Raw genomic sequence first — 230,686 nt, 5'->3', positions numbered from 1 at the left:
ATCGACGGCGTCCAGTCGGCCGACGGGCTCGTCGCGGCCACCGAGCACCTGGTGTCCGCGGTGGCGGACAACTGGGCCGGGGAACGTGCCGCCGCGGTACGCACCCTGCCGGCCTCGCTGCCGATGGCCGAGCTGCCGGCACCGCAGGACACCCGCATCGCGCTCGGCGTGGACGAGGACCAGCTCGCGCCGGTGTGGCACGACTTCCGGGCGATGCCGCACCTGACCGTGCTGGGGGACACCGAGAGCGGCAAGACGAACCTGCTGCGCCTCATCGCCCACGCGATCGTCGCCAGCCACACCCCGGCCCAGGCGCGCATCATGGCCGTCGACTACCGGCGGCAGCTCTTCGACGACGTACCGGCCGCGTACCGGCTCGGCTACTCGGTCTCGCCGGACAGCACCCGGGACACCGCCGCCGAGGCGCTGGCCGGCCTCCGGCCGCGGATTCCCGGCCCCGACATCACGCCGGAGCAGCTACGCGCCCGCGACTGGTGGTCCGGCCCCGAACTGTACGTCCTGGTCGACGACTACGAACTGCTCGCCGGGCCGGACAACCCGTTGGCCCACCTGACCCCGTTGCTGCCGCAGGGCGGCGACATCGGCCTGCACGTGGTCGTCGCGCGGGCCGCGGCCGGGGCGATGCGGCTGTCGATGGACCCGCTGCTGCGGCGCATCCAGGAACTGAACACTCCGGACGTGGCGCTGTCCTGCCCGCCGACGGAGGGCCCGCTGCTGGGTAACACCAGGCCGCGTCCGCTGCCGCCGGGCCGGGCGTTGCTGTGCACCCGGCGCGGCAGCCGGCTGATCCAGACGGCACTGGCACCCGAGCCCGTGCCCACCGGGGCCGGCCGATGACCCGCACCGCCACCCGCCCGCGCCGTACGCCCACCCCACCGGCCCGGCCCGCCGAGCCGGCCCGTACCGCTGTGGCGGCCGAGCCGGCCCGGCCCGCTTCGGGGTACGCGGCGGCCGAGGAACTGGCCCGGCGGCTGCGGGCCCTGGCCTGCCTGCCCGGACCGTCCGCCGCGCCGACCGCCTGGCCCTGCGACACGGGGCTGCTGGACTGGCTGCGCCGGATGACCTACCCCGCCCTGTACACCTGGGCGGCCGAGGAGAACCTGGCACGCCGCTGGATCGGCGGCGACATCTTCGGCTCCCGCCGGCTGTCGCGGGCACCGGAGTTCCTCGCCGGCACCGACGTACGCCGGCTCGCCCCGCACCTGGTCGCGCCGCTGTTGCGGCGGGTGAGCATGACGCGTCCGGCCCCGAGCGCCGCCGATCTGGAGCCTGCGGCCCTCGCCGCCGACGCCGGCCGGGTCAGCACGTTCCGGCGCGACGGGACCGCCCGGCTCTGGGGCCAACCGGAGCACACGCCGCCGCTTCCCGACACCACCACCATCCCGTACGTGGTGCACGGCATCTGGCTCGGCCGGCCGCTGCCCGAGTCGAACGGCTTCTGGGCCAACTACGGCGCGGCGGCCGACAGCTACGCCGGCCAGGTCGACTTCGTGCTGTGGACGGACATCCCACGGGCCCGCTTCGACGCGGCCCGCGCCACCGGGCCCGCCCCGGCCGGCCGACCCGATCCGCTGGCCCCGGTACGCGCCCTGCTGAACTGGGCGAACACCCACGGCATCCACCTGGTGAGCGTGGCCGAACTGTTCCATGCGAACGCGCCGATGACCCTGCACAGCCCGTACGCCCTGGAGCTGAGCCGAGGGCTGCCGCAGGGCTTCGCGGCGGCCAGCGACCACCTGCGGGTCGAGGTGGTGCACCGGTTCGGCGGCCTGTACGCCGACGGTGACCTGCACTTCCTTCCCGACGCCGCGCTCCCGCCGGACGAGCAGGCCGACAGCCCGGCGAGCCAGGGTGTCGAGGGCGCACCGGGCGGTGGGTACCGGTTGTTCCGTGGCCGGTGGCACGGGCAGCCGGAGGCCGACGGGCCGGCCCGGTTGCCGGAGCTGTTCGACCGGGTCGCCGCGTCGACGTACGGGTTCACGCTGCACGCGCTCACCGACGAGATCGTCCTCAACGACGTCATCCTGGCCCCGGCGGGGCATCCCGCGCTGGCGTTGTGGCTGGAGGGCGCGCGGTACAACTACCTGCGCGACCCGCGCGACCTGTACGCCGCCGACACCCCCCAGCCGGCCGGGTCGGACGTGCCGGCCGGCTCGGACCCGCCGCCCCCGTCGGATTCCGGGGCCGGGTCCCAGCCGCCGGTCGCGGGGGCGTCGGGGTGGCGGGGGGAGCCGGCCTCCTGGACCTGGGCGGTCACCGCGATGCGTACCGGGCGGGTGCACCACTGGCTGCTGGCCCGGCTGGGCATCGGCGCGGCCGACCTGGTCAAGCCGGCCCCGGCGGTACGCGGGCACAGCGAGCTGAGCTGGCTGCCGCCGGTCGACGGCCAGCCGCCGGTCGCCTGCCCCGACCCGGACCCGCTGCCGACCCTGGTCGCCTGCGTGGACCTGCTGCGCTGGCAGCACCTGTCACGCTCCGGGGACCTGTGCCTCACCGCGGTCGCCCCGTTGGTACGCGGGCTGCCCGAGCCGGACACCGCGTGGACCGCGCTGCTGCTCGCGTTCGGGCACCTCTCCACCGACCTCGGCCCGGTCACGTCGGTCACCGACCGGCGACGCAACCAGGACCAGACCCTCGACACGGTCGTGCTGCCACCCGAGGCGGAGGCGCTGCTGGACCGCACCGCGACACCGGCCACCTGGTTCGGTTCCGGTGCCCACTCCGGCGACGCTGACGGAGCCGGACCGCAGGCCGCCGGCCGGGAGTACTGGTTCCTCGGCGAGCGCACGGTCCCGGCCCGGCTGCTGCCCGCCGCAGGTAGCAATCGGTGCGGACGAAAAACTTGTGAACTCCCGTGACCGTGCACACGTGTTCGGGATATGAGCGCCGAGCGCGGGGAACTCTGCCGACTGCTGGTCGTCGGACCGACCAGCCAGGTCGACGTGAGTCTGCCCACCCACATCCCGTTGGCCGACATGATGCCGGCCCTGTTGAGCGCGCTGGGACCCGACCTCGCCGACCGTGGGCTGGAGCACAGCGGCTGGATCGTGCAGCGGCTGGGTGGACCGGCCTTCGACGAGTCGCGCACCGTCGGTGATCTCGACCTGCTCGACGGCGAGGTCGTGCACGTACGCCCGCGTACCGACCAGATCCCGCCGCTGGCCTACGACGACCTGGTCGACGGCGTCTCGGCCGGCATCCGCAAGCGGTCCGGGCTGTGGCGTCCGCAGACCACGCGGGTCACCGCCCTGCTGCTGTTGGCCGCCTGGCTGACCGCCTGGCTGGCCGCCGCGCGGTTGTGGCCGGCCGAGTCCCGGAACCCGGCGCTGCTCGCCGCGATGGCGGGGATGTGCTTCGTCGCGGGCTTCGCGGTGGTACGCAAGCTGGCTGACCGGGCCACGGCCGGAGTCCTGGGGGCCGCCTGTGTGGTCGGTACGGTGGTCGCCACGCTGGAGGCGGTCGCCGGTGCCGCCGTACCCCGGTTGATCCTCGTGGGTGCCACCGCCGGCACCGTCGCCGCGTTGCTGGTGGCCGCGTTCGTCTTCCCGCGCACCGGCTGGCGGCAGGTCACCGTCGGCCTGCTGGCGGCATGGCTGCTGGTCGTCGCCGCGTTCGCACTGCACACCAGGGCCACGCTGGACTGGACCACGATCGCCGCGATCACGGTCGTCGTCACCACGGCGCTGCGCCCGGCGGTACCGTCGGCCGCCTTCAAGCTCGCCGGGTTCGCCCTGCCGGAGATGCCCGTCGAACCGGCGGACCTGCAGAAGGACATCGACCCGGAACCGGCCGCCGGGGTGCTCACCCGGGCCGCCGCCGCCGACCAGTTCATGACCGCCCTGTACGCGGCGCTCGGACTGGTCTCCGGAGCCGCGATGGTGTGGCTGGCGATGGCACCCGGCTGGGCCGCACCACTGGCCGCCTGGCTGACCGCCGTCGCCCAGATCCTGGTCACCCGCCCGATGACGAGCATCTGGCACCGGGTGGCACTGGCCGGTCCGGCGCTGGTCGCCATGGCGGCGTGGTGCCTGACCGCGCCCACGGACCGGAGTCCGCTCGCCGCCCAGCTGGCCATCGGCTGCTGCCTGCTCCTGGCGGTGGCGTGCGGGGTGGCCGCGCGGATCCCGGTCGGCCGGCGGTTCAACCCGATCTGGGGCCGGATGGGCGACCTGGCGCACACCGCGATGGTGGCCGCCCTCGGGCCGACCGTCGTGGTCATCACCGGCCTGATCGACGTGATCCGGGCGCGGGTGGGTTGACATGTCGTCGCGTCGTGACCAGGTGGACGCCCAGCGGTACATGATGACCCGGGTGACCGGTGCGCTGGTGCGGGCCGAGCCGGAGACCGCCGAGTCTCCGACCCGCCGGGACCGCACCGGCACGCTCGCCGGTCTCGTGCTCGGGATCCTGGTGCTGGCCGGGGTCGCGATCTGGGCGCTGATGCCGGGATCGGGCTCGACCAGTTGGCAGCAGCCGCGGATGCTGGTGGTGGACTCCTCGACCGGCGCGCGGTACGTGCTGGTCGACGGCCAACTGCGCCTGGTCAACGACGTGGCGACGGCCACCCTGCTGGCCGGCGGTCGACTCACCCCGGTCACCGTGTCCTCGTCCAAACTCGCCAAGGTGCCCCAGGGCCCGCCGGTGGGTACCCCGACCGGGCCGCAGGTGCTGCCGGCGGCCAACCGGGTCAACCAGGGCGTGTGGCGCGCATGTAGCCGGGACACCGGCCGGATCGTGCTCGACGTCGACGTGCTGGCGGCCCCCGATCCGCTCGGCGACGGGCATGCGCTGCCGGTCACCGCGGGCGGTAAGACCTACCTGCTGTGGGGCGGGCGGCGGCTGCTCCTTCCCCAGCCGTGGATGGCCGACGTGCTGGGGTTGGGGCTGCTCGCTCCGGTACCGGTGGCGACCGCCTGGCTGGAGTCGATCCCGCTGGGCGGCACGGTCGGCCCGCCGAAGGTGGCCCGGGCCGGCGGCGCCGGGCCGAAGGTGGCCGGCCGGCCGACGTCGATCGGCCAGATGTTCGGCGTGGACCTGGGCAACGGCACGGTCAACCACTACCTGATGACCACCGACGGGCTGGCCCCGCTCACCGAAACCGAGTACCGGTTGCAGCGGGCCACGCCGGGCGGAGCCAGGGAGACCGCCATCACCCCGGCCGATCTGGCCGCCGCCGGCCAGCGCAGCCCGGTGCGCCCGCTGACCACGCTGCCGGCCACCCCACCAGTCCCACCGTCCATGCCCGAGGACGCCGTGGTCTGCGTGGAGTACGCGGGCCAGGCCGACGAGAAACCCACGGTCGTCCTGACCAGCGGAACCGGCATGCCGGCCGGCGGCAGCGGCGGGAAGACCGCCGTGACGGTGCGGGTGCCGTCGGGCGGGGGAGCGCTGCTGATGCCCCCGGCCACCGCTGAGACCGACCGGTGGCGGCAGCAGGGCCTGCTGGTCAACGAGCGGGGGATCGCCTACCCGATCCTGGGCGGCGACGTCACCACCCTGGGCTACTCCCTCAACCAGGCGGTGGTCATGCCCACCCCACTGGTCGCCATGCTGCCCCCCGGGCCGGCACTGGTCCGGCCGGAAGGGAGGTGAGGCCGGCGAGGTACCCGAACGTCCCGCCGTCGCGGCCCGGTCCACCGGGCGGACGCGGTGGACGCGCCACAACACACACCTTCCGACGACAGCGTCGGATGACGAACAAGGAGAGTCATGCCAATCCCCAACAACGGAATCGTCGCTGATCAAGCGACTATCTCCGGCATGGTCATGGCGTTCGCTCAGGCCCAGAGCGAGGCCAGGAACAGCCACTCGAACGTCGTGGCCGCAAGCCAGGCGCTGGCCAGCGCGTGGTCGAGCGACTCGGCCGCGCCGAGGTTCCAGCAGGCCGTCAACCAGTGGCTGAACGGTTTCCAGAAGGTCCAGCAGGGCCTGAACATGCTCAACCAGAACATGCAGCAGTACTCGCAACTGACCACCACGACCGAAGACGACAACGCCATGCGGTCCGGCGGCTGGGCCGCAGCCTGACCGCCGAGCGTCCCACTGGCGAAACCCGGGCCGACAAAGCCCGGACCGACGAACGTTAAGGAGGCCGAGGATGGCCAACTACAACATCAATCCCGCTGCGGTTCAGGCGGTCTCCGACACCATGGCCAGGGAGACCCGCGAGCTCGACGCATCGCTGGAGAACCTCCAGGCCCACGTGACGCGGTTCGCCGCAGCCAACAACGGCCAGGCGCCCGAGGCATACAAGGCCGCTCAGCAGCTCTGGAACCAGGGTCAGCAGGAGATGCGGGCGGCCCTGGCCATGGGGCAGCAGCGCCTTCAGGAGATCAACTCGAACTACCAGCTCGGCGACAACCGGGGCGCGGCGATCTTCAGTTAGGAGAACGCCGGCGCCGGTGTCCTGGACCTCGTACGAGGTCGGGACGGCAGTCCTGCCGAGCCGATACCGGGTCAGACGCACTGGTCCCACCGCACCGCCGGGTGGACCAGTGCGTCTGGCCCACCGCTGTCCACCCACTCGCCCGGACTTCGGCTTCCGTCGGTTGAGGACAGCCGAGTCCCGCTGACCCGTCTCCATTCGAGAGGAACACACGATGAAGAACATCGTCATCAACGAGAGCTACCTGCGGAAGCTGCACGGCATCTACACCAAGCAGGTCGACGAGATCGATCTGATGTACGGCAAGGTCTACCCGTACGGCTCCCTGCCGGATTCGACGGTCGACATCACGAAGCCGTTCAAGCTGCGCCTCGGCGGGAAGGGCTTCACCGAGGCGGAGGAGCTGACGGCGGAGATCGACGTCGTCCGGGTGGGCGTGGCCGGGCGCTTCAAGGGCGCGCGAAGCGAGATCAACAACCTGGAGCACGGCATCAAGTTCCTGCTGGCCGACTCCGACGCCACCGAGCAGGCGAGCACGCTGAGCGCCGAGCAGTTCGAGTACTTCATGCCCAAAACCGGGGGTTAGTCATGACGAACACCGCGACGTTCGAGGATGCCCTGGCGAGCATTCTGGGGCTGGTGCTCGGCGGTGGAGAGGGCGGGGACAAGGCTTCCATCAACGACAGCTTTCGACCGCGGTCCATCAAGGGCCCCGGTTACTGGTTGATCACCCAAACGAGCACGCTCAAACACACCGGCGGTTGGATGCCGGAGTACAACAAGGACGCGGTCACCTTCTACCGGTGGAAGCAGAAGGGGTCGACCAAGCACATCACCCGGGTGACGGTGTGGGTGGGCGTGACCAGCAGGGACGACACCCAGGGGCAGAAGGGCAACTCCACCGACCCGGGGAACTCGACCAACGCCGACGGTAACCCGGTCGTCTCGCTCGGCAACGCGTGGGAGCGGATGATCGCCGACCTGCCCAAGGTGGCCGGGCCGAACAAGGCGTTCGACCCGGACTCGATCGGGTCGGTCCGCGAGATCCTGGGCAACCTGACCACCCACGCGCTGGGGATCTCGAGCGAGCTGACCGATCAGGTCAAGTCGGTGAACGCCAAGAGCCCCGACTTCAAGGGCTCCGCCGAATCGGCCTGGCGGCACCGGGTGCAGGAGGCGAACAAGTACCTCGCCGACATCATGCCCCAGGCCAAGCAGTGGGACACCACACTGGCCCAGGTCGAGCAGGCCATGAGGGACTTCATCACGGCGGTGGCCGACACCTTCGAGAAGTGGTCCTCGATCCACCCGGCCGGCATCTGGCAGCACCCGTACCGGGTCATCGCCACCATGTTCAATGAGAGCACTCTCGAGTACGGCGACCTGCACGATGGCCAGTCGAACGCCTGGGACCTGGGTCAGCAGTACGCCGATACCGGGGACGAAGAAGCACACGAATACCGCGACGGAACCAGGTACGGAGGATCGGACGCAGGTGTGGTCACTTGGACACCGCCGGCGTGGGTGAAATACCACTCGTTCGACGCCTTCAGCATCCCCGAGTGGAACAAGCTGGACCAGCATCTGCGCCAGATGTGGGCCGAGCACGCCCTCAAGACCTTCGAACCGGCGGTGCTCGCGGCGAAGAATTTGGTGTCGGTGTTCGCCGAAGCGCGCAACCCGATGAGCATCACCGACCCGAAGCCGGTGCCACCGAACCCGATGCCCAACGACGTGGGGATGCCCAACGGCGCATTCCCCAACAACCCCTTCGCCAACTGGGGCGACCCGTTCGCGAACATGGGTAACCCGTTCGCGAACATGGGTAACCCGTTCGCGAACATGGGTAACCCGTTCGCGAACATGGGTAACCCGTTCGCGAACGTGGGAGCGAACTTCGGCAACCCGTTCCCCAACGGCGGTGGCTTGGGTAATCCGTTCGCCAACGGCACCGGTGGCGGTGCTTTCTTCCCCACCAGCCTGATGCCCAACTCGGGCGCCGGTGGTGGTGCGGGTAATCCGTTCGCCAATGGTTTGGGTGCTTCCTTTGCTGGTGGTGGCGGGGAGAATCCGTTTGGTGGTGGCGCCGGCGGCGGCCTTCCCGCCGACCTGAAGGTCAAGTCCGGCATGCCGTCCGAGGGCGGTGGTGCGGGTAATCCGTTCGCCAATGGTTTGGGTGCTTCCTTTGCTGGTGGTGGCGGGGAGAATCCGTTCGGTGGTGGAGCCGGCGGTGACCTTCCCGCCAGTCTGATCCCCAATTCGGTCGATGCGTTTGGTGGTGGTGCGGGTAATCCGTTCGCCAATGGTTTGGGTGCTTCCTTTGCTGGTGGTGGCGCGGAGAATCCGTTTGGTGGTGGCGCCGGCGGCGGCCTACCCGCCGACCTGAAGGTCAAGTCCGGCATGCCGTCCGAGGGCGGTGGCGCGGGCAATCCGTTCGCCAATGGCGGCTTGGATGCTGTGGTTGGCGGCGGTGGCGCGGGCAATCCGTTCGGCGGCGGTGGCGCGGAGAATCCGTTCACCGGCGGTGGTGGGGGCAGTTCCCTGCCGACCAACAACTTCGGGATCTCCCGCAAGCCGTCCGGGCCGCAGTCGTTGGGTGACCTGACGCCGTCCCAGTTGGAGCAACTGGACAAGGCCGGGCTGCTGGACGATGTGCCGCTCACGGCTGAGCAGGCTGACTACCTGCGGAAGAACGGTCTGTCGCCGGGGGGTGCGACGAGTCTCGGTCAGCTCAGTCCGGATCAGCTCGAGGCGTTGGAGCGCGGCGGGCTGCTGGACGAGACCCCCCTCACCAGCGACCAGCGGGCGAAGCTCGGCCTGGACGGGCCGCAGTCGTTGGGTGACCTGACGCCGTCCCAGTTGCGGCAACTGGACGGGGCCGGGCTGCTGGACGATGTGCCGCTCACGGCTGAGCAGGCTGACTACCTGCGGAAGAACGGTCTGTCGCCGGGGGGTGCGACGAATCTCGGTCAGCTCAGTCCGGATCAGCTCGACGCGCTGCAACGCGGTGGACTGCTGGACGAAATTCCACTGTCGCCGGAAGAGCGGGCGAAACTCGGGCTGCCGCCCGACCCGTCGGGGAGTTCCGGCGGGGGTGGATCCGTGCCGGGCCTGAACACGGGGAGGTTGCCGTGGCCCGACACCGGCGGGGCCGGATCAGCGCCGGGCCTGAACACGGGCAGGTTGCCGTGGCCCGACACCGGGCCGTCGGCGCCGGTGGACCGGAATCCGTTCCCGACCACGGTCGACGGCAAGAACGTGTCGCCGAAGCCGGGTATGACCGGGAGCATCACGAGCCCTCCGGCATTCGGCGACGTCACGAGACCCGGTTCGGCCAGCTTCCCGCAGGTTCCCGGGGTGCAGGTCGGCACCGGGGGTCTGTCGGCGGTGCCGGGTGTATCCGGCTCGCCCGGAGCGCTGACCCCGGACAAGCTGGGAGTGCCCGTCGGAGGCCCGGTCGGGACCAACCTGAATTCAGGTCCGGGTGCCGGCCCTGGTCTCCCGCAACCCGGCGCGGGCGGTATGCCGGGCGGTGGGATGCCGTTCATGCCCCCGATGATGCCGGGCATGGGTGGCGCGCCCCACCAAGGGCAGGACCGTGATCGCCAGCGCAGCACCTGGCTGAAGGAGGACGAGAAGGTCTGGGGTACCGACCCCGACTGTGCGCCCGCGGTGATCGGCCGGCGCGGTCGTGACGCCCGGGTCGAAGAGGACGAGTTCGGCATGCCGGTCGACGAGCGCCCCGGCAGCCAGGACGAACGCCGCCGGTACCGGGGCCGTTGAACACTGTTGCACCGATGTGAACCCGGTGCCGCAGATCAGCCGTGGGATAGAAGAGGAGGTAGTCGGGATGAGCTTGTTGGGCGACGAGGAACTGTTGGCCGAGATGCGGGCGGCCCTGAAGGACGTCGACGAGGCGGCCGACCGGGTACGCCGGCGCGTGGCCCGGGCGCAGACCACCGTGGAGGACAAGAAGAAGCTGCTGTCGGTGACCGTGGGTGGCCACGGCGAGCTGACCCGGATCACTTTCAACGGGGACGCCTACCGGCGACTCGCGCCAGCCGAGCTGGCCGACCTGATCGTGACGACGGCACGTACCGCCCGCGAGAAGGCCCAGCGCAAGACGATGGCCGGCACCGCCGAGCTGACGCGTCACCTCACCGGCCTCGACGACGCCGCACAGTCGGCCGGGACCATCGAGGAGCTTGTCGAGGGCATCGCCAGCATGGTTTCCGGCGGTGCCGACCGGCGACCCGGGCCGGCGTCATGAGTTCGTCACGGATCGAGTTCAACGGGGATGCCCTGGCCCAGCGGGTGCCGCTGCTGGGCCAGTTCAAGGAGCACCTGATCAACACGGTGGACCCGCTGCGCGAGATCGCCGAGTGCCGGTGGGCGGACGGCGTCCCCGGGGACGACGAACTGAGCCTGCAGGCCCGCGCGGCCGTGCAGAAATTGCTCGCGGGCATCGTGCTCATGGCGTACGCCAAGTTGGCCGAGGCGGCCGGATTCCAGGACGAGAAGGTGGACCTCTACCGCCGTGTCGGGGAGAACACCGAGGGCACCGGCGCGGAGCTGGTGCCGGACATGAGCGGTGGCGCGCGGGGTTGATCCGCGGGGACGAGATGGCCGAGGGCTGGGGCGCTGGTCGGCGCCGCTGAGTGATGTGCACTGAGTGCCCCTGATCGGGGGCGGGAGGGGGCGTTGCGATGGGTGAGGTCGCCGTTCCTTCCGTGGGGCTCAGTGAGTCGTCGAAGCGGGCGTTGGAGGCGTTCACCGGGATGCGGTTGCACCGGTCGAAGTTGCCGGTGTTGGCGTATGACCTGAACGCGTTGGAGGTGTTGGCGGAGCGGTTACGGACCGTGTTGGTTCCGGAGCTGGCCCAGGTGATCAAGGTGGTTGGGGCGGCGGGCGAGGGCGAGGTCTTCGACCGGTTCGTGGCGCAGACGGCTCCGTTCGTGGAGTTGTTGGACGGGGTCGCCGACGTGAAGGTCGGCGTGGCCCAGGCGATGCGGGGCTTCCTCAACCAGATGGAGCTGACGGATCGTCAGGCGCTGGTCATGTTCATCTTCATGATGACGGAGCTGGCGGTCGCGTTCGCGATGGCGTTCTTCCTGCCGGTGGAGGCGGCGGCGCACATCGTGAAGACCCGGACCATCATCCAGACGATCCTGAGGTCGTCGATGGTGCGGGCGGCGGCGAGCAGCACGGCGATCCAGATGTTGTTCATGCCGGGGTCGTCGTTGTTGGCGCAGATCACCATGGTGGCTGATGGTCTGATGCCGGGGGTCGACTGGGCGCAGGTCGGCAAGCAGGCGTTGTACGGGTTGGCGGTGGCGGGTGTCACCACGGCGGCCGGGCCGGCGATGGGCCGGTTCGCCGGGGTCGTGGGTGGTGGTCTGGCGAAGTTCGGGGTGTCGGATGCCACGCGTGACCTGTTGACCCGTCTGTGGATGGTGCCGGTGTCGGAGGTCGGCCTGGAGGTGGTCGGCGATATCGCCGCCAGCTACATGGTCGACGGGACCTACGACCCCAGTGGTCTCGCTATGGCCGCGATTTCCGGGGCGTTGTCGGGGTCGGGTGAGCTGGGCGCGTCCGCGGCCGGGGCCGCCGCGCGTCGCGTGGCTGTCGGTTTGGGGTTCAACCCGACCCGGCCCCGGTGGACTATGCCCGGTGGCACCGGCTTCACCGCGGACGGCAAGCCGGTCGCGCCGGTGCCGCCGCCCATCCCGGTCACTCCGGACCCGTCCGCCTATCAGCCGGAGGTCGACGATCCGGCGGGTGCGGGTTCCGGCGGGCCGGCCCCGGTGCCCGTCCCGCTGGTGTCGGCACCGTCGCTGTCGGCACCGGCACCAGCGGTGCCTGAACCGGTGCCGTCGGTACCGGCGTGGTCGGCACCGGACCTGTCCGCGCCGTCGTGGTCGGTGCCGGACCTGCCGGTGCCGTCGTGGTCCGTGCCGAACCTGCCCGTGCCGGCCGCGCTGGCGGTGCCGGTGGTGCCGGTGCCGGAGTGGGTCACCACCGCTGGCGCGCCGGTGGTCGAGCAGTGGCAACAATTCCAGCGGGAACTGGTGGACCACTACGGTGGGCTGCTCGCCGGGACCGGGCAGGCGCGGCAGTTCCTGGCCGGGCTTCCCGTGCCGGTCGAGCAGGTCTTCACCGAGTGGGCCGACGCCCGGCAGAACGACCCGACCGTTCCCGCCTTCCTGTCCCAGATCGGCCTACCCGCCACCGCGCTCACCGAGCGGTACCTGTTCGGTGTCCGGGACCAGGCCGTCGCCCGTGTCACCGAAGCCCTCGCGGGGCAGATCCCGACCGGCGGGCAGATCCCGGCGGCGGTACGCCCGGAGCTGGTCGTCGCCGCGCTGCCGGCGGAGTTCGACCGGCAGGCGTTGCGTTCGGCCGTGCACCTGGCCGCCCAGCACCACATCGACCAGTACCTCACCACCGGCACACCGACGCCCGTCACCCTGCAAGGCGGACTGGTCCTGCCAGGGGCCGTTCAGGTGCCGGGGACCGCGGGCGTGCCGGGGGCGGCTGGCACGCCGGGGGCCCCTGGGCTGCCGGGCGGCGCGGGCGTGCCGGGGACCGCCGGGGCGGCGGCGGTGCCGTCGGACGCCGTGCGTGCCGCGGTCGCGCGTGACGTACGGGCCCACGTGGACCGGAGTCTCGACGCGATCCTCGGCACCATCCCACTACCCACCGCACCACTCACCATGCCGCCCACCGTGCCGTCGGCTGCGGTGGCCAGTCCGGGCGCCGCGCAGGTCAACGCCGTGGCGGACGTGGTCCGACAGGTGGTCACCGACCTGCCCGCCCGCTTCACGGCCGCGGTCATCTCCGACACCACCGCACCGGAGGCCACCCCGGCCGGCACGGACACCCCGGCAAACCGGCGTACCGACGTGCCGACGGTGCCGGTGACCCCCGAGCAGCACACCGCAGCAGCGGCCAGCCTGGCAGAAGCCCAGTTCACCGCCCTGACCAAGGAGTACGGCGTCGTCGATCCGGACGACGCTGTCGCCAAATCCTTCCGACAGGACTGGGTCAACGGATACCACCAGGTACTCGCCCAGGCCACTGCCACCCCCGGCACGACGGGTATACCCAGCGTGCCGGGCACGTCCGGGGTGCCGGCCACGCCCAGCACGCCGGGTGCGCCGGATGCGGCCGGGGGCCGCAGTACGGTGTCGGCCGGCGCGGCCCCCCGCACCGACGGCACGCCGAACCACCACGACGCCAGCGACCAGACGTCGGTCAGTGAACTCTCCGTCCCCAGCGACGACATCTTCAGCCGCGACAGCAGCTTCAACGACACCACGACGGTCAGTGACCTCTCCTCGCAGGACGAGCTGACCAGCCGCGACGACGCCATGACGGTCAGCGACCTCTCCTCGCTGGACGAGCCGATCAGCCGCGACCCGGTCAAACGCGACGTCATCGACGGGGATTCGGTCAGTGGCGTCTCGTCCCTCGACGAGTCGGACCATGGTGCAGCGGCCAGGCGCGAATTCAGGGACACGGATCCGTTCAGGGACGCCTCCTCGCGGGACGGGTTGATCAGCGGCGACCCGGTCACGCGCGATTTCGGCGGCAGGGATTCGTTCAGCAACGTGTCCTCGCTGGACGAGCCGGTCGGTGGGGACCCGGGCGGACGCCGCGAGCCGGCCATCACGGCACCGGAGCCGGCGGTCGCGGCAACCGGGCAGCCCGTCGCGGCGACGGGGCAGCCCGTCTCGGCGGCCGAGGCCGCGCGGCGGGTCGCCGACTGGGTCGACCAGACGCCGGTGGGCTCCGACAACAGCCACGACCCGTGGTGGTGGTGCGTGCAGGCCACCCTCGACGCCTACACCACCGCCTACGGAAGGCCGGGCAAACGGGCGGTACTCGACGACCGAATCATCGGACCCGACGGCCGACCCGCACCCACGCGGACCTGGCCGCAACTCCTGGACATCCTCGGCGCGACAGACGAGAGCGTCGCCCACCCCGGCGGAGTCCGATCGGAGGACGTACTCGCCGCCCTGCGAGCGGCACCGGGCTCGATGGTCGTGGTCAGGATCGCACCACCCAACGAACCACAACACGTGTTCGCCCTCCACAGCCAGCCACAACCATCCGGACCACCGACCATCAAGGTGCGCGACGGCCTGGTGCCCGGCGCCGAGGACCGACCCGAACCGACCAACCCGGAACGTGACCCGTGGCTACGACACCTGTTCGCATCGAGCACCCGACTCGCCGCGTTCGACAGCACCGGGCGACCCACCACGATCGCCGACCTTCTTCCCGACCGCACCACCGCACACCCGCAGCCGATCACCACGACCAGCATCGACCCCAGCGCCGTCCTGCTCGCCTCCACCACCCCGCCGCGCGGCCCGTCCCAGGCGATGCAGGCGGACACCAGCTCCCCCGAGCCGGCCGGCTCCCCCTGGCAGCCGTTTGACCCGGGGGTGATGGACGATGCGCCTGGTATCGGCCCGGCGTTTGTCGAGCAGGGGTTCCATGAACCGGACCCGGATCTGAGCGGGCTGAATCTGAACACACCGGCGGAGCTCCCCATGGACTGGGCGCCGCCGTGGGATGTCGAACCGGTCGAGTCCGACCTGTTGTCAGGAGGGGAATCACCGACATCCGACATGGACGAGGGGACGCCGAGGGGCGCCGAGCCGGTCGACCCTGCGGATCCGCTGGCGGAGGTGGATTCGCCGGCATCGGAGTCCGGCACCGATTGGCTGGCGGATGCCGACCTGAACAACCCCTGGGAGCCGCTGGACGGGGTGTCTTTCGTCGATTGGCGGGCGGAGTCCGGCCCGGTCGGCTATTGGGATCCGCTGGCGTTGGTCGATTCGCCGGCACCGGTGTCCGACGTCGATCGGCTGGCTGAACCCGAAGAGGTCGAGTCGGACGTGCCGGCAGGGGTCGATTCACCGACGTCCGAGGACGGGGAGCCGCCGGCGGGTACCGGCCCGGTCGACTCCGGGAGTCCGTGGGCGGAGATTCCTATGCCGGCATCGGTGGCTGGCACCCCTTGGCTGGCGGATGCCGACCCGGGCGAAGCCGTGCGGCTGCTGGCAGCGTGGGACCAGCGGGTCTCGGCGCGTGGTTTCGGGACCCTGCCGGAGAACCCCGCACCAATCGGGCCGGACCCGGGGTCGAGTGGGGCACCGGCGGTCGGTGGGGCCGGGGGTGTCCCGCAGGACTGGAAGCGGACCGTGGCTTCGGCGATCGCGCAGTTGTCGGCCGTGGGAACCCGTGGTGAGGCGGGTGGAGTCCGCGATGTCGCGGCGGAGTTCGTGCAGTGGACGCGCGACGTGCTCGGGGTCGATCTCTTGGCTGACCTTCCGAAGCCGGACGACTTCTACCGCGCTGTGGTGCGTCGCTTCGAGGAGAAGTTGAAGGCTGCGGGGGTCGAGCCCAGCGCTTCTGGACTCCGCGCGTGGGTGGCCCGCGAGTTGGCCGCTGACCTTCGCCGGGGTGGCGAGTCGGAGTTCAGCAGGTTGCTTCCGTATCCGGAGGTCATGTCCGAGCAGCGACGGGAGGATCTGCACCGGCAATGGCTCAACAAGATCGCGCGCGACCAGACCGGCGATTTCGACGTTGCGCATGTGGTTCCGCGCGTCATCGCTTCGCGGTTGTCCCTGTCGATGCGGATCCACCATTCGTTCGGTGCTCCGCATGACATCGGCCCGGAGCCCGGTGCTGGTGTCCGGTATCCGGTCGTGTTCCACAAGGGCGTTTACTACCTCGGCCAGCTACCTGACCCGGCCGATGCCGAACGCGCTCGCCGCATCGCGGAGGGCTTCTCTCGGACAGAGATATCCGACGACGAGCAGCGGCGACTCGATCGACTGTTCGACGACGCACGCGATCTGCTGCTGGCGGCGATCGCGGAGGCGGAGAACAACCCCCATCCGACCAACTCCGACCAGTGGCCCATCCTGCGGGAAACCTTCCACCGCCAACTCGCGGTCATCCGTCAACACCCTGACTCTCCCCACAACAAGAAGGCTCGGGAACTCGCTAACCACGTCCATTACCTTCGGAGACTCCTCACTGCCGGCAGATGGGAGTCCGGGAACCGGCAGAACCTGGAAAACCAGTTCACCATCCACCTGCCCGTCTCCGTCGGCGCAAGGGGCGCGGGGTACCGGTATTTGCGCGTGTGGTTGCGCAACAGCCAGTCGACCGCCGTTGATGTCGATCGGATGGCTGTCCCGGGCGATTCGGTCGCTGTCCATTTCGGCAAGGTCGGCGGAGTGGGCACCGGCTTTGCCGAAGTCTCGTACACCGCGGCTGACGGCACCGAAGTCCACTCTCGCCGAGAAATCGGCCGCAGTCTGAACGACTCGGAGCTGGCCAGGCTGAGGAGCAGGGCGGTCGGCAAGGTATGGGACCTTGACCGTCCGCCACTGGTGCGCGATTTCTACACGACGACGTCCGTGCAACACAACGGGGAATTGAGCGTGGGGCTCGGCCAGGCTGCCCCCGGCCAGGACATCCTGAAGCCGAGGATCCCGCCGGCCTCGGTGGTCGGCGGACTCCCGCCCGTTCTCATCAGGGAGCTGAAGGAGGCCCGGCTTCTGCTCGGGTATGCCCGGGACGACGGCCGACCCACTGCCGTCGTGGAAGCGCCGGCCGGGAAGAACGTCAAAGGTCAGCCCCTGTACCTGGAATTGTCCAAACCTGCCACCACTCGATACGACATCGAGCGGATGCGCAAGAGGGCATTGTGGGAACCGGAGGATCGGTGGGCTCTTTCCCAGCAGATGTCCTTCGATGTCGTGTTGCAGCCGGGGGCGTGGAGCCGACAGGGGCCTCTGTCGATTCGCGCTGCGTCGGGTCCACTGTCCATCGAGGTCAGCGGTAGTGGTCGGGCCAGGACCTTGGCCGGGGCGGAGGTGGATCTCTCCCCGGGGACGTCGGTCACCCTGTCGCTGGGGAAGTGGCCGGGGCAGGGGGAGGACGGGGCGGGTGTCGCCGGCACCATTCCTGTCGTGGTCCGCGCGCCGTTGGTCGACGGGTCCGGACACGTCTACCGGCTCTTCGACACCGGTGTGGACATCCGGAACTTCGACGGCCTGACAAGCGAGATCAGCACTGCCCCGGCGGAAGTGCGGGAGGTTCCGGGGCGGATTGGGGTGCAGGCGGTCGGTGGGTCCGGCGGTGTCCCGCAGGGCTGGAAGCAGGCCGTGGCTTCGGCGATCGCGCAGTTGTCGGCCGTGGGAACCCGTGGTGAGGCGGGTGGAGTCCGCGATGTCGCGGCGGAGTTCGCGCAGTGGACGCGCGACGTGTTCGGGATCAATCTCATGGCTGACGTTCAGCCAAACGACTTCCACGACGCTGTGGTGCGTCGCTTCGAGGAGAAGTTGAAGGCTGCGGGGGTCGATCCCAGCATTTCTGGACTCCGCGCGTGGGTGGCCCGCGAGTTGGCCGCTGACCTTCGCCGGGGTGGCGAGTCGGAGTTCAGCAGGTTGCTTCCGTATCCGGAGGTCATGTCCGAGCAGCGACGGGAGGATCTGCACCGGCAATGGCTCAACAAGATCGCGTACCACAGGACCGGCGATGACGACGTCGCGCATGTGGTTCCGCGCGTCATCGCTTCGCGGTTGTCCCTGTCGATGCGGATCCACCATCCGTTCGGCGCTCCGCATGACATCGGCCCGGAGCCCGGTGCTGGTGTCATCCGGTATCCGGTCGTGTTCCACAAGGGCGCTTACTACCTCGGCCAGCTACCTGACCCGGCCGATGCCGAACGCGCTCGCCGCATCGCGGAGGGCTTCCCTCGGACAGAGATATCCGACGACGAGCAGCGGCGACTCGATCGACTGTTCGACGACGCACGCGACCTGCTGCTGGCGGCGATCGCGGAGGCGGAGGACAACCCCCATCCGACCAACTCCAAGCACTGGCCCGTCCTGCGGGAAACGCTTCAGCGTGAGCTCGCGGTCATCCGTGAACACCCCGACTCTCCGCACAACATCCGTGAACACCCCGACTCTCCGCACAACAGGAAAGCCCGGGAACTCGCCGCATACCGCCGATACTTCGACGACCTCCGTGCGGATCATCGATGGGAGGAAGAAACGACGGACTTCCGTTACGACTTTACGCTCGACGTCGGCGTCAAGCGACTTAGGAATGGCAAGTCCATGGAGCTGAGCGTGCCGCTGGACGGCGGGGCCGTACCTCTGAGTATCGGCCGACTGGCCATACGGGGCGACCGGCTTCCTGTTCATTTCGGGGCGAGAGGCGAAGAGGGCATCGCTTTTGCGGAATTCCGGTATACCGACGTAACCGACGGCACCGACAGGATCCTCTACCGAAAATTCGAACACAATCTCAGCGACGGTGACCTGCTCGAGTTGAGGGGGAAGGCAGCCGGCCGCGTGTGGGACCTTCACCACCGGCCGCTGTCGAGCGACCACTATCAGGTGGCAGTGCCTCTATCGGGACGCGGGTATGTGGCCGGTCACTACGGCGACCCGGCGGCCCGGAGGAACGACAGACGGATCGTGGTCCCACACGTCCCGGTGGTCGGCGGGCTTCCGGCTGTTCTCCATGCCGAGTTGAACGGCCGTCTCATCCTCGGGTACGCCGAGGGCGGTCGACCCACTGCGGTCTTGGTAGCGCCGGCCGAAAAGAACGTCACAGGACTGCCCCTATACCTGGAAGTGGGCAAGCCCGCCCTCGTCGTCGACGACATCAAGCGGCTGCGCAAGGACGCGCTGTGGGAACCGGAGGATCGGTGGGCTCTCTCCGAGCAGATGTCTTTTGAAGTCGTATTGGAGCAGGGGAAATGGACGCCCGGTCCGCTGCCCATCGCGGTCGGCGGTCGTGACCCGGCCAGGACGTTGGCCGGGGCGGAAGTGGATCTCTCTCCGGGGACATCGGTCACCCTGTCGGTGGGGCAGTGGCAGGGGCGGGTCGGGGCGGATGTCGCCGGCACCATTCCTGTCGTGGTCCGTGCGCCGTTGGTCGACGGGTCCGGACACGTCTACCGGCTCCTTGACACGGGTGTGGACAACGAGCGCTTCGACGACCTGAAACGCGACATCACCGAGGCACTGAAAAACCCGGGGTCGGCTGCGGCGATGCTGGCGGGGAGGTCCGACGCTGCGGCGCAGGGCTTGCCGCAGGAGAACCTTGAAACGTCGGGCTCGTTGCCGGCGGCGGTTGCCACGGCGATCGAACAGTTGTCAGCCGTGGGCAACCTCGACGAGCAGAACTTCGTGCGGTGGACGGGCGAGGTGTTCGGAATCGATCTCACGCGAGCGAAACCGGACAACTTCTACGACTCGGTTTTCCGCATCTTCAAGAAGCAGTTTGCGGACTTGGGGATCAACCGTCAAAGACTGCACGAGTGGACGGCCAGCAGCCTGGCCGCCCATCTCCGTCTGGGTGACGCGTCGGAGTTTCGGCGTTTGCTTCCGTATCCGGAGGGCGTGTCCGAGCGGCGACGAGAGGACCTGCACCGGCAGTGGATCGGAAAAATCGCGTACGGCTATAACAGTGATCACGACGTCGCGCATGTGGCTGTCCATGTCCTGGCCCGGTTCATACCCCAGTCGGTGCGCATCTACCAACCGTTCGACGCCCCGCACGACATCGGTTCGGGGTCCGATTCCACCAAGCTGCCAGTTGTCTTCTACAGGGGCGCCTACTACCTCGGCCAGCCTTCCGATCCAAACGATGCTGACCTCGCCGCCAGAATCGCCAGGGGTCCCGAGCGGACGCCAATACCGGACGGTGAGAAGCGGCGACTGGATGGACTGTTCGACCAGGCGCTCGGTATGCTGCTGGCGCGAATCGGTGCGGTGGAAGAGAAACTCCGAACGGCCGGCAGCCACTGGCCCGTCCAGCGGGAAGTACTAGAGCGTAAGCTCGCGGTCATCCGTCAAGGGGTCGGCGGGGTAGATCTCGCCGAGCGGCAACGCCCCGAATCGCCCCGGCAGCAGGCCGACACCCTGACGGAATACCGCCGGTACCTCCACAGCATGTTCCAGTCCAACCCCTGGAGAGGAGAGGACCCAAGGCCTCAGCGAGGTCGGGTCACCCTCCACCTCAACGTCGCCTCCCAAGGTGATTCGATGGCAGTGGCGTTTGCCCAAGTGGGTGACAAGCGCCTGCGTATCCGCCATCTGAATGCTGTCGCCATCCCGGGGGACCGGATCGCCGTCGATTTCGGGATGGACGGTGAAAAGGTCTTCGCTGTTGCCAGAATTCCCTACACGGCGCCCGACGGAACCGAGAGATTCATCTACCGGGACAATGATACGGACTTTACTGCGGAAGATCTGAATGCTCTGAATGAGCGGGCAGTGGAGGCCCCGTGGCGGAAAGTGCACTCGGCGATCGACCAGTTGACGGCCAGGAAAACCCACAAAGGGTCGGCATTCAAGCGTTGGGCGTATGAGGTTTTCCGCATCGGTCGCGCGGAGGGCGGCGCGCAGCCGCTCGACGCCTTCTACGGGACGGTGTTGAGCACCCATCAGGACCGGTTGGCGCAGGCGGGCGTCACCACCGTGGCTGAACTGGGCGCATTGGTGGCCCGCCACCTGGACGTCGACCTCCGCCGGGGTGAGCAGTCGATGTTCGGAGCACTTCTCCCCTATCCGGAGGACATGTCCGAACAGCGACGGGAGACCCTGCACCAGCACCTGCTCAACAAACTCGTACACCGCCAGCCCGGCTATCCCGACGTCGTGCACGTGGTTCCCCACATCGTGGCCTGGGGTTTGGGTCTGCCGATGGCGATCCACCATCCGTACGGTGCCCCGTACGTCATCGGTCCGCCAACCGAAGACGGTGAGGTCCCGCAACCAGTCGTCTGGTTGGACGGCGCCTACTACCTCGGCCAGCCTCGTGACCCAGACGATGCCCGCATCGCCGAGGGTTTCCCGTCACCGGCAGCCCTCACCGAACTGCGCCGACTGGACGCGGTGTTCGACGAGGCGCTCAAGGTGCTGAAAACCGATGTCGACACGGCGGAACAGAACACGGTGATCCGCCACTGGCCGCTCCTGCAGGACACCTTCCACCGGAACCTCGCGGCTATCAGTCAACGCCCCGGCTCCCCCCAGGGGCACGCCGACGTACTCGAAGAACACCGCCGATACGCCGCCGCCCTCCGCGAGGAGAGCACGTGGGAGGACGAGAACCGTTGGAACCTGCAAGACCCGTTCACCGTCCCCGTCCCCGTCGGGTACACCGCGGGTCGTCCGACTCTTCGGCTTCGGCTTGACGGCAACGACATTTCCCTCGGATATGTCGATCGAGTCACTGTCCCGGGCGACAGGGTCGCTGTCGATTTCGGGAGGGTTGACGGCGAAGGTGTCGGTATTGCCAGAATCCCGTACACCGCGCCCGACGGCACCGAGAGGTTCGTCTACCAGGAGATCGCCCGCAGGTTCACCGACAGCGAGCTGGCCGAACTGTGGAGTGTGGCAGCCGGCCCGGTATGGGAGACCGTCGACCGGTGGACGTTCGGCAATCTCTACCACATCACGGCGCCGGTGAGCGAAAGCGGAATATTTGACATCACCTTTGGCGGCCAGAGAGTCACGCTCCCACCGGTCGAGGTGGCCGACGGACTTCCGCCGGTCATCGCCGCCGAACTGAGGGAGGGGCGTTTCCGGCTCGGGTACAGCATGGAGGGTCAACCCCTGGCAGTCCTGGAAGCACCGGTCGGAAGGAACGGCACCGGAGCGCCCCTGTACCTGGAGCTGTCCTCGCCGGCCCCCACCGCCTACGACATCGAGCGGCTGCGCTCGATGGCGCTGTGGGAATCGGCCGAGCCAGCGGTGCTCCTCGACGAAGTATCCATCGATCTCGTCATGCAGGAGGACAGGCGCACGCCCCACCCGCTGCCGCTCACGCTCGGCGATGACAACTCGGGCAGGACGCTGGACGGGCAGGAGGTGGATCTCTCTCCTGGGACGGAAGTCGCCCTGCGGGTCGGCCGATTTCTTCGGCTGGAGGAGTCGAACGTCGTCACGAGCATCGTCGCCGTGGTCAAGGCGCCGTTGGCCGACCGGTCCGCATACGCCTACCGGCTCGTCGACACGAACCTGTCGAACGAGTGGTTCGACGAGTTCAGGGCGCAGTGGGAGACGACCGACAGCGGCAAGCGCCCAGCCGTGCCGGAATGGCCGGCGGGCCCACTCGAGAAGCGTCCGCGTACCGGGGGCGGGCTGCCTGGCAGCCCGGCCGCGTTCGAGTGGGGTCCTGGGAAGGGCTCGTTCTCGGCTGGTATGGGCGTGGAGACCCTGTCGTCTTCCGGATGGGCGGCTGGGGTGGAGCCGTCGGTGGAGCAGGTTGACGGTGGTTGGCGTGTGTCGTATCGCAGCATGGAAGGTTTGCCCCGCTGGGACGAGATGACGCGGGTGCACTCCGATCGGTTCACGTTCAAGAGCGCGGAGCCGCTGCGGTTCGTGGAGACGCCGGGGGCGGAGCATCCGTTCCGGGTGGAGACGGCGGGGGAGGACGCGGGGGTACGGGTCCACGTCGACCATTGGGTGCACCGTGAGTCGGGGAACGTGGTGTTCCGTCTTCGGTTGGAGCCCGACGCGGACGTGGTTGAGGCGTCCATCCTGCGCACGCTGCGTGCTGTCGAGCAGTGGGTGACGCAGACCAACGAGCGGTTGCGGCCGGAGGGCGGGCCGCAGGCGGTGGCGGTGGTGTTCGATCCGGCCGCGGAGACGGAGGTTCGGCTCAGCCGGTACGGCAGTGACCTGCGGGACAGTGATCGTGTCTGGGTCAGCGAGGACGGTTCGGCGGGTCGGATCAACCAGTTGCACTGGCTTGCGGATCTTCCGTCCCGCGCCTATGGGCATGAGTTGAAGCACTTCGCTGGGGTGCCGCACGATGGTTCGCCGGATGATCTGCTCAGGACGTCCAGGACCGGCGGTGACGATCATCTCCACGAGCCGGGGTTCACCAAGTGGGAACTCGACGAGATCCGCAAGACGGCTGCCTCGTACGTCGCTCCCCCGGTCGCGCCCCGGCCGGCTCTGGTCCCGCTCGGCGTGCCCCGCGACGGTCGCGACCTGTTGTCCGCGTTCGTCGCCTCCGAACCGGCCCTGGTCCGCACCGCGCTGGACGCGCGGCTGCCGGCGGACCTGCGGGAGTTCCTCTCCGATCCGGCCGGGGTACGGGCCGCTGTTGCCGAATCGGTTCGTACCGGAGTAACGCAGGGGTCCGAGCTCGGTCGGGTCACCGAGCTGTTGCGGGACCACGTGTCGGACTATCTGGAGGAGAACGCGGGGCGGTTGCCGGCGGACGTGACCGCGCAGCGGCTCGCCTTCGGGCCGCAACACGAGCGGGACGTGGCGGCGCTGAGCCCCGACCAGGCGCTGCGGCGTCTCGGTGACCTGACGGACGCCGGTCTCCTGGACCCGGACACCGCGCGGGCACGTCTCGACGAGATGCGGGCGAACCCGGCGAACGCCGGCCGCCACCTGTTCGAGGTGTTGACCGACCCCGATCGCCAGCTCGACCCCGGGGAACTGGCCGCGGTGAAGGCGGCCGTGGACGACTGGGCGACCCTGTCGGGCAGCCCGGCCGGTCGGTTCCTGGCACCGCTGCTGGCGCACGCGACCGATGCCCGGATGCAGGTTTCCCAGGTCGCCCCGGGCGGGGTGCGGCCGGTGGGCGGGTACGGCCCGGCCGGGGGCACCCCGGTCAATCTGGCCCAATCGGCCGCCGACCCGGAGCGACCGGGCGTCCACTTCGACGCGCTCGTGCCGGAGACCCCTGCGGCGGTCGAGCCGTCGGCCGTACCCCCGCAGCAGCTCGCGCCGGCCCCGCAACCACCGGCCCCGGCCGCCGGGGACGGTCAGCAGCAGGTCGTTCCGCTGGCCGCGTCCCCGGACGCGCCGCTGGTCGTGATGGCCGAGGGGCTGCCGGACGACCTGCGGCTCCAGCGCGCGGTGGGCGGTGTGCTGCTGCACGACAGGGACGCCGCGCCCGGCCCGATCAGCTCGCGGGTGTTGCCCCCGACCGGCCCCGGCCCGGCCGTCCTGCTGCACTCCTCGGTGCTCGACCCGGACCGTCTCGGCACCGCGCTGGCCGGGTTGCGGGCGCAGGACGCCACCATGGCCGTCCTGCACTGGCCGCAGGACCAGCCGGTCACCGTGGCTCGGGCGCTGGAGGTCACCGCGCAGGCATTGGGGCCGCAGTCCCTGGCCATGCTGTCGGTGCCCCGGTCGGCGCTGCGGGACCGGCCGACGCCCAGCCCGCAGATCGTGCCGCTGGACGCCAACGGCGAGGTGACCTTCTTCAGCGGGCGGCCCGAGCGGTATCTCTTCCTGCCCGAGGTCACCGGCGCACCGCGCCGGCCCGCCCCGTACGGCCTGCCCGAGCAGTCGCCCGGCGTGTACGGGCTCGGCGACGGCTGGGTGGTGTGGGACGGCGGTAGCCACCTGTGGATCGGGCCGGAGTCCGAGTTGGACGGGGCGCGGCGGTTGCTGCCGGACACCGGTGGCTGGCTGGCTGAGCCGGTGGTCTTCCTGGGCTGGGCAGCGACTGCGCTGCCGGTCGAGGTGGGTCACCGGGTCGGTCGGATCTTCGGGGGCATGCCCGCTGCGGCGCCGACGAACCTGATCACCTCCGGGATGGGGCTGGACCGGCGCACGCTCGTCCCGTCGGAGGTGTCCGGGCTGCCGGCCGGCGTCCAGTTGAGCCACGTCCCGGGTGGGGTGCTCGCCCACACCGGTCCACGGCCGCCGGCCGGTGCCACGACCCTGAACTGGTCCGACCTGACCAGCCCGGACCGGCCCCGGCTGGTGGTGGACGAGTCGGTCGGCGACCCGGTCGCCGTCGTGGAGGCCGTCCGTCGGGGGCTTCCCTCGACCGCCGGCCCGCTCCAGGTGTTCGTCGCGCCGCCGGCCGCCGGCTCCTCGGGCACGCCGTCCGGTGCGGTGGCCGCTGCCCGGGTGGCGGAGCTGTTGCGGGAGCGGTTCGGCGGGCGGCTGGAACTGGTGCTGCCGGTCTCCGTGGTGGGCCGGCAGCCGGCCGGTGTCGACGAGTTGGTCCCGGTCGACGCCCGGGGGCAGGAGACCTTCCCGGCTGCCGCGCACGCCTGGCGGGTGCCGCTGCGTCCGGCACCGCCCCGGCAGCCGGGGCCGCTGGGCCTGCCAGCGGCTGCCGCCGGTGGGTTCGAGGTGTACCGGGGTTGGACGGTCCGGGAGCAGACCGGGGTCGTCCTGTTCGCGCAGAACGGCACCAGCCCGCACACGCTCTCCCCCGATGCCCTGGCGGCCCCCGCGAGCGGGGTGGCCGTGGTGGTCCAGTCCCGGGGTGGTCCCATCCCGCGCGAGGTGGCCGATGTGGCGGCTCGGCTGCTGTCCGGTGTTCCGGAGGCTGACCGGGACGTCCGGGTCTTCGGCAACGCGGCCAGCGCCGGACCGGCCGCACCCGATCCCGGCGGGTCGTCCGCGTCGGCTCCGGCGCGGCCGGCCACCCCGGACCGGCGGGCGCTGGCGCTCGGCGATCCCAAGGCCAACCTGCCGGACGTCGACCGTATCGAGCAGGGACTGCGCGCGGAGGTGGCCCGGCGGGGCGTCACCGTGCGGGACAACGAGTGGGAACAGTTGCGTGAGCGGCTGCTCAACAACTACCCGCAGGTGGTCTCCGCGGACGGGCACCTGTTCACGCTGGGTGGCATCGAGGTGCGGGCCCGCCTGCGGCCGGAGGACCCGCAGCTGGTGTCGAACCCGGCCGGCTCGTTCGACACGGAGACGCCCGGTCCGTCGCTGGACGACACGGAGGGCCGGACGAGCGAGAACGGCCGTTTCCACGCCAACCAGTTCACCCAGGGTGTCTTCCAGACCGGTGCGCACAGCCAGTCCGACGGCACCACCACGCGGGCGATGCGGTTGCGGGGTGGCTTCAACGTCGACGTGCCGCTCGGCCCGATGACCCACTGGGGACCCAACTTCAACGCCACCCTCAACAAGGTCGACCAGAAGTCCGCCTACCTGATCGACGCGGAGAAGGGCCGGGTGCTCGACACCCGCGCGGACTCGACGTTCTACTCGTACGAGCCGGGATGGTTGATCGAGGCACGCGGCGACGGGCAGCCGTGGCAGGCGGTGGAGGTGCCGGAGCCGGCGGACGGGCAGGAGGCCGCCCGGCTGGTGGTGGCGATCCCCGACCACCTGCTGGAGAACGCCGGCGAGCAGGTGGTCGCCGACCTGCCCGAGCACCTGCGGGACAACCTGACGCGGGTGCCGGAGCTCTTCTCCGCCAGCAACATCACCGGTCTGAACGAGCTGTACGACCTCGTCATCGACCGGCTGCGCGCCGACGGCTTCGACATGTCCATCGACAGCCCGATGCGCAACGAGTTGCAGCGCAAGCTGTGGAACCTGGAGACGCACTTCGACGAGGCGGTGAACAACCGGCGGACGCCGGAGACGGACGGCGACGCCGGCGCAATGACCCGGGGCTTCGCGTTCACGTTGCACGACGACGGGAACGCGGCGGCCAGCATCCGGGTGTACGGCCGTCGTCTCGGCGGCTCCGTGCAGGTGGGCCTCGGCGGCGGCTCCACGCGGGTGGGCGCCAGCAGCGACAAGGCCCACATCGAGCAGGTGCGTACCGGCATCGTGGGGCAGGGCGGCGAGTTCACCCTCGGGCAGTCCGCCGGGCTGTCCCTCGGCGGCGCGGTGGATCTGCCGTTGGCCCGGCGTCTCGACGATCCACAGGCGTACAAGGAGAGCACCAAGCTCGGTCTCTCCGCCCGTGCGGGGATGAGCTGGACCAGCAACGACGGTGGTGGCGTCACGGTGGCGTCGCTCAACGTCGTGGTCGGCCGGTACACCGGTCAGACGGTCGGCCACGAGGTGCCGTTCGAGTGGCACGCCGAGGTGGTCACCTCCCGCCGCCCGCGCGAGTGGCCGCATCCGACGCCGGTGGTGAACGGGTCGGCGGTGCTCCGGATGTCCGAGCCGGACGCCTTCGACTACGGGTTCAGCGTCGATGCCGACGCCTTCGCCCCCGATCCCGTCGCCGGTCTGGCGGACGGTGACCTGGCGGTGGTGCCCGCAGGCGGACGACCGCGGTCGGTGCCGCACGACCAGTGGCGGCCGCGGTTGCGCAACACCGGCGTGCACCCGGAGGACACCGGCGGCAACCTGCTGCCCCGGCACGTCATCCAGGGGCGGGGTCTGCTGGGTCAGGCCCTGCCGAGGATCGACAAGCCTGCGGTGCGGCGGCTCCGGGCCGGTCTCATGGAGGTGCTGGCCGGTGAGGGGTTCCTTCCGGCGGACGGGGACCGGCCGTGGGCGCACGGGGAGCAGAGCCGGCCGGCGACCCCGGATCCCGGTACGCCCCTGGAGGAACGGCCGCTGCTGGGTCGGATGGTCGACGGGGCGCGGGACGCCTACGACGAGGTCGTCCACCGCGACACCGACGCCGCGATCGACAACCTGGACCTGTTCAACAAGATGGTGAGCGGCGACGGCCTGGAGTCGCACTTCGACTCGCTCGGCCAGGACGGTGCCGCGTTCGTCGACGACCCGGACGCGCCCGCCCCGGAGGCGGGCATGTCCTTCACCCTGCACAGTTGGCGCAACGCGGTGATGCGTACCGCCGAGGTGACCGTCTTCGCGATCCCCCGGATCACCGCGGACGTGGACGCGGACGGCAACTCGGTGCACTTCGAACGGCTCAGCGACGAGGTGAGCACGGTCACCCTCGGGATGTCGCTCGGCATCGCCGGCCAGGGCGCGAGCGGCAACCAGGGCTGGTCGGTGGAGGGCGGGGTGAACACCGCGCTGCCGCCGAGCGTCAAGGAACTTCGGTCCGTCGGACTCCTCGGCGGGTCGGCGAGCCGCAACGTCGGTGCCGCCGAGCGGGTGACCCGGGTGGTCAACCGGCCGGAGCTGAAGGAGTACGGCGGCCGGGTGATGTTCGTCAACGCGCCGTACGACCTGGGCTACGTGGTCCGGATCAGCGACCGGGCCACCCCGATCGTCTCGCCGGAGCTGATCCCCGCCAACGTGCACGCCGCGCTGCTGAAGTTCAACTCCGACCCGGCCACCTTCAGCGAGGTGGCCCCCGGCGACATCGCACCGTCGGTGCTCAACCAGGGCATCGTGTACTTCGTCGACGCGCACGGCCTGCGCGCCGCGGCGCAGAACCAGTTGCCACGGGACCTGACCCAGGCCGGCCGACCGATGACCGGGCCGGTGGCCAGCCTGACCAACCACGTCACCTTCCAGGCGCGGTTCAAGGAGGCCGTGCTCGGCGAGTACGGCGCGACCACCCTGGTCGAGCCCGGCTTCTGGGCGAACACCAGAGCGGCGCTCTCGGTCAAGGTGTCCGGGATCCGGGGGGCGCGGTTCGTCGGCGCCACCCCGGACCAGTACGTCACCGGCCTGATCGAGCTGTACCTGGCCGAGACCGTCAACGTCGCCAACGAGTCGTTCACGAAGGTGTTCAACCTGCCCAACATCGGCCTCGGCCACAAGTTCGGCCCGCTGAACGTCAGCTTCGGCGAGTCGGCGGGCGTGCGGGTCAGCGAGAGCGAGTCGGCGGAGACCAAGCGCGTCGGCGGCCTGGAAATGCTCAAACTGGCCTTCGGCCGGGGGTACGCCTTCGAGGCGGAATACGACATCAACGTCCGCGCCGGCATCCACAAGCAGGTCGGGTTCGCCGCCAGCCGGGTCAGCGTGCCACCCGAAGCCGACCTGCGGGGCCGCATGATGCAGTTCATCCTGCCGGAGGCGGAGGCCCTGGCGCAGTACGCGGCCGGGGAGCTGCCGGTCAGCGATGTGCAGCTGGTCGACGCGATGGGCCGGTGGTCCCGCGGTGAGTTGGTGCTCAGCGGCAACACCGTGGCGGGGTTGCTCAGCCGGTGGCGTGGCGACCTGGCCGACCGCGCCGCCCGCCGCGCCGTCGACGGTCTGCCCGACCTCGGCGCGTACCTGATCCAGCACCGGGTCCAGACGTGGGCGCTGACGCTCGCCGACCGGCCCGTGGACCTGGCGCAGGGCGGCGCGGTGCTCGACCCGCGCCGCCGCGCGCAGTTCGCCACCGACTTCGGGATCACCCTGGACCCGGACGTCAACCCGTTCAGCGCGTTGACCCTGCCGCCCTACCTGACCCGCACCGGTGACCGCACGCTGGGCCACGCGGGCGTCGACGAGGTGGTGCTGTTCACCGGGCCGGCGCCGGCCGACGGCGGACCGCGCCCCACCACGACCGTGCTGGACGCCGTTCGGGAACTGGTGGACGCCGGCCGGCCCGGGCTGCTCGGGGCCAGCCACGACAACTGGCCGGGGGCGGGGACCAGCTGGGGCGTGCTGATGGTCTCGCCCGACGAGTCGGTGGTCGGCGCGCTGCCCGGCGGCCTCGAAACGCTCCAGTCCACGCTCGCCGGCCAGCGCGCCAACATCGTGTTCGCCGACATGCTGCACCGCTACAACGGCGTGTCGTTCTACCTGGTCGACCAGCGTAACCCGGTGGCGGCCCGGATGTTCAAGCTGGAACTCTCGGCCATCCTGGAAGACCTGCCCTGGTACACCGACTGGGTTGCCGACTACGGCATGGAGAACTACGCGCACGCCTACGGCGCCACCGCTCGCATCATCGGAAAGACGCTGGGCTGGAACCTCACGCCGGCCAGGTTCGGCTTCTCGGTCGACGGCATCCCGGTGTCCACCGCCGGGTCGCTGTCGTTCGCGCCGGGCGCAGGCCGTGGCGTCAAGGGCGCCGCGCAGGTCGTCCGGGAACGGACCGTCTACGACTGGACGGGGCATTATCGGGCCAGGGCCCTCATCGGCCTCACCATGAAGTTCAGCCGGGTGCGGATGCACGGCTGGCAGCCGAGCTACCTGGTGAACCACGTGATGACGGCCCTGAACGACGCGGCGGACTGGGCGTTGCACCAGGCGCCCGCCGGTTTCGCCGACTGGATCTCCCTCGCGCCGGTGGAGCCGGTGCTGACCCGTCACTACGAGGGGCGGATCGACTTCAAGGTGCCCCGGGGGCTGGCCGAGGCCACCCCCGTCCCCCGGTCGCCGCAGCTGGACCTGCGCGCGTTGCCGTCGCTGCCCGGCGACGCCTACGTCAGCGGTGCCCTGGTCGACGACCTCTACCCGGCCGCCCGGCACCTGATGGGCAACGTGCTCGGCCCGCAGGCCAACGACCCGGCCTACCGGGGCAGCGTGGCGCTCGACGGACTGCTGTCCCGACTCAACGTCGACAACCACCTCTCCGAAGGGCTGGGCGACGGCGGATACCTGCTCGGCTCGCACCTCTTCGTCGCCGGCTCGTCCAACAACCGGGTCGCCATGCGGATGTACGTCAAGCTGCACTCGCTGGAGATCATCAGCAAGCTCGCCACCACCGGCACCGGCCGGTACGCCAAGTTCGCGTTCACCACCTCGGCCACCCAGTCGCGCAGCCGGTGGCGGCCCAACGTCGACGCGGGGATGTCCTACGGCTCGCCGATCGGGAAGACGAACATCGGCCCGCAGGAGGACACGACGGCCGCCGGCGGGATCTCCACCGGCGCGAACCGGACCGCGCCGGCCAGCCACAGCGCCACCTTCGACGACACCAAGCGGCTCGAGAACCACCTCAAGATGCAGGGGTTGACGTACCTGGTCCGGATCCGCACCCAGGCGCGTTTCGTCGCGGTCCCGCACCAGCACAGCGCGTTCGACCGCGACGCCGGCCTGGCGCCGATCGAGCCGGCGCGGTTCGAGGCCGACGACGCCCCCGGCACCGGTTGGATGAGCGGCGACGGGTTCTACGAGATGTTCGCCGACGAGGTACACGAGCTCCAGCGCGCGCTCTCCGAACGGTACGACTGGAAGGCGAACAACCCGGCCGACTGGCCCGCACCGGCGGCCGACGCCCCCACGATCGGTCTGGAGGGCCTGCTGCAACGCGCCACCCCGGCGGGCATGGCCGCCGCCCCGGTGGCCGACCGGGTCATCCAGGCCGGCACCTTCGACCCCGACCAGGCTCCCCAGCACGTGGCCCTGCTGATCCGTGACCAGCTCGGCAACCACTACGACCCGGTCAGCCCGCTCCGGCTCACCGCCAGTGCCGCCGAGCAGACCCGCCGCCGGTACGAGGTGACCCTGGACTGGGCGGTGGGCCACCTCCAGCGGCTCAACGCCGCGCAGCAGGCCGCCGCCGACCTCGCCGAGCTGACCGCCTGGAAGAACCGGGTCGGCAAGCTCGCGGTCGGTGCCGTGCTGCCCGCAGCCGACGTGCGGCAGTTCGCCGAGCGGATCCCGGAGATCGTCGAGCGGGTGCAGGCGGTGCTGCCGCCCGGCTCCGCGCCGATCACCCCACCGGAGGAGGTACAACTGCTCGCCCAGGATCCGCGCACCGTGGCCCGGGTGGTGGCGTTCGAGCTGAAGACCCACCTCGACCTGACCGTCACCGACGACCAGGGCACGGCCAGCCGGTACCGGATCGACCCGCAGGGCTGGATCGTCGAGCTGCGGGAGGGCCCGGACGGCACGTTCGCCCCGGTCACGGCCCCCGAGGTGATCTTCGACCTGGACCGTGACCTGAAGCTGCGGGCCGACGCGGCCGGGATCCGCCTGCGGCGGCAGATGGCCACCTACCACGAGCTGCTGGGGCGTACCCCGGTGCAGATGGACGCCGCTGCGGAGCTGGGTCCGGAGCTGGAGACGCACATCCGGCAGGCACGCGCCGACGCCGACGACCGCGCAAGCGAGTGGATCACCGAGGGCCTGCCCGCCAAACCCGCGAACCCCCTTGCCGTCCACACCGCCCGGCACGACACCGACACCGCCCAGACCCGGGCCGGTCAGGCACGGCGGCTGCTGGCCCCTGTCCTGCCGCCGGGATGGACCACCACCGGGCCACTGCCCCAGGTGCCCGCCACGCTGCGCCCCGGTACCCGACTGTGGATCACCCGCCCCCAGGGCGCCTTCGCGGCGCGTGTCGACGCCGACGGCACCTACCGGCTCTACGACCCGTTCGCCCTCGGGACGGCCGAGCGGACCCTCGACGCCCAGCAGTTCCAGGACGTACTCGCCGGGGCGCAGGCCGTCACCCTGGTCGAGCCCGACGTGCTGACGAGCTGGCTGCTCCAGGACGGCAACTGGGCGGCCTCCCGGCAGTTCGCGGAGGACAACCTCGGGGTGCTGCGCGCCGACCCGACCGCGACGCGGCTGACGCAGGACCAGCAGCAGGCCCGGCCGGCGTCACCCTCGACCGCACCGGCCCAGCCCGACGCGAGCCGGACCGGGACGACCCCGGCACCCGCCGGCGATCCGGTCCTCGACCGGCACCGTGCCCTGCTCGACGCCATCCGGGCCGGACAACTGACCGCCGCGTACGACTACCTCGACGCCGCCGACGCGGCGGCCCGGCACCGCGTGCTCGCGGGCGCGGTGGCCGCGGTGACACCGACCGACCCGGCGGCTCCGACCGACCCGGCCGCCCCGGTCGGGCTGCGGGCCCTGGCGGACCTCGTCGACGCCGACCCCCGGGTGACCCGACCCCGGCCGGGGCCGGAGGCCGTCTCCGACGCGGGCATCCTGCGAGCCGTGGCCGACATCCTCGACCCGGCCGTCGGCGCACTGGACACCTTCCGGGCCATCGCCTCCGCCGCGTGGACCATCTACCCCCCGCAGAACTGGCCGGACACCCTGCAATCCCTGACCGAGATGCCCACGGCAGCCGGCCGCGACGCGGCGACGCTGCGCGGCGCGCTCGACGTCGTCGAACGGATGCGCTACCACGGCGTCGCCGGACTGCTCGACGGCCTGACCCCGGACGAGGCCAGCCGGGTCGCCGCCGCGGTGACCGCGTCCGGGACAACCGCGACCGACCTGGCCCACGCGTGGCGGGACGTCTCGACCTCCGCCGACCTGATCCCGGCGCTGCCCCCACCGGCCGACACCTGGGCCGGGACGGCGGACACCCCACTGCCGCCGGCCCACGTCGTGCACCATCCGATGCCTCCGGTCACCGACGCTCTCGACGAGTGGCTCGCCGTCGACAACTGGGACGACTCCCGCGCTTTCCTCGACGACCACCGGGCGGACCTGCTCTCCGACCGGGTGCACAGCGCGCTGCAGATCCGCCGGGCGGGACTGCCCCACGACGTCGACCTCGCCGCCCGAGACGCGCTGCTCACCCTGGCCCGCTACGGCCACCTCGACGACGGATACCGGTACCTGCTCGGCCCCACCCCACCGGCCCCGGCAGCGGCCGGGACCCCGGCCCCGCTGCCGGGGGCGCCGACCGGGCGGCAGGACCTGCTGACCAACCTGCTGGCCCGGCCGGACGTGGCCGACCCGGCCGCCGTGTCAGCCCTCGGCTACCTGGCCGCCACCCTCGACGGTCCGGTCGACGCCGTGGACGCGGCGATCCTGCGTCTGACCGCCGACGCGCTCGCCGGCCTGAACGTCCCCGATGCCGCCGTCACCACGCTGGTGCAGGACGCGCGTCAGACCCTCTCCGCGCCGCAGCGGCAACAGTGGGTTGAGACGATCCGGCACCTCGCTGACAACGCCACCGGCACCCGTGGGCCGGCACTGCGTCACCTCGCCGACCGGCTGTTCACCACGGCACCGGATCCCGCTCCGGCCTCGGACGCTTCGGACGCCCCGGATGCCGAGGTGGCCCGGGTGCGGCAGGTGACGCGGGAGCGCCTCCAGCAGGCCACCCAGGAACTCCAGCGCACCGTCGACGACCTCGACCAGGCCCGCCGGGACGAACGCGACGCCCAAGGCGCCCGGGACGCCGCGGAGGCGTCGCTCGACGTCGCCAGGACCGCCGTCACCCGGGCCGAAGGCGAACGGGCCCGGCTCGAGGAGAACATCGACCACCTCAACCGGGCGATGCCGGAACTCGAAGCGGAGGTGACGCGACGGGAGAGGCTGGAGTCAGCGGCGCGGCAGACCGTCGACGACCCCGCCACCAGCCAGGACGAGTCACGGCGAGCCGCCGCCCGGGCAGAGCTCGACCAGGTGCGGCGGGAACTGGACGCGGCCCGGACGGCGTTGGAGAAGGCCACCGGAGACCGCCGGGACGCCGGACAGGATCTCGACCGGGTCCGCGCGGAGCTGCCGGACCTGCGCCGGCAGGTCGAGACCGCGAGCGAGGAGTTCCGGGCCCGTGACGTCTCGGCGCAGGCGCACACCAACACGGTACGGATGCTCGACGAGGCCAGGACGATCCGCGAGGCCGCCCGGGACGCGGCGCAATTGCAGGTGGACGCGATGGCGTTGCCGGTTCCATCGGTCCCGCGCAGCACCCCGGTCGTGGACGTGGACACGGCGCTGGCCGAGATCGCCCGCTCCGGCCACGGCCGGTCCGTCGTCCCGGAACTGGAGCGCGCGGTACGCGCCGAGCACGGCGGCACGGTCCCGGCGCGCGTGGTGCTGAGCACCGACCCGACCCGGCAGGCCGACAACGCCGCGACCGCCCCGGCGGACGAGACCGCCGTACACGAACGGGACCGGGTGCAACTGGCCCGGGACCTCGCCGCGAGCCTGACGGTCCCGGTCGAACTGCGGGTCGACGGCGGCACCAGCGCCGAGCCGCCGTACCTCGCCTACCCGGGTGGAGAGGTGGTACGGCTGGACGTCACCGGCCGCCCGGAGACCCTCGACGACGCCGTGCGGCGGCTGCCGCAGCGCGTCCAGGACGACCTGGCCGCCCACCGGGGCCGGCCCGACGTGAACTCCCGGCTGGAGATCCTGCACGAGGCGGAGATCGAGTCGTGGCAGGACTTCGCCACGGCGGTGACCGCCCTGGTGGAGAACCTGAACCGACACCAGGGGTACCTGGCCCACCGGTGGGTCACCCAGGCCGTCCCGCCGGTCGACGCCGCCGGCCTCCGGGCCTTGGCCGACGGCCTGGACACCACGGCCTGGCCGGAGCCCACCAGCACGCCGCCGGCCGGACCGGTGGAGACCGGCCGCCCCGACGCCGTGGCCGCCGCCTGGCTGGCGTACATCCCGCAGCACCGCGCCGACATGCTCACCGACATGCTGGACGCCGTCCCCGGGCTCGGGTTCACCGTGAGCCGGCCGACCCGTGAACTGCCGGCCGATCAGCGCCCCGGTGCCCGGGTGCTGGCCGTGGCCGGGTCCACGGCCGCCGCCGGGGTGGTCCTGCCCACCACGCAACTGCACTGGTACGAACCCGCCCGCAACCAGATCCACACCGGCAGCATGCAGATGCTCGGCACCTGGGCCAAGGGCCGGGCCGGCGAGGACGCCCGACCGGACGGCATCTGGTACATCGTCCTGACACCGGACGGGACCGACCGCCCCCGTGACCCGTCGGCCCTCGCGCACCACGTGGACGTGGCAGCGCGGACCACGTCGACGTCGACCCCGCCGGTCGAGGCGGACCCTTCGGCGGGCCCGGCCGGTGCGGTACGCGGTGACATGTCGCTGCCGGGGGGTGCGGCGGCGTCTGCGTGGGGTCCTGCGGAGGGTTCGTCCCAGGGCGGTGTGGAAGAGGTGTCGTCGGGGTGGGCGGCGGGTGTGGAGCCTTCGGTGGAGCGGGTTGACGGCGGTTGGCGCGTGTCGTATCGAAGTTCGAGGGTTCTGCCTGCGTGGGGTGAGATGACGCATGTGTTCTCGGATCGGTTCACGTGGCAGGGTCCGGAGCCGTTGCGCCTGGTGCCGACGCCGGGGGAGGCGCGTCCTTTCCGGGTGGAGGATGCGGGAAAGGACGCGGGGGAGCGGGTCTTCGTCGACTACTGGGCGCATCGTGGGTCGGGCGCGGTGGTGTTCCGTCTTCGGTTGGAGCCTGATGCGGACATGGACCGCGCCTCCATCGTGGCGACGTTGCGTGCGGTTGAGCAGTGGGTGGTGGAGACCAACCGGGCTGTGAGGTCCGGGGGTGGACCGCGGGTCGAGGTGGTGTTCGACCCGGCGGTGAGTCCGGAGGCGCGGGCGGAGGTGCGGACGAAGGTTCGGCTGAGTCCTTTCGGCAGTGACCTGCGGGACAGCGACAACGTCTATGTGAGTGCTGACGGCACCGAGGGTCGGATCGAGCAGACGCACTGGCTCGCGGGTCTTTCCTCGCGGGCTTACGGGCATGAGTTGAAGCACTTCGCTGGGGTTCCGCATGCTGCTTCGGACCGGGATTTCCTGCGGAGGACCGGTCCGGTGGGTGAGGATCATCTGCACGAGCCAGGGTTCACGGGTGGGGAGATCGATCAGATCCTGGCGGTGGCGGAGTCGTTCGTGGCTCCCGCCATCGCGCCCCGGTCGGTGCGGGCGTCCGGGTCGGAGTCGCCGGGATCGGACGCGGAGGCGTCGGACTCGTCCGCCGGCTCGTTGCCGGGGCGGGCGGCGGCGATGGAATGGCACCTCCCGGACGACTCCGAGGCGGACAGACAGCCGTCCGGCCCAGCGGAAGGTGACTCCTCCGGTCTTGACCCGGAGGTTTTTCCGTTGTGGGACGACCCGCTGGCCGGACTCGATCTGACGACACCGGCGGCCGGCTCGGGATGGTCGCCGTCGGGCGGGCAGCGGCCGGACTGGGAAAAGGAAGTAGCGGACGCCACCAGCTACTTGAAGCGCGCTGGAGCCGCTGCCGAGGCGGCATTTGGCAAGTGGGCACGCGAGGTGTTCGAATTCGATCCCGCAAATCTTGACTGGCGGCTGAACTACGTCTTCAACGAGTCGGTGTTGGACACCTACCGGGAAGAGTTGGGGAAGAAAGGCATCACCACCCCGAATGAATTGAGCAAATGGCTCGCCCGCCAACTGGCCAAGGAACTCGCCCCGGGCGGATCGTCGAGGTTCAGGGATCTTCTTCCGTATCCGGATCCGGAGAACATGTCCGAGCAGCAACGAGACGCCCTGCACCGGATCTGGCTCGACAAGATGGCAAACGCCCGATCTGTGGGTTACGAAGTCACGCATGTCGCTCTCCATGTGCTGGCCAAGGGGTTGGACCAGCCAATGCGGATCCACCATCCGTTCGGCGACCCGTACGACGACATCGGCCCGCCGCCCGATGACGGTGCCTCCATCCCACGCCCCGTCGTGTGGTGGAAGGGTGGTTACATCGTCCTCAGACCTCGCGACTCGGCCGACATCCTCGCCCGCATCGCCAGCGGCTACCAGCGGAAGTCGATATCCGACCACGAACAGCGGCGGCGGGATAGCCTTTTCAGCGGGGCACTCGGTCTACTGAAGGCCAGGATCGACGCGGCGGAAGAGAATTCTCCCGAGCCTCACCGGTCCCTCCTGCGATACAAACTCGACCGCGACCTCGCGGCCATCGGTAAGCGCCCTTTTTCTCCTCGCCGCCAAGCCGAGGAACTTGACGCATACCACCGGTACCTCACCGGCCTCAGCGGCGACGGTGTCTGGGCAGGTGATTACCGATGGGAACTCGAAGACCCGTTCACCCTCCGTGTCGCCGCCACCGTTCAACCCAACAGTGGCGCGCACGCGGATTTGCGCTCCCGGCTGGGCGGCAAGGACGTGCAACTCACTCGTGTCGACCACGTGGTCCTACCGGGCGATATGGTCGCTGTCGACTTCGGGTCGGTCAACGGGGCGGGTGTCGGTATTGTCAAAATCCCGTATATGGCCAACGGCGCCGAAAAGTTTGCCTACCGGGAGATCGACCGCAAATTTACTGACACCGAGCTGGCTGAACTGAGAGGCAGGGCGCCCGGCCAGGTGTGGCAACTCGACGAGCCGCCGGTCAGCTCCCTCTATCACATCGCGGCGGGCTTGGACCCCAAGACGGGCCTATTAAGCCGCTCCTTCGGCAAGGGCTCCGAGGGCGAGAAACTCCAGAGAGTCCGTATCCCGGTCGTCAAAGTGGTCGACGGAAGTCCATTTGTCATCCCGAAGAACATGAAGGAGGTCATTCTCCGACTCGGGTATGGCCCGGATGGTCGACCCATCGCGGTCGTGGTAATGCCGGCTGGGAAGAGCGGGGCCGGGCAGGACCTGTATCTGCAACTGGTCAATCCTGCCCCCACCATCGACGACATCGAGTTGCTGCGCAAAACAGCGCTGTGGGAGGAGCGCGGGCATTGGTGGAGCATTTCCCAGGTGAAATCTTTCGATGACACAATTGGCTCGAATAGTCGATTGCCCAATCCTCTGGGTTTTTCTCTCGGCGGCAAAACCTGGGCCAAGACGTCAGATGGGCGGGAGGTGAATCTCGCCCCTGGGACGCCGATCACCTTGGCGGTGGGGGAGCGGCTCCGGCCGGTCGGGAAGGATGACATTGTCGAGAGCGTCAAAGAGGTTGTCGTCGTGGTCAGGGCGCCCCTGGTCCCAGAACCGAACGCGCCGGTGTCCGAACCCGAATACGCCTTCCGGCTCTTCACAAGGGATGGGGCGGATTACGACGCTCTCATAACGCAGCTCGAAGGCCGGCAGACGTTGCTCGACCGGCGCAAAGAGCAAGCTGAGTCGGGAGCTCGGCGGGCCCCGAAGCGTCCGCGCATCCAGGATGGATCGTCGCTGCCCGGCCAGGCGTCCGCGCCACACCAGCCGCCACCCCCACCGGATGTGGCTGGTGAGGCGGCACGCGATGACGTGTTGCTGCCGAGTCAGTTGTCGCCGGCTGAGGTGTCGGTCTGGTTCCCGTGGCTGGGTGGGGTGAACCCGTACCGGGGCCGGGGAAAGCAGTTCGCGACGAACTGTGTGTTGGCGGCGATCGGTACGGACATGTCGTTGGCGGACGGAGAGGGTTGGCAGGTGCCGCCTGAGGTGCCGTCGCCGGTGGTGTGGTTGCAGCGGTATGCGGAGGGTCGGCCGTTGGTGGAGGTGGCCGATTACGACGCGGTGGTGGAGGTGATGGCCGGGGCGGAGCCGGGTGCCCGGGGTGTGCTGGTGATGACCGGTGAGGGTGGCGGGGTTTCCCATGCCGTGAACGTGGTGCGTACCGATGACGGGAGGGTGGTGTTCCTCGACGGTCAGTGGGGTGGGCTGGCTCGGGGGCCGGTCGAGCCTGGCCGGTTGCGGTTCGTGGCGACCACCGACGGCGTGGGCACCCCACGCCCACCGGCGAGGGTGGCAGACGACACGACCGTGATCGTCCCGGAAGAAGCAGATCTGGCCGGGATGGACGGTTCGGGTTCGGTGCCGTTGCCGGCCCTGCCGGCCGGGCTGCTGCGGTCGGACGTGTGGGATCGGTTGTTCACGCAGTTCCTCGACAGGACGGGGGACGGGGTCGCGGCGTCGCTGGGTGAGCGGACGCCGGACGTCGTCCGCGACCACCTGCGCGACTCGTTCGACCACTTCGTCGACAGGACCAACGTTCTCGACCAAGGAAGGGCCGGCCTGTCCCCGGACGACAGGGCGTTGTTGCGGCAGGCCCTGGATGCGCGGGGGACGTCGGTTCCCCGCCTCACGGGGGCGCTACCACACCTGCTGTCCGAGGCGTTCTCCGTCAACGTCACCGTGGCCCCGGCCGGGTCCGGACCTCACGAGAACGACGGTGTCGCACCCTGGCATGACCGGACCGTCGCACTGGACCTTCCCGTCGCCCACCTGTCGGGTCGTGGGTGGGTGGTGGTGCATCCGGAGGGTGTGGGCGCCGGGGTTGATCTGGAGCGTCTTGCCGCGATGGCGCGGGAGCAGGCGGTGACGGATGCCGAGGCGTGGGAGGCGAGGACGGGGAGGCGTCGGCCCGCGGGTGACGCCGTGTGGCGGGTGGTGGTGGCGTTCGAGGACCGTGCGCATGAGGACGTGCTGGATCTGGCGGAGCGGTTGATCGATGGCGAGTTGGGCGTGGAGGTGCCTGAGGCGGCGGTGATCGAGCTGTCGCCGTACAGTGCCGACCCGTCTGGTGTTCCCGAAGTGCAGCCACGGACGTTGGTCGAGGTCGCGGCGTTGCGGGCAGCGCGTGACGAGTCGGGGGCGGTGGCGGTCCTCGGGCAGCATGTGGCGTACCCGGACGCGGGAGTGGTTCCGCGTGGGTTGGTCGCTGTCGATTTCTCGGGTCGGGAGACGTTCGCGACGTGGTTGTGGGAGTTCCAGGCACGTCCGGACATTCCGGGGGCTGACCTTGAATATCTGACCCGTCGGGCGCTGGCTGGATTGCCCCTTGACCATGGGCCGTACCTCCTGCCTCTCGATGTGGATTGGGCGCGGTCGGGGCAGCGGGCGTTCTCGTACTTCCGGGGTTGGGTGTTCCTTCCGGGCGCGTCGTCGGAGCGTGGTTTGCGGGTGACGCAGTTGCGGCAGGCGGAGCTGCTGGTCGGGGAGATCGCGGGGGAGATTCCGGCGGGTGTACCGGATGTGGGGCCGGCGGGGTGGGTGCCGGATGGTGCGCGGGTGTTGGTGCTGGGTGTACCGGGGGCGCGTCCGGGCGATCCCAAGGCGGTCGTGTCGTCGATGTTCGACATCCTGAATGGTGCGTTGCCGCCGACGGGGTCGGGGTTGCGGGAGCCGGTGTACGTGGTGGTGCACGGGTTCGGTGGGTGGGCGTCGACGGTGGTGCTGACGCACGCGGCCGAGGATGACCTGTGGCCGGTGCGGATGGGTGAGCTGGTCCCGGGCGGGCCGGTGGGTGGGGGCCTTCGGGAGGCGCGGGATCTGGTCGAGGCGGACGGGTGGACCCGGGTGCTGGCCGAGGTGGAGGGGATCGCGGAGGCGGTGGGGGCGCCGGGTGGGGCAGTGGCTCGGGGTCGGGTGGGTTGGGCCGGGGAGCTGAGGGCGGCGCTTCCCGACCTGGTGGGTGATCCGGCGGTGGGGGTGGACGGGCAGCGCCGGATGGGTGAGCGGGTGGACCAGTTGGTGGCGTTGGGAGAGCGGCTGGTCGGGCTCACGCGCGGGTGGACGGGTGAGGGTGCGCTCCCGGTGGGGACGGATCGGCCTGATCTGCGGCTGGAGAGGTGGGTCGGCCACGAGCGCAACCGGCGGCTGGCGGCGGCGTTGGTGGCGACTGACGACGTGGTGGCCGAGGAGGTGGTGGAACGGGTCGAGGAGGAGATCGACCGGGTGTGGACGGCGGTAGCGGAACCGGTGTCGGCGGTCCGGGAGGACGGGAGGGTACCGGAGGCCGTCTCGGACGTGTTGCGGGCGGTGTATCTGGGTGCCTGGGTCTTCTATACGGCACCGGGCCAACCGGTGGTGACCGAAATATCCAAAGACCCGGACGAGAACCTGCCAGAGGGGGTCCAGAGAGAAGATGGTCGGCGGATCGTCGATCTGTCCGCTGTGCGGGATCTGGGGGTGGCGGACTTCGACCGCTTCCTGACGGATCATGGCCAGGACGTGGCGTCGTTGTGGTCGGCGGACGGTGCGGTAGAGCGGGTTTCCGAGCTGCGGGCTGCCCTTCGAGTGTCGCCGCCGGTGCAGGACGTGCATGTGGTGGGGCGGGTGCCGGCGGTGTCCGAGCAGTGGCGGGCGGAGTTGTTCTCCGCGGTGAGCGCGTTCGGCCTGGCGCGGCAGTGGTTGGAGGAGCGGATCTCGTCGTTGCCGGTCGGGCCGGCGGCGGTGCCGGGGCAGGCCCGGCATGGTGCGGTCGGGTCGGGTGAGCAGGCGGTGCCCGTTTCCGACGTCGGGGTCGCCGCTGTGCGTGCGGATCTGATCCGGCGGTGGGGGGCTCTTGCGGCTGGGCACGCGGCGCGTATGGATGCCGCTGACCGGGTGTTGCGGCGGATAGCCGCTGCCGGGCAGGACGACAGCCCGGAGCGGTCCGTCCTGACGGAACGGTCCGACCGGTATCTCGGGGCGATGCAGGGTCTCAGCCGTGCGCGGATGCCACGCCCCGTGGACGCCTACGTCGATTCGTTGCCCGCGGGTGACCTCGGAGGGCTGGGGGACCGGCTCGGCCAGGTCGAGACAGCGGCCGCAGAGCTGGACCGGCACCTCGAACAGGTGCGCACCGATGCCGACCCGTCATCGGCGGACGTGGTCGACGGTGTGGAGCGCCGGACGTTGGCGGGCCACGTCGGCCCGGTGTGGGCGGTGACGTCGTGGCAGGGGGAGTCGGGCCCACAGGTGGCCTCCGCCAGCGACGACGGGACGGTGCGGGTCTGGGACGCGGTCACCGGTGCGCCGCTCCTGACGTTGGCGGACCACACCGACGGTGTGGTGGCGGTGACGTCGTGGCAGACGGGGGCGGACCGGCGGTTGGCCACCGCCGACATGCAAGGGACGGTGTTGGTCTGGGATGCGGACAGTGGTGCGCGGCTCCTGACGTTGGCGGGCCACGTCGGCCCGGTGTGGGCGCTGAGGTCGTGGCAGGGGGAGTCGGGCCCACGGGTGGCCTCCGCCAGCGACGACGGGACGGTGTTGGTCTGGGACGGGGTCACCGGTGCGCGGCTCCTGACGTTGGGGGGCCACCACGGCGGTGTGGGGGCGATGGCGTCGTGGCAGGCGGGGTCGGACCGGCGGTTGGCCACCGCCGACTGGGCGGACGGGACGGTGCGGGTCTGGGACGTGGCCAGCGGTGCGCGGCTCCTGAGGTTGAGGGACCACACCGACGGTGTGGTGGCGGTGGCGTCGTGGCAGGCGGGTTCGGACTGGCGGTTGGCTTCCGCCAGTTGGGACGGGACGGTGCGGGTCTGGGACGCGGTCACCGGTGCGCCGCTCCGGACGATGGCGGGCCACACCGGCATGGTGGCGGCGGTGACGTCGTGGCAGGCGGGGTCGGACCAGCGGTTGGCCACCGCCAGCGAGGACGGGACGGTGTTGGTCTGGGACGCGGTCACCGGTGCGCGGCTCCTGACATTGGGGGACCACACCAGCGGGGCGGTGGCGGTGACGCCGTGGCAGGCGGGGTCGGACCGGCGGTTGGCCACCGCCGACGCGCACGGGACGGTGCGGGTCTGGAACGCGGACAGCGGTGCGCTGCTCCTGACGTTGGAGGGCCACACGGGCAGGGTGCGGACGGTGACGTCGCTGCAGGGCGAGCCGGGCCGACGGGTGGTGGTCTCCGCCAGTGACGACCATACGGTGCGGTTGTGGTCCCTGCCCGATGGTGCTCCCGGGCCGGCGGGGTTGCCCGAGGAGCCGGATGGGCCGGTTGATGCGGGGAACGACTCCGAAGCGGGCGGGTCGGATTCTTCGGCGGATGTGGCTGGTGAGGCGGGACGCGATGACGTGCTGCTCCCGAGTCAGCTGTCGGAGGATGACGTGTCGGCCCGGTTCGGGTGGCTGGGCAGCGTGAACCCGGGCCGTGACGACGACCCGGACAGTCCGGATTCGCGGTGGCGGGATTCGGCCACGAACTGTGTGTTGGCGGCGATCGGTACGGACATGTCGTTGGCGGACGGAGAGGGTTGGCAGGTGCCGCCCGAGGTGCCGTCGCCGGTGGTGTGGTTGCAGCGGTATGCGGAGGGTCGGCCGTTGGTGGAGGTGGCCGATTACGACGCGGTGGTGGAGGTGATGGCCGGGGCGGAGCCGGGTGCCCGGGGTGTGCTGGTGATGACCGGTGAGGGTGGCGGGGTTTCCCATGCCGTGAACGTGGTGCGTACCGATGACGGGAGGGTGGTGTTCCTCGACGGTCAGTGGGGTGGGCTGGCTCGGGGGCCGGTCGAGCCTGGCCGGTTGCGGTTCGTGGCGACCACCGACGGTGTGGGCACCCCACGCCCGCCGGCGAGGGTGGGGAACGACCCGACCAGGTCCGTCCCGGAACATGAGGATCTGGCCGGGATGGACGGGTTTACCCGGGCCTCGTCGGAGTCGCAGGTGCCGGCCGATGGGCATCGCACGCCGTCGCCCGACGAGCTGCCCGACCCTCACGACACCCTCGTCGCCGAGGACGACCACGGGTCGCAGCACTCCCCTGGTCGGAGCTCCTCGTCGGAGAGTTCCTCCTCCGACGACCTCCCCCCGCAGGGCTCGACGATCGACTTCCGGAAGGCCAAGGACGACTGGCACAAGATCGAGTTCCGCATGTCCCGATCCGACTACTCGCCCACGCTGGATGCCGTACCGGAGGAATGGCCTCCCCCGGCCGACCCTGACGCTCCGGTCGACGCCGAGGATCTGGCCGGCGCATACGGGGGTGGCAGCGCCACGTCACCCGCGACGGGCCTCGGCATCGCCGGCGAGGCGGACGCGACGCCGGCCGGCAGCACGCCGGAGGTCGACCGGCGGCGGGCGATTACGCCCCTGTCCCACCCCCGGCCGACGCCCCGAACGACGACGACCTACCAGATCGAGACGTCGTCCGGTGGCCTGAGCGCGGGTCAGGACAGGGAACCGTTCCAGTCGTACCAACGGCTGGGCGTCAGCACGAGCCCGGACAGCCGGCCGACCGTGGCGGACTTTCCCGTGCACGTTCCGGTGCAACCGTTGGTCACCCACAGCCACCCACCGCTGCGGCTGTCCGACGACGGGACGCTCGCGATCAACGGCACGAACTCGACCAGCGGCGACAACCCGGTGACCGAGGCGAAGGAGTTCTACGCGACCGAAGAGGTCATCGACACCGCACGGCGCGGGTTGGCGAGGGCCGGGGCCAACGTCACGCTGACGGTGGACCCTGCCGTCACCATCACGGTCGACCACGGTGGCCGACCCGTCACCCTCCACAAGGTCGGTGTGAGCTTCGACAGCCTCCCGCCGGACGTCTGCGTCGAGTTCGCGGGTGTCGTTCTCGGTGGCGTACCTGACGGGGTGGTGTTCCGAGCCGAGGGGCAGACCTTCCTGGCGGCGACCGACGCCGGCAACGGACGGGAGTTGCTGGGTGTGCACCACCTCGCGGAGGGGGTGGCTGCCGTCGCCGCCGGCGACACCCCCCTCGCCGCCGTCGACCCGGAATGGGCCACGGCCAGGATCGCGGCCGACCAGCGGTTGACCGGCGGCTTCACCGAACCGTCACTTCCCGGCGCCGCGTACGGTGGCGCGCTCCGGAACGACCCGGCGAGCCCCGCAGCCCACGCCAGACTCAACCAGGTCGCGAGGCGGATCGGCATCAACGAGCATGCCTGGCCCAGGATCGGCGAGGCCTACGCCACCAGCACCATCATGTCCCGGGGCGACGACGGCGAAGTCTCGATGACGACGGACTTCGCCCGGGGCGGTACGGCCTCCAACGCCTACGGGTACCACTTCGCGGCGGTTGTCGCGCAGAGCGCCGACGGCAGGACCCAGATCACTCTGGAGAACTACGCCCGGGTCGGCTGGCGTAGGCGCGCCGTCGACGAGGCGATCGAACGAACACTGGCCGCGTATCGCGGTCGGTTCGACACCGTCACGGCGACGCTCGAACGTGCGCTGGCGGACAATGCCGGCGGCACCCGGGCCGCCGACGTGCTGCGACGCAAACTGGACCTGGCCACGGCCCTCGCCGCCGTCGACACGTCGCGAGCCGATCCGGCCGGGCCTGATGCTGCGGCGCGGCAGACCGCTCGAGCCGCTATGGCGAGGTTGATGGACCTACCGCAGGCGAGCGACACGTGGCACTTCAAGATGTTCAGCCAGCGCCCCGGCGAGACCTTCCACGAACAGCGGGCGGTCCTCTACGACGACGCCGTGCCGGTCACGCTGACCAACCCACTCACCACCGTCGTCGTCGGCGGCTCCATCGCTCCTGATCCGTTGCGGATCAACTTCGATTCGGAGTCCAAGGCGCTGGGGCCGGTCGAACTCAACAAGCTGCGCTCGGTCGCCCGGCAGACTGCCAAGATCACGGTGTGGCGGCACGACAACGATCTGCCGCTGCCGACATTCGATGTCACTGGCTACGGAAACGGTTCCCGCCTGCGGCGCGGCAGCGCGACCGGCACCGGGTGGGAACGGGCGAACGCCGTCGGCGACGCCCTCCGGAATCACCTGGACCAGAGCCTGACGGCACTGCTGCAGGGCGGGCAGGACGTGACGGCGGCGGACATCGTGATCGCACGGGATTCCCGAGGCCGGGACCTCCGCGAAACCAGGCCGGACGGAGTTGCCGCGGCCGAGGATCTTCGCCGGACGGACGTCGTCGTCCATGTCCCGTCCCCGCGTCCCGCGTCCGCCGAGATCGCCGGCCGAGCGGCGGAGGACGTGTTGTTGCCGAGTGACATGTCGCCCGCCGAGGTGTCGGGCTGGCTCCCGTGGCTGGGTGAGGTGAACCCGTACCGGGACCTGGGGGAGCAGTTCGCGACGAACTGTGTGTTGGCGGCGATCGGCACCGACATGTCGTTGGCGGACGGGGTCGGGCACCAGGTGCCGCCGGAGGCGTACCTGCCGGTGGTGTGGCTGAAGCGGTACGCGGATCGGCCGTTGGTGGAGGCGGCCGACTACGCGGCGGTGGTGGAGGTGATGAAAGCCGCGGAGCCGGGGAGCCGTGGTGTGGTGGTGGTGACGGGTGAGGGTGACCGGATCTCACACGCGGTCAACGTGGTGCGGACCGATGACGGGAAGGTGGTGTTCCTGGACGGTCAGGGGGGTGGGCTGGCCCGGGGGCCCGCCCGACCTGGTCGGGTGCGGTTCGTGGCGACGACGGATGGGGTGGGTGTTCCACGGGCGCCCTCGTCGACGGCGGGAGACGACGCGACCGCGACCGTTCCGGCAGGGGAGGATCTGGCCGGTGCCGGCGAGGGAAGCGCCCCTGCGCCTTCCACGGCGGCCGGCATCGTCGGGGGTGGCGACGTGGCGGCGACGCCGGCCGGGAGCACGCCGGAGGTCGAACGGCTGACCCGGGAACTGGCCGGCATCCGGGACAGGACCGCTGCCGTCGAGAGCGACCTCGCCGCAGCGCGCAGCGAGCTGTCGTCGGCGCGGGAGGCCCTGGCGCGCGAGGTCGACGCCCGCGCGGCCGTACCACCGGCGCCCGCGACGCAGACCCCGACCAGCGCCGCGCAGACGCCGGCCAACGGCGATGAGACGCCGGCCAGCGGTGATGCCGCGCAGGCGGCGGAGCGTGCGGCGTGGGAACGGCTCACCCAGGCCCAGGACCGGGTCGCCGAGCTGGAACGGCAGCGCGGGACGACGCGACAGCTGCTGGAGCGGGCGGTGCGGGCGGCGGACCGGACGCGGCAGGCACTGGAGCAGGACGTCACCAGCCGGGAGACGGACTGGCGGACGGCGGCACAGCAGTGGACGGACGGCCTGGAGGCGGCGCAGGCCGGCGCGGCAGCGGCTGCGGACCGGGCGGCGGAGCGATTCCGGCAGCGGAACGCGGCGCGGGTGGCTGCCGAGCAGCTCGCGGACCAGTGGGCCGGCGAGCGGGAGGTGGCCCGGCAGGAGGCAGCCACCCGGGCGGCCCAGCGCCTGGTGGCGGGTCAGGAGGCACGCGAGCGGGCGGCGGCACGCGAGCAGGCCCGGAGGGACGAGCAGGCACGGTGGGACACGTGGCAGGGCGTACAGCGGGCAATGGCGGCCCGGAAGGCGCTCCGCGACGCCGCACGGGCGGAGGCCGACCGGCAGGAGCAACGACGCCAGGAGCAGGAGGCACGGGCTGCGGAGGAGGAGTCGCGTCGACAGGTGGCGGACCAGGACCCCGGGCAGCAGCACCTGGCGGCGGAGCGTGCGCAGCAACGGCAGGTCGCCGCCGCGGCAGCGCAGTGGCGCGCACGGGAGCGCGAGCTGGCCGAGGGGGCGGCGAGGACCTGGCAGGACCAGCAGCACGCCGACGACCAGTTGACCGAGCAGGCGCAGCGGCGGTGGGCGGAGGGCCGGCGGGAGGCCGAACGGGCGGAGGCCGAACGGGTCCGGGCGGACGAGGACGCGCGGCGGCAGGAGGACGAGTGGCAGCGGGCCGACCTGCGTGCGGTCGAGGAGGAACGCGAGCGCGTCGAGGCGGAGCGGGAGCACGCTGACGACGCGGAGCGCCGGGCGGAGACGTGGCGTGAGGCCGAGCTGAGGGACGCGGTCGACGCGGCGGCGCGTACGGCGGAACGGACCCGGCTGGAGCAGAACGTCGCCCGCCACCAGGCGCAGCTCGACCGGGCCCGGAACGCGGCGTCCGACGCCCGTACGGTCTGGGAGCGTGCGGTCGGGGAGCGGGATCGAGCCGACGCGGCTCGGGCTGCGGTCACCGGGACGGCCAGGGACCTCGCACCGGCGACGCCGTGGTACTTCGCCACCGGCGCCCTCGGTGAGTTGAGCGTCTCGGCGGTGCGGCACCTGACGCCGCAGCAGGTGACGGACACCGTCGCGCAGTTGATGGACGACCTGCCGTCCGGGTGGCCGACCGGGGCAGCCGACGACATCGAGATGGGCGCGACCGACCGGCTGGACCTGGGCACCGCCCACCAGGAGGCAGCCATCCGCTCGCGGGTGTCGGCGGCGCTGCACACGCTGCTGACGGCACCGGATCCGGGGGACTCCCGGGCCGTCGAGGAACACCGTGAGCGCTGGGAGCAGGCGCTGTTCTCCGGTGAGACCCTCAGCGCGGGCGGACGACTGGTGTGGATCCGTCCCGTGCCGTACGGTCCGCGACCGGCGCCCGCCGGTGCTGCCGGAGGCATGCGGATGTACGGAGTCTCGTTCGGCTCGACCAAGGTCGGCAACGACACGTCCGTGTCCAGCGGGCGGAAGACCGACGGTGGGCTGGAGGAGACCTTCGACATCTCGACCGGCCACGCGTCGAGGCTGATCGCGAACCTCCCCTCCGTGTCGATCAAGAGCGAGCGCCAGCAGGCGATGTCCCGGGAGACCCGGGTCATCTGGGGCCGGAAGATGTACGTGACCCAGTCGACGTCGTTCACCAGCGGAGTGTCCTTCCAGGTCTTCGTGAACGGCGTCGAGTGGGGACGGGCGTCGGTGCCGGCCGGGACCGGCCTCCTCGACCTCTCCCTGCCCACCCTGTACGCCAACGGCAGCGCCGCGCCGAACCCGGCGGCCCCGCCCGCGCCGTCGCCCCCCGGGCCACCGGCACGGTCGACGTCGCAGGCGCGGGACGTGCTCAACGCGATCGACCTGACCCCACTCGTGACCGGCTGGCACCAGGCGTTGACGGCTGCCCTGCCGGCCGACACCGCGGCGGGCGTCGCCGCGAAGGTCACCCGCCAGCTGCTCAACGAGCGGACGACCCGCAACCGTAGTCGCTGGGTGCTGTCGAACGGGGACATGACGGACACGATCGACGAGCGGCTCACGGTCGGCAGGTTCCGCGGCTACGTCGACACGAAGGCGGTCCTGCGGGAGTTGCAGCTGGTGGGGATCACCGAGGGCGTCACGGTACGGGACGACCTCGGGGTGATCGCGACCTCGGGCGAGGAGGTGTCGGACACCAGCGGCGCCGGCCTCGACGTGGACGCGGTGGTCCTCGGACTGACCCACGCGTCGGCCGACCCGGGCGGCCGGGAGGAGGCCGCCGAGAAGACGGCCGGTGGCTTCTCGTTCGGCTTGGGTGGTGAGTCCGAACGCGAGTCCGCGCTGGAGGTGGGGGGCAAGGCCCTGAACCACACGGTGCTGAACCGCAAGGCGGACCAGGCCCGTTATCGGGTGGTGTTCGACCTCACGGTGACCACGCACGGCGATTCTCCGGTGGCACCGGTGACCCGGCGGGTGGTCGCGGAGCTGGGCGTGCCGGTGAGCGAGGCGCAGCAGTTCGAGCGCAGCGTCTTCGGGACGGTCTTCACCCCGGAGTTCGGTGGGCCGGGCACTGGGCGGCCGCGGGCGCTGATCACGCCGGCTGCGGCCACCCCGGCGCCGCCTCCGACACCGGCGGACGAGATCGCCGTCCGGTTGTCGCCGCTGCTGCTCTGGGCGCCGCAGGCGCGGCATTCCTACGTGCCCCCCGCCGGCCCGGCCCCCCGGGAGCCGCTGGCGCTGGCCATGCGACGCGGCCAGGGTCTGGGGATCGCGGCGAACATGCCCGGAGCGGAACAGGTCGCCGACCTGGTGCAGTCGGTGCTGCGACAGAAGTCGGGGCGCGCCGACATCGGCGCCGTGGCACGCCGCACCGTCCTGGCGAAGGTGGGTCGGGCCGCGATGGAGGCCGATCCGACGCGGACGCAGGCCGGGAAGAAGTTCACCGTGCGGGTCGGCGGCGAGCGGTACCAGATCCTGGTGACCGAGCACCGGAGGGAACTGCTGGACAGCCCGGAATACCCGATGACGGTCAATGCCCGTGCGTTGACCGGAGCCACCACGTCGGCTTCCCGGTCGACCGAGGGCAGCCTCAGCGGCCGGCTGGGTGGCCGGGTGTCGAACCCGGTGCGCGGCATCGAGCGGTCCGACCGGAACGGGCACCGGACGGAACACCAGGGGAGGGTGTTCTTCCCCCGGCTCGGCGTCATGGCGGAGCACGCACGGTCGAACGAGCACGAGCTCAGCCAGGTGGTGCAGGAGTACCGCCGGACCGAGACCGTCGGAGACGTCGTCGACCATCGCTACCGTACGGCGTTCGAGGTGGTGATCCGCGCGCAGACGGACAGCGGCTGGGGGCCCCGCGAGACCTGGTTGGTCGGTGCTGGACACGGCGCCGAGGTGGCGACCCACATCGCGGTGCCGGTCGAGCATGTGCCGCGTGATCCGCGCACCGGCGAGGAGCGGGCCGTCACGTCGGCGCGGCTCGACGGCGCGGGCGTCACCCGCGCGAACCCGCGACCCGACTCCGCGTGGGCACCGGCCGGCCGGGCGTCGCATCTGCCGTTGGACGTCCAGGGCAGCGCCGGCCTGTACGCGGCCTTCCGGTACGTGCCCGAGCTGCCGGCCACCGCGGCGCGGCTGTACCAGCAGGTGAACGGCCTGCCCGACGAGTGGTTCGACGAGCCGATGAACTGGCCGGACGCGGTCTTCGACCTCGGTGCCGGCTCGGAACTGGCCGGCGGGTTCCCGGAGGCGGTCGAGGAGCACGGGTGGGAGCTGCAACTGCCCGCCCACGACGGGTACCGGCAGGCCGTCCGGATCCGGGAGCGGTTCTTCGCGGCGGGCCTGACGTACCAGTACAGCAGCGACGGCATCGACAGCGCGGACGGTGTCGAACTCGAGCAGTACCGGCAGTCGGCGATCAGCCATGCCGCCGGGACGAGCAACGAGCTCAGCCTGGGCGGCAAGGCCGGCGTCGGGGGCCAGTACCTCAACCACGCGACGACCGCGAAGAAGGGCGACTCGGCCAGCGACGGCTCCGACAAGGCCCACGAGCGCGGCCGTTTCGGCGGCGGCCTGTACGTCGAGGGTGGGGTGTCGTTCGGCGGCTCGGACGGCAGGGACTACGGCGCCATCGACATCACCCGGGCCACCTACAACGACGTCGTCCACGCCTATCACGGCCGGGTCGTCTTCGAGGTCACCGCCCTGCGCACCAGGGACGGCGAGACCACGGCCACCGCTCCGGTCTATCTGGACGCCGACGACGCGGTGGATCTCCTGGCGACCGATCGTGCGGCCGAGGATCTGGGGCTGTACCGTCCCCGGACGCAGGCGCCCGACCCGGCGTCATCGCGGGAGATCATCGATCCTGAGCTGTTGCCCGCCGTGGGGCATCCCGAGCGGTTGCGGGCCAATGCCGTGCTGGACACGATCCTGCGACGGCTGCGGGAGCGCGGCCTGTTCGCCTCCGGCGAGGGTGTCCCCGACCACCTGCGGCGCGCGCTGGTGAAGCGGTTCTCGTCCCGCAACCTGGAGCCGCAGTACCTTCCGCTGTCCGGCCAGGGCGTGTACGGCTGGTTCCCGGTGCCCACGCCCTACCACACCACGCAATACCTGTGGGTGCGGGTCAGCGCCACCCCGTCCGCCGCGCAGTCGAGCGACCGCCCCCGGGAGCAGGTCAGTCTCACCCTGCGGGGGGAGACGCACGATGCCCAGTCCAACACGGAAACCTCCGGATCGTCGTGGGGTGGGCTCGTCAACCTCTCCGGCCGGGGCGCGTGGAACGATCAGGGCAGCGTCCTCGGCGGGCTCGGTGACTACGGCCACGAGAGCGCGGAGTCCAGTGAACGCGGCACGCAGTCCGAGTCCAAGGACATCTTCCGGACCGGCCCCAAGAAGTCGCACGAGGTCGAGTACCCGTTGGACTTCACCATCGACATGACGCTGACCACGGAGATGCCCCAGGCGGTCACGTACGTGCTCGACTCGGTGCGCAGCGTGCTGTTCGGTGGCGCCTGGCTCGCCGGCCTCTGGCAGCCGAACCTGGAACGGTCGGTCCGCGACCTCTGGGACAACCTCCCCGGGATCGGCTGGCAGGAGCAGATCCAGGTCGCCGGGGACGTCCGGCTCATCGTGCCGCGCTACCTGACCCGGCCGACGGCCGAACAGCCGGGGAGCTGGCAGGGGCAGATTCCGGCCCCAGCCCCGGCCCCGACCGGCGCGGGCCGGCCGACACCTCGGTGGGCGGAACCCCGGCCCCACCGGCCCCGGTTGAACGACGACCTGGCCGGTGACCGCAACCTCCATCCGTGGCGGCTGCACCGGGTGGCCCGGGAGTTCGAACGCTGGGCGGCGCTGACCACCCGACCGCCACGGCTGCGGCAGGGCCTGGACCTGAGCGCCGACGGCGCCTGGCGGGTGCCGGGCGTGCACGGCGGCAGCGACTTCGACCGCCTGGTGGCGCACCACGCGTCCGAGATGATGCTGCGGTCGCGCATTGAGCCGCTGCTCGAACACCGCTACCAGGTTCCGGGCACCGGCGTCACTCTCGGGCTGGACATCCGGCGGGCGGAGTTCTACGTCGACAAGGACGGGCAGCCGCTGGCCTTCGAGCAGAAGGCCCGGCGGTACCAGCAGAACGAGGCGGGCCCGATCAACAAGGGCGACTCCTCCTCGGGCTGGGAGTTCTCGTTCGGCCCGCAGACCGGCGCTCCCACCGGCGGCATCAAGAAGCTCGGCTGGAACGGTGACGGCCACGGTGTCGGTCGCGAGCACGGCGAAGCCCACGCGGCCGAGATGAGCGAGGTGAACGAGCGCAACGTGGAGGCGAAGCGGGCGTTCCACCAGTACCGCTACGACGTCACGGCGGTCATCTACGGTCCGTACGGGACCCTGCTGGTCGACGTGGAGCGGGGCCTCTACGTCATGCGTGAACAGGCACCGACGATTCCGGTGACCACCGCCGCGTAGACGGCCGAGTGCTCCGGTTCAGGGAACTGCGGCCATCTCGTCACGGGCTCACCGTGAACGAGCGGTCACGACCGTGATGTAGCCGGTCGAGTACACGCTCGTCGCGCTGTTCGGTCCGAGCGTGACGCGTCCTGCCGGCACCTGCTTGGCGAACACGACGAGGCCGGGCTGGGCCGTGTCGGTGGTCCTGATGGTCATGCTGGTACGCGCGAAGCCCTGCTGGTTCAACCACGCCGGCCACCAGTTGTCCACATCCGGCGCTCCACGACTGTCCATGGCGACGTACACGGTGGCGTTGCGCGCGACATCGAAGACCAGGTAGTCCGCCGGCGAAGTCAACCGCTTGTCGCCGCTGGAACCGGGGATCAGCACTCCTCCGTCGAGCGCCCCCGGAATGCTCGAGATCTTGACTGTCCGGTCGACGAAGTGCTTGGCGCCGACCTCTGCCGGGCGAACCGTGGACAGCTTCGACGGCTTGCCCACCCGGACGTCCGTGAGTGCGAGCACCGTCTGGGTGGGCTGCGCGCTGGGGGTGGCGGACCGGGCGGGCGCAGGGCTGGAGGGCCGTGCCGTCGTGCTGCGCGGGGTGGGGGTGGCACTCGGGGTCGGGCTCGGGCTCGGTGCCTGCGACGGGCTGTTCGGGGTGGTGGTCCTGGACGTCGCGTTGGGCGACGTCGGGTCGTCCGGCGTCTCGGTCCCGAACACGATCGCCGCGCCCACCAGGCTGAGGACCGCGACCAGTGCGACGGCGACGCGCGTGATCGCGAGCCGTGACCACCGTCGCGGCGCGGGTGGCGGTTCCGCCGCCGGGGGTGGGGGCTCGACGGGGCCGCTGGCCGGGCTCACCGGCGCGGCCGGCGCCGGCGGCTGCGCCCGGTGCCTCGCGCCGCGCCTGGCCTTGGGCGTCAGCACGGCCGTGGCTGCGGCGGCGAATGCGGCTACGGCTGCGGGTTTGCGTGCGGGTGCGGGTGCGCCGCTGTCACGTTCGGCTGTCGCGGGTGGAGCCTCGGTCCGGACCGCCGCCGTGGCGGCGACCGGCGCGCCCTGGGGCCGCCGGGGTGCCGGGATGGCACGCGCCGCCGGGCGGGGTGCGGCGCTGAGCATCGCGGCGCCCAGCGCGACCGCGTGCTTCGGATGGGTGTTGATCATGATCGGTCGCTGCAGGGTGTCCCGCAGCAGCCGGTTGACCAGGGGAATCTGGGAGGATCCGCCGACCAGAAGCACGGCGGTGAGGTCCTGCAGGGTGATGCCGGCGGCGGTCAGGGTCCGCCGGAACGTCTCGATGGTGGTCTCCACGGGCGGCGTGATCATCTGCTCGAACGCTTCCCGGGTCACGGTCACGTGCCGTACCGACTCGGGTAGCGGCACCTTGATCTCCGCCTTGTCGTGGCTGGACAGTGCCTCCTTGGCGAGCATGCAGTTGCGCTGGAGGGCGGCCAGGACGGACGTGGTGCCGGGATCGGCCGGGTCCAGCGCGGTGACCGCACCGTCCAGTTGGCGGTCCACGTGGTCCATGAGCGCCTGGTCGAAGTCGGCGCCACCGAGCCATTCGATGCCCTCGGGGGTGCCGATGATCTCCAGCCCGTCCCGGCCGTTGCGGACCACCGCACTGTCGAACGTGCCTCCACCCAGGTCGTAGACCGCGAGCAGGCCGTCCGGGGGCAGTGGCTGGGTGGAGCAGTAGTACGTGGCCGCGGCCACCGGCTCCGTGGTGGTGATGACGGTCGGGCCGTCCGACCCGGCCACGGATTCCGGCTCGGTCTGCGGACGGGGCAGGCCGGCCAGGTGCGGGATGGCGGCGAACTGCTCGCGCCGGTACGGGCCCCACACCGCCGGGTGGGTGAGCACGATCCGGTCGGGCGGGCCGCCCTGGGCCTCGCTGACGGTGTCCAGCACGGAACGGAGCAGACCGGCCATCAGGGCGGTGGGGGAGTAGGGTGCCCCGTCCAGGACCACCGGGGTGGGATCACCGAGGCGGCGCTTGAACTCCCGCGCCACCCGGCCGGGGTGCTGCAGACCGAGGCGGTCGGCGGGCTCACCGGTGAGCAGCGTGCCCTTCTCGTCGAGGAAGGCGACGGACGGGGTGACGATCGCCTGCCCGGCCAGCGGAGCCATGTTCACGGTCCCGGTGGAGGCGACGGCTGCGGCGGTAAAGCTGGTACCCAGGTCGATACCCATGCTGTACATATTCAGGATCCCCCTCGCCGAGCCCGCTACCACGCAAACGTCATAGTCGGCGGCAACAGCGCCACCACGATACGCCGCTGACTTCGGGGATCACAAGATCGTCGGCCCAGCCTGCTGGGCGTTGCTGCCGGCGGCGGAACCCTGCGCCGTCCACCGGATCCTGGCGTTCCGCGAACTGTGACGACCACGACCCTGTCGGGATCGTGGTCGTCGTCGTTGTGCGGTGTTGCCGTCGGCGACAACCAACGTCTCTGTTGGTGTTGCCTGGTTCTGCGAGGTGCCCCCGGCAGGATTCGAACCTGCGCCCCCGCCTCCGGAGGGCGGTGCTCTATCCCCTGAGCTACGGGGGCTCAGCGACCGGGAAAGAGTAGCAAACGCCCCCCGGAACCGCCCAATCGGTATCGGGCGATCCGTCCGCTGGCCGGTGTGTCGTCACGTCGTACCTGGTCAAACGCGGTGTCCGGGCCGTCCGGGCCGGCCCGCCGCCGCCCGCGTCGAGGGGCGCTCCCGTCCGGCGGGAGGCTCGCGGCCTGACCGACCCGCCCCGGGCGGCGAGGGGTCGGTCAGGCCGCCGGCCCGAGGCGCCCGGGCCGGGCCGCCACGGCACGCCCGCAGCTGGGCAGCGGGTGCAGCACGATCCGTCGGGGCAGCCGACGGGGCCATTCGTTCCTCGGCCAGGACCCGTCCATGATCACGTGTACCGTCCGCTCCTCCGTGCCGCTGAGCCGGAGCACGAAGTCCCGGGGGAGCGGCGGGTCGACCGACGGCGTGGTGATCATGAACCGGACCCGTCCCCGGGAGGAGACCGCGGAGACCACGTCCGCCGCCGGCATGGTGCCGCGCAGGCGGACCCGGCCGAGCCAGTAGACCTCCGCCAGGTGCTCCTGGGCGGCCCGGGTGATCGCCGGGTACTCGGTGCGGACCCAGTGCTCCACCGCGCCGACGCAGAGCCCGCAGGCGCGTTCTCTCGGCTCCCGTGGGCCCAGCCCCCAGGCCCGCAGGTACGCCCCGACCGCCCCGGTGTCCATGGACTGGTCGTAGCGGCGCTGGATGAGGCTGGTGAGGCTCTGTCGTGTCCACAGCTCCTCGTCCAGGCCGAACTCGTCGGGGTGGACGCCCCGCAGGGCGTCGATCAGGTCGAGTTCCTGTTCGCGGCTGAGCGATCCCGGCTCGCCCGACCGCTGTCCGCGACGGACGGCTGCCACCGTTCCGTCACCGCCGATGGTGTGGCGCCGGCACCAGCTGGTGACCGAGCGTCGTGCGTCTCTGAGTGCAACCCCCACGTCCTGCGCAACGACCCCGAATCACAACTGGTCACGATATGTGGGTAGAAAAAGCTTGAACTAACCGAATCGGACAAAAGGTTCGCAAGTTGTGCGGTGTCGTGGGTGGCGACGGTGACGGGATCCGGTCGACCGTCGTCCGCCCCGGAGGGTGCTCTCGCCGCCCAAGGACGACGATCGCCGCCCCGCCAGGCGGGACGGCGATCGTCGGAGCGTGGGCGAGGTGGCTCAGCCGCGCAGCCGCGCCAGCGCGTTCTCCAGGTTGGTCAGGTCCTTCTGCTGGGTGTTCTTCATGGTCCGGGCGCTGCGGACCACGTCGGGCTCGTCGGTGGCCTTCAGCACCTCGTCGATCATGTGCACCCCGCCGATGTGGTGCCTGATCATCATCTCCAGGAAGAGGACGTCCAGCTCCCGGCCCTGGGCGGCGCGGAGCTTCGCCATCTGCTCCGGGGTCGCCATGCCCGGCATCAGCCCGTTCTCCATCATGTCGGCGCCGTCCGGCACCCACGACATCCGTGGCCGGGAACCGGTCGGGTCCAGGCCCCAGGAGCGCAACCAGGTCTGCATCGTGCCCATCTCGCCCTGCTGGCCGGTGGCGATGTCGCCGCCGATCTGGCGCACCTCGGGGTCGGTGCCCTGGTCGAACGCGATCAGCCCCATCTCCACCGCCTGGGCGTGGTGGGTGGTCATGTCCCGGGCGAAACCGGCCTCCGCCGACGCGTCGCCGGGCCGGGTGAGTCGGGGGGTGAGCAGGCCGCCGGTGTACCCGAGGAGGAGCCCGAGCACGACGGCGACGGCGAGCGCGACGGTGCCCCAGCGCCGTGTCGGGGCCGTCCCCGGACCGCCGTCACCGGCGGCCGGGGTCGCGTTCTCCCTGGTGGTGGCCGTGGTCATCGGCTCAGCCCTGCGTCATCGGGTCGCCGAGGTCGCGCGGAGCGGTACCGGTCGCGGTGATGCCCTGACCGCAGTTGGCGTTCGGGCCCTCGACCGAGGCGTTGATCCGCAGCGTCTTGACGAACTCGTCGATCCGGCCGTCGTCGGCGTTGTCGACCTTGAGCTGGTAGCCCCAGGCCTGGAGCGAGACCGGCTTGTCGAGCCCCTGGAACGGGCTGAGCATCATCTTCTCCTGGCCGCGCACCCGCTCGGCCAGCTTCTCGACCTGGTCGGCCGGCAGGTCGGGGCGGTAGGTGATCCAGATCGCGCCGTGCTCCAGGCTGTGCACCGCGTGCTCGTTGGCGATCTGCGCGTCGTACACGTCGCCCTGGCAGTTCTGCCAGGCGGCGTTGTGCGGGCCGGCGACCGGCGGGAGGACCGTGTACTGGATGGCGCCGGTCTGGTGGTTGCCACCCTTGACCAGATCCGGGTCGCTCTTACGGAAGTTGCTGATGCCGTCGATGGCGGCGGCCCGATCCTCCCACGGCTTGGAGCCCTGGAAGGCGGCCCAGCCGCCGTAGCCGATGATCGCGGCGGCCAGCACACCGACGGCGACGAAGAGCGCGATCGGGCCCCAGGAGCGACCCTGGCTGACCTTCACCGGGGCGATCGGCTTCCGGGGGCCCTTGCCGGCTCCTGCCGGGCGGGTGCCCCCCGCCGGCCGGGCGGCGTCGGTCTTCCCGCCGGCCGACTTGCCGCCGGACGCGGGCCTACCGGCGGCCGGCTTCTTGCCGGTGCTGACCACGGACGGACGGCGCTGGTCGCCGCCCGGGGTGCTGATGCTCATGGTGCCTCGTCAGGTCGGTCGGTCAGGGGAGTGTGGCGGGCCGATGACGTGCAGGGTCGCCCACGAGTGACCGAGTCTACCCCCGATAACATGGTTCGGTGACTCCCGCAGAACTCGCCGAGGTCGTCCTATCCGCTGCCCACGCCGTCTTCACCGACCGTGGGCTCGACCGCTCCGCGTTGCCGGAGCGAGTGGCGGTGGAGCGACCCCGCAACCCGGAGCACGGCGACTACGCCTCCACCCTGGCGCTCCAGCTCGCCAAGAAGGTCGGGCGGCCGCCACGGGAGCTGGCCGCCGCCCTCGCCGAGCAGCTCGGCCGGGCCCCCGGGGTCAAGTCGGTGGAGATCGCCGGCCCGGGCTTCCTGAACATCCGGCTCGACGCCGCCGCCGCCGGGGTGCTCGCCCGGTCGATCGTCCAGGCCGGTCCGGCTTACGGCCGCAGCGACCGGCTCGCCGGTGAGCGGATCAACCTGGAGTTCGTCTCGGCCAACCCGACCGGCCCGGTGCACATCGGCGGGGTCCGGTGGGCGGCGGTCGGTGACGCGCTGGCCCGGCTGCTGCGCGCCACCGGTGCCGACGTCGGCACCGAGTACTACTTCAACGACGCCGGCTCCCAGATCGACCGCTTCGCCCGCTCGCTGCTCGCCGCCGCGAAGGGCGAGCCGGCCCCGGAGGACGGCTACGGCGGGGCGTACATCGCCGAGATCGCCGCCGAGGTGCTCACCCGGCGGCCGGACGCGCTCGGCCCGGACGACGCGGCGGCCCAGGAGGTCTTCCGGGTCGAGGGCGTCGCGCTGATGTTCGCCGAGATCAAGTCGTCGCTGCGTGACTTCGGGGTGGAGTTCGACACCTACTTCAACGAGAAGTCGCTGCACGACCGGGGCGAGCTGGACCAGGCCCTGAACCGGCTGCGTGAGCAGGGCCACGTCTACGAGACCGAGGGCGCCGTCTGGCTGCGCACCACCGACTTCGGCGACGACAAGGACCGGGTGCTGCGCAAGTCCAACGGCGAGTGGACGTACTTCGCCGCCGACTGCGCGTACTACCTCGACAAGCGGGAGCGCGGCTTCGAGCGGGTCGTGATCATGCTCGGGGCCGACCACCACGGCTACATCGGGCGGATGAAGGCGATGGCCGCCTGCTTCGGCGACGACCCGGCCCGCACCCTGGAGATCCTCATCGGCCAGCTGGTCAACCTGGTCCGCGACGGCGCGCCGGTGCGGATGAGCAAGCGGGCCGGCACCGTGGTCACCCTGGAGGACCTGGTCGACGCGATCGGCGTGGACGCGGCCCGCTACGCGCTGGCCCGTTACTCCTCCGACTCGATGATCGACATCGACGTGGAGCTGTGGACCCGGGCCACCCGCGACAACCCGGTCTACTACGTGCAGTACGTCGCCGCCCGGACGGCCAGCGTCGGGCGCAACGCCGCCGAGGTGGGCCTGGCGCGGGGTGACGCCGAGGCGTTCCGCCCCGAGCTGCTCGACCACGAGAAGGAGAACGAGCTGCTCAAGGCGCTCGCCGAGTTCCCCGCCGTGGTGGCCACCGCCGCCGAGCTGCGCGAGCCGCACCGGGTCGCCCGCTACCTGGAGGACCTCTCCGGGGCGTACCACCGGTTCTACGACAACTGCCGGATCCTGCCGCGCGGTGACGAGGACGTCACCGACCTGCACCGGGCCCGGCTCTGGCTCAACGACGCCACCCGCACGGTGATCGCCAACGGGCTGCACCTGCTCGGCGTCTCCGCCCCGGAGAGGATGTAGCACCCATGCGGGCACACGAGGCCGGTGCGCTGCACGGCGACATCGGCAGCCGGGGGCCGGCCTGGCTGCGTCCCCCGGCCGACGTCAACGCCCTGGTGCCGCAGCTCTGGCCGCGCAACGTGACGCGCGGCGCGGACGGCGCGCTGACCGTCGCGGGCCTGGACGTCCGGGCGGTCGCGGCCGAGTTCGGCACCCCGGTGTACGTCCTGGACGAGGACGACCTCCGGTCGCGCTGCCGCGACTTCCGGTCGGCCTTCGCCGACGAGGACGTCTACTACGCGGGCAAGGCGTTCCTCTGCCGGGCGGTGGTCCGGATGGTCGCCGAGGAGGGCCTGCACCTCGACGTCTGCACCGGCGGCGAGCTGGCGGTCGCGCTGGCCGCCGGCATGCCGCCGGAGCGGATCGGCTTCCACGGCAACAACAAGTCCGTGGCCGAACTCACCCGGGCCCTGGACGCCCGCGTGGGCCGGGTCATCCTGGACTCGTTCGACGAGATCGACCGGCTCACCGCGCTGGCCCGCGAACGCGGGGTCCGCCCCCGGGTGCTGGTCCGGGTCACGGTCGGCGTGGAGGCGCACACCCACGAGTTCATCGCCACCGCCCACGAGGACCAGAAGTTCGGCTTCTCCCTCGCGGGCGGAGCCGCCGCCGCGGCGGCCCTGCGGGTCCTCGACGAGGACGTGCTGGAGCTGCGCGGGCTGCACTCGCACATCGGCTCGCAGATCTTCGACGCCGACGGCTTCGAGGTCTCCGCCCGCCGGGTGCTCGGCCTCCAGGCGCAGATCCGCGACGCCCGGGGCGTGGAGCTGCCCGAGCTGGACCTCGGCGGTGGCTTCGGCATCGCGTACACCACCCAGGACGACCCGGCCGCCCCGCAGGATCTGGCCAAGCGGCTGCGCCGGATCGTCGAGACGGAGTGCCTGGTCCAGCGGCTCGCCGTGCCGCACCTGTCGGTCGAGCCGGGACGGGCGATCGTCGGCCCGTCGGTGTTCACCCTCTACGAGGTGGGCACGGTGAAGGACGTCGACGGCATCCGCACGTACGTCAGCGTCGACGGGGGGATGAGCGACAACATCCGGACCGCCCTCTACGACGCCTCGTACTCGGCGACGGTGGCCTCCCGGGCCTCGACCGCGGAACCGCTGCTCGCCCGCGTGGTGGGAAAGCACTGTGAGTCCGGGGACATCGTGGTGAAGGATGAATTCCTGCCCGCCGACGTACAGCCCGGAGATCTTGTCGCGGTGCCCGGCACCGGCGCCTACTGCCGGAGCATGGCCAGCAACTACAACCACGTGCCCCGGCCGCCGGTCGTGGCCGTGCGTGACGGCCGGGCCCGGCTGATCGTCCGGCGGGAGACGGAAGCGGACCTGCTCGCATTGGATGTCGGATGACCTCACCCCTGCGCTTGGCGATACTCGGCTGCGGAACCGTGGGCAGCGAGGTGGTCCGGCTGCTGCACGAGCAGTCGGCCGACCTGGCGGCCCGGATCGGCGCGCCGCTGGAGATCGCCGGGATCGCCGTCCGCCGGCTCGGCCGGGACCGGGGCGACCTGCCGGTGGCCCCGGAACTCTTCACCACCGACGCGGTCGGCCTGGTCAAGTCCGACGACGTCGACGTGGTGATCGAGGTGGTCGGCGGCATCGAGCCGGCCCGGAGCTGGCTGGTCGACGCGCTGCGGGCCGGCAAGAGCGTGGTGACCGCCAACAAGGCGCTGCTCGCCGAGGACGGCGCGTCGCTGCACGACGCGGCGGCGGACGGCGGCGCGGACCTCTACTACGAGGCCGCCGTGGCCGGGGCGATCCCGCTGCTCCGCCCGCTGCGCGAGTCGCTGCACGGCGACCGGATCAACCGGGTCACCGGCATCGTCAACGGCACCACCAACTTCATCCTCTCCGCCATGGACGCCACCGGTGCCGGCTTCGCCGAGGCGCTGGAGGAGGCGACCGAACTGGGGTACGCCGAGGCCGACCCGACCGCCGACGTGGAGGGCTTCGACGCGGCGGCGAAGGCGGCGATCCTGGCCTCGCTGGCGTTCCACACCCGGGTCGGTGCGGCCGACGTGCACCGGGAGGGGATCACCGAGGTCACCGCCGCCGACGTGGCCAGCGCCAAGGCGATGGGTTGCACGATCAAGCTGCTCTGCATCGCCGCCCGGGGCACCGACGCGGCCGGCCGGGAGTCGGTAAGCGTCCGGGTGCACCCGGCGATGATCCCGCTCAGCCACCCGCTGGCCAGCGTCGGCGACGCGTACAACGCGGTCTTCGTCGAGGCGGAGGCGGCCGGGCCGCTGATGTTCTACGGCCGGGGAGCCGGCGGCGCGGCCACCGCGAGCGCCGTCCTCGGTGACGTGGTGGCGGTCTGCCGCAACCGGCTCGCCGGGGTGCACGCGCCCAGCGAGTCCGCCTACGCCGACCTGGCGGTCCGGCCGATGGGGGAGGCGCTCACCCGGTACCACGTCAGCCTGGACGTGGCCGACCGGCCGGGTGTGCTGGCCGCCGTGGCCGGCGTCTTCGCGCGGCACGACGTGTCGATCGCCACGGTGCGGCAGGCGCCCGCCGGCACCGAGCCCGCCGGCCGGGGCGTGGACGCGGTGCTGGTGATCGTGACGCACACCGCCCCGGATGCCGCGCTGGCCGCCACCGTCGAGGACCTGCGTGGCCTGGACGCGGTCCGGTCGATCGCCAGCGTGCTGCGGGTCGAGGGCGGCGAGTGAGCGACCAGCGCCCCGGCGCCTGGACCGTGCCGTCCCGGCCGGCTGCGGGGAGTGGCCACCACCGGTAGCCGAGCCGGGTTCACCCCGTCCCGCCAGGTGGTTATTCCCGGGTCCGCTCTCCCGCTGACCGGGAGACTGGTCCAGGCTTGGCTGGTCCGGCGGGTGCACGCGGAACACGAGGAGAGCGATATGTGGCGGGGTCTGATCGAGGAGTACCGGGAACGGCTGCCGGTCACCGAGGCCACACCCGTCGTCACCCTGCACGAGGGGAACACGCCGCTGTTGCCCGCGCCGGTGCTCTCCAGCCGGCTCGGTTGTGACGTCCACCTCAAGGTGGAGGGGGCCAACCCGACCGGCTCGTTCAAGGACCGGGGGATGACCCTCGCCGTCTCCAAGGCGATCGAGGCGGGGAACAAGGCGATCATCTGCGCCTCCACCGGCAACACCAGCGCCTCCGCCGCGGCGTACGCGGCCCGCGCCGGGCTGACCTGCGCGGTGCTGGTGCCGCAGGGCAAGATCGCGCTCGGCAAGCTGGCCCAGGCCCTGGTGCACGGCGCGAAGCTGCTCCAGGTGCAGGGCAACTTCGACGACTGCCTGTCGCTGGCCGCCAAGCTCGCCCAGGACTACCCGGTCGCGCTGGTCAACTCGGTCAACCCGGACCGGCTGCACGGGCAGAAGACCGCCGCCTTCGAGATCGTCGCGGCGCTCGGCGACGCCCCGGACATCCACTGCCTGCCGGTGGGCAACGCCGGCAACATCTCGGCCTACTGGATGGGCTACTCCGAGGAACTGGGCGCCGGCACCACCACCCGCGCCCCGAAGATGTACGGCTTCCAGGCGGCCGGCGCGGCCCCGATCGTCACCGGCCAGGTGGTGCACGAGCCGTCCACCATCGCCACCGCGATCCGGATCGGCAACCCGGCGAGCTGGACGAAGGCGATCGACGCCCGGGACGCCTCGGGCGGGCTGATCGCCGCGGTCTCCGACCGGGAGATCCTCAGCGCGTACCGGCTGCTCGCCCGGGAGGTCGGGGTCTTCGTCGAGCTGGGCAGCGCGGCCAGCGTGGCGGGGCTGCTCCAGCAGGCGGCGGCGGGCCGGGTGCCGTCCGGGTCGACCGTGGTCTGCACGGTCACCGGGCACGGGCTGAAGGACCCGGAGTGGGCGATCTCCACCGCGCCCGCCCCGATCACCATCGCCAACGACCCGCTCGCCGCGGCCCGCTCCCTCGACCTGGCCTGACCGCGTACCCCGCCCGGGGTGGTGCCCACCCCGGCGGGCTGGCGGACGTGTCGTGGACGCTCGCCGGAATTGCGCGGGAAAAGCGCTGGTCACACTCGGTTTCCTCGCGGTGACCCCGGCGGTGGGAGCGTTGTCTCGGTCGGGCAGACTAGCCGTACCGAGCCAACCCATACTCCAGGAGTGAGCCACGCCGATGTCGCTGCTCGCCAGATTGAGCCTCGCCAACCGAGGGCTGGTCGCCCTCATCGCGGTGGTGACCACGGCGTTCGGGTTGTTCGCCGTGCCGTCGCTCAAGCAGCAACTCCTGCCGTCGCTGGAGTTCCCGGCCGCGTTCGTGGTCGCGACCTATCCCGGTGCCGGCCCGGAGGTGGTCGAATCCCAGGTCACCGAGCCGATCGAAACCAGCCTCCAGGGCATCCCGGGGGTCGAGGAGATCACCTCCACCTCCCGTGAGGGCTCCGCGACCGTCGTCGTGCAGTACGAGTTCGGCACCGACGTGGACGACATGGTCAGCAAGATGCAGACCGCCGTCAACCGCATCCAGGGCCAGCTCCCCGCGGACGTCGAGCCGCAGGTGCTCGCCGGCAGCACGGACGACCTGCCCGCCGTCGTGATCGCCGCCTCCGGCGCCGGCGACGACCCGCGTGCCCTCGCCGGCAAGCTGGAGAGCGCGGTGCTGCCCGAGCTGAAGGCGATCGAGGGCGTCCGTACCGTCGACCTGACCGGCACCCGCGACGACCTGGTGGTGATCACGCCGGACCCGGCCAGACTGGCCGCCGCGCGGTTGCAGCCCACCGCGATCGGCACCGCGTTGCAGACCAACGGGATCACCGTGCCGGCCGGTGCGGTGGTCGAGGGCGGACGGTCGCTGACCGTCCAGGTCGGCACCCCGCTGGCCACCCTCGACGACCTGCGCGGCATCGTGCTCGCCCCGGCCGTCCCGGGCGGGGCGCCGGTCCGCCTCGCCGACGTGGCCACGGTGACCGAGCAGCTCGCGCCGCCCACCTCGGTCACCCGCACCAACGGCCGGGACAGCCTCGGCATCGCGGTCACCGCCACGCCGGACGGCAACGCGGTGGCCATCTCCCACGACATCCGGGACCGCCTCGCCGACCTGGAGGCCGCCTCCGGCGCCGAGCTGACCGTCGTCTTCGACCAGGCACCCTTTGTGGAGCAGTCCATCGAGAGCCTGACCACCGAGGGCCTGCTCGGCCTGGTCATGGCGGTCATCGTCATCCTGGTCTTCCTGGTCTCCGTCCGCTCCACCCTGGTCACCTCGGTCTCCATCCCACTGTCCGTGCTGGTGGCCCTGCTGGCGCTCTGGAGCGGGGAGTACTCGCTCAACCTGCTCACCCTCGGCGCGTTGACCATCGCGGTCGGTCGGGTGGTGGACGACTCGATCGTGGTGCTGGAGAACATCAAACGCCACCTGGAGTACGGCGAGCCGAAACGCCAGGCGATCCTCACCGCCGTGCGGGAGGTCTCCGGCGCGGTGACCGCCTCCACGCTCACCACGGTCGCGGTGTTCGCCCCGATCGCCCTGGTCGGGGGCTTCGTCGGGCAGCTCTTCGCGCCGTTCGCGATCACCGTCACGGTGGCTCTGCTCGCCTCGCTGCTGGTCTCGCTGACCGTCATCCCGGTGCTGGCGTACTGGTTCCTCAAGCCGGTCGGCGGCACGGTCGACGCCGAGGCGGTGCGCCGCGAGGCGGAGGAGAAGGAACTGCGCAACCCGCTCCAGCGGGCGTACCTGCCGGTGATCGGGTTCGCCACCCGGCGGCGGTGGGCCACGGTGGCGATCGGCCTGGTGGTGCTGCTGGGCACCTTCGGGCTGGCCACCCGGCTGGAGACCAACTTCATCGACGACTCCGGCCAGGACACCCTGAACATCAGCCAGAAGTTGCCGGTGGGCACCGGACTGGCCGGTACCGACGAGGCGGCCCGCAAGGTCGAGGCGGTGCTGGAGCGGACCGAGGGCGTCGAGACGTACCAGGTCACCATCGGTGGCAGCGGCCTGCCCTGGGAGGGCGGGGGCGGCAACAGCACCGCCAGTTACGTCGTCGCGCTCGACGGGGACACCGACGCCGAGCGGCTCCGGGAGGAGCTGCGCCGGGAGTTCGACTCGCTCGGCGCGGGCGCCGGCGAGATCAGCTTCGGCAGCGCCCAGGGCGGTGCCTCGGCCAACCAGCTCGCGGTGGTCGTCCAGGCCAGCGACCCGGAGGTGCTCGCACGCGCCGCCGAGGAGGCCCGGAAGGCCATGGCCGAGCTGGACGACGTCGAGGACGTCTCGTCCAGCCTGGCCGAGCGGGTGCCCCGGATCGACGTCACCGTCGACCGGGCGGCCGCCGCCCGCGCCGGACTGACCGAGGCGGCCGTGGGCCAGCTCGTCGGGCAGGCGTTCCGGGGCAGCCCGGTGGGTCGGGTCACCCTCGACGGTGGACAGCGGGACGTGGTGCTCCGCTTCGCCGCCGCCCCGCCGACCACCGTGGAGCAGCTCCGGCAGCTCCGGGTCGGCGCGGTCACCCTGGACGCCATCGCCGACGTGCGGCAGGTCGAGGGGCCGCAGCAGGTCACCCGGATCGACGGTGAGCGCAGCGTCACGGTGACCGGTACGGCGACCGGCTCCAACCTCGGCGCGACCACCCAGGCGCTGCGCGAGAAGCTGGACGGGATCGACGTGCCGGGGGCGACCCTGAGCGTCGGCGGGGTCAGCGCCGACCAGGAGGAGGCCTTCGCCGACCTGGGGCTGGCCGTGCTGGCCGCGATCGCGATCGTCTTCCTGATCATGGTGGCGACGTTCCGCAGCCTGGTGCAGCCGCTGATCCTGCTGGTGTCGATCCCGTTCGCGGCGACCGGCGCGATCGGACTGCTGCTGCTCACCGGCACCCCGATGGGCGTGCCGGCGCTGATCGGTGTGCTGATGCTGGTCGGCATCGTGGTCACCAACGCGATCGTCCTGCTGGATCTGATCAACCAGTACCGGGCGCAGGGGATGAGCGTGCGGGAAGCGGTCGTCGAGGGCGGCCGGCGCCGACTGCGGCCGATCCTGATGACCGCGGTGGCGACCATCTTCGCGCTGCTGCCGATGGCCTTCGGCCTCACCGGCGAGGGCGGCTTCATCTCCCAGCCGCTGGCCATCGTGGTGATCGGCGGCCTGCTCAGCTCGACCCTGCTCACGCTGGTGCTGGTGCCGACGCTCTACACCATGGTGGAGGGCCGCAAGGAGCGGCGGCTGGCCCGGCGGGCGGCGGCCGGCGACGGCACCGCCCCGGTCGCCGGGGAGCCGGCGGAGACCGAGTCACCCGAGCCGGTCACCGTCGCCGCCGGTCCGGCGTCGGCCGGGGCGTCCGGGGACGAGCCGGCCCGCCCGGCGCCCTCGGCGGCGCTGGTCGACGGCACCGACCAGTTCGAGGTGCTGCGGCTGCCGAAGAGCCGGCACTCGCCGCTGCCCCCGCAGGAGTGACCCCGCGTCCCCGGTACGGCTCGCCGCCGTACCGGGGACGCCCCCCGGGACGGGTGACCAGGCAGGCGACCGGTGCCCCACCGGTGTCGGCCGTGGCGGGTAGCGTGTGGGCACGTGGCGTCGACACTCTCCGTCCTCAGCCGGAACCGCAACTTCCGCATCCTCTTCCTCGCCGAGCTGGTGGTGTTCGGCGCGGACTGGTTCGTCATGGTCCCCCTGCTGGTGCTCCTGCCGGAGTTGACCGGCAGTGGGGTGTGGGGCGCGCTGGTGCTCGCCGTCGACACCGGGGTCGTGGCGCTGCTGCTGCCCTACACCGGCACCATCGCCGACCGGTTCGACCGTCGGCGGATCCTCATGGCGGCGAACGGTGCCGCCCTGGTCGGCGCGCTGCTCCTGCTCGCCGTCCGCACCTCCGACACGGCCTGGCTGGCCATGCTGGCGATCTCCGTGATCGCGGTGGCGAAGGCGTTCTACTCGCCGGCCGCGCAGGCGGCCCTGCCGAACGTCCTCGACCCGGACGAGCTGGCCGCCGGCAACGCCGTCGCCGGCTCCGCCTGGGGCACGATGACCGTGGTCGGCGCCTCCCTGGGCGGCCTGCTCAGCGCGGCCTTCGGTCCGTACGTCTGCTTCTGGGTGGCGGCGGCGGCCCTGGCGCTCGCCGCCAGCCTGACCGCGCTGATCCGCCGGCCGTTGCAGGCGCCCCGCGACCACGCCGAGCCGGTCCAGCGGACCTGGGCGGCGATCCGTGAGGCGTTGGCCTACATCGCCCACCGCCCCCGGGTGCTCGCCCTGGTCACCGTGAAGTCGGCGGTCGGCCTCGGCAACGGGGTGCTGACCGTCTTTCCCCTGCTGGCCGGCCTGTACGGGGTGGGCGCGGTCGGCACGGGTCTGCTCTTCGCCCTCCGGGGCGCGGGAGCGCTGGTCGGCCCGATCCTGATGCGCCGGGTGCTGACCAACCGCCGCTGGCTGCTGACCGGACTGGCGTTGTCCATGTCCGCCTACGGCCTGTCCTACGTCGGGGTCGCGCTCACCGGCTGGTTCCCGCTGGTCCTGGTGCTGGTCTTCGTGGCGCACTTCGCCGGGGGCAGCAACTGGGTGATGTCGAACTTCGCGCTCCAGGGCGAGGTGCCGGACCGGTTGCGCGGGCGGGTCTTCGCCACCGACATGATGCTGGCGACGCTGGCCATCTCGGTCAGCCAACTGGTGGTGGCGGCCCTGGTCGACTCCGTCGACGAGCGGGTCGTGCTGGCCGGCTGCGGCCTGACCACCCTGGTGTACGCGATCGGCTGGCGGGTCGCCACCCGCCGGCTCTCGCTGACCGGGGATGCGGCGGCCGTGGATCCGGTCACGTCCCGGTGAACCCGGGGCGTCCCGGCCCCCCAACTGTCGGATCCGCGCCCTAGCATCTAGCCGTGTCCCTGAACTTCGCCTCCGGTCCCGTCCGGGTCCGGGTTCCCGCGACCAGCGCCAACCTGGGGCCGGGTTTCGACGCGCTCGGCCTCGCGCTCGGTCTTCACGACGACGTCGCCGCCGAGGTGACCACCGGTGGCGTGCGGGTGGCGGTGACCGGCCAGGGGGCCGGTGAGCTGCCCGACGACGACCGGCACCTGGTGGTGCGCGCCATGCGCGTCGCCTTCGACGCCCTCGGCGGCCAGCCCGCCGGACTGGCCGTGGAGTGCGTCAACCGCATCCCGCAGGCCCGAGGGCTGGGCTCCTCCTCGGCGGCGATCGTGGCCGGGGTGCTGCTCGCCCGCGCACTGGTGGCCGACGGGGCGGAACGCCTCGACGACGCCGGGGCGCTGCGACTGGCCGCCGACATCGAGGGCCATCCGGACAATGTGGCACCCTGCCTGCTGGGCGGCTTCACCGTGGCCTGGACCGAGCCGACCGGCGCGCGGGCGGTCTCGCTCGCCCCGGCGGCCGGGGTGAGCCCCACGGTGTTCGTACCCCAGGAGCGGGGGCTCACCGCGACGGCGCGGGCGGCGCTGCCGGCCTCGGTGCCGCACGCGGACGCCGCGCTGACCGCCGGCCGGGCCGCGCTGCTGGTGCACGCGCTGACCGCCGACCCGGCACTGCTGCTGCCGGCGACCGAGGACCGGCTGCACCAGCACTACCGCGCCGAGGGGATGCCGGCGACGTATGCGCTGGTCACCGCGTTGCGAGAGGCCGGTGTGGCGGCCGTGGTCAGTGGGGCGGGGCCGACGGTGCTGGCGTTGACCGATCCCGGAGCGGACTTCGAGCCGGGAACAGGATGGCACCTCTGGCGGTTACCAGTGGACAGCAGCGGTGCCCGGGTCAGTCAGGGTAGACTCGGACACGCCGAGCGGGACCCTGTTGCCGCAGGTCGTATGAGTTGATTACGCTCTAGACTTAGCACAGCCGCGAAGCATGCGATCTTCCTGCGGGTCGGCGCACCCCCGAAGCTCTCGGCGGTCAGCCCGTCTCACCTCTGCCTAGGCCCACGCCGTACCGCAGTTTCCGCAGGTCGCCGCAGACGGCGAGACCTGCCCGCCGAAGTTTGGTGGGTCGGGAAACCGACCGGCTGCTGTGTCACAGACTCCCGCGGCGCGTCATGCGACACGGGTGCACCGAGGCCGCCCGGCCACCTGAGCTCTTGACCCCGGGCGACCCCGGCCTATCGAGGGAAGGAATCCATTGAGCGACACCACCGACGTGACGTCGGATGTTTCCAACGTCGCTGGCGAAGCCACCGCCGCCGCCCCTGCCCGTCGTCGGCGCAGCGGCACCGGTCTGTCAGCGATGCTGCTGCCGGAGCTGCAGAGCCTGGCCGCGTCGCTCGGCATCTCCGGCACTGCACGCATGCGCAAGGTTGAGCTGATCAGCGCCATCACCGAGCGGCAGGGCGGTGCCGCCGCCGGGGCCCCTCGACCGCGTGCCGAGGTGGCGGCCGCAGCCGCCGCGCCCGTCCGCGAGGAGGTCCGGGCGGACGTGCGGGAGACCGCGGAGCCGGCGACCGCTCCGACCGAGGCCGAGTCCCGGCCACGGAGCCGGCGCAGCCGGGCCGCGACCACCGCCGAGCGCGCCGCCGCGACCGCTGCCGCCGCCCCGGTCACCACCGAGGCGGAGCCGCGCGGGGCCGTCACCCCGGAGACCGCCGAGCGCCCCGAGCGGGGCGAGCGGGCGGAGCGTGGTGACCGCGCCGCCGAGCGCGGTGAGCGGACCGAGCGCGGTGAGCGAACCGAGCGCAACGACCGGGCCGACCGCGGTGACCGGACCGAGCGCGGTGAGCGGACCGAGCGCGGTGAGCGCGGTGAGCGGGCCGACCGCGGTGACCGCACTGAGCGTGGCGAGCGGACCGAGCGCGGTGACCGCACTGAGCGTGGCGAGCGGACCGAGCGCGGTGAGCGCAACGAGCGGACCGAGCGGAGCGACCGCAACGAGCGCACGGAGCGCGGCGAGCGGGCCGACCGTAACGAGCGCGGCGACCGGACCGAACGGGGCCAGCGCGGCGACCGGGACCGCGACACCGACGTCGACGACGACGGCGAGGGCGGCGGCCGGCGCGGCCGGCGCAGCCGGTTCCGGGACCGTCGCCGGGGCCGTGGCGAGCGCAACGAGACCGGCGGGGACGTCGTCGCCAGCGGCGGGCGCGAGCCCCAGGTCAGCGAGGACGACGTGCTCGTCCCGGTGGCCGGCATCATCGACGTGCTGGACAACTACGCCTTCGTCCGGACCACCGGCTACCTGGCCGGCCCGAACGACGTGTACGTCTCGATGTCCCAGGTCAAGAAGTACGGCCTGCGGCGTGGCGACGCCATCACCGGTGCGGTGCGTGCGGCGCGCGACGGCGAGCAGCGGCGGGACAAGTACAACCCGCTGGTCCGGCTGGACTCGGTCAACGGCATGGAGCCGGACGAGGCCCGCCGCCGTCCGGAGTTCTACAAGCTCACCCCGCTCTACCCGCAGGAGCGGCTGCGGCTGGAGACCGAGCCGCACATCCTCACCACCCGGGTGATCGACCTGGTCACGCCGATCGGCAAGGGCCAGCGGGCGCTGATCATGTCGCCGCCCAAGGCTGGTAAGACCATGGTGTTGCAGGCGATCGCCAACGCGATCACCCACAACAACCCGGAGTGCCACCTGATGGTGGTGCTGATCGACGAGCGGCCCGAAGAGGTCACCGACATGCAGCGCTCGGTCAAGGGCGAGGTTGTCGCGGCCACCTTCGACCGTCCGCCGCAGGACCACACCACCGTCGCCGAGCTGGCGATCGAGCGGGCCAAGCGCCTGGTCGAGCTGGGGCACGACGTGGTCGTGCTGCTCGACTCGGTGACCCGGCTCGGCCGGTCGTACAACCTGGCGGCGCCGGCCAGCGGCCGGATCATGTCGGGTGGTATCGACTCGACCGCGCTCTACCCGCCGAAGCGTTTCCTCGGCGCGGCGCGGAACATCGAGAACGGCGGCTCGCTGACCATCCTCGCCACCGCCCTGGTCGAGACCGGGTCGGTGATGGACACGGTCATCTTCGAGGAGTTCAAGGGCACCGGCAACGCCGAGCTGAAGCTGGACCGGAAGATCGCCGACAAGCGGGTCTTCCCGGCCATCGACATCCACACCTCCGGCACCCGTAAGGAGGAGATCCTGCTCGCGCCGGAGGAACTGGCCATCACGCACAAGCTCCGCAAGGTCCTGCACTCGCTGGACTCGCAGGCGGCGCTGGACCTGCTGCTGGACCGGCTCAAGCAGTCCCGGACCAACATCGAGTTCCTGATGCAGATCGCCAAGTCGACGCCGGGCGAGTAACCCGCCGGGTCACCTGGGAAAGGGGCACGACCGTTCGCGGTCGTGCCCCTTCTCGCTGCTCAGAGCAAGATCGCCGGCTGAAGTTTTCCTACGGTTGGCCGACGGGGTATTGAAAGTTCTGTTCGTTGTCGGGTTGACTGACGCGCATGCGTACCCGATCCGCCCGACTTGCCGGCGTGCTGGTGCTGACGCCGCTGCTCGGCCTGGCCGGCCCGACCCCGGTCGTCGCCGCGTCGCCCGGGGCCGACACGGCCGCCGAGGACGTCCCCCGCGCCTCCTCCCACCCGACCACGGTCACCACCCTCGCTGCCGCGGGCGTCGCGCCCGCCGACGGCCTGGAGACCGCGAAGACCACCCGCCCGGTCGCACCCGGGCTCGACCTCACCTCCTTCGACCGGTACGACCAGCAGGGCTGGCTGCGGGCCGACGCCCTCACCGCCGACCTGACCGGTGACCTCACCGTCGACTACGTCAACTCCGGCGCGGTCAGCCGGGCCGAGCCGCTTCGTGGCGCGGTCGACGCCTCCCGCGCGGTCGCCGCGGTCAACGGCGACTTCTTCGACATCAACAACTCCGGAGCCGCGCAGGGCATCGGCATCCGTGGCGGCGAGCTGATCCAGTCGCCGGTCGCCGGGCACACCAACGCGGTGGCGGTCACCGCCGAAGGGCTCGGTCGGGTGATCCAGGTGCACTTCGAGGGCACCGCCACCCTGCCCGCCGGGCCGGTCACCCTGACCCAGTTCAACAACATGGTCCAGGGCAACGGCATCGGCGTCTTCACCGCGCTCTGGGGCGCGTACGACCGGTCCCGGGCGGTCGAGGGCGCGACCCGGGTCACCGAGGTCACGCTGGTCGACGGGCGCGTCGCCACCGTCACCGACCGCGCCGGCAGCGGCCCGATCCCCGCCGGCACCACCATCCTGCTCGGCCGGGACGCCGGGTCGGACGCCCTCGCCGGCCTGCGCCCGGGTGACGCGGTGACCGTCGCCTACCGCCCGCGCACGTCGGACGGCAGCACCCCGAACGCCGCGGTCGGCGGCGGCAACGTGCTGGTCCGCGACGGTGTGGTGCAGCAGATCGCCGACACCTCCCTGGCCCCACGCACCTCGGTCGGGTTCACCGCCGACGGGCGCAAAATGATCATGCTGACGGTGGACGGCCGGCAGGTCGACAGCCGGGGCGTCACCCAGACCGAGATGGGCCGGATGATGGCCGAACTCGGTGCGCACCACGCGCTCAACCTCGACGGCGGCGGCTCCTCGACGCTGCTCGCCCGCGAGCCCGGCGCGGCGTCCGTCCAGGTGGAGAACAGCCCCTCCGACGGCACCGAGCGGGCCGTCCCGAACGGCCTGGCCGTCTACGCCCCGAAGGGCAGCGGCCGGCTCACCGGGTACTGGCTGGAGACCGCCGCCGACCCCACCGCCGCGCCCGGCGTCGCGCCGGTCCGGGGCGGCCGGCCGGACCGGGTCTTCCCCGGCCTGACCCGCCGGCTCACCGCCGCCGGCCACGACGAGACGTACGGCCCGGCGGCCGGCGCGCCGACGTGGCGGGCCAACCCCGCCGCCCACGGCACCGTCGACGCCGACGGCGTCTTCCGGGCCGTCCGTCCCGGCCGGACCACCGTCACCGCCTGGCGCGACGAGGCCCGCGGCACGCTGGACCTCACCGTGCTCGGGCCGCTGGCCCGGGTCGACTCCACCGTGGACCGGGTCGGCCTCGCCGACGCGCAGGGCACCGGCACCTTCGGTGTGGTCGGTTACGACGCCGAGGGCAACACCGCGCCGATCGAGCCCGCCGACATCTCCCTCGCCTACGACCGGGAGCTGCTGCGGATCACCCCCGACACCAACGGCAACCTCACCGTCGCCGCGCTCCGCGACAGCGGCTCCGCCCTGGTCACCGTCACCGTGGCCGGGCAGCGCACCGTGGTGCCGGTGACCGTCGGCCTCACGGACGTGCCGGTCGCCGGCTTCGACGACGCGGCGAACTGGAGGTTCAGCGCCGCCCGCGCCACCGGCTCGGTCGCCCCCGCACCCGGCCACACCGGCACCGGCCTGCGGATGTCGTACGACTTCGGGCAGTCCACCGGCACCCGGGCGGCGTACGCCGACCCGCCGGCCTGGATCGCCGTCCCCGGGCAGCCGCAGGCCTTCGGCATGTGGATCAAGGGCAACGGCACGGGCGAATGGCCCAGCCTGCACCTGCACGACGCGCAGGACACCCAGCACGTGCTGCGTGGGCCGCTGGTCACCTGGACCGGCTGGCGGTACGTGCAGTTCGACGTACCCGCCGGGGTGCAGTACCCGCTGCGGGTCCGCCGCTTCTACGTGGCCGAGACCAACGCCGCCGCGAAGTACACCAGCGAGGTGGTCATCGACGACCTGGTGGCGAAGGTGTCGCCCACGGTGGACGTACCCGCCGAGCCGCACCGGACCGACCGGGTGGTGCTGCGCGACGGCACCGTCGCCGGGATGCCGTGGCGCTTCGCGGTCCTCTCCGACGCGCAGTTCGTCGCGGCGAACCCGGACAGTGACCTGGTCGCCCAGGCCCGCCGGACGCTGCGCGAGGTCAAGGCGGCGAAGCCGGACTTCCTCCTCATCAACGGGGACTTCGTGGACACCGCCTACCCGGCGGACTTCGCCCTGGCCAAGCGGATCCTGGACGAGGAACTCGGCGGCGAACTGCCCTACCACTACGTGCCGGGCAACCACGAGATCATGGGTGCCCCGATCGCCAACTTCGAGGCGGTCTTCGGTGCGCCGTCGAAGGTCTTCGACCACAGGGGAACCCGCTTCGTCACGCTGAACAGCTCCACCGGGACCCTGCGCGGTGGCGGCTTCGACCAGGTCCGGGCCCTGCGGACCGCGCTGGACTCCGCCGCTGGCGACGACCGGATCGGCTCGGTGGCCGTGCTGCACCACCACCCGCCGCGCGACCCCGGCCCGGCCAAGGCCAGCCAGCTCACCGACCGGAAGGAGGCGGCGCTGGTGGAGCAGTGGCTGGCCGACTTCCAGCACCGCACCGGCAAGGGCGCGCTCTTCGTCGGCGGACACGTCGGCACCTTCCACGCCGACCGGGTCGACGGGGTGCCCTTCCTGATCAACGGCAACTCCGGGAAGGGCCCGTCCAGCCCCGCCGATCAGGGCGGGTTCACCGGCTGGACGATGGTCGGAGTGGACCCGGTGACCCCGCAGGAGGCCGAGCGCGCCCGACGTGACCCGTTGGTCGAGGGCCCGCGCTGGGTGGCCGCCGAGTTCCGGGCACACGTCGACCGGCTCACCCTGGCCGCCCCCGACACCGTCGTGGTCGGCGCCCCGGCGAAGGTGACCGCGACGATCACGCAGCCCGGTGGTCGTACCGTGCCGGTGGCCGCGCCGGCCAGCGCGGACTGGTCGGCGTCGCCGAGCGTCCACGTCGGCCCGGCGGACGGGGTGAAGCCCTGGCACGTGGCCCGCTTCGATCCGGCCACCGGCACGCTCACCGCGCTGCGGCCGGCCGACTCGGTGGTGCTCGCGGTGACCGTCAACGGCGTACGCGCCGAGGCGACCCTGCGGCTCACCGCCGCTGCCGGGGCGGTCGCTCCGGCCGCCTGAGGTGGTAGCAGGGGTCCCCTCCTACCGCATTTTGTGGAGGAGGGGGCCCCTGCAGGCACCCGACACGGGTGCGACCAGCATCCTCAGAAGTTGCCCTCGGCGACCTGGAAGACGGTCAGGCCGAGGTCCCGCCACATCCGGACCACCTGCATGCGGTCGTCGAAGACCCCGACGACCCGGTACCGGTCGCGCAGCTCGCTCTCGTAGATGTCGCGTTTGACGATCGAGTCCTTCCGGTTGTCGCCCACCGCCCGCATGTGCAGCGCCAGGTAGGGCACCCGGACGTGCCGGTCCAGCCAGGCCACCGTGTCGACGCGGGCGGAGGCGTCCCGGCCGGAGCAGAACACCACCCCGTAGCCGGCCCCGTGCATCGCCCGGACCGCTGCGATGACCGCCTCGTTCGGCACGTCCTCGCTCACCCGGGTCATGTCGTACGGGCTGCGGGAGACGTGCAGCGCGACCGTGCCGTCGATGTCCACCAGGACGACCTCGGTCGGCTCCGGGACGGGCGGACGCACCCGGGCCGGGCCGCCCGGCGGCACCTCGGGCACCGGCAGGGGCAGCGGTCGGTTGGCCAGGAAACGCTCGTGCAGGCGGCGGATGGCCTCTTCGCCGACCCGGTCCTCGACCGGTCGGGCCGCGTCCCGGCGCAGGCACTCCTCCAACGGGACGTCGGTGAAGTCGTGCACCTCGAAGCTGGCCCCGTACCGGGCGGCCAGCCGGGCCCACTCCCGCAGGGTGCGGGCGCGCAGGTTGGTGTCGTCCACGCAGACGTCGACCCGGGCCCGCAGCAGGGCCTCCACCTGTGCCCGTTGGACGGTGGTGACCTGGGACTCCGCCCACTGGGTGAAGAGCCGGGCACCGTGCAGCATGCGGCGCAGGTCGTCCCGGTTGACCCGGACGACCGACGGTTGGAGCGTCCGGGCGAAGGTGGTTTTGCCGGAGGCCGGCAGCCCCCGGGTGGCGATCAGACGGGTCACCCCGTCACGGTAGTGAATGGTCCCGGCCGGGGCGGGAATGCCGGTGGTGCGGACCGTGTTGGGGCAGCTGTGTGGCCCGGTTTCCGGGTCGGCGGAAGCCCATGGCACACTGGTCAATCGGCCACCGGTTCCGGTTCACGCCCGATCCCGCACAGGCACGACCTGCGCGGGCGGCGACCCGGCGACCACCCACGAGAGGACCGAAGGCGACATGAAAGCCAACATCCACCCGGAGTACGTGACCACCGAGGTCACCTGCTCCTGCGGCAACTCGTTCACCACCCGCAGCACCGCCAAGGGCGGCTCGATCCACGTCGAGACGTGCAGCGCCTGCCACCCGTTCTACACGGGCAAGCAGCGGGTGCTCGACACCGCGGGTCGGGTCGCGAAGTTCCAGCAGAAGTACGCCAAGGTTCAGGCGAAGAAGGCCAAGTAGCCGTCCGTTCGACGCCCGCGTCCGGTTCACCACCGGGCGCGGGCGTCGTCCGTCTCTGCCCGAATCGCGCCGACCGCAGGGAGTACGAGCATGAGCAGTGAGCGCCTGGTGGCACTCCTCGACGAGTACGCCGACCTGGAGAAGCGGTTGGCCGACCCGGCCATCCACGCCGACCAGGGTGCGGCGCGTCGGGTCGGGCGGCGCTACGCCGAACTGGTGCCGCTGCACAAGGCGGCCGGCGAACTGGAGCAGGCGCGCGCCGACCTCGTCGCCGCCCGGGAGCTGGCCGCCGAGGACCCGTCCTTCGCCGCCGAGGCGGAGTCCATCGCGGCGACCCTGCCCGAGCTGGAGGAGCGCCTGGCGGAGCTGCTGATTCCCCGCGACCCGCACGACGCCAAGGACGTGATCGTCGAGATCAAGGCCGGCGAGGGCGGTGAGGAGTCGGCGCTGTTCGCCGCTGACCTGCTGCGTATGTACACCCGGTACGCCGAGCGGCGCGGCTGGCTCACCGAGGTCCTCGACGCGCAGGATTCCGACCTGGGCGGGGTCAAGGACGTCTCGCTGGCGATCAAGACCAAGGGCGTCCCGGAGGGTGGCAACGGGGTGTGGTCCCGGCTCAAGTGGGAGGGCGGCGTGCACCGGGTGCAGCGCGTCCCGGTCACCGAGTCGCAGGGCCGCATCCACACCAGCGCGGCCGGCGTCCTGGTGCTGCCGGAGGCCGAGGAGGTCGACGTCACGATCGACCCGAACGAGCTGCGTATCGACGTCTTCCGCTCGTCCGGCCCGGGTGGCCAGTCGGTCAACACCACCGACTCGGCGGTCCGGATCACCCACGTGCCGACCGGGATCGTGGTCTCCTGCCAGAACGAGAAGTCGCAGTTGCAGAACCGGGAGCAGGCGATGCGGATCCTGCGGGCCCGGCTGCTCGCCGCCGCCCAGGAGCAGGCCGACGCCGCCGCCTCCGACGCCCGCAAGGCGCAGGTGCGCACCGTCGACCGTTCCGAGCGGATCCGCACCTACAACTTCCCGCAGAACCGGATCACCGACCACCGGATCGGCTACACCGCGTACAACCTGGACCTGGCCCTCGCCGGTGAGCTGGACGGTGTGCTCGACGCCCTCACCGAGGCCGACCGCGCCGCCCGCCTGGCCGGGGACCCGGAGCTCGGTCGCCGCTGAGCCACTCCGCCCCCGCCCCCGAACCTTCGACGCCCGCCCCGGCCCGACCCTCGCCCCGGCCGGCGGTAGCAGGGGTCCCCTGTTACCGCTTTTTGATGAGCAAGGGTCCCCTGCATCCAGGCAGCCCGCACCGCACCGCACCGCACGGTGCCGCGTGGTGGAGGCGGTGAGGTGGGGCGTGGTGCCCGACATCCCGGGCGGATCGGGGCCGGCGCGGGTCAGCCGGGGCGGGTGCGGGACTTGGCGTGCAGCATCTGCTGGTCGGCCGCGTCGAAGGCGGCGCGGATGGCGTCCCGGCCCAACGGTGCGCCGGCGTTGACCTCGGCGAAGCCGATGGTCACCCGGACCGGGGTGCCCGGAACCAGGGACTCCCAGTCCTCGGTCCGGATGGCCGCGTCGACCCGGCGGGAGACCTCGGCCGCCTCCTCGATCCCGGTGCCGGCGAGCACCACCACGAACTCGTCCCCGCCGTAGCGGGCCACGAAGTCGCCGCGCCGCATCACCCGGTTGATCACTCCGGCCACGCGCTGCAAGACCAGGTCGCCGGAGTGGTGTCCGTGCCGGGTGTTGACCGCCTTGAAGCCGTCCAGGTCGCAGACGCCGATGACCAGCCGCTCGCCCCGGTTGACCATGCCGGCGATGTGGCGTTCCAGCCGGCGGCGGTTGGGCAGCCCGGTCAGCGGGTCGGTCAGCGCCTCACCCTCGAACCGGGCGGCCTCGCGGCGCATCTCCTCGTGGTCGATGCGGGCCGCGATGCCGTCGATGTAGACGTCCCGCAGCCGGTCGTTGCGCTGCGCGGCGAGCCGGAACGCCATCCGGTCGGCCCGGTGGGCGCCGGCGTGGTCCCCGGCCGTGGTCAGCGCGATGCTGCGCAGCCGGGCCGGTTCCGCCGCGCCGAGCGTCTCGGTGGAGACCGAGGCGGTGTCCAACCGGGTGATCGCCTCGGCCGGTCGGCCCTCGGCGACGGCCAGGCAGACCTTCCCGAGTTGGCGGAAGTCGCGGGCGCGGGCGCTGTCGCCACCGAACCCGAGCAGCCGGACCGGGTCGTTCTCGGTGCCGGTCTCCACCGGGTCGCCCAGGGCGGCGCGGCGTGCGACGGTGTAGCCGTACGCGGCGAGACTGCTCGGGCGCAACCGCCCGGCCCGCCCGGTACGCCGGAAGCGGTCGAGGTCGGCGGCGATGTCCCGGAGCACCCGCAGGCAGCCGTCGCTGTCGCCGTTGTGGTCGAGGGCGACGGCGTTGCGCAGCCGGATCCCGGGTGCGGCGAACGTCTCCTCGGGGATGCCGGCCGCCAGCCCGAGCTGCCGTGCCTTCTCGATGGCGGTGAGCGCGTATCCGTGGAAGCTGAGGTACGAGTACGTCATCGCCAGGTCGTGCCAGCCCCACGCGGTGTCCCGGTCCGGGTCCTCCACCGCGTCGAGCATCCGGGCGGCCCGGACCAGGTGGGTGACGCACCGGTCGAGGGCGCCCTGGTGGTGCGCGGCCAGTGCGGCCAGCGCGTGCAGGTGCCCGTGCAGGTACGGCTCGGGCAGGTCCCGGACGGCGGTGGAGGCCTCCTCGATGGCCCGGGTGAACTCGGCCGTCCGACCGAGGTTGATCAGCGCGGAGAGGCGCTGGACCCGGGCGTCGGCGCGGGCGAACGGGTCGCTGGTGGTGCGGAGCACCTGGTCGAGGAGGACGCACGCCTCGGCGGACCGGCTCGCCTCCTGGAGGTCGCGCGCCTTCGTGAGAGCGTCAACCTGGTCGGTGACCCGGTCGAGCCAACCCACCCGCAGCCTCCCGTCCGCGCCGGCTCCGGCGCCGCACCGTGGTCGCCCCGGGCCACCCCCGGCGAGCCCGCGTCCCGCTGCCGGTCCACGCCACGGGCGCACCAGGAAAAGGACGCGCCCGTTCGGGGTGACGTACGCGACGCTTCATGATTATGTCGTGACTGTCACGCCGCAACAGCCGTCCGAAGGGACGAACAACCGACACCCGTGTCCGCCGGTGCTCGCCCGGGTGACCCGGATTCTCGCCGGGGCGGGCGTCGACGCCCCCCGGACCGAGGCGGAACTGCTCGCCGCCCATGTGCTCGGGGTGCCCCGGGGCCGGCTGCTGCTGGCCGACGGCCTCACCGGCGACCAGCTCGCCCGGCTGGACGCCCTGGTGGCACGTCGGGCGGCTCGGGAACCGTTGCAGCACCTGACCGGGACCGCCGGCTTCCGGCACCTGGAGCTGGCGGTCGGCCCGGGTGTCTTCGTCCCCCGGCCGGAGACCGAGCTGCTCGTGGAATGGGGGATCGTCCGGGCCCGGGGGAGTGCCGAGCCGCTGGTGGTGGACCTGTGCAGCGGCTCCGGCGCGGTCGCGCTCGCGGTCGCCCAGGAGGTGCCGGGGGCCCGGGTGGTGGCGGTGGAACGGTCGACGGCGGCGCTGGCCTGGCTGCGGCGCAACGCGGCGGACCGGGCCGCCGCCGGGGACCGGCCGATCGAGGTGGTCGAGGCGGACGTCACCGACCCCGCGCTCCTCGACGAGCTGACCGGCCGGGTCGACGTCCTGCTCTGCAATCCGCCGTACGTGCCGGCCGGGACCGCCGTACCGCCGGAGGTGGCCGGTCACGACCCGGCGGAGGCGGTGTTCGGCGGGGCGGACGGTCTGGCCGTGGTGCGGCCGGTGGTCGCGGCGGCGGCCCGGCTGCTGCGGCCCGGCGGGGCGCTGGCGGTCGAGCACGACGACACGCACGGCCGCGCGGTGCCCGAACTGATCGGTGCCGACGGCCGGTTCGACGCCGTCAGCGGCCATGCCGACCTCGCCGGCCGCCCCCGCTTCACCACCGCGCTGCGCCGCCCCGAGCACGCGCCGTCCCGGGCGTGGCAGACTGGCTCCTCGTGATGCTCTACGACTGCCGGTCGCTGGCCGATCGGGACCGCGGCATCGCCGCGGCGATCGAGGCCGTCAAGAATGGCGAACTGGTCGTCCTGCCGACCGACACGGTGTACGGGATCGGCGCGGACGCCTTCACCCCGTTCGCGGTGAAGGCGTTGCTGGACGCGAAGGGCCAGGGCCGGCAGGCGCCGCCGGTGCTGATCGGCTCCCGGCACACCCTGGACGGGCTGGTGTTCACCCTGCCCCGGGCGGCCCGTGACCTGGTCGAGGCGTTCTGGCCGGGGGCGTTGACCATCGTCGTGGAGCATTCGCCCAGCCTCCAGTGGGACCTGGGCGAGACCAACGGTGTGGTCGCCGTGCGGATGCCGCTGCACCCGGTGGCGCTGGAGGTGCTGCGGGAGACCGGCCCGATGGCGGTCTCCTCGGCGAACAAGTCCCGCCAGCCGGCGGCGCTCACCGCCGAGCAGGCCCGGGACCAGCTCGGGTACGCGGTCCGCGCCTACCTGGAGGCCGGGCCCTGCCCGGACCCGGTGCCCAGCACGATCGTGGACCTGACCGGCGAGGTGCCGCAGATGGTGCGCGAGGGGGCCATCTCGTTGACCGAGCTGCGTGACGTGGTGCCCGACATCGAGAGCCGGGTGGCGTAGGTGCCACCCTTCACCGTCCTGCACGTCTGCATGGGGAACATCTGCCGGTCGCCGATGGCCGAGCGCCTGCTGGCGCTGGCCGTCCGGGAGCGGCTCACCCGGCGCGCACTCGACCCGGAGCGGGCCGAGGAGCTGCTGCACAGCCACAGCGCCGGCACCGGGGGCTGGCACGTCGGGTCGGAGATGAACCCGCCGGCGGCCCGGCAGGTCGCCGCCCGGGGCGGGGACAGCGCCGGGTTCGCCGCCCGCCGGCTGCGGTCCGACCAGATCGACGCCGCGGACCTGGTGCTCACCGCCACCGTCGACCAGCAGGAGTACGTGCTGGCGCTGCGCCCGGACGCCGCCGCGCGGACCTTCGTGCTGGGCGAGTTCGGCCGGCTGCTCGGCACGGTGGCGGGGGCTGCCCTGCCCCCGGTCGAGGCGTCCCCGGAAGCGGTGTACGCCCGGGGAACGGCCCTGGTCGCGGCGGTCCACGCCGCGCGTGGGGTCGCCACCGCGCTGCCCACCGACGACCTGGACGACCCGTGGGGTCGGGGTGACCAGTGCTTCAGCCGGGTCGCCGACGAGATCGAGGAGACGGTGCAGCCGTTCGCGACGCTTCTGCTGCCCTGACCTGCCCGGCTGCGCGGGAACTACCGGCTCTGCCAGCATTTCGGGAAGTTCGTGGCTTTCTACGAATTATCTGCTGATTTGCGGAAAGGGCGACTCCGGCCAGCCGGTCCGGGCCATTCTGAACGGGTCCTAGCCCAGCTCCTGCTCAGGAGAGCTGATGACCCAGGCCCGTCTGCACAAGCTGCTGACCGTGGTGATCGCCGGCACGCTGGCCGGGCTGGTGCTCGCCGCGGCGGCCCTGCCCCTCGCGCTGGTGCTGGGGCTCGGCTTCTCCACGCTCGCCGCCCCGTACTCCGAACTGCCGGAGCACCTGGTCACGCCCCCCACCGCGCAGCGCTCCACGCTCTACGCCGCCGACGGCACCACCGAGATCACCTCCTTCTACGAGGAGAACCGGGCGGACGTGCCGTTGACCGAGGTGGCCCCGGTGATGCGACAGGCGATCCTCGCCGCCGAGGACGCCCGCTTCTACGACCACAGCGGCGTCGACCTGCGTGGCATCGTCCGGGCGTTCACCGCCAACCGCAGCGGCCCGGTCCGCCAGGGTGCCTCCACGCTGACCATGCAGTACGTCCGGAACGTGCTGAGCAGCGACCCGACCCTGAGCGAGGAGCAGCGGAAGGCGGCCAGCGAGATCAGCACCGCCCGCAAGATCCAGGAGATCCGGTACGCCCTGGCGCTCGAACGTGAGCTCGACAAGGACGAGATCCTCGGCCGCTACCTGAACATCGTCTACTTCGGCTCCGGGGCGTACGGCGTCGCGACGGCCAGCCGGCGCTACTTCTCCAAGGCCCCGGCCGACCTGACCCTGGCCGAGGCGGCGCTGCTCGCCGGACTGGTCCAGTCACCGCACACCGACGACCCGATCCACGGTGACGCCGACGCGGCGCTGCGCCGGCGGGGGTACGTGCTGGACCGGATGGTGGAGACCGGCGCGGTCGCGCCCGCCGAGGCCGACCGGGCCCGGGCGGAGGGCCTCGCCCTGAAACCGAGCGTGCAGCCCGACGACTGCGCGGCGGTCCCCGAGGAGCGCAACGACTGGGCGTTCTTCTGCGACTACTTCACCGACTGGTGGAACCGGCAGCCGGCGTTCGGCGCGTCGGTGGACCAGCGGCAGCGGACGCTGCGCCGGGGCGGCTTCCGGATCGTCAGCTCCCTCGACCCGGACGTGCAACGCGACACGCAGGACCGGGTGCTGGCGGTGTACGGCACGCACAGCCCGCACGCGCTGCCCACCGCCGTGGTGCAACCGGGTACCGGGCGGATCCTCGCCATGGCGGTCAACCGCACCTACGGCCTCGCCCCCAACCCGCCCGGGCAGGAGAACCGCCCCCACACCGTCAACCAGCTGGTCGCGGGGGGCGACGGCATCGACGGCTACCAGGCCGGCTCGACCTTCAAGATCTTCACCGTGCTGGCCGCGCTGGAGGCCGGGTTCCCCCTGGACACCCGTTTCGTCGCGCCGAGCCGGATCGTCACCGGGTGGCCGGTCGACGGTCCGACGAGCTGCGGCGGGCGCTGGTGTCCGGCGAACGCCGACCCGGCGTCGATGGACGGCGAGCACACCATGTGGACCGCCTTCGGCCGATCGGTGAACACGTACTTCGTCTGGCTCGCCGAGCAGGTCGGCATGGACCGGGTGGTGGCGATGGCCGAACGGCTCGGCATCGTGCTGCGCGCCGACGAGGACGCCCGTCGCGCCCGCTACGGTGCCCGGCAGTGGGGCCCGTTCGTGCTGGGCGTCGCGGCCACCACCCCGCTCGACCTGGCCACCGCGTACGCCACGGTGGCCGCCGAGGGGGTCCGCTGCACGCCCCTGCCGGTCAGCATGATCGTCGACCGTGGGGGCCGACCGTTGGACGCCGCCCGGCCGGACTGCCGTCGGGTGCTGGACGCGGACGTGGCGCGCGCGGCGGCCGACGTCGCCCGTTGCCCGGTCGGGGACCAGTCGGCGTACGGGCGCTGCGACGGTGGCACCGCCGCCGGCCTGCGGGCCCGGGTCGGTCGTCCGGTGATCGGCAAGACCGGTAGCTCCGAGGGGTACGGCACGGAGACGGTGGTGGTCGCCACCCCGCAGCTCGTGGTCGCCTCGATGGCCGCCAACCCGGACGACCCACGGGACCCGGCCGGCAAGGCGGTGCAGGTCAAGATGGTCGAGGTGGCCGCTGGCATCGTCGCCACCGCCCTGCGTGGCCAGCCGGTCCGCGACTTCACGCGACCGAGCGAGACGATCGCCCGGTGGGGTACCGGCCGTCGCGCGGGGGACTGACCGGGCTTACCTCCCAAGGGCTCGGCCTCTCCCAGGTCGGCGCACGGGCCAGCGTCCACGGACGGGCTGCGCCCGGTGACGGCTGCGGGCGGACCGTTCGGCACCGGCGGCCGGTCTCCGGCGACGGCTCAGGGGCGGACCGGTGAGGTGCGGGTTGCCTGCTCGGCGCCGCGTGCGATGTTGCGGGCCATCCCGCCGAAGACCACCGCGTGGAACGGGGCGACCGCCGCCCAGTAGGCGTGCCCGGCCAGCCCGCGCGGCAGGAAGACGGCGCGTTGCGCGTACCGGCTCCCGCCGTCGTCGGTCGGCTCGACGCGCATCTCCAGCCAGGCCCGGCCGGGCAGGCGCATCTCCGCCCGCAGCCGCAGCAGCTCGCCCGGGACGATCTCCTCGACCCGCCAGAAGTCGAGCGCCTCGCCCACGTAGAGCCGCTGCGGGTCACGCCGGCCCCGGCGCAGCCCCACCCCGCCGACCAGCCGGTCCAGCCACCCGCGCAGCGACCAGGCCAGGGGGAAGGAGTACCAGCCGTGCTCGCCGCCGACTCCCTCGATCACCCGCCACAGCGCGTCCGGCGGGGCGGCGACCCGACGTTCCCGCAGGTCGGTGTAGACCGAGCCGCCGGACCACTCCGGGTCGCTGGGCAGCGGCTCGGCCGGCGCGTCCGGCCCGCTCGCGGTGGACCAGCGCGTCTCCACCTCGGCGTGGCGGACCTTCGCCAGGGCCAGCCGGACCGCCTCGTCGAAGCCGGTCAGCCCGCCCGGCGGGTCGGGGACGTACCGCGCGATGTCGTGCTCGTGGGCCACCGCCTCCTGGACCAGGCTCTCCACCAGCGGCCGGGCGATCCGGTTCGGCACCGGTGTGACCAGGCCCACCCAGTGCGAGGAGAGCGACGGGGTCAGCGGCCGGACCGGCAGGATGATCCGGCGGCGCAGCCCGGCCACCGCGGCGTACCGCTGCATCATCTCGGCGAAGGTGAGCACGTCCGGCCCGCCGACGTCGAAGGCCCGGTTCACCTCCGGCGGCAGGTCGGCGGCGGCGACCAGGTAGCGCAGCACGTCCCGGACCGCGATCGGCTGGATCCGGTTGCGCACCCAGCGCGGCGTGACCATGACCGGCAGCCGCTCGGTGAGGTACCGCAGCATCTCGAACGAGGCCGAACCGGACCCGATGATCACCGCCGCCCGGAGCACCACGGTCGGTACCCCGCTGGCCAGCAGGGTCCGCCCCACCTCGCTGCGGGACCGCAGGTGGGGGGAGGGGCGCGTGTCCGCCGCCGGTTCCGGCCCACCGAGGTAGACGATCCGGCGTACGCCGGCCGCGTGGGCCGCCCGGGCGAAGTGGGTGGCCGCCTCCCGGTCGGCGGCCTCGAACCCGGCCTGCCCGAGCGAGTGCACCAGGTAGTAGGCGACGTCGACGTCCGCGAAGGCGGCCGGCAGCGTCTCCGGCCTGCGCAGGTCGCCCTCGACCACCTCGGCCCCGGCCGCCCACGGCACGTCCCGCAGCCGCCGGGCGGTCCGGGCCAGAGCGCGTACGGTGTGGCCCCGGGCGAGCAGTCGGGGCGCGAGTCGTCCGCCGATGTAGCCGGTGGCACCGGTGACCAGGCATCTCATGGTCTCCAGTCTGGGGCCCCATAGACTCTGGCGTTGTGGACAACGCGACGCCCACCTTCTGGGGGCCGGATTTCGAGCAGCTCAGGGTCACCGACCCGGAGATCGCGTCGGTGGTGCTCGGTGAGCTGGACCGGCTGCGCGGCGGCCTTCAGTTGATCGCCAGCGAGAACCTCACCTCGCCGGCGGTGCTCGCCGCGCTCGGCTCGACGCTGACCAACAAGTACGCCGAGGGTTACCCGGGCCGTCGCTACTACGGCGGCTGCGCCGAGGTGGACCGGGCCGAGGAGATCGGCATCGCCCGGGCGCGGGAACTGTTCGGAGCGGAGCACGCCAACCTCCAGCCGCACTCCGGGGCGAGCGCCAACCTCGCCGCGTACGCCGCCCTGGTCCAGCCGGGTGACACCGTGCTGGCGATGGACCTGCCGCACGGCGGTCACCTCACCCACGGCAGCCGGGTCAACTTCTCCGGCAAGTGGTTCGCCACGGTCGGCTACACCGTCCGCCCGGACACCGAGCTGATCGACTACGACGAGGTGCGGGAACTGGCGCTCGCCCACCGCCCGAAGATGATCATCTGTGGCGCGACCGCGTACCCGCGCCTGATCGACTTCGCCCGCTTCCGGGAGATCGCCGACGAGGTCGGGGCGTACCTGATGGTGGACGCCGCCCACTTCATCGGTCTGGTCGCCGGCGGTGCCGTGCCCTCCCCGGTGCCGTACGCCGACGTGGTCTGCGCGACCACGCACAAGGTGCTGCGCGGCCCGCGCGGCGGCATGATCCTCTGCCGGGAGTCGCTGGCCGCCCGGATCGACAAGGCGGTCTTCCCGTTCACCCAGGGCGGCCCGCTGATGCACGCCGTCGCGGCCAAGGCCGTCGCGCTGCGCGAGGCCGCGCAGCCGGAGTTCCGGGCGTACGCCGAGCAGGTGGTCCGCAACGCGCGGGCGCTCGCCGACGGGCTGGCCGCCGAGGGGATGCGTCCGGTCTCCGGCGGCACCGACACCCACCTCGCCCTGGTCGACCTGCGCGCGGTCGGGGTGACCGGGGCCGACGCCGAGGCCCGCTGCGACGCGGCCGGCATCACGCTCAACAAGAACGCCATCCCGTACGACCCGCAGAAGCCGATGGTCGCCTCCGGCATCCGGGTCGGCACGCCCAGCGTGACCACCCAGGGCATGCGCGAGCCGCAGATGGGGCGGATCGCCACGCTGATCGCGCGGGCGGTACGCACCGACCCCGGCGGGCCCGACGGGCCGGCCGCACTGACCAGGATCGCCAGCGAGGTGGCCGAGCTGGTCCGCGAGTTCCCGGCGTACCCCCGGTGATCCGCCAGCGACTGCGGCACCTGGTCGTGCCGCTGCTCAGTTCCGTGGGGTTGCTGGTGCTCGTCACCGGAGCCGGCTGGCTGGTCGACGGCGGCGTCGGCGCGGCCGGCGGGGCGGCGGGCGTGGCCCTGGTGACCTTCAGCTACGCACTGTCGAGCCTGGCGGTCGCCTGGGCCGACTCGGTGCACCCGAAGTTGGTGATGAGCGTCGGGCTGACCGCGTACGTCACCAAGTTCCTGTTGTTCGGCGTGGTGATGTTCGGCGTCGTCGACACCGGCTGGGGCGGGATCCGGATGATGGCCATCGCCATGATCGTCGCGACCATCGGCTGGGTGACCGCCCAGGTCTGGTGGACGTTCCGCGACCACCGTCCGCAGGTGAGCACCCCCGGTGACTGAATCCGGCGCTCGGGTTGGCGTCGCCACGCCGGGGATGGAGTTTCGTCAAGCGCGAGACAGGCGTAGCCTATCCGCCAGTCGAGGCTTCCCTGACCCACACGACCAGGTTGTGCGGGGGGTGACTCACAGCCTCATTCAAGCGGCTGATACCGTTCGCTCCGTCATGGCCGACGACCGATCCGACAAACGTTCCGGACCCCAGGGTGTGGACGCGGGTTGGGCTGCGGTCGGTTACCTGCTCGGCGGCATGGCCGTCTGGGGCGGGGCCGGCTGGCTCGTCGACCGGTGGCTGGACCTTCCGGACGTCGGGTTGCTGATCGGCCTGATCGGCGGCACGGCTGCGGGGGTCTACCTGACCATGAAGAGGCTGGGCGCCTGACCATGCCCGACCGACGGAGGGTTCGAGTTGACTGAGCTGCCGACCTACGCCGCCGCGGACATCCGGGCCGCGGAGTTCCCCCCGGGCGTTGACAGCTTCAACTACCGCAGCCTGATCCCGGGCTTCGAGGGTACGGCCTGGGAGCCGGCCTTCACCAAGATCGCTCTGCTGGTCTGGATCGCGGCTGCCATCGCCATCCTCTTCTTCCTGCTCAGCTACCGGAACCCGCAGCTGGTCCCGACCAAGCGGCAGTGGATGGCCGAGTCGGTCTACGGCCTCGCCCGGGACAACATCGCCAGGGACATCATCGGCCACCAGGGCGTGCGCTTCGCGCCGTACCTCGCCTCGCTCTTCGTCTTCATCCTGCTGCTGAACATCTGGGGCATCTTCCCGTTCGCGCAGATCTCGCCGAACTCGCACATCGCCTTCCCGATCGTGCTGGCCATCTCCAGCTGGCTGGTCTACGTCGCGGTCGGCATCCGCAAGCACGGCTTCTTCGGCTACATCAAGGCCAGCTGCTGGGTCGGCGGCGCACCGCTCTGGGTCCAGCCCATCCTGGTGCCGATCGAGTTCGTGTCGAACCTGGTGCTGCGCCCGGTCACCCTCGCGGTCCGGTTGTTCGCCAACATGTTCGCCGGCCACATGATCCTGCTGGTCTTCACCCTCGGTGGCGTGGCGCTGCTCAACGCTGAGTCGATCTTCATCAAGCCGGTCGCCCTGCTCAGCTGGGCCATGGCGATCCTGATGACGTTCTTCGAGCTGGGCATCCTGATCCTGCAGGCGTACGTGTTCACCCTGCTGACCGCGACCTACCTGCAGTCCTCGCTCGCCGACGACCACTGAGGCGCCGGCGCGCACCGCTCCATCCCCCCGTTCGACAACTGAAAAGTTCACCTAGTCGAACGCGTGACGGTCACGCGTTCCCCGCAGGAGGAAACCAACCATGTTCCTGGCCGAGATCTCAGGCAACGTCAACGTCATCGGCTATGGCATCGCGGCGCTCGGCCCGGGCATCGGTGTGGGTCTGGTGTTCGCCGCCTACATCCAGGCGACCGCCCGCCAGCCGGAGAGCGCCGGCCTGACCCGGGTCTACATGTTCATGGGCTTCGCCGTGGTCGAGGCGCTGGCCCTGCTCGGTCTGGTCCTCGCGTTCGCCCTCTAAGGCTGAGTGCCAGCCAGCGTTCAGCTGAACCGGCCGGTCCTTCGTGGTCGGCCGCCGGCGAAGGGGAGTGTCCATGTACCTAGCAGCGGAAGAGGGCGGGAACATCCTGCTCCCGCCCCTGGCTGAGATCATCGTCGGTCTCGTCGCGTTCGGCCTCGTCCTCTGGGTCCTGAGCAAGTTCGTCTTCCCCCGCATGGAGGCGATGTACCAGGCCCGGGTCGACGCCATCGAGGGCGGCATCAAGCGCGCCGAGGCCGCCCAGGCCGAGGCGAACCAGCTTCTCGAGCAGTACCGTGCGCAGCTCGCGGAGGCGCGTACCGACGCCGCCAAGATCCGGGACGACGCCCGTGCCGACGCGGAGGGCATCCGGCAGGACATCCTCGTCAAGGCGCGGGAAGAGTCCGACCGGATCATCGCGGCCGGCAAGGAGCAGCTCGCCGCCGAGCGGGCCACCATCGTGCGCGAGCTGCGCACCGAGGTCGGCACCATCGCGGTCGAGCTGGCCAGCCGGATCGTCGGGGAGTCGCTGGCCGACGAGGCCCGCCGCAAGGGCACCGTCGAGCGGTTCCTCACCGACCTCGAGAGCACGGGAGCCCGCTGATGCAGGCCGCCAGCCGGGAGTCGTACCGGGTCGCCAACGAGCACCTGGCGACGTACGCACGCGGCGCGCAGCCGGACGCCGTGGTCGCCACCGCGGACGACCTGCTCGCCGTGGCGGGTCTGCTGCGGCGGGAGCCCCGGCTGCGCCGGGCGCTGTCCGAGCCGGCCCGGTCCGGCGCGGACCGGGCCGGGCTCCTCGGCGACATGCTGCGGGGCAAGATCGACGCGGGCGCGCTCGACCTGCTGGCCACTCTGGTCTCCGGCCGCTGGTCGGCGCCGTCGGAACTGCTCGACGGTGCCGAGCGGCTCGGGGTGGAGGCGCTGCTGGCCAGCGCCGACGCCGCCGGTGACCTGGGCGAGGTCGAGGACGAGCTGTTCCGCTTCGGCCAGGTGGTCGCCGCCGAGCCGGCGCTCGCCGCGGCGCTGGGCGACTCGCGGGCTCCGGCCGAGCAGCGGGCCGTCCTGGCCCGGGAGCTGCTGGCCGGCAAGGCCCGTCCGGTCACGGTCCGCCTCGTCGAGGTGGCGCTGAGCGGGTTCGGCGGGCGCTCCCTCACCGGCGGACTCACCAGGCTGGTCGAGCTGGTCGGCGAGCGTCGCGACCGGCAGATCGCCTACGTGACCGTGGCGGCCCCGTTGACCGAGGACGAGGAGCGCCGACTGGGTGCCCGCCTCGCCGCGATATACGGTCGGGAGGTCTCCGTCAAGCAGACGGTGGACCCCGAGATCCTCGGTGGCGCCAGCGTGCGGGTCGGCTCCGACCTGTACGACGGCACCGTCCTGCGCCGCCTCAACGAGACCCGCAACGCGCTCGCGAAGCGCTGACCAGCCCAGCCGCTCAGCGCCCTGAATGACAGACGCCATTCGGACCGGTCGGTACTAGGTATCCCGGGCCCCTGATACTTAAGGAAGCAGAGGATGGCCGAGCTGACCATCTCGACGGAGGAGATCCGCGGCGCCCTGGAGCGCTACGTCTCCTCCTACTCGCCCGACGTCTCCCGCGAGGAGGTCGGCACCGTCGCCGACACCGGTGACGGCATCGCCCACGTCGAGGGGCTCCCCTCGACCATGACCAACGAGCTCCTGGAGTTCGAGGACGGCACGCTCGGCGTGGCGCTGAACCTCGACGTCCGGGAGATCGGTGTCGTCGTCCTCGGCGACTCCGCCAAGCTCGAGGAGGGGCAGCGCGTCAAGCGCACCGGCCGGGTCCTCTCGGTGCCGGTCGGCGACGCCTTCCTCGGTCGCGTGGTCAACGCGCTCGGCCAGCCGATCGACGGTCTCGGCGACATCCCCGACGAGGGCTACCGCGAGCTGGAGCTCCAGGCTCCGAACGTGATGTCCCGGCAGTCCGTGTTCGAGCCGATGCAGACCGGTATCAAGGCGGTCGACGCGATGACCCCGATCGGTCGGGGTCAGCGGCAGCTGATCATCGGTGACCGGAAGACCGGCAAGACCACGGTCGCCCTGGACACCATCCTCAACCAGCGGGACAACTGGCGCTCCGGCGACCCGAAGAAGCAGGTCCGCTGCATCTACGTCGCCATCGGGCAGAAGGCCTCCACCATCGCGTCCATCAAGGGCGTGCTGGAGGAGGCGGGGGCGATGGAGTACACCACCATCGTCGCCTCCCCGGCCAGTGACCCGGCCGGCTTCAAGTACCTCGCCCCGTACACCGGCTCCTCCATCGGGCAGCACTGGATGTACGGCGGCAAGCACGTCCTGATCGTCTTCGACGACCTGAGCAAGCAGGCCGAGGCGTACCGCGCGGTCTCGCTGCTGCTGCGCCGCCCGCCGGGCCGTGAGGCGTACCCGGGTGACGTCTTCTACCTGCACTCCCGGCTGCTGGAGCGCTGCGCGAAGCTCTCCGACGAGCTGGGCGGCGGCTCGATGACCGGTCTGCCGATCATCGAGACGAAGGCCAACGACATCTCGGCCTTCATCCCGACCAACGTCATCTCGATCACCGACGGTCAGATCTTCCTGGAGACCGACCTGTTCAACCAGGGCGTCCGGCCGGCGATCAACGTCGGTACCTCGGTCTCCCGGGTGGGTGGTGCGGCCCAGGTGAAGCCGATGAAGAAGGTCGCCGGCTCGCTGCGGCTGAACCTGGCCCAGTACCGCGAGCTGGAGGCGTTCGCCGCCTTCGCCTCCGACCTGGACAGGGCCTCCCGCGCCCAGCTGGAGCGGGGTTCCCGCCTGGTCGAGCTGCTCAAGCAGCCGAACTACTCGCCGTACCCGGTGCAGGAGCAGGTCGTCTCGGTCTGGGCCGGCACCGAGGGCAAGCTGGACGACGTCCCGGTCGGCGAGATCCGTCGCTTCGAGTCGGAGTTCCTCCAGTACCTCCGGCACAAGCACGAGGGCGTCCTGGCCGCGATCGCCGACAACAAGTGGGACGACGAGATCGTCGGCTCGCTGGACCGGGCGATCGCCGAGTTCAAGCAGGTCTTCCTCGGCCGCGAGGACGAGCGTCGGATCAACGAGGCCCCGGCCAAGCCGCTGGAGGGCGAGGTGGGCCGCGAGAAGGTCACCCGCTACAGCGGCGACGACGTCGAGAAGCAGTAGGGCTGACTCATGGCGGCCCAGGTACGCGTTCTTCGTCAACGGATCCGCTCGGCGAAGGGGATGAAGAAGATCACCAAGGCGATGGAGCTCGTGGCGACGAGCCGCATCGCCAAGGCCCAGGCCCGGGTGGCGGCATCCCTGCCGTACGCCGAGGCCATCACCGGCGTGCTCACGGCGCTGGCCTCCAACGCGCGGATCGACCACCCGCTGCTCACCCCGCGTGAGCGGGTGCGGCGGGCCGGTGTCCTGCTGGTGACCTCCGACCGGGGCCTGGCCGGTGGTTACAGCTCCAACGCGATCAAGATGGCGGAGTCGCTGGTCGCCCGGTTGCAGTCCGAGGGCAAGGAGCCTGTGCTCTACGTCATCGGCCGCAAGGGCGTCGGCTTCTACAAGTTCCGCAACCGCCCGGTCGAGGCGAGCTGGACGGGCTTCTCGGAGCAGCCGGACTTCGCCTCGGCCCGGGAGGTCGGCGAAACCCTGATCCGGGCGTTCGCGGCCGGCGCGGACGACGTCGACGGCGGGGCCGGGCCGGACGGGGTGCGCGGTGTGGACGAGTTGCACATCGTCTACACCGAGTTCAAGTCCCTCATCACGCAGGTCCCGGTGGCGAAGGTCATCGGTCCGATGCAGATCGAGGACCGCCCCCGGACCGAGGGCCTGCTGCCGGCCTACGAGTTCGAGCCGGATGCGGAGGCGCTGCTCGACGCGCTGCTGCCGAAGTACATCAACACGCGGATCTACGCGGCGTTGCTGGAGTCGGCGGCGAGCGAGTCGGCGGCCCGGCGGCGGGCGATGAAGAGCGCCACCGACAACGCCGAAGAGATGATCGAGAAGTACACGCGGGAGATGAACTCGGCCCGTCAGGCCGGGATCACCCAGGAGATCAGCGAGATCGTCGGCGGCGCGAACGCGCTCGCCGCGTCGGGAAGTGAAGTGTGATGACTGCCCTAGTAGAGACCAAGACGGCCACGGGTCGCGTGGTCCGGGTCATCGGCCCGGTCGTCGACGCCGAGTTCCCGCGCGACGCCATGCCGGCCCTGTTCAACGCCCTGCACGTCGACGTGACGCTCTCCGGCGGCGAGAAGACGCTGACCCTGGAGGTCGCCCAGCACCTGGGTGACAACCTGGTCCGCGCGATCTCGATGCAGCCGACCGACGGTCTGGTCCGGGGCGCCGGGGTGCGCGACACCGGCTCGCCGATCAAGGTGCCGGTGGGTGACGCGGTCAAGGGCCACGTCTTCAACGCCATCGGCGAGTGCCTCAACCTGACCGAGGGCGAGACGCTCAACCCGGACGACCACTGGCAGATCCACCGCAAGGCCCCGGCCTTCGCGGATCTGGAACCGAAGACCGAGATGCTGGAGACCGGCATCAAGGTCATCGACCTGCTGGCCCCGTACGTCAAGGGCGGCAAGATCGGCCTGTTCGGCGGCGCGGGCGTGGGCAAGACGGTGCTCATCCAGGAGATGATCACCCGGGTGGCCCGGAACTTCGGTGGTACCTCGGTCTTCGCCGGGGTGGGGGAGCGGACCCGTGAGGGCAACGACCTCATCGCCGAGATGACCGAGTCCGGCGTCATCGACAAGACCGCGCTGGTCTACGGCCAGATGGACGAGCCGCCGGGCACCCGGCTGCGGGTCGCCCTCTCCGCGCTGACCATGGCGGAGTACTTCCGCGACGTGAAGCGGCAGGAGGTGTTGCTCTTCATCGACAACATCTTCCGCTTCACCCAGGCCGGTTCCGAGGTCTCCACCCTGCTCGGCCGGATGCCGAGCGCGGTGGGCTACCAGCCGACCCTGGCCGACGAGATGGGCGAACTCCAGGAGCGGATCACCTCCGTCCGGGGCCAGGCCATCACCTCGATGCAGGCGATCTACGTGCCGGCGGACGACTACACCGACCCCGCTCCGGCCACCACCTTCGCCCACCTCGACGCCACCACCAACCTGGAGCGGTCGATCTCCGACAAGGGCATCTACCCGGCGGTGGACCCGCTGGCGTCCTCGTCCCGGATCCTCGCCCCGGAGTTCGTCGGCGCCGAGCACTTCGCGGTCGCGACCGAGGTCAAGCGGATCCTCCAGAAGTACAAGGACCTGCAGGACATCATCGCGATCCTCGGTATCGAGGAGCTTTCCGAGGAGGACAAGCTCACCGTCGGCCGGGCCCGTCGGATCGAGCGCTTCCTGTCGCAGAACACGTACGCCGCCGAGCAGTTCACCGGCGTGCCGGGCTCGACGGTCCCGATCAAGGAGACCATCGAGGCGTTCAAGAAGATCAGCGAGGGCGAGTACGACCACTTCCCCGAGCAGGCCTTCTTCATGTGCGGTGGCCTCGAAGACCTGGAGCGCAAGGCTGCGGAGCTGATGAAGGAGGGCTGATCCACCGATCAGCACCGACCTCTCGTCGGCTCTTGTCCGAGGCCGTCCCGGTTCGCCGGGGCGGCCTCGGTCGTTCCGCGTGTGGGGCCTCGGCCGTTCCGCGTGTCGGGTTGACAGGCCAGCGGCGCTCGATGCGACAGTGGCCGTGCTGGCGAGGTACCGTCGGATCCGCAACATTCACGTGTCGAGCGTTGACTTCCGCAGTGAACAGGTGGCTCGCGCCCGTCTCCTCCTCATGGGCGTGAGGAATGGAGATGCACGTGGCTCGGAGCGGTAAGCGGGGCGCGAAGCCGTCCGTGTGGGCGGGGGTGCCCCGGTGGGCTCGGCTCTGCACGATCTTCGGCTCGGTGTTGCTGGTGCTCAGCGGCGCGGTGCTGGTGGGTTACGAGGCCCTGATCAGCCGGTACGAGGGCTCGGTCGGCAAGGGCGACCTCTTCGGCGACAACGCGGCCGGGGCGCAGGAGCGCCGCAAGGAGATCAAGGGCCCGCTCAACATCCTGCTGGTCGGGGTGGACCCGCGCAAGCCGACGGATCCTCCTCTCGCCGACTCGATCATGGTCATGCACATTCCGGCCGAGCTGGACCGGGCGTACCTCTTCTCCCTGCCGCGCGACCTGCGCGTGGAGATCCCGGCGTTCAGCAAGTCCGGCTTCGACGGGGGCACCGACAAGCTCAACGCCGCGATGTCGTACGGCAGCCGGGTGCCCGGCCGGAACCCGGACGCGAACGTCGGCTTCGAACTGCTCGCCAAGACCATCCAGCAGGAGACCGGCATCGCCCGCTTCGATGCCGGGGCGATCATCAACTTCAACGGGTTCAAGAAGATCGTCGACGCGATGGGCGGCGTCGAGATGTACATCGAGCGGGAGGTGCGCTCCGAGCACCGCGAGCCGGACGGCACCCACCGGGAGGCTCGGCCAGGTGGCGGAGGCTACCTCGGCCCGCAGGCCGTGTACGAGAAGGGCACCCACCGGCTGGAGGGGTGGCAGGCGCTGGACTACGTCCGGCAGCGCTACCCGAGCAACGGCGTGCCGGACGGTGACTACGGCCGCCAGCGCCACCAGCAGCAGTTCGTCAAGGCGATGGCGAGTCAGGCGTTCAGCGCGGACGTGGTGACCAATCCGATCAAGCTGGACCGGGTGCTCCGCGCGGCCGGCGAGTCGCTGGTCTTCAGCGGCCGGGGGAACAGCATCGTCGACTTCGCCTTCTCCCTGAAGGACCTCCGGCCGGACGCGATCCAGATGGTCAAGCTCCCGGCGGAGGGTATCGGCACCGGTTCGGGGTACCGGGGTGAGCGGCTCCTGCCCGAGGCGGACGAGTTCTTCGCCTCGCTGCGCAACGGGACCGTCGACGCGTTCATGCTCGAACACCCCGATTTCCAGAACAAGACCAAGTAGGGAGTGTCGCAGCTCTCGGTACCCGCGTTAGTGGGGCAGGGGGCGCGCGACTAGACTTCTGCCAACCGCCGCCCGCCGCAGCAAGGAGACAGCGTGGCACAGCAGCTTCACGTCGAGCTCGTAGCCGTCGAGGAGAAGGTCTGGTCCGGCGAGGCCGAGATGGTCGTCGCCCGGACGACCGAGGGCGAGCTGGGTGTCCTGGCCGGCCACGCACCGCTGCTCGGCCAGCTCGCCGAGCCCGGCCAGGTCCGCATCAAGCTGCCCGGCGGCGAGCAGGTCGCGTACGAGGTGGCCGGCGGCTTCCTCTCGGTCAGCCGCGAGGGCGTCACCGTGCTCGCCGAGAGCGCCACCCCGGTCTCCGCCTCGCAGAGCCACTGAAGCCGTACCGCCGATGGAGATCGTGGAAGGGATCGGAATCGGCCTCGCCGTCCTGGTCGCGGCGTTCCTGATCCTCTTCCTCCGGCGGGCCCTGGTGACCCGCACCGGTGGCACCATCCGGGTCCACGTCCGGGTCTCCACCCTGCTCGACGGTCGGGGCTGGTCACCCGGCCTCGGCCGGTTCGCCGGCGACGAACTCCGGTGGTACCGGATGTTCAGCTTCGCCCTCCGTCCCAAGCGGGTGCTCTCCCGGGAGACCCTGGTGGTCCGCCGACGGCGGCTCCCGGAGGGACGGGAACGGCTCTCCCTGCCCGCTGACTGGGTGATCCTGAGCTGTACGAGTCAGCAGACCCCGATCGAGATCGCCATGGAGCGGTCCGCGGTCACCGGATTCCTCTCCTGGCTCGAGGCCGCCCCGCCCGGGGCGGCCTCGCCGCGTCTGGCCCACCAGGACTGGCCCGCCGCCTGACCAGGAGCGCCTGACAGGCCGCCCCGACGGCCGCTGCGCCCGGGGCCCCCGTGCGCCACCGGGCCCCGGCCGGAGTCCCTTAGGCCGCCGGCCGCGCCGGCGACACCACTGCCGAAGCGGTCATTCCCGCCGCCGCGGTGCGCTGCCCCCCGAACGCGGATGAGCGCGGCCAGGTCGGGTACCCGGCCCTCGACGGGGTGGGATGCCCGGCCGGGCCGGGGACGTCGGTCAGCGCTTACCGCCGGGAACCCATAGCACATCTCCGTCCGGATTTGCCGTTCTTGCCAGGATGAAGAGCAGATCGGAGAGCCGGTTGAGATACTTTGCCGGAAGGGTGCTGGTTCGTTCGGGGTCGTGGCTGACGAGGGCCCACGCCGCCCGCTCGGCACGTCGAGCGACGGTCCGGGCCACGTGCAGCAACGCCGCGCCGGCGGTTCCGCCGGGGAGAATGAAGGAGTCGAGCTTGCCCAGGCGTGCGTTGAACTCGTCGCACCAGCCCTCCAGGCGCTCCACGTACTCCTCGGTCACCCGCAGCGGCGGGTACGCCGGCTCCGGCTCGACCGGCGTGGCCAGGTCGGCACCGACGTCGAAGAGGTCGTTCTGGATCGAGGCCAGGACCGACCGCAGTTCCTCCGACAGCTGGCCCAGGGCCAGCGCCACCCCGATCGCCGCGTTGCACTCGTCGACATCGGCGTACGCCGCGATCCGGGGATCGGTCTTCGCTACCTGCTCGTTGTTGCTCAGCCTGGTCGTGCCGGCGTCGCCGGCCCTGGTGTAGATGCGCGTGAGGTGGACGGCCATGACGCACAGCCTACGGATACCTGACCTGACGATGCTTGCCCGGCCGGAGCCGGTCGTCCCGACCCGGCTGGGACCGGGGCCCGGCGACGCCGGGGACCTGGCGATCAGAGACGTCGATGTGATCCGGGTCCGGGGCGGAGCCCGACTCGCCGGCACGGTGCACGTCGTGGGCGCGAAGAACTCCGCCCTGAAGCTGATGGCCGCCGCACTGCTCGCCCCGGGGCGGAGCGTGATCACCAACGTCCCCCGGATCACCGACATCGCGATCATGGGGGAGGTGCTGCGCCGGCTCGGCTGCGGTGTCCGCTTCGACGCCGACGCCCCGGTCGACCCGATGGTCGCGCACGGTGGCGTGGCCCGGTCCCGCTCGGTCACCATCGACGTGCCGGACCAGCCCGGCTCCGACGCCGACTACGACCTGGTACGCCGGCTGCGCGCCTCGATCTGCGTGCTCGGCCCGCTGCTCGCCCGCCGGGGATACGTGCGGGTGGCCCACCCCGGCGGGGACGCGATCGGCTCCCGAGGGCTGGACATGCACGTCTCCGGACTCACCCGGATGGGCGCCGAGATCTCCGGCGAGCACGGCTTCGTCGTCGCCGCCGCCCCGCACGGACTGCACGGTGCCGAGATCGCGCTGGACTTCCCCAGCGTCGGCGCGACCGAGAACCTGGTGATGGCCGCGGTGCTCGCCCGCGGCCTGACGGTGATCGAGAACGCCGCCCGGGAGCCGGAGATCGTCGACCTTTGCGCGATGCTGGTCCGGATGGGTGCGCGGATCTCCGGCGAGGGGACCTCCACCATCGAGATCGAGGGCGTACCGGACCTGAACCCGGTGCGGCACGCCACGGTGGGGGACCGGATCGTCGCCGGCACGTGGGCGTTCGGTGCGGCGATGACCCGGGGGGACGTCACGGTCACCGGGGTCAGCCCGACCTTCCTGGAGATCGCCCTGGACAAACTGGTCGCCGCCGGTGCCCTGGTGGAGACCCGGGGGGACGCCTTCCGGGTCCGGATGGACGACCGGCCGGCCGCGGTGGACGTGGTGACCCTGCCGTACCCGGGCTTCGCCACCGACCTGCTGCCGATGGCGATCGGACTCGCCTCGGTCAGCGAGGGCGCTTCCCTGATCACCGAGAACATCTTCGACGGCCGGTTCATGTTCGCCAACGAGATGATGCGGCTCGGCGCGGACATCAAGACCGACGGCCACCACGCGGTGGTACGCGGCCGGGAGCAGCTCTCCGGCGCGCCGGTCCGCGCCACCGACATCCGCGCCGGGGCCGGGCTGATCATCGCGGGACTCTGCGCCGACGGGGACACGGAGGTCTCCCACGTGCACCACGTCGACCGGGGCTACCCCGACTTCGTCGCCGACCTGCGGGCACTCGGGGTCGAGGTGGAACGGGGCCGCACCTCGGAGGAGCCCGCGCTGACCATCTGACCGTACCGCCACGGGCCTCCCGGACACCCGCCCCGACCCACCCGCGACCGATCGGCCTTAACCTTCGCTAAGGAACGCCCACTAGGGTGCTGGACAGAGCACTCAACACCAGGCGAGGGAGAGAAGCAGATGGCGGGTCGACTCGCGGTCGTCGGGGCCGGGCTGATGGGTTCGGGCATCGCCCAGGTGGCGGCGCAGGCGGGCTGGCAGGTGACCCTGCGGGACCTGGACGACGCGGCCACCGCACGCGGCGTCGCCGGTATCCGGAAGTCGCTGGAGAAGTTCGCCGAGAAGGGTCGGATCGAGACGTCGGAGGTTGAGGCGACGCTCGACCGGATCACCCCGACCACCGACCTGGAGGCCGTCGCCGACGCGGACATCGTCGTCGAGGCGGTCTTCGAGCGGCTGGAGATCAAGCACGAGGTCTTCCGGGCACTGGACAAGATCTGCAAGGCGGACGCGGTGCTGGCCACCAACACCTCGGCCATCCCGGTGACCCAGATCGCCGCGGTCACCGAGCGGCCGGAGTCGGTGGTCGGGACGCACTTCTTCTCGCCGGTGCCGATGATGCGGCTCTGCGAGCTGGTCCGGGGCTACAAGACCAGTGACGGGACGCTGGCGACCGCGCGGGCCTTCGCCGAGGAGGTCGGCAAGACGGTCGTGGTGGTGAACCGGGACATCGCCGGCTTCGTCACCACCCGGCTGATCGCCGCACTGGTGGTCGAGGCGGTCAAGCTGGTCGAGTCCGGTGTGGTCTCCGCCGAGGACCTGGACACGGCCTGCCGGCTGGGCTTCGGTCACGCGATGGGGCCGCTGGCCACCACCGACCTGACCGGCGTGGACGTGCTGATGCACGCGGCGAAGAACATCTACACCGACACCGCCGACGAGAAGTTCTTCCCGCCGGAGCTGCTCCAGCGCATGGTCACCGCCGGTGACCTGGGCCGCAAGAGCGGCAAGGGCTTCTACACGTACTGAGTGTGGTCGCCGGGGTTTGAGTGGTTGCAGGGGCACCTTCCTCATCGATTTGCGGTAGGAGGGGGCCCCTGCAACCACCTCAGCGGGCCGTTGGCAACGCCTCAGCCGTCGCGGCGGGTGGTCCAGCGGAACGTGCCGAGGCAGAGCAGCAGGCCGATCACGCACCACGCGACGAGCACCAGGGCGACCCGGTCCAGCTCGAAGGAGCCGCCCGGTTCGCGGGCGCCGAAGCTCTCCGGCAGGAAGACCGAGCGCAGTCCCTGGCACATCCACTTCAGTGGGAACAGTGCGGCCACCTGCTGCATCCAGGCGGGCAGGTTGGTGAAGACGAAGAAGACCCCGGAGATGAACTGGAGCACCAGGGCGACCGGGGTCACCACCGCCGAGCCGCTGCGCGCCGTCCGGGCCAGCGAGGAGATGGCGATGCCGCAGAGGGTGCAGGCGGTCACCCCGAGCACCGAGACCCAGGCGAAGGTGAGCCACTTGCCGGCGGTGCCCGGCAGATCCAGGTCGAACAGGGCCACCGAGACGGCGAGCAGCAGCGCGGTCTCGGCGACGCCGATCACCACCACCATGATCACCTTGCCGGCGAACCAGACCCACTTCGGCATCGGGGTCCCCCGGTAGCGCTTGAGCACCCCCCGGTCCCGCTCGATCGGGATCCAGATGCCGAGGTTCTGGAAACTCACCGTCATCAGTCCGGTCGCGATCATGCCGGTGATGAAGTACTGCGTGTAGCTGACCCCGGGGGCGATCTCGTCGCTGAAGATCGCCGCGAAGATCAGGATCATGATGATCGGGAAGCCCATCGTGAAGACGACGGACTCCCGGCTGCGCAGGAACTGGGTGATCTCCAGCCGGCCCTGGCGCAGGCCGAGGGCAGCCGGGCCGACCCGCCGGGCCCGGGTCGCGTCGGCGGCGGGCGTGGCCGGCTTCGTGGTGGTGGTCATCGGTGTCCGATCATCCGCAGGTAGACGTCTTCCAGGGTCGGCCGGGTCACGGTGAGACCGGGCACCTCGCCGCCGTACCGCGCGGCGAGCTCGGCCACCAGCGCCGTCGGCGTCGCGCTCTCCGCGCTCTCGGCCACCCCGTCCGGGGTACGCCAGGAGACCGTCGCCATGGCCTCCTGACGGTTGCCCAGCCGGCTCGGCGGTGCCACCTCGACCAGCCGGCCGGCGGCGATCACCCCGACCCGGTCGGCGAGCGTCTCGGCCTCGTCCAGGTAGTGCGTGGTCAGCAGGATGGTGGTGCCGGCGGCGTTCAGGTCCCGGATCAGCTCCCAGAACTCGCGCCGGGCTTCCGGGTCGAAGCCGGTGGTCGGCTCGTCGAGGAAGAGCAGCTCGGGGCGGCCCACGATGCCGAGCGCCACGTCGAGGCGGCGCTTCTGTCCGCCGGAGAGGGTGTGCGTGCGGGCCTTCGCCTTGTCAGCCAGCCCGACCCGTTCGATGACCTTCGCCGGGTCCTCGGCGTCCGGGTAGAACGCGGAGAAGTGCCGGACCACCTCGGCGACGGTCAGCTCGTCGAACTCCCCGGTGCCCTGGAGCACGATGCCCATCCGGGCCCGCCAGCCCGGGGACGGGTGCGCCGGATCAACGCCGAGCACGTGCACCTCGCCCGCGTCCCGCTGCCGGTAACCCTCCAGGATCTCCACCGTGGTGGTCTTCCCGGCACCGTTCGGGCCGAGCAGGGCGAACACCTCACCACGGCGGACGGCCAGGTCCACGCCGGCCACCGCGACGTTGTCGCCGTACGCCTTGCGCAGCCCCCGCACCGAGATCGCCAGCTCCTCATCCATGCGTCAAGTGTGCGACCTGCACCGGGCGGGCCGACCGTCGGGGCGTGTCACCTCCGGTGCCGTCCGCGCCCGATGTCCGTCACCAACTGCGGCCTGGCCTGTGTGGTTTTTCACCAGCCCCGGTGACTCGCCGGTAACTTAGACTCCCGGCCATGACCGAGAAGGCCGCCCCGGGCCGGTTGCCGGAGCGCGACCGGCCCTGGCTGATGCGCACCTACGCCGGGCACTCCTCGGCCACCGCCACCAACGCGCTGTTCCGGCGCAACCTGGCCAAGGGGCAGACCGGCCTGTCGGTCGCCTTCGACCTGCCCACCCAGACCGGGTACGACCCCGACCACGACCTCGCCGCCGGTGAGGTCGGCCGGGTCGGCGTCCCGGTCGCCCATCTCGGCGACATGCGGGCCCTCTTCGAGGGTCTTCCCCTCGCCGACCTGAACACCTCGATGACCATCAACGCCCCGGCGATGTGGCTGCTCGCCCTCTACGGCACCGTCGCCGCCGAGCAGGGTGCCACCCTGGCCACCTGCGCCGGCACCACGCAGAACGACATCGTCAAGGAGTACCTCTCCCGGGGGACCCACATCTTCCCGCCGGCCGCGTCGCTGCGGCTGACCGCCGACGTGATCGCGTACACGCTGCGCGAGATGCCCCGCTGGAACCCGGTCAACATCTGCTCGTACCACCTCCAGGAGGCCGGTGCGACGCCGGTGCAGGAGGTGGGCTTCGCGCTGGCCACCGCAGTCGCCGTGCTCGACGCGGTCCGCGACTCCGGTCAGGTGCCGCCCGACCGGATGAGCGAGGTGGTCGGCCGGGTCTCCTTCTTCGTCAACGCCGGGGTGCGCTTCGTCGAGGAACTGGCGAAGATGCGCGCCTTCGGCCGGCTCTGGGACGAGATCACCCGGGAGCGGTACGGCGTCACCGACCCGAGGCAGCGCCGCTTCCGGTACGGCGTGCAGGTCAACTCGCTGGGGCTGACCGAGGCGCAGCCGGAGAACAACGTCCAGCGGATCGTGCTGGAGATGCTCGGCGTCACCCTCTCCCGGGACGCCCGCGCCCGCGCGGTCCAGCTCCCGGCCTGGAACGAGGCGCTCGGCCTGCCCCGGCCGTGGGACCAGCAGTGGTCGCTGCGCATGCAGCAGGTGCTCGCGTACGAGTCGGACCTGCTGGAGTACCCGGACCTCTTCGACGGCTCGTACGTGGTCACCGCACTGGTGGACGGCATCGTCGCCGGGGCGCGGGAGGAGTTGGCCACGGTGCTGGGCATGGGGGGCGTGGTCGCCGCCGTGGAGACCGGTTACCTGAAGAGCGCCCTGGTCGCCTCGCTGGCCGAGCGGCGTCGCCGGATGGAGTCCGGCGCGGACGTGGTGGTCGGCGTCAACCGGTTCACCGGGACCGAACCCTCCCCGTTGACCGAGGCCGGCGCGGCGGCGGTCGAGACGGTGGATCCGGCCGTGGAGGCGGTCGCCGCGGTCCGCGTACGCGAGTGGCGGTCCGCGCGGGACACGGCGGCGGTGGACGCCGCGCTGGCCCGGCTCCGCGCGGACGCCGCGACCACGGCGAACCTGATGCCGGCCACCCTCGACTGTGTGCGGGCCGGCGTGACCACCGGCGAGTGGGCCGGCGCGCTACGGCAGGTCTTCGGCGAGTACCGGGCGCCCACCGGGCTCTCCGGCGCTGCCGGGGCCGGCGGGGACGCGTCGCTGGGCGCGGTCCGCGAGCGGGTCACCGCCACCGCCCGTGAGCTGGGCGGCGGGCGGCTGCGGCTGCTGGTCGGCAAGCCCGGTCTGGACGGTCATTCCAACGGCGCGGAGCAGATCGCGGTACGTGCCCGCGACGCCGGCTTCGAGGTGGTCTACCAGGGCATCCGGCTGACCACCGGACAGATCGTGGCCGCTGCCGTCGAGGAGGACGTGGACCTGGTCGGGCTCTCGGTGCTCTCCGGTTCGCACCGGGCCGCCGTGCCGGCGGTGCTGGCCGGGCTGCGGGCGGCCGGCCGTCCGGACCTGCCGGTGGTGGTCGGCGGGATCATCCCGGCCGCCGACGCGGCGGAACTACGGGCCGCCGGGGTGGCCCGGGTCTTCACCCCGAAGGACTTCGCCCTGACCGGCATCGTCGACGAACTGGTCACGGTGATCCGGGAGGCGAACGGTCTGCCCGCGTCCGGCCCGTGACCCGGGCCGTTGCGCGGCCGGCGTGGTTCAGGCCGGTGCGTAGGTCAGGCAGTCGGCACTCTCCTCGCCGACCCGGATGCCCGGGGCGTGGCACTCGAGCTCGGAGTTGTGCCGGCAGTCCGCCCGCTGGCACGCGCCGACCTGGGCGACCAGCATCTGGATCCCACCCCGTTCCGGCATCTCCACGAAGGTGTGGCAGCGGGCGTGGGAACTGCTGCCCACCGTGATCGCGAACGCGTGACAGCCGTTCTCGTTGTACGAGCACCGGCTGACGGTGCACTCCTCCACACGGGGCATTTCGACGGCGCCGGTCATCGCGGTCTCCTCTAGTCGGTATGACCGTATTTTACGGCTTTATCACCTTTCCTGAGTGGGGTCTGCGGCAAGTGCCCCGTCCCCGAGAACCTCGGACAGCGGAGCCGGGGTCAGCCCGCGCTCGGCCAGCCCGGCGAGGATGTGCGGCAACGCCTCGTCGGTCATCGCCGCGTTCGCCTCGGTGACGTGCAGGACGATCACCGAGCCCGGTTTCACCTGGCTGAGCACGGCCCGGACGATCGGCCGCCAGGCGGTGGCGAACGGATCCCCGCTCACCACGTCCCCGTCGACCACGGTCGTGCCCAGCGGTGCGAGTGCGGCGAGTGCGGCGCCGTCGTGGCAGAGGCCGGGGAAGCGGAAGTACCGGGTCTGTCGCCCGCCGTACGCCTCCACCAGCTCGAACGTCCGGGCCACGTCCGAGGTCATCTGCCCGGCCGGGATCCGGGGCAGGTTGTAGCAGTCCGACGTGAAGGCCAGGTGGCCGTAACTGTGGTTGGCCAGCTCGAAGCGGGGGTTTCCGGCCAGCCGCCGGGTGATGTCGGGATACCGCTCCACCCACTTGCCGGTGAGGAAGAAGGTGGCCGGCACCTTCTCCCGCTCCAGCATCTCGATGATCCGCAGGTTCGCGTACGACCGCACCCGTCCGGTCCGCAACTGGTAGAGCATCGCGTCCGTCATGTCCGCGTCGAAGGTGAGCGCGACCTTGTCGCCCGTGCGGGGTCCGTGGTCGACCACGGGTGGCCGGGTGCCGGGGCGGGTGGCGCCGGGGATCCGTCCCGGGGTTCCGGGTGTCCCGCCCAACCGACCCGAGACGCCCGGGGCCGGCTGTTCTGCGGGGTCGCTGCCGGTCGCGCCCGGGGTGGCCGGCGCCCGGGTGACCCAGGCCCCGCCGTCGGTGAGCCGCTGGTCACCGCTCCAAGCGAGGGCGGCGACCCCGCTCACGACGACCAGGGTGGTGGCGAGCAGGAGGACGTGGATCTTCTTCAGGAACACCGGAAGATGATCGCAGTACCGGCTCCGCCCCTCGGTCCGCCAGGGGACCCGCCGTGCCGCCGCACCGGGGACGAATGTCCGTTCCGTGGCCGGGTGTCGGGTCTGCGTGGGCCGGCTGGCCGGGCCGCCCCGCCCGGGGAATGGTGGGGGCGGGCGGGTGGTTGTACCGGGTCGACGGCCGAGGAGCCGCCCCGCTGCTGGTGGGGCTGGTATGCGGGCCCGGTCGGTGGAATGCCGGCGGGTGGCGGGTCGTTGTACATGGTTCACCGGCGTGGACGGGCGGCAGTTGAGCTTTCCGCCGGTGGTGATTCTTTCCCCCTTGTTGTGTGGCGGGTGCCGTGACGGTGCTCGTACCCCCTGGCACCGTGTTGTTTCCCCCTGGGGTGCCGGGGTGTCGACCCCCTGATGGGAGTTCCCCCATGAACACGATGAATCTGTCGATGCTGCGTAAGGGTGTGCTGGGTGTGGCCGGTGTGGCGTTCGCCGCCGGTGTGGTCGCCGGTCCGGTCGCTGCGGCGACGGTGGAGTCCCCGGCGCAGGCCGCTACTCCGGTGGCGGTGGCGGTGCAGGGCGACAATCCGGACACGGGCAGGTTGATGCCGCATGGTGTGCGGGGTGAGCAGTCCCGGATTCCTCTGGATGCCGAGCAGACCGGCAACGTGAAGGCGATCATCGCGGCGACGAAGAAGGCCGGGATGGACGAGCGGGCGGCCGTGGTGGCGATCGCGACGAGCCTGCAGGAGTCGAAGCTGGAGAACCTGGGTCATCTGGGTGACCGCAACGACCACGACTCGCAGGGTCTGTTCCAGCAGCGCCCGTCGAGTGGGTGGGGCACGGTCGAGCAGATCACCGACCCCGAGTACTCCACGACGGCGTTCCTGAAGGGTCTGAAGCAGGTCGACGGGTGGCAGGACATGCCCCTGACGAAGGCCGCCCAGACCGTGCAGGTGTCGGCGTACCCGGACCACTACGCCCAGTGGGAGACCCAGGCCGCCGACCTCGTTGCCGAGCACTGGACCAGCTGACCCACATGCTGATGGGCCGGCACCCCGAACCCGGGGTGCCGGCCCATCACGCGTCTGTGGAGTCAGGACCGGACGCGACGTCGCCGACGGCGGTCGGCCCGGCGACGCAGGAACCAGAAGACGAAGACGACCAGCCCGACCAGGAGGACGAGCACCAGCACCGGTACGAGGATCGCCACCACGGACATCACCACGCTGGCGGCGTCCTCGGCGGTGCTGGCGACCGGGGCGCCGACACCGGCCGTGGTGGCGTTGACGACCGGTCGGGCCGCCGACTTCAGCAGGTGCACGCCGAAGGCGATCAGCACGCCCATCGCGACCGGCATCCAGTCGTTGGAGGAGAAGAACTGGCCGGGGTCGCTGACGGTGACCGTCTCCGAACTGGAGCCGGCACCGAAGGCGAGCCCACCGGCGGTCGGGCGAACCACCGTCTGGACGACGTCGTTGACGTGGTCGACCACCGGCACCTTGTCCGCGACCACCTCCACGGCCAGCAGGACGACCAGGATCGCGATGACCCAACCGTCGCCGAGCCACTGCCAGCCGGCGGGCAGGGTGATCACGTCGGTGTAGCGCGCCAGCAGCCCCATGGTGAGCAGGGGGATGTAGGCGTTCAGTCCGGCCGACGCGGCCAGGCCGGATCCGGTGAGGATTTCGAACACCCGTCCAGGATCGCACCGGCGCGCCAGTGGTGCTCGGTGGCGACGGACGGTCGCTCCGCTACCCTCGTCGGGTGCGTCTGGTGATTGCGAAGTGCTCGGTGGACTATGTCGGACGGCTCTCGGCCCACCTGCCGGCGGCGACCCGGCTGCTGATGGTGAAGGCGGACGGGTCGGTCTCCATCCACGCCGACGACCGGGCCTACAAGCCGCTGAACTGGATGAGCCCACCGTGCCGGCTGGAGGAGGCCCCCGGTGTGTGGCGGGTGGTCAACAAGGCCGGTGAGGAGCTGCGGATCACCCTGGAGGAGATCTTCCAGGACACCTCGTACGAGCTGGGCGTCGACCCGGGGCTGCGCAAGGACGGCGTGGAGGCGCACCTCCAGGAACTGCTCGCCGCCAACCCGGAGACCCTCGGCGAGGGGTTCACCCTGGTCCGCCGGGAGTACATGACCGCGATCGGTCCGGTCGACCTGCTCTGCCGGGACGCCCACCAGGGTGCCGTCGCGGTCGAGGTGAAGCGGCGCGGTGAGATCGACGGCGTCGAACAGCTCACCCGGTACCTGGAACTGCTCAACCGGGACCCGTTGCTCGCCCCGGTGGCCGGTGTCTTCGCCGCGCAGGAGATCAAGCCCCAGGCGCGGGTGCTCGCCACCGACCGGGGCATCCGCTGTGTGGTCGTCGACTACGACAAGCTGCGCGGCATCGAGCGCAACGACCTCACCCTGTTCTGAACCGCCGGTTCCGCCGTCGTGGCGTGCCGGAACCGCCGGTGGCCCGCGCCAGCGACGCGGGGCCGGCGGCCGGTGCCGACGGACTCAGCGGCCGTACATCACCTTGATCGCCTTGACCAGGCGGGCGACGTCCCGTGGGGTCCGCTCGAAGGTCATCACGGGCAGCAGCGACGGGCCGCGCCGCCGGGTGATCGACTTCGGTCGGCCGAACTCGCGCAGGCCGTCCTCGCCGTGGATCCGGCCGAAGCCGGACTCGCCCACCCCGCCGAAGGGGAGGGTGGACATGCCGGCGAAGGAGAGCACCGAGTTCACCGAGGCCATCCCGGAGCGCAGCCGCCGTGCGGCGGCCACCGCCTGCCGCCGGCCGAAGACCGCGCCACCCAGGCCGTACGGGACGGCGTTGGCGCGGGCCACCGCCTCGTCCACGTCGCGTACCCGGTTGACGGTCAGCGTCGGGCCGAAGGTCTCCTCCCGCACGGCGGCGGAGTCCTCCGGCACGTCCACCAGCACCGTCGGATGGACGAAGGGCGGCCGGACGGCGTCCGCGCCACCGAGTACGGCCCGGCCGCCCCGGGCGAGCGCGTCGTCGATGTGGCGCCGGATGACGTCGATCTGGGACGGCATGGTGATCGGGCCGATGTCCGCGTCGTCGGCGCCGACAGTCAGCCGGCCGGCGCGCTCCACCACCTTGGCCACGAAGGTGTCGAAGACGGGCTCGACCGCGTACACCCGCTCGATGCCGATGCAGGTCTGACCCGCGTTGGTCAGCGCGCCCCAGACGCACGCCTCGGCCGCCGCGTCCAGGTCCGCGTCGCGGTCGACGATCATCGCGTCCTTGCCGCCCGCCTCGATCAGCACCGGGGTCAGTGACTCGGCGCAGGCCGCCATCACCTTCTTCCCGGTCGCGGCGGAGCCGGTGAACGCCACCTTGCCCACCCCGGACCGGCAGAGCGCCGCGCCGACGTCGCCGAGCCCGTGCACCGCGGTGAACACCGGCTGTTCGCCGACCACCTCGGCGAAGCTGTCGACCAGCCACTGCCCGACCAGGGGGGTGTACTCGCTGGGTTTGAACACCACCGCGTTCCCGGCCGCCAGGGCGTACGCGGCGGAGCCGATCGGGGTGTAGACGGGGTAGTTCCACGGGCCGATCACGCCGACCACCCCGTACGGCTGGTATTCCAGGTGGCCGGAGAACTCGGCGAGGATCAGCCGGGAGCGGACGCGGCGTGGCCCGAGCACCCGCCCGGCGTTGCGGGCGGCCCAGTCGATGTGTTCGATGGCGGTGACCACCTCGACGATGGCGTCGGCGATCGGCTTGCCGCCCTCGGCGTGCATCAGCTCGGCGAGCTGCTCGATCCGCTGGGCCAGCAGCGCCCGCCAGCGCAGCAGCCGGGCACGGCGGGCGGTGAACCCGAGCCCCGCCCACCAGGCGCCCGCGGCGCGGCCGCGCTCCACCGCCCGACGGACGTCCTCCGCGGTGGCCAGCGGGAGGTGGCCCACCTCGGCACCGGTCGCCGGACTGGTCGAGACGAGTCGGCCATCGTGGACGACCGGGGTCCCCGGTGCGTTCGCAACCGTCATGGACGAAGTCTAGACCGGGGGTTTACCGACCGGTAGGGTCACGTTCCGGAGTGCTGACACCGCGTACGGTGTCCGACCCTGAGGTGCCGCTCACCATCGGGGCGTCGCCGCCTTCCCCGGTTCCGGCCCGCGCGGTACCGTCGCCCGGTCCTGCCCGCCTTCGTGGTCGACGGCGGCCCGGTCGACCGAATCGGTGAACGTGAGTTGACCGACCGTGGTCGGTGAGGTGTCCGGCCGGCGGTGGGGCCGGCGACCGTTGGGTGGCAGCCTGTGTCACGGGGCGTACCGGTGGGTGGGAGGGCGGACAGTCCATGGAGGATCACCCGGAACTTCTCCCGGTGCTGACGGTGGCCGGTGGGCCGATGCGGGGCGCCCGTTTCCGGCTCCGCCCGGGTCCACTGGTGATCGGCCGCGCATCGACCGTGGACATCGTCGTCGACGATGCGCACCTGAGCCGGCGGCACGCCGTCGTCCGGAGCGAGGGCGACACGGTGACCCTGAACGACCTCGGCTCGACGAACGGGACCTGGCTCAACGACCGCCGCATCTTCGACGTCGTGCCGCTCACCGACGGCGACGTCATCCGGCTCGGCCGGACGGAACTGCGCTTCTTCGACCCCGGTGTGGCCCTGACCGACCCGGTGGGGCTGAGCTTCGGCGTGATGCGCCGGCACCAGCGCCCGACCCTGCCGCTGCCGGTCACCGGCCCGCCGGCCCTGCCGACGGCCCGTCCGTCGGCGCTGCCCGCCCCGACCGAGGGCGCCGACCGGGGTCGGTGACGTGGGCCACCGCGTGTCGGAAACCCGGCGTCACGTGGCAGACTCGCGCGCAGAACCTTAGCGACCGTTCAAGCGGTCCGGAAGCGATGGGGAGGCCGGTCGTGGCGCGCGAGTTCACCAGCGTGGGCGTTGTCGGGCTGGGCACCATGGGTGCCGGGATCGTCGAGGTCTTCGCCCGCAACGGCGTCGACGTCGTCGCGGTGGAGATCGCCGAGGACGCGCTGGAACGCGGCCGCGCGACGCTGACCCGGTCGACCGACCGGGCGGTGGCCAAGGGGAAGCTCGCCCCCGCCGACCGGGACGCCCTGCTGGGGCGGGTGAACTTCGCGGTCGGACTGGCCGCCCTGGACTCGGTGGACCTGGTGATCGAGGCCGTTCCCGAGCGGCTCGACCTGAAGCGGCGGCTCTTCGCCGATCTGGACCGGGTCTGCAAGCCCGAGGCCATCCTCGCCACCAACACCTCGTCGCTGAGCGTCACCGAGATCGCGGTGGCCACCAAGCGGCCGGATCAGGTGATCGGCGTCCACTTCTTCAACCCGGCACCGGTCATGAAGCTGGTCGAGGTGGTCCGGACGGTGGTCACCGCGCCCGAGGTGGTGGCCGACGTCGAGGCGCTCTGCGCCCGCCTGGGCAAGATCGGCGTCACCATCGGCGACCGGGCCGGCTTCATCGCCAACCATCTGCTCTTCGGCTACCTCAACCAGGCCATCGGGATGGTCGAGGCGCACTACGCCACCCGCGAGGACATCGACGCCGCGATGAAGCTCGGCTGCGGCCTGCCCATGGGGCCGCTCGCGCTGCTCGACCTGATCGGTCTGGACACCGCGTACGAGATCCTGGACACGATGTACCGGCGGGGCGGGCGGGACCGCCGGCACGCGCCGGTGCCGCTGCTGCGGCAGATGGTGACCGCGGGACTGCTCGGCCGCAAGTCCGGCCGGGGCTTCTACACCTACGAGCGGCCGGGCTCCCCGGTGGTCGTACCGGACGAGCGGACGCCGGTGGCGGCGGGCGCCGCGCTTCTCGACGGCGCGCGGACGGTCGCCACGGTCGGTGTGGTCGGCGGTGGAACGATGGCCACCGGGATCGTCGAGGCCCTCGCCCGCGCCGGCTACCAGGTGGTGTCGGTGACCCGGGGCGAGGAGAGGTCCGCGCGGGTCCGGGCGGCGCTCACGACGTCGCTGGACGAGGACGTCACCCGGGAGCGGCTCGACCGGGCCGACCGGGATGCCGCCCTCGCCCGGGTGACCTGGTCGGTGACGGTCGACGACCTCGCCGACGTCGACCTGGTGGTCGAGGCGGTGGTCGAGGACCTGAGCGTGAAGAAGGCCCTCTTCGCCAGCCTCGACGGGATCTGCAAGCCGGGCGTGGTGCTGGCGACCACCACGTCCTCCCTGCCGGTGGTCGATCTGGCGATGGCCACCGGACGCCCGGCCGACGTGGTGGGCCTGCACTTCTTCCACCCGGCCCCGGTGACCTCGCTGGTGGAGGTCGTGCGGACCATCCGCACCTCGCCGGAGGCGGTGGCGACCGCCCGCGCGGTGGCCGCCAAGCTCGACAGGACCGCCGTGGTCTGCGGTGACCGCGCCGGGTTCATCGTCAACGCGCTGCTCTTCCCGTACCTGAACGACGCGGTGAAGATGCTGGAGGCGAACTACTCCACCGTCGACGACATCGACCACGCGATGAAGCTGGGCTGCGGCTACCCGACGGGTCCGTTCGCGCTGCTCGACGAGGTCGGGCTGGACGTCGCCCTGACCGTCCAGCGCGAGGTCCACCGCGAGCTGCGGGAGCCCGGTGTCGCGCCCGCGCCGCTGCTGGAGCACCTGGTCACCGTCGGCTACCTGGGCCGCAGAAGCGGCCGGGGATTCCGCGACCACAGCCCCCGCTGACCCCCGCCGGCCGCGGCGCTGGTGACCGGCGTGCGCCCGTACGCTGGAACGCGTGAGCCCCCGTCGCAACCGCCCCCGCCGTGACGACACCGCCCACCTGGACTCCGACCGGGTCCGCCAGGGGGTTCCCACCGTGGAGCGGTGGCGGGACGGCGAGTGGCAGGTACGCGGCATCAGCGGTGGCGCGTCGACCAAGACGTACCGCTGCCCCGGGTGCGACCAGGAGATCCGCCCCGGGGTGGCACACCTGGTGGCCTGGCCGGCGGACGGCTGGGGCGACCTGACCGACCGCCGGCACTGGCACAGCGGTTGCTGGCGGGCGCGGGACCGGCGGGGCCCGGCCGTGCAGCGCGGTCGTGGCGCCCCTCGGCACGGCTGAGCGATCGTCGCCAACCACCGGTCGCGCCGTCCCACGACCCGGTCGAGCGATCTCGGTCACCCCGGAACCGCCCCCGACCGGCGGGCGGACCGGTGAGGCGGGAGACTGGACGGGTGAGCACCCCGATCCGTGCCTCCTCGATCCTGCCCGGGCACCGCGAGGACATCGAACTGCACACCGCGGACGGCCTGACCCTCGTCGGTGAGCTGGCCCGGCCGCTCGACCGCGAGCCGGTGGCCACCCTGGTCTGCCTGCATCCGCTGCCCACGCACGGCGGGATGATGGACAGTCACGTCCTCCGCAAGGCCGCCTGGCGACTGCCGGCCCTGGCCGACCTGGCCGTGCTCCGCTTCAACACCCGGGGCACCACCAGCGTCCGTGGCACCAGCGGCGGCGACTTCGACAACGCCGTCGGCGAGCGGTACGACGTCGCCGCCGCGGTCGAGTACGCCGAGTTCGCCGAGCTGCCGAACATCTGGCTGCTCGGCTGGTCCTTCGGCACCGACCTGGCCCTGAAGTACGGCTGCGATCCCACGGTGAGCGGGGCCATCCTGCTCTCCCCGCCACTGCGTTTCTCCACCCCCGACGACCTGGCGGTCTGGGCCGACAGCGGCAAGCCGCTGGTCGCGCTGGTGCCCGAGTTCGACGACTACCTCCGCCCCGACGAGGCCCGGCAGCGGTTCGCCGCCGTGCCGCAGGCCGAGGTGGTGGGCGTGCCGGGCGCGAAGCACCTCTGGGTGGGCGACGCCGAGACCGTCCTCGACGAGGTGGTCCGCCGGGTGAACCCGGCGGTGCCGGTGCCGCTGCCCACCACCTGGGACGGCCCGATGGAGACCGGCGACGTCAGCGCGTACGCCGACCGGACGGTGGCCTCGTTCGCCGACCGGCCGGTTCCCGGCCCGCCCGCGGGCTGACCACCCGACCGGTGGGTCAGTGACCCAGGGCGTCGAGCGTCACCCGGGTCGCCTCGGCGATCAGCGCGTCGTCGTGGTCGGCGTCCTCGGCGTCCCGGCTGGAGAGCACCGCCAGCACGATCGGGGCGCGTCCGGGCGGCCAGAGCACCGCGATGTCGTTGCGGGTGCCGTAGCCCCCCGTGCCCGTCTTGTCGCCGACCAGCCAACCGGCCGGCACACCGGCCCGGATCAGCCCGCCGCCCGTGGTGTTGCGGCGTAGCCAGTCGGTGAGCAGCGCGCGGTCCTCGGCGTCCAGCGCGTCGCCCAGCACGTACGCCCGCAGGTCGGTGGCGAGTGCCCGCGGCGTGCTGGTGTCCCGGTCGTCGCCCGGGGTGGCCTCGTTGAGGGCGGGCTCGGTGCGCGTCGGCTTCGTGGTCCGGTCGCCGAGGGCCCGCAGGTGCCCGGCGAAGCCGGCCGGCCCGCCGAGTTCGGCCAGGATCAGGTTGGCCGCGGTGTTGTCGCTGTGGCGCACCGCCGCCTCGGCGAGGTCGCGAAGGGACATCCCGGTCCCGACGTGCCGCCCGGTGACCGGCGCGTGGGGCAACAGATCGGCCCGGGTGTAGCGGACCACCCGGTCGAGTTCCTGGGCGGTGGTCGCGTCCAGCAGCGCGGCGGCGGCCAGCGCCTTGAAGGTGGAGGCGTAGGCGAAGCGTTCGTCGGCGCGGTGGACGACGGTGGCACCGGAGCCGGCGTCGACGGCGTAGACGCCGAGCCGCGCCCCGTACCGCGCCTCCAACGCCCCGAACCCCGGGTCCGCCGTCGGGGTGCCGGCGGTGGGCGTCGGCGTCGACGCGGCAGCGCTGGTCGGTTCCGGTGTGGGGGACGAGGGCTCCCCGGGGCCGCAGGCGGCCAACCCGAGGAGCCCGGCCACGGCGAACGCCGCCGCCGTCCGTCGGACACGTCGCGTCGAATCCATACCGGGTGTCGACTACTCCGATTCGACGCGAACCTTGGCCGGCTTCGCGCTGCGCTCGTCGGTGGTCGGCTTGGTCGGTCGCTTGCCGGCCTCACCGGTGCTGGTGATCTTCGTCGGGGTGGCGCCACGACCCCCCTCGCCGGGGACCGCCGCCACCGTCGGTTCACCGTCGACCCCCGCGCTGGCGGCGCCGCCGTCCAGAGTGGTGACCGGCTCGGCCACCGGCCGGGTCTTCGGCTTGCCGCCGTCGCCACCGGCGGCCACCTCGGCCACCCGGCGGGCCTCCGCCTGGGCCCGGGCCGCGGACTCGCCGGCCTGCCGGACCGAGGCGTCCGTCTCGGCCAACCGGGACCGTTCCGTGCCGAGCTGCTGGCGGATCTCCTCCAGGGTGTGCTGGAGGTCGTCGGACTCCTGCCGGGACTTCCAGGTCTCCTGCCGCAGGTCGGCCAGCTCCTGCTGGGCCTGGGCGATCTCCAGCATCACCTGGGCCAGCTGCTGCCGGCCGGCGGCGACCTCCTGTTGGGTGGCGGCGAGATGTTGCTGGGTCGTCGCCAGGTGCTGCTGGGTGGTGGCCGCGTACTCCTCGAACTGCCGGCGCGAGGTCGCCACGTGCTCGTCGGCCTTGCGCCGCTTGGCGGCGGCCTCCGTCTCGGCCTGGTTCAGCAGCGTCGCGGCCTTCTCCTCGGCCTCCCGGCGCAGCGTCGTGACCTGCTCCTCGGTCTCCCGGCGCAGCGTCGCGACCTCCTGCTCGGCGGTCTGCCGCAGGGTCGTCGCCGCCTCTTCGGCCTCCTGCCGGATCCGGGCGGCCCCCTGCTCGACCTCGTCGCGGCGAGCGGTGTAATCCCGCTCCAGCTCGTCCTGACGGGCGGTGTGCTGCTGTTCCAGCTCCTCGCGGCGGGTGGTGAACTCCCGGTCGGCGGTCTGGCGGAGCTGGGTCAGCTCCCGTTCGGTCGCCTCCCGCTGCGCGCTGACCTCCTTCTCCACCCCGGCCCGCCAGGCACCCAGCTCCTGCTGGGTCTGCGCCCGCGCCTGCTGCACGTACGCCTCGGTCTCGGCGCGCATGCGCTGGACGTAGGCCTCGGTCTCGGCCCGGCTGCGCTTGGCCGCCTCGCCCGCCTGGGTGGTGAGCTGGTTCGCCTCCTGCTGGGCCTTGGTCCGGGCGGCCTGCGCCGCCGCGGCAGCCTGGTCGGTGAGCTTCTTGGCGTCCTGCTGCGCCTTGGCGTGCGTCGCCCGGCCGGCCTCGGTGGCCTGCTCGGTCAGGCGCTTCGCCTCCTGCTGGGCCTTGAGGTGCACCTCCTTGGCCGCGTCGCGGAGCTGAGCCGCCTCCTGCTGGGCCTTCGCGTGCGCCTCCCGGGCCGCCTCGCGCAGCTTGGTGGCCTCCTGCTGAGCCTGGTTGTGGATCTCCTTGGCCGCGTCCCGGAGCTGGGTGGCCTCCTGCTGGGCCTTGGCCAGCGCGGTCTGCGCGGCCTCGCGGAGCCGGGCGGCCTCCTCGCGGGCGGCGGTGACCGTCGCCTCCGCCTCGGCCCGCCGGGCGGCGCTGTGCCGCTCCTCCTCGGCCCGCCGGGCGGTGAGGGCCAGCTCGAAGTCCTTCAGTGCCTTGGCGGCCTGCTCACGGGCTTCCTCGATGATGTGCTCGGCCGCCGCGCGACGCGCCTCGATCTCCTCGTTGGCGGCGACGAGGATGTCGTCGGCCTGCTCCTCGGCGAGCGTGAGGATCTGCTCCACCCGGGGCCCCAGGTGCCGGAACGAGGCCCGGTCCACCACGGTGCCCTGCTTACGCACCTGCGCCAGGTCGCGCTGGAGCACCTCCACCTGGCCGGCGAGCTTGTGTATCTGGGTGTACGCCTGTTCCCGTTCGGCTGTCAGCGCCGCGATCTCGTGTTCGGCACGGGCCACGTACCGGTCGACCTGTCGTTTCTCGTACCCCCGCAGGGCGGACTCGAAGCTGGGCTCCGTGGTCACTTCCCCGCCGAGAGCGAACAGTTCCTCGCCGTGCGACATACCCCCATCCTCACACGCGTCCGCCCGCAGTGCGGCGATACGCACGGCGATGATGGGACCCACTTCACCCGGTGCGGGGGACGTGTCGGTCGGCGTCGGTGGGCAGCGTATGGCGCGGGGTGCACCCGTTCAAGGTGACACCCCGCGCCGTACGACTCATGCCCCGGACGACGCGCGGGCCGTCAGCTGGACTTCTCCGCAGAAACCCGCTCGGCGGACTCCTCGGCCTTCGCCGGCGCTGCCGCCGGCGGCTCGGCGGCCTTCTGCTGCGGCACACCCGGCACGATGCCGGCCAGGCCGGAGAGCATCTGCCCGAGCTGCGCGGTGACCGCGTCCTTCTGGCGGGTGAGGTCCTCGACCTCGCGCCGGGCGGCCTGGGTGGTCAGCTCGGCCTCGGTGCGGGCCTCGTTGAGCAGGCGCTGTGACTCGGCCTTGGCCTCGCCGAGCGTCTTCTCGGCCAGCGACTTGGCCTTCTCGACGGTCTCGGAGGCGGTGCGCTCCGACTCGACCCGCCGGGCCTCGGCGCGCTGCTCGATCTCCTTGGCACGCTCCTGCGCGGCGCGGGCCCGCTGCTCGGCCTCGCCGACCAGCTTCTGGGTCTGCGCGACCTGCGCGGCGTGCCGCTCGGACTCCTCGCGCTCGGCCTTCTCCCGCCGCTCGGCGAGCTGGAGCTCCAGAGCCTGGAGGTCCTTGTCCCGCTTGTCGCGGGCGTCGGTGAGTAGCTTGGTCGCCTCGGCGCGCTTCTCCTCGGCCTCACGGGCCGCCTTGGCCCGCTGCTGGGTGATCTCCCGCTCGGCGGTGGCCCGCAGGGTGGCCACCTCCCGCTCGACAGTCGACTTCAGCTCGGCCACCTCGTGCGCGGTGACCGTGCGGAGCTGCTTGGTCTCCCGCTCGGCGTCCGCGCGCAGCGTGTCGGCCTCCCGCCGGGCCTGCACCCGGACCTCGGCCGCCTCCCGCTCGGCGGTGGTGCGGACACTGCCCGCCTCGCGCTCCGCGGTGGCCTTCATGGCCGCCGCCTCGGCCCGCGCCTTGTCGGTGATCTCGCGCGCCTCCAGGCGGGCCGCGGAGAGGATGCCCTCGGACTCGCGCTTGGCCTCGTTGCGGTGGTCGTTGGCCTGCTCCTCGGCCAGCCGCAGGATCTGCTCGACCCGGGTGCCGAGGCCGGAGAGGGTCGGCCGGCTGTTCTCCTCGAGCTGCTTGTTGGTCTCGGCGAGCTTCTGCTCCAGCGCCGCGAGGCGCTGCTCGGCCTGCCGGAGCCGGCGCTGCGCGTCGTTCATCCGCTGCTCGGCCTCGGCGCGGGCCTGCTCGGACTGGGTCAGCGCGGCGGTCAGCCGCCCGATGAAGTCGTCGACCTGGCCGGTGTTGTATCCGCGCAGGCCAACGGTGAAGTCCGGCTGGGAGTTCGCGTTATCGAAGAACGCGAGAGGGGAGGACTGCTGCTGGGGCATTGGCCCATACTCGCAGACGCCCCGGGGTGCTTCGCAAGAGTGGTGCGGAGCTTTCGTGTCCTCATTACATGGTCACCTCCGCCCGCCCGGGAGCCCGTCCGGGACAGGCGATCTTGGCAGGTCCGGGCCGGGGCGCGGGGGCGTGGCCGCCGGGTGTGGAAAAGGACGCCCACCGGTCGGCCGCCCTTTTCCGCGTCACCGTGGGTATCGATCGATTCGGTGCCGGTCGAGCACCGACGAAAGCCAATGCCGGTCTCGGGTGGTTGCAGGGGCCCCCTGCTCGACAAAAAGCGGTAACAGGGGACCCCTGCTACCACCTCACGCGGGTTGGACCAGTTCGACGAGGACACCGCCGGCGTCCTTGGGGTGGACGAAGTTGACCCGGGAGCCGGCGGTGCCCCGGCGCGGGGTCTCGTAGAGCACCCGCATGCCGCGCTCGCGCAGCGCCGCGCACGCCGCGTCGATGTCGGTGACGGTGTACGCGACCTGCTGCACCCCCGGCCCGTTGCGGTCCAGGAACTTCGCGATCGTCGACTCGCCGGTGAGCGGGGCGAGCAGTTGCAGGCAGCCCCCCTCGGTGGTCGGGCCGACCGCCAGCATCGCCTCGCGGACACCCTGCTCGGCGTTGGTCTCGATGTGTACGCAGCGCATGCCGAAGGTGCGCTGGTAGAAGTCGATCGCCGCGTCCAGGTCGGCGACCGCCACACCGACGTGATCGATTCGGCGGATACCGATGTCTGTGACGTAGTCCGCAGCGGGCTCGACGGGGGAGTTCTCAGCCATGGCGCTAGTCTGACCGAACAGTCGTTAAGGCGTACAGGTTCGCCCACCCCTTCGGAGGCAGAGTATGGCTTCGGTGATCGTCAGCGGCGCGCGGACCCCGATGGGGCGCCTGCTGGGCAATCTCAAGGACCTCTCCGCGACCCAGCTCGGCGGGGTGGCGATCAAGGCCGCCCTGGAGCGTGCGGGGGTCGCCCCGGAGCAGGTGCAGTACGTGATCATGGGGCAGGTGCTCCAGGCGGGCGCCGGGCAGATCCCCGCCCGGCAGGCGGCGGTCGAGGCGGGCATCCCGATGTCCGTGCCGGCGTTGACCATCAACAAGGTCTGTCTCTCCGGGCTCGACGCGATCGCCCTGGCCGACCAGCTCATCCGGGCCGGCGAGTTCGACATCGTGGTGGCCGGCGGCATGGAGTCGATGACCAACGCCCCGCACCTGCTGCTCGGCCAGCGCGCCGGCTACAAGTACGGCGACGTGACGATCAAGGACCACATGGCGATGGACGGGCTCACCGACGCCTGGGACTGCTGCTCGATGGGGGAGTCCACGGAGCGGCACGGCGTGCGGCACGGCATCACCCGCGAGGAGCAGGACGCCTTCGCCGCCGCCAGCCACTCCAAGGCCGCCGCCGCGCAGAAGAACGGCCACTTCGCCGACGAGATCACCCCGGTGCTGATCCCGCAGCGCAAGGGCGACCCGCTGGTGATCGGTGAGGACGAGGGCATCCGTCCGGACACCACCGTCGAGTCGCTGGGCAAGCTCCGTCCGGCGTTCACCAGGGACGGCACGATCACCGCGGGCAGCGCGTCGCCGATCTCCGACGGGGCCGCCGCCGTGGTGGTGATGAGCAAGGCCAAGGCCAAGGAGCTGGGGCTGACCTGGCTGGCGGAGGTCGGCGCGCACGGCAACGTGGCCGGTCCGGACAACTCCCTGCACTCGCAGCCCTCCAACGCGATCGTGCACGCCCTGAAGAAGGGCGGGCTCAGCATCTCCGACCTCGACCTCATCGAGATCAACGAGGCGTTCGCCGCGGTCGGTATCCAGTCCACCCGCGACCTCGGGGTGGACCCGGCGATCGTCAACCCCAACGGCGGCGCGATCGCGCTCGGTCACCCGATCGGCATGTCCGGCGCCCGGCTGGTGCTCACCCTCGCACTGGAGCTGAAGCGGCGCGGTGGCGGCACCGGGGCGGCGGCGCTCTGTGGTGGCGGCGGCCAGGGCGACGCGCTGATCATCCACGTGCCGGCCGAGGGCGAGAACGCTCAGTGAGTGAGCTGGGCACCGCCGCGCCGTCGATCCGGCGCAGCCGGGACGTACCGATGCTGGTGGAACGGGCCCGCGCGGGTGACCCCCGCGCGGTGGCCCGGCTGATCACCCTGGTCGAGTCCGGCGACGAGGTGTTGCCGCAGGTCGCGGCGGCCCTCGCGCCGTACGCCGGGCAGGCCCAGGTCGTCGGGTTGACCGGCTCGCCCGGCGTGGGGAAGTCGACCACCACCAACGAACTGGTCCGGGCGCTGCGGGCCCGGGGCCACCGGGTCGGGGTGCTCGCGGTCGACCCGTCCAGCCCGTTCACCGGTGGGGCGATCCTCGGCGACCGGGTCCGGATGCAGGACCACGCCACCGACCCCGGCGTCTACATCCGCTCGATGTCCAGCCGGGGACACCTCGGCGGCCTCTCGGCGGCCACCCCGCAGGCGGTGCGGGTGCTGGAGGGCGCGGGCTGCGACGTGGTGCTGGTGGAGACGGTCGGGGTCGGGCAGGCCGAGGTGGAGGTGGCCTCGCTCGCCGACACCACGCTGGTGCTGCTCGCCCCCGGCATGGGCGACGCGATCCAGGCGGTCAAGGCCGGCATCCTGGAGATCGCCGACATCTTCGTGGTCAACAAGGCCGACCGGGACGGCGCCGACGCCACCGTCCGCGACATCAACGGCATGATCGCGCTGGGCGAGCGCGGGCCGGGCGAGTGGCGGCCCCAGGTGGTGCGCTCGATCGCCGCGCGGGGCGAGGGGATCGACGACATCGCCGCCGCGATCGACAAGCACCGGGGCTGGCTGGTCGAGCACGGCGAGCTGCGTCGCCGCCGCGAGGCGCGGGCCGCCGCCGAGATCGAGGCGATCGCGCTCGGCGTGCTCCGCGCCCGGATCGGCTCGCTCCGCGACGGTACGGGCCTCGCGGCGCTCGCCGGGCGGGTGGCCGAGGGTGCCCTCGACCCGTACGCGGCGGCTGGCGAACTCCTCGCCGAACTGGAGCGGTGAGCCTGCGGCTACCGGCCGGTAGCAGATTCCTTAGCGATCGTTCAGGTGAGCGTCTTACACTCGACGTGCAGTCGAGGACTCGAGGAGGAGCCCTGCGCATGAACGCCGACGAGATCGCCGCCGGACGGGCCCGCTGGCAGGCCCGGTACGACGCCGCGCGCAAGCGGGACGCCGACTTCACCACGCTCTCCGGCCTGCCGGTCGAGCCGGTGTACGGCCCGCCGGAGGGGGTCGCCTACCCGGGCTTCGAGCGCATCGGCTGGCCGGGGGAGTTCCCGTACACCCGGGGGTTGTACCCGACCGGCTACCGGGGACGGACCTGGACGATCCGGCAGTTCGCCGGCTTCGGCAACGCCCAGCAGACCAACGAGCGCTACAAGATGATCCTCGGCGCGGGCGGTGGTGGGCTCTCCGTGGCCTTCGACATGCCGACCCTGATGGGGCGGGACTCCGACGACCCGCAGTCGCTCGGCGAGGTCGGCCACTGCGGCGTCGCCATCGACAGCGCCGCCGACATGGAGGCGCTCTTCGACGGCATCGACCTGGCCGGGGTCACCACCAGCATGACCATCTCCGGTCCGGCGGTGCCGGTGTTCTGCATGTACCTGGTCGCCGCCGAGCGGCAGGGCGCCGACATCGGCAGCCTCGACGGCACCCTCCAGACCGACATCTTCAAGGAGTACATCGCGCAGAAGGAGTGGCTCTTCGACCCCGAGCCGCACCTGCGCCTGATCGGCGACCTGATGGAGTACTGCGCCCGGGACATCCCGCGCTACAAGCCGCTCTCGGTCTCCGGCTACCACATCCGCGAGGCCGGCTCGACCGCCGCGCAGGAGCTGGCGTACACCCTGGCCGACGGATTCGGTTACGTCGAGCTGGGGCTCTCCCGGGGCCTGGACGTCAACGTCTTCGCCCCCGGACTCAGCTTCTTCTTCGACTCGCACGTCGACTTCTTCGAGGAGATCGCCAAGTTCCGCGCCGCCCGGCGGATCTGGGCGCGCTGGCTGCGCGACGTCTACGGCGCCACCAGTGAGAAGGCGATGTGGATGCGGTTCCACACCCAGACCGCCGGGGTGTCGCTGACCGCCCAGCAGCCGGTGAACAACGTGGTCCGTACCGCGGTCGAAGCCCTGGCGGCGGTGCTCGGCGGCACCAACTCGCTGCACACCAACGCCCTCGACGAGACGCTCGCGCTGCCCACCGACGAGTCCGCCGAGATCGCCCTGCGGACCCAGCAGGTGCTGATGGAGGAGATCGGGGTGACCAACGTCGCCGACCCGCTCGGCGGCTCCTGGTACGTCGAGGCGCTCACCGACCGGATCGAGGCCGAGGCGGAGGAGATCTTCGCCCGGATCCGGCAGTTGGGCGGGGACGGTCCACACACGATCGGTCCGATGACCTCCGGCATCCTGCGGGGCATCGAGGACGGCTGGTTCACCGGCCACATCGCCGAGGCGGCCTTCGTCTACCAGCAGGCGCTGGAGAAGGGCGAGAAGAAGATCGTCGGCGTCAACTGCCACACCGGCACGGTCGCCAAGGACCTGGAGATCCTGCGCATCTCCCACGAGGTGGAGCTGGAACAGCGCAAGCTGCTCGCCGAGCGCAAGGCCGGCCGGGACAACGACGCGGTCGCCGCCGCCATCGCGCACATGGTGGCGGTCAGCCGTACCGACGAGAACATGATCCCGGCGATGCTCGACGCGGTCCGCGCCGAGGCAACGCTCGGCGAGATCTGCGACGCGCTGCGTGCCGAGTGGGGCGTCTACCGCGAACCGGCCCGGTTCTGACAACCGGCGCGGGCGGTGCGGGGCTCCACCGGCCCTCCGCACCGCCCGCGACCAGCCGTGGAAGTCACAGGTGTCGGCACGTCGGCTGATCTGTTCCGGACCGGGTACGTGCGAGACTAGATAACCATGAGCGACCCACGGATCACCTCGTCGATCTTCACCCGCGGCGCGGTCGACCTCAGCGCGCTGCGCCCGTCCACCCCGTCCCGTCCCGCCGCCCCCGCCCAGGGCGGCCCGCCCGCCGGTGTGCCGGGCGGTGCCACACCGGGCGCCGGGGTAGCGGTGATCGACGTGACCGAAGCGACCTTCCAGTCCGAGGTGCTGGAGCGTTCGCTGACCACACCGGTCGTGATCGACTTCTGGGCCGAGTGGTGCGAGCCCTGCAAGCAGCTCTCCCCGGTGCTGGAGAAGCTCGCCACCGAGGGCGGCGGCGCGTGGGTGCTCGCCAAGGTCGACGTCGAGGCCAACCCCCGGCTGGCCCAGATGTTCCGGGTGCAGGGCATCCCGATGGTCTTCGCGGTCGTCGGCGGGCAGCCGATCGACGCCTTCTCCGGTGTGGTGCCGGAGGCGCAGCTGCGGCAGTGGATCCAGGCCGTACTCAAGGCCGGCGGCGTCACCGCCGAGCCGGCCGGCGACCCCCGCCTCGACGAGGCCGACGACGCGTTGATGACCGGCGACCTGGACGCGGCCGAGGCGGCGTACCGGAAGATCCTGGCCGAGAGCCCGGCGGACGCCGCGGCCGAGTCGGGTCTGGCCCAGGTCGGGCTGGTCCGCCGGGTCGGCGCGACTGACCCGGTCGCCGCGCTCGCCGCCGCCCAGACCGACCCCGACGACGTCGAGGCGCAACTTCTCGCCGCCGACGTCGAGGTGCTCAGCGGTCAGGCCGAGGCGGCGTACGCTCGACTGGTCGCCCTGGTCCGGCGGACGGCCGGCGACGACCGGGAGAAGGCCCGCCAGCACCTGGTCTCGCTGTTCACCATCGCCGGCCCGGACGACCCCGCGGTCGGCAAGGCCCGCCGAGCCCTGGCGAGCGCCCTGTTCTGACCACCCCCACGCCCGCGCGGGCCGGCGGTGGCCGGCCCGCCCGACCTCACGAGGACGGGAGCCAATGACGCGCCGGATCGCCGTCCTCGACGCGCCGACAAACCTCGGCCTGCGGCCCCCCACGCTCACCTCCGTGCCCGGGTGCGGCAAGGCGCCGGGGGCGCTGCGCGACCACGGCCTCCTCGCCCGGCTGCGGGCCCGGGACGCCGGCTGCCTCACCCCACCCCGGTACGACCCGGGGGACTGGCGTCCCGGTGACGGGGTCTGCCACTCCCGGGAGATCGCGGAGTACTCGGCGGCGCTGGCCGGGCGGATCGGGGACATCATCGACCGGGGCGAGTTCCCGGTGGTGCTCGGCGGGGACTGCTCGGTCCTGCTCGGCTCCGCACTGGCCATGCACCGGCTCGGCGAGTCGGTCGGCGGCCGGATCGGCCTGGTCTTCGTCGACGGTCACTCCGACTTCCGCCACCCCGGCAACGCCTCCTACGTCGGAGCCGCCGCCGGTGAGGACCTCGCCCTGGTGACCGGCCGGGGGCAGGCCGACCTGGCCGCGATCGAGGGCCGCCGGCCGTACTTCCGGGACGTCGACGTGGTGGTGCTCGGCATCCGGGCGCAGGACGAGTACCGCCTGGACCTCCAGGCGGCCGGCATCGTCAACCGGCCGGTGCCGGCGCTGCGCGCCGAGGGGGCGGCCCGGACCGCGCAGTGGGCCCACGAGCAACTGGCCGACTGCGCCGGCTACTGGCTGCACGTCGACGTCGATGTGCTCGACCCGGCGGTGATGCCGGCGGTGGATGCCCCCGACCCGGGCGGCATCGCCTTCGCCGAGTTGGAGATCCTGATCGCCGGACTGGTCGACACCCCGCACTGCCTCGGGGTGGAGCTGACCGTCTTCGACCCCGACTACGACCCGGACGGCGCGTACGCCGCCGAGATCGTCAACACGCTGGTCGCCGGCCTGGCCCCGGTCTCCGCGCCGGGCGCGGTCCCGCCCAAGCTGCTGCCGCCCCGCCCGGTCCCCGCAACCCGCCTGCTGTCACCCCGCCCGGCACCCCCGTCGCTTCCCCTCGGGCCAGCCCACGACGTGGCCCCGTCCGTCGATCCGCCCACCGGCCCGGATCCGGCCGACGGCCTGGACACCCAGGTGGCGACCGAGGGCTCGTGATCGTCCGTACGGCTCGACGAGGGCGTGCGCGCACTTGTTGACAGTTCAGCCACACGACACGCCGACCGCAGTCCACCGTAACTGGCCACTGATCAGGGCCGACCGCACGCTCCGGCGTGTTCCCGGCCCAGCCGGCACCGACCGCCGCCGATCATGGCGTCACTCCAGCCCTGATCGAGACCGGCGAGTTGTACGGCCAGGAACAGCTCCAGAGCCTCCAGACCATCACGCCCGCTGCCTCCACGCCGCGTCCGCCCTGCGCCGTGCTGACGGACCGCCTTGCTGGGCGGACCGTCGGCGATGTCCACTGGCCCAGTGGAAGGCGATCTTCAACAGTCCCGGACCGACCACGTCCAGACACCCGGACCTCACGATTCCAGTTTATCGAGGAGCGTGCGGACCAGTGCGGCGCTTTCCGCGTCACCGGTCTCGGTGAAGGCATCACCCGCCTGCTCCCAACAGCTCCGTGCCTCGTCGAACCGCCGCACCTGCTGCAGGGCGTTGCCCAGGTTGTTCCACGCCATGCCTTCCCGGTGGCGGTCGCCGAACTGGCCGAGGATGTCGCGGGCGGTGGTGTGGGCGGTGATGGCCTCGTCGAACCGCCGCACCTCCGCTAGGGCGAGGCCGAGGTTGCCCCACGCCCGGCCTTCGCGGTGGCGATCACCGAGCTGCCGGTAGATGTCGCGGGCGGTGGTGTGGGCGGTGATGGCCTCGTCGAACCGCCGCACCTGCCGCAGGGCGAGGCCGAGGTTGTTCCACGCCATGCCTTCGCCGTGGCGATCGCCCAATTGGCGACAGATCTCCAGGTCGTTGGTGTGGGCGGTGATGGCTTCGTCGAACCGCCGCACCTCCGCCAGGGTAAGGCCGAGGTTGTTCCACGCCCGGCCTTCGCGGTGGTGGTCGCCGAGCTGGTGGTGGATGTCGCGGGCGGTGGTGTGGGCGGTGATGGCTTCGTCGAACCGCCGCACCTCCGCCAGGGCGAGGCCAAGGTTGCCCCACGCCCCGCCTTCGCGGTGGTGGTCGCCGAGCTGGTGGTGGATGTCGCGGGCGGTGGTGTGGGCGGTGATGGCCTCGTCGAACCGCCGCACCTCCGCCAGGGTAAGGCCGAGGTTGTTCCACGCCATGCCTTCGCGGTGGTGGTCGCCGAGCTGGTGGTGGATGTCGCGGGCGGTGGTGTGGGCGGTGATGGCCTCGTCGAACCGCCGCACCTCCGCCAGGGCGAGGCCGAGGTTGCTCGACGCCTGGGCTTCGCCATGGCGATCACCGAGCTGCCGGTAGATGTCGCGGGCGGCGGTGGTGATGGTGATCCAGTCGGTGAAGTGACGGCGGAAGTTCAGGAAGTGAGCGAGCGCGAACGCGAGGCCGATGGCGATGTGCGGCAGGTCGTGAACGGGGGCGCTGACGCAGACGGCGACGAGGTTGTCGTGTTCGGCGTCGAGCCAGCGTAGGGCGTCCTGCCGGCTGGGGAACCGGGTGGTGTCAGTCGGGTCGGTCGGCGTGAGGTGGGTGTTCGCTGCCTCGGTGTTGTGCAGGTAGTGGGTGAACAGTCGGTGCCGGGCGATGGGGGTCTCGTCGGGGCTGGTGGCAGGTTGGCCGGCGGCGTGGAGGCGGATGAGGTCGTGCATGCGCCACCGGTCGGCGGCCGGTTCGTCGACCAGGTGCGCGCGGTGCAGGTCTTCCAGCAGCACCGCGACCCGGTCGACGGGGAGGTCGGTCAGGGCCGCGGCAGCTTTGGTGGCGATGTCGGGTCCGGGGTTGACCGGTAGGAGCCGGTACAGCAGGGCTTGGTCGTCGGTGAGGTGCTGGTAGGACAGGTCGAACGCGGCCCGCACGGCGACCTGCTGTCGGGACAGCCCGTCGAGGCGGGCCTGGTCGTCGCGGAGCCGGCCGGCCAGGGCGGCAGGTTGCAGGTGGCGGCGGTCAGCCAGCAGCGCGGCGACGACCCGCAACGCCAGAGGCAGCCCCGCGCACAACTCGTCGGCCAGGTCGGTCATCGCCTCCTGCTGGTCCGGCGCGTGCAGGCGCGGATCCTCCGTGCTGCGGCGGTGGGTGATGACCTCGCGGATCAAGGCGACCGCTGCGTCGGTGTCGAGGATGTCGAGGTCGTGCAGGCGGGCGTCGATGTCCAGGGTGTGCCGGGAGGTGACCAGCACCGCGATCGCCGGGTCGCCCGGGAGTAGCGGGGTGACCTGGTCCTCGGTGGCGGCGTTGTCGATGATCAGCAGGAGGCGGCGGTCCTGGCTGGTGTAGGCGTCCAGGACACTGCGCCACAGCCGGGCGCGGTCCTGTACGCCGGCGGGGATGTGCTCACCGGGGATCCCGATGGCCTGCAACCAACCCAGCAACGCGTCGGCGGCGGACAACCGCCGCTCGGGGTCGTAGCCGAACATGTCCACGAACAGCACCCCACCCGGGAACCAACCCGGCCTGCGTAGTGCCCGGTGCGCGGTCTGCACCACCAGTTCGGTCTTACCGACCCCGGCCATCCCCGCCACCGCCGACACCAACACCGACCCGTCCCCACCGTCCGGGGACAGACCCGCCAGCAGGGCATCGACCTGGGTGTCGCGGCCGGTGAACACCGTCGCCGGGCGGGGCAGCCCGGTCAACGCGGGACGGATCTCCGCCGGCAGCGTCACCTGGATGTCGCGGCCCATCACCACCGCGCTGAAGAACACTCCGCTGGTGATCCGGTTCGACACTTCCGCCGGATCAGGAGTCGACGTACTCACCGGGCCGGTCCGTCCGCGTCAGGCTGCTGGCCGGCCGGTAGGGGCAGGACGACGCCTCGCATGTCCCGGCCCATGATGACCGGCCCGTGGAACCGGCCGTCGTCGATCGTGTTGGACACGTGCCCCGCCTGCGGGCCACCTGCCAGCGGCGGCCGACCCGTGACCGGATCCGGTGCCGGTTCACCGGTGGTGCTCACCTGCTCCAGGTCCCGCCCCATCACCACTACGCCGGTGAACCGGCCCCCGCCGATCCGGTTGTCCACGTTCTCGCCCGCCGCCGGCGCTGCGGTGGACGCGCGGCGGGCCTGGACTGCGCTGTACCCGGCCACGACCACGCCAGTGAGGTTCAGGAACACCCCGATTACGCTGGCCCACCGGTCGGCGTCCTCCAACCCCGTCCGTGCCAGCAGAACGCCCAGGGCACACGCCACCAGACCTGCGGCTACGCCCGCCAGCCACCAACCCTTACCGCCACGCGTCGTCACGGATCCATTGTCGACGTACACGCCAGTGGTGCGGCTTGTCCACGCCGATCCAGGGCGGACCCTCGGGGACGACCCGGGACGGAGTATCAGGCGAGGGCACGCAGGAAGCGGGCGGTGATCGGGACGGCCGACTCGGTGCTGGAGCCGCCCCTCTCCACGAAGACGGCGACGGCGACGTCGCCCTGCCAGCCGACGAACCAGGAGTGCGTGTTCGCCGGGTTGTCGTCGTACTCGGCGGTGCCGGTCTTGCCGTGCACCGGCTCGCCGGGGACGCTCCGCAGGGTGGTGGCGGTGCCGGCGGTGACCACCTCGCGCATCATCGTGCGCAGCGGCTCGACCGACTCCGGCCTGAGTTGCGGCCCGGCCGGCGCGGGCTGTCCGGGGGCCGGGTCGAGGACCAGCTTGGGCTGTTCCCAGCGGCCCCGGGCGACGGCGGCGGTGGCGGCGGCCATGGCGACCGGGCTGACCAGCGTGGTGCCCTGACCGAAGGCGGCGGCGGCCCGCTCGGCGGGGGTGCCGCCGGTGGAGACCTTGCCGGTGAAGGCGTCCACGCCGAGGTCCCAGCTTGCCTCCAGGCCGAGCGTCCGGCCGGTCTCGGCGAGGCCGGCGTCGCCGAGCTTCGGGGCGAGCGCGGCGAAGGCGGTGTTGCAGGACTTCGCGAAGTCGGTCCGGAACGGCACCTTCCCCAGGGCGAAGTTCTCCGAGTTTTTGAAGGAGCGGCCGTCGACGGTGAACGTCTTCGGGCAGTCGACCGGGGCGTCCAGGGTCACCGCCTGCCGGTCGAGCAGCCCGAGCGCGCTGACCATCTTGAAGGTCGAGCCGGGCGGCACCTGGGCGGTGAACGCGAGGTTCTCCCCGGCCGGGCCGGGGCCGTTGGCGACCGCGAGCACCGCGCCGTCGCTGACGCGTACCGCGACCAGGGCGGACCGGCGTCGTTCCCCGCGCAGGGCGGCGTCGGCCGCGTTCTGCACCGCCGGGTCGAGAGTGGTCCGCACGGCCTGCCCGGGCTGCGGGTCCTTCCGGAACACCTCGGTCCCGGTCGGCGCCCAGGTGTCCTCCGGCCCCCGCCGTTCGGTGATCACGCTGATCCCGGCGGCGCCGCGCAGCCGCTCGTCGTACCGGCCCTGGAGGCCGCCGTGGCCGACCTGGTCGCCCTCGGCGTAGGCGTCCGGCTTGGCGGCCAGGTCGTCGGCGGTGGCCACGTCGACCGAACCGAGCAGGGCGCGGGCGAACTCCCGGGTGGGCGCCAGTTCCAGCTTCTCGCTGCGGAACTTCGTGCCGGGCAGGTCGTAGATGCGGTCGCGGATCTGCCGGTATGCGTCCTCCCGCAGGGTGACCACCTCGACGAAGGCGTCCGGTTTCGCGTCGGCCAGTCGTTTCGGCAGGTCGGACAGGTCGACCGGTGGGGTGATCGCCGGGCGTACCGCCTTGAACGCGGCGTCGAGCCGGCGGGCCAGCGCCGGGGCGTCGGTGACCTCGCTCGGCTGCACTCCCACCCGGACCACGGGCCGAGGAGCGACGATCGGTGCGCCGGCCGTGTCGAGCACCGCGGCGCGGGGCGCGGCGACCCGGCGTACGGCCAGCCGGTCGCCGCGCAGCAACTGCTCCTGCACCAGGGCGGGCTCCCAGACCACCTGCCACGCGCCGTCCCCGCTGCGGGCCAGCCGGACGGGGCGCTCGTAGCGCCACCGGGTGTCGCCGGGCAGCGTCCACTCCACGCTGATCCGTCCCTCTGCCGAATCCCGGGTGATCTTTGGTTCCCCGGACCGGCGCAGGGTCGGTGGCCGGTCGGCCAGTTCTCCGGAGAGCGCCCGGATCTCCTCGGTCACCCGTTCCGCCGGGACCCGGGCCCCGGTCGGGTCGCGGAAGCCGACCGCGTGCAGGTCACCGGAGCGCCAGCCGGCGAGGAACGCGTCGACGCTCTCCTCCGGTCCGTCACCGCCGGAACACCCCACCAGTGTCGCTGCGGTGACGACCGCCGCGAAAACGGCGTTCCGCATGCGGCGGGTACGCGGGCGGCGGGGCGGGTAGGACAGGGACATGGACCCTCCGATCTCGGCCTGACCTGCACGGTAGTACGCGAACCGTCCACCGGGGGTCCCGTGCCGGGGCCACGAAGTGGGACCGGCGGTGGTGTGATGAACATCGCGGGTCGGGGTACTCCAGCCCCGGCCACCTCGAACCCGCAACGGGTGGATGGGCACAGTCCCGAACCGGAAGTCCAGCCTGTGGTCCGCCGAGGAGAAACGTGATCGACAGGGCCTAGGCTGGACGGTGAGTGACCCACAACGCGGTGGGTCGAGGGGAGTGGCACCGATGGACCGGCGTCCGGCGATCAAACCGGGACCCGACCTCCGGCCGGGAGGCTCCGGCCGCGACGACAGTTTCGAGTCGGCGACCGACCGCGATGGGTCCGGCCGCCTTCATGCAGGAGTAACCGGTATGTCCGGCTCGAGTATCGACACCTTGTACGACCTTGGCCTGCCGGTGGAGGCGCTCGGCGACGACGTGGAGGACGCCGAGCTCGACGAGCCGGTGCCCAACGCGGAGCGCCTGGTCGCCCAGGCGGTCGCGCTGGCCGGCGACGACCACGGCGCGGCCACCCTGGTCGACCGCTTCTGGCGGTTCGCGCCGGACGAGGAGCTGATCGGGTTCACCGCCGAGGAGATGCTCGACGCCGCCCGGGCCCACCGCGAACTGGCCGAGCAGCGGGTTCCGGGTGAGTTGAAGCTGCGGATCCACGAGCCGGACGCCGAACAGCACCACACGGTGATCGAGATCGTCACCGACGACATGCCGTTCCTGGTCGACTCCGTGACCGCCCTGCTCAACTCCCACCACCTGGACGTGCACCTGCTGGTGCACCCGCTGGTGGTGGTCCGGCGGGAGCCGTTGGGTCGGCTCGCCGAGGTGGCGGCGGACGTCGAGCCGGACGACGCGATCGACGGCGACATCGTCGAGAGCTGGATGCACATCGAGATCGACCCGATCCGGGACCCGGCCCAGCGGGACCGGCTCCGCGCCGAACTCCAGCGGGTGCTCACCGACGTCCGGGAGGCCGTCGAGGACTGGCCGAGGATGCGCCAGCAGGCCATCGACCTCGCCGAGGAGCTCTCCGCCGCGCGGACCTCCGACCACCGTCCGCCGGTGCCGGAGAAGGACATCACCGACTCGGTGGAGCTGCTGCGCTGGCTGGCCCACGACCACTTCACCTTCCTCGGCTACCGGGAGTACCGCCTGGTCGAGGTGGACGAGGGCGGTACCCCCGACGAACCGCGTGGCCAGGCGCTGGAGGCGACGCTCGGCACCGGCCTGGGCATCCTGCGGCAGGACCGCACCGAGCCCCGGACGCTGTCGTCGATGCCGCCGGAGGCGCACGAGAAGGTGCTGGAGAAGCGCCTGCTGATCATCACCAAGGCGAACTCCCGGGCGACCGTCCACCGCTCGGCGTACCTCGACTACATCGGTTTCAAGATCTTCAACGAGCACGGCGAGGTGGTCGGGGAGCGGCGCTTCCTCGGGCTCTTCTCCACCGCCGCGTACCGGACCAGCGTGCGCGAGCTGCCGGTGGTCCGCCGCAAGGTGGCCGAGGTGATGGAACGCTCCGGGCTGAGCCCGCGCAGTCACTCCGGCAAGGACCTGCTCCAGATCCTGGAGACCTACCCCCGCGACGAGCTGTTCCAGATCAAGACCGACGACCTCTACCACGCGGTGATCGGCGTGCTCCGGATGGCCGGGCGTCGCCAGCTGCGGGTGTTCCTGCGCCGGGACGGCTACGGCCGGTTCATCTCCTGCCTGATCTACCTGCCCCGGGACCGGTTCACCACGCAGAACCGGCTGCGCATGCAGGACATCCTGCTGCGCGAGCTGAACGGGGTCGGGGTGGACTACACCACCCGGGTCACCGAGTCGATGCTGGCCCGGGTGCACTTCATCGTCCGGACCGACCCGGCGAACCCGCCCGGTGACGTCGACGCCGACCTGCTCGCCGAGGAACTCGCCGACGCGACCCGGCTCTGGGACGACGACTACCGGCTGGTGCTGGAGCGCAAGCTCGGCGACGAACAGGCCAAGCACCTGTTCACCCGGTACGCCGACGCCTTCCCCGAGGGCTACAAGGACGGGCACACGCCGTACGAGGCGATGAAGGACCTGGCCAAGCTGGAGCTGCTGGAGGAGCCCGGCCAGCTCGAGATGCACCTGTTCCGCAAGCAGTTCGCCCCGCGCAACGGCGCGCGGGGCGCGGGCGATCCGGCCGAGGCGATGGACGTCCGCTTCAAGGTCTACCGCAACGGCGAGCCGATGCTCCTCTCCGACGTGCTGCCGGTGCTGCACTCCCTCGGGGTGCGGGTGGTCGACGAGCACCCGTACGAGGTGGACCGGATCGACGGGCGGATCTACCTCTACGACTTCGGCCTGCAACTGCCCGAGGGGCACCAGGAGCTGTCCGAGGTGCGCCCGCACGTGGAGAACGCCTTCGCCGCCGCATGGCGGGGCGAGGCCGAGGTGGACGGCTTCAACGAGCTGGTGCTGCGCGCCGGGCTCACCTGGCGGCAGGTGGTGGTGCTGCGCGCGTACGCGAAGTACCTGCGCCAGGCGGGCACGGTCTTCTCGCAGGACTACATGGAGTCCACCTTCATCGCGTACCCGAAGATCGCCACCCTGCTGGTGGAACTGTTCGAGGTGCGCTTCGACCCGGCCGTCGGGCTCACGCCCGAGGAACGGGACCGGCGCGGCACGGAACTGGCCGACACCGTCAACGCGGCCCTGGACGACGTGTCCAGCCTCGACCAGGACCGCATCCTGCGGGCGTACCTGACGTTGATCCGGGCCACCCTGCGGACCAGCTTCTTCCAGCGGGTGGACGGCGGGCGACCCAAGTCGTACGTGGCGTTCAAGCTGGACCCGCAGGCCATCCCGGATCTGCCCGCGCCCCGCCCGAAGTACGAGATCTTCGTCTACTCGCCCCGGTTCGAGGGCGTGCACCTGCGGTTCGGGCCGGTGGCCCGGGGCGGGCTGCGCTGGTCCGACCGGCGGGAGGACTTCCGTACCGAGGTGCTCGGCCTGGTCAAGGCGCAGATGGTGAAGAACGCCGTGATCGTGCCGGTGGGGGCCAAGGGCGGCTTCGTGCTCAAGCAGAAGCCGGGGGACCGGGACGAGGCGGTGGCCTGCTACCGGGAGTTCATCTCCGCCCTGCTCGACGTCACCGACAACATCGTCAGCGGTGCGGTGGTGCCCCCGACCGACGTGGTGCGCCACGACGGCGACGACCCGTACCTGGTGGTCGCGGCGGACAAGGGGACGGCGACCTTCTCCGACATCGCCAACGAGATCTCCACCGCGCACCAGTTCTGGCTGGGGGACGCGTTCGCCTCCGGCGGTTCGGCCGGCTACGACCACAAGAAGATGGGCATCACCGCCCGGGGCGCCTGGGAGTCGGTCAAGCGGCACTTCCGGGAGCTGGGGCACGACACCCAGACCGAGGACTTCACCGTGGTCGGCGTGGGCGACATGTCCGGCGACGTGTTCGGCAACGGAATGCTGCTCAGCGAGCACATCCGCCTGGTCGCCGCCTTCGACCACCGGCACATCTTCCTCGACCCGGAGCCGGACGCGGCGACCTCGTACGCCGAACGGAGACGGCTGTTCGAGCTGCCCCGGTCGTCGTGGGAGGACTACGACTCCGGCCTGATCTCCGCAGGTGGTGGGGTGTACCCGCGGACCGCCAAGTCGGTGCCGATCTCGCCGCAGGTCCGGGCGGCGCTCGGCCTCGACGGCGACGTCACCCAGATGTCACCGCCGGAGCTGATGAAGGCGATCCTGACCGCCCCGGTGGACCTCTTCTGGAACGGTGGCATCGGCACCTACGTCAAGTCCACCGGCGAGACCAACGCCGAGGTCGGGGACAAGTCCAACGACGCGATCCGGGTCAACGGCAAGGACCTGCGCTGCCGGGTGGCCGGCGAGGGCGGCAACCTGGGCTGGACCCAGCTCGGCCGGATCGAGTACGCCCAGTCCGGCGGCCGGATCTACACCGACTTCATCGACAACGCGGCCGGGGTGGACTGCTCCGACCACGAGGTGAACATCAAGATCCTGCTCAACACGGCGGTGGCCGACGGGGAGCTGACCGTCCCGGACCGGGACGAACTGCTCGCCGAGATGACCGACGAGGTCGCCGAGCTGGTGCTGCGGGACAACTACGACCAGGCACGGGCGCTGAACAACGCCCAGGCCCAGTCCGCGTCGCTGCTGCCGGTACACCGCCGGATGATCAGCGACCTGGAACGCTCCGGTGCGCTGAACCGCGCGCTGGAGGCGCTCCCGTCCGACGAGGAACTGGCCGCCCGAACCGAGACCGGGCTGACCGCGCCGGAGTTCGCGGTGCTGCTCGCGTACGTGAAGATCGCGCTGGAGCGGGAGATCCTCACCGACGGGCTGGCCGACGAGGAGTGGACGACCGACGTCCTGGTCAACTACTTCCCGACGCCGATGCGGCAGCGTTTCGCCGACCGGATGGAGCGGCACCGGCTGCGCCGGGACATCGTCACCACCGTGCTGGTCAACGAGGCGGTCAACCGGGGTGGCATCTCGTTCGTGTTCCGGGTGGTCGAGGAGACGGCGGCGTCCCCGGCGGACGTGATCCGGGCGTACGTGGTGGTCCGGGAGGTCTTCGGGCTCCGGGAGCTGTGGAACGCGATCGAGGCGCTGGACAACCGGGTCGCCCCGGAGTTGCAGACCAGTGGCTACCTGGACACCCGGCGGCTGCTCGACCGGGCGGTGCGCTGGCTGGTCACCAACCGGCGCTCGCCGATCGACGTGCCCGTCGAGATCGCCCGCCTGCGCGACGGGGTGGCCCGGCTCCTGCCGGAACTGGAGAACCTCTTCTACGGTGCCGAGCGGGAGGCGCTGGCCGCGCACGTCGACACGATGAGCAAGCGGGGGCTCCCCCGGGAGCTGGCCGAGCAGGCGACCCGGCTGATGTACAGCTTCGGCCTGCTGGACGTGGTGGAGACGGCGGCGCAGACCGGCAAGGACGTCGGCGAGGTGGCCTCGGTCTACTTCGTCCTCTCCGACCGGTTCCGGGTCGACTCGCTGCTGTCGAAGATCTCCCTGCTGCCCCGGGAGGACCGCTGGCAGACCCTGGCCCGGATGGCGTTGCGGTACGACCTCTACGCCGCCCTGGCCGCGCTCACCAACGAGGTGCTCGACTCCACCGACGCGGCCCTGCCGTCGCAGGAGCGGGTGCAGGTCTGGGAGCAGTCCAACGCCGTGTCGATCCACCGGGCCCACCGGGCGATGGGGGAGTTCGACGAGTCCCGGGCGGACCTGGCCGCGCTCTCCGTCCTGCTGCGGCAGATCCGGACGTTGGTGCGTACCTCCTCGGCGAGCTGAGGCGGGTCCACACGCCGCGCGCCCGGTGGGAGCTCCCACCGGGCGCGCGGCGCAGGGCGTCCGCCACCGGCCGTCAGGTCACCAGGGTGGCGAAGACGATCACGTTGTCCGGGTAGTCGCGGTTCCGCTCGTCGAACTGCCCACCGCAGGTGACCACCCGTAGCCCGGCCCGGTCGCTCGGGCCGTAGACCAGCGCGGAGGGGAACTCCGCCTTCGGGTACGACCGCACCGCGTCGACCCGGAAGGTGGCGGAGCTGCCGTCCCGACGGGCGACGGAGATGGTGTCGCCGGGCAGCAGCGCGCCCAGGTCGAAGAAGACGGCCGGCCCGATGTGGCTGGAGTCGACGTGGCCGACGATCACCGCGTTGCCGATCTCGCCGGGGGAGGGGCCGGGCCGGTACCAGCCGGCGAGCTGCGCCTGCTCCAACGGGGGCACCTCGACGGTCCCGTCCGCCGCCACCCCCAGCGACATGATCGGGGCGTTCACCCCGATCCGGGGGATGGTGATGGTGGTGGGTTCGGACCGGTCCATCCCGACCGGGTCGGTGTCGCCCGCTTCCGTGTCGGGGTCGCCCGCGGCCCGGTCGGCGGGGTTCGGCGGGGTGCCGGTGACCGGCACGCCGATGCCGACCGCCGGCTGCGGTGGCCGGGGCGGCTCCGGCTCCGTCAATCCCACCCCGAGCAGCCCGGCCCCGAGTACGCCGAGGGTCACCACGGCCGCGCCGACGGCGCGCCACGGTCTCCCGTGACGGCCGCCGGCGGGCTTCCCCGCGTCAGACCAGCTCATCGGCCCGACGACGCCGCATCAGCACGATGCCGCCGAGCGCGGCGGCCCCGAGCATCGCCGCCCCGCTGACCGCCATGCCGCGGTCGCCGCCGGTGGCGCCACCGTCACCGCCGTCGACCGGCCCCGTCGGCAGGACGACCAGGGTGCCCTCGCCGCAGGAGCCCTTGACCTTGTACGTGCCGGGCTCGGCATCCGCCGGGATCTCGGCCTCGCCGTAGTACACGAACTTCGGTCCCTTGTGCCCGGCCTTCTCCTCGGCAGCGGCCTCTTCCTCGGCGCCCTTGTCCTTGCCGTTGGCCTCCGCCTCGGCAGCGGCCTCCTCCTCGGCGGCGGCCTCGGCCTCGGCCTTCTTGCGCGCGGCCTCCTCTTCGGCCTTCTTCCTGGCGGCCTCCTCCTCGGCCTTCTTCTTGGCGTCGTCCTTGACCTCGTCGCCGCCACCCCAGCCGCCGGACTTGGAGTCGCCGTTCATACCCGGCTGTCCGGCCTCGTCCCCGTGGCTGTCCCAGCCGTTGCCGGACTCGGATTCGGAGTCCTTGCCGTTCTTCGAGCCGTGGCCGTTCCAGCCGCCCTCGGACTCGGAGTCCTTGCCGTTCCAGCCGCCCTCGGAGTCCTTGTCCTTGCCGTTCCAGCCGCCGTGCTCCGAGCCGGAGCCGTTCGGCGACTCGTCGTTCCCGGACTCCTCGCCCCGCGCGTCGCGCTCGTGCTCCTTCTTGTGGTGGTCCCGGGCGTGGAGCTTGACCTTCCCGGTCACCTTCGACCAGACGAAGGCGTGCTCCTGGCGGTCCGCGCAGACCTCGATGAACTTGACATCGTGGCCCGGCTGCACGGCGTGCGGATCGACGTAGACCTTGCCCTTGTGGTGGTCGTGGTGCCCGTTGCCGTTGTCGGCGAAGGCGATCCCCGGCGTGAAGACCAGCAAGGAGGCCCCGCCGAGGGCGGCGCCTGCGACGACCTTCCCGAGCTTGTTGGTAGCCATGACCTGCGTCACTCCATCCCTTTTCGTCCTGGCCCGGCGGAAGCCGAGCTAAGGCAGACGTTAGACCGATTCGCGACCTATGCGGGGAAAGATTCGCGTTTAGGAGTCTGTCGGCTACCGGCCGTCCCGGGTGGTAGGGGGCGTTCGCGGGCATCACCTCCCGCCCGCGGCGTTACCGGCCGATCGCCCGGAAATTCCCGGTCGATGACGTACAGGTATCGAGAGGTTGTCATGGAAGCGCTCCCATGCAAGAATCACTGCACTGCGTACGAGGAGCCACACCGCGTAGCCGGAGCGTCGAGGGCAGCCGGTCCCCACCGGACGACGTCGCGGCCGTACCGTCGGTCGGCTCGCTCGGCCGCAGGGCACCACCGCTGCCCGTCCGGGTCGGGCACCCCCATCACCCCCGAGGGCCTCTGTGGAACGCCGTTTCCCGGGCCTGAAAGCAGCCGGGCCGTTCCCTGGTCCGGTCTCGCCCAAGGAGATCAGTGGCATGAATCTGTGGAGAAGTCTGTCCGCCAGGCGGCGGGCACTCGCGCTGACCGGTGCGAGCGCCCTGGTCGCCGGCGGCCTGGTGACCATTCCGGTCACCGTGGCGCACGCCGCGACCCAGTGCGACGTCAGCTACACGTCCAGTGACTGGCAGGGCGGGTTCACCGCCTCCATCACCATCAAGAACCTCGGCGACCCGCTGAACGGCTGGACGCTCGGCTTCACCTTCCCGGACGCCAACCAGCGGGTGCAGCAGGGTTGGTCGGCGCGCTGGACGCAGTCGGGCCAGAACGTCACCGCGCAGAACGAGTCCTACAACGGTGCGCTCGCCACCGGGGCCACCACGAGCCTCGGCTTCAACGGCTCCTGGAGCGGCAGCAACCCGAAGCCGACGTCGTTCACCATCAACGGCACGGCCTGCAACGGCGGGACGCCCCCCACCAGCCCGCCCCCCTCGACGCCGCCGCCGACCACCCCGCCGCCCACCACGCCGCCGCCCGGTGGCCCCAAGGTGGACAATCCGTACGCCGGGGTGAAGGGGTACGTGAACCCGGAGTGGAAGGCCAAGGCGGACGCGGAGCCGGGCGGTAACCGGATCTCCAACAACCCGACCGCCGTCTGGCTGGACCGGATCGCCGCCATCGAGGGCACCGACGACAGCAGCTCCAACGGTTCGATGGGCGTGCGGGACCACCTGGACGCCGCGCTCGCCCAGGGCGCCGGCTACATCCAGTTCGTCATCTACAACCTGCCCGGCCGGGACTGTTCCGCGCTCGCCTCCAATGGGGAGCTGAAGGCGGACGAGCTGCCCAAGTACAAGGCCCAGTACATCGACCCGATCGCCGCGATCCAGGCCGACCCGAAGTACGCGGCTCTGCGGATCATCAACATCATCGAGATCGACTCGCTGCCGAACCTGGTGACCAACACCTCCGGCAACCCGGGCGGCACCGCGATGTGCGACACCGTGAAGGCGAACGGCGCGTACGTCAACGGGGTCGGCTACGCCCTGGCCAAGCTGGGCGCGCTCGGCAACGTCTACAACTACATCGACGCCGCCCACCACGGCTGGATCGGCTGGGACAGCAACTTCACCCCCACCGCCAACCAGCTCAAGGAGGCCGCGGTGGCCTCCGGCAGCACGGTGAACAACGTGCACGGCTTCATCGTCAACACGGCGAACTACTCCGCCCTGAGGGAGCCGTACATCAAGATCACTGACAGTGTGAACGGCCAGACCGTCCGCCAGTCCAAGTGGATCGACTGGAACCAGTACGTCGACGAGCTCTCCTTCGCCCAGGCGTTCCGCAACGAGCTGGTCCGGGTCGGCTTCAACTCCGGTATCGGCATGCTGATCGACACCTCCCGCAACGGCTGGGGCGGCACCGCCCGGCCCACCGGTCCGGGTGCGACGACCAGTGTGGACACCTACGTCAACGGTGGCCGGGTCGACCGCCGGCTCCACGCCGGCAACTGGTGCAACCAGGCCGGTGCGGGCCTCGGCGAGCGTCCGAAGGTCGCGCCCGAGCCGGGCATCGACGCCTACGTCTGGGTCAAGCCCCCGGGCGAGTCGGACGGCTCCAGCAAGTACATCCCGAACGACGAGGGCAAGGGCTTCGACCAGATGTGCGACCCGACCTACACCGGTAACGCGCGCAACGGCAACAACATGAGCGGCGCGCTGCCCAACGCGCCGATCTCCGGTGCCTGGTTCTCCGCGCAGTTCCAGGAGCTCATGCGCAACGCGTACCCGCCGCTCTCCTGAACCTCCGCGGCCTGTCCGCCGCCTCCAGGTTGTGAGGCGCCTGAGGCGGCGGACCTCCCCCCGGGGCCCCCGGCCCGACCCACGCGGTCGGCCGGGGGCCCCGCCCGTCTGCTCAGGGCACGGTGCGCTCGACCGCCGCCCGGCCGTCCCGCTCCAGGTCGCGCCGGGCCCGTTCGACGTTCTCCGGATCCGGGTCCTGGCCCCGGGCCACCGCCAGGTCCGCCGGATCCCAGGGCTGCTCCGCACCGGTACGGACGGTCGTGCGGCCCACGCCGCTGGTGCCGGCGTACGCGTCGCCGATCAGCTCGTCGGTGTCACCGCTCCCGGCCGGGGACTCGCCCGGTGCCACGAAGTCCGGGGTCTCGTCGTCCGGGCCACCGCCGGTCACCAGCTGCGGCACCGTCGTCTCGTCGTCCGCCGCGGCGGCCATCTCGGGGCTCTCCTCCAGCGGCCGGTCGGCGTTACGGTCGCGATCGGTCATGTTGCTGCCCTCCTGTCCCCAGGCGCGTTCCCTGATCCCTCTCGCGTACCCCGCATGGCCCACCCCATGCGCCCCACCGGGTCGCCCCGGCCGACCCGGTGACCGGTCGGGGTCGGGCTCCCCGGCGGTCAGCGTGCCGGGTCGGAATCGGGCTCCGCCGGGGCCTCGGCCGGCCGCAGCCACTGCCACACCAGGAAGACCATCCCGAGCAGGAGCATCCCCAGGCCCGCCCAGAGGTTGATCCGTACCCCCTCGGCCTTCTCGATCGCCGCCCGGTCGTCGAGGAGTCCGGTACCACCCACGATGAGCCCGTACGCGACGAAGAGCCCACCGATCACCCGGCGGATGTCGAACAGCCGGGCGGCGGCCGACCGGCCGCGTTCCCGTTCGGTCTCGTCCACCAACGGGTCGTTGGCCGTCTGGTCGTCCATGGCGTGCGCCTCCTAGAGGACCGGCAGGTAGAGCAGGGCGGACAGGAGCAGGACGATCCCGCCGAGCAGGATCGGCGAGCGGTACCAGGCGGTGTCCCCGACGAGCCCGTCGGCGGTCAGGTCGATCGCGCCGGTGCCGTAGACCAGGCCGCGCAGCTCGTCGTCGCGTTTCGGGCGGGTGAGCGGGGTGACCACGACGGCGACCACGGCCACCGTGACGAACGCGATGCCCGCACCCCAGAAGCTCTCCTCCAGGTCGGAGTTGAACGCCAGCACGCCCCCCTTGTAGAGCAGGTACGTCGCCAGCGAGGCCACCGTGCCGGACAGCAGCGACAGGAAGCCGGCCGTCGGGCTCATCCGCTTCCAGAACATGCCGATGATGAAGGTGGCGAAGAGCGGGGCGTTGAAGAGCGAGAAGAGCGCCTGGATGTAGTTCATGATGTTGCTGAAGCCGGCGGCGATGAACGCGGTGCCGATGCCGACCACCACGCCGCCGACGGTGGCGAGCCGCCCGACGCGCAGGTAGTACTCGTCGGAGCGGTCCCGGTGGACGTACGCCTGCCAGATGTCGTAGGTGAAGACGGTGTTGAAGCCGCTGACGTTGGCCGCCATGCCGGCCATGAACGAGGCGATCAGACCGGTCACCGCCACCCCGAGCACGCCGTTGGGGAGCAGGTCCCGCATCAGCAGCGGAATCGCGTTGTTGTACTGGAGGCCGCCGGTCTCCGCGCCGAGCCCCTGCACCGTGACCAGCGCGATCAGGCCGGGGATCACGGTGACCACCGGGATGACCAGCTTCGGGTAGGCGGCGATGATCGGCGTACGCCGGGCGGCGTTCATGTTCCGCGCGGAGAGCGCCCGCTGCACCTCGGCGAAGTTCGTGGTCCAGTACCCGAACGACAGCACGAAACCGAGCCCGAAGACGATCCCGATCCAGTGCGCGCCGAGCGGGTTGGCGGTGCTGCCGGTGTCCGCCCAGGTGTGCAGACCGGCCTCACCCAGCTTCGAGTCGCGGACCGCGTCCATCAGGCCGTCCACGCCCCCCACCTTGACCAGCCCGATGACGGTGATCGGGATCAGCCCGGCGAGGATGACGAAGAACTGGAGCACCTCGTTGTAGATCGCGCCGGAGAGCCCGCCGACGGTGATGTACGCCAGCACGATCGCCGCGCCGACCACGATCGCCACCCAGAGCGGCCAGCCGAGCAGGGCCTGCATCACCAGGGCCAGCGCGTACAGGTTCACCCCGGCGATCAGCACCTGGGCGACGGCGAAGCTCAGCGCGTTGAGCAGGTGGGTGGGGCGGTTGAACCGCAGCCGCAGGTACTCGGGCACGCTGCGGACCCGCGAGCCGTAGTAGAAGGGCATCATCACGATGCCCAGGAAGACCATCGCCGGCACGGCGCCGACCCAGTAGTAGTGCAGGGTCATCATGCCGTACTGCGCGCCGTTGGCGGCCATCCCGATGATCTCCAGTGCACCGAGGTTGGCCGAGACGAAGGCGAGGCCGGTCACCCAGGCCGGCAGGGAACGCCCGGAGAGGAAGAAGTCGACGCTGGTGCGGATCGCCCGGCGGGCGGCGAAGCCGACCCCCAGCACGGTGACGAAGTACAGCACGAGGATGCCGTAGTCCAGCACGTCCATGTCGAGTCGCAGGCCGCCACCGTCCATGCCCCCGTCCCCTTCGGTGAGGTTCGATACGGGCCGGTACTACCCCGGGAATCGTCCTGTTACTCCCCGTGCACGGCGGAACACCCCGACCGGGTCGTGGTCGGGGTGTTCCGGGTGTGGTTCAGCGGCCGAGGACCCGGTCGAGGAAGTCGCGGTACTGGCGTACCGCCTGGCGGAGCTGCTCGGTGTCGACGGAGCCGTCGTCCTGCCAGCCGCCGATCCGGTTCTTCTGTTCCGCCAGGGCTGCGGCGAGCGCGTGGATCGCCTCCTCCACCAGCCCCTGGGCCTGCCCGGCCGCTGCCTTGGGATCGTCGACGAAGCGGAGCTGGACGTCCCGCCAGCGGTCCCGGAAGCCCTGCGCGGTCCCCGGGTCGAGGAGCGTGGCCGGCTCGGCGAGGGCGGACGGGGAGGACCCGGTCGTACCGGCGGCGGTCAGGGTGTCCGGGGTGCCGGTGGCAACGGCCGTCGCCGGGGCGGCGTCCGGGTCCACCAGCGCCGGGTCCGGGCTGCCGTAGCCGGCACCACCGACCACGACGCCGGTGTCGGGGTTTCGCCTGGTTTCCCGGTCCTGCCCGGTCTCCCGGTGGTCGGTCCGGGCCCCGGGCGTCCCGTCCAGGTGCCGGCCGGTCGACTCGGCCTCGTCGACGGTCTGTTCGCGGTGGTGGCCGTGCAGCAGCGCGGTGGGGTCCGCCCGCCGGCCGGCTCCCCGCTCGCCGACGGCGCCGTCGCCGGGGCGGGCGGTGCGTTCCTCGCGCGGGTCCGGCTCGTCGGCGGGGATCGGGCTGGCCAACGCCGACGCGGCGACCGCACCGCCGACCGTGGTCGCCCCGAAGGCGGTCGGCACCGGGCCGGGCTGGTGGAATTCCGCCTCCCGGTCGGCTCCGGCTCCACGCGGCTCCTCCGGGCTCTCCCCGGTCCGGTGGTGGCCCCCGTCCCGCCGCTGGGCGACGGACGGGTCGTCGAAGGTGCCCCGGTCGTCGAGCGCGTCCTCGGGCACCTCGGTCCGCCCGGCACGGTCCCCGTGCCGGCCGGCGGTGGCGTCCGGCGGTGGCACCGGCACCGGTTCCGAGCGGACCACCTCGGTCTGGTCGGTCTGCTGCTCCTGCTGGCGCATGGCGGCGGCCTCCTCAGCGGCTCGTGACGTCGTGCGGGGTCTCGGTCTCCTCGGCGTGGCGCGGTGCCGGCGGCTGGGCCGCGACCGGCTCGGTGCCGAGCAGGTCGGCGACGAGCGCCCGGTAGTGGACGACGGCCTGCCGCAGTTCCTCGGTGCTGGCCTCGCCGCGCTCGTTGCGCAGGTGGATGTCGTGGGCCTCGCGGTAGCGGGCGAGCGTGCGGGCGTGGTCGACGGAGAGGTGCGCGGCCTGCTCGTCGAAGTCCCCGGTCGGGTAACCGCGCTCGGCGACCAGACGGGAGACCAGCGCGTGGGCGTCGCCGACCGCCTCGGCGGGGGTGTCGACGAAGCGGAGCTGGACCTCCTCCCAGGCGGCGGTGTAACGGGTGCGCGACTCGGGGCTGAGCGGGGTCAGGGTCAACTCGGCGTGCCGCCGCTCACGGGCACGGAGTTCCTTCTCCGCCTCGCTGCGGCTGGCGCGCTCGGCGACGACCCGGTCGTACTCGGGCCCGAACCGCTGGCGCAACTGCCGACGGCGTCCGGCGACCACGGCCAGCGCGATCCCGGCGGCGATCACGAGTACGACGAGAACGATGACGACTACCTGCGTGGGCGACATGGCCTCCTCCTTCGTCACCTGCTATTCCCGCGTCGACCTGATCGCCAATCCCGATTGCGCCTACTTTCCCGCTGAGGTGGCCGACATGACCGGGCCCACATGCTGATCTTCACCGCAAACTTGACTCATTCCAGAAAATGGGTTCGGGGAAGGTTGTGCGGGTTTGCCCGACACCACCGGGCCCGCGTCGCTGGTCGGCGGGCCGGGGCGGTCACCCGGACGAGGGGCTGCCCAGTCCCTCGTCCCGGGCCGCGGCGATCGCCTCGGCCCGGCTGTTCACCCCGAGCTTCACCAGGATGGCGGAGACGTTGTTCCGCACCGTCTTGGGACTCAGCCCGAGCCGCTGCGCGATCCCGGCGTTGGGCAGGCCCCGGGCCAGCAGACCGAGGATCTCCCGTTCCCGGTCGGTGAGCTGCGGGAACGGCTCCGGGCGGCCGGGACCGGCGCGGAACAGCATCGCGGCGCGACCCGCGACGGCAGCGCCGAGAACCAGGTCCCCGCTGGCCACCGCACGGATGCTGCGCTCCACGTCGGCGGCGCTGGCGCCCTTGAGCAGGTAGCCACGGGCCCCGGCGCGCATCGCCGCGACCAGCGACGCGTCGTCGGAGAGCATGGTGACGACCAGCACGCCGATGTCGGGGTGGTCGCGGGTGAGCACCCGGGTCGCCTCGACGCCGGACCCCTGCCCGAAGTGCAGGTCCATCAGCACGACCGTGGGCCGTACCCGCGTGACGACCTGCAACGCGGTCGCCACGTCGGCGGCCTCACCCACGCAGTCGATGCCGTCGAGCGTGGACAGCAACGCCGTCATGCCGAGCCGGAAGACGGGGTGGTCGTCCACCACGACGACCTGGATCGGGGCGCTCACGACAGTTCCAGGGGGATGGTCAGCCGCACCATGGTGCCGCGCGGGTCGGCCGGACCGATGGTGAGGGTGCCACCGATGCCGTCGGCCCGCTCCCGCATCGCGTGCAGGCCGACGCCCCGGGTCGGCCCCACGGGCGGGCCCTGACCGTGGTCGGTGACGATGATCCGCAGCAGGTCCGGCCGTCGGTCCAGGGTGACCGTGCAGCGGTCCACCCCGGCGTGCCGGTGCACGTTGCGCACCGCCTCCGCGGTCACCCCGTACGCGGCGGTGGCGACCGAGCCGGGCAGCGGGTCGAGCGGCACCGGGACGTGCACGGCGACGTCCAGCCCGGCCCGCGCGTACTGGTCGCGCAGGGTGTCCACCGCGGGTTCCAGGCCGCCGTCGGCGAGCACCGGCGGCAACAGGCCGTGCGCCAGGTCCCGGACGTCCTCGGCGCGCGTGGTCAGCTCGGCGATCAGTCGCTCCAGCAGTTCGTCCGCGCGGGCCGGGTCGCGGTGCAGCAGGTTGCGGGTGGCGGCGAGGCCGAGACCGATGCCGCTCAGCGCCGGGCCGAGCCCGTCGTGCAGGTCCCGACGCAGTGCCCGGCGCTCCTCGTCGCGGGCCTCGGCGAGCCGCCGCCGGGAGCGGGTCAGCTCCTCGTTGGTCCGGGCGAGATCCACCACGGCGGCGACCACCGGGGCGAGCCCGGTGAGCGCGTCGGTGACCCGGTCGCCGAGCAGTTCCCCCGGACGCGGCCAGGCGTGCAGGTGACCGACCTGGCGACCCCCGCTGGTCAGCGGCACGGTCACCGGCATGCCCCCGGCGCGTGGGGGCGGCTCGGGCCCGTCGGCGGTGACCAGAACCTCGGCGAGGCGCAGCGCGGTGGCGATCACCGGGCCGAGGTCGGCGGAACGGTGCAGGCTGTGGGCGACCCGGCGCATCAGGGGTTCCGGGCTCTCGCCGTGCACCAGGCGGTCCACGCCACGCTGCACCCACTGCCGCACCGGCTGGAAGGCGATCGCGATGGCGGCGGTCACCACCAGCCGGGGCGCGGGCGAGGCGTCCGGGAGCACCCGGTCGAGCACGGTGACCCCGGCGCTGTACCCGGCGATCACCCCGGCGGTCATCAGGTACCACACCAGGGCCCGCCGGACGGCCAACCGCAGCCCCCACATCTGCTGCCGGAGCACCACCACGGCGACCGCCGCCGGAAAGAACGCCTGCGAGGCGAGCATCAGCAGGGCGGGTACCGAGGCGGGCAGCACCGGCGGCAGCACGGTGACCAGGAACGCGAGGGTCAGCAGCGTACTGCCCGCGGTCGCCCAGCCCATGCCGTGCCGCTGCTGGCGTGGGCCGTGCCGCCAGCGCCACCCGCAGGCCGCCGCGGCGAGCAGACCGAGCAGCACCAGGGCGTACCCGGCCGGCCCGGCGAGCGCGGCGCGGACCTCCATCGCGGCGGGCCCGAGCGGGACCAGCCCGCGCGGCGGTGGCGCGGTCAGCACGATGACCGACGTCAGTGCCACGTACCCGAGCCCGACGGCGACCGCGACCCGCTCGACGCGGGCCGGCGCCCGTTCCGGCAGCAGCCAGGGCATCACCACGACCAGCGCGTACAGACCGGGAACCCAGGCCCAGTGGTGCGCGGAGAGCAACCAGTACGGGCCGGTGGAGAGCAGACCCCACTGGGCGGCGAACGCGGACAGGGATCCGCCGACCCCGGCTGCCGCGACGATCCACCCGGCGAGCCGACCGCCGGTCCGCCGCCGGCTCAGCACGAGCCACGCGACACCGCCGTAGACGATCCCGTCCATGAGGTCCACCAGCGAGTACAACTGGGTGTCGGTGAACGCCGGCAGCGCGACGCACCACATCACGATCGCGCCGGTGGTGAACCCGACGGTGACGGCGAGGACCACCCAGGCGACGATCCGGTCGGTCGGGCGAGGAGTCGACATGGTCCATCCACTGTGTCAGTCGTCGCCGACGGCGGCGGACCACCGTTCGGCCGGACATGCGCGGAGGACCGGTCCCGGTCCGGCCCCCGCACGCGTGCCCAGCTCCCCGCCACCGCCGTTCGGGTGACCCCGGGTGTCCCGTCCGTAACGGGACGCCGGCCCCTGGCAACCGGGACGGCAGGGCCCGTTGACTGTCGTCATGACCTCTTCTCCGGACCACATCCCGGCCCACGTCAAGGGTTCCTACGTCAACTGCTCCGAGTACGCCCGGGAGGCGCGGCTCACCCCGCCGCCGGACGTCGAGCACTTCCCGGCCCACGTCAAGAACTCGTACGTCAACTGCTCCGAGTACATCCGGGAGGCGCGGCTCACCCCGCCGCCGGACGTCGAGCACTTCCCGGCCCACGTCAAGAACTCGTACCCGACCTGCAACGACAGCATGCGGACGGCCCGGCTCACCGCCCAGCCCGCAGCGGCATGACGACGCTGCACGCCCCGACCCGGCTCGGCGACACCTGGCGGGAGTGGCTCGCCGAGAACCTGGCCATGGGCGCCTCCGTCGACGAGGCGCGGGCGGCGGCCATAGCCGGGTGCGGCGACGCCGACGCCGTCGACGCGGAACTGACGGAACTCACCGGCCACCCGTACTTCGCCGTCTGTCGCCGCCTCGCGCTGCGCTACGACTGGATGGAGTCCGTGCTGGACACGTACCGGGCGCTGCGCGACAGCGACGGGGGATGCACCCTGGAGCGCCGCGCGGACCTCACGCCGGAGGAGTTCTTCTCCCGGTACTACTTCGGGAACCGCCCCGTCGTGCTGGACGGGCGGATGACGGACTGGCCCGCCCTCGACTGGACGCTGGAGAGCCTGGCCACGGCGTGCGGCGACGCCCTGGTCGAGGTGATGACCGGTCGGGACGCCAACCCGGACCACGCCTGGCAGTACGACCGGCACCGCACCACCATGCCGTTCCGCGACTACCTGGCGGCCCTCGGTTCCGGCGTCCGCACCAACGACTACTACATGGTCCCCCGCAACGAGAACTGGTCCGGGCCGCTGCGGCCACTCGCCGCCGACGTTCGGCCCCCGGAGGGCATCGTGGACCCGGCGGCCGTCGGGCACCTGCTGCTCGGCCCGGCCGGCACGGTCACGCCGCTGCACGTGGACAACAGCAGCGTGCTGCTCTGCCAGGTGCTCGGCCGCAAGCACGTCCGGCTCGTGCCGTCGTACGAACGACACCTCGTCTACCCCCGGGGCGGCACGTTCAGCGCGGTCGACGCGGCCCGCCCGGACCCCGTCCGGCACCCGCGGTTCGCCGAGGCGACCGTGCTGGAAACCGTCCTGGAACCCGGTCAGATGCTGCTCGTCCCGGTGGGCTGGTGGCACTGGGTGGAGGCCCTGGAGGTGAGCGCCACGGTCACGTTCCACCACTTCTGCACGCCGGGGCAGAACCACCGGATGGCGACACCGCCCGCCGCGGGTCAGGACGACTGACCGGTACCGCCCGTACGTCCGACCGCGACGCGTCACCGGGCACCCCGCCGCACCCCCGGCGGGGTGCCGGCGTACGTTCGTCCACGGTGGACGAGGTCGGGTGGGACCCGAGCGGACGGAACGGACGGTAGTGCATCAGCGCACGATTACGTATCCTGCCGAAGGCGCTCGTACCGGTGCCCGGTGCGCCGGGCGTCGCTGCCCGGCCGGCTGCCGGCGCCACTCCTGCCACACCTTCCGGGCGAGGTGCTGATGAACTCCCGCGACTGGCCGATCCGCACCAAGCTGACCGCGCTGGTCGTCGTTCCGCTGTCCGCACTGCTGGCACTGTGGATCTTCGCCACCACACTGGCCCTCGGCCCGGCCCTCGACCTGCTCGCCGCCGGCACCCTGCTGCGGGACCTGGGCCTGCCCGGTGACCGGGTGGTCATCGAGCTGCAACGGGAGCGCCGGCTCTCGGTGGTCCAACTCGCCGGTGGTCGCGAGGTGACCGAACTGCGCGACCAGCGGGTGCGCACCGACACGGCGGTGGCCGAGCTGCGGCGCCGGGCCGAGGGCAAGGACCTGCGGGACGCCGCCGACGACCTGCTCGACGCCCGTCTCGACCGGCTCCTCACCGCCGTGGAGGCGCTCCCCGCCGGGCGGCGGTTCATCGACCGGCGGCAGATGGACCGGGCCGGCGCGCACGGCCTCTACACCGGCATGCTCACCGCGGCGTTCCAGACCTTCGCCGCCATGGCCGCCGGCCCCGACGACGGCCTCACCCGGCAGGCCCGGGCACTGGGCTCGCTCGGGCACGCCCGGGAGCTGCTCAGCCAGGCCGACTCGCTGGCCGCCGGGGTGTTCACCGCCGGCCGGTACGCCCGGGGCGAGCACACCGCGCTGGTGCAGACCATCGGCAACCAGCGGTACGCCGCCGCCGTGGCCGTGGACGACCTGCCGGGCGCCACCCGCAGCGCCTTCCAGCGGCTGACCGAGGGGGAGGACTTCCTCCGGCTGCGGCGGATGCAGGACGAACTGGTCGCCGCCGACCCGGGCGACCCGCCGTCGGTGGACGCGCGGACCTGGCGGACCACGTACGACGGCGTCCAGCGCCAGCTGCGCGACTTCGAACTGGCCGAGGCGGAGGCGCTGACCGAGCGGTCGGTGCCGGCGGCTGTCGGCATCCTCGCCCGGCTCGCCGCCGCCGGGCTGCTCGGGCTGGTGGCCGTGGTGGCCTCCCTGGTCGTGGCGTTGCGGGTCGGCCGCTCGCTGATCCGGCGACTCACCGGGGTCCGGACGGCCGCCACCGAGCTGGCCGAGCGGCGACTGCCCGACGTGGTGTCCCGACTGCGCCGGGGCGAGGAGGTCGACGTCGCCCGGGAGGCCCCGCTCCTGGAGTTCGGTACCGACGAGATCGGTCAGGTCGGGCAGGCGTTCGGTGCCGTCCAGCGCACCGCGGTCCGGTCCGCCGTCGACGAGGCGGCCCTGCGGCACGGGCTCAACCAGGTCTTCCTCAACATCGCCCGGCGCACCCAGGGCCTGGTGCACCGACAGCTCGCCCTGCTCGACCGGATGGAGCGCCGTACCGAGGACCCGGAGGAGCTGGCCGAGCTGTTCCAGGTCGACCACCTCGCCACCCGGATGCGCCGACACGCCGAGGACCTGGTCATCCTCGCCGGAGCGGCGCCGGGGCGGGGCTGGCGCAACCCGGTGGCCGTGCTGGACGTGGTCCGGGGCGCGATCTCCGAGGTCGAGGCGTACGACCGGGTGGACATCGCCCCGGTGCGGCCCACGGCGGTGGTCGGCCGGGCCGTCGGCGACGTGATGCACCTGCTGGCCGAGCTGATCGAGAACGCCACCGTCTTCTCCGCCCCGGACACCCGCGTGGTGGTCCGCGGTGAACTGCTGCCCAACGGGTACGCCGTCGAGGTCTCCGACCGGGGCCTGGGCATGACCGCCGACGCGATCGAGGAGGCCAACCGCCAGCTGTCCCGGTCCCCGGAGTTCGACCCGGCGGTCAGCGCCCGCCTCGGGCACTTCGTGGTGGCCCGGCTCGCGGCCCGGCACGGCGTCCGGGTGCGGCTGCGCCCCGGTTCGCAGGGCGGAACGACCGCGGTGGTGCTCCTGCCGTCCGACCTGGTGACCACCGAGCCGCCCCGGCCGCCCAGCGACCGCTCCAGCGACCGGATGGCCAAGGTGACGAAGCTGAGCACACTGCCGCGGCCCCGCACGGCCCGCTCGGCCCGCAGGCGCACGGAGCCGCCCTCGGTGGTGCCGCTGGCGACGGCGCGACCGGGTCCGGCCGAGGTCCCGGTCGGCCCGGACGGGCTGCCCCGCCGGATCCGGCAGCGGGGCCCGGCCCGGCAGCCACGCCGTCCGGGCGCCGAGCCGTCGCCGCGCACCCCGGAGCAGGTACGGGCGGCGATGGCGGCGCTCCAGTCGGGCACCGCCCGGGGGCGACGCGCGGGAACGTACCCGGCGGAGCCCGATGCCGTGCCGTCCACTGCGGTCGACGCCCCCACGGTGCCGGTCGGCCCGGCCGTGTCGATGGCGGACCAACCGACCACGGAGCTACCCCGGGTGCGACCCGGCGGAGCGTCCAACGAAACTGTCACCGGAACGGGAAGGGACGGGTAGTGGTGCAACCCACGAGGCAGGCCGCCGATCTCGACTGGCTGCTCGACGAACTGGTGGACCGGGTGCCGGCCGCCCAGCAGGCGGTGGTGCTCTCCGCGGACGGGTTGCTCATGGGCGCCTCCGCCGGACTGGAACGGGACGCGGCCGAGCACTTCTGCGCCATGGCCTCCGGCTTCGCGAGCCTGGCGAAGGGAGCCAGCCGGCACTTCGCGGCCGGGCCGGTGCGCCAGACGGTGGTGGAGATGGAATCGGCGTACCTCTTCGTCACCGCCGCCGGCCAGGGCGCGTGTCTGGCCGTGCTCAGCGACGCCGACACGGACATCGGCCTGGTCGCGTACGAGATGGCGATGCTGGTGACCCGGGTCGGCGAGACGCTCAGCACCCCGTCCCGGGTCTCGACGGTCGTGGCCGATGCGGGCTGAACCGCCGGGGCCCCGGCACGAGTGGCTGGACGACGAGGCCGGCCCGGTCGTCCGCCCGTACGCCGTCACCGGTGGACGCGTGACCTCGGCCGCCGGTGACTTCGACCTGGTCGCGTTCGTGCTGGCGACCCGGGACACCGACCCGGACGACCACCCCCACCTGCACCCGGAGCACCGCCACCTGGTCGAGCTGGCTGTCGAGCCGGTGTCGGTGGCGGAGCTCGCCGCGCACCTCGACCTCGCCGTCGGCGTGGTCCGGGTGCTCCTCGGTGACCTGCTCACCGGCGGACTCGTCACCGTGCACGAGCCGTCGTCCACTGCGTTCCTTCCCGACGACAACATCCTCAAGGCGGTGGCGAATGGACTCCGTGCACTCTGACCGTGACGGATCCGGCCGGCGGGTTCCGTTGGCACTGAAGATCCTGATCGCCGGGGGCTTCGGGGCCGGCAAGACGACCCTGGTGAGTGCGCTGAGCGAGGTCCGTCCGTTGCAGACCGAGGAGGTGCTCACCAACGCCGGGATCGGTACCGACGACACCTCCGGCGTGGAGGGCAAGTCCACCACCACGGTCGCCATGGACTTCGGTCGGATCACCATCAACGAGGACCTCCAGGTCTACCTCTTCGGTACGCCGGGGCAGGACCGGTTCTGGTTCCTCTGGGACGAGCTGGCCTTCGGCGCGCTCGGCGCGGTGGTGCTCGCCGACACCCGGCGGCTGGCCGACTGTTTCCCCTCGGTGGACTACTTCGAGCAGCGGGGCATCCCGTTCGTGGTCGGGGTGAACTGCTTCGACGGCTCCCGCCGGTTCAGTCTGAACTCGGTACGCCACGCGCTGGACCTCGACCCGGACGTGCCGCTGGTGCTCTGCGACGCCCGCGACCGCCAGTCCGGCAAGCTGGTGCTGGTGGCCCTGGTGGAGCACGTCGCCGCGCAGCGGGGCGAGCCGGCGGCCTGACCTCTTCGGCCCGCGGCGGGGGAAAAGTCCGGGGCACCGGGTTCACCGTCGGGTGATCGCGGGAAGGCTGGTGGGACCGACTGCGGACGAGAGGAGAGGTGGCGCCGTGACCGACCAGGGGGATGTCGTCCACATCGGCGGCTACACCAGGGAGAGCGACGGCAACGGCGACGGCATCGTCGCCGCCCGGCGGGACCCGCGGACGGGCGCGCTGACGCCGCTCGGCACGGTGGCGGTCACCGCGTCGCCGTCGTTCCTGGTCCGGCATCCCACCCTGCCGGTGCTGTACGCGGCGAACGAACTGCCCGAGGGGCAGGTCAGCGCCTGGCGGGTCGCGCCGGACGGCGACCTGACCCCGCTGGGCACCGGCGACACGGGTGGGGCCGAGCCCTGCCATCTGGCGGTCACGCCGGACGGCCGTCACCTGGTCGCCGCCAACTACGGCGGGGGGAGCGTGGCGGTCTTTCCGCTCGACGGCGCGGGGGTGCCGTCCGGGCGGAGCGACCTGGTGGTGCACTCCGGGCACGGTCCGGACCCGCAGCGGCAGGAGGCGGCGCACGCGCACATGGTCTCGCCGGACCCCGACGGTGGGCCGCTGTACGTCGTCGACCTCGGCACCGACTCGGTGTACCGGTACGACCTGGACGCCGCCACCGGTCGGCTGGTGCCTCGCGCGCCCCGGGTGCGAACCCACGCCGGAACCGGCCCCCGGCACCTGGCCCGCCACCCGGACGGACGCCGGGTCTACCTGGTCGGCGAGCTGGACGGCACGGTCACCGCACTGGACCGGGACGCCGAGGGGGCGCTGCACCAGCGGGGGCGGGTGCCGGCGAGCGGGCGGACCGGTCACGTCCAGCCGGCGGAGATCGCGGTGGGCCCGCAGGGCCGGTTCCTCTACGTCGCCAACCGGGGCGTCGGCACGCTGGCGGTCTTCGCCCTCGACGGTGCGCTGCCGGAACTCGTCGCCGAGGTGGACACCGGCGGAGAGTGGCCCCGGCACTTCGCCTGGTCCGGGCGGGACCTCTACGTCGCCGACCAGCGGGCCGAGATGGTCCGGGCCTTCCGTGTCGACCCGGCCACCGGAGTGCCGGAGCCGGCGGGCGAGCCGGTGCCGGTGCCGAGCCCGAGCTGCGTCCTGCTCTGACGGGTGCCATCTGTTACTCACACAGCGTGATGATTCGTGAATAACGGCAGCTCGGCTGTTCATCCTGTGTAACTTCCGGCCGAACGGTGGTAGCCGCGGCGTTCACCGACCCGCAACATGGTCAGCGTGTCGGGCCGCCATCGCATGCGTTCGGGTTTTCGCGGAGCAGGCGCCGTCGCTTCGGCGATGGCGCTTGTCGTCGTCGTGGGCGGAGCGTGGTTCGGCTACCGGCAACTGGCCCAACCGGGCTGCTCCGGGCAGGTCGAGTTGACCGTCGCCGTCGCCCCCGAGATCGCCCCGGCGGTGCAGGCGGCGGCCGGCCGGTGGGCGGCCGGCGGTCCGGCGGCCGGGGGCGCGTGCGTCACGGTCGAGGTCTCGGCCCAGGAGCCGGTCGAGGTCGCGGCGGCGGTCGCCGGCGGGCACGGCGTCACCCTGCCCGGAGTGGGGCAGGCCAGCGGTACGGCGATCACCCCCGACGTCTGGGTGCCGGACTCGTCGACCTGGCTGGTGCGGATCAGGAACAGCGGCGCGACCGCCTTCGCCCCCACCAACGGCGCCTCGATCGCCCGCAGCCCCGTCGTGGTCGCCATGCCGGAACCGGTCGCCGCCCGGCTCGGCTGGCCGCAGCAGAAGCTGACCTGGGCGGACCTGCTCCGGCAGATGAACACCGACACGAAGCTGCGCACCGGGATCGTGGAACCGACCCGGGACGCCGCCGGTCTCGCGGGGCTGCTCGCCCTCAGCGCGGCGGCGGGCGCGAGCGGGGGAGACAGCCAGCAGGCCAAGACGGCGGCCCTGCGGGCACTGGCCACCGGCCGGTCCGCGTTGCGGCAGGACCTGCTCGCCCGCTTCCCCCGGTCCAGCGATCCGGCCGCCCTCGCGGCCGCCCTCGGTGCCGCCGCCCTCTCCGAGGAGGACGTGATCGCCTACAACCGGACCGAGCCGCCGGTGCCGCTCGCCGCGCTCTACCTGGAGCCCGCCCCGATGCCGCTGGACTACCCGTACGCGGTGCTGCCGGGGATCGAGCCGGCCAAGGCCACCGCCGCGGAGGCGCTGTTCGGGGCGCTCACCGCCCCGACGTTCCGGGACGGGCTGGTCGGGCAGGCGCTGCGCGGGCCGGACGGGATCGGCGGAGCCGGATTCCAGCCCCCGGCGGGGGCGCCGGCCGGGAGCGTGACCCCGTCGGGCAACGGTGGCAGGGCGGCCGGCGGACCGGACCCCTCGGCGGTCGACGCCGCCGTGTCGGGCTGGTCGATCGCCACCCAGCCCGGTCGGATGCTCTGCGTCATCGACGTCTCCGGCTCGATGAAGCAGCCGGTGCCGACCGCCGGCAACGCCACCCGGGCCCAGGTCACCGTCGCCGCCGCGCTGCGGGGCATGGATCTCGTCGACGACTCGTGGGCGGTCGGGCTGTGGACCTTCTCCACCGAGATGGTCGGCCGCCGTGACTACCGGGAACTGCTCCCGATCGGTCCGCTGTCCACCCAGCGGAGCCAGCTGAAAGCCGCGCTGGGGGGAATCCGTCCCACGCCGGACGGGGACACCGGCCTCTACGACACGGTGCTCGCCGCCTACCGGCGGGTCCAGGGTGACTGGGAGCCCGGGCGGGTCAACTCGCTCGTGCTCTTCACCGACGGCAAGAACGAGGACGCCGACGGGATCAGCCAGCGGGAACTGCTCGCCGAGCTGGCCCGGATCGCCGACCCGGAACGACCCGTCCAGGTCGTGATCATCGGGATCGGCGGGGACGTCAGCCGTACCGAGCTGGAGGCGATCACCAAGGTCACCGGGGGTGGGGTCTTCGTCACCGAGGACCCGAACCGGATCGGTGAGATCTTCCTCCGGGCGGTCGCGCTCCGGCCGAACGCGCCGCGCTGAGTGGCCGGACCTCCGACGGATGGCTGCGCGTGCGGACGGGTGTGACCCGGGGTGTCCACAACGGAGGGTCCTACTGACGGCATTCCGTCCGTGGCTACCGGGAACGACGGCTGTCGGGGGAAGATGTCCCGGTGCCCTGCGGCACCGGCCACCCGGGAGCCGGTGCGGGCGGGGTGCCATCGACGATAGTGGGGAGGGTCGTTGACCTCGGCGCTGTTGACCCCCGCCTCGACCTCGGCCGCGTCCGCCGGTAGGCGGCCGACGAGGGCGATCCGAGCTGACGAACGGGCCTACATCCGGACGTTGGTGGTGCTCGACACCGCCATCATCGCCGTCGCCGTGCTGGTGGGGTACGTCACCCGGTTCGGCGACTACGAACCGCGCGGCTCGGAGGTCCCGTACGTCCTGGTGGCTCCCGGGTTGATGATTGCCTGGCTGCTCTCCCTGAAGGTCCTGCGCTGCTACGACGAGCGACTCCTGGGCTACGGCGCCGACGAGTACCGCCGGGTCACCTCGGCGAGCCTCCGGCTGGCCGCGACGATCGCCATCACCGGCTACATCGCCGACGTGGGCGTCTCGCGCGGCTTCCTCGCCATCACCCTGGCGGTCGGCACCCTCGGGCTGCTGGTGGCCCGGTTCGCCGCCCGCAAGCGACTGCACCTCGACCGGTGCCGGGGCGCCGGCTGGTCCCGGCGGGTGCTGGCGGTGGGGGACACCCCGCACGTGCTGGAGCTCGTGCACACGCTGCGCCGCGAGCCGTACGCCGGCTACCACGTGGTCGGTGCCTGCATCCCGGACGCCCTGCTCGCCCCGGTGCCGCAGCGGCTGGGGGAGGTGCCGGTGGTCGGCTCGTTCCGGGGCATCGTGGAGGCGGCCGAGGCCATCGGGGCGGACACCGTGGCGATCACCGCCTCCGCCGAGCTGACCGCGACCCGGCTGCGCCGGCTCGGTTGGCAGCTGGAGGGCACCGGGATCGACATGGTGCTGGCCCCGGCGCTGACCGACGTGGCCGGTCCGCGCATCCACACCCGGCCGGTCGCCGGCCTGCCGCTGATCCACGTGGAGGCCCCCGAGTTCCGGGGGGCACGCAAGCTGGTCAAGGGACTCGTCGACCGTTCGATCTCGCTGTTCGCGTTGGCGCTGCTCGCGCCGCTGCTGGTGCTGATCGCCGTGGCGATCCGGCTGGACAGCCGGGGCCCGGTGCTGTTCCGGCAGGTCCGGGTCGGGCAGGGCGGACGCGAGTTCGGCGTGTTCAAGTTCCGCACCATGGTGGTCAACGCCGACGTGATGCTCGCCGAGCTGGCGGCCCGCAACGAGACCGACGGGCTGCTGTTCAAGATGCGCGACGACCCCCGGGTGACCCGGGTCGGGCGGTTGCTGCGCAAGTGGTCCCTCGACGAGTTGCCCCAGCTCGCCAACGTGCTGATCGGGGACATGAGCCTGGTGGGCCCGCGCCCGCCGCTCCCCTCCGAGGTGGCCCGTTACGACGGCGACGTCGCCCGCCGGTTGCTGGTCAAGCCGGGCATGACCGGGCTCTGGCAGGTCAGCGGACGCTCGGACCTGAGCTGGGAGGACGGCATCCGCCTCGACCTGTACTACGTGGAGAACTGGTCCCTGGCGGCGGACCTGACCATCATGTGGAAGACCTTCGGCGCGGTCCTGCGCAGCCGCGGCGCGTACTGACCAACCCCGGTCCTGCGCCACGGCGGCGCGTACCCGGGGTGGGCCGGGGTCACGGCTGGGGACCGGTCCAGTCCAGGCACACCACGACCGCGTCGTCGACCAGGTCCCCGGCGACGAAGGCGCGCAGGTCGCCGATGAGCGACCGGACGGCGTCCAGCGGTGCCATCGGGCCGGTCCGGCGCAGGAACCGGGCCAGCGCCGTGTCGCCGTACCGGACGTCCTGCCCGGCGGCTTCGATCACCCCGTCGCTGACCACGAAGAGCCGGTCGTCGCGCTCCAGCCGGAACTGCTGGGACTCGTAGTCGGTCCCGTCGAACATGCCGAGCGGGAACTGTGCCTCCAGCGGCTGTTCGTGCACCTCGCCCCCGCGCAGCAGGACCAGCCGGGGCGATCCCGCGTCGACCACGGTCATCGTCCCGTCACGCAGGTCCAGCTCCAGCAGGAGTACGGAGAGGTGCTGGTCGCCGCGGTGCACCGCGTAGATCGCCTGGTCGGCCAGCGCGGCCTGGTCGGCCAGGCACAGCCCGGCCCGCCGGGCGTTGCGCAGCGCGTGCACGGCCAGTGAGGTGAGCATCGAGGCGGCGACGCCCTCACCCGTCCCGTTGATCACCGACAGCCAGAGCCGGGTGCCGTCGTCGGACCAGTCGAAGCTGTCGCCCCGCACCGCGTACGCCGGTTCGAGCTGCCCCGCCAGGCTGAACGAGGGGCGGATCCGGCTGCGCCCGGGCAGCAGCTCCCACTGCATCTCGGCGGCGAGGGTGAGTCGCTGGCTGCGCCGCGCCGTGCGGTAGACGTCGATGCCGGCCGACACGGCGGCCAACTCGTGCCCGAGCGCGGTGGCGACCTCGGCGAGTTCGGCGACGACCACCGGGTCCTCCGGCACCGGGGTCAGCTGGAGCACGCCGCGCCGCTCGCCCCGCATGCTCACCGGGAAGTAGCCCGTCCCGGCGGCCAGGACCGGCTCCTGGTGGTCGAAGCAGCGCCAGGCCGGGTGGCCGGGCTCGGTCAGCGACTTCCCCTCGCCCAGCGGCAGCAGCACCGACAACCGGTAGTCCACCTGGAACAACTCGGCGCCGGTGATCCCGTACGACCGGGCCAGCTCGGCGGCGACCCGGTCCAGCAGAAGATCCGCCGGTGCGTCGGTCAGAATCCGTCGTGCCCGGTTGACCGGCTCGCTCATGGTCGCTCCTTCTGACGATCCGCCCACCAGCGGTTCCGGGGTAGTCTCAGGCACACGATGGCCGAAGAACACCGTCCGCTCGGACCAGAAGCGAGTATGGTCGCCGCGCTCGACGATGCGGCGGCCACCCTGCTGTCCGTGTGGGAGGAAACACGGGAGCGGACGACGAACCGGCTCTCCACCGCACAGCTCCGCGCGGTCGTCGTGGTGGAGCAGCACGACGGGATCAACCTCCGGCGACTGGCCACGCTCCTGGGGATGCTGCTCTCCTCGGCCAGCCGACTGTGCGACCGGCTGGTCGCCGCCGGCATGCTGGAGCGCGAGCCCGGCCGGTACGACCGTCGGGAGATCTCGCTGCACCTCACCCCGGAGGCCATGCGTCTCCTCGCCGAACTGCGGGCCGAACGGCAGGCGCGCCTGGCCGAGGTGCTCGCCGGGATGAGCCAGGCCGGGCGGGAGGCGCTGCGGCGCGGGCTGGCCGAGTTCCAGGAGGTCGCGCGCCGGTCACCGCCGGCCGAGCCGCCCCCGCCCTCGGCCGGACCGCCCGACCCGCGCCGGCCCGGCGACGGGCCGCACCAGCACCCGACCGGCCCCCCGGAACGGTCCAGCGGTGCGCCGGCCGAACCGGGCCCGGCGTACCAGCCGCCGACCCCGTCCGCGACCCGCGAACCGCGTCCGGTGATCGATCAGCGCGGACCCTCGTCGGCGTTCCGTGCTCCGGCGTCCGGACCGGGTCCGGCGCGTTCTCCGCTGGTCGCCCTGCCACCCCCGACGTCCCCCACCGCCCGGCCCGCCTGACCACCGGCGAGGCGGGCCGTGCCCCGAGGGCCGTCATCCGTCGGCGCCCACGAGGCGCAGGTACCGGATGGCCCGGGGGTGTTCGGTGAGCGCCGTGGCGCAACCCGCCAGGATCGCGTCGAGCAGGGAGTCACGCGTGCCGAGGGCCTGACGTTGCCACCGGACGAACTCGTCGAGCAGCTCGGGGTCGCCGACCAGGAGCGCGGCGGCGAGCGAGTCCAGCACCTGGGCCGTGGCGTCCGCCACCGGATCCGCGTCGGCCCCGGCGGGGACCAGGGCGCGGGTGACCCCCTGCACCACCTCGCGGCGGCGGCGCAGCACCGCGACGTGCTCGTCGTCGGGCGGAGGCGGTGCCGGCTCACCCGCCGAAGCCAGGTGGCCGTGCCGGTCCAGCAGCTCCACCGCGTCCCGGGCGGAGGCGCCACACGCGGCGGCACCCACCGCCGTGGCCCAACGGCCGCCCGCGCCGAAGCCGGGGCCACCGGCGACCACCGGGACGCCCGTCGCCCGGCACGCCTCGATCATCCGGGCGGCCCGGACCAGCCGGCTCGGCTGCACACAGCTCACCAGCACCGCGTCCGGCCCGGTCTGGTGCAGGTAGCTGACCAGGTGGCGGGGCGGCACGCTGGCACCGAGGAAGGTGACCCGCCAGCCGCTGGCCCGGACCACCTCGGCGACGATCCGCGCGGCCAGCGCGTGCCACTCGCCCTCGACACAGGCCAGCACCACGTGACCGCGGCCGGCCGACCGGCCGGTCCGGCGGCCGACGGCGGCCACCACCTGCTCGCTGACGTGCGTGGCGGCGTGCTCCTGGGCGACGCTCCACCCTCCGGTCAGCCAGCGCCGGCCGATCTCCCGCTGTGCGACGGACACCACGTCCACCAGGACGTCCGCGACCGACCAGCCCCGGTCCAGCAGGTCGAGCACGAGCCGGGTGGCGCCCTCCGGGTCCACCCGGTCCAGGTGGTCGAGGTACGCCCCGACGGCACCTCCGTCGGACGTCGCCTCCCCGAGTGCCGTCCCGCCGTCCACGGTCACGGCCGGGCGCCGGGCCGGGTCGACGCCGGGGCGATGGCGAGCATGGCGATGTCGTCCTGGCTCTGCCCGTCCAGCCACTCGTCGACCAGTTGCAGCATCCGGTCGATCATGGCCCGGGGCGGGAGTCCGGCCCCCGAGGCGAGCGCCTGACGTAACCGGGCTTCACCGAACATCTCCAGCACCCCCGGGCCGCCGCGCGCCTCGGTCACCCCGTCGGTGTACGCCAGCAGCAGCTCGCCGGGGGCGAGACGGATCCGCGTCTCGACGAACCGCGCGGCGCTGAGCGCCCCGACCGGCATCCCGCCGACGACGGCCGGGCGGACCGCACCGTCGACCCCGACGACCAGCGGTGACGGGTGCCCGCCCCCGGCGACGCAGAGCCACAGCGCGCCGTCCGGCTCCACCGTCAGGGTGCCGAGCAGCAGCGTGGTGAACTGGTTGCGCCGGGCCGCCCCGGGCGCGTCGAACAGGGCCCGGTTGAGCAGCGCCATCAGCTCCAGCGGACGCCGTTCGACCAGGCGCAGGGTCTGTAGGGACTGGCGTACCCGGCCGGTGAGCACGGCCGCGCCGACGCCCTTGCCACAGACGTCGCCGAGGGCGAAGGTGCCGCCGTCGGCGGTGGCCGAGACGTCGTAGAAGTCGCCCCCGATCCGTAGGCTGTCGCCGGCCGCCCGGTAGCCGCCGGCCAGCGACACGCCGGGGATCTCGGGCAGTTCGGGCGGGAGCAGGCTGGTCTGGAGCACCCGGGCCAGGTGGGTCTGCTCGCCGTGGAGGTCGGCGGTGGCCAGGGCCGCCCCGGCCCGCGCGGCGAACTCCCGGACCACGTCGACGTCACGCTGGTCGAAGCCGGCCCGGCCCGGTCGGCGTACCAGGATCAACGCCCCGGTCGCGCCACCCGCCCCGAGCATCGTGGTGACCAGGACCGTGCCGGGGCGGCCGAAGTCCGCCGGCAGCACGTGACCGAGGTCGGCCAGTTCGGCGTCGAGCCACGGACTGGCGTCGGTACGCTCGCCGTCGAGCGCCTCGGCGAGTCCCGGCACCGAGCCGGGTAGTTCGGCCGGGCCGTTCCCGGTGACCGGCGCGGAATCGCCGTCGGCGAACCGTACCCAGTGCGGACCGGCGTCGGCCGGAGCCGGCGGCGGCGGGCGGTGGACGACCACGGCGGCGTCGGCGAGGTACGGCACGGCCAGCGTGACCGACGTCCGCAGCGTCTGCTCGCGGTGCAGGGAGAGCCCGAGCCGGCTGCCGGCCCGGGCGAGGAACGCGGTACGGGAGCGCTCGGCGAGCAGCGCGTCGGTGCGGGCCCGCTCCTCGGTGACGTCCCGGACGTACCAGGCGCAGCCGCCGTCCCGGAGCGTGCGACGGACCCCGGCCAGCCGCCGCCCCCGGTGCTCGGCCTCGAAGGTGGTCGCCCCGCCGCCGGCCGCGTCGGCCAGTGCCGGTACGCCGGCCAGCGTCAGCATGCCGCCCCGGGTGACCTCGGGCAGCAGGTCGGCGGCCATCGCGTTGGCCAGGGTCACCACGCCCCGCGCGTCGGCGGTGACGACCGCGTCGGCCAGCCCGTCGAGCAGTTCACGGGCGAGGGCGGCGTCGATGGGGACGTCCCGGGGCCGGTCGGCGGAGCGGGGGGCCCGCCCGGCGCCGCTGACCGGACCGGCCTGCCCTCCGCCTCGGGAGGCGGTCACCGTCGGGCGCCGGAAGCCCTGGCGTGCTGACCTCTGCACATGCTGGGGAGGAACTCCTTGCGTCCGGAAAGTTGCTCGACGGCAAGCGTACCGAGCGCGGTGGCCGATCGCCCATCCGCCGACGCGGCGTCAGCCGGCACGGGTGAGCCAGGCGGTGGGCCGGGCGATGATCCGGCGTACCACCGATCCCGCCGCGCCCACCGCGGCGGCGTCGCCGCCGAGCACCGCCGGGCGGACGGTGACCGGGGACCAGGCGGCGGCGAGCACCCGCCGGGAGACCTCGGCGGTCACCGGGGGGACCAGCCAGCGGGCGAGCGGGGCGTAGGTGCCGCCGAGGACCACGGTGTCCAGGTCGAGCAGGTTCACCACCCCGGCCACCGCCACGCCGAGCGCCGTCCCCGCCCCGGCCAGCGCGGCGAGGGTCGCCGGGTCGCCCCCGGCGGCGAGCCGGGCCAGCCGTACGGCGTCGCCGGCCACGTCCGCCCCGGTCAGGCCGGCGGCGGTGAGGATCGCCTCCTGACCGGCGTACGTCTCCAGGCAGCCCCGCCCACCGCACCGGCAGGGGTGGCCCTCCGGATGGACCGGGAGGTGGCCGATCTCGCCGCTGAACCCGCGGACCCCCCGGTAGAGGGTGCCGTCCAGCACGATGCCCGCGCCGATGCCCACCTCGCCGGAGACGTAGAGGAAGGTGGTGGTCCCCGGGTCGCCGGTGTGCAGTTCGCCCAGGGCGGCCAGGTTGGCCTCGTTCTCCACCACCAGGGTGGGCAGGCCGGGGACCGCCTCGGTCAGTGGTGGATGGGCGGCGAGCAGCGCCGGCACGTCCACCTCCCGCCAGCCCAGGTTCGGCGCCAGCCGGACCACGCCGTCGGCGTCCACCAGGCCGGGTACGGCGAGCGCCGCACCGGCCAGGGTGAGGCCCTGCCCGTGCGCGTCGGCCCGGGCCTGCCGGGCCAGTCCGGCGGCCAGGGCGAGCGTCTCGGCGGGGGAGACCGGGCGCAGGTCGGCCCGGTGCACGGCGCGGTGGCGGACCGCGCCGGTCAGGTCGAGCACGCAGACCGCCAGGTAGTCGACGTTGATCTCCAGGCCGAGGCCGGCGGGACCGTGCCCGGCGAGCAGCAGGCCCCGGGCGGGGCGGCCCGCCCCGCCGCGCGGCGTCGGCTCGACCTCGGTGACCAGCCCGCCGCCGATCAGGTCGTCGACGACGGCGGAGACGGTCGCCCGGGTGAGCCCGGTCGCGGCGGCCAGTTCGGCGCGGGACGGTGGCCGGGGCGCGACGGCGATCCGTCCGAGCAGCAGGGCGAGGTTGATCTCGCGGAGGCTGGCCTGGCGGACCGCCCCGGCCGGCGCGGTGTCGGCGGGGGTGCTCACGGCCTTGACAGTGCCACACCGCGATCAAATAATTCAACCGCTGAACAAATGTCCCCGTCCCCACCCCGGAGGTCCGCCATGGCGCCCCGTCCCACCCCCGCCGACAAGTTCTCCTTCGGCCTCTGGACGGTCGGCTGGCAGGGCCGCGACCCGTTCGGCGACGCCACCCGGCCCGAGCTGGACCCGGTCGAGGCGGTGCACCGGCTGGCCGACCTCGGCGCGTACGGGATCACCTTCCACGACGACGACGTCGTGCCGTTCGGCGCGGACGCCGCCACCCGCGACCGGCACCTCGCCCGGTTCCGCAAGGCCCTGGCCGACACCGGTCTGGCGGTGCCGATGGTCACCACCAACCTCTTCACCCACCCGGTGTTCAAGGACGGCGGCTTCACCAGCAACGACCGCCAGGTCCGGCGTTACGCGTTGCGCAAGGTGCTGCGCAACGTCGACCTCGCCGCCGAGCTGGGGGCCAAGACCTTCGTCATGTGGGGTGGCCGCGAGGGCGGCGAGTACGACGTCGCCAAGGACGTCCGGGCCGCGCTGGACCGCTACCGGGAGGCCGTCGACCTGCTCACCCAGTACGTCGTCGACTCCGGCTACGACCTGCGCTTCGCCCTCGAACCCAAGCCGAACGAGCCGCGCGGCGACATCCTGCTCCCCACCGTCGGGCACGCGCTGGCGTTCATCTCCACCCTGGCCCACCCCGACCTGGTCGGCCTCAACCCCGAGGTCGGGCACGAGCAGATGGCCGGGCTGAACTTCGTCCACGGCATCGCCCAGGCGCTCTGGCAGGGCAAGCTGTTCCACATCGACCTCAACGGCCAGCGCGGCGTCAAGTACGACCAGGACCTCGTCTTCGGCCACGGCGACCTGCTCAACGCCTTCGCCCTGGTCGACCTCCTCGAACACGGCGGCGTCACCGGTGCCCCCGGCTACGACGGTCCCCGCCACTTCGACTACAAGCCCTCCCGCACCGAGGACGTCACCGGGGTGTGGGCGTCGGCGGAGGCGAACATGCGGACGTACCTGCTGCTCAAGGAGCGGGCGGCGGCCTTCCGGGCCGACCCGGAGGTGGCCGGGGCGCTCGCCGCCAGCCGGGTCGCCGAATTGGCCGAGCCCACCCTCGCCCCCGGCGAGAGCGTCACCGACCTGCTCGCCGACCGCTCCGCCTTCGAGGACCTGGACGTCGACGCGGTGGCCGCGAAGGGCTTCGGCTTCGTCCGGCTCAACCAGCTCGCCGTCGAGCACCTGCTCGGCGCGCGCTGAGGAGGCCGCCGATGCCGCTCGTCGCGGGCGTCGACTCCTCGACGCAGTCCTGCAAACTCGTCGTCCGGGACGCGGAGACCGGCGCGCTGGTCCGGCAGGCGCGCGCCGGGCACCCGGACGGCACCGAGGTCGACCCGGAAGCCTGGTGGCAGGCCCTCACCGCGGCCATCGGCACCGCCGGCGGGCTGGGCGACGTGGCCGCCGTCTCGGTCGCCGGGCAGCAGCACGGCATGGTCTGCCTGGACGACACCGGCCGGGTGGTCCGGCCGGCGCTGCTCTGGAACGACACCCGCTCGGCCGGGGCCGCCGCCGACCTGGTCGCCGAGGCGGGCCCGGGGGAGACCGGCCGGCGGTTCTGGGCCGACGCGGTCGGCACCGTGCCGGTGGCCAGCCTGACCGTGGCCAAGCTGCGCTGGCTGGCCCGGCACGAGCCGGCCCACGCCGACCGGGTGGCGGCGGTCTGCCTGCCGCACGACTGGCTCACCTGGCGCCTCGGTGGCAGTGGTGACCCGGCCGCCCTGCGGACCGACCGCAGCGACGCCAGCGGCACCGGCTACTGGTCGCCGGCCACCGGACAGTACCGGCCCGACCTGCTGGAACAGGCCCTCGGCCGGCGTCCGCAGCTGCCCGTGGTGCTCGGTCCCGCCGAATCCGCCGGCACCCTCGGCGCACTGCCCGGGGGCGCGCTGCTCGGGCCCGGTGCGGGAGACAACGCCGCCGCCGCGCTCGGCGTCGGGGCCCGCCCCGGCGACGTGGTCGTCTCCATCGGCACCTCCGGCACCGTGTTCAGCGTCGCCGACACCCCGGCCGCCGACGCCACCGGCACCGTCGCCGGCTTCGCCGACGCCACCGGCCGCTACCTGCCCCTGGTCTGCACGCTCAACGCCGCCCGGGTGCTCGACGCCGCCGCCGCGCTGCTCCGGGTGGATCTGGCCGGACTGACCGACCTGGCGCTCTCCGCCCCGCCCGGGGCGGACGGGCTGGTCCTGGTGCCGTACCTGGAGGGGGAGCGGACCCCGAACCGGCCGGACGCCAGCGGGGCGGTGCACGGGCTCACCCTGCGCACCTCCACCCCCGCGCACCTGGCCCGCGCCGCCGTCGAAGGGATGCTCTGCGCGCTCGCCGACGGGCTCGACGCCCTGCTCGCCCAGGGCGCCCGGGTCGACCGGGTCGTCCTGGTCGGCGGGGGCGCGCGGTCGGCGGCCGTCCGCCGGATCGCGCCGCAGGTCTTCGGCTGCCCGGTCCTCGTGCCGCCACCCGGCGAGTACGTCGCCGACGGCGCGGCGCGCCAGGCCGCCTGGGTCGCCCTCGGGGGCGCGGCGGCCCCACAGTGGTCGGTCGGCGAGACCGGGGAGTACGCCGCCGACCCGGTCCCGGAGATCCGCCAGCGCTACGCCGAGGCGCGGGAACACCATCTCGCGCGCCTCGCTGACGGGTAATCGACTGTACGGGGGAGGCCCGGGTGGCGATTATCGACAGATGTCGTCGCTCGACCTCCCCACCCCGCCGCTCGACCTGACCCACCCGCCCGCGCCCCCGCCGACGGTGGAACCTGTCGCGGCGCTCCAGTCCGTCCTGCGCCACGACGACACCGACAGTCCGTGTGACGTCATCGACGCGCTGGCACTCGCCGACTTCATCACCGGCCGGCATCCCTGGTCGCACACCGTCCGACTGCCCCGGGCCCGTCCCGACGTGGAGCTCGTCCCCGCCGACGGGCGGCTGCTGCGCACCGCCATCGAGGCCCGGCAACGCTCCCAGCTGCTCGGCGGCGACGGCTGGACCGCCCGGGTGGTCGCCTGGAAGGGCTACGGCGCGGAGGTGACCGTCACCGCCGTCAGCGGCGAGATCGGCCAGGCCGCGCTGGACCGGATCGTGGCCGGGGCGACCGTCCCCGACGACGCCGGAGTGGGCCGGATCGGGTTCTGGCACCAGAACCCGCGCCGGGGCGCGCAGCGGGACGTACGTACCATCGCCACCCCCGAGTGGGCCACCATCCGGGGCAACTACACCGCAACCGCCCAGCGCGAGTTCGACCTGCTGATGGCCGTCACCCCGGAGAGCGTGGTCGGTCGGCTGGTGCTTCTGCACGGCGCGCCCGGCACCGGCAAGACCACCGCGCTGCGCGCCCTCGCGCACGCCTGGCGGCAGTGGTGCCAGGTCGACTGCGTCCTCGACCCGGACGTCCTCTTCGCCGATGCCGGGTACCTCTCCGAGGTGGCGGTGGGCAACGAGGACGAACCGGACGGCGGCCCCCGCTGGCGACTGCTGATCGTCGAGGACTGCGACGAGCTGATCCGGGGTGAGGCCCGGCAGACCTCCGGCCAGGCCCTGTCCCGGCTGCTCAACCTCACCGACGGGCTGCTCGGCCAGGGGCGGGACGTGCTGGTCGCGATCACCACCAACGAGGACCTGTCCCGGCTGCATCCGGCGGTCACCCGTCCCGGCCGGTGCCTGGCCCGGATCGAGGTGGGCCCGCTGTCGTACCCGGAGGCGACCGGCTGGCTCGGTGCTACCGGGATGCCGGCCGGCGCGATCACGGCGGTGCCGTCGGGCGGGGCCACCCTCGCCGAGTTGTACGCGTTGCGCGCCGGAGCCCCCACCCCGCCGACCGACCGGCACGATCCGGGCGGATACCTCTGAGGCGTCCGCGCGTCGTCACCCGGTCGTTATCTGGCCCTGGTTCAGTGCCCGACATGACCACCACCAGCGGCGGTACGCGGGCACACCGGCTCTACAGCGTCGTCGTCTTCGTGCTCCTCGCCTCGCTGGACAACGTCGCCATCGGACTGGTTCCCCCGCTGTACGGCCCGATCGCCGACTCGCTGGACGTGCCCCAGCGCCTGGTCGGCCTGGTCACCGCAGTGAGCTTCCTGGTCAGCGCGGTGGCCGCGGTCGGCTGGGCGTACGTCGGCGACCGGACCAACCGCAAGCCGCTGCTCATGGCCGGCACGCTGCTCTGGGCGGCCGGCACGGCCGGCAGCGCGTTCGCCCCCGGCTACCCGGTCTTCCTGTCGGCGCAGCTGGTCGCGGCGGTCGGGCTCGGTGCGGTCGGCTCGGTCGGCTTCTCGGTGGTCACCGACCTGATCTCGCCTCGCCGCCGGGGCCTGGTGATGAGTTTCTGGGGTCTCTCCCAGGGCATCGGCACGCTCGCCGGCACCCTGGTCGGCGGCATCCTCGGCGCGGCGGACTGGCGACGGCCGTTCCTGCTGCTCAGCCTGGTCGGCCTGGCCGCCACGGCGGCCTACCTGTTCACCTACGACGTGCGGCGTGGACAGAGCGAACCGGAACTGGCCGGCGCGCTCGCCCACGGTGCCGAGTACGACTACCGGATCAGCCGCGCCGACCTGCCCCGGATCCTGGACCGGCGGACCAACCGCTGGCTGGTCCTCCAGGGACTCACCGCCCAGGCCGCCTTCGGTTCGCTGGTCTGGCTGCCGGTGCTCTTCACCGAACGGGCCGAGGACCAGGGGTACTCGCCGGCCACCGCGATCGTGGTGGGCAGCGTCTTCGCCACCCTGTTCCAGCTCGGTGGGGTCTTCTCCATCGTCGGTGGGCTGGCCGGCGACGCGCTGCAACGGCGTACCCCGCGCGGCCGGGCCCTGGTCGCCGCGATCGGCATCCTCGCCGCCGTGCCGTTCTACCTGGTGCTCTTCTTCGTGCCGCTCCGGATCGACGTGCCGGACGGCGCGGGTGCCGGCGCGGTGATCGGCGCGGTGCTCGCCAGTGTCCTCACCGAACCGACCGTCGGGCTGAGCCTGCTCGCCGCCGTGCTGGCGCTCGCGCTGACCTCGGCGAACTCACCGAACTGGTTCGCGCTGATCGCCGACGTCAACCCGCCGGAGCACCGGGGCACCGTCTACAGCCTCGGCAACCTGGTCAACGGGATCGGCCGGGCGGCCGGGAACGGGCTGGTCGGGGTGGCCATCCACGCCCTGCGGGGAGCGTTCCCGCCGCCGCTGAACTTCGCCGTCGGGCTGGCCGCGTTCCAGCTCTTCTTCATCCCGACCGGGATCATGTACTGGCTCGCCTCCCGGACCTCACCCCGGGACATCGACAACGTGCACACCCTCCTGCACACCCGCGCCGAACGCCTCTGACCCGGGTGGTAGCAGGGGCCCCCTGCAACCGTCGCGCGGTAGGAGGGGCCCCCTGCAACCGTCGCGCGGTAGCAGGGGCCCCCTGCAGGGCAAAAAGCGGTAACAGGGGACCCCTCCTACCACCTCAGACGCGGTACCAGACGGTGACGTCGGTCGGCACCAGGCCGTCGTCGAGGGGACCGCTGGCGTGCAGCGGCTCGGCGCCGTCCGGCAGCGGCACCGCCGCCGCGCCGAAGTTGGTCAGCACGCCCACCGCACCGTTGCCGAAGTGCAGCACCTCGTCGCCGGCGGCGAGCCAGCGCAACGTGCCCCGGCCGAGCCCGTGCTCCCGGCGCAGTCGCAGCGCCGTGCGGTACAGCTCGTACGTCGAGCCGGGCACCCCGCGCTGCCGGTCCAACGCGTACTCGGACCAGAGGGGCGGCTGCGGCAGCCAGCTCGCGTCGGTCGGTCCGAAGCCGTACGACGGGGCGTCGGCCTCCCACGGGATCGGCACCCGGCAGCCGTCCCGGCCCCGCTCGGTGTGCCCACTGCGCTTCCAGGTCGGGTCCTGGCGCACCTCGTCGGGGAGCGAGGTGTGCTCCGGCAGCCCCAGCTCCTCACCCTGGTAGAGGTAGGCCGAGCCGGGCAGGGCGAGCATCAGCAGGGTCGCCGCCCGGGCCCGGCGCAGGCCGAGCGCGGCGTCCGGCTGCGGGTCGTCCACCCCGATGCCGTTGGGACGCGGGGTGCCGATCGGCAGGCCGAGCCGGGAGGCGTGCCGGACCACGTCGTGGTTGGACAGCACCCAGGTGGTCGGCGCGCCGACCGCGTCGGTGGCCTCCAGCGAGCGGGTGATCACCGCGTACTGGGCCGGCGCGGTCCAGGAGGCGAGCAGGTACTCGAAGTTGAACGCCTGGTGCATCTCGTCGGGGCGGACGTAGCGGGCCAGCCGTTCGGCCGGTTCCACCCACGCCTCGGCGACCAGGATCCGCTCGCCGTCGTAGCCGTCGAGCAGCCGACGCCACTCCCGGTAGATGTCGTGCACCCCCTCCTGGTCCCACATCGGCGGGCGGGGCTTGTCGACCTCCTGGCCGGAGGAGAGGATCTCCTGCGGCTCCTGCCAGTCAGCCAGGTCGGCCTGCTTGATCAGCCCGTGCGCGACGTCGACCCGGAAGCCGTCGACGCCCCGGTCGAGCCAGAACCGCAGCACGTCCAGGAACTCCGCCCGGACGTCTGGGTTGTCCCAGTTCAGGTCGGGCTGGGCGGTGTCGAACAGGTGGAGGTACCACTGCCCGTCGTCGACCCGGGTCCAGGCCGGTCCGCCGAAGGTGCTCTGCCAGTCGTTCGGCGGTTCCGTGCCGTCCGGGCCGCGGCCGTCGCGGAAGACGTACCGCTGCCGTTCCGGGCTGCCCGGCCCGGCGGCGAGCGCCGACCGGAACCAGGCGTGCGCCGACGACGTGTGGTTGGGGACCAGGTCGACGATCACCCTGATGCCCCGGGCGTGCGCGTCGGCGATCAGCCGGTCCGCGTCGGCGAGCGTGCCGAACAGTGGCTCGACGTCCCGGTAGTCGGCCACGTCGTAGCCGGCGTCGGCCTGCGGCGACGGGTAGAACGGGGACAGCCAGACCGCGTCTACCCCGAGGTCGGCGAGGTGCCCGAGCCGGGCGGTGATGCCCGGCAGGTCACCGATGCCGTCGCCGTCGGAGTCGGCGAAGGAACGCGGGTAGATCTGGTAGATGACGGCTTCGGTCCACCAGCCGGCAGCCGGGCCACCGGGGGATTCCTGCGGTTCGTGGTGGGTGTTCAGGGCCTTCTCCCGAGTCTCGAGCCGGACGGTTCCCACCGGCCGTCGCCACGCTGCCCGGCCGGGGCGGTCGATCCGTTCAGTGTGCCCTCGGAGGGGCGGTGGAATCACGCACCACCAGGCGAGTGGGGAGAATCACCGACGAGGCGGGCGGACTGGTCCCGGCGGTGCCGACGAGCGGGTCGAGCACCATCCGGGCGGCGAGCCGGCCCTGTTCGGTGGCGGGCTGCGCCACCGTGCTGAGTCCCAGCGCGACGGAGAGGTCGTGGTCGTCGACGCCGATCACGCTGACGTCCTGCGGTACCCGCAGCCCGGCCTCGCGCAGCGCGGCGATCGCGCCCATCGCCATCTCGTCGCAGGCGGCGAAGATCGCCGTCGGCGCGTCGCCCCGGCGCAGCAGCTCGACCGTGGCCTGGTGGCCGCCGTCGATGGTGAAGTGGGACTCCACGTCCAGGCGCGGGTCCGGCTGCACCCCGGCCGACCGCAGCGCCTCCTGGTAGCCGCGCCGCCGGTCGATGTGGGTGGTGAACGCCAACTCGTCCTCCGGATCGCCGGAGAGGTGCGCGATCCGCCGGTGGCCGAGGTCGAGCAGGTGTCTCGTGGCGGACCCGGCGGCGGCCACGTCGTCGATCCGTACGCACGGCCAGCCGGGGACGACGGTGCCGGAGCTGACGATGACGCCGGGCAGGTCGAGTTCGGTGAGCGCGGTCAGGTCGGCGGACCGCAGCGGGGTGGCGACCAGCAGGACCGCGTCGGCCCGCTTGTGCAGGTTGGCGGTCCGCAGCACCCGTTGTCGCGCCTGCGCCCGGCCCCCGAGGTTGTAGAGGAGCAGGTCGTACCCGGCGGAGTGGAGGACCGCCTCGACCGCCTCGACCACGGTGCCGAAGAACCACCGGGTGATCCGGGGGACGACCACGGCGACCGTCCCGGTGCGGCCCCCGGCCAGGCGGGAGGCGCTCGGTGAGACGGCGTAGTCGAGTTGCTCCGCGGCGGCGAGCACCCGTCGTCGGGTCGCCGCCGAGACCGTGGGAAGCCCGCGCAGCGCCCGGGAGACGGTGGCCGTGGAGACCCCCGCGAGCCGGGCAACGTCATCAATCCTGGTCACGGTTTCCCCGATCCGCCCACGTCGGCCGCCGTCCTTTGGATACGGACGGCGGCCGACGTCGGGGTCAGCCCTTGACGCTACCCGCGAGCAGGCCCCGCACGAAGTAGCGCTGCAGGGACAGGAACACGATCAGCGGTACGACGATCGAGACGAACGCGCCGGCGGTGAGCCGTTGCCACTCGTTGCCCCGGGTGCCGGCCATCTCGGCCAGCCGGACGGTGAGTGGCGCCGTCTCGTCGCCGCCACCGGCGAAGATCAGCGCGACGAGCAGGTCGTTCCAGACCCAGAGGAACTGGAAGATGCCGAAGGCCGCCAGCGCCGGGGTGATCAGCGGCAGTACGACGGTGCGGAAGATCTTGGGGTGGGTCGCACCGTCGACCCGCGCCGCCTCCATCAGGTCCTTCGGCAGCTGCGAGATGAAGTTGTGCAGCAGGAACACCGCCAGCGGCAGCGCGAAGCAGGTGTGCGCGAACCAGACCTGCACGAACTTCTGCTCGTCGGCGAGGTCCCACGCCGGCATCAGCGTGACGCCGCCGAGGCTGACCCCGTTGGAGAAGAAGCTCAGCAGCGGCACCAGGGCCATCTGGAGCGGCACGATCTGCAACGCGAAGATGGCGATGTAGACCCAGTCCCGACCCCGGAAGTTGATCCAGGCCAGGGCGTACGCGGCGAGCGCCGCGAAGGCCAGCGGGAAGAGCACCGAGGGCAGCGTGATCACCAGCGAGTTGATGAAGTAGCTCGCCAACTGGCCGGAGGAGGACGACCGCCCGAAGAGGACCTGCTGGTAGTTCTCCAGGGTGACCTGCGGGTCGGTGAAGAACGTCCACCAGCCGGTGCTCTTGATCTCGTCCTCCGGACGGAGGGACGAGATGAACAGCCCGAAGGTGGGGATGGTCCAGACCACCGCGATGACGATCGAGACCAGCGTCGCGGTCCGGCTGCTCAGCCGCTTGCGTACCCGTGCGGCGGCGGTCGTCGACCGGGCACCGGCCTGCGTGCCGGCGGCGACCGGGGGAGTGGTGGTGGTCATCTCAGCCCTCCCGCTGCTGCCGCAAGTTGCGGATCTGGTAGATCACGATCGGGATCACCAGGACGAAGAGGAAGACCGCCAGCGCGGCGCCCTGCCCGTTCTGGCCGTACCGGAACGCCTGGTTGTACATCTCGTTGGCGACCACGCTGGTGTCGTAGTTGCCGTTGGTGCTGGTCCGGACGATGTCGAAGACCTTCAGCGTGGCGATCGAGATGGTCACCACGACCACGATCAGCGCCGGCCGGATGCTGGGCAGGGTCACCTGCCAGAACATCTGCCACGGGTTGACGCCGTCCAGTCGGGCCGCCTCGACGATCTCGGCGGGGATGGCCTTGATCGCCGCGGAGAGCACGACCATCGCGAAGCCGGCCTGGATCCACACCATGATCACGATCAGCAGGAGCGTGTTCAGCGGCGATTCGAGCAGCCACTGCTTCGGTTCGCCGCCCAGGCTCACCACGATGTGGTTGAGCAGGCCGATCTGATCCTGCTCCTCGCCCCGGTAGGCGTAGACGAACTTCCAGATGATGCTGGCGCCGACGAAGGAGATCGCCATCGGCATGAAGATCAGCGACTTGGCGAGCGCCTCCAGCCGCGCCTTGTCGACCATGACCGCGTAGAGCAGGCCGATGATGGTCGCGACCAGCGGCACCAGGAGCACCCAGACCATGGTGTTGATGATCACGCGCAGGATGTCGTCCTGGGTGAAGAGCCACCCGTAGTTGCGCAGCCCCACCCACTTGTCGCTGCCGCCGTCCATGAACGACAGGACCGTGGTGCGAACCGCCGGCACGACCAGCCCGATGACGAGCAGCAGCACGGCGGGCATCAGGAAGAAGAGCGCGAAGACGCCCTCCCGCGGTTTGGCGCGTCGCCGGGACAGCGGCGCGCCGTTGGCCGCCGCGGCGACCAGCTGGGCCTCCCGACGACGGGCGAACCAGGCCGGCACCGCGTCCAGCAGCAGGAGCAGACCGCCCACCACCACGACGAAGGCCACCAGGCCGTACAGCAACATGACGAGCTTCGGTGACTCGTCGGCGAAGTCGAAGTTCATCCGCACTCCCAGGGAATCGCGGCCCGGCGCCAGGGGTCCGGCCCGCACTGGGCGGACCGGACCCCCGGGCGACTTACTTGGGCCAGCTGCTCTCGATGGTGGAGAGCACCGTGGCGGTGTCCTTGCCGTTGATCCAGTCGATCATGCCCTTCCAGAAGGTGCCCGCACCGACGGCGCCGGGCATCAGGTCGGAGCCGTCGAACCGGAAGACCGTCCCCTTGTCCTGGAGAATCTGGACGGAGAGCTTGTCGATCGGGTTGGCCACGTTGGCCGTGTCGAGCTTGTTGTTCGCCGAGACCCAGTTGCCGAGCTTGGCGCGGGCGTTGGCGTACTCACCGGAGGCGAGGTACGTCTGCACCGCCTGGACCTCCGGGCGGTCGGCGAAGGCGACCGTGAACTCGCCACCGCCGAGGACCGGCTTGCCCTTGGACTCGTCGATGGCCGGGAAGTAGAACGCGAAGACGTCGCCGTCCTCGGCCACCTTGGTGCCCTCCGGCCACTGGTTGGCGTAGAAGGACGCCTGGCGGTGCAGGGCGCACTTGTTCTGCAGGATCGGCGTGCCGGCCTCCTGGAAGGAGGTGGTGGCGATGCTCTTCACGCCGCCGAAGCCGCCGTTGACGTACTTCTCGTTCTTCAGGATGGTGCCGGCGCGGTTGAGCGCCTCGGCGACCTTCGGGTCGTTGAACGGGATGCCGTGGGTGGTCCACTGGTCGTAGACCTCGGGGGTCTGCGTACGCAGCATGAGGTCTTCGATCCAGTCGGTGGCCGGCCAGCCGGTCGCGTCACCGGACTCGATGCCGACGCACCACGGCTTGGTGCCGTCCGCCGCGATCTTGTCGCTCAGCGAGATGAGCTGGTCCCAGGTCTGCGGAACCTCCCAGCCCTTCTCCTTGAAGGTCTTGGGGGAGTACCAGACGAACGACTTGACGTTCGAGCCGAGCGGGGCGCCGTAGAACTTGCCGTCGACGGTGCTGTACTTCAGCCAGTCGGCCGAGTAGTTCTGCTCGGCCATCGCCTTGGTGTCGGCCGAGGCGGCCTTGAGCTTGCCCGCCTGGGCGAACCGGGCCAGCAGGCCGGGCTGCGGGACGAAGGCGATGTCGGGGGCGTTGCCGCCGTCGACGCGCACCTGGAGCTGCGCCTCGAACTCGCCGCTGCCCTCGTAGTCGATCTCGATGCCGGTGCAGTCCACGAACTGCTTCCAGGACTGCTCGAGCAGGTCGGCCTCGGCGTCACGGATCGACGCGTAGATCGAGACCTTCTTGCCGTCGTTGCCCTTGTACTTCTCGTATGCCGAGCACTCCGCCGAGTTGGCGTTGTTGCCGCTGCTGTCGTCGTCGCTGCCGCAGGCGGTGGCGGCGAGCGCCAGTCCGAGCGCACCGATGATCGCGATGGCCTGGCGTGGTCTGGCAGAGACCGCCATGCCGTCCTCCTTCACTAGGCGGCGCGGTCGTCGGGTGACCTCGCCGATCCGATTGGGCGTCCTCACATGTAAGCGCTTGCATCCGCGTCGGTCTAGCCCCTGCCGGACACGAGCAAGTAACAATCTGGAAACCCCGAGACCTATCCGTGCCGCGCCCCCTACCAGCGGAAGAACCTTTGATCGATCCCTTTCGACGGCTGGAGTTTTCTGCCACCCTGTCATCCAGCAATGGAAAGCTTTCGACATAGGAGAATCCGGATGCGTAAGCGCTTGCTCACTCTTGCGGCGGCGGCCGGCCTGCTGGCCGCGTCGGTCGTGGTTCCGGCCGCCCCGGCCATGGCCGCTCCCACCTTCAAGGTGCCCTTCAAGTGCGGACAGGCATGGTCAGGTCAGACCCGCACCAACCACAGCCCGGCGTACTCGATCGACTTCAACCGCACCGACGACCTCGGCGACCCGGTGGTGGCCAGCGCCCCCGGCACAGTGGACCGGGTGACCGACCTCGGCGGCACCAGCTACGGCAAGTACGTGCGGATCAACCACGGCAACGGGTACACCACCTACTACGCCCACCTCAACGGCTTCAACGTCTCCGTGGGACAGAGCGTGGGCTACGGACGGGTGATCGGCTACGTCGGCAGCACCGGCGGGTCGACCGGCCCGCACCTGCACTACGAGCAGCGCCTCAACGGCAACGACATCCAGATCCGGTTCAACGGTGCGCTCGCGCTGTACTGGGGCACCAAGACCTACACCAGCGACAACGGCTGCTCCAGCGGCGCCGGCTCCGGCACCGTGAACACCAGCGGCACCGCGCTGACCGTCCGCTCCGGCCCCGGTACGGGCTACACCGCCGTGGGCACCGTCGCCGACGGCACCCGCGTCACGATCTACTGCCAGACCACCGGCACCAGCGTCACCGGCACCTACGGCACCAGCAGCATCTGGGACCGGATCGGCTCCGGCCGGTACATCGCCGACGCCTACGTCCACACCGGCTACGACGGCTTCATCCCGAACGTGCCGCGCTGCTGACCACGCCCGGCGGGTGTGAGGTTTGGTGGTAGCAGGGGACCCCTGCAACGCAAAAAGCGGTAACAGGGGACCCCTGCTACCTACCTACCCACCCACCTACCTACCCACCCACCCACCTACCTACCCACCCACCCACCCACCTACCCACCACCCCGCGCCGCGCGGTTCAGCTCAGTTCAGCTGCCAGATGGCGCCGTTCAGGCACGCGGCGAAGGTGACCCAGGCCCAGTAGGGGAGCATCAGCAGGGTGGCCGGGCGGGACACCCGCCGGAAGAGGACGACCGTGAGGCCGGTCAGCAGCCAGAGCGCGACGATGTCGGCGAAGGCCAGCCCGTAGCGGCCCGCGCCGAAGAAGATCGGGGTCCAGGCCGCGTTGAGCACCAGTTGCGCCGTCCAGGCCGCGAGCGCGGGGCCGAAACCGACCCGCCGCCACACCAGCCAACCGGCGACGGCGATCATGGCGTAGAGCAGGGACCAGACCGGGCCGAACAGCCACGACGGGGGTGCCCAGGCGGGCTGGCGCAGGTTCGCGTACTCGCCGGACGTGTCCGACACACCCAGCACGCCGATCCCCGCGGCGACGACCACGGCGGCGGCGAAACCGACAAGAGCCCACCAGCTCCGCGCTCCGTGCGTCCGCCCCGCGCTGTGCGTCGTCGTCATGACCGGAGAGGTCCCCGCGCCGGGCGTCCGGCAAACCCGAAGGACCGCCGACACGAAGCGCCGGGGCCGTCGTACCGGGGCTCCTGTCGGGAGGACGGAGATTCCGGTACGACGACCCCGGCGGGTCCACGGGATACGGAAGACGGACGTCAACTGAAGAGGCTGACCCCGCCCGGGCCGACCAGCAGGCCCACTACGATGAGGACGACGCCCCACAGGATCTGCCGGCGGAACAGCGCCATGATGCCGGCGACCACCAGTACGACTGCGAGAATCCAGAGAATCAGCTCCATGGTTGCTGAGTACCCGACGGCCGGATTCGGGAAACCTGTGCTCAGTCGGTGTGGTTGCCCAGGTGGAAGATGCTGTAGGCCTGTTTGATCACGGGGTGCGCGACGTTCCGGACCCGGACCCCGCCGGGCGTGGTGCCGCGCTCGCTGCCGGCGTGCGCGTGCCCGTGCAGGGCCAGCGCGGTGGGTGCCGAGTCGATCGCCTGACCGAGCTGGTACGAGCCGAGGAACGGGTAGATCTCCAGGGGTTCGCCGGCGAGGGTGTCCGGCACCGGGGCGTAGTGCGTCAGCGCCACGAGGACGTCACAGTCCAGGCCGCGCAGCGCCGCGCCCAGCCGGTCGGCGCTGTCGGTGGTGGTCCGGACGAACGCCTTCATCTCCGGCTCGCCGAAGTCGCTGGCGCAGCGTCCGGCGAATCCGCCGCCGAAGCCCTTCACGCCGGCCACCCCGAGCCGACGCCCGCCACAGTCCAGCACCACGCCGTCGCCCTCCAGCACGGTGATGCCCGCGTCCTCCAGGACCTTCACCACCTGCGGCACCTGGTCGCACTGGTGGTCGTGGTTGCCGAGCACGGTGATCACCGGTATGCCGAGCCCGCCGAACTCCTCGGCCACGCAGCGCGCCTCGTTCTCCGTGCCGTGCCGGGTCAGGTCGCCGGCGAGCAGCAGCGCGTCGGCGTGTTCGGGCAGTTCCTCAAGGGCCGGCCGGAAGCGGCCCACCACGTCCTCGTCGAGGTGAACGTCGCCGACGGCGGCGATCCGGATCATGATGCGGTCCCCCTCACGGCAGTTCCTCGACTTCCGTCGGGGCCTGGGCGCGGGTGACCCCGATGTCGCTGGTGACCGGGACGTCGGGGAAGCGGTCGCTCACCCGACGCATGATCTCCTCCCGCCGGTGCGGACTCTCGACCTCGCCGTAGAGCACCAGCCCGTGCTCCCGCCGGACCACGGTGATGCCCTGTTCGGCGACGGCGGGGTCCTCGGTCAGCAGCCGCTGGATCTCGGCCTCCACGTACTCGTCGGGCGGTCCGGTGGCGGCGCTGAGATGGTCGGTCACGGTTGCTCCCTTCCTTCCGGGGCGCCGGAGTACGGCACCACGTCGAGTCGGTCCAGCAGCACCAGGAACGCCTCGGCGTACGGGGAGTGCTGGGTCTCCTTCCGTACCCGTTCCCAGTCGATCTGCTCCCGCAGCGAACGGGCCAGGGGGAGACCACGGGCGAAGTCGCAGTAGTGCTGGGAGAAGCTGAGCAGCTTGTGCACCATGAGCTGGGTGGCTGAGAGCACCGGCATGTGGATCGCGTCCACCGGCCGCACCACGGTGTCGGCGAAGGTCTCCTCGGTCACCGGGGTCTCGATCGGCCGGTGGATCAGGTCCACCATCCGCCCGTCGTCGTAGACCTTGACCAGCCAGTCCTCCGGTGGGCGCTCGGCGGTGAAGCCGTCGGCCACCAGGGCCTCGAGGGCCGGCTCGACGTCCTGGTGACGGATCAGGAAGTCCACGTCGTGTTCGCTGGAGTGTCCGCCGTGCGCGTAGACGGCGAAGCTGCCGCCCAGGGCGAAGGGGATGTCGGACTGCTTCAGCACAGCGGCGACCCGCTTGAGGGTGTGCAACAGACTGGCGTCCCCGTTTTGTGCCATCGAAGTCTCCCTGGTCGGTGGGCGGAACAGGTGCTCGCAGTGAAGTTGCGTACCCGGCATTCCGATCGGCCACACCTGTCACCGGGGCGGAGCCTGCACAAAATGCGATCTAAGTCCGTATCGTCATGCTCTGACAGTAGTCTGTCTACTTATGAAGCGCCGATCGGATATCCTCGGGAGGGTGGCCAGATCACTGCGGGCGCGGCGCGGCAGGGCCCGGCTGCGCGCCGTCGCTCTGATCGGCATCGACGGCTCGGGCAAGACGACCCAGGCGCACCGGCTCGCCGACGCCCTCACCGTGGCCGGGCTGCCGGCCACCTACCACCGCAACGCGGGCGGACGCGCCTGGCTCGGCCGGCTCGCCCAGCGGCTCGGTCGTCGGGACGCCCAGGGACTGCTCGGCAACCGTGGCATGCTCGCCGTCGAGTCGGTGCTGCGGTGGCTCGCCATCGCGCGGGCGCTGCTCGGCACCCTGCTCACCGGCCGGACGGCGGTGATGGACCGGTACGCCGTCTGCCAGTACGCCAGCATCCGCGCCCACGACGGCCGGCGCGGCGAGCGGCTGGCCCGACTGGCCTACCGCCTCTTTCCGTCGCCGCAGGTCACCTTCCTGCTCACGGTCGATCCAAGGGAGGCGTACCTGCGGATCGAACGGCGCGGCACCGACCACGAACCGATCGACTACCTCCGGGCGGCCGACGCGGCGTACCGGTCACTGCCGGAGTTCCCGACGTTCGTGGTGATCGACGCCAACCGGACCCCGGACGAGGTGACCCGGCAGATCCGCGACCACCTGGCGGCCTGGCTCCCGGCGACCGGGTCGCCGGTGACCCGGACGCCCCTGCTCACCCCGCTGGCGGCCCCCGCCCACCCGTGACCGGGCCCGCGGGTGTCCGTCGCCTGACCGCCCGGCGGAGCGGTCAGGCGCGGCCGTGCACCGGGACGGCCGCGCCGCTGGTCGGCGCGGACTCGTCGCTGGCCAGGAAGCGCACCACCGGGGCGATCTCCGCCGGGGCGACCCACCGGCTGTGGTCGGCGTCGGGCTGGGCGGCCCGGTTTGCCGGAGTGTCGATCACGCTCGGCAGGACGGTGTTGCAGCGCACCCCGCTCGCGCGGTACTCCACCGCGACCGCGTTGGCGAACGCCAGCACCGCCGCCTTGGCGGTCACGTAGCCGGCCACCCCGGGGAAGGGCGCGAGCGCGGCCCGTGCCGACACGCAGACCACCGCGCCGCCCCCGGCCGCCGTCAGCCGGGGCAGCGCCGCCCGGGTGACCAGGTACGTCGGGCGCAGGTTCAGGGTGAGCATCCGGTCGAACTCCTCGATCGGCGTCTCGTGCACCAGCCCGCCGCTGGCGTACCCACCGACGAGGTTGACCACCGCGCGCAGCGGGGCCGCCGGCTCGCCCGCGGCCACCTCCACCGCGCGGGCCGCTCCGGCCGGGTCGGTGAGGTCGGCGGCGACGGCGAGCGACCCGTCGTCCTCGGCCGGACGCAGGTCGGCCACCACCACCCGCCAGCCCGCTGCCGCGAAGGCGGCGGTCACCGCGCCACCCAGCCCGCCCGTGCCACCCGTGACCAGTACGCTCCGCTCCACCATGCGGACACGCTAGCGGTTCCGCACGGCCGGCGTCGGTGGCCGCCCGCGCCGTCGGTGGGGACACGGGCGTGGCGTTCGGCCCCGCAGGCGGCGGCGCCGGCCCCGCGAGGGCGCGCGGGCCGGGGTTGCGCCCAGGGCGTAACCCTTCTGCCCAGGGCTAACCGGCCTGGCGGTCCGGTCCACCCGGGCGCAGCATCGTCGCCATGCGACTCCTCATCCTCGGTGGTACCCAGTTCCTCGGCCGGGCGGTGGCACGGCTCGCCCTCGCGCAGGGGCACGACGTCACCTGCGTCGCCCGGGGCACCTCCGGTGCGCCGGTACCGGGCGCGCGCTTCGTGGCGGCGGACCGGTCCGACCCCGCCGGGCTCGCTCCGCTCGACGGCGAGCGGTTCGACGCGGCGATCGACGTGACCCGCTGGCTGGACCAGGCCCACCACACCCTCGCCGCGCTCGCCGACCGGGTCGACCACTGGTCCTTCGTCTCCAGCATCTCCGTCTACGCCGGCTTCGCGACCCCGGGCGGAGGCGTCGCGGACACCCCGCTGCTGCCACCCGCCCCAGCCGGCGTGACCGGCCCCGGCCCGGACCACCAGTGGTACGGCGAATGCAAGGTCAGCATCGAGCGGGCGTACGCCGAGGCGGTGGAGCGGCTCTTCGTCTGCCGGGCCGGCCTGATCATCGGGCCGGAGGACCCGAGCGACCGGTTCCCGTACTGGGTGCGGCGGCTCACCGCGGGCGGCGAGGTGCTCGCCCCCGGCGCACCGGACGACCCGGTGCAGTACGTCGACGTCGACGACCTGGCCGCCTGGCTCCTGCACGGGGCCGGGTCCGGGCTGACCGGAACGTACGACGGCATCGGCGCGGCGGTGCCCCGGGCGGAGGTGCTGCGCGGGATCGCGGCCGGTGTCGGCTCGCCCGAGCCGCAGTTGACCTGGGTGGATGCCGACTTCCTCCAGGCCCGGGACATCCGTCCCTGGTCGGGGGAGCGGTCGCTCCCGTTGTGGGTGCCCGGCACGGAGTGGGTCGGCTTCCTCGCCCGGGACGCCCGTCCCGCACTCGCGGCCGGACTGGTCACCCGTCCGGTGGCGGAGAGTGCCCGGAGGACCCTGGCCTGGATGGACGCCGAGCCCGGGGCCGTCCGGCAGGGTGGACTCGACCCGGCGGACGAGGCGGCCGTTCTGCGGGAATGGCACGCTGGCGGTCGGCGGTGACCACTCGGAACGAGTTTTCCCGATAAGCCGGATCGTGGTTGACGCCTACGCCTGATGAAAGTAAGTTTCATCCGTGGCGAAGAGTCCGAAGATTTCCGCGAGGAACGAGCCTGGTGGCTCAGCGAGAAGCGGGCCGGGCGGTTCCGTGGGCCAGAGCCACGAGCCCGGTGGCCTGATCGTCCACATCAGCGGCCTGCTGCCCTCGCTCTCGCCGGCCGAGCAGCGGGTCGCCCGCCTGGTCGTCGCCGACCCGGCCGACGCCGCGCGCCGGACCATCACCGACCTCGCCACCGCCGCCGAGACGTCGGAGGCGACGGTGATCCGGTTCTGCCGCTCGGTCGGCATGAACGGTTACCCGCAGCTGCGGATCCGACTCGCCGCCGAGGCGGCACGCCGGGTCGAGCCACTGGACGCACGGGTCGTCGGGGGTGACATCCCGCCCGGAGCCGACCTCGCCCAGATCATCGCCACCATCGCGTTCAACGACGCCCGCGCCGTCGAGGAGACGGCCGAGCAACTCGACCCGGCCGTGTGCGAGCAGGTGGTGGAGGCGATCTCCCACGCCGGCCGGATCGACATCTACGGTGCCGGGGCCAGCGGATTCGTCGCCTCGGACTTCCAGCAGAAGCTGCACCGGATCGGTCGCACCGCCTTCTACTTCCCCGACGTGCACACCGCGCTCACCTCGGCCGCCCTGCTCGGCCGGGGTGACGTGGCGGTGGGCATCTCCCACACCGGGACGACCTCCGACGTGATCGAGGTGCTGGAACAGGCGCGCGCCCAGGGTGCCCTCACCGTCGCCCTGACCAACTACCCCCGGTCGCCGATCACCGAGGACGCGGACTTCGTCCTCACCACGGCGGCCCGTGAGACGACGTACCGCTCCGGGGCGATGGCCAGCCGCCTCGCCCAGCTCACCGTGGTCGACTGCCTCTTCGTCGGGGTCGCCGCCCGCAACCGTGCCCGGGCCCGGAAGGCCCTGGAGGTCACCGCCGACGCCGTCAAGTCCCACCGGGTCGGCTCCACCCGGAGGAAGGCATGACCACCGACCAGGTGCCGTCCGAGGTCCGTCCGGTGGTCCGGGTGGGTGCGCCGACCGAACGGCGTAATCCGCTCAGCGCCGACCTCGACCTGATGTCCACCCGGGACATGCTCACGGTCATCAACGAGGCGGACCGGCGGGTGCCGGCGGCCGTGGCCGGGGTGCTCGACGAGATCGCCGCTGCCGTCGACCTCGCCGTGACGGCGCTGCGGACGGGACGGCGGGTGCACTACTTCGGTGCGGGCACCTCCGGTCGACTCGGCGTCCTCGACGCGGTCGAGCTCATCCCCACCTTCAACTCCCCGCGGCACTGGTTCTGCGCCCACCTCGCCGGCGGGCAGGACGCGATGTGGCAGGCGGTCGAGGACGCCGAGGACAACCACCGGCTCGGGTCCGCCGAGGCGACCGAGTGCGTGGCCGCCGGTGACGTCGTGGTCGGCCTGGCCGCCAGCGGACGCACGCCGTACGTTCTCGGGGCGTTGGCCGCGTCCCGGGCCCGGCAGGCCGCGACGGTGCTGCTCTGCGCCAATCCGGATGCCGACGCCGCCCGGGACGTGGACGTCTTCATCGGGGTCGACACCGGCCCCGAGGTGGTGACCGGCTCGACCCGGATGAAGGCGGGCACGGCGCAGAAGCTGGTGCTCAACGCCTTCTCCACCGCCGTCATGGTCCGTCTCGGCCGGGTCTACTCGAACCTCATGATCGACGTGGTGGCCACCAACGCCAAGCTCCGGGGCCGGATGATCACGATCCTGGTCGAGGCGACCGGGTGCAGCGAGGAACTCTGCCAGCAGGCGCTGAACGCGGCCGACGGCGACCTGAAGACCGCCCTGGTCTCCCTGGTCTCCGGTGCCGACGTGACGAAGGCGCGGGCCGCGCTCGCCCGCTCGGGCGACCAGGTACGCGGCGCGGTCGCCCTGCTCGCCACCTGAGGCCGCCCGCCCCAGGACGGGGCGGGCGGATACTTCACCCGGGGCCGGGGTATTCATCCGGGTGTGGATGAACCGACCGCTCCGCCCGTGCGTCTGTCACAGTGACCGGAATCGCAGCTCGGCGGTGACGTGCGTCGCTGTGCGGGACGGGTACCCGATGGTGCCATGACAGGGGAGCGCCCGACCGCCGCGCCGCCCCGCACCGTGCCCGCCGACGACCATCCGGCGGGGGTGCTGACAGCAAACGCCAACCGTGCTTTCAGCTAGCACTCAGGCATTCGTGACAGTTTCGACTCATGACATGGAATCCCCGACGCGTCCCATCTGTTGTGTAGGTGTCAGCACCGGTGGGCACAGCGGAGATTACGGGGGAGGGCTGATGGACGTGGGGATGGCAAGGAACCGGGCAACCGGCGCGAGCGAGGGGACCGTGGGCAACGTGGACAAGAACATCGGCATGCGAACCGACGAGGTTGCCGAGGAGCGCGACCTGGTCGGTGTCTACCTTCACGAGATCTCCCGGACGCCGCTGCTGGACGCCGCCCGGGAGGTCGAACTCTCCAAGGCGATCGAGGCGGGCCTCTACGCCGAGCACCTGCTCGGCGAGGACCTGGTCCCCGAGGGCGTCGACCGGGACGAGCTGGAGCGGCTGGTCGTCGAGGGAGAGCGGGCCAAGGACCTGTTCATCCGGGCGAACCTGCGGCTGGTCGTGTCGATCGCCCGCCGCTACGTCCGCTCCGGGATGCCCATGCTGGACCTGATCCAGGAGGGCAACACCGGTCTGGTCCGCGCGGTCGAGAAGTTCGACTACGAGCGGGGCTACAAGTTCTCGACCTACGCGACCTGGTGGATCCGTCAGGCGATCAGCCGGGCGATCGCCCAGCAGGAGCGCACCGTACGGCTGCCGGTGCACCTGGTCGAGGACGTCAACCGGATGCGCAACGTGGCCCGTCAGCTCACCCGTGAGCTGGGTGGCGACCCGGAGCCGGAGCAGGTCGCGAACGCGCTCGGCGTCACCGTCGAGCGGGTCAACGAGCTGATCCGTTGGTCGCAGGACACCGTCTCGTTGGACACCCCGGTCGGCGACGACGGCGACACCAACCTGGGTGACCTGGTGGCCGACAGCGACGCCCCCTCGCCGGAGGAGATCGTCCTCACCGGCCTGGAGCGGCAGCGCATCGAGGGCCTGCTCAACCACCTCGACGACCGGTCCGCCGGCATCATGCGGGCCCGGTACGGCCTGGAGGACGGGCGGGAGCACTCACTCACCGAGGTCGCGTCGCGCTTCTCGCTCTCCCGGGAGCGGATCCGGCAGCTGGAGATCCAGGCGCTCGGCCGGCTGCGTGAGCTGGCCCGGGCGGAGGGGCTGCGGGCGGCCTGACCCCCGACCGCCCGAGCGGCGGGCAACGCAACGACGGCGTACGGCCGGCGTCCGGAAGGCGGACGCCGGCCGTACGGCGTACCGGGGCGGGACGCTCAGCGCACCCGGCCGTATCCGTACGGGGACATCAGGTCGACGTCCCGGATCTCGACGTTGCGGCCGAAGGTCGGGGCGTGGATCACCTTCCCGCCCCCGACGTAGAGCGCCACGTGCCCGAGCGCTCGGTAGAAGACGAGGTCACCGGGGCGCAGGTCGGCGCGGCCGACCCGAGCGGTGGCTTTCCACTGCATCGCCGCGTTGTGCGGCAGCGACTTCCCGGCCGCCCGCCACGCGGCCAGGGTCAGCCCGGAACAGTCGTACCCGTCCGGGCCCTCGGCACCCCACCGGTACGGCTTGCCGAGCGCGCCGTAGGCGTAGCGGACGGCGGTGCCGGCCCGGCCGGAGACGGCCGGCGACTTCGGACGGGTGGCCGGGCGGGTGGGCTTCTCCGTGGCCGCCCCGTACGCCTGCCGGCGTAGCTCGTAGAGGCGGCTCAGGTCACGCTCGATCCGCTTCTTCCCGGCGGCCAGCTCCCGCGACTGGGCGGCCTGCCGGGCCAGGGTGGCCTCCAGCTTCGTCCTGGCGTCGACCAGCTTGCGGCGGTCCGCGCCGAGGCCGGCGACCTGCTGCTCCCGGCGTCGGGTGACCTGGTCGAGGGTGCCCAGCCGGGTGAGCAGGGCGGACCGGTCACCGGTGCGCAGCAGCACCTCGGCGGTGCCCAGCCCGCCGGTCTTGTACGCGGTCACCGCGTACCGGTCCACGTCGGAGCGGCCCTGTGCCACCTGCCGCTCCAACGGCCCGATCCGGGCTGTCAGCTTCGCCACCGCCGCCCGGTTGGCCTTGATGTCCTCGTTGAGCTTGTTCCAGGACTCGACCACCCGTTCCAGCTCGGTCGAGACGCGGTCGATCCGTCGGGTCAACTCGGCCGGTGTCGGCTCCGCCCGCACCACCGAGGCCGGGGCGAGCAGGACGGCGATCAAACCACCGATCACCAGTGAGCGCAGCAGGATCCGAAGCGACGACGACACGAGTGGCGGACTCCTCTCCCGGGACGGGCCGCCGGACGTCCGGCGGTGTCGGCCCGGGGTCCGTCCGTGGACGATCACCCCGGCCGGCGTCCCAACCTAACCGGTTCCCCGCGCCACGGCAGGGGCGGCACACCCACGTACCGGCCGGAGCCGTCCGCCGACCCCTGCTACCGCGCAAGGAGGGTGCTACCGCGCGAGGGGGAGGTCGGCCGGCTGCGGGGTGCGCGGGGCGGCGGTCACCCAGCGGCTGACCCGCCGCTCGGCGTAGAAGGAGACGAACGGCACGGTGCCGGCGAGCATCACCAGCGCCATCCGCTTCAGCGACCAGTCCGCCCGACGGGCCAGGTCGAACGCGGCGGCCAGGTAGACCATGTAGAGGAAGCCGTGCGCCGGACCGATCGTCTCGACCACGATCGGGTCGTCGAAGCCGTACTTCAGCGGCATTCCGATCACCACGAGCAGGATCAGCACCACGCCCACGATCCAGGCGATCACGCGGTACCGGGTAAGGGCTGCGCCCACGGTCTTCTGTCCTTCCGCCCCGGCTCAGCCGGGGTAGTCACCGGGTCGCGCGCCCGGGTTGGCGTTCAACCATGTCAGGTAGCGGTTGTACTCGGTCAGGTCGGCGTCCTCACCGTCACCGGCCGGGACGGTCGCCCGTACGACCCGCACCGGGCGGCGTACCACCGGGGTGCCGGGCGTCCCGGACGGCGGCGCGGCGGCTGCCGCCGCGCCGGTACCCGGGATCGTCGCCAGCGGGACCACCGGCCGGTCCGACGGGGGCGTCCCCGCGGGTGGGTCGTCCGGGGCCGGTTCCCCGCGCAGGGTGTGCCGGACCTCCCGCCACCACACGAAGACCACGAAGGCTGCGAAGATCGGCCACTCCACCGCGTACGCCCAGCTCAGCGTGTTACCGGCGGCGGCCCGGCTGATCTGCCACCAGCCCAGCGCGCAGAACCCGACGACCAGCACGACCATGGCCACGTGGCGGAGAATCCACGCCGGTGTCCAGAGCCGCTTCATGGCACCGAGGGTACCGGGCCGACCCGGCGTCTCCGACGCGACGTCGTAGTCCCGCGCCGGGGTGGGTGGTTTGGTGCCCTCCGGTGTGGGCATCCGTCTAGATGCCAGCCCAAACGAGATCAGGGGGGCGACGATGACCGGATCGGTACGACAGGACGGGTTCCCGCCGCGCGCCGCGGCCGACGCCAGCCCGGAGCAGCGGCTTCCGGAGTGGGACGGCGACCACCTGCACGACATGGCCGCCACCGACGCGGGCCCCGACGCCGAGCTGCTCGGGGTCGATCCCGCCGAACTGGGTGACGAGGACCTGATCCGCGAGATGCACAGTCTGCACCGCACCCGACTGGACACCCTGCGGCACGCGGCGGACTCCGCGCTCGCCACCCATCTGCGGCGTACCGCCGAACTGGAGACGGAGTACCTGGCGCGTCACCCCGGCCGCGAGGTCGACCCGAGCCGGCTGCGGGACGCCTGATGACGACACGTGTCGAACGGGGCATGTCCGCCCCGCCCGAGGTGGTCTTCAGCACCGCCACGGACCCCGACCGGGCCACGGCGTGGCTGCCGGAGCCGCTGCGCACCGACGGCGCCGAGCAACCGCAGGTCGAGCCGGACGGGCTACGTGCCCGGTGGAGCAGCAGCTCCACCCCGGGATGGTCGGCCGAGATCCAGGTCGAGCCGGCGGACGCCGGTGGTGCCCGGGTCCGGCTCGACCTGACCGGTGGGTCCGGGGACCAGGACACCGACGCGCTGGCCGACCAGACCCTGGCCAACCTCGCCCGCGAGGTGGCCGAGAACCTGACCGCCGGCTGACCCCGTCGGCACGTGGACCGCCGCCCGTTGGTAGCGAGGCAAGGAGAGACGCAGGTGACGCAGAGCGGCCTGAAGGACAGGGTGGCACGGCTGCGCCGGGCGTACGCGCCGGACGAACACCGGCCGCTGGGCGGTTACCTGGTGGCGATGGGCACCTACGCCGGGGTCGCCGGGGCGCTCGCCGCCCTGGTCAGGGCCACCGGACGACCGGTGCCGGAGCGGCCCGCGCCGGCCGACGTGGTGCTGCTGAGCATCGCCACCCACAAGTTGAGCCGGCTGCTCTCCAAGGACGCGGTGACCAGCCCGCTGCGGGCCCCGTTCACCCGCTACGACCGGCCGAGTGGCAGCGGCGAGGTGATGGAGCAGGTCCGCGACTCCGGCAGCTCGACCCGGCACGCGATCGGCGAGTTGCTGAGCTGCCCGTTCTGCCTGGCGGTGTGGGTGGCCACCGGACTCACCGGCGGGCTCGTGCTCGCGCCCCGGTTGACCCGACTGGTCGCCACCGCGTTGACCGCGGTCGCCGCCTCGGACTTCCTCCAGATGGCGTACGCGGTCTCGCAGCAGGCGGCCGAGGGCGGCGGACGGGACGACTGAGCCGGCACCGCCGACGAGGGACCGGGCGGACGCCGGCGTGGGTTTGGGGGGACGCGTCAGGACGTGGGTTGAGCGACACGTCGGGACGCGTGCAGGCCGGACGACGGGAACGGGGGCCCGACGGCCCCCGTTTTCCGCGTACGTGGGTCAGCGCTGCATGCCGGACCAGCCGGTAGGCGACTCCGGCTCCCGTTCGTCCTCGTCCTCACCGGTGATGATGTCCCGGTCGACGGCGGTACGGTCGTGCTCGTTGGCGAAGTCGGGCTCCGGGGTGCTGTCCAGGCCCTCGGCGGGCTGGCCGAGAGCGGGCATCCGCTCCTGCTTGTCGTCGCGATCGGTCATGGTCGCTGTCCTCTCCGTGGTCGGCCGCGTCCCGCGCCTCAGACCCCCGAGCCGCCGATCAGGTCGGCGACCTCGTCCATCGCGTACTCGCCCTTGGCAGGGCCGAGATGCGGGTCAGCACGGCCGCGGGGAGTTCGGCGGCGACCGCCCGGCGGTGGATCTCGGCCTGGCTGATCCGTTCCTGCCCGTGGTAGATGTCGTCGAGCAGGTCGTCGATCATCCGGTTGGCTGGTTCGTCGGTCACGGTGATCGCCTACCCGTGCCGGAATCGGTCAAACGTCGCGACGCCCCCGCCCGCCGTCGCGTGGCTGCGGGCAGGTCGCCCTGGGGCGAACCGTCGGCGCCCACCAGATGGTGTGACCCAGACCACACCGTCGACCGGAACACCCGAGCTGTCCGACCCGTTGACCAGGGTGTCGGTGTGACCAGTGTCCCCGGGCCTCACCTAACAAGCCTTCGCGGAATACCGTTCGGCTGGAGCCGCGTCGCGCCACTCGCCGAGAGGCGACCTGCACACCGACACCAGCGCCGCCCCGGGCCCCGCCCGGGGCGGCGCTGTGCTTCCCCACCCCACCGTCGGATCAGGCGGGGGAGGGGAGGCGGCCGGCGGTGGGGGTGGGCGGATTCTGCGCGGCCTGGGTGCGACGGGCACGGACGGCAGTGGCCAGGGTCTCCAGCACCTCGGCGGTGTCCTGCCAGCCGATGCAGGCGTCGGTGATCGACTGGCCGTAGGTCAGGTCCCGGGTCGGGTTGAGGTCCTGCCGCCCCGACTCCAGGAACGACTCCAGCATGATCCCGACGATGCCGCGCTGGCCGGCGGCGAGCTGCTCGGCCACGTCCGCCGCGACCACCGGCTGGCGGCGGTGGTCCTTGCCGCTGTTGTCGTGGCTGGCGTCGATCACCACCCGCTCCGGCAGGTTCGCCGCGCGGAGTTGGGCCAGTGCGCCGGCCACCGAGTCGGCGTCGTAGTTGGGCACACCCCTGCCACCACGCAGCACCAGGTGCCCGTCGGCGTTGCCCCGGGTGTGCAGGATGGCCGGCGTGCCGGAGACGTCGATGCCCGGGAAGACGTGCGGCACCCCGGCGGCGCGGATCGCGTCCACGGCCGTGCCGATGCTGCCGTCCGGCCGGTTCTTCATGCCGATCGGCATGGACAGGCCGGAGGCGAGCTGCCGGTGCACCTGGCTCTCCACCGTGCGCGCGCCGATCGCACCCCAGGCCACCGTGTCGGCGATGTACTGCGGGGTGATCGGGTCGAGGAACTCGCAGCCCACCGGGAGGCCGAGCCGGAGCACGTCGAGCAGGAGCGCGCGGGCGAGCCGCAGCCCCTTGTTGACGTCACCGGAACCGTCCAGGCCGGGGTCGTTGATCAGCCCCTTCCAGCCGACCGTGGAGCGCGGCTTCTCGAAGTAGACGCGCATGACCACCAGCAGGTCGTCGGTGTGCCGCTCGGCCGCCTCGCGGAGCCGGTGGGCGTACTCCAGGGCGGCGACCGGGTCGTGCACCGAGCACGGGCCGACCACGACCAGCAGCCGGTCGTCGGCGCGGTCCAGCACCCGGCTGACCGACCGGCGTCCGGCGATCACGGCCGAGGTGAGCGTGGCGTCCAGAGGCAGTTCGTGGAGGAGCAGTGCCGGGGTGGTCAACGGCACGATCCGTTCGATCCGTTGATCGATGACGGGATGGTTGTCCGTGGTCGCCACGGTGGTTCCCTTCCGCCGGCCACTCCCGGGGCCGGCGCCCGAGACCGAGCCGGCTGCTCGTAGGCAAGAAGGCAGGGGGATCGCCTGATCCCCCGCCTGGCCGGCTCGGAGAGTGGTGACGTCAGCTCATGGTCGCGTCACCGGCTCCGCAGCCGGCTGGCTAAACCATCGATACGAGCGAGTCACGGCGGCCAGCCTACCCGACCGGGACGCCGAAAGCTCGTCCAGACGTCGGCGACGACACCCGACACGATGATCATCGTCGATTGTTGGATCTCTCGCACTCTGGGATATCGGCCTTCGGCGTGGCCTCTGCGCCTCGCCTCGGTGGGGCGGGGAGAGATTTTTCCGGCGTACCATATGTTGGGAACACGACCTGGGGTCGTGTGGGTGGGGCCGGCGTCCCGTGGGCCGCTGGCTCTCCGGCGGCAGGTCAGCCGGGGGTAGGTGCGCCTGGTCGCGGGCGAGCATCCTGATCGATGTCACGAGGTGCGGCGCAGGCGGCGTAGCGGAGCGGTCGACGGGGTACCAGGGCGGCCATGAGTGACCAACTGAGCGATCAGGACCGGGTGGCGTCCCGCGCCCACCACCTGCTGCCCGAGGAGCGGGCGGCCGGCAGCGACGACCCGGAGGCGCAGGCGGAGGCGATCCTCGCCGAATCGGATCTCCGGGAGGCGGACCGGAACGCCGCCCCCGACACCGTGCTGGAACGGCGTACGTCGGATCAGACGGTGGTCGCGGTCGAGCCGCCGGACTGACGAGTCGAGCCGCTGTACTGATCCGTCGAGCCGCCGGACGGCACGGCCGACGCGGGGGCGGGGCCGGCGGACCGGGCGGAGGCGCCCCGGGCCCGGCGTGAGCCCCGGTAGGTCCGGTCCCGCAGCCGGGCGACCGGCCCGGCCGCCCACAGGCCCGCCGGCAGGTTGCCGACCGGGTCGAAGGCGAGCGCGGCGTCGTTCGCGCAGTCCAGCGGCTCATCGACGCACACCACCCCGAACGGCCGCCACGGCCCGACGGCGGACGCGACCGCGAGCACCAGACGCGGGGTGTCCCGCCGGATCGCGGCGGCCACCTCGTTGAGGCCACGACCCAGGTCCACCGCACTCCGGTCGGGCAGGACGCCCAGCCAGAGCCGTCCCTGGCCGGACCGGTACGGCATGATCGTGCTGTACCCGCCGACGACACGCCGCCGGGGCAGCGGAAGCTGCCGGAGCACCGGCGCGGTGCCACTCGAACTCACCAGCAGGTCGAACGGCTGCCGGTCCACCCCGTGGTGGATCCGTACCGCCAGGCCGAGCACGTCCGGCCAGCCCGCCGGGGTGGGCACCCCCCGGGAGAACCGGATCGTCGCGGGATAGCGACCCGGCCGGTCCAGCAGCGCCACCCCGGTGACCGGAGCGGCCGTACCTCCGATCGTCACCTCCCCGGAAAAGGTGCGACCGGCGGGATGCAGCAGGCGGGCGCCCCACCAGCGGGCGAGGGCGGCGGCCACGCGTTCGGCGGCGGACAGGACGGACATGACCGTGGCGGTACCCGGCGGGGTCCGATCGATGCGCGCCACGTGTCGGGTCGGCGCGCCAGCGACGCCGGGCGCCACCTGCCGGGCCGGGTGATCGGATAGCGTCGTGCCATGCCCGAGAGCGGTTACCCCTGGCCGATCGAGACGACCCGACTGGACAACGGCCTGCGTGTGGTGGTGAGCGAGGACCGCACCGCCCCGGCGGTCGCGGTGAACCTCTGGTACGACGTCGGCTCCCGGCACGAGCCGGCGGGCCAGACCGGGTTCGCCCACCTCTTCGAACACCTGATGTTCGAGGGCTCGGTGAACGTGGCCAAGACCGAGCACATGAAGCTGATCCAGGGTGCCGGTGGTTCGCTCAACGCCACCACCAACCCGGACCGCACCAACTACTTCGAGACAGTCCCCGCCGAGCACCTGGAACTGGCGTTCTGGCTGGAGGCCGACCGGATGGGCGGCCTGGTGCCGGCGCTGACCCAGGAGACGCTGGACAACCAGCGCGACGTGGTGAAGAACGAGCGCCGGCAGCGCTACGAGAACGTCCCGTACGGCGACGCGTGGCTGCGGCTGCTGCCCATGCTCTACCCGCCGGGGCACCCGTACCACCATGCCACGATCGGCTCGATGGCCGACCTGAACGCCGCCGACCTGGCCACCTTCCAGGACTTCCACCGCACCTACTACGCGCCGAACAACGCCGTGCTGACGGTGGTCGGTGACGCCCGCGTCGAGGAGGTCGTCGCGCTCGCCGAGCGGTACTTCGGGCCGATCCCGCCGCGTGCCGACATCCCGGCCGCGCCGGACGGCCACACGGTCGCCGCGGCCGGAGAGCCGGTCCGGGAGACGGTCACCGCCGACGTCCCGGCGCCCCGGGTGTACCTCGCGCACCGTACCCACCCGTTCGGCAGCCCCGGGTACGACGTGGTGACCGTCCTCGCCACCGTGCTCGGCAGCGGTCGGGGCAGCCGCCTCTACCAGCGCCTGGCCGACGGGGAGCGGATCGCCCAGCCCGACCTGGTGGGCGCGTACGGGGTGGACCTGGCGCACGCGCCGGCCCCGCTGATCGCCACCGCCACCGCCCGCCCCGGCGTGACCGCCGAGCGGCTGGAGGCCGGGCTGGCCGAGGTGGTCGACGAGCTGGCCACCGTCCCGGTCACCGGCACCGAGCTGGACCGGGCCAAGGCGCTGCTCACCACCGCCTGGTGGCGGCAGATGTCCACCGTGGACGGCCGCGCCGACACGCTCAGCCGGTACGCCACCCAGTTCGGTGACCCGGCCCGTGCCGCCGACCGGCTGCCGGCCTGGCTCGCGGTCACCGCGGAGCAGATCGCCGAGGTCGCCGCCGAGGTGCTCGCGCCACGGGACCGGGCGGTCCTCAGCTACCTGCCGAAGGAGGGCGCGTGAGCCCCGTCTCCGCAGCCACCCGCCGGCCCGCAGTCGTGAACGGAAGGAAGCCCCGATGAGCCTGATCGCCGAACGTCCCGGTCCGGGCGTCGCCCGCCCGTACCGGTTCCCGACGGTGACCCGCCGGACGGTGGCCGGCGGGGAGGTCGTCGCCGCGCACCTGCCCGGACAGAACCTGGCCGTGGCGCTGCTGCTGCTCGACGCCGGGGCCGGCCGGGAACCGCTCGGCCGGGAAGGGCTCGGCGGCGTCCTCGCCAAGGCGGTCGAGGAGGGCACGGCGCAGCGGGACGCCACCGCGTACGCGTTGGCGATCGAGGCGCTCGGCACCGAGCTGGTGATCGGGCTGGACTGGGACTCCTTCCAGGTCAGTGTGCAGGTGCCGGTGGACCGGCTGAGCGCCGCCGTGGAGCTGCTCGCCGAGGCGGTGCGCACCCCGCGCCTCGACCCGGCCGACATCCTGCGGGTCCGCGACGACGAGGCCACCGCGCTGCGCATGGACTGGGCGAACCCGGGCCCGCGCGCCGACGCGGTGCTCCGCGCCGACCTGTACGGCGTGGACACCCGGCACGGCCGCCCGATGTACGGGGACCCGGACTCGGTGGCCGGGCTGGAGGTCGACGACGTCCGGGTCTTCCACTCCGAGTGGTTCCTCCGGCCGGGCACCCTGGTCGTCGCCGGTGACCTGGAGCGGATCGACCTGGACGCGCTCGGCGCGGCGGCCTTCGCCGGTGCCGGCGGCGGCCCGGCCCCGCAGGAGGGACCGCTCCCGGTGACCCTGCGGGCGGGCCGGCGGATCCTGCTGGTCGACCGCCCCGGGTCGGTGCAGTCGACGCTGCGGCTCGGCCACCCCTCCCCGCACCGGGCGCACCCGGACCACGTGCCGACGACCCTCGCCGGGACGGTCCTCGGCGGCGCCTTCACCTCCCGCCTCAACCACCTGATCCGCGAGGTGCACGGCTACACGTACGGCATCCGGGGCGACTTCGCCACCTCCCGCCGGTTCGGCCGGTTCGCGGTCGCCTCGGGAGTGCAGACCGCGGTCACCGCTCCGGCGCTGGTGGAGACGGTGGGGGAGATCACCCGCACCCGGCTCACCGGGGTCACCGAGGAGGAACTGGCGGTGGCCCGTTCCTGGCGGGCCGGGCAGCTCTCGGTCGAGTTGCAGTCCCCCCGGGCGATCGCCTCGGCGCTGACCACCCTGGTGGTGCACGGGTTGCCCGACGACTACCACGCCCGGCTGCGGGAGTCGCTGCTCTCCGCCGACGTCGAGCAGGTCTCCGTGGCAGCCGCCGCGCACCTGCACCCGGAGGCGTTGACCCTGGTGGTCGAGGGCGATGCGGCGATCATCCGGGACGAGCTGGTGGCCACCGGCCTCGGCGAGGTGGTCGACGCCACGCTCTGAGGCGTCGCCGAGGCGGTGTGACGTGCGTCGTCCGGGGTCCGGGCCGTGGGAAAGCGCTCCCGGTCCGGACCTCGGCGTGGGTAGCCTCGCGGACATGAGGATCGGCATTGTGGGGGCCACCGGCCAGGTCGGTGGCGTCATGCGGCAGGTGTTGGCGGAGCGGCGTTTCCCGGTGGACGAGCTGCGGCTCTTCGCCTCGGCCCGGTCGGCGGGGCGCACCCTGCCCTGGGGCGACGGCGAGATCACCGTCGAGGACGCGGCCACCGCCGACTACCGGGGGCTGGACATCGCGCTCTTCTCGGCCGGTAAGGGCACGTCGAAGGAACTCGCTCCCCGGGTCGCCGCAGCCGGCGCCGTGGTGATCGACAACTCCTCCGCGTACCGGATGGACCCGGACGTCCCGCTGGTCGTGGCGGAGGTCAACCCGCACGCCGCCACCGTCCGCCCGAAGGGCATCATCGCCAATCCCAACTGCACCACGATGGCCGCCATGCCGGTGTTGCGTCCGCTGCACGCCGAGGCCGAGCTGACCAGCCTGGTGGTCGCCACCTACCAGGCGGTCTCCGGTGCCGGCCTGGCCGGCGTGGCGGAGCTGGACGAGCAGGTCCGCAAGGTGGCCGGTGAGGCGACCGGGCTGACCCACGACGGCAGCGCCGTCGAGTTCCCCGCGCCGCGTTCCTTCGCCGAACCGATCGCCTTCAACGTGCTCCCGCTCGCCGGGTCACTCGTCGACGACGGGTCCGGCGAGACCGACGAGGAACAGAAGCTGCGCAACGAGAGCCGCAAGATCCTGGAGATCCCGGGGCTGAAGGTCGCCGGCACCTGCGTCCGGGTGCCCGTCTTCACCGGTCACTCGTTGCAGATCCACGCGCGCTTCGCCCGGCCGATCACCCCGCAGCGCGCCCGTGAGCTGCTCGCCGACGCCCCGGGCGTGGCGCTCGTCGACGTACCGACCCCGCTGCGGGCCGCTGGGCAGGACCCGACGTACGTGGGCCGGATCCGCGCCGACGAGACCGTCGAGCACGGGCTGTCGTTCTTCTGCTCCAACGACAACCTGCGCAAGGGCGCCGCGCTCAACGCCGTCCAGATCGCCGAGCTGGTCGCCGCCGAGAACCGCTGACCCGCCCGCCGTACGCGTCCGGCCCGCCGACGGGCCCCCACCGTCGCCGCCCCCCCCGAACCGGTCCACCTGTCACGTGGCCACCCACCGTCGAAGGTGGGTGGCCACGCGCGTAACCGGGTCGGCTCGCCTCCGGCGGTGCACGAGGTCGATCGTGTTGGATGGGGTGCGTGGCTGCGCCATGTGTTTGCAGGGGCCCCCTCCTGTGCAAAAAGCGGTAACAGGGGGCCCCTCCTACCGACGAGGTGGAGGCGCAGCCGGTAACCGGGCCGACCCGACGTTGGAGGAATCCGTGACGGACGCCGAGCGCGAGGACAAGCTGATCGACACCATCGCCACCCACTCGCTGGGGGTGCTGGCCACGATCCGGCGGGACGGCAGTCCCCAGCAGTCCACTGTGGTGTACAGCTTCGACCGGGAGGAACGCCTGATCCGGGTCTCGGTGACCGGCACCCGGGCCAAGACGGCCAACCTGCGCCGCGATCCCCGGGCCAGCTTCCACGTCAGTAGCGGGGACGGCTGGACGTACACCGCGGCCCAGGTCCGGGGCGAGTTGACCCCGGTGGCCACCGATCCGCACGACGAGGTGGTGGAGGAACTGGTCGGGCTCTACCGTGCGGTGCGCGGCGAGCACCCGGACTGGGACGACTACCGGCGGGCCATGGTCCAGCAGGGCCGGATGGTGCTGCGGCTGCGCGTCGAGCGGGTGGTCGGCATCCCCGCCGGGGACTGAGGGGTCGTAATCCCACCCCGGTCTGCGGCAGTTGGGGTTGGTCACGGGTGGGCGGCGGGCAGGGGGCCGGTGTTACCCCGGGGACCCGACGGGTAGACGGCGGGCCGACACCGAGAGGGGAGCCCCATGACTACCGTCGGAGAATTCATGACCACCCGTCTGGTGACCATGGACGCCAACGACACGCTCACCGCGGCGGCCCAGGAGATGCGCGACAGCGCCATCGGGGACGTGGTGGTGACCGACGGTGACGACGTGGTCGGCATCGTCACGGACCGGGACATCACCGTACGGGGGGGTGGCCGCGCAGCGGGACCCGGACCGCACCACCCTGCGCGAGATCAGCAGCACCGGCCTGGTCACGGTCAGCCAGTACGACGACGCGGTGGCCGCCGCCGACCTGATGCGCACGTACGCCGTACGCCGGCTGCCGGTGATGGACGACGGGCGGCTGGTCGGCCTGATCTCCATCGGTGACCTCGCGGTGGAGCGCGAGCCGCAGTCCGTGCTGGCCGACATCAGCGCGGACGACCCGAACAACTGACCCACGGACGACCCGGACGAACTGACCCAACGGACGCCCCGGACCACCGTCCGCCGACGGTGGTCCGGCCCGGCACCACGGCGCGCCGGTTCCCGCCACGGGAGCCGGCGCGTCCGCGTGCCGGGGCGCGTCGCTCACCCGATGCGGGTGAGATTGCCGTGCCTCCCGGCGGGGACCCTGCTCCGGCGGCGGAGCGTGGATCGCCGCCGAGGACGGACGGGAACGACGGGGGAGGAACGACCGGATGGCGGACGCGATCACGCGGTTCTTCGAGGAGCTCAACCGGCGGGGATTCGAACCGTTGCTGGAGAAGACATCCGGGACGGTCCGCTTCGACCTGCACGAAGGGGCGCAGACGACGCACTGGTTGCTGGCCATCGACCGGGGACGGTTGCGGGTGAACCAGGAGGACCGGGAGGCCGACACGGTCATCGGGACCGACCCGGTCCTCTTCGAGGACCTCACCGCCGGTCGGGAGCACGGGATCGCGGCGGTGTTGCGCGGGGAGGTCACCGTCTCCGGCGACCCCCGTCTGATGGTGCCGGTGGAGCGGCTCTTCCCCGGCCCGCCGGACTCCCGGGGGCCGCAGCGGGTCGTGGCAAAGGAGGCGTCCTGATGGCACAGAACAACATGGTCCGGATCCTCGACGGGAACACCTTCGTGGTCTGCGAGGACACCGGTGACATCGAGGCGACGCCGACCGAGCCCACGGGACTGTTCGCCAACGACACGCGTTTCCTCTCCACCTGGGTGCTGACCGTCAACGGGGAACGGCTCAACCCGCTCTCCTACGACGACCTCCAGTACTACGAGGCGCGCTTCTTCCTGGTGCCGGGGGCGGCCACCCACTACACCGACGCGAAGCTGTCGGTCATCCGGGAACGGGCGGTCGGCGGGAGTTTCCGCGAGGACCTGACGATCCTCAACCACGACGAGCAACCGGTGGAGCTGGAGATCCGGATCGACGCGGCGGCGGACTTCGCCGACCTCTTCGAGGTCAAGGACGAGATCCTGAACAAGAAGGGCGAGTTCTACACGAACGTGGAGCCGGACCGGCTCCGGCTGGGCTACCGCCGGGGGCGGTTCAACCGGGAGACGGTGATCACGTCCTCCGCGCCGGCCAGTTTCGACCCCCGTGGCTTCGCGTACTCGGTGCGGCTCGAACCGAACGAGCGGTGGAGCACCCGCATCGAGGTGCACACGCCCATTCTCGGCCCGGGTGGCCGGCACGTGCCGATGGGCATGCGGGTGCACGGCACCGGGCAACTCGCGCTCCAGCACGACCTGCGGGAGTGGATCGCCCGGGCACCGAAGGTGAACTGCGAGTGGGAGACGCTGGGTCGTACGTACCAGCGGAGCCTGGTCGACCTGGCGGCGCTGCGGTTCGGGCCGATCTCCGTGGCCGGGGCCATCCCCGCCGCGGGCCTGCCCTGGTTCATGACCATGTTCGGCCGGGACAGCATCCTGACCTGTCTCCAGGCGTTGCCGTTCACCCCGGAGCTGTCCCGGACCACGCTGCGGATCCTCGCCACGCTCCAGGGCAGCCGGTTCGACGACTTCCGGGAGGAGGACCCCGGCCGGATCCTGCACGAGATGCGGTACGGCGAGTCCGCCGCGTTCGAGGAACAGCCGCACTCGCCCTACTACGGCTCGGTGGACGCCACACCGCTGTTCGTGGTGCTCCTCGACGAGTACGAGCGGTGGACCGGGGACGCCGCGCTGGTCCGGGAACTGGAACGGGAGAGCCGGGCCGCGCTGCGCTGGATCGACGAGCACGCCGACCTGGTCGGCAACGGCTACATCTGGTACGAACGCCGCAACACCGACACCGGCCTGGAGAACCAGTGCTGGAAGGACTCCTGGGACTCCATCTCCTACCGGGACGGCCGGCTGCCCGGCTTCCCCCGGGCGACCTGCGAGGTGCAGGGGTACGCGTACGACGCGAAGGTGCGGGCCGCCCGGCTGGCGCGGGAGTTCTGGGACGATCCGGCCTACGCCGACCAGCTCGAACGGGAGGCCGCCGACCTGAAGGAACGCTTCAACCGCGAATGGTGGGTCGAGGACGGCGAGTACTACGCCATCGGCCTGGACGCCGATGGGCGGCAGGTCGACACGCTCAGCTCCAACATCGGGCACCTGCTGTGGAGCGGCATCGTGGACACCGATCGTGCCGCGAAGGTGGCGGAGCATCTGGTCGGCCCCCGGCTCTTCTCCGGTTGGGGCGTACGCACCCTCGCCGAGGGGGAGGTCCGGTACAACCCGATCGGCTACCACAACGGCACGATCTGGCCGTTCGACAACTCGTTCATCGCCTGGGGACTGCGCCGGTACGGCTTCGCCGAGGAGGCGGCCCAGATCGCGGACGGCATCATCGCCGCCTCCGGCTACTTCGACGGGCGGCTGCCGGAGGCGTTCGGCGGCTACCACCGTGACCTGACGAAGTTTCCGGTGGAGTATCCGACCGCCTGCTCCCCGCAGGCCTGGTCGACCGGGGCGCCGCTGCTGCTGATCCGGACCATGCTCGGCATCGAGCCGCACGAGGGGCACCTCGCGGTGGACCCCCGGCTGCCGGTCGGTGTGGGCCGCGTCGAGGTGCTGGACATTCCCGGTCGCTGGGGCCGGGTGGACGCCTTCGCCCGGGGCCGCCTGAAGATGGAACACCACCCGGACTGAGCGGCACCGGCCCGGGTGCGTCTGGCGTCCGGTCAGGCTTCGGGACACGGCCGGCAGGGTACTCTCGCCGGCATGCCGGAACTCGTGTACCCGCCCGTGATCGCCGCCGCCAAGACGATGTTCCGGGTCCTCGACATGCGTATCACCGTGGAGGGCGCGCACCACGTGCCGCGTACCGGCGGGGCGGTGATGGCCGCCAACCACGTCAGCTACCTCGACTTCATCTTCTGCGGGCTCGGCGCGCAGGAGTCGAAGCGGCTGGTCCGCTTCATGGCCAAGGAGTCGGTCTTCACGCACAAGATCTCCGGCCCGCTCATGCGGGGCATGCGGCACATCTCGGTGAACCGGGAGGCCGGGCTCGACTCGTACAACCAGGCGGTCGACGCGTTGCGGCGCGGCGAGGTGGTCGGCGTCTTCCCGGAGGCGACGATCAGCCGTTCGTTCGTGGTCAAGCAGTTGAAGAGCGGCACCGTCCGGATGGCCAAGGACGCCGGGGTGCCCGTCCTGCCGGTCGCGCTCTGGGGCGGTCAGCGGCTCTGGACCAAGGGCCGCCCGCGTACGCTCACCCGCCGGCACGTGCCGATCACCATCCTGATCGGCGAGCCGCTGGATCCGGCCGCCTACGAGTACGCCGGCAAGATGAACGCCGATCTGAAGGCCCGGCTCATCGCTCTGGTCGACCGGGCGCAGCGGGAGTACCCCGACAAGCCGTCCGGCCCGGACGACGCCTGGTGGCAGCCGAAGCACCTGGGCGGTACCGCCCCGACCCTGGAGGAGGCCGCCGCCCTGGAGGCCGCCCGCCTCGCCCGTGCCACGACCGCCTGAGCGCGGGTGGGCCGGGGCGACCGGATCGTTCCGGAGGTGGACGTGATGGTGCCTGTCGGTGGGACGCCGTCGGCGACCAGGATCGGGGCATGAGCCGATCAGCACTCGTCGTCATCGACGTCCAGGAGTCCTTCCGGCAGCGCCCGATCTGGGCGTACCGCTCCAACCCGGATCTGGTCGCGCGGGTCCGCCGGCTGGTCGACGCCGCCCGCGAACGAGGCGACCTGGTGGTCTGGGTCCTGCACGCCGAACCGGGCAGCGGCGGTGTCTTCGACCCGGTCAGCGGCCACGTCCGGCTGCTCGACGGGCTCCACCCGCGCGACGGCGAACCCCGGCTGACCAAGACCGCGCACAACGCGTTCACCACCACCGACCTGCAACTCCTGCTGACCACGCGGGGCATCCGTGAGCTGGTCGTCTGCGGCATCCGGACCGAGCAGTGCTGCGAGACCACCGCCCGGCTCGGCTTCGACCTCGGCTACCAGGTCACCTTCGTCACCGAGGCGACCATGACCTTCCCCACGCCGCACCGGGACCTGCCGGAGACGGCAGGCGTCGAGGAGATCCTGGCCGACCCGCGCACCCTCTCCGCCGAGGAGATGACCACCCGCACCGAGTACGCCCTCGCCGGCCGGTTCGCCACCATCCGTACCGTGGACGAGGTGGTCGGGGCGGTGCCCGCCGACGTGGCAGGCTGAACCGGTGGCCCGGGTCGTCTTCCTGCTGGTCCCGCAGCTGCACCTGCTCGACCTCGCCGGACCGGCCCAGGTCTTCTCCACCGCCGCCGACCTCGGGTACGACTACCGCCTGCACTACATCGCCGAGCGGGCACCGGTGTCGACCGTGCAGGGCGTGCCACTGGGCGCCGACACCCGGTGGCCGGAGCTGACCCCGGACGACCTGCTCGTCGTACCCGGCTGGCGGCCTGCCGCGCACGGGCCGGCGGGTCCGGTCGGGCCCGCCGACCTGCGGCGGCTGGCCGCGCACCACGCGGCCGGCGGGGTGGTGGCGAGCGTCTGCGCCGGGGCGTACGCGCTCGGCCGGGCCGGGCTGCTCGACGGCCGGCGCTGCACCACCCACCACGAGGTGCAGGACGACCTGGCCCGCCGGCACCCGGCAGCCACCGTGGTCCGGGACGTGCTCTACGTGGTCGACGACCGGGTGGTCACCTCCGCCGGCATCGCCAGCGGCATCGACGTGGCGCTGCACCTGCTCGCCACCCGGCACGGGCCGGCGGTGGCCGCCCGGGTCGCCCGGTCGCTGGTGGTGCACACCCGGCGCAACGGCGACGAGCAGCAGGCCAGCGCGATGCTGCGGCACCGCTCGCACCTCAGCGACGCCGCGCACCGGGTGCAGGACGTGATCGACGCCCGGTTCCCGGAGAAGCTGCCGCTGGCCGCGCTGGCGGCGGCCGGCGGGGTGGCCGAGCGGACGCTGACCCGGCTGTTCCGGCAGGCCACCGGGCTGACCCCGCTCGCCTACCAGCAGCTGTTGCGGGTGGAACGCGCCGAGCACCTGATCGGGCACGGCTCCACGGTGGAGGCCGCGGCCCGCGCGGTCGGCTTCGCCGACGCCCGCATGCTCCGCCGCCTACGCGCCCGCACCCGTTGAGCGGCGATTACCGCCGGACCCGGACGCCCTCCCGGTTGTGGAGCCGTTGGTCAGGGTTGGCGTACACGGTGAGCCGAGGACTGTCGCGGAGCGGCCCCAGGTCGAGGCCGGTGGCGGTCGTTCCCGCGCTGTTGAGACGCAGCGTGCGCAGTCGGGGCATCGTGGCCAGCGGACCCAGGTCGGTGAGACCGACACAGGCCGACAGTTCGACCGTCTCCAGGGTGGGATGACCGGCCAGCGGGGTGAGATCGAGTGGGCCGGCGAAAGCGCGGAGGTCCAGGACCTCGAGCGGTAGGTCGCGGATCGAGGCGAGGTCCAGGACAGGTACATCGAGCCAGTTCAGTACCAGGCGCTTCAGGCTGCGGTGGGCGGCGACGTGGTCCAGGACGGCCGGGTCGCTGCAACCGCTGAGCCCCAACGAGACCAGCGCGGGAAGCTGCCGCAGGAAAGCCACGTCGTCCAGCGGGTGCCGATCCGTCGCGGCGGAGAGGAACAGGTCGTTCAGTTCCGGTAACTGGGTCAACGGTCGCCAGGTGTACGGCCGGTAGATGCCCCACAGGGACAGCACCGTGAGCTGAGGAGACCGGGTGAGCCACGACAGATTCGTCCGACCACTGGGCGGTGGCAGGAAAAGGAAGATGAGGGTCCGGAGTCGGGTGAGCGTGGCTGGAATCGCCGCCGGGTCCAGCGGCGTGTTCACGTACAGGCTCTCCAGTTCGGGGTGGGCCCGGAGGGCGTCGATCTCCCGGTCGATGGGGCCGCTGATGCCAGCGAACAGGTACAGGCCGCAAATCGGGGGCAGCGCGCGGAGGACCTCCGGCTTGGGCTGGACGATGAACTGCACGTCACGGAGATGCCGCAGGTGACGGGTCATCGGCGCGGTCCACTCGTCGACGGTGATCGAACCGCCCTGAAGCGGGGAGTCGGCGAGGACGCGGCGGCCGTACTCGTCGGGCTCGAAATGGTCGGCGGCGCGGATCAGGGCATCTATCACGGGACCACGCGCGTCCGCGCCGTACCGGGAGAGCTTCTCCAACGCCCGGGGGCCGCCGACGTAGGCGGCGGTGGTGACCACGGCCGCCGCCACCGACGGGGTGAGTTCGGTGAGGTCGTCGGGCAGGTAGTCGAGGACGCGCTCCCCGGCCAGCGCGAGGGAGCGGGCCTCCACCTTGCTGCGGGGTGGCAGCAGCGCCACCAGACTGACGTCGATGCGGGCCTGCATGGCCGGGGTCAGGCCGGGTGCGGTCTCCACGCAGGCCGCCGCGAGCAGCCGCAGCCAGCGCTGCTTCCGGTCGGACGCGGCGTCGGCCCGGTCGAGCAGCCCGTTGATCAGCCGCTGCCGGTACTCGCTGTTGGCCAGGCCGGCGGTCATGATGACGGTCTCCCGCCAGATGTCCCGCCCGGCCTGCTCCAGCAGTGCGTCGACGTAGTTCTCCTCGGCGATCTCCTTCGCCGCCAGGTACTCCTGGAACGTCCGGTGCACGAAGGAGAGCCGGTCCTCGGCCACGTCCTTGAGGACGCCGCTGCGGTCCAGCAGGTGTTCGAACACGTCGGCCGGCTCGGCGGTGACCTTCGGCATGGTGGCGAGCTTGCGGGTCACGTGTTCCCGGGCCTGCCCGGTGTCCAGCTCCGAGCGGTTGCTGATCGCCAGCCGCCAGGCCAGGTCCTGGAGCAGCGTCCGGGCGTGCTGCGCACCCAACCCCACCCGCCGGTACGCGGGCACGTTCCGGGCCGTGTCGCGCCGTTCCAGCAGCATGTCCAGGGCGGCCTGGTAGAGGCTGATCCGGTCGTGCGGCAGGTCGTCGCCCCGGTCGAGGTTCAACGCGCAGAGCATCGCGCACATCAGCGGGTTGGTGGCCAGCCCGCGCAGGTGCCGGTTGGCCTCCAGCCGGGCCAGCAGTCGACGCTCGTACCGGGGCAGCTCGTCCGCCTGGCACGGCAGGTGGCGCGCGCCGCCGATGGCCCGGTGCCAGCGGCGGACGAAGACCACGATGTCGGCCGGGCTCATCTGCTCCAGCGCCAGGGTGGTGAAGTCCTCGTTGGCCAGCCAGCGGGCCGGTGCCGCCGTGGGCCGGGAGGTCACCACGACGATCACCCCGGGATACCGGTGCAGGATCCGGCGCAGCCACTCCCGGACGCCGGCCCGCTGGCTGCTCACCAGTTCGTCGACGCCGTCGACGAGGAGCAGGGCACGGCCCTCGGCGAAGATCCGCTCGACCCAGCCGGCCGGTGCCTCGGTGGCGAACTGGGCAATGTCGTCGCCGAGCTGCGGGCCGACCGGGGGCAGCGGCCGGTCGGCGTACGCGCGCAGCTTGACCAGGAAGGGCACCCGCCCGTTCCAGTCCTGCAACTCGCCGGTGAACGTACGACGGGCGGCGTTGATCACCAACCAGCGCAGCAGGGTGCTCTTGCCGGAGCCCGCCTCGCCGCGCAGGAGGACACGACGGTGGTGTCCGAGTGCTCCCTCGACCCGCAGGCCGATCTGGATGTCACCGAACAGGCCCTTACTGGCGTCGGCGTCGACCAGCCGGCCGAAGGCACCCTGGGCGTGTGGACGGAGCGCACGTGTCCGGCGGCTCCCGCCGCCGCTGGAGTCGGTGACGCTGAGGCTGAGGTACGCGATGCTGAGCGTCGTCTCCGGGGTGAAGTTGTGCACGTCCACGCCGAAGAGTTCGAGCTGGTCGTGGTGGGTGGAGACGAACTGCCCGTACCGCTGCTCGAAGGAGCCGTCGTCGCCCGCGTCGGCGCTGGGGGGAGCGGGCAGTCGGGCGAGCACCTCGGCCAGGTCGGCGGAGAGCCGGGAGAACCGGGCGAGGATCTCCTGGCTGGCCCGGTTGGTGAACTCCGGCAGGTGCCGGACCAACTCGACGTGGCAGCGTACGCAGTCGGCCAGGACCCGCTCGCCGAGCCGGGTGGCCGCCTCGCTGAGCCCGGCCCGCTCGGCGGCGGCGACGTAGGCGGGCTGGAGGGCCCGGGTGAGCCGGGCCGGGTCGGCGTCGGCGGCGAAGAGCTGCTCGTCGGAGGCCACCCCGTGCGTGACCACCCGCCCGACCGTGTCGAGGGTCGCCGCCACCTCGTGCTCGGGCAGGTTGCCGTACTCGGTGGCGAAGGTCTGCTCGATGCGTTCGGTGACCTCCGTGACGAGGCTTCGGACCTGCGCCTCGGCCTTGCGGCGCACGATCCGGTCCCGGAACGTCGTGGCGACCAGCTCCGACAGGTCGAGGCTGCGGGCGTCCCGGGCCTGGCGGTGCCCCAGCCACTGCCCGACCGCGCGGGTCACCACCGCCTTCGCCAGGCCGGTCGCGGCGGTTTCGATCAGCGGCATTCGAGGCTCCCCATCCGGGGGCCGACCCCTTGAGGTCAGGCCGTCGGGCACAGAGTTGAGGAGCCTAGGTGATGGCCGGCGACCAGTCCATAGTGGATCGGAAGGTCGTCAGCAGGCCGGGCCGGGGTGGCCCGCCGCCGGGCGTCCGCTCGGTCCGGGCCGGCGGGACCGCGACGGCGGGTGGTAGTAGTCCTCCCGGCTGAGGAACTCCACCGGCAGCGACCCGGGCAGGGTGACCGGGACGCCGCGTACCACCGAGCCGGTGCCCGCCCGGCGCAGCAGGACGTCCCGCTCGGCCGCCGACAACTCCACGACCGTCGGGTTGGCCAGCCGGAACGCGGCGACCGCCCGCCGGACCAGCCGGGCCAGCGCGGCGACCTCCCGGGCCGGGCCGCCGAGGGCGAGGGCGGGCTGCGCGATGGTCCGCAGCGCGTCGCAGACGACCAGCAGGTCGGCGGTGCCGTCCGGGGCGGTCGGCCGCAGCTCCAACCGGGACGGCCACTGCCAGCGGATCTGCCCGCTGGCCGGGCGGGCCGCCGGGAGCCAGCGCCGGTGCCGGGGGCCGGTGCCGACCGGGGCCAGGGGCAGGTCGGCGCAGACGTGCACGATCCGCCGGTCGGTGACGGTCACCGAGGCGGTCGGGGTGAGCAGCCACTGCGGCCGGTCGACGGCCGGACCGAGCAGGTGACCCGCGAGGGTCAGCCGGTGCCGCGCGAGCACCCGCTCACCGGGCTCGGGGACCGGCTCGTGGTGCCGGTCCAGCATCGGCTGGTCGGGTGCGCCGGAAGCGTCGAACCGGTGCGGTGCGATGAAGAACGGGGTTCCGTCGTCGTCGGATGTCATCACGGCCTCCCGGCGGACACGGCGTGCGGGCGGTCTGCCGTCGAGCGTCCCGGCCGGGCGGGCCGGTGTCATGACACCCGTTAGGGGGTCGGCCGGTCGGACGACGCGTACGACTGATAGTCGCCGATCTCCTCCGGACGGATCAGGCCGTCCTCGATCGCTCGGGCGAGCAGCGCGGACTTCGTGGCGGCCGGCCGCCCGGCCCGGGTGTACTTGATCCGGGCCCGGTCGACGTACTGCTTGACGGTGTGCTCGCTGATCCGCATCCGGCGGGCCACCGACGCCTTCGACATCGACTGGAACCAGAGCAGCAGCGCCTCCCGTTCCTTGTCGGACAGGGCCGGCCGGTCCGGTCGGGCGTCGCCCACCATCGCGCCGGCCAGCGACGGCGGCACGTACACCCGGTCGTCCGCTGCCGCCAGCAGCGTGGCGACGCAGTGCTCCCGTCCCTCGTGCTTGGCGAGGAACGCCACCGCCCCGGCGTCCAGCACGGCGAGCATCGTCTCCGGGTCGGTGTGCTCGGAGTAGACCACCACCCGCCGTCCCGCCGCGCTCAGCCCGACCACGGCGTCCACCGCCATCCGGCCGTGCAGCCGCAGGTCCAGCAGGACCACGTCGGCGTCCGGGGCGTCGCGCAGCACGACGTCGGGATCGTCCCCGGTGGCCACCACCGTCAGTCGTGGCTCGACGGCGAGCCACGACCGGATCCCCTCGACCACCACCGGGTGGTCGTCGACGATCGCCACGCGTACCAGGCTCACCGGCCCCGCCACCGGGTCCGCGTCCATCCGACCTCCCCGTCGCGAACGTGTTCGTACCCGACCGTGTCGTCCGTCCAGCCGGACGTCACGTCCTCCAGGATGCCCTGCTCGGGCGCGATCAGGCTGATCTCCACGTGGTCCGGTCCGGCCACGACGGTGAGCCGGGTGCGGTCCCGCGCGCCGGCCAGGCCGGCGGCGAGCGGCTCGACCAGGCGGCGGCGCACCTCCACCGGTAACGGTGGCGGTGACCCCACGACGGCCAGGTCCACCACGACGCCCCGCCGTTCCGCCAGGTCCGCGCTGGCCCGCAGCTCGTGCAGCAGCGGGTCGGGCACGTCGTCGGACTCGGCGATCAGCCGGCGCAGCCGGGCCGCGGCGAGGGCGCACCGCCGCTGCACCGCCGGGTCGGCCGGGTCGGCCCGACCGGCGGCGAGGTCGGCGAGGATCTCTCCGGCCGTGGCGTCGACCAGGGCCAGCCGGTCCCGCCGCTCCCGCTGGGCGTGCGTGGCGGCGAGCCGCTGGGCGGTCACGGCGGCCCCGGCGGAGGCGGCGTGGGCGCGTTCGGCGGCGAGCGTGGTGAGGGTCGCCGCGCCGACGGCGAGCGCCAGCGGCAGCACCGCCACGCCGTAGACGTACATCGCGTAGCGGCTCAGGTCGGCGGCGTCCGCGCCCCGCGCGAGGACCGCGACCAGCGCGATCACCGCCCCGGCGGTGATGGTGGCGACCAGCTGCCGCAGCGGCCGTCCCCAGAGGAAGAGCACGGCGAACCAGCCCACCGTGCCCCAGCCCCAGTTCGCCGAGAGGAACAGGAACCGCTCGCCGCTGGCCGGGAAGACCGCCGCGTCGACCACCAGCAACCCGACCACCAGCGGCCCCGCCGGCAGTGGCGCGTCGCGCAACAACCGCCACGCGGCGACGGCCCCGGCCAGCGCCACCGCCAGCCAGCCGCCGCCGACCACCCACGGCCACCGCAGCTCCGACCAGTTCAGCAGGACGGCGGGCAGGCTGACCAGCAGGTGCCAGCCGTACGCGATGACCACCGCCGCGATCCGGGCACCCCGGTCGGAGGCACTGGCCACCGCCCCGGCGGCCGGCGGCGGGACCTGGTCGGGCGGGGCGACCTCGCTGACGTCCGGCGGCGGTGTGTCGCCGGTGCGCGTCGCCGGTGTGCCGGCGGTCGGCGATGGTGTGCCGGTGGTCGACGGTTCAGCCCGCATCCGGCCACTCCAGCCGGATCCGGGTGCCCCGTCCGGGGGCCGCGTCGACCGTCGCCCGTCCGCCCACCGCCGTCATCCGGCCCCGGATCGACTCGCGCAGCCCGTACCGGTGGGTCGGGACCAGCGCCGGGTCGAAGCCCGGCCCGTCGTCGACCACCTCGACCACGACGGTGCCGGCGACCCCGGCCAGTCGCAGCCGTACCGCCGCGCCCGGCGCGTGCCGCAGCACGTTGGCCAGGGCAGCGGCGGTGCTCTCGGCGAACGCGGCGGCCACCGGCACCGGGACCGTGACGCCCGGCGCGAGGTCCACGGCCACCGGCAGCTCCGGGACCCGGGCGGCCACGCCGCGCAGCCACCCGTCCAGCGCCGTCCGGGTCGCGTCGCTTGGAGTGGACGGAGGGACCACCTCGCGCTCCGCCGGGGTGCCGGCGGCGGCGAGCGTACGCAGGTCGGCGGCGGCCCGCTCACGCAGCAGCGGGGAACCGGAGCGGACCGCACCCAGACCCACCATGGTCAGCGTGGAGAGCACCGTGTCGTGCAGATCCCGGTTCTGTCGCCGCTCGGCCTCCCGGGCGGTCCGGGCGATCACCGCCTCCCGCAGCACGCGCTGCCGTTCGGTGAACGCCGCGTCCGCCCGGCGACTGCTACGGCGCAGCACCACGGCGAGCGCGGTGGCCGAAGCGGTCTGCACCACCAGGGTGGTCGCGTGCGCGACGGCCTCCGCGTCGTTGCCGGCGCGGTGGGCCCCGAGGGCGTACGCGCCGGCGACCAGCAGCCCGGCGGGCACCGCCCAGCGGGGCCGCGACGCGAGCTGGGCGACGATCACGGTGGTGCTGGCCAGGATCGCCACCCAGCTCACCTCACCGGGGAGCACCTCGGTGGCGACCAGGTACGGCAGGAGCAGGCAGGTGACCACGGTCAACGCCACGTCCGCGCCGATCAACCCGGGGGTGAGCCCGGACCGGATCCCCGACCGGGTGAACCACAGTGACCAGCCGGTGAGGACGACGACCGCGACGACCAGCGGCACCGGTCGGACCGGCGGGGTGCGGACCGCCAGGGCGGTGACCGCACCGGCGAGGCCACAGGTCAGCCGGAGCATGACCGGCAGGGTGGTGAAGACCCGGTTCAGCGCGTCGCCGGCCGGACTCGCCGCCACCGGGGGCGCGGTGGCGGGATCATCCGGCACGACCACCGGCGAGGACGGGGCGGCGACGGCCGGCATCGGGGGAGGCGTCCTTCCGGCGGTGATCCGTACGGGGCACTCGGCAGCTGGGGGACGCCGGAGAGTACCACGGGTGACCGGTCGGTGTGCCGGGCGTGACCTCGGGTCAGCGGACCGGGTCGTGGGTCCCCCGGGGCACGCCCGGCCGGCAGCGGCGCAGCCGGTCGGCGGCCATCCGACCGCCCACCGCGAGGCCGTAGCGCTCGACCGCGGTGAGGCCGTACGCGCTGCACGTGGGCGTGTAACGGCACTGGCCGGGCCAGCGGTGCGACAGCCAGCGGCGGTAACCGAGGATCGCCGCCCGGCCCGCCCGGTCCACGATCGGTGCGCGCACCGCCGAGGCCGTCGTCGCGCCGAGCGTCAACATGAACGAGAAGAGGCCGAAGTTGCAGCAGTCCGGGCCCTCGCAGCTGTCGCAGCCGTCGCAGCCTTCGCAGCTGTCGAGGAACCTGCTCTTCCGCTTGCGCCCGTGGCCGTGGCCGTGGCCCTTGAGCTTGATCATGCGGATCATGATGGCGCATGCCCGCCACCGGTCGACATCGCCCGTCCTGGCTGGTGCGGCGGCCCGTCGGAGGTGCGGGGCATACTGCCGGCCATGGGCATGATCTTCGTCGGTCGCCGACTCGACGCCGCCGAGCAGCAGCGCCTCCTCGCCGACCACTCACTCACCGCCGACCTGGTCCACGGCGGGAGCGGGCCGGATCTCGACCTGGACAAGGCGTGGCACGCGATCCACTACCTGCTGGCCGGCGAGGCCTGGGAGACCACCGCCGGGGCCGGCGAGGCGATCCTCGGCGGCGAGCCGCTCGGCTCCGAGGTCGGCTACGGCCCGGCCCGGCTGCTCGGCCCGGAACAGGTCCGCGCGATCGCCGCCGGGCTCGAACCGGTCACCGTCGAGACCCTCCGCTCGCGGTACGACACCGCCGCCCTCGGGGCGGCGCACGTCTACCCCGACATCTGGGACGACGACGAGGAGTTCGACACCTACCTGGCGCCGTACTTCGACGAACTGCGGTCCTTCTATCTCGCGGCGGCCGGGGCCGGACAGGCCGTCCTGCTCGCCGTCGTCTGATCCGGCGGCCCGGCACGACGACACCGCGTGGCGAGTGGGCCTTTTCAGGACCGGATCACTCTGCGATGATCCATCGAAACATCGACAAGTTTGATGATGGAGGTTCCGCATGCGTTCCCGCCTGACGAGTTTCCTCAGCGTCGCCGTGCTGGCGACCGTCGCGTTCCTGGTCCCGGCGTCGCCCGCCGCCGCCGCGCCGACCTTCCGGGTGCCGTTCCCGTGCAACCAGACGTGGTCCGGCGAAACCCGCACCTATCACAGCCCGGCCTACGCGATCGACTTCAACCGGGCCGACGACCACGGCGATCCGGTCAAGGCCAGCGCCCCGGGCACCGTCGACATCGTCGCCGACCTCGATAACGCCAGCTACGGCCGGTACGTGCGGATCAACCACGGCAACGGGTACACCACCTACTACGCCCACCTCAGCGGGTTCAACGTCTCGGTCGGCCAGAGCGTCGGCTACAGCACCACCATCGGCTACGTGGGCAACAGCGGCAATTCCGAGGGCTCGCACCTGCACTACGAGCAGCGGCTGAACGGCAGTGACATCCAGGTGCGGTTCAACGGCAACCTGGCCTACTACTGGGGGACCGCGAACTACACCCGTACCATCTGCTGATCCACCCGGTCGGAGCCAGGGGCCTGCGGTCATCGACCGCGGGCCCCTGGCGGTTGTGGACTCAGACGCCCGGGACGCGGTGGGCGGTGTACTCCGAGCTGTTCAGGTAGTTCGTGGCACTGCTGATCACCACACCCGTCCAGGTGCCGTCCGGGTTCTGCCACTTGGGGGTCGCCTCGAGGACCGACGCCACGCCGTCGCCGTCCCCGTCACCGAGGTAGACCGCGACGTGGCCGTTCTTGGCGAGGAGGTCACCGACCTGGATCTGCGACTTGGCGACCTGCGGGATGCCCGACTTCATGGCGCTGGAACTGGTCCAGGGGAAGTACACCCCCGCGTGCTGGAACATCTTGTAGATCAGGCCCGAGCAGTCGTAGCCCCTGACCCCGGCGGGCTGCTTGTAGACCCGGCTCTGACCGCAGGTGGTGCCGTCGTGGTAGAGCGTGCTGGTGGGTACGGTGCCGAACCGGTACGTCCCGGCGGCGCAGCCCACGTAGATCGCATCGAGCTGGGCCAGCCCGTAGCTGAGCGCCTGTCGGACCTTGACCGACGGGGACTCCGTCACCTTGCAGTGGTTCATGTAGTACGGGATGCCGTGGGCCGGGATGCCCACCACCTGGACGCCGTCGAGGTGCACCAGGTACTCGTCGTTCGGCACCATGGCCACGTGGGCGAGCGCGCCGACCTTCCACTCCCCGGGCGCGGCGGTGTAGCTCTGGTCGGACTGGATGCCGACCCCGGGACGGTTGACCAGGACCCGGGCGGTGTGCCAGCTCCCGGTGCCGTTGAGCAGGTTGTTGGTCACCTGGTAGACGCCGCCGTAGGCGGTGACCTTGTTCCAGCAGGCCCCGACGTGGGGGGCGGTGCGATAGAAGGTGTAGTCGGCGTGGGCGGCCGAGGCGGCCACGGTGCTGCCCAGGACCAGTGCCGCCGTCACGACACCGATGCGACGCAGGATCGACATGCGCTCTGCCTCCGGTAGCTGGTTCCGCGTCATCCGATAGATGGATGTCTATCGATTGCCGTGATCTTACGCGCGGAACGAAGCGCGTCAATGTCGTGAGCCGCGCCGCGGTAGACCGCGCACGAACGCGGACCACGCGTCGGTGGGGAAGGCCAACCCGGGGCCGTCCGGGTCCTTGCTGTCCCGGACGGCGACGACGCCGGGCAGGTGGTGGGCCACCTCGACGCAGTTGCCGCCACTCCCGCCGCTGCGGGTGCTCTTACGCCAGACGGCACCGGCACGATCAGTCATGATGCTCCTCGATGATCGATTCGATCATTCTTCCTGATTCTGCCTCATCCGGAGTCAGCGTTTCGAGGTCGCGCCAGACGTGTTCGTAGGCCGCCACTTCGGTCGGCTTGTCGAGATAGAGCGCGCCGGTGAGGTTCTCGACGTAGACCGTCGTCGGCTCGGTCGAGGCCCGCCCGGGAGCCTGCGGGAAATCGAGGAGGACGAAAGTGCCCGTCTCGCTGGCCAGCGGCGGACCGGCGGCGAGCGGGAGCACCCGCAGGGACACGTTCGGCAGCGCGGAGACGTCGCGCAGGTGCCGCAACTGGTCGGCCATCGCCGCCCGGTCGGGGATGGTGCGCCGCAGCACCGCCTCGCTGAGGACGACCGTGAGCACCGGTGCGCTGGGCAGCCGGCGGACGAGGACGCGCTGCCGCTGCAACCGTACCGCCACCAGCTTCTCCCGTTCCTCGGTGCTCAGGTGCGGATTCTTCCGGCGGAACAGTTCACTGGCGTACTCACGGGTCTGGAGAAGCCCCGGGATCAGTTCGGAGTCGTACTGACGCAGCATGGACGCGGACGATTCCAGGCCGACGTAGAGCGAGAACCACGACGGCACCACGTCGCCGTACGAGTGCCACCAGCCCTGCGCGCGGGTCTCCTTCGCCAGCCCGACGACGATGGCCCGCATCTCCTCGGAAACCGCGTACCGCTCGCACATCGCCCGCGCGTCCACCACCCGCACGGGAACGAGCCCCTTTTCGATACGCCAGACCTTCTGCCGGGAGCAGTCCAGCGCCTCGGCCACCGCGTCGAGGCTCACCCCGGCCTCCTCCCGCAGCTCGGTGAGGAGGCGGCCGAGCTGACGACGAGGGACGGTGGAACCGCTCGTTTCATCCGTCATGCAACATCACCGCACTCCTGCTGCAACAGCCGACGTTTCTTTCCGTGAGCATTTCCCGTCCTTTCCTCGCGGATTGTTCCGGCCGACGATAGGGGCGGCGTGGGGAATTGCGCAAGGTGTCGGCGCTGTCGCATTCTGTCGACGTGGCGTGAATGTCGACGGCCATCAGGAATGCCGTCGACAAAAGGCAGGCCGCCCCCGTAACCAATGGCGCGTTGGTGCGGGCCGCTCCATTTCCCCGGAAGGACGCCCGATGCGTGTGTCGTACGACCACTACCTGGCCGCCACGGCGCTGACGCTGGCGCGGCGGCACCGGCCGGTGTGGAACCACATCCTCCGGCGGCTGACCTGCCGGTGCGGTGCGGACCTGCCCTGCCGGATCCGCCACCGGATCCCGATCCGCCGGCTGCACTGGCCCGGGGAGGCGCGATGACGACGCGCGGGCCGGTGCCGCCGGTCCGGTTCCCGGGGCGGCGGGAGTGAAACTCCGGGCCGGTGACCTGGTGGAGGTGACCCGGGCAGCCAGCGTGCAGTTCGTCCACCCGTTCCTGTTCCGGGTGATCCGGGTGCTCGACTGGGTCACGTACGACGGCTGGGTGTGGCTCGACGGCTACCAGCTCGACCGGAAGGGCGACGCGGTCGCCCGGCGGTCCATCTTCGTGCAGCCGGCCGGGCTACGGGTGCGGCGGTCGGTCCCCGCCCCCACGCCCCGGCGGTCGACCCGTTCCGCCGCGGCACCGACCCGGACGGCACACCGTCAGCTGTGACCGCGGTGCTACCTTCACGGCCAATGCCCCCTGAGCAGTCGGAGTTCCCGTGGAGAAGAGGCACGCCGGTACGTTGGCCCTCATCGCCCTGATGGCCTGCCTCGCCATCGTCGGCGCGGTCGGGGGTACGTACCTCGCCAACCGCAGCGCGTCCGGCTCGCCCGACCCCACGCCGACCGCCACCGAACGAGGGTCGTCGGAGTCGCCGGAGCCGTCGGCGTCCTCCGGCTCGCCGGATTCGACCGAGTCCCCGGATTCGACGGAGTCGCCGGAACCCTCCCAGTCGCCGCGCGAGGCGGAGCCCGGGACGTACCAGATCAACCAGGTGGTCTACGACGCGCTGTCGCTGAGCGTCACGTTGGTCAGTGCCGAGGTCACCGCCGGCAAGCTCAAGCTGAACTTCCGGTACCGCAACGACGCCCTGATCGCCTGGCCGTTGGCCTGCCCGGTCGTCGAGATCGACCGGATCTCGTCGAAGGTCGTCCTGGGCGACGACCGGACCGTGTACGCCGAGAGCAGCTGGTGCGCCACGACGCGGGCCGGTGAGTCCTTCAGCCTCGCGCCCGGCGCCCAGGCGATGACCTGGGCGCTCTACCCGGCGGTGCCGGCGGCCGGCGCACCCTTCGACGTCACCTGGTACGACTTCCCCGTCCTTGAGGACGTCCGCCTGCGGTGAGCGCCCCCGTGTCGTCCGCCCGACCGGCCCCGTCGTAGGTCGGGCTGGACTGTTGCGGAGCCGACGCCCAGGAGGATAGGCGACATTATTCGTGACCATCTAATGATCTACCACGTAGAGGGGCTGGACCGCGATGTGGCTTGGGGATTCTTCGCAGGGGTCATCTCCATGTCTCTCCTGTCTGTAGTTCTACTTGCCGCCAGCATGGTTCCGGAGCCGAAATAGGTGCGTCGAAGGGCCAGCCGTGCTGCATGCCAACGATAGGCTTTTCCGAGGGCCTACATCCGTCCGTGGGACGCTGGCCCGCGGTCCCGTCTCTGCGATGGTTAGCCTGCGCCAGGGGCGTCTGTCTCGTCATCCTGACCATCAGGATCCAGCGGCTTTTGCCACCACAACTGTACGAGGTACTTCTCGACGCCGGCATTCTGCTGTTGCAGTTCGTTAACCGGCTGTTGCCACGCGTCCTGGTCCATCGCGTCCAGGATGGTTTGGAACGCCACTTTGGCCTGCTCGCGCCCTTGGTGGAACACGTTGACGCCGTAACGCCCCGGCCCCTCCGAAGGGTCAATGCCGGCGAACCCGGAACCTGTGGTGTCAGCTAAGAGAAATTGGCCGGTGGGTGAGTCCAATACGCAGGTCAGCACTGGTGTCCAGCCCGGTCGACCTTCAACAACGCTTGGGGGACTCGACCATACCTCGACGATGGAATGAACTGCCACCAAATCCTGCACGGTATTGATATAGACGCCGTACCCGCTGGCCGAGGCTATCTGGCGGGACGCTGTGCTGATCGCGACACTAGCGCCTGGATCGGCGTAGCTATCGATGTCGCGCAGGATGAGAAGTTGATGGCTCGGAAGGAAGGTCAACTCATGACTGCTCTGCAAGCGGGCCAATCTGGGGCTCCCACCTTTCCTCGTTCGATATGGCCGGTGCCGGCTCCGGCTCGTGACGAGCCGGAGCCGGCGTGCTATCGGTGCAAGCTAGGCTTCGGCTGCGACTCTAACGCCGTGTTGTTTACGCAGAGTGTCGGAAGGTGTGGCCTCTGTGCCAGGCGAAGTAGGGTTCGCGCCCGGGCGACCACCAGTCGGTCGCCTTTTCGCTCAACACCGTGCTGCAGTGTGCTGCGACGGCGGGGGCAAGCGCTACCTGTGGGCTGACTTCGATGACCCCTCCCGGCTGGACCGCGATGAAGCCGTGTTCATAGAGGCTGTCGCACCCAAGGACACAGGCGAGCATCGCCACGTTGTCGTAGTCGAGCCTCTCGGCGTCCATGCATTCGGAGCGCTTCTTGATGTGGGCGGCGACGAGGAACTGTGATGGCAGTTCACGACCGCAGAGCGCGCATGCCTTGCCGCCGATGTCACGCAGGCGTCGCTTGAGCTGGGTTTGCTCTCTTCGATAGGCGGCGAGGCGGCGACCGTCGAGGTCGCCGGGAAAGTTCCTGGTGGCCTCCGTCAGTTCGCGTAGGTCAGCCGGGAGACTTTCGGGCTGGCTGGCAGGTGAGAGCGACGGTCCTGCTGAGAGGTCGGCTGTCAGGCGATTCGCGTCGGAGGTGGCGTAGCCGGGGACGCTGAGACGTGGCCGAATTCGCTTCGGTGCAGCAGACCCTTCCCCCCGAGCACGAGCAGACGCATGTGACCATGATCCGCCATCGCTACCTCCGATCAACTGAGGGATGAGTCGAGTTTGTCGGAGGCCTCCTTCCATGGTCTAGCCGCGAGGGTCTGCTGATGCTTCCTGCACGGCTTGCGGCTGGTATGGAGGGTAAAAGCACGATTCAACCAGAGAGTCGCTTTTTCGTAGTCTCCCGATTTTGTCGGACGGTGCGCCTAGCGTCCAACCTGGACGGTGCGTCGATGCGAGAGGGTTGAAGACGGTGGGTAAGGGCCGCTACTACGGATCCGGCGTTGAGAAGGCGCTCTTCATGCTCAGTCGTGGGACTTGCTATGAGCCGGTATGCAAGGAGCGCGTCTTGAAGATGACCGGTAGCGGCACCCCGCGAGTTAATGTGCAGATTGCTCACATTAGGGCGCTCGGCAGGGGTGAGGCCAGGTATGAAGGCGGCTTTCCTAAGGAGCGGCTGAACAACTTTGAAAACCTAATCCTTCTATGTTCGGCTCACCATACGGAAGTTGACTCGGACTTATGGAAGACTCTCTATCCCATTGAGGTGTTGGTAAAGTGGAAGGTGGATCGTGAGGGTGACTTGGGGGTGACGCTCCGAGAGCTTCCACCTCTTACTGACAACGCCTTGCTTCAGGATCTGATGGTGAATGCGGTCGATGGGATGAGGAAAGAGATCGTCGGCGCTATTGATGAGTTGAAAGACATAAGCCTCGATACGGCCAAGATGATCAAATCGATGGTCAGTGCTTCTTTCAATCAGCCTTACCTAACTGATGATGCGATCGCGAAGCTGGAGTTCACAGCGCGGGTTTTCGCGAACTTTGAAGATAAGACCTGGATGCTTTATGAGTCGGCCGAAGGTATGCGCACTCTTGACGATGCTGTGAATCTTCTGTATGAGTCATCCTTGGCCTTCAAAGACGCTCCAGACTACATCCCTATGCTCTATGAAGCGTCCTTGGCGCTGAAGCATGCGCCGGACTACTCTCCTATGTTGTATGAAGCAGCCCAAGGGCTTCGTTACCTAGAGGATCAGGTCGGGCCTCTGCGAATGGCTGTGGACCGGCTCGAAGGGCTTGATGCGAATGCTCGCGTGCTCTCTACCGCCGCAGACAGCATCGGGGGTGCAAGTTTGGGTACGCGTATCGGCGGTCTAGAGCGGGCGGTGGATAACTTCGTGCGCGCCTCCTCGTCGATACAAGAGATGAGCGAGGTGGCGCAGTCAATAGAGAAGGCCTCAGAGAATCTAGCGATGGCTGCTAGTGCTGTCGACAAAGGAGTCGGCGGATGGAATTGGCACTCGTTCAGGTGGGGGATGTTCTGGAGTGCTGCCCTTGTCGTCGTCATACTCGGCTTGTGGTCATTCGTCCTGGCGAAGCAAGGAGGATGAACTTCGGTAGTGTGGACTTTCTTGCGTATAGGAATTCACGGTTGCCCGGCGGCCCCGACTGGCAGAAACCAGGCCTTCCGCCCTGACTGTTGCCATGGCTCGGTGGGCTGTGCCTGCGGAAACGCCGTAGCGAGTAGCCAACTCGGAGATGGTGGGCAGTTGTTCGCCAGGTTTTAGTTGGCCAGCAAGGATAGCTTCTCGTATTTCCCTCGCAATCTGTTGATAAGGGGCGTTCGTCGAAAGCGGAAGCATCTGTGCAGAAGGATGTGGCGGCATCCGGGCGGCGAGGGTGCCGGCGGCGCGTTGGTCGGATTCGGAGAGCCACGCCGCGTAGACCACGAAGCGTGGTGGTACCACCGCCACCGTGACCGAGCCGGCCGGCGACGGTTCGCACGTCGACCCCGGCGTTGATCAGCTCGGTTGCCGAGTAGTGGCGTAGGGCGTGAATGTGGCTGTCGATGCGGAGGCGCTTGGCGAGTCGGCCGTACCGCTGGGTGATGGTGTCGGGGCGGTAGCCGCGGCTGTTGTCCGGCTCGGGGGAGAAGACGTAGTCCGCCGGGTCGGCCGTCGCGTCGAGCTGCGCCAGGCGGTCGACGTACCGGGCGTGCAGCTCGGTGAGCACGGCGACCGTCTCGGGGTCGAGGGCGACTCGTCGTTGCTGATGAGTCTTGGTGTCCTTCTCCTGCAACTCGCCGTTGGCGTCGAGGTAGGCGCTCCGTCGGAGAGTCAGCACTCCGGCGGCCAGGTCGAGGTGATGCCAGCGGAGGGCGCACAGTTCGCCGCGCCGGGCGCCGGTGGTCATGGCGAGCCAGACCAGCGCGCCCCAGTCCGGGTCGCGCCACGACTCGGTGATGATGCGCGCGGCATCGGTCGGGTTCGGCGGCTGCGGGTCGGGGTGCGGTGGGGCGGGTGGTTCAGCCTGTGCAGCGGGGTTGACGGCGATCCAGCGCCACCGCAGAGCCCGACTCAGCGCACCGCTCAGGATCCAGTGGATCTGCCGCACTGAGGACGGGCTGAGCGGCTTGCAGACGTGCGGCCGGCATCTCGCGGTGCAGGTGTGATCGCCGGCCAGCCGGTGCGTCACGGACGTCTTGCCGCCGCACCGGTCGCGGCAACGGCGCAGGCTCGCGTAGAAGGAATCGAGCGTCTCGGCGTCGAGCCGATTCAGCGACAGCTTGCCGAGCACCGGCCGAACGTGCTTGTTCAGCTTGTTCTCGTACCCCATGCGGGTCGTCGGCTCGATGTCGGCGACGTCGAGCCACTTGTCGAGCAGTTGGTTCAGCGTCGCTCGGGTGCGCGGGCTGCGCTTCTCGTCGACCTCGTTGAGGAAGCGGGTTCGCACCTTCTCGGCTTCCCGCTGGGCGTTCCGCCCCGCCGGGACTGTCTCGGTGAGGTAGTGCCGCTTCCCGGTGAGCGGGTCGACGCCTGCATAGACCCTCACTCTGAGTGACCCGCTGGGGAGTTCCATGATCTCGCCGCGTTGCCGCTTCGTGCCTGCCACGGGGCCGACAGTAGCTCGATAGCTCCACGAATAGCTCCACGCGAGCCGTTCGGCTGGGAGAAAGTCCAGCGCGCCTGGCAGGATTCGAACCTGCGGCCTTGGGATTAGAAGTCCCCTGCTCTATCCGCTGAGCTACAGGCGCATGGCGTGGTGGTCCGGCGGGCCGGGCCGTACCGACGGTGCGCCAAGAGGGTACCGCTGACCGGGGGTGTCGCGGTGGTACGGGGGCGCAGCGGATCCGCGCGACCCCGTACCACGACGGTCAGCGCCCGGCACCGACCAGGTTCGAGCCGACCCACCGGTCGATCTCGGCGAAGACCTTCTCGCGTACGGCGGGGCCGGAGAGCGTCAGGTCGTGCATCCCGCCGTCGATGCGGGCCACGGTCACCTGTGGCCCGAGCCGGGGTGCCCAGCGGACCATGTGCGCCACGTCCAGGACGGCGTCGGCGAGCATCGCCGAGGTGTGCCAGCGTCGACGCCGGAAGGTGCGGGTGGAGCAGGCCACCAGCACCGGCACCGGGATGTCCAGCCCGGCACGGAGCTGCCGTTGCGCCCGGCGGATCGCGGTCAGCCAGCCGATCCGGACCGGGAACCCGGCGAGCGGTTTCCAGCTCAGGTCGTAGCGCCACTCGCCCCGGTGGTCGGCGTGCAGGCACTCGCCGTACACGGTGCCCAGGCCGAAGGGGAGGACGCGGTGCGGCGTGCCACGGCCGAGCCGGGTCACGGCGGCCGCGAGCGGGCGGCGGACCAGCCAGGGGGCGTTGATGTCGAAGAAGGGGCTGTTGAGCAGGAGCCCGTCGACGAGGCCGGCGTCGCGCCGCGCGTGCGCCCAGACGGCGGCGAGCAGGCCGCCGGTGGAGTGGCCCATCACCAGCAGCGTGTCGTGGTCGTCGGAGGTGCGGACGAAGGTGGCGGCGGCGTCCAGTTCGGGGAAGTAGTCGCCCAGGTCGCGGCAGAAGTTCGGCGTCTGGTGCGGCAGCAGACTGCGGCCGTACTTGCGCAGGTCGAGGGCGTAGAAGTCCCAGCCCCGGTCGGTCCAGTATTCGGCCAGGTGTGCCTGGAAGAAGTAGTCGACGAAGCCGTGCACGTAGAGCACGGCCCGCCGGGTCGGGCTGTCGGCCCGGCGGCGGACCAGGGTGGCGACGACCGGGCCCTCGTCGTCGGGGTCCAGTTCGATCGTGTACCGCTCGAAGGGCGGTCCGAGTACGTCCGGTTCCACGCCGGTCACGCTACGCCCACCGGTTACTCGGCGGTAGACCCGTGCCGGTCTCGCGTATCCACGACGTCGCCGCCCCCCGGGAACCCGGTGGGCGGCGACGGGCGGTGCGGTCAGGCGACGCCGGACTCGGCCGGGGCCTCCGCGCTGTCGTCGTTCGACGGGGCGTCGGGGCCGGGCTGGCCCTCCTCCCGCAGGTGCTTGTTGTGCCGGGGCTCCTGCCGGGTCTTCGCGTCGTTGAGCCGGCGGCGCAGGTCGTCGCGGACGTCGTTGAGGGCCGCGTGCAGGTCCTCCTCGGAGGACGTGGTGACGATCTTCTGGCGGCCCGCGATCCAGCACTCCAGGGTGACCTTCTGCCCCCGGGCCTCCCGGTCCTTCACCGACACCTCAAGCTCGGTGGCGTCGGCGTGGAACGAGGCCAGCCGGGCGTCCAGCGTGGCGAACTGCTCGGCGATCCAGTTCCGGTCCCCCTGGGAGAACCCGGCACCGACGCGCAGGCACTCGGCGACGGTGGCGGGATTCGCGACGGCGCTCATCGGGTCACCTCACGCCGGGTGGCGACGGTCGTACCGGACGAGGCTGTTCTGCACATGGTCGCTGACCTTTCCGTTGGACGACGCGGCGCGGTGGCTTCCGGAAGGTGCCGGTCCGCGCTCACGTCGGCTTCTCCTGCGGTACGCGTGGACGCCTGCCGCTTGATCGAACCCATACCCAGCCGTCCTCCCTGCGGAAACCGCCCCGGCGACTCCGGGCGATCTGATCGTCGCCCCCCGTGGCGTGACACACACAGGGCCGGTGGACCTACCACACCGGGACCTTGATCAGGTTGTTGTCCACAGCCGGCCGAGTTGTCCACAGGCCGGCGGACGTGGGTGGACCGTCAGGTGGCCGTCGGACACGCTCGGCACCGAGTCGACTCGGCCCCACACGATCCCGATCTTCCCCTGGAGGGGTGATGTTCGATACCTATGTAACGGTGGTCGGCAATGTCCTGACCGCACCGGAGTGGCGGCGGACCGCGCAGAGCGGCACGCTGGTCGCCAACTTCAAGGTCGCCTCGACCGCTCGCCGGCTGGACCGGGAGAGCGGGCGCTGGGTCGACGGCAACAGCCTCCGGGTCCGCGTCAACTGCTGGCGCAAGCTCGCCGAGGGGGTCGCCTCCTCGGTGATGGTGGGCGACCCGGTGGTCGTCGCCGGGCGGCTCTACACCCGGGACTGGATCGACGACGCCGGCAACCAGCGCACCCTCTACGAGCTGGAGGCGGTCACCGTCGGGCACGATCTCGCGCGGGGCCGGGGCCGGTTCCTGCGCAACCGTCCCAGCATGGCGACCAGCACGGTGGAGGACGCCGAAGCGGAGCGACGGGTCCACGGCGAGCGGACCGAGCCGGTTCCGGGCGACGAGGCGCCCGTCTCGCTCGACGACCGGCTGCTCGACGACGACCTCGACCTGCCGGCTTCCGGTGACCCGCGTCGGCTGCCCGGCCTCCCGGTCAGCGCGGAGGACCTCGGCCCCGACCCCTTCGACACCCCGGCCCGCCGGTCCGCGCCGAACGCCGGCACGGCCGAGCCGGCCGGGGTGACCGCTCCGGTCGGGGACGACGAACTCGCCGTGCTGCCGGAGGAGGACGACCTGCCCGAGGATCCGGTCGCGGCGGAGCCGATCGGGGAACTCGACCCGCTGCCCGAGGCGGTCGGGTTCCCCGACGGGACCCCGACGCCCGGCGAGACGGCGGCAACGCCCGGGGAGACGGCGACGCCGGTGCGCCGGGGCCGGCGCGGTGGCCGTGGGGGCACCGGTGGCCTCCGGGGCGATGCGGCCGGGCCAGCCCGGCAACCCGTACCGGCCTGAACGAACCGTCCCCGGCCGGGGACACCGGCCGGGGCGGGGGATTGGGTGGGGTGACAGCTCCAGGTCGTCACCCCACCCGGGCACGCTCCGCCCCCGGCCCACGGGCGCGCTCCGCCCTCGGCCCAACGGGCGTGCTCCGCCCCGGCCGGGGCCCGTCGCCCCGAGTCCGCGGCCACGCTCCGCCACCGGGCTGTCCTGCCTGCGTGACCCCTCCGCCGTCCCCCGGGACGTGGGGCGGTGACGGCTAGGCTTACCGGCCGGAGGTGGTGCGGGGTGCGGCAGGCAGTCACCGTCGCCGATGCGGCCGGACTGGTGGCGGGGTACGCGCTGGACGCGTTCCTCGGCGACCCGCGCCGCTGGCACCCGGTCGCCGGGTTCGGTCGGGCCGCCGGTGCCCTGGAACGACGTCTCTACCGCCCGGACCGGGTGGCGGGCGCGACGTTCACCGCGCTCGCGGTCGGGGTGCCCGTGCTGCTCGGCGCGGCGGGCATGGTCGCCACCCGGCGGCGGCCGGTGGCCCGCGCGGTCCTGGTGGCGGCCGGCACCTGGACGGTGCTCGGCGGTCGCACCCTCCGCCACGAGGCCGAGGTGATGGGCCGGGCGCTGCGCGACGGCGACCTGCCGGCCGCCCGCCGTCGGCTCAGCCACCTCTGCGGACGCGACCCGTCCGTCCTGGACGAGTCGGAACTGGCCCGCGCCACCGTCGAGTCGGTCGCCGAGAACACCTCCGACGCCGTGGTGGCACCGCTGTTCTGGGGTGCGGTCGCCGGGCTGCCCGGCCTGCTCGGCTACCGGGCGGCGAACACCCTGGACGCCATGGTCGGTCACCGCTCGGCCCGGTACGCCCGTTTCGGCACCCCCGCCGCCCGGCTGGACGACGTGCTCAACCTGGCTCCGGCACGCCTGACCGGGTTGCTCACCGTGGCCGTGGCCCCGGTGGCGCGCGGGGACCGGGAGCGGGCCTGGCACGTGTGGCGGCGGGACCGGAACGACCATCCGAGCCCCAACGCCGGGCAGTGCGAGTCGGCCATGGCCGGGGCGCTCGGGGTGCGGCTGGGCGGGCGGAACGTCTACTTCGGACGCTCCGAGGTGCGGCCGTTCCTCGGCGACGGTCCCCGGCCGGAGGGCCGGCACCTGCGCCGGGCGGCCCGGATCTCCGGGGCGGTCGGCCGGGCCGCACTCGCGCTGGCCGTCACCGTCGCGGTGGGCCGGGCGGTACTGGGTCGGGCGGCGGAGAACCGGGTACGGAGAGGGAGCGCGGCATGAGCGGCGGACTGCTGGTCGCCGGCACCACCTCGGACGCCGGCAAGAGCGTGCTGACCGCCGGCATCTGCCGGTGGCTGCACCGCCGGGGCGTCAAGGTGGCGCCGTTCAAGGCGCAGAACATGTCCAACAACTCGGCCGTGGTGGTCGGGGCGGACGGCCGGGGCGGCGAGATCGGCCGGGCCCAGGCGATGCAGGCCGCCGCCTGCGGGCTCGCCCCGGACCTGCGCTTCAATCCGGTGCTGCTCAAGCCGGGCAGCGACCTGGCGAGTCAGGTGGTGCTCCTCGGTGAGGCGGTCGACACGGTCACCGCCGGCAACTTCCGGGTGCTCCGTCCCCGGCTCGCCGAGACGGCGTGGGCCGCCCTGGCCGAACTACGCGCCGAGTACGACGTGGTGATCTGCGAGGGCGCCGGCAGCCCGGCCGAGATCAACCTGCGCGTCGGCGACTACGTCAACATGGGGCTGGCCCGGCACGCCGGGCTGCCGGTGATCGTCGTCGGTGACATCGACCGGGGCGGGGTGTTCGCCTCGATGTTCGGCACGGTGGCCCTGCTGGACCCGGCCGACCAGGCACTCGTCGCCGGCTTCGTGGTCAACAAGTTCCGGGGCGACCTCGGCCTGCTCCAGCCCGGTCTGGACATGCTCGGTCAGGTGACCGGCCGCCCCACGTACGGGGTGCTGCCCTGGCACCTCGACCTCTGGCTGGACGCCGAGGACTCGCTCGCCTACGGCCGCGTCCTCGGCCGGCCGGCCGCCCCGCACGGTGACGAATGGCTCGACGTGGCCGTCGTCCGGCTGCCCCGGGTCAGCAACGCCACCGACGTCGAGGCGCTCGCCACCGAGCCGGGGGTGCGGGTCCGGCTCACCGTCGAACCGGCCGAACTCGCCAGCGCCGACCTGGTCGTCCTGCCCGGCTCGAAGTCCACCGTGGCCGACCTGGCCTGGCTGCGGGAGAGCGGCCTCGCCGACGCGGTGCTCGCCCACGCGGCGGCGGGAAAGCCGCTGCTCGGCATCTGCGGCGGCTTCCAGATGCTCGGACGGGCGATCCACGACCCGGTGGAGAGCCGGCGGGGCAGTGTTCCCGGGCTCGGCCTGCTGCCGATCGAGGTCACGTTCGACCCGCGCAAGACCGTCCGCCAGTCGGCCGGTGCCGCGTTCGACGGCGTCGAGGTCCGCGGTTACGAGATCCACCACGGGTACGTCTCCACCGCCGACCCGGACCTGCCCCCGCTGCTGACCTACACCGACGGCCGGAGCGAGGGCGCCCTGCTCGGCGCGGTGTACGGCACGCACTGGCACGGGGCCTTCGAGTCCGACGGCTTCCGTCGCCGCTTCCTCGCCGAGGTGGCGCGGCAGGCCGGGCGGCGCGGATTCCGGCCGGCTCCGGCCACCTCATTCGCCGCCGCCCGGGAACGCAGCCTCGACCTCCTCGGCGACCTGGTCGAGGAGCACCTGGACACCGACGCGCTCTGGCGGCTCGTCGAGTCCGGCCCCCCGACCGGTCTGCCCTTCATCCCGCCCGGCGCACCCACCGGCTGAGCCCAGCCCACCTCTCCGGGCTGACCGGACCCATCCAGCCCCTGGTCAACCTGGTCTCGCACCGGGCGGGCCACCGCGCGTCCCTCGGAACCACTCCGAGAGGCGGCTGCTCCGCCCGACAGGTCGCGCCTCCGGCGGTGGGCCGGAGGGTGCTCAGTGGCGGACGTCGGCGGGGTGGTCGGACATCGGCAGGCCCGCCGCCCGCCACGCCTCGACTCCGCCGACCATGTCGGTTGCCCGGTGCAGCCCGAGCGCCCGCAGGCTCGCCGCTGCCAGGCTGGAGCAGTAGCCCTGCCGGCACACCACGACGACCTCCAGGTCGTACCCGGTGGCCTCGGGGATCCGCCAGGCGCTGGCCGGATCCAGCCGCCACTCCAGCACGGTCCGGTCGATCACCAGCACGCCGGGCAGTTCGCCCTGCTCGCGCCGCTGGAGGTCGGTACGGGTGTCGACCACGAGCGCTCCCCGGCCGGCGGCCTGGACCGTCTCGTGCGGGGTCAGTCGACGCACGCCGGCCCGCGCCTGTTCGAGCAGGGCGTCGACACCGGGACTCATCACGGAATGGGACACGAACCGATCCTGCCCACCCGGCGGGCGTTCCGCCCGACGAACACCACCCCTCCACCCGATCGGTAGCGTCGGCGGACGTGGTGGCGGTGGTGGAGGCGTACGCGGAACTGGCCCGGCGGGTGCTGGCCCGGCCGGCGGGGTTGGGGCGTACCCGACTGGTGGCGGTCGACGGGCCGAGCGGCGCGGGCAAGAGTGTCTTCGCCGACCGGCTCGCGGACGCCCTGGCCGCGCTCTCCGGCGGCGACCGGCCCCCGGTGGTGCACACCGACGACCTGCTCGACGGCTGGGCGGACCAGTTCACCTTCTGGCCCCGGCTGGAGGAGCGGGTGCTGGCCCCGCTGCGCGCCGGACGGCCCGGCGGTTACCACCGTTACAGCTGGGTCCGTCGGGAGTTCCTGCCCCGGGTGGTCCCGGTGCCGGCCGCGCCGGTGCTGATCGTCGAGGGGGTCAGCGCGGCCCGCCGGGCGGTCCGCCCGGAGACGACCCTGACGGTCCTGGTCACCGCCCCGGCGGCGCTGCGCCTGGCGCGGGCGGTGGCCCGTGACGGCGCGCGGATCCTGCCCGAGCTGCGCCGCTGGCACGCGGGGGAGCGGGCGCACTTCACCGCCGACGACACGGCGGCCGGGGTGGACCTCGTGGTGGACGGCGCGCCGACGCTGCCGCACGACGGCCGGCGCTACTTCGTGCGTCGCCCGGCAGCCGGTAAGGCCGGCATACGATGCCGGTCATGACCACTCCGATCATGACCGAGTCCGAGCTGCGGGCCGCCGTCGAGCGGGAACTGCCCGGCGTCCGCGCCGACCTGGAACGCCTCGTCCGTATCCCCGGCATCGCGTTCGACGGCTTCGACCACACGCAGGTCGAGCGCTCCGCCGAGGCGGTGGCCGAGCTGCTGCGCGGCTGCGGCCTGGACGCACGGATCGTGCGCTCCGGCGGCCAGCCCGCGGTGATCGGGACGCGGCCCGCCCCGCCCGGGGCGCCCACCGTGTTGCTCTACGCCCACCACGACGTCCAGCCGGTCGGTGACCGCTCCCGGTGGGAGTCCGACCCGTTCGAGCCGGTCGAGCGGGACGGCCGCCTCTACGGGCGGGGCGCGGCCGACGACAAGGCCGGCATCATGGCGCACGTCGCCGCGCTGCGCGCGTTCGGCGACGCCCTCCCGGTCGGGGTGGCGCTGTTCATCGAGGGCGAGGAGGAGTACGGCTCCGACTCGCTGGAACGCCTCCTGGTCGAGCACCGGGACGAGATCGCCGCCGACGTCATCGTCATCGCCGACTCCACCAACTGGGACGTCGGCGTGCCGGCGCTGACCACGTCGCTGCGTGGCATCGTCAACCTCTTCGTCGAGGTGCGCACCCTGGGCAACGCCGTGCACAGCGGCATGTTCGGCGGTCCGGTGCCGGACGCGCTCACCACCCTGTCCCGACTCCTGGCCACGCTGCACGACGACGCGGGGGACGTGGCGATCGAGGGGCTGGCCCGCGCGGCGGACGCGACCGTCGACTACCCGGAGGAGCGGTTCCGCGCCGAGGCCGGTCTGGTCGACGGGGTGTCGCTGATGGGCACCGGACGGATCACCGACCGGCTCTGGTCCCGGCCCTCGGTGGCGGTGCTCGGCATCGACGCCCCGGCCACCGCCGAGGCTCCGAACGCCCTGGTCCCGGCCGCCAAGGCCAAGATCAGCGTACGGCTGGCGGCGGGCGACGACCCGAAGTGGGCGTTCCAGGCCGTCCGGGCTCACCTGGAGCGGCACGTCTCCTGGGACGCGCGGGTGACCGTCACCCTGGAGCACGACGGCGCACCCTGTGTCATCGACAGTTCGGGCCCGCTGTTCGACGCGGCCCGCAGCGCTTTCCGTACCGCCTGGGACGGCACCGAGCCGGTGGAGATCGGGATCGGCGGCTCGATCCCGTTCATCGCGACCTTCCAGGAGATGTTCCCGGAGGCGGCGATCATGGTGACCGGGGTGGAGGACCCGCACGCCCAGGCCCACGGGCCGAACGAGAGCCTGCACCTCGGCGAGTTCGCCCGGGTCTGTCTGGCCGAGGCGCTGTTGCTGGCCGGGGTGGCCGAGGCGGGCACGAAGCGGAGTTGACCGGACACGCCGTCCGATTTCCGGGATTCCGGCACGTCAGGGACGGTCCGTACGTTAGCCTCTCGAACATGAGTACGAACGAGGTGTTGGTGCGGCTGGAGGCCGCCGTCAGCGCTCTGGGGGACGTCGACGTCTCCGCGTGGCCCGACGAGACGCTCCGCGAGCGGCTCGGCGATCTCTCCACCGCGCTGGTCGCGCTCGACGCCCTCCTGGCGCGGGTCGCCGGCCAGGTCCGGGACCGGGGCCTGCGGATCGAGGAGCCGGTCTCGGCCTGAGTCGTCCCCGGCGGGCCTCCCGCCGGAGCGGAGCGGCCGAGCCCCGGCGGAGCGGCCGAGCCCCGGCGGAGCGGCCGAGCCCCGGCGGAGCGGCCGAGCCCCGGTGGAGCGGCCGAGTCCCCGTGGAGCGGCCGAGCCCCGGTGGAACGGCCCGAGCCGGGTCGCACCGGGGCGGGCCTCGGCGGATCGCCGGTGTCGTCGGAGGTGGCTGGCAGGATGGGACCGTGCGGTTCCTCGACCTGGCGGCCACCTCCGCCGCGGTCAGTGCCACCAGCGGCCGGCGGGCCAAGGTGGAACTGCTCGCGGGGGCGTTGCGCGCGCTCGACCCGGCGGAGGTGCCGGCCGGTGCCGGCTGGCTCGCCGGTGAGCTACGTCAGCGCCAGACCGGCGTGGGCTGGGCCGGTCTGCGCGACCTGCCGCCGCCGGCCGGCGTACCGACCCTGACCGTCGCCACGGTCGACGCGGCGATCGACGAGATCGCCGCCGTGCACGGAGCCGGCTCCCAGGCCCGCCGGCGTGCCCTGCTGCACGCCCTCTTCGCCGCCGCCACCGCCGCCGAGCAGCGCATGCTGGTCGGCCTGTTCAGCGGTGAGCTACGCCAGGGCGCGCAGGCCGGACTGCTCGCCGACGCGGTTGCCCGCGCCGCCGATGTGCCGCTGGGCGCGGTCCGCCGGGCCCTGCTCGTCGCCGGCGACCTCCGCGCGGTGGCGGTCGCCGCCCTCGCCGGGGGTGCCGCCGCGCTGGCCGGGTTCGGGCTGCGGGTCGGGCGTCCGCTCGCCCCGATGCTGGCCCAGAGCGCGCCCACGGTGGCCGACGCGCTCGCCGCCACCGGCGTTCCCGCCGTCGTCGACGTCAAGCTCGACGGCATCCGGATCCAGGTGCATCGCGCGGGCTCCGACATCGCCGTGTTCACCCGCAGCCTCGACGAGATCACCGCACGGGTCCCCGAGGTGGTGGCGGCTGTCCGCGCGTTGCCCGCCCGGGAACTGGTCCTCGACGGGGAGGCGATCGGGCTCGACGCCACCGGGCGACCGCTGCCGTTCCAGGAGACGTCCAGTCGGGCCGCCCGCCGTACCACCGCCAGCACCACCGGCCGGACACCGGTCGCCCCGGCTGTGCTCGCCGCCGCCGCCACGACCGGTGGCACCGTCCTGACGCCGTACTTCTTCGACCTGCTGCACCTCGACGGCGAGGATCTGATCGACCTGCCGGGACGGGAGCGCTGGGCCGTGCTGGCCGGGGCGGTCGACGCCGAGCTGCTGGTCGGGCGGACGGAGGTCGACGGCCCGGAGGCGGCGACGGAGGCGTTCACCGCCGCGCTCGCCGCCGGTCAGGAGGGGGTCGTGGTCAAGTCGCCCGACGCGCCCTACGACGCCGGCCGGCGCGGGGCGGCCTGGGTGAAGGTGAAGCCCCGGCACACCCTCGACCTGGTGGTCCTCGCCGTGGAGTGGGGCAGCGGCCGGCGTCGCGGCTGGCTGTCCAACCTCCACCTGGGCGCGCGAGACCCGGCCACCGGGGGGTTCGTGATGCTCGGCAAGACCTTCAAGGGCCTCACCGACGAGCTGCTGCGCTGGCAGACCGAGCGGTTCCTCTCGCTGGCCGTCCAGCGGGGCGAGCACGTGGTACGGGTCCGTCCCGAGCAGGTGGTCGAGATCGCCTTCGACGGGGTGCAGACCAGCTCCCGGTACCCGGGCGGGGTGGCGCTGCGCTTCGCCCGGGTGGTGCGCTACCGCGACGACAAGAGCGCCGCCGAGGCCGACACCATCGACGCGGTCCGCGCCCTGCACCCGGCGGCGGCCTCCGGCTGACCGATCCGGCTCGGCGTGCGGGCCGGTCAGGCCGAGCCGGTCGGGGTGGGCTCTCCGGCCCGGTCACCACGGGCTCCGGTCGGGTCGTCCCCCGTGCGCCCGCCGTCGCCGTCGACCCGGTCGCCCGAGGGACGGCGGACGCCGGCCAGCCGGCGCGCCTCCCGGCGGGCCACCCAGCCGTACGCGACCAGCGTCATCGCGGCGAAGAGCCACCACTGCACCACGTAACCGAAGTTCTGCCAGTTGTTCTCGTGCCGCACCGGCACCGCCTCGAAGACCGGATCGGCGGCCGGGGTCTGCTCGTCGATCAGCAGGTACGCCCCGTGGAGCGGGTAGGGCAGTTCCCGGGCGAGCTGGGGTACGCCGATCCGGCGGGTCTCCAACCGGCCGTCGCGCCGCTCGACGCCGCCCGCCCCGCTCTCACTGAGCC

At 72.1% G+C, this 230,686-nt stretch carries 165 protein-coding genes, 2 tRNA genes and 4 pseudogenes (2 of these 171 only partly in view); 102 read left to right on the top strand and 69 right to left on the bottom strand.

The window, feature by feature from the left end; all coding sequences use genetic code 11:
• The 11 genes from eccCa to IGA62_RS07005 all read left to right on the top strand — a co-directional run.
• Nucleotides 1–858 carry the 3' end of a type VII secretion protein EccCa gene (gene eccCa, locus IGA62_RS07055; RefSeq protein ID WP_145815718.1) on the top strand. 3,114 nt of this gene lie to the left of the window's left edge, so only the last 858 of its 3,972 coding nucleotides appear in the window; the start codon falls outside the window, past its left edge; it ends in the stop codon at nucleotides 856–858.
• The gene (locus tag IGA62_RS07050; protein ID WP_145815719.1) at nucleotides 855–2,879 is read left to right on the top strand and encodes a hypothetical protein; all 2,025 of its coding nucleotides are present in this window, start codon (nucleotides 855–857) and stop codon (nucleotides 2,877–2,879) included. Before eccCa ends, IGA62_RS07050 begins: the two co-directional genes overlap by 4 nt.
• A gap of 21 nt (nucleotides 2,880–2,900) precedes the next feature.
• Entirely contained in the window at nucleotides 2,901–4,280 is a 1,380-nt protein-coding gene (eccD, locus tag IGA62_RS07045) for a type VII secretion integral membrane protein EccD (protein ID WP_145815720.1), read from the top strand.
• Between the two features lies 1 nt (nucleotide 4,281).
• Entirely contained in the window at nucleotides 4,282–5,613 is a 1,332-nt protein-coding gene (eccB, locus tag IGA62_RS07040; protein WP_145815721.1) for a type VII secretion protein EccB, read from the top strand.
• A 117-nt stretch (nucleotides 5,614–5,730) separates the two neighbouring features.
• Nucleotides 5,731–6,048, top strand: coding sequence for a WXG100 family type VII secretion target (locus IGA62_RS07035; RefSeq protein WP_145815722.1), 318 nt, complete (start codon nucleotides 5,731–5,733; stop codon nucleotides 6,046–6,048).
• 70 nt (nucleotides 6,049–6,118) lie between these two features.
• Entirely contained in the window at nucleotides 6,119–6,406 is a 288-nt protein-coding gene (locus tag IGA62_RS07030) for a WXG100 family type VII secretion target (protein ID WP_145815723.1), read from the top strand.
• Between the two features lie 214 nt (nucleotides 6,407–6,620).
• A complete protein-coding gene (locus IGA62_RS07025) occupies nucleotides 6,621–6,992 on the top strand; it encodes a hypothetical protein (RefSeq protein WP_145815724.1) in 372 nt (123 codons plus the stop codon).
• A gap of 2 nt (nucleotides 6,993–6,994) precedes the next feature.
• Nucleotides 6,995–10,189: a hypothetical protein gene (locus IGA62_RS07020; protein ID WP_186499724.1), complete on the top strand. Its 3,195-nt coding sequence runs from the start codon at nucleotides 6,995–6,997 to the stop codon at nucleotides 10,187–10,189.
• 67 nt (nucleotides 10,190–10,256) lie between these two features.
• Entirely contained in the window at nucleotides 10,257–10,676 is a 420-nt protein-coding gene (locus tag IGA62_RS07015; RefSeq protein ID WP_145815725.1) for a YbaB/EbfC family nucleoid-associated protein, read from the top strand.
• A complete protein-coding gene (locus tag IGA62_RS07010; RefSeq protein ID WP_145815726.1) occupies nucleotides 10,673–11,014 on the top strand; it encodes a hypothetical protein in 342 nt (113 codons plus the stop codon). Before IGA62_RS07015 ends, IGA62_RS07010 begins: the two co-directional genes overlap by 4 nt.
• 122 nt (nucleotides 11,015–11,136) lie before the next feature.
• On the top strand, nucleotides 11,137–53,295 hold the full coding sequence (locus IGA62_RS07005) for a toxin glutamine deamidase domain-containing protein (protein WP_190289263.1): 42,159 nt from the start codon (nucleotides 11,137–11,139) through the stop codon (nucleotides 53,293–53,295).
• Nucleotides 53,296–53,343: 48 nt separating this feature from the next.
• On the opposite strand, the gene IGA62_RS07000 is transcribed toward IGA62_RS07005, so the two are convergent.
• From IGA62_RS07000 to IGA62_RS06980, 5 genes are all read right to left on the bottom strand, one after another.
• Nucleotides 53,344–55,473, bottom strand: coding sequence for an Hsp70 family protein (locus IGA62_RS07000; RefSeq protein WP_190289262.1), 2,130 nt, complete (start codon nucleotides 55,471–55,473; stop codon nucleotides 53,344–53,346).
• A 287-nt stretch (nucleotides 55,474–55,760) separates the two neighbouring features.
• Nucleotides 55,761–55,832, bottom strand: a tRNA-Arg gene (locus IGA62_RS06995).
• A gap of 213 nt (nucleotides 55,833–56,045) precedes the next feature.
• A complete protein-coding gene (locus tag IGA62_RS06990) occupies nucleotides 56,046–56,765 on the bottom strand; it encodes a winged helix-turn-helix domain-containing protein (protein ID WP_145815732.1) in 720 nt (239 codons plus the stop codon).
• A 228-nt stretch (nucleotides 56,766–56,993) separates the two neighbouring features.
• Nucleotides 56,994–57,659: a DUF305 domain-containing protein gene (locus IGA62_RS06985; protein WP_145815733.1), complete on the bottom strand. Its 666-nt coding sequence runs from the start codon at nucleotides 57,657–57,659 to the stop codon at nucleotides 56,994–56,996.
• A 4-nt stretch (nucleotides 57,660–57,663) separates the two neighbouring features.
• The gene (locus tag IGA62_RS06980) at nucleotides 57,664–58,485 is read right to left on the bottom strand and encodes a DUF3105 domain-containing protein (protein ID WP_145815734.1); all 822 of its coding nucleotides are present in this window, start codon (nucleotides 58,483–58,485) and stop codon (nucleotides 57,664–57,666) included.
• Between the two features lie 98 nt (nucleotides 58,486–58,583).
• Here IGA62_RS06980 and argS point away from each other — a divergent pair, with 98 nt between their 5' ends.
• The 9 genes from argS to IGA62_RS06935 all read left to right on the top strand — a co-directional run bounded on the left by argS (nucleotide 58,584) and on the right by IGA62_RS06935 (nucleotide 76,017).
• Entirely contained in the window at nucleotides 58,584–60,248 is a 1,665-nt protein-coding gene (argS, locus tag IGA62_RS06975; RefSeq protein WP_145815735.1) for an arginine--tRNA ligase, read from the top strand.
• A 5-nt stretch (nucleotides 60,249–60,253) separates the two neighbouring features.
• Nucleotides 60,254–61,639 carry a diaminopimelate decarboxylase gene (gene lysA / locus IGA62_RS06970; protein WP_145815736.1) on the top strand — a complete coding sequence of 462 codons (1,386 nt, stop codon included), beginning with the start codon at nucleotides 60,254–60,256 and terminating at the stop codon, nucleotides 61,637–61,639.
• 8 nt (nucleotides 61,640–61,647) lie between these two features.
• Complete coding sequence (locus tag IGA62_RS06965; RefSeq protein WP_186500183.1) at nucleotides 61,648–62,961, top strand: homoserine dehydrogenase; 1,314 nt, start codon at nucleotides 61,648–61,650, stop codon at nucleotides 62,959–62,961.
• A gap of 189 nt (nucleotides 62,962–63,150) precedes the next feature.
• On the top strand, nucleotides 63,151–64,200 hold the full coding sequence (gene thrC, locus IGA62_RS06960) for a threonine synthase (RefSeq protein WP_145821750.1): 1,050 nt from the start codon (nucleotides 63,151–63,153) through the stop codon (nucleotides 64,198–64,200).
• A gap of 193 nt (nucleotides 64,201–64,393) precedes the next feature.
• Nucleotides 64,394–67,660: an efflux RND transporter permease subunit gene (locus IGA62_RS06955; protein ID WP_145815738.1), complete on the top strand. Its 3,267-nt coding sequence runs from the start codon at nucleotides 64,394–64,396 to the stop codon at nucleotides 67,658–67,660.
• 114 nt (nucleotides 67,661–67,774) lie between these two features.
• A complete protein-coding gene (locus IGA62_RS06950; RefSeq protein ID WP_145815739.1) occupies nucleotides 67,775–69,019 on the top strand; it encodes an MFS transporter in 1,245 nt (414 codons plus the stop codon).
• Between the two features lie 53 nt (nucleotides 69,020–69,072).
• Complete coding sequence (thrB, locus tag IGA62_RS06945) at nucleotides 69,073–70,017, top strand: homoserine kinase (protein ID WP_145815740.1); 945 nt, start codon at nucleotides 69,073–69,075, stop codon at nucleotides 70,015–70,017.
• A gap of 298 nt (nucleotides 70,018–70,315) precedes the next feature.
• Nucleotides 70,316–72,424, top strand: a complete 2,109-nt coding sequence (gene rho / locus IGA62_RS06940) for a transcription termination factor Rho (RefSeq protein WP_145815741.1) — start codon at nucleotides 70,316–70,318, stop codon at nucleotides 72,422–72,424.
• A 146-nt stretch (nucleotides 72,425–72,570) separates the two neighbouring features.
• Nucleotides 72,571–76,017 carry a phosphodiester glycosidase family protein gene (locus IGA62_RS06935; protein ID WP_145815742.1) on the top strand — a complete coding sequence of 1,149 codons (3,447 nt, stop codon included), beginning with the start codon at nucleotides 72,571–72,573 and terminating at the stop codon, nucleotides 76,015–76,017.
• An 83-nt stretch (nucleotides 76,018–76,100) separates the two neighbouring features.
• Here IGA62_RS06935 and IGA62_RS06930 read toward each other — a convergent pair whose 3' ends face one another.
• On the bottom strand, nucleotides 76,101–76,997 hold the full coding sequence (locus IGA62_RS06930) for a phosphatase domain-containing protein (protein ID WP_145815743.1): 897 nt from the start codon (nucleotides 76,995–76,997) through the stop codon (nucleotides 76,101–76,103).
• 211 nt (nucleotides 76,998–77,208) lie between these two features.
• Between IGA62_RS06930 and rpmE the strand changes: the two genes are divergently transcribed.
• Together rpmE and prfA are read left to right on the top strand one after the other, a co-directional pair.
• Nucleotides 77,209–77,433, top strand: coding sequence for a 50S ribosomal protein L31 (gene rpmE / locus IGA62_RS06925; RefSeq protein WP_091450875.1), 225 nt, complete (start codon nucleotides 77,209–77,211; stop codon nucleotides 77,431–77,433).
• Nucleotides 77,434–77,523: 90 nt separating this feature from the next.
• On the top strand, nucleotides 77,524–78,612 hold the full coding sequence (gene prfA, locus IGA62_RS06920; protein WP_145815744.1) for a peptide chain release factor 1: 1,089 nt from the start codon (nucleotides 77,524–77,526) through the stop codon (nucleotides 78,610–78,612).
• Between the two features lie 218 nt (nucleotides 78,613–78,830).
• On the opposite strand, the gene IGA62_RS06915 is transcribed toward prfA, so the two are convergent.
• Entirely contained in the window at nucleotides 78,831–80,381 is a 1,551-nt protein-coding gene (locus IGA62_RS06915) for a GGDEF domain-containing protein (protein WP_145815745.1), read from the bottom strand.
• Nucleotides 80,382–80,538: 157 nt separating this feature from the next.
• Between IGA62_RS06915 and prmC the strand changes: the two genes are divergently transcribed.
• The 4 genes from prmC to IGA62_RS06895 all read left to right on the top strand — a co-directional run bounded on the left by prmC (nucleotide 80,539) and on the right by IGA62_RS06895 (nucleotide 85,002).
• Nucleotides 80,539–81,480 (top strand): peptide chain release factor N(5)-glutamine methyltransferase, encoded by a 942-nt coding sequence (gene prmC, locus IGA62_RS06910; RefSeq protein ID WP_186499728.1) that lies wholly within the window; start codon nucleotides 80,539–80,541, stop codon nucleotides 81,478–81,480.
• Nucleotides 81,480–82,121 (top strand): L-threonylcarbamoyladenylate synthase, encoded by a 642-nt coding sequence (locus IGA62_RS06905; protein ID WP_145821752.1) that lies wholly within the window; start codon nucleotides 81,480–81,482, stop codon nucleotides 82,119–82,121. Before prmC ends, IGA62_RS06905 begins: the two co-directional genes overlap by 1 nt.
• The gene (locus IGA62_RS06900) at nucleotides 82,122–82,733 is read left to right on the top strand and encodes an arsenate reductase/protein-tyrosine-phosphatase family protein (protein WP_145815746.1); all 612 of its coding nucleotides are present in this window, start codon (nucleotides 82,122–82,124) and stop codon (nucleotides 82,731–82,733) included.
• A 157-nt stretch (nucleotides 82,734–82,890) separates the two neighbouring features.
• The gene (locus IGA62_RS06895; protein ID WP_145815747.1) at nucleotides 82,891–85,002 is read left to right on the top strand and encodes a transglycosylase domain-containing protein; all 2,112 of its coding nucleotides are present in this window, start codon (nucleotides 82,891–82,893) and stop codon (nucleotides 85,000–85,002) included.
• A gap of 128 nt (nucleotides 85,003–85,130) precedes the next feature.
• Here the strand turns inward: IGA62_RS06895 and IGA62_RS06890 are convergent, their stop codons facing one another.
• Entirely contained in the window at nucleotides 85,131–86,612 is a 1,482-nt protein-coding gene (locus IGA62_RS06890; RefSeq protein WP_145815748.1) for an SDR family oxidoreductase, read from the bottom strand.
• Between the two features lie 35 nt (nucleotides 86,613–86,647).
• Between IGA62_RS06890 and IGA62_RS06885 the strand changes: the two genes are divergently transcribed.
• From IGA62_RS06885 to IGA62_RS06825, 13 genes are all read left to right on the top strand, one after another.
• Nucleotides 86,648–87,934: a serine hydroxymethyltransferase gene (locus tag IGA62_RS06885; protein ID WP_145815749.1), complete on the top strand. Its 1,287-nt coding sequence runs from the start codon at nucleotides 86,648–86,650 to the stop codon at nucleotides 87,932–87,934.
• Nucleotides 87,931–88,332 carry a hypothetical protein gene (locus IGA62_RS06880; RefSeq protein WP_145815750.1) on the top strand — a complete coding sequence of 134 codons (402 nt, stop codon included), beginning with the start codon at nucleotides 87,931–87,933 and terminating at the stop codon, nucleotides 88,330–88,332. The genes IGA62_RS06885 and IGA62_RS06880 overlap by 4 nt, the downstream gene beginning before the upstream one ends.
• Nucleotides 88,333–88,495: 163 nt before the next feature.
• A complete protein-coding gene (locus IGA62_RS06875) occupies nucleotides 88,496–88,711 on the top strand; it encodes an AtpZ/AtpI family protein (RefSeq protein ID WP_145815751.1) in 216 nt (71 codons plus the stop codon).
• A gap of 27 nt (nucleotides 88,712–88,738) precedes the next feature.
• On the top strand, nucleotides 88,739–89,554 hold the full coding sequence (gene atpB, locus IGA62_RS06870; protein WP_232624907.1) for a F0F1 ATP synthase subunit A: 816 nt from the start codon (nucleotides 88,739–88,741) through the stop codon (nucleotides 89,552–89,554).
• 100 nt (nucleotides 89,555–89,654) lie between these two features.
• Nucleotides 89,655–89,873, top strand: a complete 219-nt coding sequence (gene atpE, locus IGA62_RS06865; RefSeq protein WP_145815752.1) for an ATP synthase F0 subunit C — start codon at nucleotides 89,655–89,657, stop codon at nucleotides 89,871–89,873.
• Between the two features lie 73 nt (nucleotides 89,874–89,946).
• The gene (locus tag IGA62_RS06860; RefSeq protein ID WP_145815753.1) at nucleotides 89,947–90,474 is read left to right on the top strand and encodes a F0F1 ATP synthase subunit B; all 528 of its coding nucleotides are present in this window, start codon (nucleotides 89,947–89,949) and stop codon (nucleotides 90,472–90,474) included.
• Nucleotides 90,474–91,295 carry a F0F1 ATP synthase subunit delta gene (locus IGA62_RS06855; RefSeq protein ID WP_145815754.1) on the top strand — a complete coding sequence of 274 codons (822 nt, stop codon included), beginning with the start codon at nucleotides 90,474–90,476 and terminating at the stop codon, nucleotides 91,293–91,295. Before IGA62_RS06860 ends, IGA62_RS06855 begins: the two co-directional genes overlap by 1 nt.
• 93 nt (nucleotides 91,296–91,388) lie before the next feature.
• Nucleotides 91,389–93,032, top strand: coding sequence for a F0F1 ATP synthase subunit alpha (atpA, locus tag IGA62_RS06850; protein WP_145815755.1), 1,644 nt, complete (start codon nucleotides 91,389–91,391; stop codon nucleotides 93,030–93,032).
• A gap of 9 nt (nucleotides 93,033–93,041) precedes the next feature.
• On the top strand, nucleotides 93,042–93,971 hold the full coding sequence (locus IGA62_RS06845; protein ID WP_145815756.1) for a F0F1 ATP synthase subunit gamma: 930 nt from the start codon (nucleotides 93,042–93,044) through the stop codon (nucleotides 93,969–93,971).
• A complete protein-coding gene (gene atpD / locus IGA62_RS06840) occupies nucleotides 93,971–95,410 on the top strand; it encodes a F0F1 ATP synthase subunit beta (protein WP_145815757.1) in 1,440 nt (479 codons plus the stop codon). Before IGA62_RS06845 ends, atpD begins: the two co-directional genes overlap by 1 nt.
• A 254-nt stretch (nucleotides 95,411–95,664) precedes the next feature.
• A complete protein-coding gene (locus IGA62_RS06835; protein ID WP_145815758.1) occupies nucleotides 95,665–96,807 on the top strand; it encodes an LCP family protein in 1,143 nt (380 codons plus the stop codon).
• 93 nt (nucleotides 96,808–96,900) lie between these two features.
• Nucleotides 96,901–97,185 carry a F0F1 ATP synthase subunit epsilon gene (locus IGA62_RS06830; protein ID WP_091450832.1) on the top strand — a complete coding sequence of 95 codons (285 nt, stop codon included), beginning with the start codon at nucleotides 96,901–96,903 and terminating at the stop codon, nucleotides 97,183–97,185.
• 13 nt (nucleotides 97,186–97,198) lie between these two features.
• Nucleotides 97,199–97,654: a DUF2550 domain-containing protein gene (locus IGA62_RS06825; RefSeq protein WP_145815759.1), complete on the top strand. Its 456-nt coding sequence runs from the start codon at nucleotides 97,199–97,201 to the stop codon at nucleotides 97,652–97,654.
• A 228-nt stretch (nucleotides 97,655–97,882) separates the two neighbouring features.
• On the opposite strand, the gene IGA62_RS06820 is transcribed toward IGA62_RS06825, so the two are convergent.
• Nucleotides 97,883–98,455, bottom strand: coding sequence for a cob(I)yrinic acid a,c-diamide adenosyltransferase (locus IGA62_RS06820; protein ID WP_145815760.1), 573 nt, complete (start codon nucleotides 98,453–98,455; stop codon nucleotides 97,883–97,885).
• On the opposite strand from IGA62_RS06820, the gene murA reads away from it, so the two are divergent.
• Entirely contained in the window at nucleotides 98,454–99,896 is a 1,443-nt protein-coding gene (murA, locus tag IGA62_RS06815) for a UDP-N-acetylglucosamine 1-carboxyvinyltransferase (RefSeq protein ID WP_145815761.1), read from the top strand. The genes IGA62_RS06820 and murA overlap by 2 nt on opposite strands.
• Nucleotides 99,897–100,025: 129 nt before the next feature.
• Nucleotides 100,026–100,874, top strand: a complete 849-nt coding sequence (locus tag IGA62_RS06810; protein ID WP_145815762.1) for a 3-hydroxyacyl-CoA dehydrogenase family protein — start codon at nucleotides 100,026–100,028, stop codon at nucleotides 100,872–100,874.
• A 101-nt stretch (nucleotides 100,875–100,975) separates the two neighbouring features.
• Here IGA62_RS06810 and IGA62_RS06805 read toward each other — a convergent pair whose 3' ends face one another.
• Nucleotides 100,976–101,824, bottom strand: coding sequence for an ABC transporter permease (locus tag IGA62_RS06805; protein WP_145815763.1), 849 nt, complete (start codon nucleotides 101,822–101,824; stop codon nucleotides 100,976–100,978).
• Entirely contained in the window at nucleotides 101,821–102,669 is an 849-nt protein-coding gene (locus IGA62_RS06800; protein WP_145815764.1) for an ABC transporter ATP-binding protein, read from the bottom strand. The genes IGA62_RS06805 and IGA62_RS06800 overlap by 4 nt, the downstream gene beginning before the upstream one ends.
• Before the next feature lie 152 nt (nucleotides 102,670–102,821).
• On the opposite strand from IGA62_RS06800, the gene IGA62_RS06795 reads away from it, so the two are divergent.
• Entirely contained in the window at nucleotides 102,822–104,840 is a 2,019-nt protein-coding gene (locus IGA62_RS06795; protein WP_145815765.1) for a protein meaA, read from the top strand.
• A gap of 27 nt (nucleotides 104,841–104,867) precedes the next feature.
• Here the strand turns inward: IGA62_RS06795 and IGA62_RS06790 are convergent, their stop codons facing one another.
• The gene (locus tag IGA62_RS06790) at nucleotides 104,868–105,155 is read right to left on the bottom strand and encodes a DUF1540 domain-containing protein (RefSeq protein WP_145815766.1); all 288 of its coding nucleotides are present in this window, start codon (nucleotides 105,153–105,155) and stop codon (nucleotides 104,868–104,870) included.
• Between the two features lie 42 nt (nucleotides 105,156–105,197).
• Nucleotides 105,198–106,148 (bottom strand): polysaccharide deacetylase family protein, encoded by a 951-nt coding sequence (locus IGA62_RS06785; RefSeq protein ID WP_232624906.1) that lies wholly within the window; start codon nucleotides 106,146–106,148, stop codon nucleotides 105,198–105,200.
• Nucleotides 106,149–106,576: 428 nt separating this feature from the next.
• Between IGA62_RS06785 and IGA62_RS06780 the strand changes: the two genes are divergently transcribed.
• On the top strand, nucleotides 106,577–107,173 hold the full coding sequence (locus IGA62_RS06780; RefSeq protein WP_408632875.1) for a hypothetical protein: 597 nt from the start codon (nucleotides 106,577–106,579) through the stop codon (nucleotides 107,171–107,173).
• Between the two features lie 62 nt (nucleotides 107,174–107,235).
• Here the strand turns inward: IGA62_RS06780 and IGA62_RS06775 are convergent, their stop codons facing one another.
• Nucleotides 107,236–107,835, bottom strand: a complete 600-nt coding sequence (locus tag IGA62_RS06775; protein ID WP_145815768.1) for a DUF4126 domain-containing protein — start codon at nucleotides 107,833–107,835, stop codon at nucleotides 107,236–107,238.
• 71 nt (nucleotides 107,836–107,906) lie between these two features.
• Here IGA62_RS06775 and nucS point away from each other — a divergent pair, with 71 nt between their 5' ends.
• Nucleotides 107,907–108,566, top strand: a complete 660-nt coding sequence (gene nucS, locus IGA62_RS06770) for an endonuclease NucS (protein WP_145815769.1) — start codon at nucleotides 107,907–107,909, stop codon at nucleotides 108,564–108,566.
• Between the two features lie 84 nt (nucleotides 108,567–108,650).
• Here nucS and IGA62_RS06765 read toward each other — a convergent pair whose 3' ends face one another.
• Nucleotides 108,651–110,147: an aldehyde dehydrogenase family protein gene (locus tag IGA62_RS06765; protein WP_145815770.1), complete on the bottom strand. Its 1,497-nt coding sequence runs from the start codon at nucleotides 110,145–110,147 to the stop codon at nucleotides 108,651–108,653.
• A 311-nt stretch (nucleotides 110,148–110,458) separates the two neighbouring features.
• Here IGA62_RS06765 and IGA62_RS06760 point away from each other — a divergent pair, with 311 nt between their 5' ends.
• The 4 genes from IGA62_RS06760 to IGA62_RS06745 all read left to right on the top strand — a co-directional run bounded on the left by IGA62_RS06760 (nucleotide 110,459) and on the right by IGA62_RS06745 (nucleotide 114,111).
• Nucleotides 110,459–110,926 carry an FHA domain-containing protein gene (locus IGA62_RS06760; protein WP_145815771.1) on the top strand — a complete coding sequence of 156 codons (468 nt, stop codon included), beginning with the start codon at nucleotides 110,459–110,461 and terminating at the stop codon, nucleotides 110,924–110,926.
• Between the two features lie 101 nt (nucleotides 110,927–111,027).
• Complete coding sequence (locus IGA62_RS06755) at nucleotides 111,028–112,818, top strand: 3-hydroxyacyl-CoA dehydrogenase family protein (protein WP_145815772.1); 1,791 nt, start codon at nucleotides 111,028–111,030, stop codon at nucleotides 112,816–112,818.
• 52 nt (nucleotides 112,819–112,870) lie between these two features.
• A complete protein-coding gene (locus tag IGA62_RS06750; protein ID WP_091450803.1) occupies nucleotides 112,871–113,197 on the top strand; it encodes a hypothetical protein in 327 nt (108 codons plus the stop codon).
• A 113-nt stretch (nucleotides 113,198–113,310) separates the two neighbouring features.
• The gene (locus tag IGA62_RS06745) at nucleotides 113,311–114,111 is read left to right on the top strand and encodes an alpha/beta hydrolase (protein ID WP_145815773.1); all 801 of its coding nucleotides are present in this window, start codon (nucleotides 113,311–113,313) and stop codon (nucleotides 114,109–114,111) included.
• Between the two features lie 16 nt (nucleotides 114,112–114,127).
• On the opposite strand, the gene bla is transcribed toward IGA62_RS06745, so the two are convergent.
• From bla to mce, 4 genes are all read right to left on the bottom strand, one after another.
• Nucleotides 114,128–115,066: a class A beta-lactamase gene (gene bla, locus IGA62_RS06740; RefSeq protein WP_145815774.1), complete on the bottom strand. Its 939-nt coding sequence runs from the start codon at nucleotides 115,064–115,066 to the stop codon at nucleotides 114,128–114,130.
• 12 nt (nucleotides 115,067–115,078) lie between these two features.
• Nucleotides 115,079–117,067 (bottom strand): coiled-coil domain-containing protein, encoded by a 1,989-nt coding sequence (locus IGA62_RS06735; protein ID WP_145815775.1) that lies wholly within the window; start codon nucleotides 117,065–117,067, stop codon nucleotides 115,079–115,081.
• A gap of 182 nt (nucleotides 117,068–117,249) precedes the next feature.
• The gene (locus IGA62_RS06730) at nucleotides 117,250–118,515 is read right to left on the bottom strand and encodes a DivIVA domain-containing protein (protein ID WP_145815776.1); all 1,266 of its coding nucleotides are present in this window, start codon (nucleotides 118,513–118,515) and stop codon (nucleotides 117,250–117,252) included.
• Between the two features lie 318 nt (nucleotides 118,516–118,833).
• The gene (gene mce / locus IGA62_RS06725) at nucleotides 118,834–119,298 is read right to left on the bottom strand and encodes a methylmalonyl-CoA epimerase (protein ID WP_091450793.1); all 465 of its coding nucleotides are present in this window, start codon (nucleotides 119,296–119,298) and stop codon (nucleotides 118,834–118,836) included.
• 64 nt (nucleotides 119,299–119,362) lie between these two features.
• On the opposite strand from mce, the gene IGA62_RS06720 reads away from it, so the two are divergent.
• From IGA62_RS06720 to IGA62_RS06700, 5 genes are all read left to right on the top strand, one after another.
• Nucleotides 119,363–120,562 carry an acetyl-CoA C-acetyltransferase gene (locus IGA62_RS06720; RefSeq protein ID WP_145815777.1) on the top strand — a complete coding sequence of 400 codons (1,200 nt, stop codon included), beginning with the start codon at nucleotides 119,363–119,365 and terminating at the stop codon, nucleotides 120,560–120,562.
• Nucleotides 120,563–120,612: 50 nt separating this feature from the next.
• Nucleotides 120,613–121,548 (top strand): methylmalonyl Co-A mutase-associated GTPase MeaB, encoded by a 936-nt coding sequence (gene meaB, locus IGA62_RS06715; protein ID WP_232625048.1) that lies wholly within the window; start codon nucleotides 120,613–120,615, stop codon nucleotides 121,546–121,548.
• A 98-nt stretch (nucleotides 121,549–121,646) separates the two neighbouring features.
• On the top strand, nucleotides 121,647–123,335 hold the full coding sequence (locus tag IGA62_RS06710; protein ID WP_145815779.1) for an acyl-CoA mutase large subunit family protein: 1,689 nt from the start codon (nucleotides 121,647–121,649) through the stop codon (nucleotides 123,333–123,335).
• Nucleotides 123,336–123,461: 126 nt separating this feature from the next.
• Nucleotides 123,462–124,379, top strand: a complete 918-nt coding sequence (locus tag IGA62_RS06705; protein ID WP_145815780.1) for a tetratricopeptide repeat protein — start codon at nucleotides 123,462–123,464, stop codon at nucleotides 124,377–124,379.
• A 64-nt stretch (nucleotides 124,380–124,443) separates the two neighbouring features.
• On the top strand, nucleotides 124,444–125,544 hold the full coding sequence (locus tag IGA62_RS06700) for an arginase family protein (protein WP_332838459.1): 1,101 nt from the start codon (nucleotides 124,444–124,446) through the stop codon (nucleotides 125,542–125,544).
• 368 nt (nucleotides 125,545–125,912) lie between these two features.
• Here IGA62_RS06700 and IGA62_RS06695 read toward each other — a convergent pair whose 3' ends face one another.
• The 3 genes from IGA62_RS06695 to IGA62_RS06685 all read right to left on the bottom strand — a co-directional run bounded on the left by IGA62_RS06695 (nucleotide 125,913) and on the right by IGA62_RS06685 (nucleotide 130,803).
• A complete protein-coding gene (locus tag IGA62_RS06695; RefSeq protein WP_232624905.1) occupies nucleotides 125,913–128,276 on the bottom strand; it encodes an ATP-binding protein in 2,364 nt (787 codons plus the stop codon).
• A complete protein-coding gene (locus IGA62_RS06690; protein WP_145815782.1) occupies nucleotides 128,273–128,761 on the bottom strand; it encodes a hypothetical protein in 489 nt (162 codons plus the stop codon). The genes IGA62_RS06695 and IGA62_RS06690 overlap by 4 nt, the downstream gene beginning before the upstream one ends.
• 86 nt (nucleotides 128,762–128,847) lie before the next feature.
• Nucleotides 128,848–130,803 carry a penicillin-binding transpeptidase domain-containing protein gene (locus tag IGA62_RS06685; protein WP_145815783.1) on the bottom strand — a complete coding sequence of 652 codons (1,956 nt, stop codon included), beginning with the start codon at nucleotides 130,801–130,803 and terminating at the stop codon, nucleotides 128,848–128,850.
• Nucleotides 130,804–131,077: 274 nt separating this feature from the next.
• Here IGA62_RS06685 and IGA62_RS06680 point away from each other — a divergent pair, with 274 nt between their 5' ends.
• On the top strand, nucleotides 131,078–136,156 hold the full coding sequence (locus tag IGA62_RS06680; RefSeq protein ID WP_145815784.1) for an NAD-glutamate dehydrogenase: 5,079 nt from the start codon (nucleotides 131,078–131,080) through the stop codon (nucleotides 136,154–136,156).
• Between the two features lie 73 nt (nucleotides 136,157–136,229).
• On the opposite strand, the gene IGA62_RS06675 is transcribed toward IGA62_RS06680, so the two are convergent.
• Nucleotides 136,230–136,943: a class F sortase gene (locus tag IGA62_RS06675; protein WP_145815785.1), complete on the bottom strand. Its 714-nt coding sequence runs from the start codon at nucleotides 136,941–136,943 to the stop codon at nucleotides 136,230–136,232.
• The gene (locus IGA62_RS06670) at nucleotides 136,930–137,919 is read right to left on the bottom strand and encodes a hypothetical protein (protein WP_186499729.1); all 990 of its coding nucleotides are present in this window, start codon (nucleotides 137,917–137,919) and stop codon (nucleotides 136,930–136,932) included. The genes IGA62_RS06675 and IGA62_RS06670 overlap by 14 nt, the downstream gene beginning before the upstream one ends.
• Before the next feature lie 493 nt (nucleotides 137,920–138,412).
• Between IGA62_RS06670 and IGA62_RS06665 the strand changes: the two genes are divergently transcribed.
• A complete protein-coding gene (locus IGA62_RS06665) occupies nucleotides 138,413–140,176 on the top strand; it encodes a glycoside hydrolase family 6 protein (protein WP_145815786.1) in 1,764 nt (587 codons plus the stop codon).
• 112 nt (nucleotides 140,177–140,288) lie between these two features.
• Here the strand turns inward: IGA62_RS06665 and IGA62_RS06660 are convergent, their stop codons facing one another.
• The 7 genes from IGA62_RS06660 to IGA62_RS06630 form a co-directional block, all read right to left on the bottom strand.
• The gene (locus tag IGA62_RS06660; protein ID WP_145815787.1) at nucleotides 140,289–140,657 is read right to left on the bottom strand and encodes a hypothetical protein; all 369 of its coding nucleotides are present in this window, start codon (nucleotides 140,655–140,657) and stop codon (nucleotides 140,289–140,291) included.
• Between the two features lie 128 nt (nucleotides 140,658–140,785).
• Nucleotides 140,786–141,088, bottom strand: coding sequence for a hypothetical protein (locus IGA62_RS06655; protein ID WP_145815788.1), 303 nt, complete (start codon nucleotides 141,086–141,088; stop codon nucleotides 140,786–140,788).
• A 12-nt stretch (nucleotides 141,089–141,100) separates the two neighbouring features.
• Nucleotides 141,101–142,759 carry a sodium:solute symporter family protein gene (locus tag IGA62_RS06650; RefSeq protein WP_145815789.1) on the bottom strand — a complete coding sequence of 553 codons (1,659 nt, stop codon included), beginning with the start codon at nucleotides 142,757–142,759 and terminating at the stop codon, nucleotides 141,101–141,103.
• 121 nt (nucleotides 142,760–142,880) lie between these two features.
• On the bottom strand, nucleotides 142,881–143,873 hold the full coding sequence (locus IGA62_RS30875) for a hypothetical protein (RefSeq protein WP_145815790.1): 993 nt from the start codon (nucleotides 143,871–143,873) through the stop codon (nucleotides 142,881–142,883).
• Nucleotides 143,874–143,886: 13 nt separating this feature from the next.
• Nucleotides 143,887–144,489, bottom strand: a complete 603-nt coding sequence (locus tag IGA62_RS06640; RefSeq protein ID WP_145815791.1) for a hypothetical protein — start codon at nucleotides 144,487–144,489, stop codon at nucleotides 143,887–143,889.
• A 211-nt stretch (nucleotides 144,490–144,700) separates the two neighbouring features.
• Nucleotides 144,701–145,357 carry a response regulator gene (locus IGA62_RS06635; protein ID WP_145815792.1) on the bottom strand — a complete coding sequence of 219 codons (657 nt, stop codon included), beginning with the start codon at nucleotides 145,355–145,357 and terminating at the stop codon, nucleotides 144,701–144,703.
• The gene (locus tag IGA62_RS06630; RefSeq protein WP_145815793.1) at nucleotides 145,354–147,291 is read right to left on the bottom strand and encodes a sensor histidine kinase; all 1,938 of its coding nucleotides are present in this window, start codon (nucleotides 147,289–147,291) and stop codon (nucleotides 145,354–145,356) included. Before IGA62_RS06630 ends, IGA62_RS06635 begins: the two co-directional genes overlap by 4 nt.
• A gap of 199 nt (nucleotides 147,292–147,490) precedes the next feature.
• Here IGA62_RS06630 and IGA62_RS06625 point away from each other — a divergent pair, with 199 nt between their 5' ends.
• The 9 genes from IGA62_RS06625 to IGA62_RS06585 all read left to right on the top strand — a co-directional run bounded on the left by IGA62_RS06625 (nucleotide 147,491) and on the right by IGA62_RS06585 (nucleotide 157,487).
• The gene (locus IGA62_RS06625; protein ID WP_145815794.1) at nucleotides 147,491–147,772 is read left to right on the top strand and encodes a hypothetical protein; all 282 of its coding nucleotides are present in this window, start codon (nucleotides 147,491–147,493) and stop codon (nucleotides 147,770–147,772) included.
• Complete coding sequence (locus IGA62_RS06620; RefSeq protein WP_145815795.1) at nucleotides 147,769–148,785, top strand: cupin-like domain-containing protein; 1,017 nt, start codon at nucleotides 147,769–147,771, stop codon at nucleotides 148,783–148,785. Before IGA62_RS06625 ends, IGA62_RS06620 begins: the two co-directional genes overlap by 4 nt.
• Nucleotides 148,786–149,037: 252 nt before the next feature.
• Entirely contained in the window at nucleotides 149,038–151,404 is a 2,367-nt protein-coding gene (locus IGA62_RS06615) for a sensor histidine kinase (RefSeq protein WP_145821755.1), read from the top strand.
• Nucleotides 151,404–151,826, top strand: coding sequence for a roadblock/LC7 domain-containing protein (locus tag IGA62_RS06610; RefSeq protein ID WP_145815796.1), 423 nt, complete (start codon nucleotides 151,404–151,406; stop codon nucleotides 151,824–151,826). The genes IGA62_RS06615 and IGA62_RS06610 overlap by 1 nt, the downstream gene beginning before the upstream one ends.
• Nucleotides 151,816–152,205, top strand: a complete 390-nt coding sequence (locus IGA62_RS06605) for a DUF742 domain-containing protein (protein ID WP_145815797.1) — start codon at nucleotides 151,816–151,818, stop codon at nucleotides 152,203–152,205. The genes IGA62_RS06610 and IGA62_RS06605 overlap by 11 nt, the downstream gene beginning before the upstream one ends.
• Entirely contained in the window at nucleotides 152,186–152,782 is a 597-nt protein-coding gene (locus IGA62_RS06600; RefSeq protein ID WP_091450761.1) for a GTP-binding protein, read from the top strand. Before IGA62_RS06605 ends, IGA62_RS06600 begins: the two co-directional genes overlap by 20 nt.
• 106 nt (nucleotides 152,783–152,888) lie before the next feature.
• The gene (locus IGA62_RS06595; RefSeq protein ID WP_145815798.1) at nucleotides 152,889–153,926 is read left to right on the top strand and encodes a lactonase family protein; all 1,038 of its coding nucleotides are present in this window, start codon (nucleotides 152,889–152,891) and stop codon (nucleotides 153,924–153,926) included.
• 144 nt (nucleotides 153,927–154,070) lie between these two features.
• Nucleotides 154,071–155,804 (top strand): VWA domain-containing protein, encoded by a 1,734-nt coding sequence (locus IGA62_RS06590; protein ID WP_145815799.1) that lies wholly within the window; start codon nucleotides 154,071–154,073, stop codon nucleotides 155,802–155,804.
• A gap of 201 nt (nucleotides 155,805–156,005) precedes the next feature.
• Complete coding sequence (locus IGA62_RS06585) at nucleotides 156,006–157,487, top strand: sugar transferase (RefSeq protein WP_145815800.1); 1,482 nt, start codon at nucleotides 156,006–156,008, stop codon at nucleotides 157,485–157,487.
• Nucleotides 157,488–157,536: 49 nt separating this feature from the next.
• Here IGA62_RS06585 and IGA62_RS06580 read toward each other — a convergent pair whose 3' ends face one another.
• Nucleotides 157,537–158,667, bottom strand: a complete 1,131-nt coding sequence (locus IGA62_RS06580; RefSeq protein ID WP_145815801.1) for a PP2C family protein-serine/threonine phosphatase — start codon at nucleotides 158,665–158,667, stop codon at nucleotides 157,537–157,539.
• Between the two features lie 57 nt (nucleotides 158,668–158,724).
• Between IGA62_RS06580 and IGA62_RS06575 the strand changes: the two genes are divergently transcribed.
• A complete protein-coding gene (locus IGA62_RS06575; protein WP_232624904.1) occupies nucleotides 158,725–159,465 on the top strand; it encodes a MarR family winged helix-turn-helix transcriptional regulator in 741 nt (246 codons plus the stop codon).
• 33 nt (nucleotides 159,466–159,498) lie between these two features.
• Here the strand turns inward: IGA62_RS06575 and IGA62_RS06570 are convergent, their stop codons facing one another.
• The 3 genes from IGA62_RS06570 to IGA62_RS06560 all read right to left on the bottom strand — a co-directional run bounded on the left by IGA62_RS06570 (nucleotide 159,499) and on the right by IGA62_RS06560 (nucleotide 163,556).
• Nucleotides 159,499–160,503, bottom strand: a complete 1,005-nt coding sequence (locus IGA62_RS06570; RefSeq protein ID WP_145815802.1) for a cobalamin B12-binding domain-containing protein — start codon at nucleotides 160,501–160,503, stop codon at nucleotides 159,499–159,501.
• Nucleotides 160,500–162,188, bottom strand: coding sequence for a PP2C family protein-serine/threonine phosphatase (locus tag IGA62_RS06565; RefSeq protein ID WP_232624903.1), 1,689 nt, complete (start codon nucleotides 162,186–162,188; stop codon nucleotides 160,500–160,502). The genes IGA62_RS06570 and IGA62_RS06565 overlap by 4 nt, the downstream gene beginning before the upstream one ends.
• 129 nt (nucleotides 162,189–162,317) lie before the next feature.
• Nucleotides 162,318–163,556, bottom strand: a complete 1,239-nt coding sequence (locus IGA62_RS06560; RefSeq protein WP_190289261.1) for an ROK family transcriptional regulator — start codon at nucleotides 163,554–163,556, stop codon at nucleotides 162,318–162,320.
• Nucleotides 163,557–163,634: 78 nt separating this feature from the next.
• Between IGA62_RS06560 and xylA the strand changes: the two genes are divergently transcribed.
• Genes xylA through IGA62_RS06540 form a run of 4 tightly spaced genes read left to right on the top strand, consistent with a single transcriptional unit; the run spans nucleotide 163,635 to nucleotide 168,922 of the window.
• Complete coding sequence (gene xylA, locus IGA62_RS06555) at nucleotides 163,635–164,822, top strand: xylose isomerase (protein ID WP_145815803.1); 1,188 nt, start codon at nucleotides 163,635–163,637, stop codon at nucleotides 164,820–164,822.
• Between the two features lie 11 nt (nucleotides 164,823–164,833).
• Complete coding sequence (xylB, locus tag IGA62_RS06550; RefSeq protein ID WP_145815804.1) at nucleotides 164,834–166,261, top strand: xylulokinase; 1,428 nt, start codon at nucleotides 164,834–164,836, stop codon at nucleotides 166,259–166,261.
• 40 nt (nucleotides 166,262–166,301) lie between these two features.
• Entirely contained in the window at nucleotides 166,302–167,465 is a 1,164-nt protein-coding gene (locus tag IGA62_RS06545) for a DUF5925 domain-containing protein (RefSeq protein WP_145815805.1), read from the top strand.
• A 53-nt stretch (nucleotides 167,466–167,518) separates the two neighbouring features.
• Entirely contained in the window at nucleotides 167,519–168,922 is a 1,404-nt protein-coding gene (locus IGA62_RS06540) for an MFS transporter (protein WP_145815806.1), read from the top strand.
• Nucleotides 168,923–169,046: 124 nt separating this feature from the next.
• On the opposite strand, the gene IGA62_RS06535 is transcribed toward IGA62_RS06540, so the two are convergent.
• The 5 genes from IGA62_RS06535 to IGA62_RS06515 form a co-directional block, all read right to left on the bottom strand.
• The gene (locus tag IGA62_RS06535; RefSeq protein WP_145821758.1) at nucleotides 169,047–170,705 is read right to left on the bottom strand and encodes a glycoside hydrolase family 13 protein; all 1,659 of its coding nucleotides are present in this window, start codon (nucleotides 170,703–170,705) and stop codon (nucleotides 169,047–169,049) included.
• 76 nt (nucleotides 170,706–170,781) lie between these two features.
• Nucleotides 170,782–171,807, bottom strand: a complete 1,026-nt coding sequence (locus IGA62_RS06530; protein WP_145815807.1) for a LacI family DNA-binding transcriptional regulator — start codon at nucleotides 171,805–171,807, stop codon at nucleotides 170,782–170,784.
• A gap of 64 nt (nucleotides 171,808–171,871) precedes the next feature.
• Nucleotides 171,872–172,837: a carbohydrate ABC transporter permease gene (locus tag IGA62_RS06525; RefSeq protein WP_145815808.1), complete on the bottom strand. Its 966-nt coding sequence runs from the start codon at nucleotides 172,835–172,837 to the stop codon at nucleotides 171,872–171,874.
• A 1-nt stretch (nucleotide 172,838) separates the two neighbouring features.
• Nucleotides 172,839–173,891, bottom strand: a complete 1,053-nt coding sequence (locus IGA62_RS06520) for a carbohydrate ABC transporter permease (RefSeq protein WP_145815809.1) — start codon at nucleotides 173,889–173,891, stop codon at nucleotides 172,839–172,841.
• A 73-nt stretch (nucleotides 173,892–173,964) separates the two neighbouring features.
• Nucleotides 173,965–175,311, bottom strand: a complete 1,347-nt coding sequence (locus IGA62_RS06515) for an ABC transporter substrate-binding protein (RefSeq protein WP_145815810.1) — start codon at nucleotides 175,309–175,311, stop codon at nucleotides 173,965–173,967.
• 258 nt (nucleotides 175,312–175,569) lie between these two features.
• Here IGA62_RS06515 and IGA62_RS06510 point away from each other — a divergent pair, with 258 nt between their 5' ends.
• On the top strand, nucleotides 175,570–176,346 hold the full coding sequence (locus tag IGA62_RS06510; RefSeq protein ID WP_145815811.1) for a M23 family metallopeptidase: 777 nt from the start codon (nucleotides 175,570–175,572) through the stop codon (nucleotides 176,344–176,346).
• A 171-nt stretch (nucleotides 176,347–176,517) separates the two neighbouring features.
• On the opposite strand, the gene IGA62_RS06505 is transcribed toward IGA62_RS06510, so the two are convergent.
• From IGA62_RS06505 to IGA62_RS06485, 5 genes are all read right to left on the bottom strand, one after another.
• The gene (locus IGA62_RS06505) at nucleotides 176,518–177,009 is read right to left on the bottom strand and encodes a TspO/MBR family protein (protein WP_145815812.1); all 492 of its coding nucleotides are present in this window, start codon (nucleotides 177,007–177,009) and stop codon (nucleotides 176,518–176,520) included.
• A gap of 149 nt (nucleotides 177,010–177,158) precedes the next feature.
• Nucleotides 177,159–177,302, bottom strand: a complete 144-nt coding sequence (locus tag IGA62_RS06500) for a GPGG-motif small membrane protein (protein ID WP_186499730.1) — start codon at nucleotides 177,300–177,302, stop codon at nucleotides 177,159–177,161.
• A gap of 41 nt (nucleotides 177,303–177,343) precedes the next feature.
• Nucleotides 177,344–178,069, bottom strand: a complete 726-nt coding sequence (locus tag IGA62_RS06495; RefSeq protein WP_145815813.1) for a metallophosphoesterase family protein — start codon at nucleotides 178,067–178,069, stop codon at nucleotides 177,344–177,346.
• 10 nt (nucleotides 178,070–178,079) lie between these two features.
• Nucleotides 178,080–178,355: a hypothetical protein gene (locus IGA62_RS06490; RefSeq protein ID WP_145815814.1), complete on the bottom strand. Its 276-nt coding sequence runs from the start codon at nucleotides 178,353–178,355 to the stop codon at nucleotides 178,080–178,082.
• Nucleotides 178,352–178,936: a nucleotidyltransferase family protein gene (locus IGA62_RS06485; protein WP_145815815.1), complete on the bottom strand. Its 585-nt coding sequence runs from the start codon at nucleotides 178,934–178,936 to the stop codon at nucleotides 178,352–178,354. Before IGA62_RS06485 ends, IGA62_RS06490 begins: the two co-directional genes overlap by 4 nt.
• 151 nt (nucleotides 178,937–179,087) lie before the next feature.
• Here IGA62_RS06485 and IGA62_RS06480 point away from each other — a divergent pair, with 151 nt between their 5' ends.
• Nucleotides 179,088–179,813 carry a dTMP kinase gene (locus tag IGA62_RS06480; protein ID WP_145815816.1) on the top strand — a complete coding sequence of 242 codons (726 nt, stop codon included), beginning with the start codon at nucleotides 179,088–179,090 and terminating at the stop codon, nucleotides 179,811–179,813.
• Between the two features lie 43 nt (nucleotides 179,814–179,856).
• Here IGA62_RS06480 and IGA62_RS06475 read toward each other — a convergent pair whose 3' ends face one another.
• The gene (locus IGA62_RS06475) at nucleotides 179,857–180,534 is read right to left on the bottom strand and encodes an SDR family NAD(P)-dependent oxidoreductase (RefSeq protein ID WP_145815817.1); all 678 of its coding nucleotides are present in this window, start codon (nucleotides 180,532–180,534) and stop codon (nucleotides 179,857–179,859) included.
• Between the two features lie 203 nt (nucleotides 180,535–180,737).
• Here IGA62_RS06475 and IGA62_RS06470 point away from each other — a divergent pair, with 203 nt between their 5' ends.
• The 4 genes from IGA62_RS06470 (at nucleotide 180,738) to IGA62_RS06455 (ending at nucleotide 185,100) form a co-directional block, all read left to right on the top strand.
• Nucleotides 180,738–181,745: an NAD-dependent epimerase/dehydratase family protein gene (locus tag IGA62_RS06470; protein WP_145815818.1), complete on the top strand. Its 1,008-nt coding sequence runs from the start codon at nucleotides 180,738–180,740 to the stop codon at nucleotides 181,743–181,745.
• A 145-nt stretch (nucleotides 181,746–181,890) separates the two neighbouring features.
• Nucleotides 181,891–182,787, top strand: coding sequence for a MurR/RpiR family transcriptional regulator (locus IGA62_RS06465; protein WP_091450726.1), 897 nt, complete (start codon nucleotides 181,891–181,893; stop codon nucleotides 182,785–182,787).
• Nucleotides 182,784–183,719 (top strand): N-acetylmuramic acid 6-phosphate etherase, encoded by a 936-nt coding sequence (gene murQ / locus IGA62_RS06460; protein ID WP_145815819.1) that lies wholly within the window; start codon nucleotides 182,784–182,786, stop codon nucleotides 183,717–183,719. Before IGA62_RS06465 ends, murQ begins: the two co-directional genes overlap by 4 nt.
• A gap of 391 nt (nucleotides 183,720–184,110) precedes the next feature.
• Nucleotides 184,111–185,100, top strand: coding sequence for a sigma-70 family RNA polymerase sigma factor (locus tag IGA62_RS06455; RefSeq protein WP_186500186.1), 990 nt, complete (start codon nucleotides 184,111–184,113; stop codon nucleotides 185,098–185,100).
• Nucleotides 185,101–185,195: 95 nt separating this feature from the next.
• On the opposite strand, the gene IGA62_RS06450 is transcribed toward IGA62_RS06455, so the two are convergent.
• The 3 genes from IGA62_RS06450 to IGA62_RS06440 form a co-directional block, all read right to left on the bottom strand.
• Entirely contained in the window at nucleotides 185,196–186,167 is a 972-nt protein-coding gene (locus IGA62_RS06450; RefSeq protein ID WP_232624902.1) for a C40 family peptidase, read from the bottom strand.
• A 186-nt stretch (nucleotides 186,168–186,353) separates the two neighbouring features.
• Nucleotides 186,354–186,689 carry a DUF3817 domain-containing protein gene (locus tag IGA62_RS06445; RefSeq protein WP_145815821.1) on the bottom strand — a complete coding sequence of 112 codons (336 nt, stop codon included), beginning with the start codon at nucleotides 186,687–186,689 and terminating at the stop codon, nucleotides 186,354–186,356.
• A 24-nt stretch (nucleotides 186,690–186,713) separates the two neighbouring features.
• A complete protein-coding gene (locus IGA62_RS06440) occupies nucleotides 186,714–187,190 on the bottom strand; it encodes a hypothetical protein (protein WP_145821760.1) in 477 nt (158 codons plus the stop codon).
• Between the two features lie 133 nt (nucleotides 187,191–187,323).
• Here IGA62_RS06440 and IGA62_RS06435 point away from each other — a divergent pair, with 133 nt between their 5' ends.
• Genes IGA62_RS06435 through IGA62_RS06425 form a run of 3 tightly spaced genes read left to right on the top strand, consistent with a single transcriptional unit; the run spans nucleotide 187,324 to nucleotide 188,597 of the window.
• Nucleotides 187,324–187,665, top strand: coding sequence for a DUF6158 family protein (locus IGA62_RS06435; protein WP_145815822.1), 342 nt, complete (start codon nucleotides 187,324–187,326; stop codon nucleotides 187,663–187,665).
• Nucleotides 187,665–188,003 (top strand): hypothetical protein, encoded by a 339-nt coding sequence (locus tag IGA62_RS06430; RefSeq protein ID WP_145815823.1) that lies wholly within the window; start codon nucleotides 187,665–187,667, stop codon nucleotides 188,001–188,003. The genes IGA62_RS06435 and IGA62_RS06430 overlap by 1 nt, the downstream gene beginning before the upstream one ends.
• A gap of 54 nt (nucleotides 188,004–188,057) precedes the next feature.
• Nucleotides 188,058–188,597, top strand: a complete 540-nt coding sequence (locus IGA62_RS06425; protein WP_091450714.1) for a DUF1360 domain-containing protein — start codon at nucleotides 188,058–188,060, stop codon at nucleotides 188,595–188,597.
• A gap of 147 nt (nucleotides 188,598–188,744) precedes the next feature.
• Here the strand turns inward: IGA62_RS06425 and IGA62_RS06420 are convergent, their stop codons facing one another.
• From IGA62_RS06420 to IGA62_RS06410, 3 genes and pseudogenes are all read right to left on the bottom strand, one after another.
• Nucleotides 188,745–188,939, bottom strand: a complete 195-nt coding sequence (locus tag IGA62_RS06420) for a hypothetical protein (RefSeq protein WP_145815824.1) — start codon at nucleotides 188,937–188,939, stop codon at nucleotides 188,745–188,747.
• Between the two features lie 38 nt (nucleotides 188,940–188,977).
• A pseudogene (locus tag IGA62_RS06415) lies at nucleotides 188,978–189,159 on the bottom strand (hypothetical protein).
• Between the two features lie 361 nt (nucleotides 189,160–189,520).
• Nucleotides 189,521–190,642: a 3-deoxy-7-phosphoheptulonate synthase gene (locus IGA62_RS06410; protein WP_145815825.1), complete on the bottom strand. Its 1,122-nt coding sequence runs from the start codon at nucleotides 190,640–190,642 to the stop codon at nucleotides 189,521–189,523.
• 539 nt (nucleotides 190,643–191,181) lie between these two features.
• Here IGA62_RS06410 and IGA62_RS06405 point away from each other — a divergent pair.
• Nucleotides 191,182–191,400: a hypothetical protein gene (locus IGA62_RS06405; RefSeq protein ID WP_091450707.1), complete on the top strand. Its 219-nt coding sequence runs from the start codon at nucleotides 191,182–191,184 to the stop codon at nucleotides 191,398–191,400.
• On the opposite strand, the gene IGA62_RS06400 is transcribed toward IGA62_RS06405, so the two are convergent.
• Nucleotides 191,367–192,161, bottom strand: coding sequence for a phosphodiesterase (locus IGA62_RS06400; RefSeq protein ID WP_232624901.1), 795 nt, complete (start codon nucleotides 192,159–192,161; stop codon nucleotides 191,367–191,369). The two genes, IGA62_RS06405 and IGA62_RS06400, sit on opposite strands and share 34 nt — an antisense overlap.
• 111 nt (nucleotides 192,162–192,272) lie before the next feature.
• On the opposite strand from IGA62_RS06400, the gene IGA62_RS06395 reads away from it, so the two are divergent.
• The 10 genes and pseudogenes from IGA62_RS06395 (at nucleotide 192,273) to IGA62_RS06350 (ending at nucleotide 202,473) form a co-directional block, all read left to right on the top strand.
• Entirely contained in the window at nucleotides 192,273–193,565 is a 1,293-nt protein-coding gene (locus tag IGA62_RS06395) for a M16 family metallopeptidase (protein ID WP_145815826.1), read from the top strand.
• Nucleotides 193,566–193,620: 55 nt separating this feature from the next.
• A complete protein-coding gene (locus IGA62_RS06390) occupies nucleotides 193,621–194,967 on the top strand; it encodes a M16 family metallopeptidase (RefSeq protein WP_145815827.1) in 1,347 nt (448 codons plus the stop codon).
• A gap of 94 nt (nucleotides 194,968–195,061) precedes the next feature.
• Nucleotides 195,062–196,087: an aspartate-semialdehyde dehydrogenase gene (locus IGA62_RS06385; RefSeq protein WP_145815828.1), complete on the top strand. Its 1,026-nt coding sequence runs from the start codon at nucleotides 195,062–195,064 to the stop codon at nucleotides 196,085–196,087.
• Nucleotides 196,088–196,379: 292 nt separating this feature from the next.
• On the top strand, nucleotides 196,380–196,820 hold the full coding sequence (locus tag IGA62_RS06380; protein WP_232624900.1) for a PPOX class F420-dependent oxidoreductase: 441 nt from the start codon (nucleotides 196,380–196,382) through the stop codon (nucleotides 196,818–196,820).
• A gap of 126 nt (nucleotides 196,821–196,946) precedes the next feature.
• A pseudogene (locus tag IGA62_RS06375) lies at nucleotides 196,947–197,364 on the top strand (CBS domain-containing protein).
• 244 nt (nucleotides 197,365–197,608) lie between these two features.
• Nucleotides 197,609–197,980, top strand: a complete 372-nt coding sequence (locus tag IGA62_RS06370; protein WP_145815830.1) for an SCP2 sterol-binding domain-containing protein — start codon at nucleotides 197,609–197,611, stop codon at nucleotides 197,978–197,980.
• Entirely contained in the window at nucleotides 197,980–200,037 is a 2,058-nt protein-coding gene (locus IGA62_RS06365; RefSeq protein WP_145815831.1) for an amylo-alpha-1,6-glucosidase, read from the top strand. Before IGA62_RS06370 ends, IGA62_RS06365 begins: the two co-directional genes overlap by 1 nt.
• Before the next feature lie 72 nt (nucleotides 200,038–200,109).
• Nucleotides 200,110–200,862 (top strand): lysophospholipid acyltransferase family protein, encoded by a 753-nt coding sequence (locus IGA62_RS06360; RefSeq protein ID WP_145815832.1) that lies wholly within the window; start codon nucleotides 200,110–200,112, stop codon nucleotides 200,860–200,862.
• An 89-nt stretch (nucleotides 200,863–200,951) separates the two neighbouring features.
• Nucleotides 200,952–201,560 carry an isochorismatase family protein gene (locus tag IGA62_RS06355; protein WP_145815833.1) on the top strand — a complete coding sequence of 203 codons (609 nt, stop codon included), beginning with the start codon at nucleotides 200,952–200,954 and terminating at the stop codon, nucleotides 201,558–201,560.
• A 4-nt stretch (nucleotides 201,561–201,564) separates the two neighbouring features.
• Nucleotides 201,565–202,473 (top strand): GlxA family transcriptional regulator, encoded by a 909-nt coding sequence (locus tag IGA62_RS06350; RefSeq protein ID WP_145815834.1) that lies wholly within the window; start codon nucleotides 201,565–201,567, stop codon nucleotides 202,471–202,473.
• A 7-nt stretch (nucleotides 202,474–202,480) separates the two neighbouring features.
• Here the strand turns inward: IGA62_RS06350 and IGA62_RS06345 are convergent, their stop codons facing one another.
• The 6 genes from IGA62_RS06345 to yidD all read right to left on the bottom strand — a co-directional run bounded on the left by IGA62_RS06345 (nucleotide 202,481) and on the right by yidD (nucleotide 210,346).
• Complete coding sequence (locus tag IGA62_RS06345; RefSeq protein WP_145815835.1) at nucleotides 202,481–205,798, bottom strand: NACHT domain-containing protein; 3,318 nt, start codon at nucleotides 205,796–205,798, stop codon at nucleotides 202,481–202,483.
• A 108-nt stretch (nucleotides 205,799–205,906) separates the two neighbouring features.
• Entirely contained in the window at nucleotides 205,907–206,641 is a 735-nt protein-coding gene (locus IGA62_RS06340; RefSeq protein ID WP_232624899.1) for a hypothetical protein, read from the bottom strand.
• A gap of 80 nt (nucleotides 206,642–206,721) precedes the next feature.
• Complete coding sequence (locus IGA62_RS06335; RefSeq protein ID WP_145815836.1) at nucleotides 206,722–207,429, bottom strand: response regulator; 708 nt, start codon at nucleotides 207,427–207,429, stop codon at nucleotides 206,722–206,724.
• Nucleotides 207,399–208,619 (bottom strand): hypothetical protein, encoded by a 1,221-nt coding sequence (locus IGA62_RS06330; RefSeq protein ID WP_145815837.1) that lies wholly within the window; start codon nucleotides 208,617–208,619, stop codon nucleotides 207,399–207,401. Before IGA62_RS06330 ends, IGA62_RS06335 begins: the two co-directional genes overlap by 31 nt.
• Nucleotides 208,609–209,844 carry a sensor histidine kinase gene (locus IGA62_RS06325; RefSeq protein WP_145815838.1) on the bottom strand — a complete coding sequence of 412 codons (1,236 nt, stop codon included), beginning with the start codon at nucleotides 209,842–209,844 and terminating at the stop codon, nucleotides 208,609–208,611. Before IGA62_RS06325 ends, IGA62_RS06330 begins: the two co-directional genes overlap by 11 nt.
• Before the next feature lie 106 nt (nucleotides 209,845–209,950).
• On the bottom strand, nucleotides 209,951–210,346 hold the full coding sequence (yidD, locus tag IGA62_RS06320) for a membrane protein insertion efficiency factor YidD (RefSeq protein ID WP_186499731.1): 396 nt from the start codon (nucleotides 210,344–210,346) through the stop codon (nucleotides 209,951–209,953).
• 93 nt (nucleotides 210,347–210,439) lie between these two features.
• Between yidD and IGA62_RS06315 the strand changes: the two genes are divergently transcribed.
• Nucleotides 210,440–210,916 carry a YfbM family protein gene (locus IGA62_RS06315; RefSeq protein ID WP_145815840.1) on the top strand — a complete coding sequence of 159 codons (477 nt, stop codon included), beginning with the start codon at nucleotides 210,440–210,442 and terminating at the stop codon, nucleotides 210,914–210,916.
• A 109-nt stretch (nucleotides 210,917–211,025) separates the two neighbouring features.
• The gene (locus tag IGA62_RS06310) at nucleotides 211,026–211,538 is read left to right on the top strand and encodes a M23 family metallopeptidase (RefSeq protein ID WP_145815841.1); all 513 of its coding nucleotides are present in this window, start codon (nucleotides 211,026–211,028) and stop codon (nucleotides 211,536–211,538) included.
• A gap of 61 nt (nucleotides 211,539–211,599) precedes the next feature.
• On the opposite strand, the gene IGA62_RS06305 is transcribed toward IGA62_RS06310, so the two are convergent.
• The 3 genes from IGA62_RS06305 to IGA62_RS06295 form a co-directional block, all read right to left on the bottom strand.
• Nucleotides 211,600–212,502 (bottom strand): NlpC/P60 family protein, encoded by a 903-nt coding sequence (locus IGA62_RS06305; protein ID WP_186499732.1) that lies wholly within the window; start codon nucleotides 212,500–212,502, stop codon nucleotides 211,600–211,602.
• Nucleotides 212,503–212,589: 87 nt separating this feature from the next.
• Nucleotides 212,590–212,793: a DUF397 domain-containing protein gene (locus IGA62_RS06300; protein WP_145815843.1), complete on the bottom strand. Its 204-nt coding sequence runs from the start codon at nucleotides 212,791–212,793 to the stop codon at nucleotides 212,590–212,592.
• On the bottom strand, nucleotides 212,786–213,673 hold the full coding sequence (locus tag IGA62_RS06295) for a helix-turn-helix domain-containing protein (RefSeq protein ID WP_145815844.1): 888 nt from the start codon (nucleotides 213,671–213,673) through the stop codon (nucleotides 212,786–212,788). The genes IGA62_RS06300 and IGA62_RS06295 overlap by 8 nt, the downstream gene beginning before the upstream one ends.
• Before the next feature lie 253 nt (nucleotides 213,674–213,926).
• On the opposite strand from IGA62_RS06295, the gene IGA62_RS06290 reads away from it, so the two are divergent.
• Genes IGA62_RS06290 through IGA62_RS06280 form a run of 3 tightly spaced genes read left to right on the top strand, consistent with a single transcriptional unit; the run spans nucleotide 213,927 to nucleotide 215,116 of the window.
• Nucleotides 213,927–214,106, top strand: a complete 180-nt coding sequence (locus IGA62_RS06290) for a hypothetical protein (protein ID WP_145815845.1) — start codon at nucleotides 213,927–213,929, stop codon at nucleotides 214,104–214,106.
• 46 nt (nucleotides 214,107–214,152) lie between these two features.
• Entirely contained in the window at nucleotides 214,153–214,440 is a 288-nt protein-coding gene (locus IGA62_RS06285) for a hypothetical protein (protein WP_145815846.1), read from the top strand.
• Between the two features lie 49 nt (nucleotides 214,441–214,489).
• Nucleotides 214,490–215,116 carry a hypothetical protein gene (locus IGA62_RS06280; RefSeq protein WP_145815847.1) on the top strand — a complete coding sequence of 209 codons (627 nt, stop codon included), beginning with the start codon at nucleotides 214,490–214,492 and terminating at the stop codon, nucleotides 215,114–215,116.
• Between the two features lie 326 nt (nucleotides 215,117–215,442).
• Here IGA62_RS06280 and IGA62_RS06275 read toward each other — a convergent pair whose 3' ends face one another.
• On the bottom strand, nucleotides 215,443–216,003 hold the full coding sequence (locus IGA62_RS06275; RefSeq protein WP_145815848.1) for a hypothetical protein: 561 nt from the start codon (nucleotides 216,001–216,003) through the stop codon (nucleotides 215,443–215,445).
• A gap of 1,094 nt (nucleotides 216,004–217,097) precedes the next feature.
• Between IGA62_RS06275 and IGA62_RS06270 the strand changes: the two genes are divergently transcribed.
• Nucleotides 217,098–218,135: an HNH endonuclease gene (locus IGA62_RS06270; protein WP_332838468.1), complete on the top strand. Its 1,038-nt coding sequence runs from the start codon at nucleotides 217,098–217,100 to the stop codon at nucleotides 218,133–218,135.
• Here the strand turns inward: IGA62_RS06270 and IGA62_RS31020 are convergent.
• From IGA62_RS31020 to IGA62_RS06250, 4 genes and pseudogenes are all read right to left on the bottom strand, one after another.
• Nucleotides 218,106–219,603: pseudogene (locus IGA62_RS31020) on the bottom strand (tyrosine-type recombinase/integrase). The gene IGA62_RS06270 and the pseudogene IGA62_RS31020 sit on opposite strands and share 30 nt — an antisense overlap.
• Nucleotides 219,604–219,705: 102 nt before the next feature.
• Nucleotides 219,706–219,778, bottom strand: a tRNA-Arg gene (locus tag IGA62_RS06260).
• Between the two features lie 120 nt (nucleotides 219,779–219,898).
• Entirely contained in the window at nucleotides 219,899–220,855 is a 957-nt protein-coding gene (locus tag IGA62_RS06255) for an alpha/beta hydrolase (RefSeq protein WP_145815851.1), read from the bottom strand.
• 110 nt (nucleotides 220,856–220,965) lie between these two features.
• Nucleotides 220,966–221,388: an HPF/RaiA family ribosome-associated protein gene (locus IGA62_RS06250; RefSeq protein ID WP_145815852.1), complete on the bottom strand. Its 423-nt coding sequence runs from the start codon at nucleotides 221,386–221,388 to the stop codon at nucleotides 220,966–220,968.
• Nucleotides 221,389–221,807: 419 nt separating this feature from the next.
• Between IGA62_RS06250 and ssb the strand changes: the two are divergent.
• The 3 genes and pseudogenes from ssb to IGA62_RS06235 form a co-directional block, all read left to right on the top strand.
• Nucleotides 221,808–222,472: pseudogene (gene ssb / locus IGA62_RS29935) on the top strand (single-stranded DNA-binding protein); the annotation flags it as partial.
• A gap of 505 nt (nucleotides 222,473–222,977) precedes the next feature.
• Nucleotides 222,978–223,970 carry a cobalamin biosynthesis protein gene (locus IGA62_RS06240; RefSeq protein ID WP_145815853.1) on the top strand — a complete coding sequence of 331 codons (993 nt, stop codon included), beginning with the start codon at nucleotides 222,978–222,980 and terminating at the stop codon, nucleotides 223,968–223,970.
• Nucleotides 223,967–225,508, top strand: a complete 1,542-nt coding sequence (locus IGA62_RS06235) for a cobyric acid synthase (RefSeq protein ID WP_145815854.1) — start codon at nucleotides 223,967–223,969, stop codon at nucleotides 225,506–225,508. The genes IGA62_RS06240 and IGA62_RS06235 overlap by 4 nt, the downstream gene beginning before the upstream one ends.
• Before the next feature lie 153 nt (nucleotides 225,509–225,661).
• Here IGA62_RS06235 and IGA62_RS06230 read toward each other — a convergent pair whose 3' ends face one another.
• Nucleotides 225,662–226,063 (bottom strand): rhodanese-like domain-containing protein, encoded by a 402-nt coding sequence (locus IGA62_RS06230; RefSeq protein ID WP_145821761.1) that lies wholly within the window; start codon nucleotides 226,061–226,063, stop codon nucleotides 225,662–225,664.
• 92 nt (nucleotides 226,064–226,155) lie between these two features.
• Here IGA62_RS06230 and IGA62_RS06225 point away from each other — a divergent pair, with 92 nt between their 5' ends.
• The 4 genes from IGA62_RS06225 to IGA62_RS06210 all read left to right on the top strand — a co-directional run bounded on the left by IGA62_RS06225 (nucleotide 226,156) and on the right by IGA62_RS06210 (nucleotide 230,256).
• The gene (locus IGA62_RS06225; RefSeq protein WP_145815855.1) at nucleotides 226,156–226,809 is read left to right on the top strand and encodes a uridine kinase family protein; all 654 of its coding nucleotides are present in this window, start codon (nucleotides 226,156–226,158) and stop codon (nucleotides 226,807–226,809) included.
• Complete coding sequence (locus IGA62_RS06220) at nucleotides 226,806–228,173, top strand: dipeptidase (RefSeq protein ID WP_145815856.1); 1,368 nt, start codon at nucleotides 226,806–226,808, stop codon at nucleotides 228,171–228,173. Before IGA62_RS06225 ends, IGA62_RS06220 begins: the two co-directional genes overlap by 4 nt.
• Before the next feature lie 68 nt (nucleotides 228,174–228,241).
• Entirely contained in the window at nucleotides 228,242–228,448 is a 207-nt protein-coding gene (locus tag IGA62_RS06215) for a hypothetical protein (protein ID WP_145815857.1), read from the top strand.
• 224 nt (nucleotides 228,449–228,672) lie between these two features.
• The gene (locus IGA62_RS06210) at nucleotides 228,673–230,256 is read left to right on the top strand and encodes an ATP-dependent DNA ligase (RefSeq protein WP_145815858.1); all 1,584 of its coding nucleotides are present in this window, start codon (nucleotides 228,673–228,675) and stop codon (nucleotides 230,254–230,256) included.
• Nucleotides 230,257–230,282: 26 nt separating this feature from the next.
• Here IGA62_RS06210 and IGA62_RS06205 read toward each other — a convergent pair whose 3' ends face one another.
• Nucleotides 230,283–230,686: the 3' portion of an SURF1 family cytochrome oxidase biogenesis protein gene (locus IGA62_RS06205; RefSeq protein ID WP_145815859.1), read on the bottom strand. Its footprint extends 472 nt past the window's final position; 404 of the gene's 876 nt are visible here — the last part of the coding sequence; the start codon falls outside the window, past its right edge — the gene reads right to left on this strand; the stop codon is at nucleotides 230,283–230,285.

It is taken from the genome of Micromonospora sagamiensis, from assembly GCF_014680085.1.
In the GTDB taxonomy this organism is placed as follows: domain Bacteria; phylum Actinomycetota; class Actinomycetes; order Mycobacteriales; family Micromonosporaceae; genus Micromonospora; species Micromonospora inyonensis.
This window is presented reverse-complemented; position numbering and strand designations above follow the sequence as displayed.

Excerpts from the sequence above, each read along its gene's own strand:
- IGA62_RS06935 (WP_145815742.1), top strand. The coding sequence starts at position 72,571 with ATGCGTACCCGATCCGCCCGACTTGCCGGCGTGCTGGTGCTGACGCCG.
- IGA62_RS06215 (WP_145815857.1), top strand. The coding sequence starts at position 228,242 with ATGAGTACGAACGAGGTGTTGGTGCGGCTGGAGGCCGCCGTCAGCGCT.
- yidD (WP_186499731.1), bottom strand. The coding sequence starts at position 210,346 with ATGATCAAGCTCAAGGGCCACGGCCACGGCCACGGGCGCAAGCGGAAG.
- IGA62_RS06430 (WP_145815823.1), top strand. The coding sequence starts at position 187,665 with ATGACGACACGTGTCGAACGGGGCATGTCCGCCCCGCCCGAGGTGGTC.
- murA (WP_145815761.1), top strand. The coding sequence starts at position 98,454 with ATGACGCACAGCCTACGGATACCTGACCTGACGATGCTTGCCCGGCCG.
- IGA62_RS06475 (WP_145815817.1), bottom strand. The coding sequence starts at position 180,534 with ATGGTGGAGCGGAGCGTACTGGTCACGGGTGGCACGGGCGGGCTGGGT.
- IGA62_RS06760 (WP_145815771.1), top strand. The coding sequence starts at position 110,459 with ATGGAGGATCACCCGGAACTTCTCCCGGTGCTGACGGTGGCCGGTGGG.
- IGA62_RS30875 (WP_145815790.1), bottom strand. The coding sequence starts at position 143,873 with ATGCGCCAGCAGGAGCAGCAGACCGACCAGACCGAGGTGGTCCGCTCG.
- IGA62_RS06640 (WP_145815791.1), bottom strand. The coding sequence starts at position 144,489 with ATGTCGCCCACGCAGGTAGTCGTCATCGTTCTCGTCGTACTCGTGATC.
- IGA62_RS06650 (WP_145815789.1), bottom strand. The coding sequence starts at position 142,759 with ATGGACGGTGGCGGCCTGCGACTCGACATGGACGTGCTGGACTACGGC.
- IGA62_RS07050 (WP_145815719.1), top strand. The coding sequence starts at position 855 with ATGACCCGCACCGCCACCCGCCCGCGCCGTACGCCCACCCCACCGGCC.
- IGA62_RS07015 (WP_145815725.1), top strand. The coding sequence starts at position 10,257 with ATGAGCTTGTTGGGCGACGAGGAACTGTTGGCCGAGATGCGGGCGGCC.
- atpA (WP_145815755.1), top strand. The coding sequence starts at position 91,389 with ATGGCCGAGCTGACCATCTCGACGGAGGAGATCCGCGGCGCCCTGGAG.
- IGA62_RS06295 (WP_145815844.1), bottom strand. The coding sequence starts at position 213,673 with ATGACGGATGAAACGAGCGGTTCCACCGTCCCTCGTCGTCAGCTCGGC.
- eccD (WP_145815720.1), top strand. The coding sequence starts at position 2,901 with ATGAGCGCCGAGCGCGGGGAACTCTGCCGACTGCTGGTCGTCGGACCG.
- IGA62_RS07000 (WP_190289262.1), bottom strand. The coding sequence starts at position 55,473 with ATGGGTATCGACCTGGGTACCAGCTTTACCGCCGCAGCCGTCGCCTCC.
- IGA62_RS06700 (WP_332838459.1), top strand. The coding sequence starts at position 124,444 with ATGACGCGCCGGATCGCCGTCCTCGACGCGCCGACAAACCTCGGCCTG.
- IGA62_RS06605 (WP_145815797.1), top strand. The coding sequence starts at position 151,816 with ATGCGGGCTGAACCGCCGGGGCCCCGGCACGAGTGGCTGGACGACGAG.
- IGA62_RS06765 (WP_145815770.1), bottom strand. The coding sequence starts at position 110,147 with ATGACGGTTGCGAACGCACCGGGGACCCCGGTCGTCCACGATGGCCGA.
- IGA62_RS07010 (WP_145815726.1), top strand. The coding sequence starts at position 10,673 with ATGAGTTCGTCACGGATCGAGTTCAACGGGGATGCCCTGGCCCAGCGG.
- IGA62_RS06575 (WP_232624904.1), top strand. The coding sequence starts at position 158,725 with ATGGCCGAAGAACACCGTCCGCTCGGACCAGAAGCGAGTATGGTCGCC.
- IGA62_RS06800 (WP_145815764.1), bottom strand. The coding sequence starts at position 102,669 with ATGGATGAGGAGCTGGCGATCTCGGTGCGGGGGCTGCGCAAGGCGTAC.
- IGA62_RS06985 (WP_145815733.1), bottom strand. The coding sequence starts at position 57,659 with ATGACCACGGCCACCACCAGGGAGAACGCGACCCCGGCCGCCGGTGAC.
- IGA62_RS06860 (WP_145815753.1), top strand. The coding sequence starts at position 89,947 with ATGTACCTAGCAGCGGAAGAGGGCGGGAACATCCTGCTCCCGCCCCTG.
- IGA62_RS06720 (WP_145815777.1), top strand. The coding sequence starts at position 119,363 with ATGGCTTCGGTGATCGTCAGCGGCGCGCGGACCCCGATGGGGCGCCTG.
- atpE (WP_145815752.1), top strand. The coding sequence starts at position 89,655 with ATGTTCCTGGCCGAGATCTCAGGCAACGTCAACGTCATCGGCTATGGC.
- IGA62_RS06250 (WP_145815852.1), bottom strand. The coding sequence starts at position 221,388 with ATGAGCGCCGTCGCGAATCCCGCCACCGTCGCCGAGTGCCTGCGCGTC.
- IGA62_RS06955 (WP_145815738.1), top strand. The coding sequence starts at position 64,394 with ATGTCGCTGCTCGCCAGATTGAGCCTCGCCAACCGAGGGCTGGTCGCC.
- IGA62_RS06385 (WP_145815828.1), top strand. The coding sequence starts at position 195,062 with ATGAGGATCGGCATTGTGGGGGCCACCGGCCAGGTCGGTGGCGTCATG.
- IGA62_RS06660 (WP_145815787.1), bottom strand. The coding sequence starts at position 140,657 with ATGACCGATCGCGACCGTAACGCCGACCGGCCGCTGGAGGAGAGCCCC.
- IGA62_RS06730 (WP_145815776.1), bottom strand. The coding sequence starts at position 118,515 with ATGCCCCAGCAGCAGTCCTCCCCTCTCGCGTTCTTCGATAACGCGAAC.
- atpD (WP_145815757.1), top strand. The coding sequence starts at position 93,971 with ATGACTGCCCTAGTAGAGACCAAGACGGCCACGGGTCGCGTGGTCCGG.
- IGA62_RS06795 (WP_145815765.1), top strand. The coding sequence starts at position 102,822 with ATGACCGAGAAGGCCGCCCCGGGCCGGTTGCCGGAGCGCGACCGGCCC.
- IGA62_RS06340 (WP_232624899.1), bottom strand. The coding sequence starts at position 206,641 with ATGACATCCGACGACGACGGAACCCCGTTCTTCATCGCACCGCACCGG.
- IGA62_RS06540 (WP_145815806.1), top strand. The coding sequence starts at position 167,519 with ATGACCACCACCAGCGGCGGTACGCGGGCACACCGGCTCTACAGCGTC.
- meaB (WP_232625048.1), top strand. The coding sequence starts at position 120,613 with ATGCTGGTGGAACGGGCCCGCGCGGGTGACCCCCGCGCGGTGGCCCGG.
- prfA (WP_145815744.1), top strand. The coding sequence starts at position 77,524 with ATGAGCAGTGAGCGCCTGGTGGCACTCCTCGACGAGTACGCCGACCTG.
- IGA62_RS06825 (WP_145815759.1), top strand. The coding sequence starts at position 97,199 with ATGGAGATCGTGGAAGGGATCGGAATCGGCCTCGCCGTCCTGGTCGCG.
- IGA62_RS06735 (WP_145815775.1), bottom strand. The coding sequence starts at position 117,067 with ATGTCGCACGGCGAGGAACTGTTCGCTCTCGGCGGGGAAGTGACCACG.
- IGA62_RS06655 (WP_145815788.1), bottom strand. The coding sequence starts at position 141,088 with ATGGACGACCAGACGGCCAACGACCCGTTGGTGGACGAGACCGAACGG.
- IGA62_RS06665 (WP_145815786.1), top strand. The coding sequence starts at position 138,413 with ATGAATCTGTGGAGAAGTCTGTCCGCCAGGCGGCGGGCACTCGCGCTG.
- IGA62_RS06370 (WP_145815830.1), top strand. The coding sequence starts at position 197,609 with ATGGCGGACGCGATCACGCGGTTCTTCGAGGAGCTCAACCGGCGGGGA.
- IGA62_RS06505 (WP_145815812.1), bottom strand. The coding sequence starts at position 177,009 with ATGACGACGACGCACAGCGCGGGGCGGACGCACGGAGCGCGGAGCTGG.
- IGA62_RS06630 (WP_145815793.1), bottom strand. The coding sequence starts at position 147,291 with ATGTCGACTCCTCGCCCGACCGACCGGATCGTCGCCTGGGTGGTCCTC.
- IGA62_RS07025 (WP_145815724.1), top strand. The coding sequence starts at position 6,621 with ATGAAGAACATCGTCATCAACGAGAGCTACCTGCGGAAGCTGCACGGC.
- IGA62_RS06440 (WP_145821760.1), bottom strand. The coding sequence starts at position 187,190 with ATGAAGCGGCTCTGGACACCGGCGTGGATTCTCCGCCACGTGGCCATG.
- IGA62_RS06345 (WP_145815835.1), bottom strand. The coding sequence starts at position 205,798 with ATGCCGCTGATCGAAACCGCCGCGACCGGCCTGGCGAAGGCGGTGGTG.
- IGA62_RS06670 (WP_186499729.1), bottom strand. The coding sequence starts at position 137,919 with ATGGCTACCAACAAGCTCGGGAAGGTCGTCGCAGGCGCCGCCCTCGGC.
- IGA62_RS06400 (WP_232624901.1), bottom strand. The coding sequence starts at position 192,161 with ATGTCCGTCCTGTCCGCCGCCGAACGCGTGGCCGCCGCCCTCGCCCGC.
- IGA62_RS06780 (WP_408632875.1), top strand. The coding sequence starts at position 106,577 with ATGAATCTGTCGATGCTGCGTAAGGGTGTGCTGGGTGTGGCCGGTGTG.
- IGA62_RS07020 (WP_186499724.1), top strand. The coding sequence starts at position 6,995 with ATGACGAACACCGCGACGTTCGAGGATGCCCTGGCGAGCATTCTGGGG.
- IGA62_RS06810 (WP_145815762.1), top strand. The coding sequence starts at position 100,026 with ATGGCGGGTCGACTCGCGGTCGTCGGGGCCGGGCTGATGGGTTCGGGC.
- IGA62_RS06615 (WP_145821755.1), top strand. The coding sequence starts at position 149,038 with ATGAACTCCCGCGACTGGCCGATCCGCACCAAGCTGACCGCGCTGGTC.
- IGA62_RS06675 (WP_145815785.1), bottom strand. The coding sequence starts at position 136,943 with ATGAGCTGGTCTGACGCGGGGAAGCCCGCCGGCGGCCGTCACGGGAGA.
- IGA62_RS06300 (WP_145815843.1), bottom strand. The coding sequence starts at position 212,793 with ATGACTGATCGTGCCGGTGCCGTCTGGCGTAAGAGCACCCGCAGCGGC.
- IGA62_RS06525 (WP_145815808.1), bottom strand. The coding sequence starts at position 172,837 with ATGACCACCACCACTCCCCCGGTCGCCGCCGGCACGCAGGCCGGTGCC.
- IGA62_RS06685 (WP_145815783.1), bottom strand. The coding sequence starts at position 130,803 with ATGTCCCTGTCCTACCCGCCCCGCCGCCCGCGTACCCGCCGCATGCGG.
- IGA62_RS06270 (WP_332838468.1), top strand. The coding sequence starts at position 217,098 with ATGACCGGTAGCGGCACCCCGCGAGTTAATGTGCAGATTGCTCACATT.
- IGA62_RS06820 (WP_145815760.1), bottom strand. The coding sequence starts at position 98,455 with ATGGCCGTCCACCTCACGCGCATCTACACCAGGGCCGGCGACGCCGGC.
- IGA62_RS06235 (WP_145815854.1), top strand. The coding sequence starts at position 223,967 with ATGAGCGGCGGACTGCTGGTCGCCGGCACCACCTCGGACGCCGGCAAG.
- IGA62_RS07035 (WP_145815722.1), top strand. The coding sequence starts at position 5,731 with ATGCCAATCCCCAACAACGGAATCGTCGCTGATCAAGCGACTATCTCC.
- IGA62_RS06590 (WP_145815799.1), top strand. The coding sequence starts at position 154,071 with ATGCGTTCGGGTTTTCGCGGAGCAGGCGCCGTCGCTTCGGCGATGGCG.
- IGA62_RS06355 (WP_145815833.1), top strand. The coding sequence starts at position 200,952 with ATGAGCCGATCAGCACTCGTCGTCATCGACGTCCAGGAGTCCTTCCGG.
- murQ (WP_145815819.1), top strand. The coding sequence starts at position 182,784 with ATGACCACCGACCAGGTGCCGTCCGAGGTCCGTCCGGTGGTCCGGGTG.
- IGA62_RS06905 (WP_145821752.1), top strand. The coding sequence starts at position 81,480 with ATGCTCTACGACTGCCGGTCGCTGGCCGATCGGGACCGCGGCATCGCC.
- IGA62_RS06680 (WP_145815784.1), top strand. The coding sequence starts at position 131,078 with ATGGACCGGCGTCCGGCGATCAAACCGGGACCCGACCTCCGGCCGGGA.
- IGA62_RS06520 (WP_145815809.1), bottom strand. The coding sequence starts at position 173,891 with ATGAACTTCGACTTCGCCGACGAGTCACCGAAGCTCGTCATGTTGCTG.
- IGA62_RS06895 (WP_145815747.1), top strand. The coding sequence starts at position 82,891 with ATGACCCAGGCCCGTCTGCACAAGCTGCTGACCGTGGTGATCGCCGGC.
- IGA62_RS06480 (WP_145815816.1), top strand. The coding sequence starts at position 179,088 with ATGAAGCGCCGATCGGATATCCTCGGGAGGGTGGCCAGATCACTGCGG.
- IGA62_RS06980 (WP_145815734.1), bottom strand. The coding sequence starts at position 58,485 with ATGAGCATCAGCACCCCGGGCGGCGACCAGCGCCGTCCGTCCGTGGTC.
- IGA62_RS06600 (WP_091450761.1), top strand. The coding sequence starts at position 152,186 with ATGGACTCCGTGCACTCTGACCGTGACGGATCCGGCCGGCGGGTTCCG.
- IGA62_RS06335 (WP_145815836.1), bottom strand. The coding sequence starts at position 207,429 with ATGGACGCGGACCCGGTGGCGGGGCCGGTGAGCCTGGTACGCGTGGCG.
- IGA62_RS06835 (WP_145815758.1), top strand. The coding sequence starts at position 95,665 with ATGCACGTGGCTCGGAGCGGTAAGCGGGGCGCGAAGCCGTCCGTGTGG.
- IGA62_RS06510 (WP_145815811.1), top strand. The coding sequence starts at position 175,570 with ATGCGTAAGCGCTTGCTCACTCTTGCGGCGGCGGCCGGCCTGCTGGCC.
- IGA62_RS06845 (WP_145815756.1), top strand. The coding sequence starts at position 93,042 with ATGGCGGCCCAGGTACGCGTTCTTCGTCAACGGATCCGCTCGGCGAAG.
- rpmE (WP_091450875.1), top strand. The coding sequence starts at position 77,209 with ATGAAAGCCAACATCCACCCGGAGTACGTGACCACCGAGGTCACCTGC.
- IGA62_RS06625 (WP_145815794.1), top strand. The coding sequence starts at position 147,491 with ATGACCTCTTCTCCGGACCACATCCCGGCCCACGTCAAGGGTTCCTAC.
- IGA62_RS06705 (WP_145815780.1), top strand. The coding sequence starts at position 123,462 with ATGAGCGACCCACGGATCACCTCGTCGATCTTCACCCGCGGCGCGGTC.
- IGA62_RS06290 (WP_145815845.1), top strand. The coding sequence starts at position 213,927 with ATGCGTGTGTCGTACGACCACTACCTGGCCGCCACGGCGCTGACGCTG.
- IGA62_RS06435 (WP_145815822.1), top strand. The coding sequence starts at position 187,324 with ATGACCGGATCGGTACGACAGGACGGGTTCCCGCCGCGCGCCGCGGCC.
- IGA62_RS07030 (WP_145815723.1), top strand. The coding sequence starts at position 6,119 with ATGGCCAACTACAACATCAATCCCGCTGCGGTTCAGGCGGTCTCCGAC.
- IGA62_RS06325 (WP_145815838.1), bottom strand. The coding sequence starts at position 209,844 with ATGCCGGCCGTCGCCGCCCCGTCCTCGCCGGTGGTCGTGCCGGATGAT.
- IGA62_RS06405 (WP_091450707.1), top strand. The coding sequence starts at position 191,182 with ATGAGTGACCAACTGAGCGATCAGGACCGGGTGGCGTCCCGCGCCCAC.
- IGA62_RS06875 (WP_145815751.1), top strand. The coding sequence starts at position 88,496 with ATGGCCGACGACCGATCCGACAAACGTTCCGGACCCCAGGGTGTGGAC.
- IGA62_RS06330 (WP_145815837.1), bottom strand. The coding sequence starts at position 208,619 with ATGCGGGCTGAACCGTCGACCACCGGCACACCATCGCCGACCGCCGGC.
- xylA (WP_145815803.1), top strand. The coding sequence starts at position 163,635 with ATGGCGCCCCGTCCCACCCCCGCCGACAAGTTCTCCTTCGGCCTCTGG.
- thrC (WP_145821750.1), top strand. The coding sequence starts at position 63,151 with ATGTGGCGGGGTCTGATCGAGGAGTACCGGGAACGGCTGCCGGTCACC.
- IGA62_RS06390 (WP_145815827.1), top strand. The coding sequence starts at position 193,621 with ATGAGCCTGATCGCCGAACGTCCCGGTCCGGGCGTCGCCCGCCCGTAC.
- IGA62_RS06220 (WP_145815856.1), top strand. The coding sequence starts at position 226,806 with ATGACCACTCCGATCATGACCGAGTCCGAGCTGCGGGCCGCCGTCGAG.
- IGA62_RS06305 (WP_186499732.1), bottom strand. The coding sequence starts at position 212,502 with ATGTCGATCCTGCGTCGCATCGGTGTCGTGACGGCGGCACTGGTCCTG.
- bla (WP_145815774.1), bottom strand. The coding sequence starts at position 115,066 with ATGGATTCGACGCGACGTGTCCGACGGACGGCGGCGGCGTTCGCCGTG.
- IGA62_RS06545 (WP_145815805.1), top strand. The coding sequence starts at position 166,302 with ATGTCGTCGCTCGACCTCCCCACCCCGCCGCTCGACCTGACCCACCCG.
- IGA62_RS06420 (WP_145815824.1), bottom strand. The coding sequence starts at position 188,939 with ATGACCGATCGCGACGACAAGCAGGAGCGGATGCCCGCTCTCGGCCAG.
- IGA62_RS06890 (WP_145815748.1), bottom strand. The coding sequence starts at position 86,612 with ATGAGATGCCTGGTCACCGGTGCCACCGGCTACATCGGCGGACGACTC.
- IGA62_RS06485 (WP_145815815.1), bottom strand. The coding sequence starts at position 178,936 with ATGGCACAAAACGGGGACGCCAGTCTGTTGCACACCCTCAAGCGGGTC.
- eccB (WP_145815721.1), top strand. The coding sequence starts at position 4,282 with ATGTCGTCGCGTCGTGACCAGGTGGACGCCCAGCGGTACATGATGACC.
- IGA62_RS06500 (WP_186499730.1), bottom strand. The coding sequence starts at position 177,302 with ATGGAGCTGATTCTCTGGATTCTCGCAGTCGTACTGGTGGTCGCCGGC.
- IGA62_RS06230 (WP_145821761.1), bottom strand. The coding sequence starts at position 226,063 with ATGAGTCCCGGTGTCGACGCCCTGCTCGAACAGGCGCGGGCCGGCGTG.
- IGA62_RS06365 (WP_145815831.1), top strand. The coding sequence starts at position 197,980 with ATGGCACAGAACAACATGGTCCGGATCCTCGACGGGAACACCTTCGTG.
- IGA62_RS06620 (WP_145815795.1), top strand. The coding sequence starts at position 147,769 with ATGACGACGCTGCACGCCCCGACCCGGCTCGGCGACACCTGGCGGGAG.
- IGA62_RS06360 (WP_145815832.1), top strand. The coding sequence starts at position 200,110 with ATGCCGGAACTCGTGTACCCGCCCGTGATCGCCGCCGCCAAGACGATG.
- IGA62_RS06470 (WP_145815818.1), top strand. The coding sequence starts at position 180,738 with ATGCGACTCCTCATCCTCGGTGGTACCCAGTTCCTCGGCCGGGCGGTG.
- xylB (WP_145815804.1), top strand. The coding sequence starts at position 164,834 with ATGCCGCTCGTCGCGGGCGTCGACTCCTCGACGCAGTCCTGCAAACTC.
- IGA62_RS06790 (WP_145815766.1), bottom strand. The coding sequence starts at position 105,155 with ATGACCGGCGCCGTCGAAATGCCCCGTGTGGAGGAGTGCACCGTCAGC.
- IGA62_RS06455 (WP_186500186.1), top strand. The coding sequence starts at position 184,111 with ATGGCAAGGAACCGGGCAACCGGCGCGAGCGAGGGGACCGTGGGCAAC.
- IGA62_RS06395 (WP_145815826.1), top strand. The coding sequence starts at position 192,273 with ATGCCCGAGAGCGGTTACCCCTGGCCGATCGAGACGACCCGACTGGAC.
- IGA62_RS06515 (WP_145815810.1), bottom strand. The coding sequence starts at position 175,311 with ATGGCGGTCTCTGCCAGACCACGCCAGGCCATCGCGATCATCGGTGCG.
- IGA62_RS06855 (WP_145815754.1), top strand. The coding sequence starts at position 90,474 with ATGCAGGCCGCCAGCCGGGAGTCGTACCGGGTCGCCAACGAGCACCTG.
- IGA62_RS06805 (WP_145815763.1), bottom strand. The coding sequence starts at position 101,824 with ATGACCACCACCACGAAGCCGGCCACGCCCGCCGCCGACGCGACCCGG.
- lysA (WP_145815736.1), top strand. The coding sequence starts at position 60,254 with ATGCGGGCACACGAGGCCGGTGCGCTGCACGGCGACATCGGCAGCCGG.
- IGA62_RS06710 (WP_145815779.1), top strand. The coding sequence starts at position 121,647 with ATGAACGCCGACGAGATCGCCGCCGGACGGGCCCGCTGGCAGGCCCGG.
- IGA62_RS06580 (WP_145815801.1), bottom strand. The coding sequence starts at position 158,667 with ATGAGCGAGCCGGTCAACCGGGCACGACGGATTCTGACCGACGCACCG.
- IGA62_RS06315 (WP_145815840.1), top strand. The coding sequence starts at position 210,440 with ATGGGCATGATCTTCGTCGGTCGCCGACTCGACGCCGCCGAGCAGCAG.
- IGA62_RS06310 (WP_145815841.1), top strand. The coding sequence starts at position 211,026 with ATGCGTTCCCGCCTGACGAGTTTCCTCAGCGTCGCCGTGCTGGCGACC.
- mce (WP_091450793.1), bottom strand. The coding sequence starts at position 119,298 with ATGGCTGAGAACTCCCCCGTCGAGCCCGCTGCGGACTACGTCACAGAC.